The 172643-nt window shown below is 72.2% G+C and carries 146 protein-coding genes and 1 tRNA gene (1 of these 147 running past the window's edge); 63 read left to right on the forward strand and 84 right to left on the reverse strand.

What is annotated here, in order from left to right; all coding sequences use genetic code 11:
- From ACH34Q_RS19475 to ACH34Q_RS19485, 3 genes are all read right to left on the reverse strand, one after another.
- Nucleotides 1–739 carry the 5' portion of a VOC family protein gene (locus ACH34Q_RS19475; protein ID WP_395984385.1) on the reverse strand. Its footprint begins 71 nt before the window's first position, so the window shows 739 of its 810 coding nt (coding positions 1–739); it begins with the start codon at nucleotides 737–739; the stop codon falls past the left edge of the window.
- A gap of 272 nt (nucleotides 740–1011) precedes the next feature.
- Nucleotides 1012–2229, reverse strand: coding sequence for a cytochrome P450 (locus ACH34Q_RS19480; RefSeq protein WP_395984386.1), 1218 nt, complete (start codon nucleotides 2227–2229; stop codon nucleotides 1012–1014).
- A gap of 165 nt (nucleotides 2230–2394) precedes the next feature.
- The gene (locus tag ACH34Q_RS19485; protein ID WP_395984387.1) at nucleotides 2395–2769 is read right to left on the reverse strand and encodes a hypothetical protein; all 375 of its coding nucleotides are present in this window, start codon (nucleotides 2767–2769) and stop codon (nucleotides 2395–2397) included.
- On the opposite strand from ACH34Q_RS19485, the gene ACH34Q_RS19490 reads away from it, so the two are divergent.
- A complete protein-coding gene (locus ACH34Q_RS19490; RefSeq protein WP_395984388.1) occupies nucleotides 2756–3664 on the forward strand; it encodes an MFS transporter in 909 nt (302 codons plus the stop codon). The genes ACH34Q_RS19485 and ACH34Q_RS19490 overlap by 14 nt on opposite strands.
- A gap of 92 nt (nucleotides 3665–3756) precedes the next feature.
- Here the strand turns inward: ACH34Q_RS19490 and ACH34Q_RS19495 are convergent, their stop codons facing one another.
- Both ACH34Q_RS19495 and ACH34Q_RS19500 read right to left on the reverse strand, forming a co-directional pair.
- Nucleotides 3757–4674, reverse strand: coding sequence for an aldolase (locus ACH34Q_RS19495; protein WP_395984389.1), 918 nt, complete (start codon nucleotides 4672–4674; stop codon nucleotides 3757–3759).
- Between the two features lie 55 nt (nucleotides 4675–4729).
- On the reverse strand, nucleotides 4730–5659 hold the full coding sequence (locus ACH34Q_RS19500; RefSeq protein WP_395984390.1) for a TIM barrel protein: 930 nt from the start codon (nucleotides 5657–5659) through the stop codon (nucleotides 4730–4732).
- A gap of 163 nt (nucleotides 5660–5822) precedes the next feature.
- Between ACH34Q_RS19500 and ACH34Q_RS19505 the strand changes: the two genes are divergently transcribed.
- The 3 genes from ACH34Q_RS19505 (at nucleotide 5823) to ACH34Q_RS19515 (ending at nucleotide 9261) form a co-directional block, all read left to right on the forward strand.
- Complete coding sequence (locus tag ACH34Q_RS19505; protein ID WP_395984391.1) at nucleotides 5823–6560, forward strand: GntR family transcriptional regulator; 738 nt, start codon at nucleotides 5823–5825, stop codon at nucleotides 6558–6560.
- Nucleotides 6561–6728: 168 nt separating this feature from the next.
- On the forward strand, nucleotides 6729–8117 hold the full coding sequence (locus tag ACH34Q_RS19510) for a phytase (RefSeq protein ID WP_395984392.1): 1389 nt from the start codon (nucleotides 6729–6731) through the stop codon (nucleotides 8115–8117).
- A 142-nt stretch (nucleotides 8118–8259) separates the two neighbouring features.
- Nucleotides 8260–9261 carry a LacI family DNA-binding transcriptional regulator gene (locus ACH34Q_RS19515; RefSeq protein WP_395984393.1) on the forward strand — a complete coding sequence of 334 codons (1002 nt, stop codon included), beginning with the start codon at nucleotides 8260–8262 and terminating at the stop codon, nucleotides 9259–9261.
- Nucleotides 9262–9264: 3 nt separating this feature from the next.
- Here ACH34Q_RS19515 and ACH34Q_RS19520 read toward each other — a convergent pair whose 3' ends face one another.
- The 9 genes from ACH34Q_RS19520 to ACH34Q_RS19560 form a co-directional block, all read right to left on the reverse strand.
- Nucleotides 9265–10083 (reverse strand): Cof-type HAD-IIB family hydrolase, encoded by an 819-nt coding sequence (locus ACH34Q_RS19520; RefSeq protein ID WP_395984394.1) that lies wholly within the window; start codon nucleotides 10081–10083, stop codon nucleotides 9265–9267.
- On the reverse strand, nucleotides 10080–10925 hold the full coding sequence (locus ACH34Q_RS19525; RefSeq protein ID WP_395984395.1) for an inositol monophosphatase family protein: 846 nt from the start codon (nucleotides 10923–10925) through the stop codon (nucleotides 10080–10082). The genes ACH34Q_RS19520 and ACH34Q_RS19525 overlap by 4 nt, the downstream gene beginning before the upstream one ends.
- Nucleotides 10922–11713 (reverse strand): HAD family hydrolase, encoded by a 792-nt coding sequence (locus ACH34Q_RS19530; RefSeq protein WP_395984396.1) that lies wholly within the window; start codon nucleotides 11711–11713, stop codon nucleotides 10922–10924. The genes ACH34Q_RS19525 and ACH34Q_RS19530 overlap by 4 nt, the downstream gene beginning before the upstream one ends.
- Complete coding sequence (locus ACH34Q_RS19535) at nucleotides 11710–12855, reverse strand: ABC transporter ATP-binding protein (protein ID WP_395984397.1); 1146 nt, start codon at nucleotides 12853–12855, stop codon at nucleotides 11710–11712. The genes ACH34Q_RS19530 and ACH34Q_RS19535 overlap by 4 nt, the downstream gene beginning before the upstream one ends.
- Nucleotides 12856–12858: 3 nt before the next feature.
- Complete coding sequence (locus tag ACH34Q_RS19540; protein ID WP_395984398.1) at nucleotides 12859–14706, reverse strand: ABC transporter permease; 1848 nt, start codon at nucleotides 14704–14706, stop codon at nucleotides 12859–12861.
- 69 nt (nucleotides 14707–14775) lie between these two features.
- Nucleotides 14776–15960, reverse strand: a complete 1185-nt coding sequence (locus ACH34Q_RS19545; RefSeq protein WP_395984399.1) for an ABC transporter substrate-binding protein — start codon at nucleotides 15958–15960, stop codon at nucleotides 14776–14778.
- A gap of 72 nt (nucleotides 15961–16032) precedes the next feature.
- Nucleotides 16033–16692, reverse strand: coding sequence for a DUF47 domain-containing protein (locus ACH34Q_RS19550; RefSeq protein WP_395984400.1), 660 nt, complete (start codon nucleotides 16690–16692; stop codon nucleotides 16033–16035).
- On the reverse strand, nucleotides 16689–17672 hold the full coding sequence (locus ACH34Q_RS19555; protein WP_395984401.1) for an inorganic phosphate transporter: 984 nt from the start codon (nucleotides 17670–17672) through the stop codon (nucleotides 16689–16691). Before ACH34Q_RS19555 ends, ACH34Q_RS19550 begins: the two co-directional genes overlap by 4 nt.
- Nucleotides 17669–18664, reverse strand: coding sequence for a Gfo/Idh/MocA family oxidoreductase (locus ACH34Q_RS19560; RefSeq protein WP_395984402.1), 996 nt, complete (start codon nucleotides 18662–18664; stop codon nucleotides 17669–17671). The genes ACH34Q_RS19555 and ACH34Q_RS19560 overlap by 4 nt, the downstream gene beginning before the upstream one ends.
- 415 nt (nucleotides 18665–19079) lie before the next feature.
- Between ACH34Q_RS19560 and ACH34Q_RS19565 the strand changes: the two genes are divergently transcribed.
- A complete protein-coding gene (locus ACH34Q_RS19565; RefSeq protein WP_395984403.1) occupies nucleotides 19080–19643 on the forward strand; it encodes a PadR family transcriptional regulator in 564 nt (187 codons plus the stop codon).
- 25 nt (nucleotides 19644–19668) lie between these two features.
- Here ACH34Q_RS19565 and ACH34Q_RS19570 read toward each other — a convergent pair whose 3' ends face one another.
- Both ACH34Q_RS19570 and ACH34Q_RS19575 read right to left on the reverse strand, forming a co-directional pair.
- Nucleotides 19669–20094, reverse strand: a complete 426-nt coding sequence (locus tag ACH34Q_RS19570; protein WP_395984404.1) for a hypothetical protein — start codon at nucleotides 20092–20094, stop codon at nucleotides 19669–19671.
- 88 nt (nucleotides 20095–20182) lie between these two features.
- Nucleotides 20183–21943, reverse strand: coding sequence for an alpha/beta fold hydrolase (locus ACH34Q_RS19575; protein ID WP_395984405.1), 1761 nt, complete (start codon nucleotides 21941–21943; stop codon nucleotides 20183–20185).
- A 60-nt stretch (nucleotides 21944–22003) separates the two neighbouring features.
- Here ACH34Q_RS19575 and ACH34Q_RS19580 point away from each other — a divergent pair, with 60 nt between their 5' ends.
- Nucleotides 22004–23173 (forward strand): glycoside hydrolase family 1 protein, encoded by a 1170-nt coding sequence (locus tag ACH34Q_RS19580; protein ID WP_395984406.1) that lies wholly within the window; start codon nucleotides 22004–22006, stop codon nucleotides 23171–23173.
- A 45-nt stretch (nucleotides 23174–23218) separates the two neighbouring features.
- Here the strand turns inward: ACH34Q_RS19580 and ACH34Q_RS19585 are convergent, their stop codons facing one another.
- Both ACH34Q_RS19585 and ACH34Q_RS19590 read right to left on the reverse strand, forming a co-directional pair.
- Nucleotides 23219–25492, reverse strand: a complete 2274-nt coding sequence (locus tag ACH34Q_RS19585; protein ID WP_395984407.1) for a glycoside hydrolase family 3 C-terminal domain-containing protein — start codon at nucleotides 25490–25492, stop codon at nucleotides 23219–23221.
- A complete protein-coding gene (locus ACH34Q_RS19590) occupies nucleotides 25489–26211 on the reverse strand; it encodes a TetR/AcrR family transcriptional regulator (RefSeq protein ID WP_395984408.1) in 723 nt (240 codons plus the stop codon). The genes ACH34Q_RS19585 and ACH34Q_RS19590 overlap by 4 nt, the downstream gene beginning before the upstream one ends.
- 161 nt (nucleotides 26212–26372) lie before the next feature.
- On the opposite strand from ACH34Q_RS19590, the gene ACH34Q_RS19595 reads away from it, so the two are divergent.
- The 4 genes from ACH34Q_RS19595 (at nucleotide 26373) to ACH34Q_RS19610 (ending at nucleotide 31540) form a co-directional block, all read left to right on the forward strand.
- Nucleotides 26373–27899, forward strand: a complete 1527-nt coding sequence (locus tag ACH34Q_RS19595) for an ABC transporter substrate-binding protein (protein ID WP_395984409.1) — start codon at nucleotides 26373–26375, stop codon at nucleotides 27897–27899.
- 73 nt (nucleotides 27900–27972) lie between these two features.
- Nucleotides 27973–28914, forward strand: a complete 942-nt coding sequence (locus ACH34Q_RS19600; RefSeq protein ID WP_395984410.1) for an ABC transporter permease — start codon at nucleotides 27973–27975, stop codon at nucleotides 28912–28914.
- Complete coding sequence (locus tag ACH34Q_RS19605) at nucleotides 28911–30680, forward strand: dipeptide/oligopeptide/nickel ABC transporter permease/ATP-binding protein (protein ID WP_395984411.1); 1770 nt, start codon at nucleotides 28911–28913, stop codon at nucleotides 30678–30680. Before ACH34Q_RS19600 ends, ACH34Q_RS19605 begins: the two co-directional genes overlap by 4 nt.
- Entirely contained in the window at nucleotides 30677–31540 is an 864-nt protein-coding gene (locus tag ACH34Q_RS19610) for an ATP-binding cassette domain-containing protein (RefSeq protein WP_395984412.1), read from the forward strand. The genes ACH34Q_RS19605 and ACH34Q_RS19610 overlap by 4 nt, the downstream gene beginning before the upstream one ends.
- A gap of 54 nt (nucleotides 31541–31594) precedes the next feature.
- On the opposite strand, the gene ACH34Q_RS19615 is transcribed toward ACH34Q_RS19610, so the two are convergent.
- The 3 genes from ACH34Q_RS19615 to ACH34Q_RS19625 all read right to left on the reverse strand — a co-directional run bounded on the left by ACH34Q_RS19615 (nucleotide 31595) and on the right by ACH34Q_RS19625 (nucleotide 35232).
- Nucleotides 31595–33181: a family 20 glycosylhydrolase gene (locus ACH34Q_RS19615; RefSeq protein WP_395984413.1), complete on the reverse strand. Its 1587-nt coding sequence runs from the start codon at nucleotides 33179–33181 to the stop codon at nucleotides 31595–31597.
- 96 nt (nucleotides 33182–33277) lie between these two features.
- Nucleotides 33278–34843: a multicopper oxidase family protein gene (locus ACH34Q_RS19620; RefSeq protein WP_395984414.1), complete on the reverse strand. Its 1566-nt coding sequence runs from the start codon at nucleotides 34841–34843 to the stop codon at nucleotides 33278–33280.
- Nucleotides 34840–35232 (reverse strand): hypothetical protein, encoded by a 393-nt coding sequence (locus ACH34Q_RS19625; protein ID WP_395984415.1) that lies wholly within the window; start codon nucleotides 35230–35232, stop codon nucleotides 34840–34842. Before ACH34Q_RS19625 ends, ACH34Q_RS19620 begins: the two co-directional genes overlap by 4 nt.
- A gap of 177 nt (nucleotides 35233–35409) precedes the next feature.
- Between ACH34Q_RS19625 and ACH34Q_RS19630 the strand changes: the two genes are divergently transcribed.
- Both ACH34Q_RS19630 and ACH34Q_RS19635 read left to right on the forward strand, forming a co-directional pair.
- Complete coding sequence (locus ACH34Q_RS19630) at nucleotides 35410–36543, forward strand: sensor histidine kinase (protein ID WP_395984416.1); 1134 nt, start codon at nucleotides 35410–35412, stop codon at nucleotides 36541–36543.
- Nucleotides 36540–37220 (forward strand): response regulator, encoded by a 681-nt coding sequence (locus tag ACH34Q_RS19635; protein ID WP_395984417.1) that lies wholly within the window; start codon nucleotides 36540–36542, stop codon nucleotides 37218–37220. The genes ACH34Q_RS19630 and ACH34Q_RS19635 overlap by 4 nt, the downstream gene beginning before the upstream one ends.
- A gap of 6 nt (nucleotides 37221–37226) precedes the next feature.
- Here the strand turns inward: ACH34Q_RS19635 and ACH34Q_RS19640 are convergent, their stop codons facing one another.
- The 3 genes from ACH34Q_RS19640 to ACH34Q_RS19650 form a co-directional block, all read right to left on the reverse strand.
- Nucleotides 37227–37997: an SDR family NAD(P)-dependent oxidoreductase gene (locus ACH34Q_RS19640; RefSeq protein ID WP_395984418.1), complete on the reverse strand. Its 771-nt coding sequence runs from the start codon at nucleotides 37995–37997 to the stop codon at nucleotides 37227–37229.
- A gap of 95 nt (nucleotides 37998–38092) precedes the next feature.
- Entirely contained in the window at nucleotides 38093–38536 is a 444-nt protein-coding gene (locus ACH34Q_RS19645) for a hypothetical protein (RefSeq protein ID WP_395984419.1), read from the reverse strand.
- Between the two features lie 11 nt (nucleotides 38537–38547).
- A complete protein-coding gene (locus ACH34Q_RS19650; protein WP_395984529.1) occupies nucleotides 38548–39624 on the reverse strand; it encodes a DUF6745 domain-containing protein in 1077 nt (358 codons plus the stop codon).
- A gap of 301 nt (nucleotides 39625–39925) precedes the next feature.
- On the opposite strand from ACH34Q_RS19650, the gene ACH34Q_RS19655 reads away from it, so the two are divergent.
- The gene (locus tag ACH34Q_RS19655; protein ID WP_395984420.1) at nucleotides 39926–41092 is read left to right on the forward strand and encodes a hypothetical protein; all 1167 of its coding nucleotides are present in this window, start codon (nucleotides 39926–39928) and stop codon (nucleotides 41090–41092) included.
- Complete coding sequence (locus tag ACH34Q_RS19660; RefSeq protein WP_395984421.1) at nucleotides 41038–41355, forward strand: hypothetical protein; 318 nt, start codon at nucleotides 41038–41040, stop codon at nucleotides 41353–41355. The genes ACH34Q_RS19655 and ACH34Q_RS19660 overlap by 55 nt, the downstream gene beginning before the upstream one ends.
- Here ACH34Q_RS19660 and ACH34Q_RS19665 read toward each other — a convergent pair.
- Nucleotides 41336–42169, reverse strand: a complete 834-nt coding sequence (locus tag ACH34Q_RS19665) for a nitroreductase/quinone reductase family protein (protein WP_395984422.1) — start codon at nucleotides 42167–42169, stop codon at nucleotides 41336–41338. The genes ACH34Q_RS19660 and ACH34Q_RS19665 overlap by 20 nt on opposite strands.
- Before the next feature lie 282 nt (nucleotides 42170–42451).
- On the opposite strand from ACH34Q_RS19665, the gene ACH34Q_RS19670 reads away from it, so the two are divergent.
- Nucleotides 42452–43660: a PP2C family protein-serine/threonine phosphatase gene (locus tag ACH34Q_RS19670; RefSeq protein ID WP_395984423.1), complete on the forward strand. Its 1209-nt coding sequence runs from the start codon at nucleotides 42452–42454 to the stop codon at nucleotides 43658–43660.
- A gap of 70 nt (nucleotides 43661–43730) precedes the next feature.
- Here ACH34Q_RS19670 and ACH34Q_RS19675 read toward each other — a convergent pair whose 3' ends face one another.
- Complete coding sequence (locus ACH34Q_RS19675) at nucleotides 43731–45182, reverse strand: cytochrome P450 (RefSeq protein ID WP_395984424.1); 1452 nt, start codon at nucleotides 45180–45182, stop codon at nucleotides 43731–43733.
- 302 nt (nucleotides 45183–45484) lie between these two features.
- Nucleotides 45485–46501 (reverse strand): DUF5753 domain-containing protein, encoded by a 1017-nt coding sequence (locus ACH34Q_RS19680; RefSeq protein WP_395984425.1) that lies wholly within the window; start codon nucleotides 46499–46501, stop codon nucleotides 45485–45487.
- 316 nt (nucleotides 46502–46817) lie between these two features.
- On the opposite strand from ACH34Q_RS19680, the gene ACH34Q_RS19685 reads away from it, so the two are divergent.
- Together ACH34Q_RS19685 and ACH34Q_RS19690 are read left to right on the forward strand one after the other, a co-directional pair.
- Nucleotides 46818–47030, forward strand: a complete 213-nt coding sequence (locus tag ACH34Q_RS19685; protein WP_395984426.1) for a hypothetical protein — start codon at nucleotides 46818–46820, stop codon at nucleotides 47028–47030.
- Nucleotides 47031–47381: 351 nt separating this feature from the next.
- Nucleotides 47382–47567 carry a hypothetical protein gene (locus ACH34Q_RS19690; protein WP_395984427.1) on the forward strand — a complete coding sequence of 62 codons (186 nt, stop codon included), beginning with the start codon at nucleotides 47382–47384 and terminating at the stop codon, nucleotides 47565–47567.
- Here the strand turns inward: ACH34Q_RS19690 and ACH34Q_RS19695 are convergent.
- The 3 genes from ACH34Q_RS19695 to ACH34Q_RS19705 form a co-directional block, all read right to left on the reverse strand.
- Nucleotides 47534–48343, reverse strand: coding sequence for an SAM-dependent methyltransferase (locus ACH34Q_RS19695; RefSeq protein ID WP_395984428.1), 810 nt, complete (start codon nucleotides 48341–48343; stop codon nucleotides 47534–47536). The genes ACH34Q_RS19690 and ACH34Q_RS19695 overlap by 34 nt on opposite strands.
- 164 nt (nucleotides 48344–48507) lie before the next feature.
- Nucleotides 48508–49182, reverse strand: a complete 675-nt coding sequence (locus ACH34Q_RS19700) for a DUF6766 family protein (RefSeq protein WP_395984429.1) — start codon at nucleotides 49180–49182, stop codon at nucleotides 48508–48510.
- A 206-nt stretch (nucleotides 49183–49388) separates the two neighbouring features.
- Entirely contained in the window at nucleotides 49389–49799 is a 411-nt protein-coding gene (locus ACH34Q_RS19705) for a hypothetical protein (RefSeq protein ID WP_395984430.1), read from the reverse strand.
- A gap of 322 nt (nucleotides 49800–50121) precedes the next feature.
- Here ACH34Q_RS19705 and ACH34Q_RS19710 point away from each other — a divergent pair, with 322 nt between their 5' ends.
- Both ACH34Q_RS19710 and ACH34Q_RS19715 read left to right on the forward strand, forming a co-directional pair.
- Nucleotides 50122–50562, forward strand: coding sequence for an SRPBCC family protein (locus ACH34Q_RS19710; RefSeq protein ID WP_395984431.1), 441 nt, complete (start codon nucleotides 50122–50124; stop codon nucleotides 50560–50562).
- Nucleotides 50559–51068 (forward strand): NUDIX hydrolase, encoded by a 510-nt coding sequence (locus tag ACH34Q_RS19715; RefSeq protein WP_395984432.1) that lies wholly within the window; start codon nucleotides 50559–50561, stop codon nucleotides 51066–51068. The genes ACH34Q_RS19710 and ACH34Q_RS19715 overlap by 4 nt, the downstream gene beginning before the upstream one ends.
- A gap of 67 nt (nucleotides 51069–51135) precedes the next feature.
- Here ACH34Q_RS19715 and ACH34Q_RS19720 read toward each other — a convergent pair whose 3' ends face one another.
- Together ACH34Q_RS19720 and ACH34Q_RS19725 are read right to left on the reverse strand one after the other, a co-directional pair.
- On the reverse strand, nucleotides 51136–51963 hold the full coding sequence (locus ACH34Q_RS19720; RefSeq protein ID WP_395984433.1) for a glycosyltransferase family 2 protein: 828 nt from the start codon (nucleotides 51961–51963) through the stop codon (nucleotides 51136–51138).
- A gap of 11 nt (nucleotides 51964–51974) precedes the next feature.
- Nucleotides 51975–52862, reverse strand: coding sequence for a glycosyltransferase family 2 protein (locus ACH34Q_RS19725; protein ID WP_395984434.1), 888 nt, complete (start codon nucleotides 52860–52862; stop codon nucleotides 51975–51977).
- Between the two features lie 299 nt (nucleotides 52863–53161).
- Here ACH34Q_RS19725 and ACH34Q_RS19730 point away from each other — a divergent pair, with 299 nt between their 5' ends.
- The 10 genes from ACH34Q_RS19730 (at nucleotide 53162) to ACH34Q_RS19775 (ending at nucleotide 64439) form a co-directional block, all read left to right on the forward strand.
- Complete coding sequence (locus tag ACH34Q_RS19730) at nucleotides 53162–54814, forward strand: carbamoyltransferase (RefSeq protein ID WP_395984435.1); 1653 nt, start codon at nucleotides 53162–53164, stop codon at nucleotides 54812–54814.
- Nucleotides 54811–56376, forward strand: a complete 1566-nt coding sequence (locus ACH34Q_RS19735) for an HAD-IIIA family hydrolase (RefSeq protein ID WP_395984436.1) — start codon at nucleotides 54811–54813, stop codon at nucleotides 56374–56376. Before ACH34Q_RS19730 ends, ACH34Q_RS19735 begins: the two co-directional genes overlap by 4 nt.
- The gene (locus ACH34Q_RS19740; RefSeq protein ID WP_395984437.1) at nucleotides 56373–57371 is read left to right on the forward strand and encodes a glycosyltransferase family 9 protein; all 999 of its coding nucleotides are present in this window, start codon (nucleotides 56373–56375) and stop codon (nucleotides 57369–57371) included. Before ACH34Q_RS19735 ends, ACH34Q_RS19740 begins: the two co-directional genes overlap by 4 nt.
- Nucleotides 57368–58363, forward strand: coding sequence for a glycosyltransferase (locus ACH34Q_RS19745; RefSeq protein ID WP_395984438.1), 996 nt, complete (start codon nucleotides 57368–57370; stop codon nucleotides 58361–58363). The genes ACH34Q_RS19740 and ACH34Q_RS19745 overlap by 4 nt, the downstream gene beginning before the upstream one ends.
- On the forward strand, nucleotides 58360–59643 hold the full coding sequence (locus tag ACH34Q_RS19750; protein ID WP_395984439.1) for a glycosyltransferase: 1284 nt from the start codon (nucleotides 58360–58362) through the stop codon (nucleotides 59641–59643). Before ACH34Q_RS19745 ends, ACH34Q_RS19750 begins: the two co-directional genes overlap by 4 nt.
- Nucleotides 59640–60272: an SIS domain-containing protein gene (locus ACH34Q_RS19755; protein ID WP_395984440.1), complete on the forward strand. Its 633-nt coding sequence runs from the start codon at nucleotides 59640–59642 to the stop codon at nucleotides 60270–60272. Before ACH34Q_RS19750 ends, ACH34Q_RS19755 begins: the two co-directional genes overlap by 4 nt.
- Nucleotides 60273–60345: 73 nt before the next feature.
- Nucleotides 60346–61833 carry a PfkB family carbohydrate kinase gene (locus ACH34Q_RS19760; RefSeq protein WP_395984441.1) on the forward strand — a complete coding sequence of 496 codons (1488 nt, stop codon included), beginning with the start codon at nucleotides 60346–60348 and terminating at the stop codon, nucleotides 61831–61833.
- Nucleotides 61830–62528, forward strand: coding sequence for an SDR family oxidoreductase (locus tag ACH34Q_RS19765; RefSeq protein ID WP_395984442.1), 699 nt, complete (start codon nucleotides 61830–61832; stop codon nucleotides 62526–62528). Before ACH34Q_RS19760 ends, ACH34Q_RS19765 begins: the two co-directional genes overlap by 4 nt.
- Nucleotides 62519–63586: a glycosyltransferase family 9 protein gene (locus tag ACH34Q_RS19770; protein ID WP_395984443.1), complete on the forward strand. Its 1068-nt coding sequence runs from the start codon at nucleotides 62519–62521 to the stop codon at nucleotides 63584–63586. Before ACH34Q_RS19765 ends, ACH34Q_RS19770 begins: the two co-directional genes overlap by 10 nt.
- Nucleotides 63483–64439, forward strand: a complete 957-nt coding sequence (locus ACH34Q_RS19775) for an NAD-dependent epimerase/dehydratase family protein (protein ID WP_395984444.1) — start codon at nucleotides 63483–63485, stop codon at nucleotides 64437–64439. Before ACH34Q_RS19770 ends, ACH34Q_RS19775 begins: the two co-directional genes overlap by 104 nt.
- A gap of 35 nt (nucleotides 64440–64474) precedes the next feature.
- Here ACH34Q_RS19775 and ACH34Q_RS19780 read toward each other — a convergent pair whose 3' ends face one another.
- Nucleotides 64475–65542 carry an alpha/beta hydrolase gene (locus tag ACH34Q_RS19780; RefSeq protein WP_395984445.1) on the reverse strand — a complete coding sequence of 356 codons (1068 nt, stop codon included), beginning with the start codon at nucleotides 65540–65542 and terminating at the stop codon, nucleotides 64475–64477.
- Nucleotides 65539–66798 (reverse strand): helix-turn-helix domain-containing protein, encoded by a 1260-nt coding sequence (locus tag ACH34Q_RS19785; RefSeq protein ID WP_395984446.1) that lies wholly within the window; start codon nucleotides 66796–66798, stop codon nucleotides 65539–65541. The genes ACH34Q_RS19780 and ACH34Q_RS19785 overlap by 4 nt, the downstream gene beginning before the upstream one ends.
- A 287-nt stretch (nucleotides 66799–67085) precedes the next feature.
- Between ACH34Q_RS19785 and ACH34Q_RS19790 the strand changes: the two genes are divergently transcribed.
- Complete coding sequence (locus ACH34Q_RS19790; protein WP_395984447.1) at nucleotides 67086–68099, forward strand: DUF3068 domain-containing protein; 1014 nt, start codon at nucleotides 67086–67088, stop codon at nucleotides 68097–68099.
- A gap of 74 nt (nucleotides 68100–68173) precedes the next feature.
- Here the strand turns inward: ACH34Q_RS19790 and ACH34Q_RS19795 are convergent, their stop codons facing one another.
- Nucleotides 68174–70084: a methyltransferase domain-containing protein gene (locus ACH34Q_RS19795; protein ID WP_395984448.1), complete on the reverse strand. Its 1911-nt coding sequence runs from the start codon at nucleotides 70082–70084 to the stop codon at nucleotides 68174–68176.
- 234 nt (nucleotides 70085–70318) lie between these two features.
- Between ACH34Q_RS19795 and ACH34Q_RS19800 the strand changes: the two genes are divergently transcribed.
- The 3 genes from ACH34Q_RS19800 to ACH34Q_RS19810 all read left to right on the forward strand — a co-directional run bounded on the left by ACH34Q_RS19800 (nucleotide 70319) and on the right by ACH34Q_RS19810 (nucleotide 73569).
- Entirely contained in the window at nucleotides 70319–70987 is a 669-nt protein-coding gene (locus ACH34Q_RS19800; RefSeq protein WP_395984449.1) for a TetR/AcrR family transcriptional regulator, read from the forward strand.
- 114 nt (nucleotides 70988–71101) lie between these two features.
- Nucleotides 71102–72715 (forward strand): benzoate-CoA ligase family protein, encoded by a 1614-nt coding sequence (locus ACH34Q_RS19805; RefSeq protein ID WP_395984450.1) that lies wholly within the window; start codon nucleotides 71102–71104, stop codon nucleotides 72713–72715.
- Complete coding sequence (locus ACH34Q_RS19810; RefSeq protein WP_395984451.1) at nucleotides 72712–73569, forward strand: amidohydrolase family protein; 858 nt, start codon at nucleotides 72712–72714, stop codon at nucleotides 73567–73569. The genes ACH34Q_RS19805 and ACH34Q_RS19810 overlap by 4 nt, the downstream gene beginning before the upstream one ends.
- A 25-nt stretch (nucleotides 73570–73594) precedes the next feature.
- Here the strand turns inward: ACH34Q_RS19810 and ACH34Q_RS19815 are convergent, their stop codons facing one another.
- Nucleotides 73595–74377, reverse strand: coding sequence for an IclR family transcriptional regulator (locus tag ACH34Q_RS19815; RefSeq protein WP_395984452.1), 783 nt, complete (start codon nucleotides 74375–74377; stop codon nucleotides 73595–73597).
- A gap of 36 nt (nucleotides 74378–74413) precedes the next feature.
- On the opposite strand from ACH34Q_RS19815, the gene ACH34Q_RS19820 reads away from it, so the two are divergent.
- Genes ACH34Q_RS19820 through ACH34Q_RS19835 form a run of 4 tightly spaced genes read left to right on the forward strand, consistent with a single transcriptional unit; the run spans nucleotide 74414 to nucleotide 78158 of the window.
- The gene (locus ACH34Q_RS19820; protein ID WP_395984453.1) at nucleotides 74414–75514 is read left to right on the forward strand and encodes a cupin domain-containing protein; all 1101 of its coding nucleotides are present in this window, start codon (nucleotides 74414–74416) and stop codon (nucleotides 75512–75514) included.
- Nucleotides 75511–76350 carry a fumarylacetoacetate hydrolase family protein gene (locus tag ACH34Q_RS19825; RefSeq protein ID WP_395984454.1) on the forward strand — a complete coding sequence of 280 codons (840 nt, stop codon included), beginning with the start codon at nucleotides 75511–75513 and terminating at the stop codon, nucleotides 76348–76350. Before ACH34Q_RS19820 ends, ACH34Q_RS19825 begins: the two co-directional genes overlap by 4 nt.
- The gene (locus tag ACH34Q_RS19830; protein WP_395984455.1) at nucleotides 76350–76952 is read left to right on the forward strand and encodes a maleylpyruvate isomerase family mycothiol-dependent enzyme; all 603 of its coding nucleotides are present in this window, start codon (nucleotides 76350–76352) and stop codon (nucleotides 76950–76952) included. The genes ACH34Q_RS19825 and ACH34Q_RS19830 overlap by 1 nt, the downstream gene beginning before the upstream one ends.
- Before the next feature lie 33 nt (nucleotides 76953–76985).
- Nucleotides 76986–78158, forward strand: coding sequence for an FAD-dependent monooxygenase (locus tag ACH34Q_RS19835; protein WP_395984456.1), 1173 nt, complete (start codon nucleotides 76986–76988; stop codon nucleotides 78156–78158).
- Nucleotides 78159–78222: 64 nt separating this feature from the next.
- Here the strand turns inward: ACH34Q_RS19835 and ACH34Q_RS19840 are convergent, their stop codons facing one another.
- The gene (locus tag ACH34Q_RS19840) at nucleotides 78223–78807 is read right to left on the reverse strand and encodes an antibiotic biosynthesis monooxygenase (RefSeq protein ID WP_395984457.1); all 585 of its coding nucleotides are present in this window, start codon (nucleotides 78805–78807) and stop codon (nucleotides 78223–78225) included.
- 343 nt (nucleotides 78808–79150) lie between these two features.
- Here ACH34Q_RS19840 and ACH34Q_RS19845 point away from each other — a divergent pair.
- The 8 genes from ACH34Q_RS19845 (at nucleotide 79151) to ACH34Q_RS19880 (ending at nucleotide 88330) form a co-directional block, all read left to right on the forward strand.
- Nucleotides 79151–79223: transfer RNA gene (locus ACH34Q_RS19845), tRNA-Cys, on the forward strand.
- 38 nt (nucleotides 79224–79261) lie between these two features.
- Complete coding sequence (locus tag ACH34Q_RS19850; RefSeq protein ID WP_395984458.1) at nucleotides 79262–80623, forward strand: SDR family NAD(P)-dependent oxidoreductase; 1362 nt, start codon at nucleotides 79262–79264, stop codon at nucleotides 80621–80623.
- The gene (locus tag ACH34Q_RS19855; RefSeq protein WP_395984459.1) at nucleotides 80623–81756 is read left to right on the forward strand and encodes a gala protein; all 1134 of its coding nucleotides are present in this window, start codon (nucleotides 80623–80625) and stop codon (nucleotides 81754–81756) included. Before ACH34Q_RS19850 ends, ACH34Q_RS19855 begins: the two co-directional genes overlap by 1 nt.
- Nucleotides 81753–83435, forward strand: coding sequence for an ankyrin repeat domain-containing protein (locus tag ACH34Q_RS19860; RefSeq protein ID WP_395984460.1), 1683 nt, complete (start codon nucleotides 81753–81755; stop codon nucleotides 83433–83435). Before ACH34Q_RS19855 ends, ACH34Q_RS19860 begins: the two co-directional genes overlap by 4 nt.
- A gap of 65 nt (nucleotides 83436–83500) precedes the next feature.
- Nucleotides 83501–84943, forward strand: coding sequence for an ankyrin repeat domain-containing protein (locus ACH34Q_RS19865; RefSeq protein ID WP_395984461.1), 1443 nt, complete (start codon nucleotides 83501–83503; stop codon nucleotides 84941–84943).
- A gap of 48 nt (nucleotides 84944–84991) precedes the next feature.
- Nucleotides 84992–86182 carry an AAA family ATPase gene (locus ACH34Q_RS19870; RefSeq protein WP_395984462.1) on the forward strand — a complete coding sequence of 397 codons (1191 nt, stop codon included), beginning with the start codon at nucleotides 84992–84994 and terminating at the stop codon, nucleotides 86180–86182.
- A gap of 1 nt (nucleotide 86183) precedes the next feature.
- Nucleotides 86184–87368, forward strand: a complete 1185-nt coding sequence (locus ACH34Q_RS19875; RefSeq protein ID WP_395984463.1) for a VWA-like domain-containing protein — start codon at nucleotides 86184–86186, stop codon at nucleotides 87366–87368.
- A gap of 17 nt (nucleotides 87369–87385) precedes the next feature.
- A complete protein-coding gene (locus ACH34Q_RS19880; protein WP_395984464.1) occupies nucleotides 87386–88330 on the forward strand; it encodes an MBL fold metallo-hydrolase in 945 nt (314 codons plus the stop codon).
- 37 nt (nucleotides 88331–88367) lie between these two features.
- Here ACH34Q_RS19880 and ACH34Q_RS19885 read toward each other — a convergent pair whose 3' ends face one another.
- The 11 genes from ACH34Q_RS19885 to ACH34Q_RS19935 form a co-directional block, all read right to left on the reverse strand.
- Nucleotides 88368–89024, reverse strand: a complete 657-nt coding sequence (locus tag ACH34Q_RS19885) for a hypothetical protein (RefSeq protein ID WP_395984465.1) — start codon at nucleotides 89022–89024, stop codon at nucleotides 88368–88370.
- Nucleotides 89025–89072: 48 nt separating this feature from the next.
- On the reverse strand, nucleotides 89073–91082 hold the full coding sequence (locus ACH34Q_RS19890) for a hypothetical protein (RefSeq protein ID WP_395984466.1): 2010 nt from the start codon (nucleotides 91080–91082) through the stop codon (nucleotides 89073–89075).
- Nucleotides 91079–92227, reverse strand: coding sequence for a VWA domain-containing protein (locus tag ACH34Q_RS19895; protein ID WP_395984467.1), 1149 nt, complete (start codon nucleotides 92225–92227; stop codon nucleotides 91079–91081). The genes ACH34Q_RS19890 and ACH34Q_RS19895 overlap by 4 nt, the downstream gene beginning before the upstream one ends.
- The gene (locus tag ACH34Q_RS19900) at nucleotides 92224–94653 is read right to left on the reverse strand and encodes a DUF5682 family protein (protein WP_395984468.1); all 2430 of its coding nucleotides are present in this window, start codon (nucleotides 94651–94653) and stop codon (nucleotides 92224–92226) included. The genes ACH34Q_RS19895 and ACH34Q_RS19900 overlap by 4 nt, the downstream gene beginning before the upstream one ends.
- Nucleotides 94653–95780 (reverse strand): AAA family ATPase, encoded by a 1128-nt coding sequence (locus tag ACH34Q_RS19905; RefSeq protein ID WP_395984469.1) that lies wholly within the window; start codon nucleotides 95778–95780, stop codon nucleotides 94653–94655. Before ACH34Q_RS19905 ends, ACH34Q_RS19900 begins: the two co-directional genes overlap by 1 nt.
- A 74-nt stretch (nucleotides 95781–95854) precedes the next feature.
- Nucleotides 95855–99223, reverse strand: coding sequence for a DUF4132 domain-containing protein (locus ACH34Q_RS19910; protein WP_395984470.1), 3369 nt, complete (start codon nucleotides 99221–99223; stop codon nucleotides 95855–95857).
- Nucleotides 99220–102504, reverse strand: coding sequence for a DUF4132 domain-containing protein (locus ACH34Q_RS19915; protein ID WP_395984471.1), 3285 nt, complete (start codon nucleotides 102502–102504; stop codon nucleotides 99220–99222). Before ACH34Q_RS19915 ends, ACH34Q_RS19910 begins: the two co-directional genes overlap by 4 nt.
- A 434-nt stretch (nucleotides 102505–102938) precedes the next feature.
- Complete coding sequence (locus ACH34Q_RS19920) at nucleotides 102939–103715, reverse strand: alpha/beta fold hydrolase (protein ID WP_395984472.1); 777 nt, start codon at nucleotides 103713–103715, stop codon at nucleotides 102939–102941.
- Nucleotides 103716–103833: 118 nt separating this feature from the next.
- A complete protein-coding gene (locus ACH34Q_RS19925) occupies nucleotides 103834–104043 on the reverse strand; it encodes a DUF397 domain-containing protein (RefSeq protein ID WP_395984473.1) in 210 nt (69 codons plus the stop codon).
- Nucleotides 104044–104118: 75 nt separating this feature from the next.
- On the reverse strand, nucleotides 104119–104307 hold the full coding sequence (locus ACH34Q_RS19930; protein WP_395984474.1) for a DUF397 domain-containing protein: 189 nt from the start codon (nucleotides 104305–104307) through the stop codon (nucleotides 104119–104121).
- Nucleotides 104304–105185: a helix-turn-helix domain-containing protein gene (locus ACH34Q_RS19935; RefSeq protein ID WP_395984475.1), complete on the reverse strand. Its 882-nt coding sequence runs from the start codon at nucleotides 105183–105185 to the stop codon at nucleotides 104304–104306. The genes ACH34Q_RS19930 and ACH34Q_RS19935 overlap by 4 nt, the downstream gene beginning before the upstream one ends.
- Before the next feature lie 372 nt (nucleotides 105186–105557).
- Here ACH34Q_RS19935 and ACH34Q_RS19940 point away from each other — a divergent pair, with 372 nt between their 5' ends.
- Nucleotides 105558–105980 (forward strand): ATP-binding protein, encoded by a 423-nt coding sequence (locus ACH34Q_RS19940; RefSeq protein ID WP_395984476.1) that lies wholly within the window; start codon nucleotides 105558–105560, stop codon nucleotides 105978–105980.
- A gap of 691 nt (nucleotides 105981–106671) precedes the next feature.
- Nucleotides 106672–107511, forward strand: coding sequence for an alpha/beta fold hydrolase (locus ACH34Q_RS19945; RefSeq protein WP_395984477.1), 840 nt, complete (start codon nucleotides 106672–106674; stop codon nucleotides 107509–107511).
- 99 nt (nucleotides 107512–107610) lie between these two features.
- Here ACH34Q_RS19945 and ACH34Q_RS19950 read toward each other — a convergent pair whose 3' ends face one another.
- Nucleotides 107611–108156, reverse strand: a complete 546-nt coding sequence (locus ACH34Q_RS19950) for a YciI family protein (RefSeq protein WP_395984478.1) — start codon at nucleotides 108154–108156, stop codon at nucleotides 107611–107613.
- Between the two features lie 198 nt (nucleotides 108157–108354).
- Here ACH34Q_RS19950 and ACH34Q_RS19955 point away from each other — a divergent pair, with 198 nt between their 5' ends.
- Nucleotides 108355–108981 (forward strand): hypothetical protein, encoded by a 627-nt coding sequence (locus ACH34Q_RS19955; RefSeq protein WP_395984479.1) that lies wholly within the window; start codon nucleotides 108355–108357, stop codon nucleotides 108979–108981.
- Nucleotides 108982–109133: 152 nt separating this feature from the next.
- Here ACH34Q_RS19955 and ACH34Q_RS19960 read toward each other — a convergent pair whose 3' ends face one another.
- The 4 genes from ACH34Q_RS19960 to ACH34Q_RS19975 all read right to left on the reverse strand — a co-directional run bounded on the left by ACH34Q_RS19960 (nucleotide 109134) and on the right by ACH34Q_RS19975 (nucleotide 111059).
- Nucleotides 109134–109508, reverse strand: coding sequence for a VOC family protein (locus tag ACH34Q_RS19960; protein WP_395984480.1), 375 nt, complete (start codon nucleotides 109506–109508; stop codon nucleotides 109134–109136).
- Complete coding sequence (locus ACH34Q_RS19965) at nucleotides 109505–109819, reverse strand: DUF1905 domain-containing protein (RefSeq protein ID WP_395984481.1); 315 nt, start codon at nucleotides 109817–109819, stop codon at nucleotides 109505–109507. Before ACH34Q_RS19965 ends, ACH34Q_RS19960 begins: the two co-directional genes overlap by 4 nt.
- On the reverse strand, nucleotides 109816–110577 hold the full coding sequence (locus ACH34Q_RS19970; protein WP_395984482.1) for an ArsR/SmtB family transcription factor: 762 nt from the start codon (nucleotides 110575–110577) through the stop codon (nucleotides 109816–109818). Before ACH34Q_RS19970 ends, ACH34Q_RS19965 begins: the two co-directional genes overlap by 4 nt.
- 128 nt (nucleotides 110578–110705) lie before the next feature.
- A complete protein-coding gene (locus tag ACH34Q_RS19975; protein ID WP_395984483.1) occupies nucleotides 110706–111059 on the reverse strand; it encodes a hypothetical protein in 354 nt (117 codons plus the stop codon).
- Nucleotides 111060–111168: 109 nt separating this feature from the next.
- Here ACH34Q_RS19975 and ACH34Q_RS19980 point away from each other — a divergent pair, with 109 nt between their 5' ends.
- Nucleotides 111169–111597: an acyl-CoA thioesterase gene (locus tag ACH34Q_RS19980; RefSeq protein WP_395984484.1), complete on the forward strand. Its 429-nt coding sequence runs from the start codon at nucleotides 111169–111171 to the stop codon at nucleotides 111595–111597.
- A gap of 176 nt (nucleotides 111598–111773) precedes the next feature.
- On the opposite strand, the gene ACH34Q_RS19985 is transcribed toward ACH34Q_RS19980, so the two are convergent.
- A complete protein-coding gene (locus ACH34Q_RS19985; RefSeq protein ID WP_395984485.1) occupies nucleotides 111774–112352 on the reverse strand; it encodes a TetR/AcrR family transcriptional regulator in 579 nt (192 codons plus the stop codon).
- A gap of 126 nt (nucleotides 112353–112478) precedes the next feature.
- On the opposite strand from ACH34Q_RS19985, the gene ACH34Q_RS19990 reads away from it, so the two are divergent.
- Nucleotides 112479–113093: a DUF2867 domain-containing protein gene (locus ACH34Q_RS19990; RefSeq protein WP_395984486.1), complete on the forward strand. Its 615-nt coding sequence runs from the start codon at nucleotides 112479–112481 to the stop codon at nucleotides 113091–113093.
- Between the two features lie 7 nt (nucleotides 113094–113100).
- Here the strand turns inward: ACH34Q_RS19990 and ACH34Q_RS19995 are convergent, their stop codons facing one another.
- Nucleotides 113101–114249 carry an amidohydrolase family protein gene (locus ACH34Q_RS19995; protein ID WP_395984487.1) on the reverse strand — a complete coding sequence of 383 codons (1149 nt, stop codon included), beginning with the start codon at nucleotides 114247–114249 and terminating at the stop codon, nucleotides 113101–113103.
- A gap of 100 nt (nucleotides 114250–114349) precedes the next feature.
- Between ACH34Q_RS19995 and ACH34Q_RS20000 the strand changes: the two genes are divergently transcribed.
- The gene (locus ACH34Q_RS20000) at nucleotides 114350–115756 is read left to right on the forward strand and encodes a hypothetical protein (protein WP_395984530.1); all 1407 of its coding nucleotides are present in this window, start codon (nucleotides 114350–114352) and stop codon (nucleotides 115754–115756) included.
- A 48-nt stretch (nucleotides 115757–115804) separates the two neighbouring features.
- Here the strand turns inward: ACH34Q_RS20000 and ACH34Q_RS20005 are convergent, their stop codons facing one another.
- Nucleotides 115805–117328 (reverse strand): Nramp family divalent metal transporter, encoded by a 1524-nt coding sequence (locus ACH34Q_RS20005; protein WP_395984488.1) that lies wholly within the window; start codon nucleotides 117326–117328, stop codon nucleotides 115805–115807.
- A gap of 168 nt (nucleotides 117329–117496) precedes the next feature.
- On the opposite strand from ACH34Q_RS20005, the gene ACH34Q_RS20010 reads away from it, so the two are divergent.
- Nucleotides 117497–118039 carry a CGNR zinc finger domain-containing protein gene (locus tag ACH34Q_RS20010; RefSeq protein ID WP_395984489.1) on the forward strand — a complete coding sequence of 181 codons (543 nt, stop codon included), beginning with the start codon at nucleotides 117497–117499 and terminating at the stop codon, nucleotides 118037–118039.
- Nucleotides 118040–118071: 32 nt separating this feature from the next.
- Here the strand turns inward: ACH34Q_RS20010 and ACH34Q_RS20015 are convergent, their stop codons facing one another.
- Nucleotides 118072–119181 carry a M14 family zinc carboxypeptidase gene (locus tag ACH34Q_RS20015; RefSeq protein ID WP_395984490.1) on the reverse strand — a complete coding sequence of 370 codons (1110 nt, stop codon included), beginning with the start codon at nucleotides 119179–119181 and terminating at the stop codon, nucleotides 118072–118074.
- A 10-nt stretch (nucleotides 119182–119191) separates the two neighbouring features.
- Nucleotides 119192–120673: an LVIVD repeat-containing protein gene (locus tag ACH34Q_RS20020; RefSeq protein ID WP_395984491.1), complete on the reverse strand. Its 1482-nt coding sequence runs from the start codon at nucleotides 120671–120673 to the stop codon at nucleotides 119192–119194.
- A gap of 226 nt (nucleotides 120674–120899) precedes the next feature.
- On the opposite strand from ACH34Q_RS20020, the gene ACH34Q_RS20025 reads away from it, so the two are divergent.
- On the forward strand, nucleotides 120900–122432 hold the full coding sequence (locus tag ACH34Q_RS20025) for an ABC transporter substrate-binding protein (RefSeq protein ID WP_395984492.1): 1533 nt from the start codon (nucleotides 120900–120902) through the stop codon (nucleotides 122430–122432).
- On the opposite strand, the gene ACH34Q_RS20030 is transcribed toward ACH34Q_RS20025, so the two are convergent.
- Nucleotides 122367–124634 (reverse strand): ATP-dependent RecD-like DNA helicase, encoded by a 2268-nt coding sequence (locus ACH34Q_RS20030; protein WP_395984493.1) that lies wholly within the window; start codon nucleotides 124632–124634, stop codon nucleotides 122367–122369. The two genes, ACH34Q_RS20025 and ACH34Q_RS20030, sit on opposite strands and share 66 nt — an antisense overlap.
- Before the next feature lie 257 nt (nucleotides 124635–124891).
- Here ACH34Q_RS20030 and ACH34Q_RS20035 point away from each other — a divergent pair, with 257 nt between their 5' ends.
- Nucleotides 124892–125989, forward strand: coding sequence for a glycosyltransferase family 2 protein (locus tag ACH34Q_RS20035; protein ID WP_395984494.1), 1098 nt, complete (start codon nucleotides 124892–124894; stop codon nucleotides 125987–125989).
- Between the two features lie 15 nt (nucleotides 125990–126004).
- On the opposite strand, the gene ACH34Q_RS20040 is transcribed toward ACH34Q_RS20035, so the two are convergent.
- From ACH34Q_RS20040 to ACH34Q_RS20050, 3 genes are all read right to left on the reverse strand, one after another.
- Nucleotides 126005–126967: an NAD-dependent epimerase/dehydratase family protein gene (locus ACH34Q_RS20040; protein ID WP_395984495.1), complete on the reverse strand. Its 963-nt coding sequence runs from the start codon at nucleotides 126965–126967 to the stop codon at nucleotides 126005–126007.
- Nucleotides 126968–127088: 121 nt separating this feature from the next.
- Nucleotides 127089–128108, reverse strand: coding sequence for an S-methyl-5-thioribose-1-phosphate isomerase (gene mtnA / locus ACH34Q_RS20045; protein WP_395984496.1), 1020 nt, complete (start codon nucleotides 128106–128108; stop codon nucleotides 127089–127091).
- A gap of 139 nt (nucleotides 128109–128247) precedes the next feature.
- Nucleotides 128248–128601 (reverse strand): hypothetical protein, encoded by a 354-nt coding sequence (locus ACH34Q_RS20050; RefSeq protein WP_395984497.1) that lies wholly within the window; start codon nucleotides 128599–128601, stop codon nucleotides 128248–128250.
- Nucleotides 128602–128753: 152 nt separating this feature from the next.
- Here ACH34Q_RS20050 and ACH34Q_RS20055 point away from each other — a divergent pair, with 152 nt between their 5' ends.
- The 3 genes from ACH34Q_RS20055 to ACH34Q_RS20065 are packed head-to-tail and all read left to right on the forward strand — an operon-like array spanning nucleotide 128754 to nucleotide 134244.
- Nucleotides 128754–129410 carry a hypothetical protein gene (locus ACH34Q_RS20055; RefSeq protein ID WP_395984498.1) on the forward strand — a complete coding sequence of 219 codons (657 nt, stop codon included), beginning with the start codon at nucleotides 128754–128756 and terminating at the stop codon, nucleotides 129408–129410.
- Between the two features lie 28 nt (nucleotides 129411–129438).
- The gene (locus ACH34Q_RS20060; protein WP_395984531.1) at nucleotides 129439–130938 is read left to right on the forward strand and encodes a DNA polymerase Y family protein; all 1500 of its coding nucleotides are present in this window, start codon (nucleotides 129439–129441) and stop codon (nucleotides 130936–130938) included.
- Between the two features lie 9 nt (nucleotides 130939–130947).
- Nucleotides 130948–134244: an error-prone DNA polymerase gene (locus tag ACH34Q_RS20065; protein WP_395984499.1), complete on the forward strand. Its 3297-nt coding sequence runs from the start codon at nucleotides 130948–130950 to the stop codon at nucleotides 134242–134244.
- Here the strand turns inward: ACH34Q_RS20065 and ACH34Q_RS20070 are convergent.
- Nucleotides 134241–136346 (reverse strand): protein kinase, encoded by a 2106-nt coding sequence (locus ACH34Q_RS20070; RefSeq protein ID WP_395984500.1) that lies wholly within the window; start codon nucleotides 136344–136346, stop codon nucleotides 134241–134243. The two genes, ACH34Q_RS20065 and ACH34Q_RS20070, sit on opposite strands and share 4 nt — an antisense overlap.
- Nucleotides 136347–136609: 263 nt before the next feature.
- Here ACH34Q_RS20070 and ACH34Q_RS20075 point away from each other — a divergent pair, with 263 nt between their 5' ends.
- A complete protein-coding gene (locus tag ACH34Q_RS20075; RefSeq protein WP_395984501.1) occupies nucleotides 136610–137983 on the forward strand; it encodes a polysaccharide deacetylase family protein in 1374 nt (457 codons plus the stop codon).
- Between the two features lie 48 nt (nucleotides 137984–138031).
- Here ACH34Q_RS20075 and ACH34Q_RS20080 read toward each other — a convergent pair whose 3' ends face one another.
- The gene (locus ACH34Q_RS20080; protein WP_395984502.1) at nucleotides 138032–138967 is read right to left on the reverse strand and encodes a Ppx/GppA phosphatase family protein; all 936 of its coding nucleotides are present in this window, start codon (nucleotides 138965–138967) and stop codon (nucleotides 138032–138034) included.
- Nucleotides 138968–139162: 195 nt separating this feature from the next.
- On the opposite strand from ACH34Q_RS20080, the gene ACH34Q_RS20085 reads away from it, so the two are divergent.
- Nucleotides 139163–140077, forward strand: coding sequence for an RDD family protein (locus tag ACH34Q_RS20085; protein WP_395984503.1), 915 nt, complete (start codon nucleotides 139163–139165; stop codon nucleotides 140075–140077).
- A 22-nt stretch (nucleotides 140078–140099) separates the two neighbouring features.
- The gene (locus ACH34Q_RS20090) at nucleotides 140100–140531 is read left to right on the forward strand and encodes a PH domain-containing protein (RefSeq protein ID WP_395984504.1); all 432 of its coding nucleotides are present in this window, start codon (nucleotides 140100–140102) and stop codon (nucleotides 140529–140531) included.
- Between the two features lie 17 nt (nucleotides 140532–140548).
- Here ACH34Q_RS20090 and ACH34Q_RS20095 read toward each other — a convergent pair whose 3' ends face one another.
- From ACH34Q_RS20095 to ACH34Q_RS20115, 5 genes are all read right to left on the reverse strand, one after another.
- Nucleotides 140549–141424, reverse strand: coding sequence for a ribokinase (locus tag ACH34Q_RS20095; protein ID WP_395984505.1), 876 nt, complete (start codon nucleotides 141422–141424; stop codon nucleotides 140549–140551).
- Between the two features lie 100 nt (nucleotides 141425–141524).
- A complete protein-coding gene (locus ACH34Q_RS20100; protein ID WP_395984506.1) occupies nucleotides 141525–143474 on the reverse strand; it encodes a substrate-binding domain-containing protein in 1950 nt (649 codons plus the stop codon).
- Nucleotides 143464–144984, reverse strand: a complete 1521-nt coding sequence (locus ACH34Q_RS20105; RefSeq protein ID WP_395984507.1) for a sugar ABC transporter ATP-binding protein — start codon at nucleotides 144982–144984, stop codon at nucleotides 143464–143466. Before ACH34Q_RS20105 ends, ACH34Q_RS20100 begins: the two co-directional genes overlap by 11 nt.
- Entirely contained in the window at nucleotides 144981–146018 is a 1038-nt protein-coding gene (locus ACH34Q_RS20110; protein WP_395984508.1) for a LacI family DNA-binding transcriptional regulator, read from the reverse strand. Before ACH34Q_RS20110 ends, ACH34Q_RS20105 begins: the two co-directional genes overlap by 4 nt.
- A gap of 103 nt (nucleotides 146019–146121) precedes the next feature.
- Nucleotides 146122–147570, reverse strand: coding sequence for an MFS transporter (locus tag ACH34Q_RS20115; protein WP_395984509.1), 1449 nt, complete (start codon nucleotides 147568–147570; stop codon nucleotides 146122–146124).
- Nucleotides 147571–147777: 207 nt separating this feature from the next.
- On the opposite strand from ACH34Q_RS20115, the gene ACH34Q_RS20120 reads away from it, so the two are divergent.
- A complete protein-coding gene (locus tag ACH34Q_RS20120) occupies nucleotides 147778–148284 on the forward strand; it encodes a MarR family winged helix-turn-helix transcriptional regulator (RefSeq protein ID WP_395984510.1) in 507 nt (168 codons plus the stop codon).
- Nucleotides 148285–148305: 21 nt separating this feature from the next.
- On the opposite strand, the gene ACH34Q_RS20125 is transcribed toward ACH34Q_RS20120, so the two are convergent.
- The gene (locus ACH34Q_RS20125) at nucleotides 148306–149448 is read right to left on the reverse strand and encodes a glycerophosphodiester phosphodiesterase (protein WP_395984511.1); all 1143 of its coding nucleotides are present in this window, start codon (nucleotides 149446–149448) and stop codon (nucleotides 148306–148308) included.
- A 103-nt stretch (nucleotides 149449–149551) separates the two neighbouring features.
- On the opposite strand from ACH34Q_RS20125, the gene ACH34Q_RS20130 reads away from it, so the two are divergent.
- Nucleotides 149552–150145: a hypothetical protein gene (locus ACH34Q_RS20130; RefSeq protein ID WP_395984512.1), complete on the forward strand. Its 594-nt coding sequence runs from the start codon at nucleotides 149552–149554 to the stop codon at nucleotides 150143–150145.
- Between the two features lie 69 nt (nucleotides 150146–150214).
- Here ACH34Q_RS20130 and ACH34Q_RS20135 read toward each other — a convergent pair whose 3' ends face one another.
- The 4 genes from ACH34Q_RS20135 to ACH34Q_RS20150 all read right to left on the reverse strand — a co-directional run bounded on the left by ACH34Q_RS20135 (nucleotide 150215) and on the right by ACH34Q_RS20150 (nucleotide 154255).
- The gene (locus tag ACH34Q_RS20135; RefSeq protein ID WP_395984513.1) at nucleotides 150215–151597 is read right to left on the reverse strand and encodes a hypothetical protein; all 1383 of its coding nucleotides are present in this window, start codon (nucleotides 151595–151597) and stop codon (nucleotides 150215–150217) included.
- An 11-nt stretch (nucleotides 151598–151608) separates the two neighbouring features.
- Nucleotides 151609–152742 (reverse strand): hypothetical protein, encoded by a 1134-nt coding sequence (locus ACH34Q_RS20140; protein ID WP_395984514.1) that lies wholly within the window; start codon nucleotides 152740–152742, stop codon nucleotides 151609–151611.
- Between the two features lie 73 nt (nucleotides 152743–152815).
- Nucleotides 152816–153667 carry an aldo/keto reductase gene (locus ACH34Q_RS20145; RefSeq protein WP_395984515.1) on the reverse strand — a complete coding sequence of 284 codons (852 nt, stop codon included), beginning with the start codon at nucleotides 153665–153667 and terminating at the stop codon, nucleotides 152816–152818.
- A 129-nt stretch (nucleotides 153668–153796) separates the two neighbouring features.
- Entirely contained in the window at nucleotides 153797–154255 is a 459-nt protein-coding gene (locus ACH34Q_RS20150) for a nitroreductase/quinone reductase family protein (RefSeq protein WP_395984516.1), read from the reverse strand.
- 121 nt (nucleotides 154256–154376) lie between these two features.
- Between ACH34Q_RS20150 and ACH34Q_RS20155 the strand changes: the two genes are divergently transcribed.
- A complete protein-coding gene (locus ACH34Q_RS20155; protein ID WP_395984517.1) occupies nucleotides 154377–155060 on the forward strand; it encodes a TetR/AcrR family transcriptional regulator in 684 nt (227 codons plus the stop codon).
- Between the two features lie 13 nt (nucleotides 155061–155073).
- Here the strand turns inward: ACH34Q_RS20155 and ACH34Q_RS20160 are convergent, their stop codons facing one another.
- From ACH34Q_RS20160 to ACH34Q_RS20205, 10 genes are all read right to left on the reverse strand, one after another.
- A complete protein-coding gene (locus tag ACH34Q_RS20160; RefSeq protein WP_395984518.1) occupies nucleotides 155074–155742 on the reverse strand; it encodes a dienelactone hydrolase family protein in 669 nt (222 codons plus the stop codon).
- Between the two features lie 65 nt (nucleotides 155743–155807).
- The gene (locus ACH34Q_RS20165) at nucleotides 155808–158951 is read right to left on the reverse strand and encodes a family 78 glycoside hydrolase catalytic domain (protein WP_395984519.1); all 3144 of its coding nucleotides are present in this window, start codon (nucleotides 158949–158951) and stop codon (nucleotides 155808–155810) included.
- Nucleotides 158952–159001: 50 nt separating this feature from the next.
- Entirely contained in the window at nucleotides 159002–159499 is a 498-nt protein-coding gene (locus tag ACH34Q_RS20170) for an alpha-L-rhamnosidase C-terminal domain-containing protein (protein WP_395984520.1), read from the reverse strand.
- A gap of 41 nt (nucleotides 159500–159540) precedes the next feature.
- The gene (locus ACH34Q_RS20175) at nucleotides 159541–160749 is read right to left on the reverse strand and encodes an RNA-guided endonuclease InsQ/TnpB family protein (protein WP_395984521.1); all 1209 of its coding nucleotides are present in this window, start codon (nucleotides 160747–160749) and stop codon (nucleotides 159541–159543) included.
- Nucleotides 160750–161145: 396 nt separating this feature from the next.
- A complete protein-coding gene (locus ACH34Q_RS20180) occupies nucleotides 161146–164133 on the reverse strand; it encodes a glycosyl hydrolase (RefSeq protein WP_395984522.1) in 2988 nt (995 codons plus the stop codon).
- A gap of 145 nt (nucleotides 164134–164278) precedes the next feature.
- On the reverse strand, nucleotides 164279–167272 hold the full coding sequence (locus tag ACH34Q_RS20185) for a family 78 glycoside hydrolase catalytic domain (RefSeq protein WP_395984523.1): 2994 nt from the start codon (nucleotides 167270–167272) through the stop codon (nucleotides 164279–164281).
- A 237-nt stretch (nucleotides 167273–167509) separates the two neighbouring features.
- Nucleotides 167510–168916: an arabinose isomerase gene (locus ACH34Q_RS20190; protein ID WP_395984524.1), complete on the reverse strand. Its 1407-nt coding sequence runs from the start codon at nucleotides 168914–168916 to the stop codon at nucleotides 167510–167512.
- A 30-nt stretch (nucleotides 168917–168946) separates the two neighbouring features.
- The gene (locus tag ACH34Q_RS20195) at nucleotides 168947–170998 is read right to left on the reverse strand and encodes a bifunctional aldolase/short-chain dehydrogenase (protein WP_395984525.1); all 2052 of its coding nucleotides are present in this window, start codon (nucleotides 170996–170998) and stop codon (nucleotides 168947–168949) included.
- Nucleotides 170999–171063: 65 nt separating this feature from the next.
- Nucleotides 171064–172245, reverse strand: a complete 1182-nt coding sequence (gene rhaI / locus ACH34Q_RS20200; protein ID WP_395984526.1) for an L-rhamnose isomerase — start codon at nucleotides 172243–172245, stop codon at nucleotides 171064–171066.
- 19 nt (nucleotides 172246–172264) lie between these two features.
- A complete protein-coding gene (locus tag ACH34Q_RS20205; RefSeq protein ID WP_395984532.1) occupies nucleotides 172265–172582 on the reverse strand; it encodes an L-rhamnose mutarotase in 318 nt (105 codons plus the stop codon).
- Between the last annotated feature and the right edge of the window lie 61 nt (nucleotides 172583–172643).

The raw sequence follows: 172643 nt of genomic DNA on the forward strand, positions 1-172643 counted from the left end.
GATCGGTCATCATCGAGAACCGGCCGGGCTCGATGTCGGTGGGCGGGATCCGGACCTGGGCGCCGAGTTCGGTGGCCCTGGCGGCGGAGGCGTCGCAGTCGTCCACCCAGAAGTACGGGATCCAGTGGACGGGGTAGTCGGGCGGCCACAGCTCGTCCATGGAGACCATCCCCGCCACCGACCATTCACCGACCTTGAAGACGGTGTAGACGGAGTCGTAGAAGTCGCGGTCCGCCGCCCTCCAGCCGAACACCCTGCCATAGAAGCGGCGGGCCTCCTGGACGTCGCGGCACGCCAGTTCGACCCAGCACATCGCCGAGGGCTCGTCGACGACACCGGCCCCTTGCAGGCTCCCGGGCACCCAGAGGCCGAAGTCGGCGCCCTCGGAATCCGAGCACAGCGCCAGCCGTCCCAGGCCGGAGATGTCGGTGGACGGCAGCAGTTCCTGCCCGCCCTCGGCCTTGACGGTGTCGACGCAGCCCTGCAGATCGTCGGTCCGGAAGTAGCACGTCCAGGACGGGGGCTGCGCGTCGTCGGCGAGCGACTGCATCCCCGCCACCTCCGGGCCATGGACGTCGCCGAAGGTGAAGATGTCGTAGTCGCCGAACCCCGGGACGGTCAGCGCGTAGACGTACCAGCCGAACAGCCCGCAGTAGAACTCCTTGGACGCCTCGGCGTCGGGACTGGCCAGTTCGACCCAGGACGGCCAGCCCGGGGCGTGTCCGTTCACCTCGGGCATGGTCCGGCCTCCAGGTAGCGCATGGGTCCCACGCTACGGACGTCCACGCAATCGCAGCAGACGCGGCGGTGACGGGATCGGCCAAAACTCCCCATGGCTTCACCAACTCCGCCCATCCGGGCTCGCGAGCATCGCGGCCCGCCGCGGCCAGCCCACCAGCACCTTGCCATCGGCGGCGTCGATCTTCACCTCGTGCTTGGCTCCGCCGGAATCCTGCAGGTCGCCGTCCAGCTTGGCGGCCTCGACGCGCTGCCGGTGCTTCGCCTTGTCGTTCAGGCCACGGGCGTGAACTCCAGGGAGAGGCTGCCCGGGCCGCGCGTGAAGACGCCGCGCTCGGTGGGTACGGCGCCGTCGGCCAGCCGCATGTCCGGCATGGCGTCCAGCAGCAGGTTCGTCCCGACCTCCACCTCGGTCTTGGCCAGCAGCGCGCCCACGCAGAAGTGCCGGCCCAGCGCGAACGCGAGGTGGTCGGCAGCGGCGGAGAACGCGTTGGTGGCGTTCAGATCGGTCCGGAAGATGTCGAACTCGCCGGGGTCGCGGTAGCGCTCCGGGTCGCGTCCCGCCGCGCCGATCAGGCAGGTGACGGTGCTGCCGGCGGGGATCGTCCCGCCGCTCAGTTCCACGTCCTCGGCGGGCTGCCGCATGATCATGTGCACCGGCGGGGTGTACCGCAGCGTCTCCGCGAACGCCGGGGCGATCAGGCTCCGGTCGGCCCGTACCGCCGCCAGCTGGTCCGGATGCGCGAGCAGGTTGGCGAACAGGGCGGACACGGCCTTGTCGGTGGTCTCCCCGCCGGCGGCCAGCAGCAGGCTGACGAACGCCTTGATGTCCTCGTCGCTCATCCGGGTCCCGTCGATCTCCGCCAGGCACAGCCGGGACAGCAGGTCGTCGCCGGGCTCGTCGCGGCGGCGGGCGATGATCGGCAGCATGTACTCGGCCAGCTCCCGCCGGGTCCGCTCGCCCGCCTCGGCCACCTCGGGATCCTGCGCGAGGTTGCCCAGGAACGCGATGATCGAGGTGTACCAGCGCTGGAACCGGGCGTGGTCGGCCTGGTCGAGCCCCAGCATGTCGACGATGACGTTGATCGGGAAATGGGTACTGAACTGCCCGACCAGCTCCACCTTTCCGTCCGACCGGAACGCGTCGATCAGGGTGCGCGCGTTCCGTTCGATCACCGGCAGGAACCGCTCCTGCAGCTCCCCGCCGCGGAACGCCGGCGCCACCAGCCCGCGGCGCACCGCGTGCTCGCGCCCGCTGAGCTGGAGGATCGTCCGGCCGTGCACCGGTTCGAGCTGCCAGTCGTAGTTCGCGGTGGTGAACACCGGCTCCCGGAATGCGCGCGAGACGTCCTCGTACCGCGAGAGCACGTAGCTCTGCGTGGCCTCGTGCCAGTAGACCGGAGCGTTCTCGCGCAGGGCGCGGTAGGCGCTGTAAGGATCGGCGGCGAATTCGGCGGACAGGAGGTCGGGGAGTTCCGGTGACATGGTCATGAGACGCTCCTGAAACGTGGCCGGGCGGGACGCTTTCCCGAGCCTAGGAACCCGTGCCCCGGCAGGTCCAGACCGACGATCTTCACTGGGCCGCTGACTCTCGGATGGGCATGACCGAAATGCCGCCGGAAGCGGGAAGGCCGGTCCGCCTGATCGCCGCGACCGCTACGCCCCGTCCGGCCTGAGGATGGCCAGCAGGGTCTTCACGAGGATCTCGCCGACGTTCTCGCCGGCCATCCGGCCGGCGGCGGCCTCGTCGGTGGCCGCGTGCAGCATCGAGAAGACGGCGGTCACCAGCCACTCCACGGGCAGGTCGGTACGGAAGGCGCCCTGGTCCCGGCCACGCAGGACGAGGCGCTCGACATGGGCCATCGGCTCGTGGTGGTGGCGCCGGACCTCGTCGGCGCTGAGGACGCGGAGCGCGGCGACGTGCAGGCTGCCGAAGCGGCTGAGCATCGGCCAGGACGTGCGGACCAGCCGGGCGAACGCCTCGGTGGGCGGTCCTTCCTGGGGCGCGGCCGCCTCGATGTTCTTCGTCAACGTGCCGGTCGGCCTCGCCCTCCTGGCGGCGCTCCCCGCGACGGTGGCCGCCCACCCGCGTCCGGGCGGGAAGGGCCGGCCGCGCGTCGACGTGCTGGGAGCGCTGACCGTCACCGCCGCCACGGGTTCACTCGTCTACGGCCTGGTCACCGCGGGAGATGAGGGCTGGGGCTCCGCCGAGACGCTGGTGCCGCTGGCCGCCGCCATGGTCCTGTACGTGGCGTTCGCCCTCGTCGAACGCACCGTGCGCTCCCCGCTCATGCACGTGGGGATGCTGAAGCGCCGTCCCGTGGCCGTGGGGGCCTTCCTGATGCTGGTCGGCTCGGGTCTGCTGATCTCGCTGTTCTTCCTGGGCTCGCTCTATCTCCAGCACCTGCGTCAGCTCAGCGCGCTGGAGACGGGCCTGCTGTTCCTGCCCGCCGCGCTGGCCACCGGGGCCGGTGCGCACCTGGCGAGCCGCCTCGTCGGGCGCCTCGGCATTCGGCCCGTCGCCGCCACCGGACTGGCACTCGTCGCGATCGGCACCGGACTGCTCACCCGCCTTTCGGCGGACGGCGGCGTTCTCACCGAACTACTGCCGGGCCTGGTGATCGCCGCCGCCGGAGTCGGGCCCGTGTTCGTCACCGCCACCGTCTCCGCGCTGGCGTACGTCGACCATGGCGAGGAGGGGCTGGCCTCCGGCGTCATCAACACCTTCCACGAGCTCGGCGGCGCCATCGGCGTGGCGACGGCCTCCACGCTCGCCGTCGCCGGGCTGACCGGTGCCCCCTCGATCGGCGGCTTCACCGACGCGTTCACCGCGACGGCCGTGGCCGCCGCCGCGGCCGCCCTCCTCGCACTGGTCCTGGTCCCGCCGGGCAAGCCGCAGATGAGCGGCACGCCGCACTCCCATTGACCGGTATCCGGGCCGGCGGCCGACGGCCGGCGGCGGGGTCGTGGACGAGGGCGGTGGTGCCGCTGGGCCGTCGTCGGGCGCGATGTCCCGTGTCACAGTGCCTCCACCGCGGCGTCGACGGCCCCCGCCACGTCTCCGTCCGAGGGGTACAGCAGGGACCGGCCGACGACCAGGCCCTTCACGGTGGGCAGCCGCAGCGCCCGCCGCCAGCCGGCGAGCGCGGCCTTCGGGTCGCCCGCGACCTCGCCGCCGAGCAGCAGCGCGGGCAGCGTGGACGCCGCCATCACCCGTTCCATGTCGGGGACCACGGGGACCTTCAGCCAGGTCCGGGCCGAGGTCGTGCCGAGACCGGCGGCGACCGAGATCGCCCGCATCATCGCCTCCGGCGTGAGGACGTTGTGCCGCCGCCCGTCGGCGGCGCGGGACACGAACGGCTCCACCATCGCCATCAGCCCGTTGCCGGCCAGGGCCGACACCGCCCGCGCGCAGCCCTCCAGCGCGCCCGCGGTCGCGGGGTCGCCGTCGTCGATGCGCAGCAGCATCTTCCCGCCGTCCAGCCGGGCGGCGCTGAGCGCGGCGGCGTCGTAGGCGGTGAACCGGTCGTCGATCTCGAACGCCGCCCCGGCCAGCCCGCCGCGGTTCATCGAGCCGATCACCACCTTGCCGTCCAGGACCCCGAGCAGCAGCAGGTCCTCGATCACGTCGGGGGTACCGAGCACGCCGTCGACACCGGGCCGTTCCAGCGCGGTGCACAGCCGGTCCAGCAGCTCGCCGCGGTCGGCCATGGCGAGCGGGTCGCCGCCGGCGGCCAGCGCGCCGCGCGCCGGATGGTCGGCGGCCACCAGCATCAGCCGGCCGGACGGCCCGAGCAGCGTGTCGCGCCGGGGCCTGAGGGCGGCGGCCGAGGCGATCGCGTCGGGCCGCGTCGCCCGGATCTCGGTCAGCTCCGCCACCCGCCCGGACCGTGTCCCGATCGTGGAGGTCTCGGCCCGTCCCGGTCGCAGGGTCATCCGGTGGCTCCGTCCGCGCCCGCCCGGCCCATCGTGATCACGTCGAGCGTCGCCGTCACGCGAGCGCCCCGGCAAGGTAGTCCATGCTCGCGCGCACGTCGGCGCCCGGTCCCGTGGCGGGGTCGGGATCCCGGTCCAGGACGGTGTCCTGCTCCAGGACGTACCAGCCGTCGTAGCCCGCGTCCTCCAGGGACCGCAGAATGCCCATGAGATCCACGTCGCCCGCGCCGAGCGCGCGGTAGACGCCCGCCTTCACCGCGTCGGTGTAGGTGATGCGGCCGCACCGGACCTCGTCGGCCAGGTGCGCGTCGACGTCCTTGAGGTGGACGTGCGCGATCCGGCCGGCGGCCCGCGCGGCGATCTCCGCCGGGTCGGTGCCGCCGATCAGCAGGTGGCCGGTGTCCAGGCAGAGCGCGATCCCGGAGCCGTTCAGGACGCGCTCGACCTCGTCGCCGCGCTCCACCACCGTGCCGACGTGCGGGTGCAGCGTGGCGCGCACGCCGAGCTCCGCCGCTCGCGCGGCGATCCGGTCGAGGTTGCCGAGGAGCGTCACCCAGGCCGTCGCGTTCAGGACGGGCCGCTCGTCGTAGCCGGGGAGCCCGGTCGCCGCGGCCAGCACCAGCGTCGGCCCGGCGCTGGGGGCCGGGCCTGCGTCCGAGCCGGCGGCTGAGTCCGGGTTGGAGCTGGAACGTTCCATCCCAAATCCGGCCAGAGCCCGCTCCACCTGCGGCAGGGGATCGCTGCCGGGATCGTGCAGGACGGCGGGCACGAAGCCGCCGACCGCCCCGAGCCCGTGCTCGGCCAGCAGCGCGGACCGCTCGGCCGCGCCGGCGGGCAGGAACCCGTCCGGCCCGAACTCGGTCGCGGCGAGCCCGAGCGCGCGCATCTCGGCCAGCACCCGGCCCGGATCCATCTGGTGCCCCCAGCCGGGCACCTCGCAGACACCCCATGAGATCGGGGCTCCCGCGACGCGGTCTTCGTTCATCGGCCCACCGTCCAGCCACGTGTCCGCCGCCGGTCCTGCGCCGGCACGCCGAGTCTGCTGAACGGCACACCACCCTGTCAATAGTTTGTCATGACATCATGAGGTAATAAGTTAACCATGTCCAACGGGTACGATTACCCTCACCAGAACAGAAGGGGCGAGGGTGAACCGACCAGCCGTTTCCGTGGACCGCGCCAGCCCGGTCCCGCTGTACTTCCAGCTGGCCCAGCAGCTGGAGGCGGCGATCCGCGAGGGCGAACTGGCCCCCGGCAGCCGCCTGGAGAACGAGGTGCAGCTCGCCGACCGCTGCGGGCTGTCCCGCCCGACCGTACGGCAGGCGATCCAGCACCTGGTCGACAAGGGGCTGCTGGTCCGCAAGCGCGGGGTCGGCACGCAGGTGGTGCGCGCGCAGGTCCGGCGGCCGGTCGAGCTCACCAGCCTGCACGACGACCTGGCCGCGGCCGACCGGGAGCCCCGTACCGAGGTCCTCGAGCTGGCCGGGGTGCCCGCCGAGGACGAGGTCGCCAAGCAGCTGGGCGTCCCGCCGGGCACCGGGATCACGCGGATGCGGCGGCTGCGGTACACCGGCGCCGAGCCGCTGGCCGTCCTCACCAACTACCTGCCCGCCGAGCTGCTCGCCCTCACCGCCGCCGACCTCACCGAGCACGGCCTGTACGAGCTGCTGCGCGCGGCGGGCGTCAACCTGCGCGTCGCCAACCAGGAGATCGGGGCGCGCGCCGCGACGGCGACCGAGGCCCGGCTGCTGGACGAGCGGCGCGGCGTCCCGCTGCTCACCATGACCCGCACGGCCTTCGACGACAAGGGGCGCGCGGTCGAGTACGGCTCGCACGTGTACCGGGCCAGCCACTACTCGTTCGCCCTCACACTCGTCGAACGCTGACCCGACCGGCCCCCGCCCCGTTGACTCGTGGCGTGTCCCCCCCACCCGGGCCGCGACGGGGCCACCCCCCCACGAGTCGACAGGGTTGGAGCGCTCTATTGAATTAGAGCGCTCTAACGCTTACGGTGCAGGCGTTGCTCCATCCCCCCGAGATGTCCGGAGGAACCGATGCACCTCAGACCGAGCCGCTCCCGAGCGCAACGTCCCCGACCGGCCTCACCGCACGCCGTACCGCGCCTGGCCGCGGCCGCCGCCGCGGTCATGATCGGCACCTTCGGGCTCTCCGTCCCGGTCGCCGCCGCCGACGATGACGACCTCGCCACCGTCCACGCGGCGCTGGAGACGCCCCCGAACTTCGACGACACCGAGGGCGGGGACGCGGACGCCGACGACCCCGCCATCTGGAACCATCCCGCCGACCGGCGTGCCGACCTGATCGTCGGCACGCTCAAGCAGGGCGGGCTGGCCGTGTTCGACGCCCGGGGCCGGCAGCTCCAGCACGTCCCCGCCCCGCCGGGGCCGCGGCCCGGCGACGAGTCGGGCAGGTTCAACAACGTCGACATCGTCTACGGCTTCCCCGTCGGCGGCAAGAAGGTCGACATCGCGGTGACCTCCGACCGGGGCCGCGACATCATCCGCACGTACGCGATCGACGCCGCCGCCGCCAAGCGGCACACCGCCCCGCTGACCGAGATCACCGACCCGGCGGCCGCTGCCGCCTTCTCCGCCTCCCTGGACGAGATCAACGACCAGCGCACCGCCTACGGCCTCGCGACCTGGACCGGATCGGGCGGCGCGACCTACGTCGCGGTGAGCCGCCGGCACACCACCCGGGTCGGCGTGTTCCGGCTGGTCGCGACGGCGGCGGGCACCGTGACCTACCGCCCGGTCCGTACCCTCGACCTGCCGGCCTCGTTCCCGCTGCCCGGCGGCGGCAGCTGGCGCCCGTGCGGCGATCCCGGCGAGGACCCGCAGGTGGAGGGGATGGTGGCCGATCCCGAGCACGGCGTGCTGTACGCCGGGCAGGAGGACGTGGGCATCTGGCGGATCCCGCTGGACGGCGGCACGCCCCGGCTGACCGAGCGGGTGAAGGAGTACGGCGTCCCGGCGACCTACGACCCGGAGACCGACGAGTGCGTCCCGAGCGGGCCCGATCCCGGCGTCGGCGGCGATCACCTCACCGCCGATGTGGAGGGCCTGACGATCTACCGCAAGGACGACGGCGAGGGGTACCTGCTGGCCTCCAGCCAGGGCGACAACACCTTCGCGGCGTACGACCGGGAAGGCTCCAACCGCTTCCTCGGTCGGTTCCGTGTCGGCCCCTCCGCGGCGATCGACGGTTCCGAGGAATGTGACGGAGCCATGGTGACCAGCGCGCCCGTCGGCGGTTTCGCGAAGGGCCTGCTGGTCGTGCAGGACGGTGCCAACACCCCCGACGTCGTGGACGGGAACGGCGAGGTCCGTACCAACACCAACTTCAAGCTCGTCCCCTGGGAGGACGTGGCCGACCCGCTCGACCTGGACGTCGATCCGGACGACTGGGACCCGCGGGACTGACCGCCGCCGCGCCCGGCGGGGCCGCGCGCCCCGCCCGGCGCCACGGCGTGTCCGGTGTCCGGTGCCCGGTGTTAGCGTCCAGGCCAGAAGACCGTTCCAGACCGTTCCAGCCAGCCCGATTCCAGGAGGAGCACCGCTCAGCATGACGCACCCGACCCTGGAGGACGTCGCCGCCCGCGCCGGCGTCTCCCGTGCCCTCGTCTCGCTGGTCATGCGCGGGTCCCCCAAGGTCAGCAGGCAGCGGCGGGAGGCGGTGATCGCCGCCGCCGGCGAGCTCGGCTACCGGCCGAACGCGATGGCCCGGGGGCTGGCCGCCGGCCGGACCGGGATCATCGGCGTGCTGCTGGCCGACCTGCACGATCCGCTGTACGCGGCGGTCCACGACGGGCTCGCCGACGAGGCCGCCCGCCGCGACGTCCGGCTGCTGCTGACGACCGGGCGCGGGCGTCCCGTACGGGAGCGGGCCGCGGTGGAGGACATGCTGGACCTGCGCCTGGACGGGCTCGTGCTGGCCGGCCCGCGGATCGCCGCCGCCGAGATCGACCGTGCCGCCGCGGGCTGCGCCGTCACCGTCGTGGGCCGTACGGTGCGGTCCGACCGGGTGGACTGCGTGACCGGTGACGCCGCGGTGGCCGGGCCGGCGGTGGCGCACCTGGCGGCGCTCGGGCATCGCCGCGTGGCCTGCCTCGACCTCGGCTCCCGGTCGGTGTCCCTGCGCCGCGCCTACCTCGCCGCCATGGAGGCGGCCGGGCTGGGAGCGCACGCGACCGTACTGACAGGGCTGGACGCGGCGCGTGATCCGGCCCCGGAAGACGCGCCCACCGCGTTCCTGGCGATCGGCGATCCCAGCGGCGTCGCCGCGCTGGCCGCGCTCGGTGCCGCGGGCCTGCGGGTCCCCGAGGACGTGTCGCTGATCGTCCACGGCGACCCGGCGGGTGCGGCGGCCGCCGGGGTCACCACGGTCGCCGCGCCCGCCCGCGAGCTGGGCCGGCTGGCGATGGGCACGCTCCTGGACCGCGTCCAGGCCGGCGTCCCCGGCGGCGCGGCACGCCGGATCACCGTCCCGCCCGTCCTGACGGAACGAGCGACCACGGCGGCGGTCCGGGGCACGTCGCACGGCACGGCCGCGCCGAGCCCGCCGTAGGCCTCACGGCAGGACGCGGTCGACCAGGTCGGCGACGGCGCCGGACGCGCAGGCCCCCACCACGACATCGGCGGCGGCGAGGACGCCCGGATGCCCGTCGCCGACGGCGGCGCCCAGCCCTGCCGCCTGGACCATGTCGATGTCATTGGGGTTGTCGCCGATCGCCGCGATCCGGCTCATCGGCACCCCGCGCGCCGCCGCGAGCTCGCGCAGCGCCGTCCCCTTGGTGGCGCCGTCCGGCAGCACCTCCAGATAGGTGTCCTCGGAACGGACGAGGGTGACCCCGGGAACGGTCCCGGCCGCCATCCGCTCGACGGGGTCGATGAGGCCGGGCCGCTCGCAGATCAGCATCACCTTGATGATCCCGTCGAAGGGCAGGGCGCCCCAGGACGCCACCCGTACCAGCTCGATGCCGTCGCGGCGCGCATAGTCCCGCAGCGTGCGGGTCTCAACGCGTACGTGCGCGTGGCCATCGCTGAAGACCACCGGGTCGACGCCTTCGGGCAGGTCGCCGAACAGCAGCGTCAGCCTGGCCCACGCCGCCGCGTTCAGGCAGCGCCGGCGCAGCACCGTGCCCGTGCTCAGGTCCACCACGCGGGCGCCGTTGTAGAGGATCGCCGGTGTGCTCAGCGCGAGCTCGCGGTAGTACGGGAGCGCGGAGTCCTCGCCGCGTCCCGTGGCGAGCAGGACCTCGCCGCCCGCTTCGGTGAAGCGGCGCAGCGCGCCCAGATTCCGCTGGACGATGCGCAGGTCACGGCCGACGAGGGTGCCGTCCAGGTCGGTGACGAGCCAGGTGGCCGTCCGTACGCCGATGGTGCTCACGTCTCGCTCCCCACGGCCGGGAGGCCCGCGGCCTCGGCCAGTACAGAACCGGCGAGGTCGAATCCCCCGACGCACGCCACGTAGCCGGGGGCGTCCCAATCCTGGCCGCCCGGCTCCCCGCCCAAGGGAAGGTAGGTGCCGCCCGCCTGCCTGACGAGAAGCAGCGCGGCGGCGACGTCCCAGGCGTTGACGGACGTCCCGTACGCGGCGTCCGCCCAGCCTCCGGCGACGTGCGCGAGCGACAGCGCGGCGCTGCCCGGCCTGCGTACCGTGGCGAACGACTCCACGAACGTGGCGTACCGCCGCAGCGCCCGGTCGCCGCTCCGCCGCAGCTCGCGGGCGTTGGGGTAGCCGGTGACGAGGACGGCCGTCCGATCGCCGGCCGCGCCGGTGCTGCCGAGCGGCTCGCCGTTGCACGCGGCGCCGTCCAGCGTGGCGGTGAACAGGTCGTCGCGTACGGGGTCGTACACCACGCCCGCCACCACCCGGTCACCCACGACGGCGCCGATGGACGTGCAGAAGAACGGCAGCCCGGCGGCGAAGTTGGCGGTGCCGTCGATGGGATCCACGTACCAGCGCAGGGCCCCGTCCGCGCCGCCCCGCAGGCCGCCCTCCTCCCCGATCACGGCGCTGCCGGGGCACTCGCGCTCCAGGATCTCCCGGATGGTCTCCTCGGCGGCGCGGTCGTGCTCGGTGACCGGATCGTGGAAGTCGCGCTTCAGCGCGACCTCGGGCCGCGACCGGAACGCCTTCCGCAGCCGGTCGCCCGTCGCCCTGGCGGCGCGTTCGGCGATCCCGGCCAGCTCCCGCGATGCGGGTACGTCGATGCTCACGTCGTTCATGCGTCTCCCTTGACCGCGTTCACCAGCAGGCCGAGCAGTCCGTGCCCGTCGTCGACGATCGCGTCGGGACGGCCGCGTACCTCGTACGGGACGCGGTGAGTCCCGTCGGCGAGCATCAGCACGTTGGCGCCGACTCCGGCCCGGTGCCCGCACACCACGTCCCGGTCGAACGTGTCGCCGACGTACCACGCCTGTTCCGGGCGGATGCCGAGGGCCCGGGTGGCGATCCAGATCATCTCCGGGTTGGGTTTGCGGATCCCGGCCTCGTCGCTGTAGACCTCGAACGCCAGCTTCGCCGCGAGGCCGTTCGCCGCCGTGTACGCGCGGTGCACCGCCCCGGAGAGCGCGTTGCTGACCACGGCGCAGGGGACGCCCCTCTCGGCGGCGGCGTCCAGCAGCTCCGGTATCCCGGGGCGGGTGCGGCGCTCCTGCCGCAGCTCCCCCATCCGCGCGCAGAGCGGTGTGGCGTGCGCGACGACGAGCTGCCGGGCCGAGGCGGGCCAGTCCGCGGCCACGTAGTCGCCCCAGAAACCGGCGTGGGTCATCTCGGCGGGCGCGTACGGCCGGGACATCGCGTCCTTCCAGCACTTCTCCCCCGCGGCGCCCGCCTTGATGTCGGTCTCGATCCCGGCGGCGTCCAGGCCGGACCGTCCCGCTCCGGTGAGCAGGGCGTGCACCTCCTTGGCGAGTTCCGCCGTCCAGTCGGGGCGTTTGATCGTCTCGACCAGGACGCCGCCGAAGTCCAGCAGCAGCGCCCGGGGCGCGGGCAGCGTGGGACGGTCGTTCACAGGGCCACCCGCCTGGCCGGGGCGACGGCGTCGTCCCAGCCGGTGATCCGTGTCCCGTCGGCACCGAACAGGTGCAGGCGTTCGGGCGGCGCCCAGCACCGGACCGTGGTGCCCGGCCCGGCCTGCAGGTCCTCGTGGACGACCACGAAGACCTCGGCGTCCAGCACCCTGAGCTGGACGGTCCAGCTCGCCCCCGTCGGCAGGACGGTCTCGACGACGGCGTCCTCCGACCAGGCCCGGTCCGCCATGGCGCCGTCCGGGACGCCGATCCGGAGCGCCTCCGGCCGGATGCCCACATGCTCGGGCGACCCGACCTCGGCCTGCTTCCGCACGTACCGCAGCAGCGCCCCGGCGAGATCGCCCGGGGCCGGGTCCTCGGTGCCGCCCCCGGTACGGACCAGGTTCATCGGGGGGCTCCCGACGAACTCGGCGACGAACCGGTTGGCCGGCCGGTCGTACATCTCCATGGGCGCGGCGACCTGCTGCAGCTCACCCTCGTTCAGCACCGCGATGTGGGTGGCCATCGTCATGGCCTCCATCTGGTCGTGGGTGACGAACACGATCGTCGCGCCGGTCTCGTCGTGGATGCGCTTGAGCTCGGTGCGCATCTCCAGCCGCAGCCCCGCGTCGAGGTTGGACAGCGGCTCGTCCAGCAGCAGGACGTCGGGGTCGACGGCGAGCATCCGGGCGAGCGCGACGCGCTGCTGCTGCCCGCCCGACAGCTGCGACGGGTAGCGGTCCATGCAGTCGGCGACCCGTACCTTGGCGAGCGCCTCCTCCGCGCGGGCCCTGCGTTTGGCGGCGGGCACCTTGCGCATCCGCAGCCCGAACTCGGTGTTGCCCCGGACGGTGAGGTGCGGCCAGAGCGCGTAGTTCTGGAAGACCAGCCCCATGTCGCGCTTCTCCGGCGGGACGTACAGGCCCCGCTCCACCGAGTCCAGGACGCGGCCGCCCACGGTGATCTCACCGCGGGTGGGCTGCTCCAGCCCGGCGATCATGCGCAGGGTGGTGGTCTTGCCGCAGCCGGACGGGCCGAGCAGGCAGGTGAACGATCTGTCCGGGACGGTCAGGTCGAGGTCCTTCACCGCCGCATGGCCGCCGGGATAGTGCTTGACCACTCCGCTGAGGGCGATGTCCGGCATTGATCAACCTCCGATGCCCGAGGCCAGGCTGCTCTTGGTGAGCCGCTGGGCCAAGTAGGTCATGGTGAACGAGAGCAGGGCGATGACCAGCACGACGGCGTTGGCGAGCTGGGTGTAGCCGTAGTCGACCAGCGAGATCGACAGCGTGGTCAGCAGCTGGGTGCCCGAGGTGGTCAGCATGATCACGATGCTGAGCTCCTTGAGCCCGGACACGAAGGGCAGCACCACCCCGGTGACCAGCGCCCCCTTCTGGATCGGGATGATGATCCGGAACATCCGCGACGGCCATCGCGCGCCGCTCACCTGGGCCGCTTCCTCGGGTTCCCGTCCCAGCTGCATCATCGCCGCGATCCCCGATCTGGACGAGTACGGCAGATGGGTGACGATGAGCACCAGGACGAGCAGCGTGACCGTCCCGTACAGGGCGGGGACGGGGCCGCGCTGGACGGCGAACAGCGACAGGCAGGCGGCGGCGAACGCGATGCCCGGCACCAGGTAGGGCAGGAACGACACCTGTCTCAGGAAGTTCGACATCCGGCTGCCCGCGCCCCGTACCACCACGTAGCCGATCAGCAGTCCGGCCATGCCGCAGACCAGCGAGGCCAGCCCGACGATCTTCAGGCTGTTCCACGCGGCGTCGTAGAGGGCGCCCGCCCGCAGCACGCCGTGCGGGAACCCGACCGCGCCGGGCAGGTCCTCGCCCAGCCAGAACTTGAGGGTGAAGTTGTCGAGGCTGAACACGCCGGGGACCTTGGTGATGGTCGACAGCAGCAGCGTCAGCACGGGCACGATGACGCTCACGACGAACACGCCCATCGCCAGCAGGCCGGCGGGCCACCGCCAGCGCCGCAGGTCCGAGCGCCGGTCCATCGCCCCCTTGCCGCCGACCGTCACGAACCGCCGCTGCTCGCGCACCAGCCGGGTGTCGAACACCACGACGAGCACCCCGATCAGCACGATGACGCCGGCGAGAACGGACGCGACACCGGTGCTGCGGTCACGGATGGCCTGGTAGAGGCTGGTGGACAGGACGCTGTAGTCGCCCGGCAGGCCGAGGATGTACGGCGTGCCGAACGTTCCGAGGACCCGGCCGAGCACCAGCAGCACCGCCGACGACAGCGCGGGCAGCATGAGCGGCAGGGTGATGCGGCGCATGACGGTGCGGCCTCCGGCACCCAGGATCCGCGCCGAGTCCTCCAGTTGCGAGTCGATCCGGCGCAGCGCGTTGCCGAACAGCAGCAGGACGAACGGGTAGTAGTGCAGCCCGAGCGTGACGATGATCGGCAGCGGCCCGTACGCCAGCCAGTTCGGGGTGTCGATCCCCGCGCCCTGGAGGTAGCCGACCTGGCCGCCGGAGTCGGAGTTCTTGAACAGCGTGAGCCAGGCCAGCGCGAACGTCCAGGACGGCAGCATGTACGGCACCACGAGGGCGCCGGCCAGGAACTTGCGGCCGGGGATGTTGGTCCGGGTGACCAGCCAGGCCATCGACCCGCCGACGATCAGGGCGAACGCGATGACGCCGACCGCGATGACCAGCGTGTGCCAGAGCGGCTCCCAGAACAGCAGCTTGCTGACGGGCGAGCGGAACACCCGCCACAGGTAGTAGCCGGTCCAGGAACCGGGCTTCCCGCCGGAGCGGTTCTCGTCGCCGTACTGCACGCGCGCCGCGTCCGACATGACCGACACGAGCGGGGCGATGACGAGGTAGAGCAGCGCGGCGCACATGACGAGGCCGAGCAGGACGGTGGGCTCGCGTACCAGCACCCGCACGCGGTAGAGGACGCGCCGGCGGCGGGACGGCGGTGTGGACGCCGGCTGTGCAGGCGGCTTCTCTGGGGCGGCGACCGCCATGGAAGTCTCCTCCGGAATGAGGGGGCCGAGGACGCCTGGCGGGCCGGTGCGGCCCGCCAGGCAGAGGGATCAGCGGTGGTTGACGCGCCAGAAGTCCTGGATGTCCTGCCGGTTGCGGAAGTCGTCCAGTAGCGTCCCGGCGGTGAAGCCGAAGAGCTGGGTGTCCCAGTTGTCCAGTCCCGGAGGGTTGTTCGGGCTCGCGCCGACGGACTTGTTACCGGAGACGCCGCCGCTGCCCGATTCCAGCGTGAAGCCCTCCTTGCTCATGACGAAGTGCACGAAGAGCTTGGCGGCGTTCGGGTGCGTGGAACCGGTCGTGATGGTGGCGTACTTGGGGTACGAGAAGCCGGTCCAGGGGGCCAGGTTCTCGCACACCTTCATCTGGTAGCCCTTCTCCTTCACGTCCCGGAACTTCGCGATCGACATCAGGCCGATCCGGCTCTGGGTCTGGTTGGGGGCCGCGATCCCGGCGGAGACGTCCTCGTCCTCGGTGGTCAGCACCGGGCTGTTGCCCGCCATCCGCTTGACCCACTCGCGCGAGGCGTCCTTCTCGGTGAGCTTGAGCTTGCCGCGCCCGAGCTTGTCGTACGCCGCGCTCAGGTCGGCCGTGCCGTGGTCCGCCATCTGGGTGAACCACTGGGTGAAGATCTCCTTGCCCAGCGGGTCCTGGAACATCACCTTGCCCTTCCACGCCGGCTCGGTCAGCTCCCACATGTTCTTGACCGGGCAGCCCTGCGGGTTGAGCTTGGGGTTGTAGACGAAGACGTAGGCCTTCCGCAGCATCATCAGCGGATTGCGGTCCTTCTCGTCGATGTCCTTGGCCAGGTCCGGCGGGATCCAGGTCTTGACGATCTTCTGCGGGAGCAGCTGCCCCACCAGCATCGGGCCGTCCTCGAAGAGGCTGACGTCGATGGTGACGTTCTTGGCCTGCGCCTCGCGGGTCATCTTCTCGGCGGTGGCGGCGGCCTTGGACTTCATGCCCTCGGCCTTGATGCCGTACTTCTTGGTGAACGCCTCCGCCACGTCCTTGACGTCGCCGCTGCCGTCGTAGGCCAGGACGGAGCCCTCCTTCTTGGCGGCCGCGATCAGTGCCTGCAGATCGAAGGTCGCCGGGTCCTCCACGGCCGCCTTGGGGATCTCCTGCTTGGCCGCGCCCGCGCCGCCGGTGGACGGGGCGCACCCGCTGAGCGCCAGCGCCGCAACGGCGGCCAGGGCGAGCCCGTAGCGCGCGCGAGCGGCTCCGGGAGTGGTCATGATCATGATCGTTTCTCCTTGCGGACGGGCGCCGGGCCCCCCGAACCGGCGCCGCTGGGGGGATTTCATCGATCAGTGACTGCGTTTGAGCATCGCGTCCGAGAGCGCGTCGGCCGCCTCGCCGAGCCGCCGCCCGACGGCGTCGAGCCGGTCGAGCAGTTCGCGCCCGCGCAGCACCTCCATGGCGATCGGCCCGGCGAACAGCTCCGCCAGCGCGGCCTGGCGGGTCTGCCGGACGCGGTTGCCGGCCTTGCGCACGCCGAGCGCCGCGACGGTGACCGCGGCCGGCTCGGCGATGACCAGCCGGACGGCGTCGTCGAGGGCGGTCAGCCCGTCGAGCACCGCGTCCAGCGGGGGGACGGTGAAACCGAGCTCCGCCGGTCCGAACATGTCGGACTCGCGGACGAAGTCGCGGAGGTTGTCCAGGACGTCGTCGACGGAGCGGGACAGCCGGTACAGGTCCTCCCTGTCGATGGGGGTGACGAGGGCGCCGTTCAGCATCCGGGCCAGGGCGGCCCGCTCGGCGTCGCCGGCGTGCTCGATGCCGGTCATCCGGGACCGGGCCGCCGCCGGGGCGGTCCGTCCCGCGGCCATCTCGCGGGCCAGCCGCGCCCCCTCCCCGACCGCGCCGATCTGCCGGCCGACCTGGCCGATCACCCGTTCGCCCGAACGGCCGAGCAGGTCGTCCCAGACGCCCCGGATGCGGTGCACCGGGCGGGCGAAGGCGTTCACAGCGGCCTCATCGCGAGGCCCGCCACGGCGCCGCAGGCGAGGGCGAGGGGCAGCGTGCACAGCCACGCCGCGCCGATGCCGACGACGTTCTGCCAGCGGACCCGGGTGCGGCCCTCGCTGGCGGCCACGCCGACGACTCCGGCGGCGACGGACTGCGTCATGCTGACCGGCGCTCCGGCGAACGAGCTCGCCGTCACCGCGGCGGCGGCCGCGGCCTCGGTGGAGACCACGTGCAGCGGCCGGGCGAGCACCAGGCCGCGGCCGAGCCGCTCCCCCACCCGGCCGACGGCGCTCAGCGCCCCGGCGCAGAACACCGCGGCCACCCCGGCGAGCACCAGCGGCGAGAGGTGGACGATCCCGACCGCGCCGGGCCGCCGGGCGGCCACCACGTCGCCCGCGACGCTGACCACCGCGATCATCTTCTGGCCGTCGTTGGCGGCGTAGGCCGCGCACTGCGCGCCGTAGGCGGCGAGGTGGGCCGCGTGGACGGCGGCCGGCATCCGGGTGAATCCCGGTACCCGCCGGGACGCCAGCCCGAAGGCCCAGCCGAGGGCCAGCCCGGCCAGCGGCGCCGCCGCGCCGACGGCCAGCACATGGCCGAGCCCGCCCCAGGAGACGTCCAGTCCGGCGCCGAGCCCGGCGCCCGCGAGACCGCCGACGACGGCCAGCGTCAGGCTGGTCGGCAGCCCGCGCCGGGACAGCGCCGTCACCACGCAGAGCGCCACGGTCACGCCGCACAGGAAGACCAGTGCCCCGTCGCGGTCACCGAGGTCGGCGAGCCGTTCGGTGAAGACGCGGGCCACGCCGAACCCGGCGAGCCCGGGGACCAGCACGATCGCCAGGAGCAGCAGCGAGACCAGGCCCAGCCGGGACGAACGGGGGAACCGGCCGCCGAGGCCGACCAGGGCGGCCCCGTCGTTGAGCCCGCTCACGTAGACGAAGCCCAGCGCGACCAGGGCGAACGCGACGGCCCACATCATCGGAGCTCCGCGATGCGGACCCGGCGGTCCTGCCGCCGGGAGAGCGTGGCGGCCTCGGCGATGTAGAGCGCCTCCAGCGCCTCGTCGACCGTGCACGGGCTGGGGACCCGTCCCCTGGCCACATCTAGGAACGTTCCAATCTCGGCCGCGTAGGCGGGCTCGAACCGTTCCCAGAAGTCGGCCCAGGCGTCCCCGGGAGGCCAGTCGACGCCCGGTTCGGCGGAGCGCAGCGGGACCCGCTCGTCCAGGCCGACGGCCCACGTCCCGCCGGTGCCCGCCAGCTCCATCCGGACGTCGTAGCCGGCGCCGTTGTGCCGCGAGCCCTGGACGGTGACGAGCGTCCCGTCCTCCATGACCAGCAGGGCGGCACTGGTGTCGGCGTCGCCCGCCTCGGCGAAGTACGACTCGCCCCGGACCGATCCGGCGGCGGTCACCGACTCCACCTCCCGCCCGGTGACCCAGCGCAGGATGTCGAAGTCGTGGATGTGGCAGTCGCGGAAGATGCCGCCCGAGGCCCGGACGTAGGCGGCGCTCGGCGGGGACGGGTCGGCGGTGACCATGTGCACCCGCCGCAGCTCGCCCAGCCGGCCGTGCCCCAGCGCGCGGCGTGCCGCCGCGTACCCGGCGTCGAACCGGCGCTGGAAGCCGATCTGGACCGGGACGCCCGACTTCGCCGCGACGTCCCGTACCTCCAGGGTCGCTCCCAGGTCCGCCGCGACCGGTTTCTCGCAGAACGCGGGGACGCCCGCGGCGCAGGCGGCGAGCAGCAGCTCATCGTGGGTGGCGGTGGGCGTCGCGATCACGACCGCGTCCAGCCCGGCGCCGAGGATCTCGCCGGGATCGGCGGCACGGACACCCAGCCGGCCCGCGAGCGCCTCCGCCCGCCGTCCGTCCACGTCACCGATGAGCAGCTCGCCGACGAGCGGATGCTGCGCCAGGAAACCGGCGTGCCACGCTCCGATCCGGCCCGCGCCCAGTAGTCCGACCCGCATGGTCGCCTCCCGTTGCCTTGCCGTCAGGTGCATGTGCCGTTCGCCTGTTGCTCATCTGAAGTTCGCCACATGTTCATCCAAAGGTCATCAATGTGGCCTGGGCCACATTTCTAGCCCCGAGGCGTGGTGAAGTCAATAGTTTGTCCTTACATCAAGACGTGCTTACTTGATGTGACCGGACGGGCCGCGCACCGTCGCAACGGCCGGGCCGCGGGCGCACACGGGAACGGCCGGGCGCCTGCCGGCGCCCGGCCGGCATGGCCCCTGTCGGTCAGGGGGTACGCCGCCCGGCGGCGACGGCCTGGGCGGCGGAGCGGCGCCCGCACCGGCACACGACGCGGACCTCCGCCTCTCGAATAGGCAATTCATTGATTACCCGTTTTATGCACTAACCGACCGGCGCTATTCTCTGCGGGTGGCATTGCGCAATGCGGTCATGGCCGCACTCCTGGAAGGCGAGGCGTCCGGATACGACCTGGCCAAGGCCTTCGACGCGTCGGTGGCCAACTTCTGGATGGCCACCCCCCAGCAGATCTACCGCGAACTCGACAGAATGGAGTCCGCGGGGCTGATCACGGCGCGCGTGGTCGAGCAGGAGAAACGGCCCAACAAACGCCTTTTCTCCCTCACCGAGGCCGGCCTGCGCGCCGCGCACGACTTCACCGCCGCCCCGCCGCGTCCCGGCGCGATCCGCGACGAGCTCATGGTGAAGGTCCAGATGGTGGACGCCGGCGACACCGCCGCCGTGCAGACCGCGATCGGCGAGCGGATGGCCTGGGCCGAGGCGAAGATCGCCCGGTACGAGCGCATGCGGGCCCGGCTCCTGGACGGCCGGACCGAGCAGGAGCACCTCGCCCACGCCGAGCGCGTCGGCCCGTACCTGACCCTGATGCGCGGCCTGGCCTTCGAGCAGGAGAACCTCCGCTGGGGCGAGCGCGCCCTGGACGTCCTGCGGCAACGCTCGGCCTCCGTGACCTGACCCGCGGGACCGTTCGGGACGGGACTCAGCGGCGCTCGCGGGTGGCGACGTCGGCGACGAGCCCGATCCCGATGCCGAGCAGCCAGATGTCCTTGGCCAGCGGCGTGCCGGCCTGGGTGGGACGCAGGCTCCCCGGCCGGCGCATCCCCGGAGTGCGCAGGTAGAGCCCCAGCAGCCCGGCCGAGAACGCCGCCAGGCCCGCCCCCGCCAGCGCCGTCGGCACGAGGGGCAGGAGCAGGGCGGTACCGAGCGCGATCTCTCCGCTCGACAGCAGCCGGGCGAACGTCTTCGGCGGCACCTTCTCCAGGACCGGGTACGTGCCGGCGGCCATGCCGTGCAGCTGGGTCGCCGTCTCCTCGCCGGCGCCCCGTTTCGACAGCCCGGATTCCACGATGACCGCTCCGGCCGCCAGCCGTGGCGCCATGTTCCTGAGTTCGCAGGCCAACCGCATGGCATCTCCCCCGATCTCATGCCGATCTTGCTGGCGGCCATACCCCCTGGTGCCGCGATTGAACGGCCGGCCGGCAGGTGCCGTCCGGTCAGGCCGCGGGGACGGTGAGGACCCCAGGGCGGTTCGGGTCGGTGTGGACGGTGACCGGGAGGGTCGCGCGGTTGCCCAGGTACGACAGGTCGCTGGCGGCGATCACTGCGCGCAGGCGATGGCCCGCCTCGAAGCGGTGCACGATCCCCGGCAGCTGGATCGTCAGCGGCTTGCGGACGTCGGCGACACGGACCGGGGAGGTCAGGCGGTGGACGAGTCTCGTGGTGCCGTCCGGGGCGACGTCGTAGAGCTTGGCGAACAGGACGAGGAGGCCGTCGACGCCCGCGCGCTGGGACCGTACGGCGGCGGGCGAGCTGAGGCGGACCGACATCGTCGGGGATCCGGCGACGTCGATGGGACGGGTGAGGGCGGGGCTCGTCCAGGCCGCGTAGCCGCCGGGCGCGTCGGCGGGCGGGACGTCGTCGAAGCTGTTCTGGAGCGCGGAGATCTCCGAGAAGGAGGTGGGCAGGGGGCCCAGCAGGTTCCGGTACGCGGCCTCGCCCTTCTTCACCGCGGTCTTGGAGAAGGTCAGCCGGTCGCGTCCGGACAGGTAGAGGCGTTGCGGGTGCGTGGGAGCGCTGCCGTACGCGGGAGCGGCGTCGCCCTCGTACGGGACCCAGGGCCGGAAGTAGGTGAACTTCGGCCCGGTGTCGGCCGGCCCGCCCTTGAGGTGGTGGTCGAACCAGGCGAGGACGCGCCGGCCGACGTAGTTCGTGTCGGGGGCGGTCAGGTCCAGATCGCCGGAGGCGCCGGGGCCGCTGTGCCCGCCCGAGTGCCAGATCATCTTCACCGGGGTGCCCTGCGCGGACAGTCCCCGGTAGGTCGCGGCCGCCTCCTGCAGGTTGAAGAGCGTGTCGGTCTGCCCCTGGACGAGCAGCACCGGCACCTTGATCCGCTTCATATAGGACGCCACCGAGGCCGAGTGCAGGTACGACAGGCTCTTGGGGCGCGGCACGCCGTACCAGAGGCTCTCGCCGACGGCCTGGCACAGCGCGGTCGGGAAGTTGGGGCAGCCGGACAGCCGGGAGGGATCGGTCTCGGCCTCGCTGACGCCGCGGACGGCGCCGAGCGCGAAGAAGCCGAGTCCCCAGATGAGCTTGGTGGCGCCGGGGTCGCCCGTACGGCCCCCGGACGGTGCCTGCTCGTTGTCGGGTGCCTGCTCGTTGTTCGGGGCCAGCGAGTAGCGGAGGTCGTTCCAGGTGTCGATCGGGACGAGCGTGTCGATGCGGCGGTCCACGGAGGCGGCGGCGAACTGCACGCCTCCCCCGTACGATCCGCCGACCATCCCGACCCGCGGGTCGCCGGGGGCGTCCAGCCGTACGAGGTCGGTCCGCGTGCCGTCCTCGGCCGCCTTCGTACCGGCCAGGAAGTCGACCAGCTGCCGGGCCGCGGCGCCGTCGTAGTCGGGATGGTCGAGCGTGATGCGGCATCCGCTGCCGCCCGCGCCCAGTCCCGAGTACGCCAGCACCACGTACCCGCGCTTCACGAACGCCTCGGCGAGTCCGGCCTGGTCGTCCTTGGAGCCGCCGAATCCGTTGGTGGTCATGATCGCCGGTGCCCGGTCGTTCCGGGAGGCCCCGGCGGGACGGTAGAGGTCGGCGGCTACGGTGCAGCGCTGGTCACGGTCGGGGCCGACCCGTACGTCGAACCGCAGCGTGCTCATGGAGGGGGCGGCCGAGGCGGGGATCGCGGTCAGTCCGAGGAACAGGGGCGGGATCGCCAGGACGGCGGAGGCGGGCAGGGCGCGGCGCAGGGGCATGAGCGGAATCTACCAAGTGGTAGGTTTTGCCGCCAGACCCTTCAGGCAAGGAGATACAGCGTGCAAGTCTCGTTCCCCGACGGCTTCCTCTGGGGTGCGGCCGGCAGTGCCCACCAGACCGAGGGCAACAACGTCGCCAGCGACTTCTGGGCCCTGGAGAACCGGCCCGGAGGCTTCCTGCCCGAGCGCAGCGGGGACGCGTGCGACGGCTACCACCGCTGGCGCGAGGACCTCGACATCGTGCGGGGGCTCGGGCTCGGCGCCTACCGCTTCAGCATCGAGTGGGCGCGCGTCGAGCCGGTGGAGGGGGCGATCTCCCTCGCCGCGCTGGCGCACTACCGAAGGCTGATCGAGGGCTGCCTCGAACGCGGCCTGGCCCCCGTGGTGACGCTGCATCACTTCACCAGCCCGCTGTGGTTCCAGAAGGCGGGCGGCTGGACGGCCCCCGAGGCGGTCGAACGGTTCCGCCGCTACGTGCGCGCGGTGCTGCCGATCCTGGACGGCGTCCCGTGCGTCTGCACCATCAACGAGCCCAACATGCTCGCGATGATGGCGAACATGGTGAAGCGGGAGAAGCGCGAGGAGAACGTCGCGGGCGCGATGCCGCCGCCGGACCAGGCGATGGCGGAGGCCCTCATGGCCGCGCACCGCGCGGCGCGCGAGGAGCTCGGCGGCGTCAAGTCGGGATGGACGGTCGCCAACCAGAACTTCCAGGCGGTCGACGGCGCGGACGCCGAGTGCGAGGCGTGGGCGTGGTCGCGCGAGGACCAGTTCCTGGACGTCGCCAAGGACGACGACTTCATCGGGGTGCAGGCCTACACCCGGGTGCTGATCGGCCCCGACGGCGCGCTCCCCGTCCCGGACGGCGCCCGCCGTACGATCACGGACTGGGAGTTCTATCCGGAGGCCCTCGGCAACGCCGTCCGGCACACCGCCGCCCGCATCCCGGGCGTACCGATCCTGGTGACCGAGAACGGCATCGCGACGTCCGACGACGACGAGCGCGTCGAGTACACCACCGGCGCGCTGGCGGGCCTGCACGCGGCGATGGCGGACGGGATCGACGTGCGGGGCTACATGCACTGGTCCCTGCTCGACAACTACGAGTGGGGTACGTACCGGCCGACGTTCGGGCTCGTGGCGGTGGACCGCCGGACGTTCGCCCGTACGGTCAAGCCGAGCGCCCGGTGGTACGGCGAGGTCGCCCGTACCGGCACGCTCGTCCGCTGAACGGTCCGGCCCGCCCGCGAGGATGCGCGAGCGGGCCGGAGACCGTCACGACTCCTGTACGGCGGCGACCAGCTCGTCCACGACATCGCCGGTCAGGCCGATCCCGAACGTACTGAACTTGGCCAGCGGGATCCCCCGGGCCAGTGCGAGCAGCGTCGAGGAGCCCTGGCCGGCACCGATCAGGCCGGAGCCGGTGCCCAGCCGCTCCTTCAGCACGCGGCCACCGACCGGGTGGTCCAGCCACTCGCCGAGCGTGGACATCCTGCCGAGCGCCGCGGTGTGCCCGTCGCCGGGCGTGGCCAGTTCGGCGCGCAGCCGGATGTCCCGGGAGGACGCCCCGACCTCGACCGTGAAGCGGCCCGGGTCGATCTTCCAGTCGCCGCGCGCCACCGACCACTGCGCGATGTCGCGTCCGGTGAGCGTGAAGCGGACCCGCGTGCCGGCGCCCGGCTCCAGCTCCACCTTGGCGAACCCGCGCAGCTCGTGCCGGGGCCGCGTCGGCAGGTCCTCGTCGAACGCCACGTACAGCTGGACGACCTCGTGCGCGGTGCGCTCGCCGACGTTGGTGACGGTGGCCTCGACGCTCCACTCGTTGGTGCCCGTCTCACGGGCGTCCAGGCCGGTGTACCGGAACCGGGTGTAGGACAGGCCGTGCCCGAAGGGATAGGCGACGTCGATCCCGAGGGTGTCGTGGTACCGGTAGCCGACGTAGCGGCCCTCACCGTACGAGACGTGCCCGTCCGCGCCCGGGAAGTGCAGGTGCGAGGAGACGTCGGCGAGGCGGTTCGGGATCGTCTCGGTGAGCCGGCCCGAGGGGCTGTACGCGCCCAGCAGCAGGTCGGCGATCGCCGAGCCGCCGGCCTGGCCGGGCAGCCAGCCCTCCAGGATCGCCGCCGCCGAGTCCTGCCATTCGGCGACCGACACGACCCCGCCGTTGGCCAGCACGACGACGATCTTCGAGCAGACCCAGCCGATCTGGCGCAGCAGGTCGGCCTGCACGGCGGGCAGGTCGAGGGTGGTGCGGTCGAATCCCTCCGACTCGGCGTCGTCGGGCAGGCCGAGGAAGACCAGCGCGACATCGGCCGCCCCGGCGGCGGCGGTCGCCTCCCGTTCGAGGTCGGCGTCCGCCGTACCGTCCAGGCGGTACCCGGCGGCGAACGTCAGCGTGGTGTCCTGGCCTGCCGCCGCGTTCAGGGCGTCCCAGGTGTTGTCGAGCCGGGTGGGGACGACATGGGAACTGCCGTGCCCCTGGTAGCGCGGGGTACGGGCCAGCTCGCCGATGACGGCCACGCGCTGCCGGGCCCCCGGGTCAAGGGGCAGGACGCCGCCCTCGTTCTTCAGCAGTACGGCCGAACCGCGAGCGGCTTCGCGGGCGAGGTCGTGGTGGGCGTCTACGTCCCAGTCCTCGAACCGCCCGGCCGTCCCGGCGCGTTCGGTGAGCGTGCGCAGCCGGCCGGCGGCGCGGGTGACGACCGCCTCGTCCAGGCGGCCCGCGCGGACGGCGTCCACGATCTCCTGGTCGGTCCCGGTCGGCGGCATCTCCAGGTCGAGCCCGGCCGCCAGCGAGGCCACCCGGTCGTTGACCGCTCCCCAGTCGGAGACCACCAGCCCGTCGAAGCCCCACTGCTCGCGCAGCACCTCGGTGAGCAGCCAGTGGCTCTCCCCCGCGTGCACACCGTTGATCTTGTTGTACGAGCACATGATCGTGTACGGCCGGGCCTCGCGCACGATGTGCTCGAAGGCCGGCAGGTAGATCTCGCGCAGCGTCCGCTCGTCGACGTCGGCGCTCACCCGCATCCGGTCGGTCTCCTGGTTGTTGACCGCGAAGTGCTTGACGCACGCGCCGATGCCGAGCGACTGGATCCCGGTGACGACGGCGGCGCCCATCACCCCGCTGAGGTGCGGGTCCTCGGAGAAGTACTCGAAGTTGCGGCCGCACAGCGGGGAGCGCTTGATGTTGACGCCGGGGCCGAGCACGACGTCGGCGCCGAGCGCGGACGCCTCGCGGGCCAGGGCCTCCCCCACCCGGCGGGCCAGCCCGGCGTCCCAGGACGAGCCGAGCGCGACGGCGGGCGGGAAGCAGGTCGCCGGGACGCTGTTGGTCAGCCCCAGCGCGTCGCCCGAGCCCTTGACCTGGCGGCGGATGCCGTGCGGGCCGTCGGCGAGGGTGAGCGAGCGTACGGTCCCGGGCACCGCCGTGGTGCGCCAGGTACCGCTCCCGGAGGTCAGCGAGGCCCTGTCTTCAAGGGACAGGTCCTCCAGGGACGGGTTCTCCTGGGACGGGACGTCCAGGTCGGCCGGGCGCGGGGGCTGTGTCATGCGGTACCTCGGTGGTCGGTGTCGCTGGACGGTGGGACTTCTTCTTCGGGGAGCCCGTGGTCGGGGAGCCCGTGCCGGTCGGTGTGCCGGGGCGATTCGCCCACGGTGACGCCGAGCCGGCGCAGGAAGGCCACGACGGAGGCGTGCATGTCGATGGCGTCGGGTTCCAGCAGCCACTGGGTCTGCAGCCCGTCCATCAGCCCCAGGAACTGCTGCGCGGCGATGACCGGGTCCTCCCGCAGCGGCGGGTCGGACCGGGCGAACAGTTCGGTGAACGCCCAGACCAGCCGTTCGCGCAGCAGCCGGTAGCGCTGGACGAAGTAGTCGTGCGCCGGATGCTCGGGGTCGGCCGCCTCGCCGGAGATCTTCACGTAGAGGGCGACCAGGCCGGGGGTCCGCATGTTCCGGGCGACGATGCCGGCGATGTCCGCGATCAGTTCCTCGGGACGGGAGTCCGCGCCGGGCGCGAACAGCAGCTTCGCGTCGATCCTGTCGCGGCGGCCGAGCACCTTGATCAGCAGGCTCTCCTTGCCGGGGAAGTGGTGCAGCAGCCCGGCATGGGTCAGGCCGGCGTGCGCGGCGATGTCGCGCAGCGACACCGCCTGGAACCCGGACGCCGAGAACAGCTCGGCCGCCGAGTCGAGGATGCGCGCGCGGGTGCGCTCGCCCTTCGACGGGCTGGACGGGCGCGACGGCCGGCGTGGGGCCTGGTCGGTCACAGGCGGACCTCTCTGTGATGGCGGGCGGTGGTGCCAGGCGACGCCGCCAGGCGATCACGCCAGGCGATCTTGGCAAAACCTACCACGTGGTTAGTTCTGCATGTATGCTCGCCCAAATCTTCCCGGACGGCTGCTGTGCTCTCAGTACGGAGTGGACTCGAATGCAGAAGAGAATCAAGGTCGCCGCGCTCGCCGCGGCCGGTGTGACCGCGGCCGCCACGCTCGCGGGGTGCGGTGGCGGAGCGGCGGACGGCGACGCGTCCACACTCAAGATCGCCACGCTGACCCTGCCGCAGAGCCTGGATCCGGCCGAGGCCGGCGGCAGCGCGCTGCCGTTCTTCCAGGCGGTCTACGACACGCTGCTCAAGCGCGCGCCGGACGGGACGTTCACCCCGATGCTCGCGACGAAGTGGACGTACAACGACGACCGCACCGAGCTGGCGCTCGAACTGCGCGGCGACGTGAAGTTCGACGACGGCACCCCCTTCGACGCGGCCGCGGTGAAGGCCAACATGGAGCGCTTCGCCAAGAAGGCCGGCTCCCAGGCCAAGACACTGAAGGACGTCAAGGCGATCGAGGTGACGGACAAGACCCACCTCACCCTGAAGCTGTCGCAGCCCAACCCCGCGATGCTGTTCTACCTCAGCGACGCGGCGGGCCTGATGGCCAACCCGGCGGCGTTCGCCAAGGGCGACGCCCTGAAGACCAAGCCCGACGGCACCGGACCCTACGAGCTGGACTCGAAGCAGTCGGCCATCGGCACCAAGTGGGTGTACGGGCGCGCGAAGGGCTACTGGGGTACCAAGCTCCCGTACGACAACGTCACGATCAGCTACTTCAACAACGAGACGGCGATCGTGAACGGCGTCAAGGCCGGGCAGATCAACGCCACCCTCCTGCAGGACGCCGGCCAGCAGGTCGCGATCGAGCCCGCCGCGAAGGTCCAGACGACCGAGCAGGAGTTCGACTTCCAGGGCATCCTGCTCTTCGACCGCGGCGGCGTGCGCACCCCCGCGCTGCGCGAGGCGAAGGTGCGGCAGGCGCTCAACCACGCGATCGACCGCAAGACGATGCTCGACAAGATCCGCCAGGGCCGCGGCGAGGTCACGAACCAGGTCTTCTCCCCGCAGTCCGCGGCGTACAAGAAGGAGCTCGACTCCTCCTACTCCTACGATCCCGCCAAGGCGCGCGACCTGCTGAAGCAGGCCGGGTACGGCAGCGGATTCACGCTCAAGCTGCCGCGCGTGGCGGCCATCGTCCCCGACGCGCTCGCCTCGTCGCTGCAGACCGACTTCGGCGCGGTCGGCATCAAGCTCGTCTGGGAGAACATCGACCGGGGCGACATCAAGCGCGTGTTCACCGAGCGCGCGTACTCGGCCATGGTGATGAACATGGGCCAGGCGTCCACCGACTGGGTGGCCGTCGAGGAGCTCGTGCTGCCCGGTGTGTTCAACATGTTCGGTACCACCGACGACACGGTGAAGGGGCTGCTGCCCAAGATCCAGGCCGCCTCGGCCGAGGACGCGAAGCCGCACCTGCAGGCGCTGAACGAGCACCTCGTCAAGGACGCCTGGTTCGTTCCGTTCTACCGGATCTCCTACCTGCACGTCTCGGACGGCACCGTGAAGATCGCCCCGCAGTCGGGGATGGCCGTCCCCTCCCTGTACAACTACGCCCCCGTCAAGTGACGCCGGCCGGCGGCGGACCGGCCCGGGCCGCCGCCGGCGCACCGGCACCCTCCGACAACAGATGCCGAGTCACATGCTGAACTTCGTTGTGCGCAGGATCGCGGCGGGCGTGCTGCTGCTGTTCGTGATCTCCTTCCTGTCCTACCTGCTGCTGTCGATCCCCGATCTGGACGTGGGCCGCGAACTGCTCGGCTCCAGCGCCGCCGCGGACCTCGTCGAGGCCAAGAACGCCGAACTGGGACTGGACCGCTCGGTCCTCGCCCAGTACGCCGACTGGCTGTCGCACGCCGTCCGGGGCGACTTCGGGGCCTCCTGGTTCACCGGCGAGAACGTGCTGCGGTCCATCGTCAACCGGCTGCCGGTCACGGTCAGCCTGATGGTCGGCGTCACGCTGGTCACCGCGGTGCTGTCGCTGCTGCTGGGCGTGTGGGCCGCCGTCCGCCGCGGCCCCGTCGACCGCCTCGTGCAGGTGCTGGGCGTGCTGGGGTACGCGCTGCCCGGCTTCCTGGTCGCGCTGATCATCGTCGTGGTGTTCGCCGTCCGGCTGGGCTGGTTCCCCGCCATCGGCTACATCGGCCTGGACCGGTCGCCGTCGGGCTGGCTGTCCACCATCACGCTGCCGATCGCCGCGCTGTCCATCGCCGCCGTCGCGGGCGTCTCCCAGCAGGTCCGCGGCTCGGTGATCGACGTGCTGCGGCAGGACTACGTCCGGACGCTGCGCAGCCGCGGGCTGCCGCCGTCCCGGATCCTGTTCCGGCACGTGATCCGCAACGCGGCGGCCCCGGCGCTGACGGTCCTCGGCATGCAGTTCGTCGGGCTGCTCGGCGGTGCCGTCCTGGTCGAGCAGATCTTCGGGCTGCCCGGCATCGGCGACATGACCGTCACCTACACCACCCGCGGCGACATCCCCGTGATCATGGCGCTGGTGATGGTCACCGCCGTCCTGGTGATCGTGGTCAACCTCATCGTGGACATCCTGATCGGCTGGCTCAACCCGAAGGCGAGGGTCGCGTGAGCGAGACCGTACCGCCGCCCGACGCGACGATCGCGGCGCCCGCCCGGCGGCCGGGCGTCGCCCGCCGGGTCCTGCGCAACCCGCTCGGGCTCATCTCCGCCGTGGTCCTGGCGCTCATCGTCCTGGCCGTGGTGCTGGCGCCCGTCCTCAGCCCGCAGGCACCGAACGCCGCCAACCTGCGCGACTCGTTCGGCGGCCCGGGACCTGGGCATCCGCTCGGGTTCGACTCCGCCGGCCGCGACCTGCTGTCGCGGCTGCTGCACGGCGGCCGCAACACGCTCGGCGGCGCGCTGATCGCGCTGGCGGTCGCGCTGGGCATCGGCGTACCCTCCGGGCTGCTGGCGGGCTACCGCGGCGGCCGGTTCGACGGCCTGTCGAGCTGGGTGGTCAACCTGGTCATGGCGCTGCCGGCCATGGTCGTGCTGCTGGCCTCGCGCGCCATCCTCGGCCCCACCGTGTGGGTGCTGATGGTCGTGCTCGGCGTGCTGGTCGCCCCGGCCTTCTTCCGGCTGGTCCGCGGCATCGTCGCCAACGTGCGCAACGAGCTGTACGTCGACGCCGCGCGGGTGTCGGGTCTGACCGACCGCAAGATCGTGGCGCGCCATGTGCTGATCGTGGTGCGCGCCCCGATCATCATCCAGGTCGCGCTCGTGGCCGGGCTCGCCATCGGGCTGCAGGCGGGCCTGGAGTTCCTCGGCATCGGCAGCGGCGACACCCCGACCTGGGGGGCGATGCTGAACGAGGCGTTCAAGAACATCCAGCGCGACCCGACGATGATCGTGTGGCCGGGGCTGGCGCTCGGCCTGACCAGCTCCTCCCTGGTGCTGCTCGCCGGGGCGCTGCGGGACGCGCTGGAGGAACGCGGGGCCCCGCCGTCCCGCCGCCGTCCCCGCCCGAAGGGTCCGGCCGTACCGGCGGGCGACGGCACCGGGCGCGCCGCGCTGCTGTCGGTACGCGGCCTCGCGGTCTCCTACGCCCTGGCGGACGGCACCGCCAAGGAGGTCGTGCACGGCGTCGACATCGACGTCTCCGAACGGGAGATCGTCGGGCTGGTCGGCGAGTCGGGGTCGGGCAAGACCCAGACGGCCTTCTCCATCCTCGGCATCCTCCCCGAAGGCGGCCACGTCAGCGCCGGCAGCGTCACGATCGAGGGCCGGGAGATCGTCGGCCTGCGCGAGCGCGAGCACCGGGCGCTGCGCGGGGACGTCGTCGCCTACATCCCGCAGGAGCCGATGAGCAACCTGGACCCGTCGTTCACCGTCGGCGACCATCTCGTGGAGCCGATGCGCTACAAGCTCGGCGTCTCCAAGACCGAGGCCCGGCGGCGCGCGCTCGACCTGCTGCGCATGGTGGAGATCGCCGACCCCGAGCGGACGTTCCGCTCGTACCCGCACGAGATCTCCGGCGGCATGGCGCAGCGCGTGCTCATCGCGGGCGCGATGTCGTGCGATCCCAAGCTCCTCATCGCCGACGAGCCGACCACGGCCCTGGACGTCATGGTCCAGGCGGAGGTGCTCGGCCTGCTGCGGCGGCTGCAGCGCGAGCACGGCCTCGGCGTCCTGCTGGTCACCCACAACCTCGGCGTCGTGGCGGACCTGTGCGACCGCGTGGCCGTGATGAAGGACGGCCGCATCGTCGAGACGGGAACGGCCGAGCAGGTCCTGCACGACCCGCAGGACCCGTACACCCGCAAGCTGCTCGGCGCGGTGCTGGACAACGCACCGGCCCGCCCGCCCTTGCGACCCGTGAAAGGACGGACCCCATGACCACGAGCGACGTGACCACGGGCGATGTGACGGCCGACGACGACCTGCTGGTGGTCGAGGACCTGCGGGTCTCCTTTCCCGGAAAGGGCTGGCGCGCTCCGAGCAACGACGTACTGGACGGGGTGTCGCTGACCATCCGTCCCGGTGAGACCCTGGGCATGGTCGGCGAATCGGGGTCGGGCAAGACCACGATCGGGCGGGCGATCCTGGGCCTCGTCCCGGTCCGGTCCGGCGCCATCACGTTCGCGGGCGAGCGCATCGAACGCGCTACCGCCAAGCGGCGCCGCGCGCTGAGCAAGGACATCCAGGTGGTGTTCCAGGATCCCCTCACCTCGCTGAACCCGTCGCTGACCATCGGCGACACGCTGTCGGAGCCGCTCCTGGCACAGGGGTACGGCCGGGGCGAGGCACGCGAGCGCGTGGGCGACCTGCTCGACCGGGTGCGGCTGCCGTCCGACGCCGCCGGCCGGCTGCCGCGCGAGTTCTCCGGCGGGCAGCGCCAGCGGGTGGCCATCGCGCGGGCGCTGGCGATCGGCCCGAAGCTGATCGTGTGCGACGAGCCCGTCTCGGCCCTCGACCTCACGACCCAGAAGACCGTGCTGGACCTGCTCCTGGAGATCCAGGAGCAGACCGGCGTGTCCTACCTGTTCGTCTCGCACGACCTCGCGGTGATCCGGTTCATGAGCCACCGGGTGGCGGTCATCCACCATGGCGAGATCGTCGAGACGGGCGGCGCCGACGAGGTGACGGCGAGCCCGCGGCACCCGTACACGCGCAGGCTCCTGCTGTCGGCACCCGTCGCCGACGTCGCCGAGCAGCGAGCCCGCCGAGAGGCCTTCGAGCGCGCCCGACCCCGTTGACTCGTGGCGTGTTCGCCCTTAGGTGGCCGTTCGAAAAGGCGAACACGCCACGAGTCAACCGAAGAGCTCGGTGGAACGGTAGTAGCCGTCCCAGCCGAGGCGGTCCCACCAAGCCTGGTGGCCTGACAGGCGGTCGCGGTAGTCGTCCCACTCGGTGGCCGACGGGGTCCACGCCTTCTCCGCGATGCCCGGCAGCCGGGGCAGCAGCAGGAACGCCAGGTCGTCGAAGTCCTTGATGGACTCGCCCCAGATCGCGGCCTCCACGCCGGCGAGCCGCGCCCCGGCGGGGATCTCGCCCAGCGTGTCCGGCCGCCAGTCGAACAGCTCGCGGCAGGTACGCACCGGGTACGAGTCGTGCCCCACCTCCGTCCGCCGGGTGGTCTGGCCGGGGAGCAGCGAGTCCTCGGCGTACCGGCGGTCCAGGTACAGGAAGCTGCTGGCCGAGGCGAGCACCGCCGCTCCCGCCTCGACGGCCGCCGGAACGTCGTGGGCCGACTGGGCGAAGGCGGCGGCCATGCTGTCGACGAGCGGGTGGTATTCGGCGGGGATCCGCTCCCGCGCGGCATCGGCATCGAACTCGTCACCGAAGCCGATCCACGCCTGCGCCACGTCCCGCGGCGCCAGCGCACCGGAACGGGACGCCTCCTGCCAGGCGACGACCTTCTTCCCCGTGCCCCGGGCGATCTCCAGCGCGCGTGCGACGAACATCGCGTACAGCTCGTCCGGCATCCCGAACGCCTCGTCCCCGCCCAGGTGCAGGTACGGCCCCGGGGTGAGCGCGACGAGCTCGTCGAGCACGTCCTGGACGAAGCGGAAGGTCACCTCGGCGCGCGGATCGAGGTAGGCCAGCAGCTTGTGCACGGGCGCGTCGGCGCCCTGCAGCTCCGGGTACGCGCGGACGGCCGACAGCACATGGCCGGGCATGTCCAGCTCGGGTACCACGGTGATGAAACGGGCCGCCGCGTACGCGACGAGCTCCCGGTAATCGTCCTGCGTGTAGTACGGGCGATCGCTTCCGGAGGTGAGAAGTGGCCAGGCGCCGATCTCGAGGCGCCACGCCTGGCTGTCGGTCAGATGCAGATGCAGGACGTTGAACTTGTAGAGGGCCAGGAGGTCGATGACCTTCTTGACCTGGTCGACGGTGAAGAACCGGCGCACCACGTCCAGGGACAGCCCGCGCCAGGCCATCGCCGGGCCGTCGGCGACCCGTACCGCAGGCGCGACCGACCCGCCCGCCGTGTCCTTCCGCAGGAGTTGCGCGAACGTGGTCGCGCCCCGGAACAGGCCCTCCGCCGAAGAGGCGGTCACGACGGCGCCCCGCTCCCCCACGGCCAGCTCGTAGCGTTCACGAACGCCGGCCTCGCCGGGCCGCCCGTCCAGCGGGTCGATCCCCTTGACGTCCACGAGGTCCGTCGGCTTCGACTCCGGCTCCAGCACCAGCCGGAGTTCGCCTTCGCCTCCGACCTGAAGGACCGGATCGACCCCGTGCAGCCGCTTCAGGAGGTCGATCACGACCTCGCCCAGGCCGCGCAGGTCATCGGAAGGCACCACCACGCGCGGCTCCGGACCGTACCGCAGCACGGCCCCTTCGAGCGGCGTCAGCTGTTGCGGGAGCGGAACAAGGGCGGCCGGCTCTTTCACTGCACCTCCGGGAGTGGAGCCCGTTCCGTCACGGGCCTTCTCGTTTTCTACCACATGGTAAGTAATCGTGCGGCGCGGCGGACCGGTCGGGACGAGTCAGGTCACCTCGAAGTCGGCCATCATCGCCATGTCCTCATGCTCGAGATTGTGGCAGTGCATCATGTAGCGGCCCTTGTACCCGGTGAAGCGGGCCAGAACGTCCACGACCTCGTACGGGCGGACGTCCACGGTGTCCTTCCAGCCCACGTCGGTCGGGGCGGGCGGCCTGCCGTTGCGTGCGAGCACCTGGAAATGGGCCAGATGGACATGCACGGGATGGTGGAAGTCACTGACGAACCGCCAGACCTCCATCGTCCCCAGCCGGGGTCCGGCCAGCGGCACTCCAGGCCGGAACGGCTTGCCGTCGATCGTCCACGCGGCCGTTCCGCCCTGGCCGCCGGTCCGCCGGAAGTCGAACGTCCGCGTGACCGTGGCCTTCGCGCGGTCGGCGGGTGCGGCACGGGAGAGCCGGACCGGGATCGCGCTGTCGTCGCGGGCCTTGCGGGCGACGCGGAATCGCATGACGTTGCGCGTGGAGCCCCTGCCCAGCTCGTTGGTGAGCGTGACCGCCGTGCCGACGGGATGGGCGGAGAAGTCCACGATCACGTCGAGGCGTTCGGCGGGGGCCAGCGTGATCGTGGCGTGCTCCAGCGGGCGGTCCAGCAGGCCCGCGTCGCTGCCGATCTGGACGAACCGGGCACCGTGCGAGAGGCGCAGGCGGTAGCGCCGGGCGTTGGAGGCGTTCAGGAACCGCAACCGGTAGCGGGTCGCGGAGACCTCCAGCTCCGGCCAGGGAGCGCCGTTGACCAGGATCACGTCGCCTTCGACACCCGCCATGTAGGCGCCGGTGACTCCGGGAACGCCCAGCAGCCTCGGGTCCACGGACGGGTAGCGGAACGCGCCGTCCTCGTCGAACGCCCGGTCGCAGATCATCAGCGGGAGATCGCGCTCGCCTCCGGGCAGCGGCAGGGCGTCCTCCTCCTCGTCGCGTACGAGCAGGAAGCCGGCCAGTCCGCGCCAGACCTGCGGACCGGTGAAGTCCATCCGGTGGTCGTGGTACCAGAGCGTGGCGGCCTGCTGGTCGAGGGGATACACGTAGTCCCGGACGGCCCGATGCAACCTCCACTGCGACGGGTCGACGGTCATCGTGTGGTGCTGGTGGTGGGAGTGGCCGCCCCCTGACGCGGGCCGGAAGTCCAGCCCGGACGGCACGATCAGGTCGGTGGGGTAGCCGTCGGACTCGGGCGGGGTGACGCCGCCGTGCAGGTGCGTGGACGTCGGCACCGGGAGCTCGTTGCGCACCCGCAGGGTGAGGCCCTTCCCGCGCCGGGCCTCGAACGTCGGTCCGGGAAAGGTCCCGCCGTAGCCCCAGACCTCGGTGGTGGTGCCGGGAACGATCTCGACGCGCGCCCGGCGCTGAACCACCTCGTACAGGCCCGCACGTCCTGGCCGGGCGACGGCGGGCACGGGGAACGGCACCCGGAACGGCTCGGGCAGCGGGAGGGAACTGGTCAGGAGCTCGCCCGCCGTCTCGCCGGTGAACCACCCGCGCCCGGCGAACCCGGCCGCGGCCGCCACCCCCGTACCGCCGAGCGCGCCGAGAAAGCGCCGCCGCGAGATCATGACTCCGCCCTGCCGGCCCGCGCCGCCTGAGAAGGAGTCCGCCAGGTCCACACCGTCAGCAGCGCCGAGACACCGAAGATCGCCATGCCGAGGGGGATGTGCGCCGCGATGACCCGGGACTGGCCCAATGCGACCTGCGCGGTCTCGGCGGCCACCAGCGCGCCGCTCGCCCAGGCGGGCCAGGACGGGCCGCGTCCCGGACGCCACAGCAGGACGGCCGCCACGCTCTGCACGTACAGCAGCGCGTGGGTGACGCCGGCGTTGTTGCGATGCCAGGCCAGCATGCCTACATCGCCGGTCACGAACATGCCGGCCAGTGCCGCCTGGAGGAGCACCCCTGCCAGGTGGCCCGTGGCCGACAGCCGCAGGGTCCATATGATCCCGTTCATGCCGGTCATCGTGCTGCGGCGACGGTGTCCCCGGCATCGGATGGGGGATGGCTTCCGGCCGTACTCCGGCGGATGTACGCGGCAGGGCCGGGGCCCGGCCGTACCGTGCGGGATGTACGCCGGATCTCCACCTCGCGCCCGACGCCAGGGCCGGTCCGCCGGCCGTACCGTGTTCGCGTGAAGATCAGAGGATCCGATGTGCTGATGGCGGCCGGCGTGCTGGCCGCGGTGGTCGCGGGTACGTACGCGCGGCTGTCCTACGCGGGTCCGGGCGAAGGGGAACTCGGCCCGCTCGGGCTGGGCCTGATCACGGTGTCCTGCCTGGCGCTCGCGTTCCGCCGGGCCGCCCCTGTGCTGGTGGGGGCGGTGACGACCGGGGCCGCCGTCGCGTACTACGCGGGCCACTACCCGGGGGTCTTCGCCGCCGCGCCCGCTCTCATGGCGATCTACACGACCGCGACGCTGGGACGCCGGAGAGCGGCCATCGCGCTGGCGGCCGCGTTCGCCGCCGTCGCGTACGGGTTGGTCGCGCTGTCGGCGACCAACCCGGCACCCGGTGACGGCATCAACATGCTCACCGGCTGGCTCGTCGCCATGGTCGTGCTCGGGGACGTGGTCAGGAACCGCCGCGCCTACCTGCGCGAGGTCGAGCGGCGCGCGGCCGAGGCCGAACGCACCAAGGAGGAGGCGGCGCTGCGCCGGGCCGGGGAGGAGCGGCTGTGGATCGCGCAGGAGCTGCACGACACCCTCACCCACACCATCTCGGTGATGAACGTCCAGTCCTCGGTCGCCCTCCAGCTCATCGACCACGATCCCGAGCGGGCGCGGCAGGCCATGGCCGTGGTCAAGGAGGCGGGCGGCGAGGCGATGCACGAGCTGCGCTCCACGCTGGGCGTCCTGCGTACCGACTCCGGCGGTCCCGGCGCCGGGCTCGCCCGGCTGCCCCGGCTGGTGGCCAGGACGGAGGGAGCCGGCCACCCCGTCGCCTCGGCCGTCGTCGGAGACCCGTACGAGCTGCCCGCCGACATCGACCGCGCGCTGTACCGGATCGTGCAGGAGGCGTTCACCAACGTGCTGCGCCATGCCGGGGCCGCGTCGATCGACCTGACCACCGAATACCATCCGGGCATGGTCGTCGTACGGGTCGAGGACGACGGGTCGGGCGGGGACGGTACCCGCCCGCCGCACGGGATGGGGCTGATCGGCATGCGCGAGCGCGCGGTCGCCGCCGGGGGCGCGCTGCACGCCGGTCCCCGGCCGGAGGGCGGCTTCGCCGTGCGCGCCGAACTGCCCGTGGCGGGCCGGGCGTGATCCGGGTGCTGCTGGCCGACGACCAGCCGCTGATCCGGGCCGGCTTCCGTGCGCTGCTGGACCTGGCCGGCGGCATCGAGGTGGTGGGCGAGGCCGCCAACGGCGTCGAGGCCGTCGAGATGTCGCGCGCCCTGCTGCCGGACGTGACGCTGCTGGACGTGCGGATGCCGCTGCTGGACGGGATCCAGGCGACCCGCCGGATCGGCGCCGATCCCGGACTGGCGGGCGTCCGGGTGGTGATCCTGACCAACTACGCGCTGGACGAGTACGTGTTCGCGGCGCTGCGCGCGGGGGCCGCGGGCTTCCTGCTCAAGGACATCGAGCCGGCCGACCTCGCCCAGTCCGTACGGGTCGCCGCGCGCGGGGACGCGCTGCTGTCGCCGTCGGTGACCCGGCGGCTGATCGAGGAGTACGTCTCGACCGTCCCCCGCCCGTCCGGCGGGCCCGGCCTGGACCGGCTGACCGCACGGGAGCGCGAGATCGTCGCCCTGGTCGCGGCCGGGATGTCCAACGAGGAGATCGCGGCGCGGCTGGTCATCAGCCACGCCACGGTCAAGACCCATGTCAGCCGGTCGATCACCAAGCTGGGCGCGCGCGACCGCGCCCAGCTGGTGGTCTTCGCCTACGAGTCCGGCCTGGTCACGCCGGGCGCCCCCGCCGGGGGCACGCCGGGCTGACCGCTGCTACTGGTGGGCGCCGCCGTCGACGCGGATCTCCGTGCCCGTGACGAACGCGCCGTCGTCGGAGGCGAGCATCGCCACGACGCCGGCGACGTTCTCGGGCTTGCCGTAGCCCTTGCCGATCGCGGGCGACATCTTGGCGAACAGGTTCCAGTCGACGTCCTCGGGCACGAGGCCGACGATGTTGCCGGTGATGCCGCTGCTGATGCCGCCGGGCACGATGGCGACGGCGCGCAGGCCCTGCTTGGCGTACTCCAGGGCGATGCTGTGCGTGAACGCCTGGATGCCGCCCTTGCTGGCGGAGTAGGCGGCCATGTAGGGGTGGGCGAACTGGGCCGAGGTGGAGCTGAAGTTCACCACCACTCCCTTGCCGGTCTCCAGCAGCGCGGGCAGCGCGGCACGGGTCATCAGGAAGGTCCCGGTGAGGTTGACCCCGATGACCTGGTTCCAGAGGTCGAGCGAGCACTCGTGGGTGTGCGCGCCGCGCAGCATTCCCGCCGCGTTGACCAGGACGTCGAGTCCGCCCAGACCTGCGATGGCCGCCGCGACGCCCTCCCCCACCGACGTCTCGTCGGCGATGTCCAGCGCCATCGTCGTCAGCCGCTTGTCCAGGCCGGCGGCGGCCGCCTGGGCGCGGGTCTCCGCCAGGCCGTCCTCGGCGATGTCGGCGGCCACGACCTGGGCCTCCTCGTCCAGCAGGCGCAGGACGATCGCCTGACCGATACCGGAGGCGCTGCCGGTGACCAGTACGCGCCGATTCGTAAAACGCTTCATCCGCGACACCTTTCCACAGACCGGCAGGAGCCCGGCCCCCGTGTTTCGGTCACCGGGAACCGGGCTCCTTCAGGGATGAACGGCGCCTGAACGGGTCAGTCCGCGACGAGGCGGGCCTGCCGTCCTTCGCGCTCGCGCTGCCGCCTGACCACGTACCGGCCCGGCGTGCAGCCGCTCGCCCCGTGCTCGGGATGCAGCAGGTAGGCGGGGGCCGAGGTCTCGAAGGCGCCGATCGCCAGGTGGTCGAGGTCGCCCAGGCTCGTCGTCCAGCGGCAGGTGTCCGGGTCGGCGACCAGCGTGTGCGGGTTGCCCCCCGATCCGCCCCGCAGCAGCACGATGCCTTCGGGCGGTACGTCGGTCCATGTGGCGTCGGACCGGAACGTGATGGCGGTCTCGATCATGGAGAACGGGACGACGATGAGGTCGCCCTGGGCCTGGAGCCCGTCGACGACGGGGATGCTCAGCGAATGGTCGAGGTGGTCGAGCACGTCCATGCGGGTCTGCCAGACGAGCGTCGCGAGGGTCACGTCACTGCTCATGGGGATCACCTTCAGGTTCGTCGGGCGAGCTGGGAGTACTGCGCGGCGGACAGGCCGTAGGTCCATCCGGCGGCGGCGACCGGGTCGTCGAGGTGGCCCGGTACGGTCAGCCCGTACCGGCGGCGGTGCCCGTCGCGTTCGACGGACCCGTTCACCGCGAGCAGCACCCGCGTCTCGCGGCGCATGTCGTACAGCCGCAGTTCCGAGCCGGGGTTGCCGGGATCGGGCGCGGAGCCGATCAGCCGCAGCCCGGCCTGATCGATGTAGTCCGCCCAGCCGATCCGCTCGATCGCGCACCGCCGGATCTCGACGTTGGGTTCGCGCGCGATCCGCCAGACCGCCGGATCGGTGAGGACCCACCCGGGCACCATCGCCCCATGCCAGGCGTGCACGTCCGCGCCGTCCCGGAACCGCATCGCGGGGCCGTCCGCGGAGTGCAGCCGTACCTGGCCGTCACTGCCCCACACCTCGGTGTGCACGGAGACGGGCCGCTCGGAGACGACGCAGAAATCCTCGCGGGGCCACCACCAGCGGCAGGACCGCGCCACCTCGGCCCACAGGTCCAGCCGACGGGTCTGCTCGGGAGTGAAGACCACACCCGCCACCCTGCGCAGGGCGTCGTTGTGGGCGACCCAGGAGACGCACTGCGCCGCGTACCAGCTGTGCGGCATCTGCCGCGGTGTGTCGTGGGCCGTTCGGAGTGCCATCGCCAGCGTGCTGTCGCACGAGGTCGACAGCGACGAGCGGACCATCAGGCGGAGTTGCCGGTCCATTCCCTTCTGGACCCATCTGACCTGCTGGTCGAGCTCTCGGTCGAACTCCCTCATCAGCGCGCCGAACCGGCGCGGCAGCGGCCATTCGGTCATGCGATCGACGGATTCCGACGGCCGGAGCCGTACCGCGGGTGGAACGGTCTCCATCGCGGCCACGGGCGACGGCACCCAGTGGAAACGCGGCGGATCGAGCCCGAGCAGGCCGTAGATCCCGGAGATGGCGGCCTCTGCGGCCGGACGGTCGGCGGGCAGCGTCGAGAGCGCTCGGCCCAGCCATTCTTCTCGGATGTCGGCAGCTTCGCGCTGCAGCGTCATGCTCACCGGACGAGGGCGGCGACGCCCCTTTCAAGGTTCATGCCGGGATGGTGACAGATCATCCCCACGGCTGTCCAGCACTTTCGATCTTCGTCCGCGGGTTCGGCGGGGCGGCGGGAGATACGCGAACGCGACCGGGACGTCATCGGGCGGAACGCACAATGCGAGGCGCCCGCGTACGGGACATGCGGGCCCGGGACTGGAGGCGCTGCGGTGTCACGGTCGTGGACGTCGACGACGTCGCGCGCAGGAAGGACGGGCGGGCGGCGGCACTGGCGCGGCGGACGAGACGATCGGCGCGGTGCTCGACCGGGTTCCCGCCGACGCGACCGTGCTGGTCGTGGGCGTGGCCGACGCGGGGCACCCGGGGCTGCGGGTCACGATCGACAGCGGCCCCTCGGCACGGCCGGGCTACCTCACCGTGTCCTCGACGCGGAGGACGGGCCTGCTCGCCCTGACCGACGTGACGCCCACCGTGCTGCGGCTGGCCGGCGTACCGGTGCCCGGGGAGCTCACCGGCGCGTCCTGGACCCGGCGGGAACGGAGCGAGCCGTCCATCCAGCGGCTCAGGGAACGGGACCTGGCCGCCCGGGCTACCCGGTCGATGGTGGCACCGTTCAACATCGCGCTCGTCGGCGGGCAGTTGGCCGTGTACGGGCTGGCGGCGCTGGCCTGGCGGCGTGCCGCGCGGCGGACGGCGCTGACCGTCACCCACCATGTGGCGCTGCTCGCCGCGGCCGCACCCGCCGCGACGTACCTGGCCAATCTCCTGCCCTGGTGGCGGGCGGAGCATCCGGCGGCGGGGCTGGCGGCCGCGGTGCTCGCGGCCGGTGCCGCCGTGGTGGCGGTGGCGCTGGCCGGGCCGTGGCGGCGGCATCCGTTCGGGCCGGTCACGGTGGTGGCCGCGGTGACCTGCGTGACGCTGGCCGCCGACGCGGTCGCCGGGTCGCCGCTGCAGGCCGACAGCCTCAACGGCAACTTCTCGCTGGCCGCCGGCAGGTTCTACGGCTTCGGCAACCTGACGTTCGCGCTGTTCGCCACGGCGGCGCTGATCTGCGCTGCGGGGCTCGCCGGTCCGGCGGTCGCCGCCGGGCACCGGCGCCGCGCGGTGGCGCTGACCGTCCTGATCGGTGGCGCCGCGATCCTGGTGGACGGCTGGCCGGGGTGGGGCAGCGACTTCGGCGGGGTGCTCGCGCTGACGCCCGGCGTGGTGCTGCTGGCGCTGTGGGCGGCGGGCCGCAGGATCTCCGCCCGCCCGCTGCTCGTGGCCGGTGGCGCGGGCGCCTTGCTCGTGGCCGGGCTGTCGTATCTCGACTCGCTGCGGCCCCGGAACGCCGCTCGCATCTCGGCGACTTCTGGCGGCGCGCGCTCGACGGCGAGGCCTGGCCGGTCCTGGAACGCAAGGCGGACTCGATGCTCAACTCGCTCGGCAGCGTCTGGCTCACGCTGCCCGCCGCGTTCGTCCTGATCCTGCTCGTGGCTCTGCTGCTGCGCCGGGACGGTGTGCTCGGCCGCGTCTTCCGGGACACGCCCGCGCTTCGTACGGCGCTGCTGGCCGTCCTCGTCACGACCGGGGTGGGCTTCGCGGTGAACGACTCCGGCATCGCCATCCCGGCGCTGGCGGCCCTGATCGCCGCACCACTCACGCTGGCGACGGCCATGGCGTCGACTCTGACCGCCCCGCGCCCAGATGGGAACGGGGCGGTCGCGCCTATGCCGTCATCCCGTTGAGGAGCGGGACGAGCTGCTCCTCCTCGTAGTCGAGGTGGGCTTCCAGCTCGGTGGTGAGCCGTTCCACCTCGGCGAGGAGGGTGGCACGGTCGGGGTTCTCCAGGGCGAGCAGGGCTTGCAGCTCGTCCAGGAGGCGCTTGACCGTGTGGTGCTCCTCGCGCATCCGTGCCAGGGCCGGAGCCAGTTCGGGATGCGCCTGGTCGAGGTACCGGAACAGCCCGTTGTCCTCCATCAGGTGGTGATGGCCGAGCCCCTCGCACAGGGTCAGGCAGTTGACGCGCAGCTGGGCGCCGAGGACGGCCCCCGAGGCGGCGACCTCCTTGCGGATCAGCTCCAGCTCCCGGCGGAACGCGCCGTGCACCGCGATCAGCGAGTCGCCCGGCGGGCCCGCGGGAGGGCCGCCGTCGATGGCCTTGAGGGCGATCACGGGCAGGATCCGGGCCGTCTCGTCCTGGTAGGCCTGCCAGCCGGGATCGGCCTCGACCGCGCGGGCGAAGATCGCGTCGCGCTCGGCGCCTTCCAGGACGACGGCGTCCGCCTCGTAGGTGAAGACGCCGTCCTCGACCTTGACCCGGGGCTCGGCCACCAGGTTGTGGTACCAGGCCGGGTGCTTGGGCGCACCGGCGGCCGAGGCGATGACGATGGAACGGTCACCGCCGTCGGGAAGGTAGCCGAGCGGTGTCGTGTGCGGCTTGCCGGACCGTGCCCCGGTCGTGGTGAGCAGGAGCAGCCGGCCCCCCTCGAAGGGGCCGCCGACCCGGCCGCCGTTGGCGCGGAACTCGTCGATGATCTGCTGGTTGAAGTCGATGGGCATGCTCTGCTTTCTTCTCCGATCGGCCGTAGTGAGGGACGGAACGTCACGCGGAGAAGAAAGCGGCGGGCCTCTGGCCCGCCAGGTGGTCACGCAGAGGCCGGGTGCCCCACTCGCTCTTGGCCCAAGGCCGACCCGGCAGTCACGTCCCGGACTCTAGCGGCACCCGTTTCCGGTCGCAACGCCATATCCCGGCCACCGATCGCGGGCACGCATCGTCGTCTTTCGGGGGCACGGCGCGACCGGCCGAATTAGGCTGGCGCGATAAGGAAGAGCAACCGACCCGTGGACGGGCCGACCTTGGACGTGCGGCACCACCTCCCGACGGCACTGGCGGTCGCGACGGCCCTCGCCATCGCCGTGTTCGACCATGCCACCGGCCTCGGCCGGTCGATCCTGCCGCTGTACGTGCTGATCCCGGTGATCGGCGCGGCCGGGCCCGCCGACCCGCGCCGGCCGCTCTGGGCCGGCGGCCTCACGCTGCTGATCGGCGAGGTCTTCGGGCATGCCAACTGGTCGATCCGGCCGTTCAGCATGGGCGCGATGATCGCCGGAGTGGTGGCGATGTCGGTGATCACGTCGCTGGCGGTCCGGCTGCTGGCCCGCCAGCGCGGCCGGCTGCGCGACCTGGACGAGACGTCCCAGACGGTGCGCGGCATCGTGCAGCCGCCGGTGCCGCCGACGGTCGGCTCGCTGCGCACCGAGGTCCGCTACCTGACGCCGCCCTCGGACCGGCACATCGGCGGCGACGTCTGCTCGGTCAGCGACACCCCGTTCGGCGTGCGGCTGCTGCTGGGCGACGTCGCCGGCCGCGGCGTGTCCACGCTGCACTCGGCGGCCGAGCTCTCCTACACGTTCCGCGATCTGGCCTGGACCGAGGAGCACCTCTCGCTGGTGGCGGCGCACCTGCACAGCACGGTGCTGCGGCGGGGCGGCAAGGAGGAGTTCGCCACCGCGCTGCTCGCCCAGGCCCGCGGGCCCGCCGTCGAGCTGCTCGCCTGCGGGCATCCGCCCCCGCTGCTGCTCAACGGGTCGGGCGTCAGCGAATGCGTCCCGGCCGGCCCGCGCCCGCCGCTGGGCGTGCTGCATCTCGGGGAGTCCCCCAACGGACTCGACACCGTACGGCTGGACCCGGGCGACCGCCTGCTGTTCTACACCAACGGCGTCACCGGGGCCCTGAACGAGCGGGGCGAGCCGTACCCGCTCGCCGAACGCGCCGCCCGGCTGGAGACCGAGGACCCCGCCGGCTTCCTCGACGCCCTGCAGGCCGATCTGCTCGCCCACGTGGCCGGCGGGCTCGGCGACGACGCCGTGCTGCTGCTCGTCCAGCCGGCGATCGCGGCGGCGCCCACCCAGGCCGCCGAGCCCGACGGCGGCGGCGCCGCGGTCCCGCCGGAGCCGCTCGGGTCCGGCACCCGGCACCGGCGGCCGGGCCTGGGCGTGACGGTCCGGCTCCGCCGCCAGCGCGGCTCGCGGATCGCAGGCAAGGCCTGACCGCCTCGGCGCGGAGAGGGCCGGAGAGCCGTCGTTCGCGGGTACGGCGCCGCCTACACGGGCTACGGGCTCACTTCGTCCGGCGCAGGCTGCGCACGAAACGCCAGAGCGCGGACCGGGAAGGTTCCGTCCCCGGCTTCCGCGCGGGATCGCCCTGTGCCGCCGCCGGCCCGCCACCCGGTGCCCCGGCCGTTCCGGCGGCGGGACGGGACGGACCGGCCACCTCGAACCGGACCGGCAGCGACCGCAGCCCCCGCATCAGCGGCGACGAGCGCCACGGCAGCTGGTCGGCCGGCAGGGTCAGCGACAGGGCGCCGAACCGCTCGAACAGCCGGCTGATCGCGATCGTGACGATGATGGTGGCCAGCTCGCGGCCCAGGCAGTCGTGCGGTCCGGCGCCCCAGGCCAGATGCGCGCGGGAGCTGAACATCGCGTCGGCGCCGTGGCCGTCGGCGAACACCGGGTCGGCGTGCGCCGCCGCGACCGACAGCATCACCGGCTCGCCGGCCGCGATCGTGACCTCGCCCAGCCGGACGTCGACCGACGGGCAGCGGAAGGTGAGATTGGCCATCGGCGGGTTCACCATCGCGACCCGGTTCACCGTCTCCCTGATCATCCCGACCGACAGGCTGGCCCGGACCTCGGGATTGGCGTTGATCACCTCGGCCACGGTGTTGCCGATCAGCACGCCGGTGTAGTCGCCGGTGACCCCGACCATCATCATCAGCTCGCGGGACATCTCGTCGACGGTCAGGCCCGGATGGGCGGCCAGCATGTACGAGGGCAGGTCCTCCCCGGGCATGGCCATCTTGGTGGCGGCCAGGTCGGCCAGCGCGGCCAGCAGCCGGTCGAGCGCGACGGCGGCGTCCGGACCGGCGTCCAGGACCCGCCACATGTCCATCAGGATCTCGTCGCCGCCGTCGCTCTGGACGCCGAGCAGCTCACCGACGACCATCAGCGGCAGCGGCCTGGCGTACTGCGCGGACAGGTCGGCCCAGCCGGTGGGCCCGCCCTCGGACATGACGTCGATCAGCTCGTCGGCGTACCGGGTGATGATCGCCCGCAGCCGGCGGCCCTGCGGATGCGCCGCGTCCTGGTACGGCTTGAGGGCCGCGTGGTACGCGCCGCGCAGGTCGCGGAGCCGGTCGCCCTCCTGGAACACGATGTGGTTGACCGCGTGCGCCGGGCGCAGGGGCCAGTCCTCGGGGACGCGGCCGTCGTTCCAGGCCCGCCAGTCCGTGAGGCGCTTGCTCCAGATGCCCCGCTGGTTGCGCAGCACCTCCAGCACCTGGGGATAGCCGAGGACCAGCCAGAACGGCACGCCGAGGATGTCGACCGGGGCGACCGGCCCGTGCTTGGCGCGGAGCCGCTCGTAGACCAGGGACGGGCGGGAGTCGTAGTCCCTCGTGATCAGCGGCTCGGCGTTCATCGACTCCAGCGATCCGCCGGAGAAGGCGGGGCCACCGGAGCCCTGACCCGCGTTCCTGCCCGTGGTCCTGCCCGTGGTCCGGTAAGAGTCCATGAGTTCCCCCTCGCTCGACCAGGACGGTCGCCCTCACCGGGATCGGTCGCGACGGCACGCGACCACCCGAGCGGCCGTTTCCAGGAATGGGCGATCACTCTAGCGAGGATGGAACGGGCATAAAAGAGATAGCGGATAGGCCTCAATGGGATGGTCCTGCCCGGAGTGCGGGCATCCGTCCGCACCCTGGTCCACCTGGGGCTTTCCCCTCCGACAAATCCCCTCATTATGCACAAATCGCACATATTTCAACACACCGGATCGCGCCGGCGATGGCGTCGCCGAATGGCGGCCGGCATCCCTTATCCGTGCTCGAGCCCGGCCAGGATCCGGCGGATCGCCCCGGGCGTCGCCGCGGGCGGCCCGGCCTCGATCGCCAGCCGGTTGAGGACCTGGAGGTAGTGGTTGACGTCCTGCGGCCGGTCCGGATATAGCGCGTACGTGGACTGCTCCAGGTACACCAGGTCCGGGACCTCGTCCTCAGCGAAGCGCAGCAGGCTGACGGGGCCGTCGCCGGCGAGCTGCCCGCCGGGGGCCGAGGGCATCACCTGGATCGTGATGTGCGGCCGCGCCCACAGCTCCACGAGCCGTTCGAGCTGGGCCCGGGTCACGCGCGCGTTCCCGATGCCCGCCCGTAGCGCCCGCTCCTCGATCACGGCCCACAGCCGGGGCGGATCGGGGCGGCGCAGGATCTCCTGGCGGCGCATCCGCAGGTCGACGCGGTGCTCGTGGAGCGCCGGCGGGTCGCCTGGATGGCGGGCCCGCAGGTCATGGCGCGCGTACTCCTCGGTCTGCAGCAGGGCCGGTACGGCATGGGGCTCGTAGAGGCGGATCAGGCCGGCGGCCGGCTCCCGGCCGAGGTAGGTCTCGAACCACTCGGGCACGACCTCGCGGCCACCGGACCACCAGGCCACGCCGTTTCCCGACCGGGTCCCGGTCCCGGGCTCGGGCTCGGGCTCGGGCTCGGGGACCGAGGGGCCGGTCCCGTCGATCGCCTCGTAGCGGCGGCGCCAGGCCTCCAGCGGGCCGAGCCGGCCGGGGTCCATCCCGCCCTGCTCGGCGATCAGCCGCAGCACGGCCCAGTACGAGGCCACCCACTCCCACTTGGGGCGGTCGCGCCGGACCCCGGTGAGGATGTCGTTGGCGGTCGACTTGGCGAGCGTGATCACGCGTACCCCGCAGACGCTCGCGCCCTGGTTCTCCAGCCGCCGCGAGAGGCTCTCCAGCCGCCCGTAGCTGGGCGGGCCGGCCGCCTTCCGGATCCGGTTCAGATCCTCGATGAAGGCATCCAGGCTCCGCGCGCGCACGTCCTCGGACATCACTGTCCCCGCCCGATCTTCAGGTGTCTCCCGCTCCCTCGACAGCGCAATGGTCCCATCATCGGCCGTCGCGGGGCCCCGTCACATGACACATTCGCCGGATCATCGCGGTTCCGGTCGGCCACCATCGTGTTTTCGTACGCGCCGTACCGGGATCTCCGGACACGACCGGACGGCAGCCGGACGCGCGGCCCGTTCCATCCGGTCGCGTCCGGAGTCGCCGATGGCCCGCGACGGCGTCACTCCCCGTGGCCATGGTGGGACCCGACGCCCCGCACACGGGGGGCGCACCGTTCACGGGAAAGGGCTCTCCATCATGGTGCAGGACCAGCCTTTCTATTCCGTCCAGCGGTTCGCGGCCGAGGACGGTGACGGCGGCTGCTCCCCCGCCGACTCGGCCATCATGGCGCTCACCCTGTTCACCGTCTGGTCCGCCCGTACGGGCCGGGTGCTGCCGCCCGTCCCGATCGCGGAGCTCACCGCCCAGCAGCTCGAGGACTTCTGGGCCGACGACCGAACGCAGGGCTGACCCTGCGCGGGGCCGGCGTACGGCACGGCGCCCACCGGATCGTGAGGGAACGTGTTCTGAGCATGATCCCGATCTGGTGGGCGCCGTGGTCGGTGGGGCGTCAGGCGCCCTTGGCGTCCGCAGTCACATCGAGATCGCAGCAAGCGCCGGCGCGTTCGGTTCGCGGCATGGGTGACATCGCCCGTCCCTGGGCGGCTCGGCCGAGATCCGTTGACACCGGCCGCGGCCGGCTCCAGCCTGTGTTGAGCTTTCACCGGGTCATATCAGCGTCGAGTGACCGCCACCACCGCCGCGCCCGGGCACTCGCCGGCGCGGTACGGGCCCCCTCACGGGGCCCGGTCAGGAGGAGACGTGTCCGAGAAGATCCTGTCCCAGAGGACCGTGCTGTTCCTCGCCACCGTCATCATGCTCACGGTCGCCGCGGGGATCGTCGCCGCGGCGACGGTCGGGGCGCCCCGCTCGGTGACCACCGACGGGGTCACGTCCGGCGGCGTGGGGAACGATCAGCTCCGGCGGCCGACGCCCGCCAGCGTGTAGGTGCGCTCGGGGAAGGCGATCTCCTCGCCACCGGGTTCGGGGCGCCACTGCGAGGTGTAGGTCAGTCCCGGCTCCACCAGCTCGAACGCCTCGACGATGCGCTCGATCTCGTCCCGGCCGCGGCCCCAGAAGAACCCGCTGGTCGGCTGGAAGACCCGGCCCACGTCGCCGCCCGCGTCGGGCCGGGGCTCCTGGGTGATGTGGGTGAAGACCAGATGGCCGCCCGGCGGCAGCAGCGCGTGCAGCCGGCCCACGACGCCGGCGGCCTCGTCGGTGTCCTCGACGAAGTGCAGTACCCGGTCCAGGATGAACGCGACCGGCCGGTCGAAGTCGATCAGGCGCCGGACCTGCGGGTCGTCGGCGACGGTCTCCGGCCGCCGCAGGTCGGCCCGGGTCACCAGCGTGCTGCCGGACGAGCCGGTCAGCAGCGCCCTGGCATGGCTGAGGACGACCGGGTCGCTGTCGGCGAACACCACCCGCGCGTCCGGGGCCAGCTCGGTCGCGACCTCGTGCACGTTGCCGCGGGCGGGCAGCTTGGTGCCGATGTCGATGAACTGGCGGACGCCCTCCTTGACGAGGAACCGCACGGCCCGGGCGATGAACAGGTGGTTCTGCCGGGCGGCCATCCGGGACTCCGGGATGATCTTCAGCAGCTGCTCGGCCACCTTGCGGTCGGCGTCGTAGTTGTCCTTGCCGCCGAGCAGGTAGTCATAGATCCGCGCCGTGTTGGGAGTCGTGAGATCCGCGCCCGTCGGCGCCCACTCCTCGGCGGCCATGACACCTCCATGCTCGTCCAGGCTCGGCTCGCAAGGCACGATCGTGTCACGACCCTAACGCCTCGGGACGGAGCGGAAGCGGACGGCGCACCATGATCAAGCGGGAAATGTCCTGACGCCTTCCGGCCATTCCGGCATGGCACCGTTCCCGACCAGGAGTTCGGTCAGCCTTCGAGGCCGGTCGCGTCGTGCGGTGCGCCGACCGGTTTCGATTCCGGCGACCCCCGCTGGCGCAGGTAGATGGAGAAGGCCGCCATCGAGGCGACCGCCAGGAACTCCGACTGCCAGTTCTGCAGCGTACGGCTCCAGAATTCGGCCGAGCCGGCGTACCCGATCCACGGCACGGTGTCCTGGAACTGGGCCAGCTGGTCGGAGTTGTACGACACCCACCCGGTCAGCGACTGTACCAGCCACGACAGCAGGAAGATCAGGCCCATCACCAGCCCGAGCGAGCGGGAGAACAGCAGCCCCCGGATCCCGCCGGCGCGCGCCCACGCCGGGGAGGACCCGTCGGCGTACTCGCCGGTGCGCTGCTCCTTGTCCGACTCCGGCCCCGACCTCGGCGGCGCCTTGGACTCGGTCGAGCCGCGCTGGATCAGCCACACGGTGACGAAGATGTAGAGGAAGAACTGCAGGTACTCCGACTGCCAGTTCTCGGTGACGTCCACCGCGAACTCCGAGCCGGTGAGGTAGTGCCCGAGCCCCACCTCCGGAGCGCCCCGCGCGATCTGCTGCTCGTTGTAGACGGCCAGCCCCGCGAACGCCTGCCCGACGAGCGCGAGGACCAGCGCCCCGAGGAAGAACAGCGTCAGCCCGTTGTCCCGCACAAAGCGCCTCATCGCGCCTCCTCGTCCTCGGTCCGGCGGGCCCGGGTCAGCGGGCCCGGGTCAGCGGGCCCGGGTCAGCGGGCTCGGGTCAGCGGGCTCGGGTCAGCGGTGCAGGAAGCCGATGACGGTGAAGTAGGCCAGCCCTCCGAAGATGATCAGCAGGATCGTGGTGAACATCGTCCTCATCCGGGCACGCCTCCTCGGCTACGCCTGCACCTCTACGCCTGCACTTCGCAGTCATACGGCCGCTCGCCCTGCGCGCGGCAGCCGGCCGCGCTGATCCGCCAGCCCTCCCCCCAGCGGGTGAGGAACACCGTGTCGGTACCGGCGCTGGCACGGGCCTGGTCGGACCACACCTCCACCTCGGCGACCGGTCCGCCCTCCAGGCCGAGCCCGAGGATCTCCTGGGCGCACTGCGAGCCGCCCGTCTCCAGCGCGCTCGCGGCCCGAGGCAGGAGGTGCTCGCACGCCGCCCGGCCGTCACCGTTCCGTACGGCCTGATACAGCCCGCTGACCGCCGCCTGCACGCCGTCCTCGTCCGCGGCGGCACATCCACTGCACGCCGCCCCCAGCAGGACGGCGCCGAACAGCACCCGTCCCGCCGGAATCCGCACCCCCCAACGAAGCATGCACCCGCCTTACCCACGCGACGCCACGCGGAACATGGCACCTATCCATAACCGCACATGACCGACACCGGACCTTGCCTGTTCCCCACCGGAACGTTCCCTTGTGCAATGTGCCGACAATGTCGCCGCCGTCATCGGCATCGCGGGAGAGAAAAGCGCTCGGCAACGTGCCGCATCCGTGAAAAGGTGTGGCCATCTCAGGCCAAATCTCGGGCACGAGATCGATATGTCTTTCATGGCCGCCGGCCGGGCGGCGCGCCCGCATTCCGCCGCGCCGCCATTGACGGTCATCCCCATCGGACCCGTACGAGAGGATGTGCGCATGGGACAGGTCACCGCTACCGCAGAGAAGACCGTCGGCGCCGGACCCGAGCGGGTGCTCGCCGCGCTCGCCGACTACAGCAGCACCCGCTCGCGGGTGCTGACCGAGCATTTCAGCGAGTACGAGGTACGCGAGGGCGGCCAGGGCGAGGGCACGACGGTGCACTGGAAGCTGGCGGCGACCAGCAAGCGGGTCCGCGACTGCCTGGTGTCGGTGTCGGTTCCGGACGCGAGCACGCTGGTGGAGCGGGACGCCAACTCCTCGATGGTCACCACCTGGACGGTCTCCCCCGCGGGCGAGGGCGCGCGGATCCGGGTCAGCACGACCTGGGACGGCGCGGGCGGTGTCGGCGGGTTCTTCGAGCGGACGTTCGCGCCGCGCGGGCTCCAGCGGATCTACGACGCGCAGCTGGCCAAGCTCGAAGCCGAACTGACCAGGTGAGCACCCCGGCGCCGCGGGCCGACGGCTACCGGCGGCGGACGGCCCGGGTCCTGCTGCTGGACGGCGCCGATCGCGTGCTGCTGTTCAAGTTCATGGACTTCCAGGGCTCGGGGTTCTGCTGGATCACTCCGGGCGGCGGTGTCGAGGACGGCGAGGAGCTGTCCGACGCCGCGGCCAGGGAGCTGCGCGAGGAGACGGGCCTGGTGGTCGGGCCGGGCGAGCTCGGGCCGCCGGTCGCCATGACCCACGGCTACGCGGACCGCCCGTGGGCGAGCGGCGAGTTCCGCGACGACTTCTTCCACGTCCGCACGCGGGCGCACGAGGTCGACGTCAGCGGGCTGGGAGAGTACGAGCGCTCGCATGTGCTCGAGCATCGCTGGTGGACGCTCGACGAGCTGGCGGCCACGACCGACCCCGTCCTCCCCCACGAGCTGGTTCCGCTGCTCAGGGACCTGCTCGCCGGTGTCGTCCCGAGCGAGCCCGTCCAGCTGCCCTGGCACCACTGACCCTGCGCGGCCGGTGTCGGCCCGTGGCATCAGCCCGTGGTTTCAGCTCGTGGTTTCAGCTCGTGGTTCAGTACGCGTCGAGCCCGGCTCGGGCGCGCTCGACCTCGGGCGGGACGGGGCGCCGGGCGTCGGCGACCTGCGGCCAGGCGCGGGCGGCGTCGGCCAGCCCGCCGCGGCCGTCCCGGCTGGCCAGGGAGGTCAGCGCGGCCCGTACGAACACCGGGAGCGGGCGGCGCAGCCACGCGGTCAGCAGCCGGTTGCGCGCCTCGCGCCGCCGCCTGAGACGCGAATCGGGGCGGTGCGGCGAGGGGTGATGGTGGACGACGAGCTCGGGCAGGTAGGCCAGGCCCCAGCCGGCGGCGGCCAGGTCCAGGGCGAGCAGTTCCTCCTCGCCGGCGAAGTGCAGGGTCTCGGAGAAGCCGCCGGCGGCCAGGAAGGCGTCGCGGCGGACGAGGGCCGAGCAGGCCAGGAAGCCGAGGATGGCCCGTCCCGGCAGGTCGTCGGGGCGGCCCAGCGGCGACCGGGCCATCAGCTCCGACACCGGTTCCAGGCGCTGGCGCTCCCCGACCAGGACGCGGGCCGCGACCAGTGCCGTGCGGGGATGGGCGTCCATCACCGCCACGGCGCGCTCCAGCGCTCCGGGCGCCCACCAGGAGTCGTCGTCGGCGAAGGCGACGTACCGGGTGGTCGCCATCCGCACGCCGACGTTGCGGGCGGCGGCCCCGTGGTTGCGCGGCAGCCGGACCAGCCGCGCCCCGGCCTCCTCGGCGACCTCGGCGGTGTCGTCCTCGGACGCGTTGTCGACGACGATCACCGGGGCCGTGTGGCGCGCCAGGCTGCGGCGCAGCTCCGCGGCCCGGTCGCGGGTCGCGACGACGATCGTGACATCGGGCATGGGATCCTCCGCTAGCTGACGTAGCGGCGGGCGCGCGACCGCCGCTGGGGAGCGTCCAGGGTGCGCAGGCGCGCCTCGACGTGGGGCGGCACCGGGCGGCGCTCGCGGACGAGCCAGGGGATCCCGGCGGCGGCGCCGGCGAGCGCGGCCGCGGTGTGGCGGTCGCGCGGCACCCCGTACAGCAGTCCGCCGGTACGGCGCGCGGCGCTGGGCAGCGGCCGTCTCAGCCAGGTGGTCCACAGGGTGTTGCGGATGCCGTGGCGGCGGCGCAGATGGGGATCGCGGACGCTGGACGGCTCGTGGTGAACGACGACGTCGGCGGCATAGCACAGGTGGTATCCGAGCGTCATCAGGTCCGCGCTGAGCAGCTCTTCCTCGCCGCCGAGCCACAGCCGGGGCGAGAAGCCGCCGGCCTCGCGGAACGCCTCGGCCCGCAGCATCGACGCGCCCGCCAGGAACGAGCCGAGCGCGGGTCCCGGCAGCCAGGCCGGCCCGGGTACGGGCGAGTCGCGCAGCTCCGGGACGATCGGGTCCTCGCGCCCGCCGGGCTCGACCAGGATGCGGCCGGTGACGGCGGCGAGGCGGGGATGGGCGTCCAGCAGGGCCGCGGCGCGGGCCAGGGAGCCCGGCTCCCACCAGGTGTCGTCGTCGCAGAACGCCACGTGCGGGGTGCGCACGTGGTCGACGGCCAGGTTGCGCCCGATCGCGCCGAGGTTGTCCGCCGAGCGCACCAGCGTGACCTGCGGGAAGCGCCGGGCGACGGTGTCGGCGGTGCCGTCCCGCGAGGCGTTGTCGACCACGATGACCGGTGGCCGCTCCGGCAGGGCGAGCAGCCGGGACAGGGTCCGCAGCAGCGACGCGCGCCGGTCGCGGGTGATGACGACGACCGTGCAGGGCATGATCGCGCCCTACCCGGAGCGGGCCGGGTCATGTCCGCAGGTCGGACGGACCGTGACTCCTGTTGCGCCTGTGATTTTCATCACAGGACTTCTCCCGGCGCTTCTGTTTGTACCGCTTCTCCTCGGTGACACCCACCAGAGAATGACCTATAGGTGATTCGAAGCGCGGTCAGCGAATTCGCACCTATATGACAACACGCCGATACGAGCCGATGCCCCTGCCATGGGCATTCGCCGTCATGCCCGGGTGCGCCTGATTTCGCAATTCCCGAGCCGACCCGCCGAATCGGAGTCACCACATGCGCATTCTCGGAATCAACGCGATCTTCCACGATCCGGCCGCCGCACTGGTGGTGGACGGGGCGGTCGTCGCCGCCGCGGAGGAGGAGCGGTTCAGCCGCCGCAAGCACGGAAAGCGCCCGGTCCCGTTCTCGGCCTGGGAACTGCCCGAGCACGCGGCGCGCTGGTGCCTGGAGGAGGCCGGGCTGGAGCCCGGCGACCTGGACGCGGTGGCCTACTCCTACGACCCCGGGCTGGCCGAGCCCGGCCTGGCAGGTCACGACGGGCACTGGGAGGACCTGCGCACCCGGTACGCGCAGCGCGCCCCGTACTTCCTCGCCACCGCCCTCCCCGGCCTGGACCCCGGCATCGTCCGGCACGTACCGCACCACCTGGCGCACGCCGCGTCGGCCGCGCTGGCCGCACCCGACCCCGGCAGGGGCGACGTCCTCGTCCTGGACGGGCGGGGCGAGGCGCACTCGCATCTGGCCGGCACCTACGAGGGCGGCGCGTTCACGACGTTCGCCTCGCAGCGGCTGCCGCACTCGCTCGGGCTGATGTACGAGGAGCTGACCGAGCACCTGGGGTTCCTGCGCTCCAGCGACGAGTACAAGGTCATGGCGCTCGCCTCGTACGGGGAGCCGCGCTTCCTGGACGAGCTGCGCGAGCACGTGCGCACGACCGGCGACGGCGGCTTCGCGATCGGGCCCATCGACTGGGGGGCGCTGGCCAAGGCCCGGTCCGGCGAGGACCGCTGGACCGACGACCACGCCGACCTCGCCGCCAGCGTGCAGGCGCGCCTCGAGGAGGTGCTGCTGGAGCTGGCGGCCTGGACGCACGGCCGCAGCGGCGCCACGAGGCTGACCCTGGCCGGCGGGGTGGCGCTCAACTGCGTGGCCAACTCCCGGCTGGCCGACGCGGGACCGTACCGGGAGATCTGGGTCCAGCCCGCCGCCGGCGACGCGGGCACCGCCCTGGGCGCCGCGCTGCAGCTGGCCTGGGACGCCGGTGAGCCGATCGCGCCGATGCCCGGCGCCGCCCTGGGCCGCGAGTGGACCGACGAGGAGCTCGCCGCCCGGCTCGACACCGCGCACGTCCCGTACGAGCGGCCCGCCGACCTGGCCGGCACCGTGGCCGTCGCGCTGGCCCGCGACGAGATCGTCGCCTGGTTCCAGGGCCGCAGCGAGTTCGGGCCGCGGGCGCTCGGGCACCGCTCGCTGCTCGCCCATCCCGGCAACGCCGGCAACGTGGACCGGCTGAACGCGGTCAAGGGCCGCGAGCAGTTCCGGCCGATCGCGCCGATGGTCGCGCTGCGGCACGCCGCCGAGATCTTCGAGGGCCCGCTGCCCAGCCCGTACATGCTGTTCGTGCACCGGGTGCGCCCCGAATGGCGGGACCGCATCCCGGCCGTCGTGCACGTGGACGGCACCGCCCGGATCCAGACCGTGGGACCCGGCGACAACCCGCTGGTGTCGGATCTGCTGGAGGCGTTCCACGCGCGGACCGGGCTGCCGGTCGTGGTCAACACCAGCCTCAACACGGCCGGCCGGCCGATGGTCGACGACCCGCGCGACGCGCTGGAGTGCTTCGGCTCGGCCCCGGTGGACCTGCTGGCCATCGGCCCGTACGTGGTCCGCCGCTCTGCCGTGTACGCGTCCGGAGCCCGCGCATGAGCATGGGTTCGTACACCATCGTGGTGCCGACGATCGGCCGGCCGAGCCTGCGGACGCTGCTGCGCACGCTGCTCAACTCGCTCGCCGCCGCCGGGACGGACGGCCCGGCCGCGATCGTCGTCGTCGACGACCGGCCGGCGGCCGGGGCACCGCTCCCGCTGCCGCCCGAGGTGAACGACCTGGACGGCCGGGTCACGGTGGTGCGCTCCGGCGGGCGCGGGCCCGCCGCCGCGCGCAACACCGGGTGGCGGGCGGCCACGACCGACTGGGTCGTGTTCCTCGACGACGACGTCGTCGTCTCGCCCGGCTGGGCGGCCGAGCTGGCCGCCGACCTCGCGGCGGCGCCGGCCGGCACCGGCGGGAGCCAGGGCCGGGTGACGGTACCGCTGCCCGCCGACCGCCGCCCGACCGACTGGGAACGCAACACCGCCGGCCTGGAGGGCGCGTCCTGGATCACCGCGGACATGGCCTACCGCCGCGCCGTGCTCGCCGAATGCGGGGGCTTCGACGAGCGCTTCGGCCGCGCCTACCGCGAGGACGCCGACCTCGCGCTGCGGGCCATGGACGCGGGGCACCGCCTCGTACGCGGCACCCGGCGGGTCACCCATCCGGTCCGGTCCGCCGGTTTCTGGGCCTCGGTACGGGCCCAGGCCGGCAACGCCGACGACGTCCTCATGGGGCGCATGCACGGACGTGACTGGCGGGCGCGCGCGGGCGAGGGACGCGGCCGCTTCCGCCGCCATCTGCTGACGACGGGCTCCGGAGCTCTCGCGTTGGCCGCTCTGGCCGTACGAACGCGTACCCATTCTTCGGCCGGTTCTTCGGCCAGGTCTCCGGCCGCCACCTGGACGGCCATCGCGGCCGGCGCCGTGTGGGCGGGCCTGACCGCCGAGTTCGCCGCCGCTCGCATCCGGCCGGGGCCGCGCAGGCCCGGCGAGGTCACGCGAATGCTCGTGACGAGCGTCGCCATCCCGCCCGCCGCCGTCCGCCATCGCGTGCGCGGGCTGGCCAGGCACCGCAAGGCCAAGCCCTGGCCTCGGCGGCGCGTCGTGCTGTTCGACCGCGACGACACGCTCATCCACGACGTGCCGTACAACGGCGACCCCGCGTCCGTCGAGCCGATGCCGGGTGCCGTGGACGCGCTCGAACGGCTGCGCCGCCACGGCGTGCGGATCGGCGTCGTGTCCAACCAGTCGGGCGTGGGCAAGGGCCTCATCACCGCGCGCGACGTGCTGCGCGTCAACGCGCGGGTCGAGGAACTGCTCGGCCGCATCGACGTGTGGGAGATCTGCCCGCACGACCACGCCGACGGGTGCGCCTGCCGCAAGCCCCGTCCCGGGATGGTGGAGCGCGCCGCCGAACGGCTCGGCGCGCGCCCGTCCGACTGCGTGGTCATCGGCGACATCGGCCGCGACGTCGAGGCCGCGGCGGCGGCCGGTGCGCGCGGCATCCTCGTCCCGACCTCGCGGACCCGGCTGGAGGAGATCGCCCGCGCCCGCGAGGTGGCGCCCGACCTCGACACCGCCGTCGACCTCGTCCTCGGTGAGGAGCGCAGCCGATGAGGGTACTGCTCGCACGACTCGACAACCTGGGCGACGTGCTGCTGGCCGGTCCGGCGATCCGGGCCGTGGCCGAGCGCGCGGACGAGGTCGTGATGCTGTGCGGGCCGCGCGGGCGTTCGGCCGCCGATCTGCTGCCCGGCGTGGACCGGATCGTCGAATGGTGCGCGCCGTGGATCGATCCCGAGCCCGGCCCGGTGGACGCCGGCGCGCTCGGCGAGCTGGTCGCGACCGTACGGGACGGCCGCTTCGACCGGGCGCTGATCTTCACCTCGTTCCACCAGTCGCCGCTGCCGCTGGCACTGCAGTTCCGGCTGGCAGGCGTGCCGTGGATCGGCGGGATCAGCGAGGACTACCCCGGGTCGCTGCTGGACCTGCGGCACCGCCCCGACACCGACATCCCCGAGACCGAGCGCATGCTGGCGCTCGCGGCCGACGCCGGATTCCCCGCGCCCGCCGACACGCGGCTGCGCGTCCGCGACGGGCTGCCCGAGGCCTGGCCGTTCACCGGCGGCCCCGGCCATGTCGTCGTGCATCCCGGCACCTCCGTACCGGCGCGGGCCTGGCCGCCGGAGCGCTGCGCCGAGGCGGTACGGCTGCTGCACGCCGCCGGGCACCGCGTCGTCGTCACCGGGCACCGCGACGAGAAGGAGCTCACCGCGTACGTGGCGGGCGACGTCGGGCTCGACCTGGGCGGCCGGACGTCGCTGGCCGAGCTGGCCGGGGTCCTGTCCGAGGCCCGCGCCGTCGTCGCCGGCAACACCGGGCCCGCCCATCTGGCCGCCGCCGTGGGCACCCCGGTCGTGTCGCTGTTCGCGCCGACCGTACCGGCCGCGCGCTGGGCACCGTACGGCGTCCGGACGGTCCTGCTCGGCGACCAGGACGCCCCCTGCAAGGACTCCCGGGCCCGCGAATGCCCCGTCCCCGGACACCCCTGCCTCTCCTCGGTGAGCGCGTCGCGGGCCGTCGAGGCCGTCGAGGAGTTGATCAGCGAATGAGGGTCCTGCTCTGGCATGTGCACGGCTCGTGGGCCACGTCGTTCGTCCACGGACCGCAGACCACGCTCGTCCCGGCCACCCCGGACCGGGGACCGGACGGCAAGGGCCGCCCGGACACCTTCGACTGGCCGGACCGGGCGATCGAGGTCCCGCACGACCGGCTGCGCGACGAGCACGTGGACGCGGTCGTCCTGCAGCGGCCGCACGAGATCGAGCTGTGCGAACGGTGGCTCGGCCGCCGCCCCGGCCGCGACCTGCCCGCCGTGTACGTCGAGCACGACACCCCGCGCCGTACCCCGGCGGACGTGAGCCTGCCCGAGGAGGTCGTGCCCGACAGCCGGCACTTCCTCTACAACCGCTCCGACATCCCCGTCGTGCACGTCACGAACTTCAACCGGCTGTTCTGGAACTGCGGCCGGGCCCCGACCACGGTGATCGAGCACGGCGTCGTCGACCCCGGGCACCGGTTCGCGGGCGACCATCCGCGCGCCGCCGTCGTCATCAACGATCCGCTGCGAAGGGGCCGGGTCGCCGGTACCGACCTGCTCCCTGAGCTCGCCGCCGCCGTACCGCTCGACCTGTTCGGCATGAACGTCCTGGACGTCCCGCGCCGGCTCGGTGTCGCGCCCGAACGGCTGTGGACGTACGAGGACCTCCCGCAGGCGCGGATGCACGACGAGCTGGCCCGCCGCCGCGTCTACGTCCACCCCTACCGCTGGACCTCGCTCGGCCTCGCGCTGATCGAGGCGATGATGCTCGGCCTGCCGGTGGTCGCCCTGGCCACCACGGAGGCCGTCGAAGCCGTCCCGCCCGAGGCCGGGGTGCTGTCGACCAGGGTCGGCACCCTGGCCGAGGCGGCGCGCTCCCTCGCCGGGGACGGACCGCGTGCACGCCAGATGGGAAAGGAGGCCCGCGCCCATGCCATGGACCGGTACGGGCTCCCGCGTTTCCTGCGGGACTGGCGGCACATCCTCACGGAGGTGACCCGATGAAGATAGCCATGGTCTCCGAGCACGCGAGCCCGCTCGCCACCCGGGCGGGGCTCGGCGGTGCGGACGGGGGCGGGCAGAACGTGTTCGTGGCCGATCTCGCGACCGAGCTGGGCCGCCAGGGCCACCACGTCACCGTCTACACCAGGCGCGACTCGGCCGGCCTGCCGGAGCGGCTGCGGCTGGCCCCGGGCGTGACGGTCGAGCACGTCCCCGCCGGCCCGGCCGAGGCCGTGCCCAAGGACGAGCTGCTGCCGCTGATGCCGGACTTCGGGCGCTACCTGGAGGACCGCTGGGCGGCCGAGGCACCGGACGTCGTGCACGCGCACTTCTGGATGAGCGGGCTCGCCTCGCTGCAGGCCTCGGAGTCACTGCAGAGGTCCGGCTCCGCCTCGTTGCCAGGGCCCGTCCCGGTCGTGCAGACGTACCACGCGCTGGGCACGGTCAAGCGGCGCTACCAGGGCGGCAAGGACACCAGCCCGGGGGCGCGGATCCGGCTGGAGTCGGCGATCGGCCGTACCGCCGACGCCGTCATCGCCACCTGCGCCGACGAGACCAGGGAACTGCTGCGGATGGGCGTGCCCCGGGAACGGATCGGGGTCGTGCCCTGCGGCGTCGACCTGGACCGGTTCCGGCCCGGCCGTCCCGCCGCCCCCGCCGACGCCGCGGCACCGCCCGGGTTCGGCGGCACCGCCCGTCCGGGCGGCGCGCCGGCCCGGCTGGTGGTGCTGTCCCGGCTGGTCGAGCGCAAGGGCGTGGACACCGCGATCGAGGCGCTGGCGCAGATCCCGGGCGCCGAGCTGCTGGTCGCGGGCGGCCCGCCGCGCGCGGACCTGGACGCCGACCCCGAGGTCGGCCGGCTCCGGGAGGTCGCGCGCAAGGCCGGTGTCGGCGGCCGGGTCGAGTTCCTCGGCCGCGTCGGCCGCGAGGAGGTCCCTGCCCTGCTGGGCTCGGCCGACCTGGTCGTGACGCTGCCCTGGTACGAGCCGTTCGGCATGGTGCCGCTGGAGGCCATGGCCTGCGGCGTCCCGGTGGTCGCCACCGGCGTCGGCGGGCACCTGGACAGCATCGTCGACGGCGTCACCGGCGTGCTGGTCGCGCCCCGGCGGCCGGTGGAGACCGCACGCCGGATCCGGGACCTGCTGGCCGACCCGACCCGCCGCGCGGCGATGGGCTTCGCCGGTTCCGACCGGGCCCGTTCCCGCTACTCCTGGACGCGGATCGCGCGCGAGACGCTCACCGTCTACGAGCGGGCCGCCGCACTCAGCGAGGTGACGGTATGACCACCACGGGCACCACCACCAGCACCGGCACCCGCACCACGGGCGCGCCGGTCACCGGGGGCACCGCCCGCGACGACCGGCTGGAGGCGCTCGCCGACGCGGCGCTGCGGTTCCGCGCCTGGACGCCGACCCTCACCGCGTGGGGCCGCCGCCTCGCCCGCGTGCTCGACGGCGGGGGCCGGCTGCTCGCCTGCGGCAACGGCGGCAGCGCCGCCGAGGCCCAGCATCTGACCGCCGAGCTGGTCGGGCGCTTCGAGGACGAGCGGCGCCCGCTGGCCGCGATCCCGCTGCACGGCGACACCTCCGCGATCACCGCGATCGGCAACGACTACGGCCCGGTCAACATGTTCGCCCGCCAGGTCCAGGCGCACGGCCGGCCCGGCGACGTGCTGATCTGCCTGTCCACCAGCGGCCGCAGCCCGAACGTGATCGCCGCGGCGCGGGTGGCCCGGCGGCTCGGCCTGACCACCTGGGCGATCACCGGGCCCGATCCCAGCCCGCTCGCCGAGGCCTGCCACGACGCCGTGACGGTGGAGGCCGGCTGCACCGCCACCGTCCAGGAGATCCACCTCGCCGCCGTCCACCTGCTCTGCGGAGTGGTGGACGAGACGCTTAAGGCCGCATCATGACCGAGCGAAGCGAGGGCATGATGCGTGCTTTCAGCGGGGGGTGTGGGGGGTCGTCCCCCCACAAGGAGGCAGCGTGAACGGGCCGCTGGTGGTGGTGGGGGACGTCCTGCTCGACATCGACATCGTGGGCGCCGCGTCCCGGCTCTGCCCGGACGCGCCGGTCCCGGTCATCGACCAGGCCGACGAGCGGCCCCGGCCCGGCGGCGCGGGACTGGCCGCGCTGCTGGCCGCCGCCGAGGGCCGCGAGGTCGTGCTGGTCACCGCGCTCGCCGACGACGAGCCCGGCCACCGGCTGCGGGGCCTGCTGGAACCGCACCTGGAGGTGGCCGCGTTCCACCTGCACGGCGGGACCCCGTGCAAGCTGCGGATCCAGGCCGAGGGCCAGGCGGTCGCGCGGCTGGACGTCGGCGAGGGCCGGGCCGTGGACGGGCCGGTCGGCCCCCGGGTCACCGAGGCCTTAGCCCAGGCCGGGGCCGTCCTGGTCTCCGACTACGGCCGCGGGGTGACCGGGCACGCGGCGATCCGTACCCTGCTGGAACGGCTCGCGACCGAGATCCCCGTGGTGTGGGACCCGCATCCGCGCGGCCGCCCCCCGGTACGCGGCACCCGGCTGATGACCCCCAACGAGGACGAGGCCGCCCGGCTCGCCGCCGCCGACGGCGCCGAGATCGGCGGCTCCGGACTGGCCTCGGCCACCCGCCGCGCCCGGCATCTGGCCGGCGCCTGGGGGCTGGAGGCCGTCGCGGTCACGCTCGGCTCCGACGGGGCCCTGCTGTGCGGCGGTACGGGCGCGCCCTTCCTGGCCCCCGCCGACCCCGCCGCCTCGCACGGCACCAGCGACGCCTGCGGCGCGGGCGACAGCTTCGCGGCCCGCGCCACCGAGGTGCTGGCCGACGGCGGCGGGCTCGCCGAGGCGGTCGGCGCGGGCGTGCGCCGGGCGACCGAGTTCGTCGGCTCCGGCGCCGCCTCCGCGGTCGCCGCCGGGCTGGCCGACACCGGTTCGCCCGCCGTCCGGCCCTCCCGCGACGAGACCGACGCCTGGGACGTCGTGGAACGCACCCGGCGCGCCGGCGGAACGGTCGTGGCGACCGGCGGCTGCTTCGACCTGCTGCACGCGGGCCACGTGAACCTGCTCCAGCAGGCCCGCCGGCTCGGCGACTGCCTCATCGTCTGCGTCAACTCCGACGCCTCCGTACGGCGCCGCAAGGGCCCCGGCCGTCCCGTGGCCCCGGCCTGCGACCGGGTCCGGGTGCTGCGCGCGCTCACCGACGTGGACGCCACCATCGTCTTCGACGACGACACCCCCGAACCCCTCCTGGAACGGCTCCGCCCCGACATCTGGGTGAAGGGCGCCGACTACACCGGCGTCGCGATGCCCGAGGCGGACACGGTACGCGCCGGCGGGGGCGAGATCGTGCTGCTGCCGTTCCTGGAGGGACGGTCGACCACCCGCATGCTGACGACCACCCTGCACTCCACCACTGCGGAACCCACCACAGCGGAGTCCACCACAGGGTCATCCACCACGGAGTCATCCACCACGGAGGGAATCGGATCATGAACGTCCTCATCACCGGCGGGGCCTCCGGGCTCGGCGCGGCCGTCGCCCGGCGGATCGCCGCCGACGGCGGGACGCCGCTGGTCATCGACCGCCATCCGCCCAAGACCGAGGACGGCGAGCCGGACGGCGAAACGCGGCACATGCTCGCCGACCTGGCCGACCGGCACTGCGCCGAGCGCGCCGTGCACAGCCTGGCCCGCGAGGCGGGCGGACTGGACGCGGTGGTGACCGCCGCCGGCATCGACTCGTGCGGCAAGCTGGGCGACGTCCCGGCCGAGGACTGGGAACGAGTCGTCCAGGTCAACCTGCTCGGTACGGCCGCCGTCGTCCGCGCCGCGCTGCCGTACCTGGAGCACGCGCCGAACGGCCGCGTCGTCACCTGCGCCTCCACGCTGGGGCTGAGGGCGCTGAGCGACGCCACCGCGTACTGCGCGTCCAAGTTCGGCGTCGTGGGCTTCACCCGCGCGCTGGCCACCGAACTGGCGGGCCGGATCGGCGTCACGATGCTGGTGCCGGGCGGCATGGACACCGCGTTCTTCGACGGCCGCGACGAGCAGTACAAGCCGGGTCCCGACGCGAGCCTCAACCGGCCGGAGGACGTGGCGGCCTCGGTGGCGTTCGCGCTGTCGCAGCCGCCCGGCTGCGAGGTGCGCGAGCTGGTGGTCTGCCCGGCGACGGAGCCGTCGTGGCCGTGAGGGCGGCCCGGCCCCCGCGGGCGCTGGTGCTGCGGGCGCTGGGCCTGGGCGACCTGCTGACCGCCGTGCCCGCGCTGCGGGCGCTGCGGCGCGGGCTGCCGGGGTGGCGGATCACCCTGGCGGCGCCGCGCAGGGTGGCGCCGCTGGCGCTGCTCAGCGGGGGCGTGGACGATGTGTTCCCGGCGACCGGGCTGGCGCCGCTGCCGCCGCCGGACGGCCCGATCGAGCTGGCCGTCAACCTGCACGGCTGCGGTCCCGAGAGCCACCGGCTGCTGGACTCGCTGCGCCCGGAACGGATGATCGCGTTCGCCCACCGGGACTTCGCGGGCCTGGACGGGCCCGCCTGGAACCCGGACGAGCACGAGGTCGCGCGGTGGTGCCGGCTGCTGTCGGCGCACGGCTTCGACGCCGATCCCGCCGATCTGGACCTGGCCAGGCCCGCGCTCGCGTCCCCGGCCCCGGGCACGGTGGTGATCCACCCGGGGGCCGGGCAGCCGTCGCGGTGCTGGCCCGCCGAACGGTACGGGGCCGTCGCCGCCGCGCTGAAGGCGCGCGGCGAGCGGGTCGTGGTGACCGGCGGGCCCGCCGAGGCCGCCACGGTACGCCGGGTGGCGCTGCTGGGCGGGCTCGGGCCCTGCGGCGACCTGTCCGGCCGGACCGGCGCGCTGGAGCTGGCCGCCCTGGTCGCGCGGGCGAAGCTGGTGATCTGCGGCGACACCGGAACGGCCCATCTGGCCACCGCGTACCGGACCCCGTCGGTCCTGCTGTTCGGCCCGACGCCGCCGGAACTGTGGGGCCCGCCGCCCGAACGCACCCAGCACCTGGTCCTGTGGACCGGCCGCCGCGGCGATCCGCTCGCCGGCGAGCCCGATCCGGGACTGCTGGAGATCTCCGCCGACCGCGTCGCCGAGGCGGCGGCACGGTCGCTGGAGCGCCTAGAAGGAGGAATGCACGATGAGACGACAGCGCGCGGTCGTGACCGGAGGCGCGGGCTTCCTCGGCTCGCACCTGTGCGAGGCACTGCTGGCCCGCGGCATCTCGGTGGTCTGCCTCGATAACCTGCTGACGGGCTCGGCCCGGACCATCGCGCACCTGATGCACCGCGGGGACTTCACGTTCCTGCAGCGCGACCTCACCCGCCCGGTGCTGATCGACGGCCCGGTCGGCTACGTCTTCCATCTCGCCTCGGCCGCCTCGCCGGCCGACTACCTGCGCTGGCCGATCCAGACGCTGGAGGTCGGCAGCCAGGGGACCCGGAACGCACTGGAGCTGGCCAGGCGCAAGGACGCGCGGTTCCTGCTGACCTCCACGTCCGAGGTGTACGGCGACCCGCTGGAGCACCCGCAGCGCGAGACGTACTGGGGCAACGTCAACCCGGTCGGGCCGCGCAGCGTGTACGACGAGGCCAAGCGGTTCGGTGAGGCGCTGACCTCGGCGTTCCGGCACTCCCGCGGGCTCGACACCGCGATCGTGCGGATCTTCAACACCTACGGCCCGCGGATGCGGCCCGACGACGGGCGCGCGATTCCCACGTTCCTGCGGCAGGCGCTGCGCGGCGAGCCGCTCACCGTCACCGGCGACGGCTCGCAGACCCGCTCGATCTGCCATGTCGACGACACGATCCGGGGCATCGTCGACATGGCGATGTCCGGGGAGCACGGCCCGATGAACATCGGCAGCCCGTACGAGACGTCGATGCTCGACCTGGCCCGGCTGATCATCGAGCTGACCGGATCGCGGTCGCCGATTCTCTTCATCGACCGGCCCGTCGACGATCCGGCCGTACGGCGTCCCGACACGACGCTGGCGTACGAGCGGCTCGGCTGGAGCCCGCAAGTGACGGTCGACCAGGGCCTGCGCGGCACGATCGAGTGGTTCACCCGTGAGCTGGCGCTGACCCGTTCCGCCTGACCGGCGGGCCGTGGGCCCGGCCCGCCGGTCAGGGCTCAGAGCCTGCGGGCTCCGATCGAGGCCATCAGGTCGGGCCAGACCCGCGTGGCGACCGGGATCCACGCCGGCCAGTCGTGCTGGCCGTCGCCGTAGAGATGCGCGGTGTAGGGGATGCCGAGGTCGTCCATCCGGTCGCGGAACGCCACGTTCGTGTCGCCCACCGCCTTCTCGCTGAACAGGCCGACCGCCCACGGCGGCTGGTCCGGGTCGTCACCCGGGCCGGGCCTCCCGGTGGTGCCCGCAGAGAAGAAGATCTTCGTCCCGCGCAGCCGGGGGGCCAGCTCGTACGGGTCGTGCGCCCGCCAGTTGGCCGCGTTCAGGAAGACGAGGCCGTAGATGGCGAACGGGTCCTGGCCGTTCAGCGCGTTGGTCGCCATGATCAGTGACGGCATGCCGGGCGCGCGCAGCCAGAGCACCCCGCTGAGCGAGGCCACGTGCGTGAACATCCCCGGGAAGCGGGCGGCGTAGGCGATCGCGCCGTTGCCCCCGGCCGAGTCCCCGATCGCCGCCCGCGTGGTGCTCGCGTGGTAGTTGCGCTCGATCAGCTGGACGACCTCCTGGGTATGGAAGGTCTCCCACTTGGGCGTGCCGCCGAACCCGTAGTTGTACCAGTCGGTGTACGCGCCGTCCGCCGCCTCGGGCATGACCACGATGGCGTTGTACGCGGCGGCCCAGCCCTCGATGTCGGTGTTCCTGGGCCAGGAGGTGTAGTCGTCCTGGCCGCCGTGGTAGGCGTACAGCACCGGCCACTTCGCGGTGGATCCGGCCTGCCAGTCCCTGGGCAGCAGGATCCGGGTCTTGACCGCCTTGCCGAGCGATGGGGAGTCGATCGTGATGTCGACCTCGTTCGGCCCGAGCCTGGTCTCGGCGGTGATCCGGGCCCCGGTGTCGGCGGCCCGGAACGGCGCGGCCCGTCCCGCCTGGGCGGTTCCCGGCAGGGCGATCCCCGTACCCGCCAATGCCGCAAGGGCCAGCAGCAGCCCGCCGCGGTCCCGGGCCCGTGATCGGGTCCGCGATCGAGGCCGGGATCGGCGGGAAGCGGGGGCGTCGTCGGGACGTGTCATGTCCTACCTCGTTCCAGTGCGGGCGACTCGGGATGGGAGGGCGGCGGGCCGTCCTGCTGGATCAGGTCGAACTCCACCGCAGCGTGCAGGACCAGCAGCAGTTCGGTGCGGTAGCCGGGATCGTTCATGCCGTCCCCCAGCAGGCGCCGGAGCCGGCGGATCCGGTAGCGGACGGTCTGGTCGTGCACCATCAGCCGTTCCGCCGCGTCCACGGCGTTGTCGTGGCATTTCATGTACTCCAGCAGCGTGCGCGCGAAGAGCACCCGCCGGTGCCGGGGCAGCTCCTCCAGGGGACGCAGCCGCTCGGCCACCGCGAGGGCGAGCAGTTCCCGGCTCATCGAGGTGACCACGGCGGGCAGGTTGTCCAGGCAGCGCGTCACTCGGCCGACCGCCGCCTGGTCGTCATCGGACAGGGCCAGCGTCCGCCTGGCCCAGCGCAGCGACAGCGCGCCCGCGTTCGGTGGCACGGTCGGCCCGATCGCGGCCCGGCAGTCGCCGAGCAGGGACGCCAGCAGGGCCTCCTGCCGGGGGCCGTCCGGGTCGGGGATCACCAGGTACGGGTCCGCGCAGTGCCAGTCGGCCAGGATCGAGGGCGGCAGCACCGGCACCGGGCGGCCGGCGGGCGGCCGGACCGCGACGAGGGCGAGGGTGCGCGGGATCTCCCAGCCGGCCGGGCGGGCCAGCTCGGCGATCGCCTCGGCGCTGGCCGGCGGCTGGGCGATCAGCAGGTCGCGCAGCCGCCAGCGCAGCCGCTCGCGCTCGGTGGCCAGCCGCTGGGTGGCCTCGGCATAGCCCTGGGAGGCCGCGCCCGCGACCCGTTCCAGGAACATGAACAGCGCCTCGGTGATCTGCCCGAGCGTCTCCAGGGACCAGTCCAGCCGCCGGGTCTCGTCGATGAACCGGCGGCAGGCGACCTGGCCGACCACCCGGATCGCGCTCTGCAGCCCGTTCAGGCTGCGGCCCTGGCGCGCCTCGTACGCCCCGACCTCGGCGTACAGCCCGGTCAGCGACCGCCAGTCCACCTGGCCGCCGGCCAGCACCTCGACGAACTGCGCCGAGGTGCGGGTGACGGCGCGGCACATGGCCTGGTCGAAGCGGCTGCCCGGCGGCGAGGCGAACTCGGGGACCAGCCGCTGGATCTCCAGCACCATCTCCTCGGCCGCCGCCTCGATGTACGGGCGGAGCGGCTCGGTCTCGCAGGGAGCCAGCACCTGCTGGGGCGGGACCGTAGCCACGGGGAACGTTCCGTCGGTCACCAGGACCTCCAGTAGCGGGGGGACCCGAGCGTGTGGCCGGAGCTCGGGGCGCTCCAATATCACCCGTTGTCACGATCGGCGAAAGTCAGCTGCCCGAAGTCCGGGCAAGTGCGACTTATCAGTTGATTGAGTGTGATCGACCCGTTACTTGAGCAAGCGGGCAAAACTACCTATTGCGTTCCACCCGATGTGTGGTCAAACTGCTCACACGCTCCGCCCCCCGCCTTACCTGCCGTGTGCGCTCCGTACATGGCGGGACAGGCATGTCCGGACAGCAGGAGAAACAGATGAGCCAAGGGAACACTCGTCACCGACCCTCCTCCCGGCCGGCGCCCCCGCCCGCCGAACGGGGGCGGCCGGGGGTCTCCACCCTGATCGTTCTTTTCCTGGCGTTCTTCGCCCTGGCGCTCGCGATCCTGCTACGCACCTTCGTGGCCGGCCAGATGCTGGTCGCCCCGGCCAACCAGTACTCCGAGGCCGAACTGCAGGCCGCGAACGCGACGTACTTCGACGCCACCACGGCCCAGGCCCGCACCGGGGCCACGCTGACGCTCACCTCCACGCTGCGCGGCGACGTGAAGGCCGCCAAGGACGGCAACGTCGTCTGGGACACCTTCCTGGCCCTGGAGGACCTGCAGAACGGAAAGCAGATCCAGTTCTCCGAGGACCGGCTGGCCTTCGACCGCAAGACCGCACGGCTGGTGAACTGCTGCGACGCCAAGGCCAAGGTCCCGGCCGGCGGAGAACCCGTCTACGGCCTGTTCTTCCCGATCGGCATCGAGAAGAAGACCTACAGCGTCTACGACTCCTCCACGAAGAAGGCGTGGCCGATGCGGTTCGAGGGCACCGAGACCAAGAACGGGACGGAGGTCTACCGCTTCGTCCAGCAGATCGACGAGACCAACACCGGCCCGTACACGCGCCCCGTGCCCAGCACGCTGCTCGGCCTCCCCGGCGAGTCCCGTGAGGTCCCCGTCGACAACTACTACCGCGCCACCGTCACGTCCTGGATCGAGCCGCGCAGCGGCATCACCGTGGACCGCCGCCAGCAGGTCACCTCGACGCTGAAGGGCCAGGACGGCCAGGGCCAGTTGGTCGTGGCCGACATCGACCTGCGGATGATGGAGAAGACCCAGAAGGACCTCGCCGACAAGGCCGACTCGACCGCCGTCGCGGCCGCCTTCCTGCGGACCATCGGCCCGGCCGTCAGCCTGGGCGTCAGCGTCCTGCTGTTCGTCCTGGGCGCCGTCCTGCTGGTCCGCCACCGCCGCACCAAGGCGCTGGCCGGCGAGCCTTTCTAACCCTGGGAGATAGCAGAGAAAGACATGGTCCCGGCCGTTCGGAACGGCCGGGACCACGCTTGTTCGGCGGGAGTTCAGTCGCCGCCGGTGTCGGTCGATTCGGGAAGTCGCCGGGCCAGCACCCGGTAGGTGTTGGAACGGCCGCCGCGCTTGATCAGCGGGTGCAGGAACTGGTCCAGCGCCGCCCCGGCGAACAGCAGCGGGCCGGCGGCCAGGTAGACGGCGGTACGGGCGGCGCCGCGCGTCCGCCGGAACCTCGGGTCCCGCCAGGGCTTGGCGGGATCGGGCACGATCCGGTGCGCCATCATCATCACCACCATGAGGAAGTCGACCGGCTGGTGGGCCGGGCCGCGCTCCACCGCGACCGTCTCCAGCCCGCGCTCGGCCAGGTCGGCGACCAGGTTGCCGACCGGGACGAAGTGCAGGTGCTGGGGCTGGAACCAGGCGTGCCACCAGCGGCCGGCCAGCCGGCCGACGATCCACTCCGGATCGGGCACCTCGATGAGCAGGTGCCCGCCGGGCGGCAGCACCCGCGCGGCGGCGTCCAGCTCCGCGCGCGGGTCGAGGGTGTGCTCCAGGTAGTGGTGCATGCTCACGACGTCGTACGCGCCCGCGAGCTTGTCGGCGAAGTCGGGGAAGAAGCCCAGATGGCCCCCGTCGATCCAGCCCCGGTCCTCGGCCTCCTTGACGCTGACGCTCATGTCCAGGGCGTCGAACCGGGTCTGCGGCCAGACGTCGCGGGCGGCGTTGCAGAAGTGGCCGTGGCCGCCCCCGACGTCCAGCCAGGCCTTCGGCTCGGCGTGCCCGCGCAGCATCTTGGCGCGGTCGCGGTAGTGGGGCGCGGCCAGCCGGAAGCCGCGCTCCACCTCCGGCCCGCCGGGGCCGTCGTAGAAGTCCCGGTAGTGGAACTCCAGCCCGTCCGGGTTCAGCCGGGGGTTCTGGAAGACGTGCCCGCAGGCGTCGCAGGAGTCGAGGGTGAACACCCCCGGCCGGTGGTGCTGGTGGTCGCCGCTGGTCAGCCGGTGCCGCAGCGCGGTGCTGCCGCACCAGGGGCAGTCGTCGCGGCGGGCCTCGTAGAAGCGGTCGACCCCGGCGGCCAGGTCGGCCGCGTACCGTTCCCGGAGCCGGGGCATCTCCGGATCGGGCTCCTCGCGCCGCGCCGCGACGCGGACCCAGCGGTAGAGCGCTCCCACGGGACGGGTGAGGGCGAACCGGCGCCGGTCGTGCGGGCGCAGTACCGTCCCGGCGGTGGCCAGGAATGGCTGGGCGATCGACGCGGCGAGCACGGCCGCGACCGACAGCACGTTCCACCGGCGCCCGCCGCGGCCTCCGCTTCCGCCGCCGCTCCGTCCGTCTCCACCGCTGCGTCCGCCTCCACCGAGGAGAGCGCGGAGCATCGCGGCGGCCAGGGCACCCAGGCCGAGGAGGTTGCCCGACAGGTAGACCGGCAGGTCGCTCGGCCAGCGGCCGCGCAGGATCCTGCGGCGATCGGCGGCCGGGCAGCCGACCGGGACGATGCCCGGGGCCACGGCCAGATCGGTGTTCACCGGCGCGTACCGCTTGAGCCGGATGGCCAGCTCCTCCATCTCGGCGGCACCCAGCCCGGCGTACCGGGTGATCCCCGCACGCCCGGCGACCTCGGAGGTGACCAGCATCGCGTGGCCCCCGGTCCCACCCGGGGCGAGCCGGGAGCCCCGGTAGGTCTCGGGGTCCACGCGACGGACCAGTTCCATCGCCCGGGCGCTGTCCAGGCCGGCCGGGACCAGGTCCAGGACCCACAGCCCCCGCTCGCGCGCGTACGCGGATGCGGCCCGCCGGGTGGCCTCGTCCAGCGTCACGCCGGCCGCGGTCACGAAGCAGTGATCAGCGGGAACGGGTTCGCCGGAAGGCGGCAGCGGCGTCAGCCGGGCCGCCCGGTTTCTTCGCCATAGGGCGTCGGCCACCAGGCCTGCCGCCGTGAGCGTCAGCAACGATCGCACACGCATGTCGGTCCCTTCGCGGGTGGGGGACGAGGGTGGAGCTGCGATGATCGTTGAGCCCCCGGGATAACGAAACGCGATGCTCGCCAAACGGGGCGCGGCATTGACTCACCCTGCTGAGTAGTCGGGCCGGGAGACGGCTCGCCCGGCTCCGGTGAGCGACGGGCCGCCTCCGCCCGTACGCTGAACGACCGTTCAGCGCACGGGCTACGATGCGGGGGCCGGCACGGAGGAGGACGGGTGAAGCAGGCGGGGGAGCAAGCGGCGGCACGGGGGCGGGCGCGCGAGGAGCGCGCCAAGGGCCTGCCCGGCAGCAACGCGGTGGCCGAGGACGACGATCCCGCCGCCGCCACGATCATCCGGGCCGCCGTCGAGGTGATGGCCCGGCACGGCTACCACGGCACGTCGGTCCGCGACATCGCGGACGCGGCCCAGGTCAGCCCGGGACTGCTCTACCACCACTTCGGTTCCAAGCACGATCTGCTGGTCACGATCCTGGACCGGGGCATCGACCGGCTGGTGCGCGACACCGAGGACGCGCTGTTCCACGCCGGCGACGATCCGGCGGGCCGGCTGCGGGCGATCGTGCGGACGCACGTCCTGGCCCACACGATGTCCCGGCGCGAGAGCCTGCTCGGCAACACCGAGCTGCGCAGCCTGTCCCCGTCGGCCCGCGCCCTGATCGTGTCCAAGCGCGACACCCAGCAGCGGATGTTCGACCGGGTGCTCGCCGACGGCGTGCGGCGCGGCGCGTTCGGTACCCCGCATCCGGTGGAGGCGTCCCGGATGATCGTGACGGCCTGCACCGCCGTGGCGACCTGGTTCCGCGAGCCGGGGGCGCTGTCGGGGCCGCAGCTCGCCGACGTCTACGAGCGCCTCGCGCTGGACACGGCCGGATACCGGTCCTGAATGATGTTCTACAGAAGGTTGACGGACTGGCGAGTCCCTGTAGAAGATTAGCCGCAGGGCGATCGTGCTCACCAGCGACGGCGGGTACGTGCCCCCGACCGAGAGGGCGGCGCTGTGGCTGAGGCGTTCAACGCGACGGACTATCTGGTCGACCGGCAGGTCCGTGCCGGGAACGGCGGCCGTACGGCCGTGGTCTCCCCCGGCCGGTCGCTCACCTACGAGGAGCTCTCCGGCGAGGTCGGACGGGTGGCCGCCGGGCTGCGCGCGCTCGGTGTGCGGCCCGAGGAGCGGGTCCTGATGTGCATGGTGGACGACCTCGAGCTCTTCACGAGCCTGCTCGCCGTCATGCGCGCGGGTGCGATCGCCGTCCCCTGCTCGACCATGCTGACGGGCCCCGAACTGGGCACGCTCGTGGCCGACTCGCGCTGCCGGGTGGTGCTGGGCTCCAGCGAGTTCGGGCCGGCCGTGCGCGGTGCCCTCCGGGACGCTCCCGAGGTCCGGCACGCCGTCCTGACCGGCGACGATCTCTCGGGCCTTCCCGATCACGTCGAAGGCCGGACGTGGCGGCGCTTCCTGGACGCGGGCGCGGAGGCCGACGCGGAGGCCGACGCGGAGGCCGGCGAGCCCGAGCCGTACACCTCCTGGCCGGAGTCGCCCGCACTCTGGCTCTACACGTCCGGGACGACCGGCAAGCCCAAAGCGGCCATGCACCGGCACATCGACATCAAGCTGGTGTCCGAGCTGTACGGCCAGCGCGTACTGGACATCGGCCCGGAGGACCGGTGCCTTTCGGTGGCCAAGCTGTTCTTCGCCTACGGCATCGGCAATTCGATGTTCTTCCCGCTGTCGGTGGGCGCGACCGCGCTGCTGGAGCCGTCCCGCCCCTCCCCGGACCTCTTCGCGCGGAGGGCCTCTGAGGACGGGGCCACGCTGCTGTACGGGACGCCGAGCTTCTGGGGCCCGCTGCTCGCCTCGGACGTTCCGGATCGCGCGTTCGCCACCGTACGGCTGGGCGTGTCGGCCGGCGAGGCGCTACCGCCGCGGATGTTCCACGGGATGCTCGAACGCTTCGGCGTGGAGGTCCTGGACGGCATCGGCTCCACCGAGATGCTGCACATCTTCGTCTCCAACCGGGCCGGGCACGTCCATCCCGGCTCGTCGGGAACGCCCGTACCGGGCTACGACGTCGAGCTTCGCGATCCCGAGGGCCGCCTGATCGAGGCCATGGACGAGCCGGGCGAGCTGTACGTACGGGGCGAGTCGGCGGCCGTGGGCTACTGGTGCCGCGCGGAGACGAGCCGGAAGGTCTTCCTCGGCGAGTGGATGCGGACCGGCGACACCTACGTCCGCAACGGCGACGGCACCTACACCTGCCTGGGCCGTACGAACGACCTGCTCAAGGCGGGCGGGATCTGGGTCTCCCCCACCGAGGTCGAGGAGCGGCTGCTGGCGCATCCCGACGTGGCCGAGGTCGCGGTCGTGGGCGTCCCGGACGCCGACGACCTGGACAAGCCGGTGGCGTGCGTGGTCGCGATGCCGGGCGGCAAGGTCGATCCGGACGATCTCATCGCCTGGTGCCGGGAGGGGCTGGCCTCGTTCAAGCGGCCGCGCGGCGTGGTGAGCCTGGACGAGCTGCCCAAGACCGCCACCGGCAAGATCCGCCGTAACGTGCTGCGGGAGCTGGCCCGTACGGAGTTCCAGCCGGAGGCCCGGGAGGAGAGCGGTTGATCGACGACGAGGTGGTGGTCGACGCGCATGTGCACGCGCCGAGGCTGTCCACGCTGAAGCCGTCCTGGATGGAGTGGGCCGAGGAGTTCTCGGGCCCGCATCCGTGGCGGGACGCCTACGACGACCAGGGCGATCCGGTGCCGGAGCGGCTGGACGCCCTGATGGAGTCGGAGGGCGTCGACCGCGTGCTGCTGTTCTGCGAGTACAGCCCGCGGGCCACCGGCGTCCAGCCCATCGAGGACCTGCTGCCGATCGTCGCGTACAACCCGGTCCGGTTCCGGCTGGTCGCCAACGTCAATCCGCACCTGCACCACCCGGTCGCGGCCGAGGCCGAGCGGCAGCTGGACCTGGGCGCGGTGGCGGTCAAGCTGCATCCGGTGCACGGCGGCTTCTCCCCCGCGGACCGGGAGCTGTACGGGGTCTACGCGCTGTGCGCCGAACGGGGCGTGCCGGTGATCCTGCACTCCGGAACGTCCAGCTTCCCGGGCTCGCGCACGCGGTTCGGCGATCCGCAGCTGCTGCTGGACGTGATCGAGGACTTCCCTGAGGTGCACTTCGTGTTCGCGCACGGCGGCCGGGGCTGGTGGTACGACACCGCCGCGTTCCTCGCGCTGTCCAAGCCGAACGTCTGGCTGGACCTGGCCGGGCTGCCGCCCAAGCGGCTGCCCGGCTACTACGCCCGCTTCGGCCTGTCCCGGCTCGCCAACCGGATGATCTTCGGTACGGACTGGCCCGGCGTGCCGGGCACCGCCCGCAACGTCGCCGCCCTGCGCGATCTCGGCCTGCCCGCCGGGACGCTGCGCGCCGTGCTGTCCGGCAACGCCGCCAAGATCTTCCCCGGCCTGGGCGTCTGAACTTTTACGCTTGCCTGACGGATCGTCAAGTGACTGTAGAAGGTTGGTCCTCGACGAGATCGTGGGCGATGGCCGCGGCGGCGCGGGTGAGCGCGCCGACCCAGGTGGGCAGCAGGTCGTGGTCGAACCGGGCCGACGGCAGCGCCAGCGACAGCGCGGCGGCCGGAATCTCCTCGGAACCGGGCCCTGGCACCGCGACGCCGATCGCGGTCAGCCCGGCCTCGGTGAGCTGGTCGTTGATCGCGAACCCGCGCTCGCGGATCAGGCCCAGCTCCCGCCGCAACCGGGGCAGGTCGACCCCGGCGGCCTCCGGGCCGCCGTAGCGGCGCTCCAGCTCGTCCGGCGGCAGCGCGGCCAGCAGGACCTTGCCGCCGGAGACCAGGTGCGCCGGCAGGACGCGGCCGGCCCGGTCGCCGACCCGCAGCACCTGGTCGCACTGGACCGAATCGATGAACCGTACGCCCGTACCCGCCAGGACCTGCAGGTTGGCCGTCTCCCCCACCCGCGCCACCAGGGCACGCATCCGGGGCGGAGCCACGCGGCGAAGCAGCTCGACGGGGGCGGACGTGGCGTCGGCCGGCCGCAGGACGGGTCCGGCCCGGTAGCGGCGGTCGGCGCCCTGCTCGGCGAAGTCGCGGTAGACCAGCATCGCCAGCAGCCGGTGGGCGGTGGAACGGGAGACCCCGAGCCGGCCGGCCGCCGCCGAGACGCCCAGCGGCCCCTCCTGCTGGAGGAGCGAGGCCAGATGCAGCGCATGGTCGACGGAGTCGATGGCGTACTGCGGCTTGTTCTTCACAGCAGAATTCATGATCCCTTCAGACAGAACGCCCCTAGCGTAGCCGCCATGACCGTTTCCATCACCCCTACGGGCGGGCCCGGGCAGCCCGATCCGTCACCGGAGCTGGACGAGCTGTACCGCGGATTCGAGAAGGAGCTGCTGGTCCCGCTGTGGACGGAGATCGGCGACCTGATGCCGGCCGAGCCCCGGCCCGCCGCCGTACCGCACACGTGGCGCTGGGACGCGCTGCTCCCGCTGGCCGAGCGCGCCGGCGACCTGGTCCCGGTCGGCCGGGGCGGCGAGCGCCGGGCCATCGCCCTGGCCAACCCTGGCCTGGGCGGCGCCCCGTACGCCACCCCGACGCTCTGGGCCGCCATCCAGTACCTCCGCCCACGGGAGAACGCCCCCGAGCACCGCCACACCCAGAACGCCTTCCGCTTCGTGGTGGAGGGCGAGGGCGTGTGGACGGTCGTGAACGGCGATCCCGTGGCCATGCGGCGCGGCGACTTCCTGCTGACCCCGGGCTGGCACTTCCACGGCCACCACAACATCAGCGACGAGCCGATGGCGTGGCTGGACGGCCTGGACATCCCGTTCTCCCACTCCATGGGCTCCACGTTCTTCGAGTTCGGGCCGGACAGGGTCAGCGACACCTCCGCGCCGGACCGGTCGCGTTCCGAACGGCTCTGGGCGCATCCCGGGCTGCGGCCGGTCTCGCACACCGAGCCGCTGCCGAACTCGCCGATCGCCGCGTACCGCTGGGAGCACACCGACGCCGCGCTGGCCGACCAGCTCGCGCTGGAGGACGAGGGCCATCCGGGCGTCCTGGAGCCCGGCCACGCGGCCGTACGGTTCACCAACCCGTCCACCGGCGGCGACGTCATGCCGACGATCCGCGCCGAGTTCCACCGGCTCAGGGCGGGTACGGCCACCGCGACCCGGCGCGAGGTCGGGTCCTCGGTCTGGCAGGTCTTCCAGGGCACCGGCACCGCCCGCGTGGGCGAGCGGGAGTGGCGGGTGGGCCGCGGCGACCTCTTCGTGGTGCCGTCGTGGGTACCGCTCACCGTGACCTCTGATGGGGAATTGGACCTGTTCCGGTTCAGCGACACACCGATCTTCGAGCGGCTGAACGCCGATCGCGTACATGTGGAAGGACCGCACCAGTGAGGCTTGCCACCATCCGGACCGAGAACGGCACCCGGGCGATCCGCGTCGAGGGCGACCGTTACGCCGAGCTCGACGCCCCCGACGTCGGCGCGCTTCTCGACGCGCCCGGCTGGAGCCGTACGGCCGAGGGCGCCGGAGCGGCGGACCGGCCGCTGGCGGGGGCGGACCTCGCGCCGCTGGTCACCCGGCCCGGGAAGATCTTCTGCGTCGGGCTCAACTACCGCGCGCATATCCTGGAGATGGGCCGCGAGCTGCCGCAGGCGCCGACGCTGTTCGCCAAGTACGCCGAGGCGCTGGTCGGCCCGAACGACCCGGTCGCGCTGCCGCCCGAGACCCGGGCCCTGGACTGGGAGGCCGAGCTGGCGATCGTGATCGGCTCGACCGTGCGGCGCGCCTCCGCCGAGGGCGCCGCCGCGGCCATCGCCGGGTTCAGCGTGCTGAACGACGTCACCGCCCGCGACTGGCAGAACCGCACCAAGCAGTGGCTGCAGGGCAAGACGTTCGAGGGCACCACGCCGCTCGGCCCGGTCCTGGTGACCCCGGACGAGCTGCCCGGCGGCACCGCGCCCGCGCTGGAGATGACCTGCAGCGTCGATGGCGAGCAGGTCCAGAAGGCCGGCACCGACGACCTGGTGTTCGGCCCGGTCGAGCTGGTGCGCTACCTGTCCACGATCATCACGCTGCGGCCCGGCGACGTGATCGCCACCGGTACGCCCGGCGGCGTCGGCCACGCCCGCAAGCCGGCCCGCTACCTGTCCGACGGCTCCCGGCTGGTCACCGAGATCTCCGGCATCGGCCGGCTCGAGAACGTGGTGCGCGCCGAAGCGGTGGCCTGATGGGCGGCTCCCCCGACCCGGCGGTCGCCCGCGCCTGGATGGACGAGGGCACCCGGCTGCTGCTGGAGGCCCTCGACCGGCTGGCCGACGCCGATCTGGACGCGGCGACCGGGCTCCCCGGCTGGACGCGGCGGCACGTCGTCGCGCACGTCCACTTCAACGCCGAGGCCCTGCGCCGCCTGGCGAGCTGGGCTCGTACCGGCACCGAGAACCGGATGTACGCCGGACCCGAGCAGCGCAACGCCGAGATCGAGTCGGGCTCGGCACTGCCCGCCGCAGACCTGCGGGCGCTGGTCCGCGGCTCGGCGGCGGCGCTGGCCGCCGACCTGGACGCGCTGCCCCCGGACGCCTGGGCGAACGAGGTCGTGACCGCGCAGGGCCGTACCGTCCCGGCGACCGAGATCGTCTGGATGCGCACTCGGGAGACCGCCGTCCACGCCGTCGATCTGGACGCGGGCGTGGAGTTCGAGGACCTTCCGTCCGGCCTGGTCGCCGCGCTGATCGACGACATCGTCGCCAAGCGCGTGGCGGGCGGCCAGGGCCCGGCCCTGGCCCGCCTGCTCAGCGGCCGTGGCGGCACCGACATCGGCCCGTGGCTCTGATCGAGTGGCTCTGAGCACGAAGGAGAGCACGACATGAACGAGACCGACGTCGTCGTGATCGGCGGCGGCATCGGCGGGCTCGCCAACGCCCTCGCCCTCGCCTCGGCGGGGCACCGTGTCCGGGTACTGGAACGGGCCCCCGGCTTCACCGAGGTCGGCGCCGGGCTCCAGCTGGCTCCCAACGCCACCCGCATCCTGCGCGACTGGGGGCTGCTGGACGAGGTCATCGCCGCCGGCGTGCTGCCGAAGCGGATCGTCCTCAAGGACGCCGTGGACGGCGCCGAGCTGACCTCGCTGGACCTGGGCGCCGGATTCACCGAGCGGTACGGGGCGCCCTACGTGGTGATCCACCGCAGCGACCTGCTCGACATCCTGCACGCCGCCTGCGAGCGCGCCGGGGTCGAGCTGCTGCCCGGCCGGAACGCCGGGGACGTCGAGGTCGCGGCGGACGGCGTCACCGTCCTGGCCGGCGCGGAGCGGCACCGCGCCGCCGCCGCGCTGGGCGCCGACGGGCTCTGGTCGGGGCTGCGCGGCCGGCTGTCGAAGGACGAGCCGGTCCCGTCCGGGTACGTCGCGTACCGGGGAACGCTGCCCGTGGCCGAGGCCACCCAGGTCGACGACGACGCGCTCACCGATGTCGTCGTCCACTTCGGCCCCAAGTGCCATCTCGTGCAGTACCCCCTGCGGGGCGGCGAGATGCTGAACACGGTCGCGGTCTTCGGCTCGCCCGCGTACGAGCGGGGCGAGGCCGAATGGGGCGGGGCCGGCGAGCTGGACGCGGCGTTCGCCGGAACGTGCGACTCCGTCCAGCGGGGCCTGTCCGGCCTGTGGCGGGACCGGCACTGGCCGATGTACGACCGGCTGCCCATCGACACCTGGGTGGACGGCCGTTTCTCGCTCACCGGCGACGCCGCCCACCCGATGCTCCAGTACCTCGCCCAAGGCGCCTGCCAGGCGTTGGAGGACGCGCACTGCCTGGCGGCCGAGGCCGGCAAGCGGCAGGCCGAAGGGGCACTGGACTGGCCCGCCGCCCTGACGGCCTACGAGTCGGCGCGTACGGCCCGTACCGCACGCGTCCAGTCGTCCGCCCGCGTGTGGGGCGAGCTCTGGCACTGCGACGGCCTCACCCGTTCACTCCGCAACGCCCTGCTGACCGACCGCGAGCTGGACGACTACCGCCACATCGACTGGCTCTACCACCCCTGACCTCAGGTTGACTCGTGGCGTGTTCGCCTATTTCACCGCCCTGGAACGGCGAACACGCCACGAGTCAACGGGAGTGGGGGCGGGCGGGCGGGTAGGCGCGGCCCGGCGGGTAGAGCCAGTGGCGCAGGATCCGGCTGAGGAGCGGCATCAGCACGTACGTGAGCACCGGCACGAGCAGCAGCGGGAACGTCACGGCCTTCAGCGCGACGGGCCAGGTCAGCGTGGGCGGGACGATGATCAGCTGGATCAGCAGGCTCATCGGGTAGACGGCGCAGAAGGTGACGATCACCATCTTCCAGCGCGGCGGTGCCGGGACGGTCTCGCCGGGAAGGCTGAACCAGGTCTCCATGCCCGTGGTGTGCCGCCGGTGCCCCGTGGCGATCCCGTCCAGCCGTTCGAGCCAGCCGGCCCGCTCGTCCGATTCGAGCCAGGCGTGCAGCCGCTCCTCATCGGTGAAGTTGAGCACCGTGTAATAGCGGTGCCGCATGCCTTCGGAATTCAGCCAGGTCGCCCCCAGATGGCCGGGCCAGCGGGCTCCGGCCTGGTTGACACCGCTGGCCCACTTCTCGAAGTCCTTCTCCCGGCCGGGCCGGACGTCCCACGTGAACACCACCGTCACGGTGCCTTCGCCACCGCCGGTGGTGTCCATGTCTCAGACCGGTTCGGGTTCGGGCTGCGGTGGCCCCGGAGTGGGCCCGGGCGCGGGCGGCACCATCGGGCCCGGCCGGGGCGGCTCGGGCCGCGGCTCCGGATGCGGTGCCGGGCGGGGCGCGGGATGCGGAGCGGGCGGCGGAGGCACCGTCCCCACGACCGCGTCCGTTCGCGGGTCCTGCCTCATGAGTCCTCCAACGATGTCGCGTACCGGGTCGGCCAAGGTGCCTTGATACCCACCGGTCCCGGACCTCATTCGGCCGGACGCGATCACGATCGCGGCCGGGTGGCGCTATTTCGCGGGCGAAATGACGGTGATGATCGGTATGCTCCTGCGCGACAGGGTCGTAGCGCAGAGGTCGTCGCGCCTTAGCTGCAAGCTGGAGGACGCCGGTTCGAATCCGGTCGGCCCTGTCACCCTCACTTTGCGCGGATGTGATCAGGAGCTCCCGATGATGCCGGTCGACGCCGACATCGAGACCTGCCTGCGGGTGCTGACCTGGGCCCGTACGGCCGATCCCGGCGATCCGCGCCGGCGCGAGGTGAGCGAGGCCGCCACGCTCCTCTACCAAGTGGCCAGGAAGGCCCGCAAGGTGGAGCGGCGGGCCGAGCGCCGCCATCGGGACCGCGAGCTCCTCGCCGCCACGACCCGCTACCGGGAGCAGGACCCGGGACCGGCCGAGGCACCCGCGCCGCCCGCCGAGCGGGCGACGATAGGGACGCTGAACGAGCCGCGCCGCTGCTATGTCTGCAAGATCCATTACCTGGAGATCCATCCGGACTACCACCTGCTGTGCGCGCCGTGCGCCGAGGAGAACCTCGCCCGCCGGCACGCGCGCTGCGATCTGGCCGGGCGCCGGGCGATCGTCACCGGCGGCCGGGTGAAGATCGGCTTCCAGGTGGCGCTGAAGCTGCTGCGGGACGGGGCCGAGGTCATGGTCACCACCCGGTTCCCGCGCGACGCGGCGCGCCGGTTCGCCGAGGTACCGGACGCCTCCGACTGGATCGGCCGGCTGCACGTCCACGGGGTCGACCTGCTCGACCTGCCCGCGGTGGCCGGGCTGCTGCGCACGGCGCACGAACGGTTCGACCATCTCGACATCCTGATCAACAACGCGGCGCAGACGATCCGGCGGCCCGCCGCGTACCACCGCGAGGTGCGCGCGGCGGAACGGGCGGCGCTGACCGGCCCCGCCGCCCGGATCGAGGTGACCGACGAGCGGGACGGGACCCTGCTCCCCGCCACGACCGGAGCCGAGCCCGCCGCCGTGGAGGCGCTGTTCCCGGCGGGCCGTACGGACGAGACGGGCCAGCCGCTCGACCTGCGCGAGCGCAACAGCTGGAGCCTGCGGCTGCACGAGGTGGACCCCGGCGAGTGGCTGGAGGTCCAGATGGTGAACGCGTTCGCGCCGTTCCTGCTGACCTCGCGGTTGCGCGGGCTGATGGAGGCGTCGCCCTGGCCGGACCGGTACGTGGTCCAGGTCTCGGCGATGGAGGGCAGCTTCTCGCGGCGCGGCAAGACCGTCCGGCATCCGCACACCAACATGGCCAAGGCCTCGCTCAACATGATGACCCGCACGTCCGCCGCCGACTACGCGGCCTCCGGCATCCACATGACCAGCGTGGACACCGGATGGGTCACCGACGAGCGGGCGCATCCCGTCAAGCTCGCGCAGCGCGAGGCGGGCTTCCGGCCGCCGCTGGACGTGATCGACGGCGCGGCCCGGGTGTACGACCCGGTGGTACGCGGCGCCGGTGGCGGCGAGCGGCTGTCCGGGCTGTTCCTGAAGGACTACCGACCGGTGGAGTGGTGATGGCAGAACCGACGCCCGTACGCTGCCCGGCGATCGAGCACCCCGACGTGCCGCTCGCCGACCCGACCGGGCTGGAGCCGCTTCTCGGCCGGCTGGCCTCGCCCGCCGGGGTCGAGGAGGACGAGACGTTCCCGCTCGGCACGTTGCGCCCGGACGGGCGCGTCGATCTGTGCAAGCAGGGGCTGGGCGCGCCGGGCGTCGCCCGCCTGCTGCCCGCCGCCGTGGCCTCCCCGCACGCCGTCCACGTACTGCTGGGCACCAACGCCATCGGCGACGAGGGCGCCCGTACGGTCGCGGACGCGCTGGAGCCCGGCCATGGCCTGGAGACCGTCTACCTCGGCTGCAACCGCATCGGTCCCGAAGGCGCGACGGCGCTGGCCGAGCGGCTGGCCGGGGACGGCACGGTCCGCGCCGTGTGGCTCAAGCGCAACCCGGTCGGCGACGCGGGCGCGCGGGCGATGGCCGGCATGCTCCGCCGCAACGCGGCCGTCCGCACGCTCGACCTGGTCAACACCGGGATCACCGGCGAGGGCCTGCGCGCCCTGGTGGACGCGCTCATCGAGCGTGAAGCGCCGCTGGAACGCCTCGCCCTCGGCGGGAACGGCCTGAGCATCGACGAAGCCGATCTCCTCGCCGCGCTGATCCGCGACGCGGGCGTCCGCGAACTGTTCCTGTCGGCGAACCACCTCGGCGACGCGGGTGCCGCCGTCCTGGCGGGGGCGGCGGATCCGGCCCGTCCCGTACGGCTCGGCCTCGGCGGCAACGGCATCGGCCCCGGCGGAGCCCGCGCCCTGGCCGGGGCATTGGACGGGATCGAGTCGCTCGACCTGGCCCGGCCGCCGTCCGAGCGCGCTCTGGGAGCGCCGCCCAACGCGACCGGCGACGAGGGCGCGGCCGCACTCGCCGCGGCACTGCCCGGCAGCCCGCTGCGCCGCCTGGACCTGCGCCGTACCGGCATCACGGGACGCGGCGCCAAGGCCCTCCTGTCCTCCGTGCCGGACGACACCCCGCTCGAATACGTGGGCCTGGGCCCGGGCGTTCCGCGCAGGGTGAAGCGGGCCTTCGTCCCCCGGCTGCGCCCGGCCGCCCGCCCGCACCCCGACATGCAGGCGATCGGGAGCATCTACCGTTGAGCGGCCCTGCCCGGCACGCCGAGCGGGAACTGGCCGACTGGCGCCGGATCCGCCGCTACGCCGTGCCCCGCTGGATGATCGAGCAGGCCACCGAACGGCGCCTGGCCGGCGACTGGGCGGGCGCCTGCGCGGCGGCCCGGGTCCGGGTCCCCTTCGACCTGCCGTCGGTCGCGAACGAGCACGGCGCCGAGACCGCCGCCGCTCTGGAGGAGGAGCTGCGGCATCTGGCGCCCGACCTGCTGCGCTGGCACCTGCCCAGGTACCGCCACGGCCGCGCCACCATCGCCACGCGCCAGGCGCTCATCCTGGCCGAGTACGGCGAGGTCACCCTGCACGTCCGCACGCCGACGATGGCCGACGGGCCGCAACACCTGACGCTGTGCTTCGAGCCCGTGGCCCCGGAGAGCCACGAGGACGAGTACCTGGAGGACCGCACCGAGGAGATCGACTGGACCGGCGTCCGGCATCTTTGGGACGTCCGCCGCTCGGCCGAGCTGCTCGAACGCTGCGGCGGCACCGATCGCGCACCGTTCTTCCACGCCGACGGCCGCCCGCTCGCCGCCGCCGAGCTCGGCGGCTCCGGCGACGCGGCCGGGCTGGCCGAACGGGTCACGCTGCTCCAGGATCGGGGCGACCTGGAGGCGGCCTTCGCGGCGGCCGGCTTCGAGGTGGACCTGACACCGCCCAACGTGTCGAGCTACTACGACCGTGACCCGCGTCCGGTCCTGACCCGGATGCCGATCGCACTGTCCCGGCTCCTGCCGGAGATCCGCCGGCGCGGCGGCACCCGGCACCGGGCCGCCGCCGCGTGGCCGTTCTCGGTCCAGATCGAGACCGGCCAGCAATCGCGGGTCCAGGTCGTGGCCCAGAAGCCGATGGCCGGCGCTCCCTACGACCCGGAGACGCTGCCCGAGGCGGTCTGGCGCCGACTGCCCGACCTCGACCTGCTCCGGACCGGGGCGATCGGCCCGGACGACCTGCATCCGCTGGTGCGTTCCGCGCTCTTCCCCGCCCTTCCCGAGTCCGCCACCCGGCCTCCCGAATCGTGGCGGCCCGAGCCGGTACGGGTGCGCTGCCGCGGGGAGTGGCACGAGGTCGCCGTCCACGACGGCGACCTGAAGATCCCGCACAGCGACGAGGAGCTGGAGCGCGAGCAGGCGCTCCGTGCGCTCGGCGGTGAGATCGCGGGCTGCTTCACCACGTACGCGGCCTGGCACGGCGCCGAGGGCCGGCTCCCCCGCAGGCTCCGCGACCAGCGGCAGGAGCTGTTCCTGCGCGCCCAGCACGGCGACGCCCCCGGCGTACTGCGCCTGCTGGACGCCGGGGCCGATCCCCGTGCCCGCGACGGCCGCAAGCGCACGCTGCTGCACGTCCTGCACTGGCTCGACCACGAGGAGCTGCTGCCCCGCCTGCTGAAGGCCGGTCTCGACCTGGAGATCGCCGACCAGAACGGCCGGACGCCGCTGCACATGGCCGTCGGCGACCACGGCTCGCCGGAGCTCATCCGGGCGCTGGTGGACGCCGGGGCCCGGATCGACGTGGTGGACGAGATGGAGTTCGGCCTGATCGACTTCATCAAGCGGTGGAAGCGCACCGACCTCGGCTGGCTCCGGGAGCGCCTCGAAGCCGAGTGTCCCGATGCCGGCGGCGCCTTCTGGTCCGCCGAGGAGGGGTACTGATCGGTACCCGGCCCCCTGATCTGGCCGCGTACCAGCGGATCCGCCGGTACGCGGTACCGCGCTGGATGATCGAGGAAGCGACCGAACGCCGGCTGGCCGGTGACTGGCGCGGTGCCTGCGCCGCCGCCGGATTCGACGTCGGCTTGGACCTCGACGGGGTCGCCCGCGAGCACGGCGCCATGGTGGCCGACCGCCTGGCCGCCGACCTGCCATGGCTCGTTCCGGACCTGGTGCGCTGGCACCTGCCCCGGTACGGGGGCGGGCGCACGACCATCGCCCCGCGCCAGGCGATCCTGCTCGCGGGCTACGACCGCATCGACGAGGCGACCGACATTTGCTGCGGCTGCATGTCCCACACCCTGCACGTGGAGACGCCCTCTCTCGTCGAGGGCCCGCAACGGCCGCGCCTCGTCTTCGGGGAGGTCCGCGTGGACAACAGGAACAACCCGCTGCCGGGGCGGGACTGGACGTCCTCACGGCACCTGTGGGACGCCCGCCGTACCGGTGAGCTGCTCGAACGTTGCGGCGGCGGTGACCGGGCCCCGTTCTTCCACCTCGACGGGACGCCGCTCGCCGCCGATGAACTGCCGGCCGCCGATCCCGGCCCGGACGCCCCTGTCGCGCACGTCGAGTGGGCGACCCTCCTGCAGGACCAGGGTGAGACCGAAGCGACGCTCGCCGCCGCGGGCATCTTCCTGGTCGGTACGGGCCAGGACCCGAACTCGCGCCTGCCCGATCTCGACCTGCTGCGCGCCGGGCTGATCACGCCCGAGGAGCTGCATCCGCTCGTCCTCGCCGCGCTGTTTCCAGACCGTACGCCCGCCCGCGTCCCGGCCGAGCCGTCCGGTGACCCGGCTCCGGTTTCCGCGCGGGTCCGCTGCCGGGGCGAGTGGCACGAGATGCGCGTCCGCGACGGCGCGCTCCGCGACCCGCACGGCAGGGACGAGCACGAGCGCGAGCGCGCGATCCGCTCGCTCGGCGGCGCGGTCAGCGGCTGCTTCGCCGTCAGGCAGGCATGGACGGAGGGCACCGGGCGCCTTCCCAAGGCCCTGCGGGCGCGGCGTGACGAGCTCTTCCTGCGTGCCCAGCACGGCGACGCTCCGGGAGTCCTGCGGCTCCTGGACCAGGGCGCCGACCCGCATGTCCGCGACGGGCGCGGCCGGACGCTGCTGCACCACATCCACAAGCTCCCGTGGGAGGAACTGCTGCCCCGGCTGCTGGACGCCGGGCTCGATCTGGAGGAGCGCGACCGGCACGGCCGCACCCCGCTGCACCTCGCCGTCGGCGAGCACGGTTCCGAGGAGCTCGTGCGGGCGCTGCTGGACGCCGGTGCGCGGATCCACGTGGCCGACCGGTACGACCAGTCCGTGGCGAGCGTGATCCGGCGCCGCAACATCGTCCGGCGGACCGGCCGGACCGAGCTGATCTTCCTCGCGGACCGGCTGGCCCGGGAGCGACCGGGCGTCGCGGCCTCGATCCGCTACGACACCTCCGGCCGGATGTACTGAACCGGATGTACTGAGCCGATACCGAGCACGACCGAGAGAGGGCGAACGTTGAACCCGTACCCTGGCGACCCGCTGGCGGCGGCCGACGAGCTGAACGCGCGGGCGCGCGCGTCGCGGACCGAGCCGGCCGAGAGCGCCCAGCACGAGGCGCTCGCGCTCGCGGTCACGGCGAACCTGCCGGTGCTGCTGTGGGGCGAGCCGGGCATCGGCAAGTCCGCGGGCATGGAGCAGCTGGCCGCCGGGCTCGACGTCCCGCTGGAGACGGTGATCGCCAGCGTGCACGAGCCGTCCGACTTCGCCGGGCTGCCGATCATCGGCGACGATCCGGCCACCACGGGCGTGCCGATGGCGCCGCCGGACTGGGCCGTACGGCTGGCCGCGGCCGGGCGCGGCATGGTCTTCTTCGACGAGCTGTCGTCCGCGCCGCCCGCCGTCCAGGCGGCGCTGCTGCGGGTGGTGCTGGAACGCCGGGTCGGCAGCCTGGCGCTGCCGGAGCCGGTACGGATCGTCGCGGCGGCCAACCCGCCGTCCAGCGCGGCCGACGGCTGGCATCTGAGCCCGCCGCTGGCCAACCGCTTCGTCCACCTGTACTGGACGCACGACGCGCGCACGGTCGCGCGCGGCATGGCGGGCACCTGGCCGTCGGTACGGATCCCGCTGGTCGATCCCGGCAAGGCGTCCAGCGCGATCGCACGGGCGCGGGGCACGATCTCCGGTTTCCTGACCGCGCGGCCGGGACTGGCGCACCACCTGCCCACCGACGCGGAGGCGCGGGGCGGGGCGTGGCCGTCGCCGCGTACGTGGGAGATGGCGCTGCGGTTGCTGGCCGCCGGGTACGCGACGGACGCGGGACCGGAGGGCCTGTCGGCGGCGCTGGTCGGGGCCGTCGGGGACGGCGCCGGCATCGAGCTGCTGTCCTACCTGGAGGAGCTGGACCTGCCCGACCCTGACCGGGTACTGGCCAACCCGGACGCCTTCACGCTGCCCAAGCGCGGTGACCGCCAGCTGGCGTTCCTCACCGCCGTCGTGTCGGCCGTCCAGGGCGATCTGAGCCGGCGGCGCTGGGAGGCCGGCTGGACGGTGCTGGCCAAGGCCGTCGACGCGGGCGTTCCCGACGTGGCCGCGCGCGCCGCCGTCGACCTGGCCGCGCTGCGCGACACCGACTGGGCGGTTCCGAGCGGGATCGACGGATTCATCGACATCCTGCGGCTGTCCGGGGCGATGCCGGGCGGAGGCTGAGGTGGATCGCAACAAACTGCTGGCCGCGCGCTACCGGGCGGCGTCCGAGCGCCCGTACCTGGCCTCGGCGCTGTACTCGCTGTCGGTCGTGCCGACCGAGAGCGTGCCGACGATGGGCGTGGACAAGCACTGGCGCTGCTACGTCTCCCCCGCGTTCGTGGACGCGACGCCCGTACCCGAGCTGGCGGGGGTGTGGATCCACGAGGTGGCGCACCTGCTGCGCGACCACCACGGGCGGGCCGCGCGGCTGCCCGCCGCCGACCAGCGCGACCATGGCCGGGTCAACATCGCCCAGGACTGCGAGATCAACGACGATCTCATCACCGACGGGCTGCCGCTGCCCGAGGGGCGGGTCGTGCCCGGAACGTTCGGGCTGGCCGATGGACAGCTGTTCGAGGCCTATCTGCCGAGCATCCCGCCGCAGCCGCATCTCGACTGCGGGTCGGGGGCGCACGGGGTGGCCATGCCGTGGGAGTCGGTCGGCCCGGGGAATCCCATGGTCACCCCGGTCGAGGCGGAGGCGCTGCGGCGCGCCACCGCCGAGGCGATCCGCTCGCGTGTACGGGGCCGCGGCACCGTACCGGGAGGCTGGCGGCGCTGGGCCGAGGAGATCCTGGAGCCGACCGTCGACTGGCGGCGCGTCCTGGCCGGCGCGGTGCGCGAGGCGGTCGCCTGGGCCGGCGGCGCGGTCGACTACACCTACCGGCGGCCGTCGCGGCGGACGGCGGCGATGCGCGGCGTGGTGCTGCCGACGCTGCAGCGCCCGCTGCCCCGGGTCGCGATCGTCGTCGACACCTCGGGCTCGATGGGCGAGGACGATCTGGCCGCCGCGATGGCCGAGGTCACCGGCGTGCTGCGCGAGGTGGGCGTGCGCGGCAACCGGGTCAGCGTGCTGGCCTGCGACGCCGACGTGCAGGCCGTGTCGCGGGTGACGTCGGCCGACCAGGTCACGCTCGCGGGCGGCGGCGGCACCGACATGCGCGTCGGGATCGCCTCCGCCCTGGCGTCGCGCGACAGGCCCAACGTGGTGATCGTGCTCACCGACGGGCACACCCCGTGGCCGGACGAGCCCGCCACCTGCCGCCTGATCGCCGCGCTCGTCGGCACCGATCCACCGGACCCGCCCGCCTGGGTGGAGACCGTACGGCTCGGCGATCCTGCGGGATACTCGGCACCACGTTCCTGAGCCGGAGGGCAACCGCCATGAGCAGCGCCGCGCACGACGACATCACCATGCCTGGACGGCCCCGCCTGGAGGAGGTCGGGGACGGCGTCTTCGCGTACCTGCAGCCGGACGGGACCTGGTGGATCAACAACACCGGCTTCCTGGTCGGCTCCCGGGGCGTGATCAGCGTGGACGCGTGCTCCACCGAACGGCGCACCCGCGCCTACATCGAGGCCATCCGCACCGTGACGGACCGGCCGGTCCGGACACTGATCAACACCCATCACCACGGCGACCACACGTTCGGCAACCACCTGTTCGCCGGGGCCACCGTCGTCGGCCACGAGGAGACCCGGGCCGGCGTGCTGGCCTGGGGCGAGCCGGTGGCCGCGCCGATCTGGACCGACGTCGACTGGGGCGCGTTCGCGCTCGAGCCGCCGTTCCTCACCTACACCGAGGGCGTCACGGTCTGGGCCGACGATCTGCGGTGCGAGGTACGGCACGTGGGCACGCCGGCGCACACCACCAACGACTCGATCGTGTGGATCCCGGAGAAGAACCTGCTGTTCTGCGGCGACCTGCTGTTCAACGGCGGGACCCCGTTCCTGCTCCAGGGTTCGGTGGCCGGGGCCATCACGGTGCTGGAGGACGTCATCGCCCCGCTGGGCGCCGAGACGGTCGTTCCGGGACACGGGCCGGTGGCGGGGCCGGAGCTGATCGACCAGGTGCTGGGCTACCTGCGGTTCATCCAGGCGACGGCGAAGGCCGGCAAGGAGGCGGGCCTGGCCCCGCTGGAGGCCGCCCGCGAGACCGACCTCGGCCCGTACGCGGGGCTGACCGACCCCGAACGGCTCGTCGGCAACCTGCACCGCGCGTACAGCGAGCTGGAGGGCGCCCCGCTGGGCGCCCAGATCGACACGCTGGGCGCGCTGTCCGACATGATCACCTACAACGGCGGCCGCCCGCTGACCTGCCGCGCCTGACCTGCCGGGCCTGACCTGCCGCGGCTGAGGGGGCCGGTCAGCCGTTGCGGACCATCAGCCACTCGGCGTCCTGCACGTAGTACTTGAAGTCGGCGCGCAGCGCGCCGACGACCGCCGACATGTGCCAGGCGCCCCAGACCACGGCGATCTTGACGGGCTCGGTGTAGCGCTCCCGGTGCAGCGTGCCGAGCGTCTTGACGAGCCGCCCTTCCCGCCGGTCCTCGGAGCCGTCCTCCTGGTGCTGGTCGTGGCTTTCGGCCTCATCGAGGTCGGAGAGACCGCGCGGGTCGCCGTAGCGTCCCTGCACGCGCATCCAGACGGCCGCGACCGTGTCCGCCGCGGTCTCGGCGAGCCGTTCCAGATCGGACCGCTCGCGGCCGGGCGGCCGCGGTGGCCGCTCGTACTCCCAGATGACCGGGACGCCGAGCGACTCCAGGTCGAGCCCGTGGATCTGGTCGACCAGACGGTCGTAGCGGAGCCTGGCCATCCGCTCCTGCATGGGCAGCGTCCCGGTCGGCGTGCCCTCGGCGACGATGACCGCGCAGCCGGACGCCCGCGCGGCCACCTCGTCGTAGAACGACTGCTCGCCCACATGGACCATGGGGAACAGCACGAACTGCAGCGGCGTCGTCCGGCGGCCGAGCGTCAGCACGGACGACCGGACGCCGATGACACTGGACTCGATGAACTGCATGTAGCGCCCCCTGCGACGGCCGGCCCACCCTCGCAAGTATCCCCCGGATCACCTCATATCGGCGGCCGTGATGAGGTGCAGTTGCGCGTCCGTCCAGGTCCGGGTCATCCGGTACGGGTCGTCCCCGTCGAGCGCCGCGCCGAAGGCGCGCAGCAGTCCGGCGGCCGTGGCCAGCCCGGTGGCCGCAAGCTGCTCGGCGGCCCGGCCGGCACGCGTACGGGTCCCGGCCGGCAGGTGCCGGAGGCCGCGGTGGGCCGCGTCGGCGCACACGTCGAGCGCGGTGGCCAGCGCCTCGGTCAGCGGATCGCTCCGCTCGCCGCCGTACGCGTCGAGCGCGGTGCCGCCGTCGCCGGGGGCGAGGTCGGGGACCACGACGCCGTCGGTGGTCATGACCGCGATCGGGTCCACCACCAGGGCTCCCCTGGCGCGCCGGACCGGCCCGCTGATGTAGAGCGGCTCACCGCGCTCGCCGGTGAGCGCCTCGGCCAGATGGTCGAGCGCGCCCGGACTGTACGGCGAGTACGTGGCCGACACCGAGCCCGTGACGCCCTCGGCGTCGCTGAACGCAGCCGTGAGCCGCTGGTCGCCGGGGCTGTAGCCGATGTCCTGGACCTTGGCGACCTCGACGACCCGGATGGACTCGGCCTCCACGCGCGGCCGGACGAGGCGGGGCGGCTGGGCGTCCAGCTCGCGTTCCAGCGTCCGCAGATCGCGGGCCAGGACCGTGCCGGGCAGGTCGCTCCAGGCGCCGCCGACCGGGGTGACCGTCGTCTTGGACACCCGGCCGGTGCCGAGCCGTACGACCCGGCTGGGGCTGCGGGTGGCGTTCTCGGAGACGACGTTGGCCGTGGCCAGCGAGCGCAGCGGCGCGCCCGCGATCCGGCGCGGGGCGATGTCGTGCCCGTACAGCCGCTGGTCCCCGGTGGCGTCCCAGCGCCGCTTCAGGACCAGGACGATGCCGCTGGCGGCGTGCGCGAGGAAGACGTCGGCGGTGCGTTCCGCGTCGTCCCCGCCGACGCGGCAGCCGAGCGCGGTGAGCCGTACGCGGCGCAGCGGGGTCTCGGCGGTCTCGTTGGTGCCCAGCACCTGCGAGCGCGGGCTGCCGCTCCCGTGCAGGGCCGCACGGTGCCGGGCGTGGACTTCGGTGATCAGCGCCGCGAGCCGCGCGGGCTCGTGGCCGGCGCCGCGGTCGCGGTACGCGGCCAGCTGCCCGGCGATGTCGTCGAGCGTGGCGGCGGGCCAGTGCAGGTTCTTGGCGGTGAGCTCGCGCGACGCCCGGTGCAGCGCGGTGCTCAGTACGGGGCCCGCGTGCATCGTCCCGTCCAGCAGCACCTGGTCGACGGTCTCCAGTACCGCCTCCAGACCCGAGCCGGTGGCGTCGCCCGCGGCCTTGCCGCCCACGTCCACCCGGACGTTCTCGCCCTGGAGGCCCCGCTCGTCGGCGACCCGGAAGGCCCAGACGGCGAGCGCGATGACCTCGCCGCGCATGGCCGCGACGGCGTCGGTGTGCACGTACCCGAACTCGTCCGGCACCAGGAACCGCACGGTGCAGGTCGGCAGCTCCACGGCGGCGACCGGGTCGGTCTCCGAGGGACGGTGGACGCGCGCCGCGTAGCCGGACCTGGCCGTACGGCGGGCAGCCGTGAGGGCACGTTCGCCTAGGACGCGGGCCAGCGCCTCGTCGTCATAACTCCCGGGAGACCAGTCCTTGTAGGCCGGAGCCTCGGGGGTCCCGGCCGCTGTGGCGGTGCTCTCCTCGGGGGCGTCGTCCTCGGCGGAGCCCGCGGCCTGCCGCTGGTAGGCCAGGACGAGCCCGATCTGGTGACGGCAGACGCCGGTGGCCGCGCACGTACAGGTCGCGCCTTCGAGCCCGCCGCCGCCGGGCAGCGTCGTCCGTACCTCGTCGGGGAACGCGCCGCTCACGGTGCCGTCGTCCGCGACGGCCACCTCCGGGACGTTCCCGGCGTCCAGGTCCTTGGCCGCGCGCTTGACCAGCCCCCGGTTGGCGAGGGAGGCGAGCGAGTCGGGGGTGAGGGCGAGCAGGTCGGTACGGGTCATCGGCCGATCCGTTCGGCGACGAAGGCCGCGAGTTCGCCCGGCGTCATGGCGCCGATGTGGGCGCCGACGTTGGCGAGCCGCTGCGCCAGGTCGCGGTCGTAGGAGGGGTTGGCCTCCTCGTCCAGCGCCGCCAGCCCCAGTACCTGGGTGCCCTGCTCGGCCATCTGCTTGACCGTGCGGATCAGCCGGTACTCGTCGCCGCCCTCGTAGAAGTCGGTGACGACGGCGACGATGGCGCGGCGCGGGTTCTCGATCAGCCCGGCGCCGTACTCGACCGCCTTCGCGATGTCGGTGCCGCCGCCGAGCTGGACCTTCATCAGCAGCTCGACCGGGTCGGTGACATCGGAGGTGAGGTCGACCACGTTGGTGTCGAAGGCGATCAGATGGGTCTTGAGGCCGGGCAGCCCCCACAGGCAGGCCGCGGTGACCGCGGAGTGGATCACCGAGCTCAGCATCGAGCCCGACTGGTCCACGATCAGGATCATCTGCCACTGGTCGAGGCTGCGCTTGGTCCGGGACATGAAGTGCGGATGCTCGATGTAGAGCCGCTTCTCGTCCGGCCGGTAGTGCCCCAGGTTGGTGCGGATCGTCCGGTGGAAGTCGAAGTTGCGCGCCTGCTTCCACTGGCTCGGCCTGCGCGAGCGGGTGCCGTGGAACGCCTTGCGCACCTCGGTGGCCATCTTCCGCAGCAGTTCCTGGACGACCTGGTCGACGATCCGCCGCGCCAGCGCCAGCACCTCGGGGTTCATCAGGTGCTTGGTCCGCAGCACGGCGCGCAGCAGCGTCGGATTGGGCTCGATGCGCTCCAGCACGGCCGGGTCGGTGACGACCTCGTGGATCTCGTAGCGCTCGACCGCGTCGCGCTCCAGCCGCTCGATGGTCTCCTTGGGGAACAGCTTGTGGATGCTGTCGAGCCAGTCGACGGTGTTGAGGATCGAGTCGCCGTCCCCGGCGGACCGCTCGCCGGACGGCTTGTTCCCGCCCTTGCGCACGCCCCGCTGCTCCAGGTCGGAGTCGCGCCCGTACAGCCAGCCGAGCGCCTGGTCGCGCCCGGCCGCCTGGGCTCCGAGCGCCCCGCAGGCCCCCTCCGCCGGGCTGCCCAGGATGAGCCGCCAGCGTTCGAGGCCCGGATCGGGCTGGGTCATACCGTTTCCTTTCGCACCATGTCGTCCGCCGTGCCCGCCGCGCCGGCCGCATCGGCCGCGTCGGCCATGGGCCCCAGGCCTTCGGCGGCCAGCAGCCGGTTCACCCGCTCCTCCAGGGCGCGCCCCTCGACCAGGACCATCGGGTTCTTGGGCGCCCGCAGCAGGGCGCGGGCCGAGCCCTGCACGCCCCGGCGGTCCAGCAGCCGGCGGGCGATCGTCTCGCGCTCGCGCGGCGGGAAGAACTCGAACGCCTGGCGCAGCGCGGGCAGCGCGATCAGGAAGTCGGTCTCGGCCAGCCCGACGATCATCTCGTCGAGCACCGTGAGCACCCCGCGCGCCGCCGGCGCCCCCGCCTTCGCGGCCGCTCCGGCCTGCTCGCCCTCTTCGGCGATCACTTCGTCCCTGGCCAGCGCGAACAGCCCCGCCAGCCAGTCGCCGAGGGTGTCGGGCAGGGCGGCCCCGAGCACCGCGCGGGCCGGATCGGCGGCGGCGCCCATCGACCAGCCCAGCCCGAACGCGGCGCCGCGCAGGTCCGGGGGCGCCTCGGACTGGACGCTGACCCGCGCGGCGACGGCGAGCGCGGCGTCGCGGTCCAGGTCGAGCGAGCCGGCGGCGTGCAGCAGCGCGTCCCGGGTCGCGGCGAGCGCGTGCAGCCGGCGCAGGTCGGCCGGTCCCGGGCCGCCGCGCACGCCTTCCACCAGCCACAGCACGCGCGTCACGCAGCCCTCGATCACCCGACCGAACAGCGGGCTCCCGGCCGTTCCGAGCAGCCGGTCGTGCCGCCACAGGCCGAGCGTCGTGCCGAGCACGTCGCCCAGCCCGCCCAGCTCCGAGGCGCCCGCGATGGCGGCCTCGATCGTTCCGGCGATCCGGTCGGACAGGTCCGTGCAGCCGCACAGCGCGGCGTCGAACAGCACGCCGGCCAGCCGCCCGGCATCGCTGCCGGCGTCGGCGACGCGCTCCTCCAGAACGGCCGCCGCGGCGTCCTCCAGCGTCGCGCCGTACGCGCCGGCCTCGATCATCGCGGGCAGCCGGTCGTCGCTCGGCTGGAGCGTCCACTTCTCTTCCAGGACGGGCTCGGCGCCGGTGCCGGGGCCGGAGATCCGCTCGAAGCCGGGGATCCGCAGCACCCGCAGCCGGTGCAGGACCCGGCTGCGTACCAGCCCCCGGTCGTCGGTGAGCCGTACGGTCACGGGGCCTTCGCCGTCGAGCTTCAGCCGTTCGAGCTCGATCTTCACCTCGTGCAGCAGCGGCGGCGCGGGCGTGCCGGGCCGGAGGCGCCCGACGCGGCCGCCGCTCAGCGCGCCGACCATCTCGGCCACCGCCGGGTGCGCGCCCGGGTCGAGCGGGCCGCGCGTGGTCCAGGGCAGCCGCTGCTCCAGATCGTCGGTGACCAGCGCGGCGACCAGCCCGTCGAGCAGGTCGGTACGGGCGGGTGCGGCGTGGCCGCGCAGCCTGGCCAGGCCTTCGGTGAGGGTACGGGCCGCGATCAGGTCGGCGGTCGAGACCGGCTGGCGGCGCTTGCGGAGCCGGGCGACGACCAGCTCGGTCAGCCCTGCGGCGGCGGCCTCCGCGCCGCCCTCCCACAGCCGCTGGTAGTACTCGGGCGAAGGCATCCCGGACTGGTAGCCGGTGAACGCGTCCAGGCGCTGGAACGAGTACGGCACCAGATAGCTGCCCCCGATGGCGCGCTCGGGTGGCGCGGGCACCTCCGGCCAGCCCTTCTCGTCCCCGACCGGGCCCGCCTCGACCAGGCGGCGGATCGCGGCGCGGTGGAATCCGCCGGTGATCACCACGATCGGCCGGTCGCCCGCGTCGGCCACCGCCGCGCGGACCCAGCGGGCCATGTACGCCTCGCGCGCGGTGTCGTCGTCCCCGGCCTCGGACTCGCCCCGGACGAGGTCGAAGTACGCGCCGAGCCGTTCCTCCAGGGTGTCCTCGTCGTCGGTCCCCTCGAACATGTGGTCCCAGAGGGTGTCGGTGTTGTCGACGGCGAACGCCTCGCAGAGCCGCTCGGTGACCTGGGCGTAGCGCTCGTCGGCGTCGGCGTAGCGGTTGCGCCGGTCCGCGAACGCCGGGTGCCAGGCGGGCAGGTCGATGAACCGCACGTCGGCGTCCGCTGCCCGTCCCTCGGTCAGCGCGACCCACTCGGGAGAGTAGGCGCAGAACGGCGACCACGAGCCGTGCACGCGCGCCTCGTCCTTGTAGTGGCTGTAGATCGCGACCGGCAGTTCGTGGCCGAGCAGCAGCTCGTCCAGCCGGGAGCTGAAGTCGGCCGGCCCCTCCACCAGCACGTACGCGGGCTTCAGCCGCCTGATGGCGCTGCGGACGAGACGCGAGCAGGCGGGGCTGTGGTGCCGTACGCCGATATAGGTGATGCCCGCCGTGCGGCGGGCGTCCGCCGGGCGGGTGTCCGTCGCGGCCATCAGCCGGGCAGCACGTGGCGGGCCGCGTGCAGCGCCTTCCACTGCGTGCCCTGGCGGCGCGGCGCCTGCTGCTCCAGGTAGCGGCGCAGCCGGGCCAGATCCTCGGGGTTGTCCTTGGCGCCCGCGCCGGCCAGGCATTCCACGATGTCGGCCGCGGTGCCCTCCTCGCCGCGCAGGAACCAGCCGCGGATCCCGACCGCGTGCGCGACCGAGACCGCCTCGGCGGTGCTCATCACGGTCGACAGCCGGTCCATCGACTGGCCGTTCTCGGTCTTCCCGGTCCGCAGCTCGCGGAACGTGGTGACCAGCACCTCCAGCACGTCCCGGCGCGGCGGGACCCCGACGCCGGACTGCTCCAGCAGCCGGGTGGCCTCGCCCTCCACCAGGTCCAGTTCGGTGGCGAAGTCGGAGATGGGGAACACGGTCTCGAAGTTGAACCGCCGCTTGAGCGCGGCGCTCATCTCGTTCACGCCGCGGTCGCGGGTGTTGGCGGTCGCGATGATGTTGAAGCCCTCGCGGGCGAACACCATCGCGTCCGGGCCGCTCAGCTCGGGGATGCCGAGCACCCGGTCCGACAGCGGGGACAGCAGCGAGTCCTGGACCTCCAGCGGGCAGCGGGTGATCTCCTCGAACCGCACCAGCTTGCCGTCCGCCATCCCGCGCAGCAGCGGCGCGGGCACCAGCGAGCGCGTGGACGGCCCTTCGGAGACCAGCAGCGCGTAGTTCCAGGAGTACTTGATCTGGTCCTCGGTGGTGGCCGCGCCACCCTGGATGGTCAGCGTGGAGTCGCCGCTGACCGCGGCGGCGACCAGCTCCGACAGCAGCGACTTGGCCGTACCGGGCTCGCCGACCATCATCAGCCCGCGGCTGGTGGCGAGCGCGACCAGCGCGCGGTCGATCAGCGACGGGTCGCCGACGAACTTGCGCCGCACGCCGCGCCCGGGGTCGCCCATGATGAAGCGGCGGGCCGCCTCCAGGCTCAGCGCCCAGCCGGGCGGGCGCGGGCCGGTGTCGTCCTCGCGCAGCCGGGCCAGCTCGTCGGCGTACCGTACCTCGGCGGGGGGCCGCTGCAGCTGCTGCTCATCCTGCCCGGACGACTCAGCCTTTTCGGTGGTCTTAGCGGTCATTGTCCTATTCTCCTGCTGAAACGTTGCCTGCTGGAACGGCGCCTGCGGGAACGGTGCCTCGGGGACGGTACGGGTCAGAGCGCGGCGGCGGCCAGCCAGGTGAGGTCGGCCAGGACCTCGGAGGCGGTGACCGGGTCCAGTTCGCCGAAGGTACGGGTCGTGCCCGTGGTCGATGGGCCCCGGTGTGGCCGGTAGTCGGTCGGGTGGTCGTTGATCCAGACGTGCTCGAGCGTCTGGTCGCCGCTGTCCTCGACCACGCCGACGCTGATCCCGTAGTGCAGGTCGATGATCACGTGCAGGCGGCCGGGGACGGGCTTGGAGATCCACCGCTCGCCGCCGGCGTCCAGCGGCATGCCCCGTTCCCAGCCGCGCCCGACCAGGCCCAGCACCGAGTAGACCGGCACCGTGATCTTCTCGAACCGGGCCAGCGTGCCGGCCGCGCGCTCCTCGTCGGTGAGCGTGTGCACCTCGCGCCCCAACTGCGGGAACGGCTGCAGGATCTCGTAGTCGGCCAGCACGTCCGACCAGGCGGCGACGCTCTCGCCGAGTTCGAGCGGGTGCGCGATGCCGATCGCCGCCGAACCGGGCAGGTCGAACGCCTCGTCCTCGACATCGGCGAGGCTGCGGTCCTCGGCGATCCGGAACGCCGTCGTCGTGCCGGCGTCCTCGGCGATCCAGATCAGCCGCCGGGCGATGTGCCACATCAGCGGGTGGGCGACGAAGAGCGTCCGGAACTCCCCGGGCGTCCAGCGCCGCCGCCCCATGGCCGATTCCAGCCGATTGACCTGGTCGGACGCGATCGTCCTGATGTCCTTCTTCAGGCCCGCGAACGCCTTGTACGCGGCGTTCGCCGTCTCCTCGTCGTCCTTGACCCCGGGCTTGGGCAGGGCCTTGCGCCGCTTGCCGTCCTCGTCGGTCACGTACGGCTTGAGCTGCTCGTCGAACCCCACGTGGAAGCGGCGGGGACCGTAGTCGAGCGTCATGCCGCCGTCGGCGTCCAGCCCGAAGTCCGGAACGAGCCGGTCGGCGAGCTGCTCGGAGGTCAGCTCCAGTGCCGTCGCGACCTCCTCGATCTTGTCCTGAGCCCGCGCCTTCAGCCCCTTGAACTTCACCTTCTGCGAGATCCCGTGCAGGTGCAGCAGCGCCACCTCGGAACCGATCTCGGCCAGCACGTCCAGCCCGTTCACGGCCTTCTGGTGGCCGCCGACCCCAGGCCAGGCGCGGATCACGGGTGTGAGGCGCCGGACGGTCTCGTCGTCACCGAGCCAGGCCAGCTGCTGCAGCGCCCAGCCGTCCTTGGACGGCGCGCCCTGCTCCTCCCACTGGCGGAACACGCCCCAGGAGAACTCGGCCAGCGACTCCGGATCGCACAGCTCGCGGACCGCGTCGACACCCGCGTACATCTCGCCCGGCTTGGACATCGCCAGCATCGTGATCAGGTGCCCGGCCGCCTCGACCGGCAGCGCCGCGTCCCGCCCGCGCATCAGCATCTGCGGCAGCAGCACCGGATCGGCCCATGCCGACGGCTGCGGGATCTTCGCCGGAAGCCGGTCGAGCGGATCGGTCTCCAGCAGCACCGCGATCGCGTCCGCCGCCGCATCGCCGTGCGCCTCCCGCGCCGCCGTCACGATCGCCTCAGCGCCCACCCGGGCCGCGATCAGCAGCAGCGCGCCCTCGGCCTGGCGGCGCTCCTTGCCCGCCTTGCCCAGCGCGGCCGGGAACAGCAGCCGCGCCCCGTCGACGCCGTGCCGGGCGAACCAGGCCATCGCGGGCACCCTGGCCGACTTGACCCGGTCGACCAGCTCGGCCATCAGGGCCGCGACGTCCGCGTGCAGGTACGGGAAGAGGACCCGGACATTGGTCGCGGGGTTCGACCGTGCGGCCCGCATCACCAGCGGCAGGGCGTCGGTCTCGTACCGGCCGGCGAGGCACCTCAGCCAGGGCAGATCGTCCGCGTCCCAGTAGGACTTGCCGCCCCAGCCGCCGAGCAGCGGCCGGACCAGCTCGTCCGGCCCCGACGTCATCAGGTGGAGCTGGGCGTAGCCGTGCATCCTTCCGGATTTGAGCTTCCTGAACTCCTCGGTCCAGTCCGTACCTTCCGGGAAGTCGACCCCCCAGCGCGCCGGGACCCGTACCGACCAGGCCTCGCGCTCGCCTTCGGCCCAGTGCATCCCCGGCTCGACGGCGGGGGTCAGGCCCGCGATGACGACCGGCTTGGCGGCCGTGCGGCGGTTCGTCCAGGGCGGCTCGACCAGCAGGCGCGGCAGCGCGTCCACCGGCGCCTGCGGCACCCGCGTGTTCGACGCCGAGATCGTCTCGATCAGCTCCCGGCTCTCCTCGGCGAGACCGGGCACCATCTCGGCGGCCAGTTCCGGATGGGACAGCAGGTGCCCGCCGAGCACCTCGGCGAGGCCGGCGGCGCGCTTGGCGTCGCCCCCGGCCCGGGCGTCCGCGACCGCGGCGGCCAGCAGCCGGAGCGCCCGCCCGGGGAACCGCCTCATCGCGTCGAGCAGCGCCGGCCGCACGTACTTCTCGTCCAGCCGATCGGTCAGGACCGTGAACGCCTCGTCGGTGGGCAGCAGCGCCACGACCTCCACGAGCCGCTGCCGCTCCTTCGGCTCGACACGGCCCCGGTCGAAGCTCTCGACGAGAACGGGCAGCACGTCCGCGCCGAGCCCGTCGACCATGGTCGCCATCAGCTCGACCGAGACGCTGTTCCAGTACAACTGGACCCTCAGCACGTCGAGATGCTCGGCGGCGCCGATGCTCAGCAGCATCTGCCAGCGGTGCTTGTCGTTCCGCCATGCCGCACGCTCGTTGCAGCACTCCAGCATCCAGTCGTGCCGGGTCGGGACGAGGTACGAGACCGCGAGCCGCCGATCAGGCGTGTCCCGCAGACCGGCAAGGCGTTCCACGGCCGCGTCGTACTCGGCCTGCTCGGCGACCGCCAGCATCCCGCGCATCCGGCGCCCGCAGCCGGCGGCGTCCCCGGTCAAGGCCGCGCCGGGCCGCTCCTGGGCACCGTACCCCAGGCTCTTCTCCGCACCCATGTGCCGCCGCATGATCTGCGTCGAGTCGAGCCGCAGCACCGCGCACGCCGCGAAGGGCAGTCCGTGCTCCAGGACCCAGGCGTCAAGGAAGGTCTTCAGTACGACCGACAGGTCGCGTACCCGCGACGCGTACGCGGCCACCAGCGCGACCACCGCGGCACCGGCCGGGTCGGCCTCGCCGTCCAGGTAGCGGCGCGCGGCCTCGGTGAGGTGCTGTTCCCCGTACTCACCGGCCAGCATCGTGCCGAGGGCGTCCTTCGACTCCCCGACATACGCGCGGGCCTTCTCGACGGCCGACTTGGCCACCTTGACCTGCGGCCCGGGCGCACCCCCGCGCCGCGCGTGCAGGTGCCGACTCCATGCCTCCGGAACCGTCAGCGTGTTCTCGTTCATGCTCCCTCGTTCTTGCCGGTGAGTGCGGTGAGGTCGGCCAGGACCTCGGAGGCGGTCACGGCGTCCAGCGCGCCGAAGAGGTACCGGGGCGCGCGGCCGTACGGGTAGCGGGTGGGGCGGTCGTCGATCCAGACGTTATGGAGGGTCTGGTCGCCGCTCACGTCGATGTAGCCGGCGGTGATCCCCGGGTCCAGATCGACGACGACGTGCAGGCCGCCCGGAACGGGCTTGGAGATCCAGTTCTCGAAGCCCGCGTCCTGCGGTACGCCACGGACCCAGCCGCGCCCCACCAGGCCGAGGAAGGCGCGCACCGGCAGTGTGACCTGCTCGAACCGCTCCAGCCGGCCGGCCACGCGCTCTTCCTCGGTCAGCGCGTGCACGCCCCGTCCCAGCTGCGGGAACGGCTGCAGGATCTCGTAGTCGGCGAACACCTCCGCCCATGCGGCGCGCTCCTGTGCCGACAGCAGGACCGGGTGGACCATGCCGATCTCGGCCTGTTCCGGAAGGAGGAGGGCCTCGTCCTCGACGTCGGCGAACGTCCGGTCCTCGGCGATCCGGAACGCCGTCGCCGTGCCGCCGTCCTCGGCGATCCAGAGCAGCCGCCGGGCGATGTGCCACATCAGCGGATGGCGGTAGAAGAAGTCGCGGAACTCCCCGGGCGTCCAGCGCCGTCCCGCCACCATCGCCGACTCCAGCCGGCCGATCTGGTCGGCGGCGACCGTACGGACGTCCTTCTTCAGGCCCGCGAAGTCCTTGTACGCGGCGGGCGCCAGCTCCGGGTCGTCCTTGGCACCCGGCTTCGGCAGCGCCTTGCGCCGCTTGCCGTCCTCATCCACCACGTACGGCTTGAGTTGCTCGTCGAAGCCCACCGCGAACCGGCGCGGGCCGTAGTCGAGGACCATGCCGCCCTGCTCGTCCAGGCCGAAGTCCGGTACGAGCCGGTCCGCGAGCTGCTCGGCCGTCAGGCCCAGCCCCGCCGCGACCTCCTCGATCTTCTGCTGCGCCCGCGCCTTGAGCCCCTTGAACTTCACCTTCTGCGCGATCCCGTGCAGGTACAGCAGCGCCACGTCGGAACCGATCTCCGCCAGCACCTCAAGCCCGGCGACCGCCCGGTGGTGCCCCTCCTCCCCCGGCCACGCCCTGATCACCGGCGCCAGCCGCCGTACGGTCTCGTCGTCGCCCAGCCATCCGAGCTGCGCCAGCGCCCAGGAATGCGCGGCGGGCGAGCCCGCGGCCCGCCAGGCCTCGAAGACCGCCCAGGCGAACTCCGCCAGCGACTCCGGGTCGCACAGTTCCAGCACCGGCTCGAGACCTGGATGTACCTCACCCGGTCGCGACATCGACAGGATCGCGATCAGATGATCGGTGGCCGGGATCGGCAGCGCGCCCCGTCCGCCCCTGAGCAGCACCTGCGGGAACAGATGCGCGCTCGCCCACCGCTCAGGCTCGTCCCGGCCGGACGGGCGCAGTGCCATCGGGTCGACGGCCAGCAGGTCCGCGACGGCCCCGGCGGCCTCGTCGCCGTACTCCCGCGCCGCCGCGACGACCGCCTCGGCGCCATGCGCGGACGCCACCAGCCGCAGCGCCGACTCCGCGTCCAGCCGGGCTGGTCCGGGCTTGCCGAGCGCGGCCGGAACGAGCATCGGCACGCTTTCGAGGCCGTGCCGCTCGAACCACGCGTGCGGCACGGCTCGCCGCGTCTTGCGCCGCCTCGCCCATTCGGCCATCTGCCGGGCCACCCAGGCGTCCAGGACGGGCATCAGCAGCTCGGCATTTTCGGCGGAGTGCTCCTTGACGGAGCGCAGGAAGGCCGGCAGCGCGTCGGCCCCGAACCGGGCCACGATCGGCGGCATGAAATCGTCCGCCCACACATAACCCGGGTCCCAGTCGGCCAGCAGGGGCCGTACCAAATCCACCGGCGCCGACAGCGCGATCCTGCGCGCATCCCCGCGCGCCTGGGTCTCCAGCCGGAAGGCCGCCGCCACGTCCTCCCGGTACTCCTCCGCAGGCGGCGCGTCCTTGCCCCACCGCTCCCGTTCACCAGGTGCCCAGTGGAGGGTCGCGCCCGCCGGCGGAGCCAGCTTGATGATGATCGGCTCACGGACCTCCTGGTCACGGAGCCAAGGCGGATCCACCAGGAACGAGGGCAGAACGTCCACCGGAGCGTCCGGCACCCGGCCATCGGCCTCGATCAGCTTTTCGGCGGCCTGGCGCGACTCCTCGTCCAGCTCCGCGACCCGTTCGCGATGGAGCCGCAGGTGAGCGGTCAGCAACCCGGAGTCTTCGCCGGTACGGGCCATGAGGCGGATCGCCCGTACCGGGAACCGCTCCATCGCCGCCAGCAGCGGCCCGTCGGCAGCCCGGTCGCCCTCGCCGTGGAGCCGGACCAGTATCTCCATGGCCTCGTCCGAGGGCAGCACGGCCAGAGCGTCCAGCGCGATTCCCCGGTAAGAAACGGGCCCGGCGGCCACCTCCCGCAGCAGCCGCACGGCCTCCACTCCGGCGCCGTCCACGAGAGTGGCGACGATGTCGTCCCCGAGCCGAGCCCAGTTGCCCGGAAGGTACCGGTCGACGAGGGCGGCATGCTCCGCACCCGCCGAGCAGGCCAGCATCCACCAGAACCCGTGGGCATCGGAGTCCGCGAAGCACTCCTCGACCCAATCGGTCCTGGCGGGCATCAGGTAGGCGGCACTCAGCCGCTGTCTCGGGGTCTTCCTGAACTCCGCGAGCGCGGCCTCGGCGTCCCGGTGCTCGCCATCGGAGGCCGCGGCCAGGAACGTCCGCAACCGGCGTCCCGCCTCCTGTTCCCCTGTCCACCACGCGTTGGCATGCTTTCCCAGGTTGCGCCACACATGGGTGACATGGGAGTACGTGCTGCGCGGATAGGTCGCCAGATCGCCAAGGTGGGCGAACGCGCAGGCCGCGAAGCCGACCCCGTGCCCTGCCGCCCAGGCGTCCACGAACGAGCAGGCGCTGCGCGGGTCCTGCCAGCCGTCGAGCTCGGCGATGAGGACCCCCACCACGGCCGCGCCGAGCGGATCGGCCTCGCCGCCCAGATACGCCCGCGCCCGCGCGGCCAGCTCCGGGTCGGTCTTCTCCGACTCGAGAACCTGCTGGATCCGCGGGGAGGACTTCCGCACCTTCCCCGCGATCCGTTTCGCGGCCGAGGCCGTCGGCGTGATCTCCGGGACCACCGTGCCGCCACGCCGCGGATGCAGCAGCCGGAACCAGGAGTCCGGGATCATCAGCGAGTTCTCGTCGGGAAGGCGTTGATCTTCCATGTCGCCCCACGTTAGAGGACCTGTGCGACAAACCGCCGGAAGTTGACCAACCCGCCACTCCCCCAACAACCCGCCCCATCACCTCACGCCGCACAGCCCCGACATGGTCCGCGATATCCAGGGCCATGCAGTCCCAGAACGTCGGCCGTCCGCTGTATCAATGGCCCTATGGAGATGGACACACAGCGGACCGGATTGTTCTGGATGTGCTGGCGGGCCGGGTTCCACTGCGTCCCTCCCGTCCAGGACGTCTGGTAGGGCGGGGACGGATCGTTCAGTGCGGCACGGACGTGTGCTTTCTCGCCGGCGAACTCATCGGCCCGACGACAAGCCCGTAGCCGTGGCGACCGCCACCGCCCGAATCCAAACCGTCCGCTAAAAGACCGCCGACCGCCCGTCCCAGAACGGATTACCGCCTCGCCGGAAGCTGGGCGTCACCGGCCTGTTCGTTCTGGTGCCGCGAGCTTCGCGGTGAGGTGGGCAATCAGCTGCGCGGGTGCGTCCTCCTGGAGAAGGTGACCGGCTCCCTCGATCCAGTGAAGTTCGGCGTGCAGGATCTTCCCGTGCAGCCACTCGGCATACTGCGGGGGCAGGATGCGGTCCTCGCGGCCCCAGATGAGGCGTACCGGCAGCGAGATCTCGCCCAGCAGATGCTCGTACTCGGCCGTGTCCACCTCCTTGATCTGGCTGTACTGGCGGTAGAACGCGGCCTGCCCCTCGACGCCCCGCCACGGCGCCAGGAACGCATCAAGGACCCCTGGCCGGAAGCCGACATGCGTGGCGTGGCGGAGATGGCTGGCCACCAGCGCCTCGTGCGCGTAATTGGGAAGCCGGTCGAAGACCTCCGCCTGCTGCAGGATGAGCTGGAACAGCCCCCTCTCCCACTGGCCGCCGCTCACCACATCGAACAGGGTGAGATCCCCGAAGCCCGCCCCTTCCAGGAGCAGTGTCCGGAGCGTGACCGCTCCGCCGATGTCGTGGGCGACGACGCTGGGGCGCGACAAGCCCCAGTGCTCAAGGAGCCGGCTGAAGTTCCTGGCATGAGCGGCCAGGCTGAGGTCCTGGCCTTCGCGCTGGTCCGACTGGCCGAACCCCAGATGGTCGAAGACGAAGACCCTGCGGGTCAGAGCGAGCGCTGGCGCGATGTCCCGCCACAGAAATGACGAGTACGGGGTGCCGTGTACGAGCACGACCGGATCGCCACTGCCCATGGCCGCCCACCGCACAACCCCGTCAGGCGTCTGGAACTCTTCGCCCAGCCTCCAGTCCACGGTCACCCTCTCGTCCGATCAGCAACAGCAGTGACCGCCATCCCCACGAAAGCGGCCGCTAAGCCGCCCCGCCGTCCTCGTCACTGTGCAACAGGCCCTGGCCCCGTACGAAGGCACGCCACTCGCGCGGACTGAACTCCAGAAGCGGCCCAGGATCTTTGGAATCACGAACGCCGATGGTGCCATCACTTGCCCGTGCCGCCTCGACACACTTGCCGTTCGGTTCGCTGTGACGGGACTTACGCCACCTCGCATGGGAATTCGCCATGCTCCCGACCTGCCCCTACCGCACGCTCGTCAACGCACCAGCACGAGGAGAGTGATGCCGTCGACCAGCCCAGCACTACGAACGGCTCGCCCGGATGGCTTGAAGGAAAGCACGCCACTCCAGCGGACTGAACTCCAGAAGGGGGCGCGGGTCCTTAGAGTCACGGACACCCACAGTGCCTTCGCCCGCGTGCGCCACCTCGACGCAATGACCGTTTGGCTCGCTGTGGCTCGACTTGCGCCACTTGCTGTAGTGCTTATTCATATGTCCGATCCTGCCTCATCCGTCAGTCGATCAGCCAGCCGGCCGAGGAAGGTGAGACTGTCTCTCGAAGAGAGAGCCACCTGCCGAAGGCGGTTGTACACCTCTGTATAGCGCGCTACCTCCTGGCGTTCGGTAAGCACGAGGTCGGTGGTCACGGTGTCGACGACAACCAATGGCGGGTCGGCTGATGCGGGGAAGGCGTAGAGGTAGAACGATGCCTTGGGGAGGAACCCTCCAGGGATGGGCCCATCGCAGGGCAACACCCGTACGGTGATGCGTTCTTCGGCGGCGACCAAGGCAATCAGATGACGAAGCTGGGCAGCCTTCACGGCCGGTGGCACTGCCAGACGGCGGATCATGCACTCATCGAGAACGGTTTCGTACATGGGGCCGTCCGAGCTCAGTAGACATTTCTGACGGCGGGCTCGGGCGTCTGCCATCCGCTCCGGGCGGTAGTCGAGCGTGCCTTGGGACTCATCTAGCTTGACCAGGGCACTGATGAACTCTGGTGTCTGCAAGAGAGCCGGGAACGCCGTCTGGTCATAGCTGCGGATGGTCTTGGCGCTGGACTCCAGGTCCGCGGCAAGCCGCTGACGTGGCCCCATGGGGCTGCCATAGCGGTCCCACCAGCCCTTCACAGCCGCATCGCGAGCCAGTTGGAAGAGCTTCTCATACTGACGACCCGTGACTTCGAGGATTTCGAGGATGGTCACGACCTCTGCGAGGTCCGGTCGGACCTGGGCGTTCTCCAGGCGAGTGATCTTCGTTCGGGACTGGTAGTCGAGCTTGGCCAACTCATCAGTGGTGAGGCCGCGACTTTCGCGGATCTTCCGGAGCTCGGTAGCGAGCCTGCGGCGACGGACGTACGGGCTGGGCATAGGGGGCTCCCTCGCGCGTCAAGCGAAGCAGTGATGGTCTGACTACGTTCCGTACATAGTCTAACTATGCACCGTGGAGTCGAACTGGCAATCGAGTGGCAGGATCAGGCCATGCTGCCGGTAAAGGCGCAGGTCCGAGCGGCATTTCAAATATCCGCACGTGCAGGATTCGCACGTTCGGATCCCATACGAGCCGTACTGGACGTGCGAGGCGGGGGTGTGCGGAGTGCGCTTGTGCTAATCAGCTGACCAGAGGGGCTAGTCGCTGGTTCCTCGTGATCAGACGGCCACATCTTGTGACGATGTGCTGGTGAGGGAGTGCTTCCCTGAGTGCTCCGCAAGGTGATCTTCGACGCGAGGTGTCCGATGTCCATGGCTCTACTTCCCGTGGCGGAGTCCGCGGTGCCGCTGTACTGGCGGCGGTCCTTTCCCGGCCGTACGGAGCAGGCGCGTGTGGCGCGCGGGTTCGTGGGCTGCCTGCTGGCCGGCTGTCCCTTTCTCGATGATGTGCTGCTCGCGGTGGGTGAGCTGGTGGTGAACGCGCTGCGGCACACCAAGTCCGGCCAGGACGGCGGCTCGTTCACCGTCGAAGTCCTGCGCGGCTGCGGTGGCGTGGTCCTGGGAGTCGCCGATCAGGGCGGGCCGTGCGAGCCGGTCGTCGTTGATGCCGGTGAGTTGGACGAGTGCGGGCGCGGGCTGCTCACCGTGTCCCGTACCGCTGCCCGGTGGGGCTGGTACGGCGATGAGTCCGGTCGCAAGGTCACCGTCACGTTCGCTGGGGAGTGGGTGGCGTGAGGTACTCGGTCGGCGAAACCTACGTCCAGGTTCAGCGGTATCTGCACGCGATGATGACGGCGGCGATGCGCGCCGATCCGGCTGCGCTGGAGGCGGGCGCTGCGGTGCTGGACGTCGATCCCTACAGCCGGGAGTTCGTGCGGAACGCGCGGCGGCTGGCGCTGGCGGGCGGGACGGCGATCACGGCCGTGCTGGCCGTGCACCGGCCCGGGAACGACCCGTACGACCAGGAGGTCTGCCGCGCCTGCGGGACGCGGCAGTGCCGGACGCTGCGGCACCTGTCCGAGGCGTTCGCGGCGTACGCGATCCGACCGGTGGCCGTGGATCGGGCCGCGGCGGGCCGACATTGGCTTCGGACCGGGCGCCGGGGCACTGAGCATCGAGGAGTCGGAGGAGTGCTTCATCGCCCGGCCGTCCTCGTCCGTTCCCGGCGGGGAGCGCTACCTGCTGCTGGTCGACCGCCGTACCGGCGCGCTGACCCGCTGGCCCGACCTGCCCAGCGAGCAGCTGATCGACCACTACCGCTCCTACCAGCGCGGCGAGCTATAGGCCCTGGTTTCCTACAAACTTCCCTGTTGTGTACGTTTATAGGGAAGTTTAGGGAAGTAAAGCGCTGCGATGATGTCCCGACTCCCCGTTCGCAGGCTGCCTGTGCGGCACTGTTCGACTCCATCGAGAGGGATGCTCGCTCATGAGCACGATCTACAAGTCCGAGGCCGGTGCGAGCGAGATCCGGCGGCATTACCAGGAAGCGCTGCACACCTGGCCGGTGCCCGCCGAGCATGTACGGATACCGACCCGCGAGGGCGAGACCTTCGTCGTCGTCTCCGGCCCGGAGGACGCGCCTCCCCTCCTGCTGCTGCATGGCTCGGGGACGAACACGACGACGTGGCTGGCAGACATCGCCTCCTGGGCGCGGCATTTCCGTACCTACGCCGTGGATGTCATCGGCGAGCCGGGCTTGAGCGCGCCGTCCCGCCCGTCGCTGGTTTCCGACGCCCACGCGCTGTGGCTGGACGATCTGCTGGACGGACTCGGGATCACGAGTGCCTCGATCGTCGGGACCTCCCTCGGCGGCTGGCTGGCGTTGGACTACGCCACCCGCCGGCCGGAACGGGTGAGCCGCCTGGCGCTGCTGTGCCCCGGCGGGCTGGGCCGGCAAAAGAACGGGTGGTTGGTCGGCGCCCTGCTCCTGCGCCTTTTCGGGCCCGGAGGGCTGCGCCGGTCGGCGCGAACGGTCACGGGCCTGGATACGCCGGAGGCCCGGCCCGTCCTCGACTCCGTGGCGCTGACCTTCGCGCACTTCAAGCCGCGTACGGAGCGGGTGCCCCTGTTCTCCGGCAGCACGCTGGGCCGACTGACCATGCCCGTGCTGGTCATTGCCGGAAGCCGCGACGTGTTGTTCGACTCGGCGGGGACGGCACGTCGCGTGCGACAGTGCATGCCGCACGCGAGGGTGAACCTCCTGCCGGAAGCCGGGCACGCGATCCTCGGCCAGACCGATTCCGTTCTGGCGTTCCTCCGCGAATGACCGGTCGCTCCGTCCCGCCGCTCGCGGATCGTGCTGTCCGGGCCATCTGGGCGCGGTCTTCTTGCGGGCGTGGGCCGGCGGACCGCCTTGCCGTTCAACTCATGACGACCGCCCGCCGAACTGCCAGTTGTGCACCTCGATGGCGGCGTACCGGTCCGGGGTCAAGATGGCGCGTGCCGTGTCCGGGTCCGATGCTCTGACCAGCGCCGCCGTGCCCAGCCAGGTCGCGCCGTCGTCGGACAGCAGCGGCCCGTACGCGATCAACTCGTCCTGGCCGGACGGCACTTCCAGATCGGCGGCCCGGCCCGTACCGAAGCCGAGCACCAGGTAGCGGTTGCCACCGGTCCGGCCACCGGGGAAGTCCCACATGGTGCGCCCCAGCGTGTTGCGCCACCGCCGCAGCAGCACGTCCCGGTACACCCCGGCCTGGTAGTTCGGCTCCTCGAAGGCGAACGCGCGGGCGGCGACGGCATCGGGCAGGTCGACGATGTGCACGCTGCCGGTGGCCGTGTCGCCGTCGAGGGTCGGGCCCCGGGCGATCATTTCCTGTGTATACCGGTCCATATAGGACCAGTGCTCTTCCCCTAGCTCGTCGCGCAGCGTCATCGAGCCGGGCCGGTCGCGGTGGTAGCAGAGGAACTCCATGCCCACAGTCTCCCGCCGTCGTGGACGCATTGGGTAAACGGGCGTTTCCCATGGCCAGAGAGGGGTTCCTGGGGCACGACCCTCCACTGCCGACACAGTGAGTAGTCGTCTGTTCACGTTCGGGCATGGATCGGGGGGTCACCAGTGACTCTCATCGCACCACTCGGTGCCATGACCCCCAGGCAGAAGGAGACCTGCATGTCCGCGCGACGTCTCGTGACAGGCCAGCCCCCCACCCGCACTCCGATCATGCTCGTACACCAGGTCTCGGGCACGTTCCTGCAGAGCCAGAACCAGAGCACCAACACGCTCAACGACGAGGTACAGAACGAGAACCACTGGCCCCTGCCCTCCGACAAGACCCCGCAGTGGCAGCTGTACCGGCTCGAACTGCGCGACGGCGGCAGCGTCTACCTGATCGAGCACCAGGTCAACGACCACTGCCTGACGCTGCGGCCGGGCAGCGGGGCCGGCAGCATCCCCACCCTGTCCCCCATCCTGACCAGCCGCGAAGGAAGGACCGGCAGCCCTCTGCAGCACTGGCGGTTCGTACCGGTGCCCGGCACCGACGCCACCTACTGGGGCATCGTGCCGCGTGACTACCCCGGCTACGCACTGGGCACCTACAACAACGCGGTCCTGGACGACCAATGGGTGGTGCCCACCCCCACCTGGGGCGGGCCGCCCACCCTGTTCCACGCCTGGTCGGCCATCCCCACCGACATCCCCGAAGACGACGACTTCGAAGACGACGCGCGGTTCGTCGACGAGGAAGCCGACAACCCTGACGCCGGGGTACCGATCCAGACCCGCCAGGCGATGTGACCCTGTCGGGAAGTCCGGGAACGAGGTGAACCGCCGCACCCTGGCGTGGTGATGATCGCCAGGGTGCGGCGGCCCGGTCGGCCGGTCGGGACCGCGCTGCCGCGACGCGGTCGGCGAACCGATGTTCCTGGACCTGTGCGAGATCGGTGGTGTCAGGTCTCGGTGATGGAGAAGGCGTTGCCGTCGAGGTCACGGAAGGCGAACATCGGTGGGACCCCGGGCCAGGTGAGGACCTCGTCGGTGTCGACGCCGGCGCCGGTGAGGGCGGCGTGCGCCGCCGCCGCGTCGTCGGTGGTGAACCGGATCATGATCGGGCCGCGGGTGACGTCCGTGGTGGCGTGGTCCAGGGTGACGATGACGCCGTCATCGCCGGCCGCGAGCTCGATCCACCGGCCGGTCGGGATCGGCTCGTCGCGCAGCACGGTGAAGCCGAGCGTGTCGACGTAGAACCGCAGCGCCTGGTCCTGGTCGGTGACGGGCACGCTCACGGTCCGGATGCCGGTGATGACCCTCGCCGGCGCCGTCATCGCGCGATCCGCTCGTCGAGGGTGACGGTGACGGTGTCACCGGCCTGCTTACCGATGCGGGCGCGGGTGCCGGCGGTGAACGCGAGCTTGTGCGTGCCGTCGCCGAGCGCCATGAACGAGCCCTGGAACGGCTCGCCGTCGACGCGGCCCCGGACCTTCACCAGGCCGCGGGTGCCGAAGAACTCGGCCGAGCCGGGCATCACGACATAGGTCCAGCCGCCCTTGCTCGGGCTCTTGCGCAGCGTCGCGGTGAACGTCGTGTCCAGTTTCACGCCGGACCTGGTGCCGGGCGTGGCGTGTCGTGCGGTCATGATGGGTCGCCTCCGTACATGAGCGAGCCGGGTGTGGTGAGTTGCGTACCGGTCTCCAGCCAGGTCTTGAGCCCGGACAGGATCATCGGCCAGCCGCCGTAGAGGTGCTCGTCGGCGTCGGCGGCGAGCCGGTCGTGCCGGACGACGAGCCGGCAGCTGTCGCCGACCTGCTCGATCTCCCAGGTCACCCGGCTGGTGCCCTGGGCGGCGACGTCGTCGTCCCAGATGGCGTGGTAGGTCTGCACGAGCCGCCGGGGCGGGTCGACCTCGATGTTCTCGCCCTCGATCAACCCGCCCGCCCGGTCGTGGGCGACCCGGTAGGCGGAGCCCGCGGCCCAGTCCGATTCGACGCGCGCGCCGAACTGGAACCGCGCCCGCGTCTCGGGATCCGTGATCGCCTGCCACAGCCGCTGCGGCGTGGTGCGAATGAAGATCTCGAACACCTTCTCCACGCGTGCCTCCAGATGTCGCTTCAGGCCGACGAGGCCGGCGGCCCACGTCTCGGTGTACTTGCTGACCCAGCGGTCGTGGACGAGCCGGATCGGCACGGGGTTCAGGAAGTGCAACTTCTCCCTGCCCCGCCGCTCCGACACGACCAGGCCGGCCTCCTCGAGGAGGCGAAGATGCTTGGCCACGGCGACCCTCGTCATCGCGAACCGGTTCGCCAACGCGTTCAGCGACTGCCCGTCCCGCCCGAACAGCTCGTCGAGCAGCTCCCGGCGCGTCGGATCCGCCAATGCCTTGAAGACCCGTTCCATGCCACCCAGCATAGGAAACCATTTGGTTTCATGTCAATCGAGCCAGGGCCCATGCCGTCGCCCGCCGCCGGGCTGAACACCGAAGACCCATCCGACGCCGCACACCTCAGCGGGGGCCGCCTCAAGAACTAACCGTCGGCGGGCCGCAGAGAACCCGCACTCCCGTCACCCTTGGTCCCGCCGGGCGCATCGGCGAGCCGTCGATGGTGCCGGACAAGGACCAGGACTGCGACGCAGGAAAACCCCGACGCCGTGACACACACCCACACCCGGCCGCCCGAGCCGGCGGCCACCTGACCCGCCAGGATGGCGACCAAGGTGGAACCGAAGATCACGCGAACGTCATAACGGACGAACATCCCCGTGATGGACGTCGCGACGCCGAGCGCGACGAACCAGATCACCGCAGTCAGCCCGGCCAGAACGCGCCAGTCCGCCGCCAGCCCGGCCAGCGGCGCAAGACCAACAGGGAGCACGACCACCGCCCGCCACCAAGCCGATCGGTTCCGAGCAGGCAAGGGAGGTCGCACGGTCGGAGCATACTGATTTCCGTTTGGTGCTGGATTCGACGGATTTACTAGAGTTCCGTCCGTGACCGATGAGCAGAGCGAGCGCGCGGCAGTGCACGGCGACGGATTCACGCACCAGGTCAGGGTCCGCTACAGCGACTGTGACATGCAGAGTGTGGTGTTCAATTCCAACTACTTCGTCTATTGCGACGACACCATGGACATGTGGCTCCAGGCAGCGCTGGGCGACGCCTACGACGGGCAGTTCGACTACATGGTGAAGAAGGCGTCGATCGAGTGGGACGCCCCGGCCAGGATGCGCGACGTCCTGGAGATGCGGCCCGAGGTGACCCGGTGGGGGCGGACCTCGTTCGACGTGACGATCCGCCTGTCGGTCGGTGACAGGGCCGTCGGTACGGCCCAATTCGTGTTCATCAGCGTCGAGCCGGGATCCGGCGAGTCGCCCGTGACGGTTCCGGTGCCGGAGAAGGTACGGGCCGCTCTGAGCTAGGCAGTGCTTCAAAGCGGCCTCAGCCACCGCGCGAGCGCGTTACCTGGCCGGAGAGGCAAAGCCGAAGGCGAGCCTCATCCGGGCAGATCGCGAAGCGATGCCGCGCTCGCACACAAGGCACGGTCACGGTGCGAGCCGCCAGGCGAGCCCCGTGGGCCGGGGCTTTGAAACGCGTCCTAGCCGTCGGGCGCATGGCGGCGCGGGGTGCGGTTGAGGATGAGGTCGGCCGCGCGGGCGAGGACCTCGGCCCGGGTGCGGCCTTCATGGCCGGCGGCCACGGCGTGGTGGCCGATCGCCACACAGAAGGCGATCAGGCTGCGGGCCTCGACCTCGTCGGGATCGGAGCAGAAGGTCCCGATCATCTCGCGCAGCAGGGCCATCCGCCGGTCGTCCACCTGCCGCAGGCGCTCGGCGACCGCCTCGTCGCGCCGGGCCCAGTCGCGGACCGCCAGGTCGATGGCCAGTAGCCGGTCGCTGGAGAAGGTCAGCATGCCCGCGCGGTGGATCTTGCTCTTGGGGTCGCCGCCCTCGTGCTCGACCCGGTCGATCACCTCGTCGACGCTCTCCCGCTCCCAGGCGTCCAGCAGCGCTTCCAGCAGCGCGTCCCGGTCGGCGAAATATCCGTAGAAGCCGCCCTTGGTGACACCGAGCCGCTTCGCCAGGGCCTCGACCCTGATGGCGTCCAGACCGCCGTCGGCCAGCGCCCGCAGCCCTTCCTCCACCCATCTGCCGCGCGGTGTGCGAGCAGCGCCCACGATGTGTTCCACCTCACCCGTCGCTTGGATATACGCCACCGTATATCCGGTCTAGCCTCGTCTTATACGCAAGCGTACAACGTGGCCGGCAGGTCACGTCCCGGCGCAGGAGAGGCGGCAGCGGCCATGAGACTTCCCCGTACGGCCCATACCGATCGGCCGTGGCGGATCCACGAGTTCGCCCGTGACTTCCGGGTCGAGGACGTGTGGTCGTTCCGCACCCCCGGCGCCGGACCGGACGACTTCCCGGAGATGCTCGCCGCGATGCGGACGGGCGGCTCGTTCGCCAAGCAGCCCCCTCCGGTCCGGTTCCTGTTCGCGGTGCGCTGGAAGCTCGGCGCCCTGCTCGGATGGGACGATCCCGACAAGGGCCTCGGGACGCGGGTCACGTCGCTGCGCGACCGCCTGCCGCACGATCTCAGCGAGACGGCGGACGACTCCGGCTCCGGCGGCACCCCGTTCAGCTCCGTGTACGAGCTGGGCGACGAGTCCGTACGCGAACTGGCGAACAAGACCGTCCACACCCTCATGCACCTGGGATGGGTGCCGGGCGCCGACGGCGACCACGAACTGCGAATGGCGGTCCTGGTCAAGTACAACGGCCGGTTCGGGCGGTTCTACATGGGCCTCATCGCACCGTTCCGCTACCTGATCGTCTACCCGGCGCTGACCCGCCAGTGGGAACGCGCCTGGCGGGACCACGGGCGACCGGTTCCCAAGGCCGCCGGCCCTCGATCGTGACCGCCGGTTAGATGGGAACACCGAGTTCGTAGGCGCGGCGCGCATTGCCTGAGGCGATGAGGCCTGCGATGCGTGAGGCGTCCGCCTGGGTCCATGCCCCATCGTGGATGCCCTCGTCCAGTACGTGTGCCAGGCCTCTCCGGAAGAACAGGGCGCCGAGGTAGTAGAGCTCCGGGAGGGCGTACGCGTCCGACGCGTACAGGACCTTCCCGAACGGGGCCAGTTCCAGGAGTTCGGCCAGGAGGACCGGTGCGCGATGGGCGACGTTGTGCGTGGCCAGGCTGACGTCCACGAAAACGTTCTGGAAGACCTGGGCCAGGTAGCCCGCGTGCCGGTGGTACGGGTAGTTGTGCAGGAGCATGACGGGCGTGCCGGTCGGCTCCAGTTCCCGTAGGAGCGGGGTCAGCAGGAGCGGGTCGGCCTTGTGCATGTCGACATCGGAATCGCCGTATCCCACGTGGAACTGGATCGGCAGGCCGTAGTCGGCGGCGCACCACACCAGGAAGCGGTGCATCGTCTCATCCGAGACGCGCGGGAGACCGCTGCCACCCGCGAGAGCGCGCTCGCCCTCGCGGTGCAGGCGTTCCGCCGCCGCCCTGATCTCGGACGCCGAGGGCCGTTCGCCGGACAGGTGCAGGCCCGCGCGGTAGGCGGCGATGGACTTGAACCCCACCGCGTCCCCGGCGCACGTGTCCAGGCGGGCGCGGATCTCGTGCGCGAACGCGGAGACGCCCACACCTTCGGCGACCACCTTCTCGGCGAGGTCTTCCAGCCGTACGACCTGATGCCCCCTTGCCCCGGCCAGGTTTCCCAACTCGGCGGGCTCAAGGAGCGGTTCGGGAGTGAAACCGGTGTCGACGCAGAGGTCGGACAGGCCGGCGCCACTGAGAAAGCGTCGGCTCACCTCCGTCGCACCGAGGTCGGCGCGGCGCGCCGCGTAGTCGTCTGGAGAGGCGTGGGGCTCCAGGTCCAGTACGGGAGCGCACCAGCGCCGCACCGCGAAGCCGATCCGGGTGTCGAACAGGCTCCCTCCCAAGGGGCCGAGGCTCGACGTCTCCGTGAGCTTGCCCTCCAGGCCCTCCCTGTCGAGTTCCCGTACGAGCACTCCATGGCAGTGATGGTCGACCAGCCGCAGCGACTCTATTTCCTCAAGCATGCGCTCCCCTACGTGCAACGGCACTGCCCACTTCCTACGATGCCGGTACCGCACCTCCGCCGCCGTAACCCTCCGGTTGGGAGCGTTCACCGTGAAGAAGATGGTCCAAGGCCTCGACAAGAGCGAGCGCGCGCGGCGCCGCCAGGCCGCCGCTTCGCTTGTCGCCGCCCCTCCGGCCGTGGACCTCACCGCGGTGGCGCTGACGTGGGTGGACACCAGCGGCATCACCAGGACCAAGGCCGTGCCGTTCAAGCGGCTGGAGGAGGCGGCGGAGTGGGGCGTCGGCATGTCGCCGGTCTTCGACGCCTTCCTGGTGGACGATTCCATCGTCTCCGGCCGCTACGCGGGCGGGCCCATCGGCGACCTGCGGCTGCACCCGGATCTCGAACGCCTCGTACCGCTGGCCGCCATGCCCGGCTGGGCGTGGGCTCCCGCCGAACGGTTCACGCAGGAGGGGACGGAACACTCGCTCGACGCCCGGTGGCTGCTGAGCCGGGAGGTGGCCCGGCTGGCGGCCAGGGACTTGCAGGTACTCACCGCGTTCGAGGTCGAATGGGCGGTCTCCAAGGGGGACGGCGAGGACTTCGTCCCGGCTTGCACTGGGCCCGCCTACGGAATGACACGCATCGCCGAACTGTCCGACTACCTGCGCGACGTGATGCGCGCGCTTGAGGGAAGTCGCGTTTCCGTTGTGCAGATCCACCCGGAGTACGCGGCGGGCCAGTACGAGCTGTCGGTGGCCCATGAGGACCCGGTGGGCGCCGCCGACACCCTGGTGTTGGTCAGGGAGACGATCCGGGCGGTGTCCTTCCGCTACGGGCTGTCGGCGTCCTTCTCCCCCAAGGTCCTGGCCGATTCCGTGGGGAACGGCACGCACGTACATCTGAGCCTGTGGCACCGGGACTCGCCCGAGAAGCGGTCCAACCTGATGGCGGGTGGGGACGGCCCGTGCGGGATGACGGGACAGGGCGAGGCGTTCACTGCCGGCATCCTGGAGCATCTCCCGGCGCTGCTGGCGGTAGGGGCGCCGTCCGTGGCCAGCTATATGCGCCTGATCCCGTCCCATTGGGCGGGTGCGTTCGCCTGCTGGGGGCTGGAGAACCGGGAGGCCGCCCTGCGTTTCGTCCAGGGTCCGCTAGGGCGGCGCGACCAGGCCGCCAATCTGGAGGTGAAGTGCTTCGACGGTGCCGCCAATCCCTACCTCGCCCTCGCCGCGCTACTGGCGGCGGGGCACGCGGGGCTTGAGGCCGGGACCGTACTGCCCGACCCGGTGAACGACGTCGATCCGGCCATGCTGGACGCGGACGAGCGGGAAGCACGCGGGATCCGCGCGCTGCCCGCCTCCTTGGAGGAGTCGGTCGCCGCCTTCGAGGCCGACGCGGTGTTGCGCGAGGCGTTCGGCGAGGCCGTCATCGACACCGTGGCGGTCGTACGGCGCGGCGAGATCGCGCTGTTCGCCGGCGCCACGCCTGAACGGATCGCCGCCGCCGTCCGCCGGCGCCACTGACACCGGCGGAACGGCGACGCGCGATCCCGTTCAGAACCTCGATCCCGTTCAGAACGTGACGAGCGGGTCGCCGATGAAGTCGGCGACGAAGTTGACGAAGAAGAAGCCGAAGAACAGGAAGTTCAGCAGCAGGATGATGTGGTGCCACAGCCGTGGCCGGGCCGGGCGCGGCAGCTTGGTGTTCAGGTACATCAGCATGAACGGGAAGATCAGCGCGCCCAGGTTGGACATGTTCGCCGACCACTCCACCAGGCTGACCGGCACCGCCAGGTGCAGGACGACCGAGATGACCACCAGCAGGACCAGCATGAACGGGTAGTAGAACCGCCGCGGGTCGCCCTCCATCAGGGCCCGCAGCCGCGGGCTGGTCGCGTGCGCGGCGTCGGTGGTGACCCGGACCATCGCCTCGAAGATGCCGAGCTGGGTGGTGAACAGGATCAGCACGCCCAGCACCAGCGCGGCGTAGAAGAGCCAGCGGCCGTACTCCTGGTCGAGGGCGCTGGCCACGAAGGTCGGCACGTTGCTCTTCTCGGGCTTGGTGCCGGTCAGCTCGACCGCGCGGGCCATCAGGATCGTCGGCAGCAGCATGCCGATCATCGCGCCGACGAAGAAGATGCCCCACATGTCGGTGAGCAGCAGCCGGTACCAGCGCTTCCAGAGCGCCTGGTTCTTCGGGTCGTCGGGGAACGTCACCCCGCTGGGGAGCACCTTGACGCGCTCCCCGCGCATGCCCGAGATGAAGCCGGCCCGGTGGCCCATGCCGTAGCCCTTGTCCCGGTAGTGCCCCATCACGTACCAGTTGAGGCCGGACGCGAGCGCGGTGAAGCCGGCCAGGCCGCCCAGTTGCGTGGCGGTGATGCCCTTCGGCGGGGCGGCGGGCGTGACGAAGCCCTTGATGCCCTCCCACCACAGCCCGAACGGCACCACGAACAGGCACAGCAGCAGGAGCCCGATCAGGATCGTGCCGATCATCAGCCAGTTGGCCAGTTCCAGCGCGCGCGAGACGCGGCGCGCGGCGGCGGTGATGGCGAAGACCACGAGCAGCAGGACGATCGCCCAGATCCGGGGCTCCTCGGCGCCCTTGGCCGGGATCTCGCCGTGGACCAGCGCGTACACCCCCTGCCCGGCGGAGGCGGCCCAGCCGCCCGCGATGAACGCGAAGATGACGATGAACACCGACAGCGGCACCCACAGGAACCAGCCCGGCGGTACCCGGCCCCAGCCGACGACCGGTACCTCGCCGGTGGCCAGCACGTACCGCGAGCACTCGATGTTGTAGAGCGTCTGCAGTACGGCCGATATGACGATGACCCAGCCGACGCCCTCGAAGCCGAACTGGCCGACCGCCTGGGGACCGAGCAGCCATTCACCGCTGCCGATGGAGATGCCGAGCGCGATGAGGCTCGGGCCGAGCGCGTACACGAACAGCTCGCGTGGACCGATCCGGCGTACGCCGAAGACCTCCTCAGGAGTGGGCAGGTCGGTGATCGGCAGATCGGGGCGGCTGACCCCGATCTTGTGCATCATGGTGGCGGAGGGCTCGGGTGATTGGTCGGGGGTGGGACCGGCCATGGGACGCCTCCCGTTGAAAGGGCCCCCGACTTCCTCGGCTGACTGCATGATCCGTCAGGGAGACGTTCGCGGCAAGACCCCGAAAGCGCCGATTCTCACCCCTGTCCGCCGGACTTCGATGTAATGGCCATAACTAGGATGTCAGTGACAGGAGGGAGCGCCGGGACCATGCAGATCACCGGATACAAGAGTCACGGCGTGGCCGCGGCGGTGGCGCTGGTGAACGCCGTCACCAGCGAGGGCGGGGACGACTCGGACGACGCGCTCCGCACGCTGCTGCGCGAGTGCGGCTTCTTCTGGCACCAGTTCGAGCCGGATCAGGCCGCGGCGTTCCGGGAGTGGGGCGGTACGCTCCGGCCGTTCTTCGAGGCGACCGATCTGGAGACGGCGGTGAGCCTCCTCAACGAACTGCTGCTGCGCATCCCCATGCATCCGCACCTGGCCGACCACGACGACCCGGTGGGCCTGCACATGCACTACGCACCGCCGTCGGCGGACCTGGCGCACCGTTTCCGTGCGACGACGCTGATGAACCTGTCGGAGCTGGTCTGCCGGCATGGCCTGAGCCGTACGGGAGTGTGCGCGGCCGAGGACTGCGACCGCGTCTACGCCGACACCTCGCGCGCGGGACGGCGGCGCTTCTGCTCGGAGGCATGCGCCAACCGCACCAACGTCGCCGCCTTCCGCGCCCGCCAGCGGGACGCGCCCTAGCCGACGCCCTTGGGCCTTGCCCTGGTGGCGTCCTAGGCGGCGTCCTCGTGGTCGTGGGCCGTCTTGGAAGCCGCACCGTCGTCAGGTAGTGCGGGACCGCGTAGCGGGATCTGGTCCGCCCGTCCTGGGGCGATGCCCTCCAGCTTCCCTGCCGCGGCGGCGCGGGCGAGGTCGACCATCGAGAAGTAGGCGGTACGGATCTGGAAGTTCTGCCGCTCAGGCGGCAGATCGCTCAGCTCCACGAGGACCGATGCGGCCCCGCGCAGTCCGTAGGCGTTGCGCGCGATTCCCTCGTACGTGCCACCCGGGTACTGGGACACGACCGCGCCGGCCTTGGTGAACGCGTCGTGCACGCGTACCCCGACTTGCTTGGAGCTCTTGAGCGCATCGGCGGGTACGCCCGGGTTGGACGGCCAGTAGACGGATGTGGTGATCTCCCTGCCGTCCGGTGACGGGAAGGCGTAGCGACCCTGCATGTGGTAATCGACCATGATGGACGGGCGGAACGCGGCGAACCGGCGCTGGATCGCGGCCGCCTCAGGGACGGGGTTGTCCTCGGGGCTCATGGCGGGGTCGTGGTAGCGGTTCATGTCGTAGCCCTTACCGGGCTCCCCGTACTCCGGGTCGGCGGTGGGGTCGTAGTTGTAGCGCCACTGGAGTTGGTGGCCGTCCGGGTTGGCGCGTACGACGATGCCCAGGGTGACCTTGGAACGCAGGGCGCGGGAGGCCCGGTCGTTCTTCAGGCCCAGGGTACGCAGGGCGAGCAGGGCCGATTCGGTGCCCAGGGGCTCATCACCGTGCTGCTGTGTCACGTACATCAGCCGCTTGGGCCCGGTGCCGAGCGTGGCGAACCAGACCGGCCGCCCTTGGTTGCTGGTTCCGATGCTACGCACGCGCACCTTGCCGTGGCTGGCGCGTTCGATGTGCTTGAGCGCGCGCGCCAGCTCGGCGTTGGTGTGCAGCCGTGCACCCTCATGCTGACCGGCGCCTTGCTGCAGGGCGGCTTGTTGTGCGACCGCCTGTTGTACGGCGGCCGGAGCAGGGGCTGCACTGACCGGGCCGGTGAGCGCGCCGGCGGACAGCGCGAGGGTGGAGAGGCCCGCGACGAGGGAGCGCCCCGTACGGGCGGGAACTGAACGCACGACGGGCCGCCTAACGGAAGGTGGGCTTGAGGATGTCGATGCCACGGCTGTGGTCGGCCACGTAGATGTGGTCACCGTGGTAGTAGGCCGCCCATGCCCGCGCGTCGTCGGGCCGGAAGTAGGCGATCTGGCGCGGGTCGGTGGGGTCGCGTACGTCGATGAACCGGGTGCCCTGCGTGTAGTACGACTGCGCGAGGATCCCGTTCTTGATGTCGAAGTAGTGGGCCGAGCAGTCGTCCGTGTCGCTCCGGCTGCCTTCCTGACCCGCCACGCTCCATGTGCCCAGCGTGCGCAACCGGAACGGCTTCTCAGGCGTGGAACGCCAGCCCTGGCCGCCGTACGAGCCCTTGAGCGAGGAGATGACCAGCAGGCCGTCGTTGGCGCATCCCTCGTTGAAGGTCTCTTCGGTGACGATGAGCGTCTGGCCGTTGCCCCACTTGCGGGGGTCGGGCCCCTGGTCGCGGGTGCGGCCCACGGCCCGGTAGCTGTTGTGCATGAACGAGGAGTTGGTGGTGGCCTCGTCGATGCCGCCCCCGGCGTAGGGCACGGGATCCCATGCCGTCGCCACACGGTGCCGCTTCTGAACGGGGTCGTAGTGACGTCCGGTGGTGTGGTAGCCGCGTACACCACCGCGCCCGGACGCCCAGGCCACTCCGCTCGAGTCGACCTGGATGTCATGGGTGTAGTCGGTCTTGCCGTCGTTGCGGCCGGTGTCGATGGGCTCCTGGAAGACCTTCGGCTTGCGCGGGTCGCGCACGTCGGTGACCCATACGGGACGGCCGCCCCAGTCCGCCGGCATCCAGTCCGCCTTGGCGGGACCACCCGTCCACAGGTAACGGCAGTCGTTGATGCACGAGGTCGTATGCCCGGCCGGGATGACCTGGTAGGCGAGTTGCTTGAGGCTCTCGGGCTTGGACACGTCGACGACGTACACGCCCGACTCACCGGTGTCGGTGGTGCCGCCGAAGGCCCGCGGGTCGCGCGACAGGTAAATGATCTTCCGCTTGTGGTCGGCCTCGGTGTCCTCGCCCTGCCAGTAGCCGGGCAGGTCGAAGGAGCCCACCGGCTTGGGGCTGCGCGGATCGGCGGTGATGTCGTACCCCTTGAGGCCGAACCGCCCGCTCACGTACATGATGGTGCGCTTGTGGCGCCCCTTGCCGTAGTCCATGAAGACCAGCGAGGTGGACTCCTTGGCGTCGGGCACGTTCCCCACCTGCCGGACGCCCTTGACCGCGTCGGACACCTGGGCGGAGGTCTTGCCCGCGTCGCGGTTGACGTGGCCGCCGTGCGCCCCGCCGTCCCGGCCCTCCCCCTGAGCCTGGGCGACGCCGTTCACCCGCGTGCGCTGGTTTCCGGGCTCGGGAGGGCACGCCCACGCCGTCCCGGCCGCCGCCACCACCCCCGCCGACGCGATCGCGACCGTACCGAACAGGAACCGCCGGGGCTGGCTGCTCAGGGTCGTCCTGCGGGAGAACGTCATGCGCGGGAACATCGCGTGCCTCCACGTTGAGCGGATGTCGCCGAGCCAAGTGTGAACGGCGGGATAATCGTGATCAATGGGCGATGAGTCACAAAACAACCGGGGTCTCGCTGTGAGCAGACGCCGCCGTACCAGGTGAGAGCGTTGCGGTGCGCCCGGACCGGCCGGTGCCCTTCCGGATCCGGACGGCGGTGCCCTACGCTCACGGCGTCGGCCGAAGCAGGCGTCGGGAGGGGTCTTGAAGAGCGTCACGCGGACCGCCGCCCTGGTCACCGGGGCCGTGGCGATGCTCGTGGCGCCCCTCGCGGCCATGAAGGCGATGCAGGATCCGGGCGATCCGCGGCTGACCGTCGGTGCCGCGCCGGCCGCCACGCTCGTGCCCGGCGACGTCCGGGACGCGACCGGCCGGATGATCGCCGGTGCCGTCTGGACCGGCCTGGTGTCCTACGATCCCCGGACCGGCTCCCCCGTCATGGCCTCCGCCGAGTCCGTCACGTCCGAGGACCGGCGCGTATGGACGGTACGACTGCGCCCAGGGGGGCGCTTCCATGACGGCACTTCCGTGACCGCACGCTCGTTCACGGACGCTTGGACGGCGGTACTGCGCGAAGGCTGGCACGGTGCCGCGATGTTCGCCGACGTCGCCCGTGTGAAGGGCGCCGCCGTACGCGCGGACGGCGTCGAGGGCCTCAAGGTGACGGACGACCGTACGTTCGAGGTCACCTTGGACCGTCCGCTCAACGGCTTCCCGTCCCTGCTGGGCGACCCCGCGTTCCTGCCGATGCCCGAAAGCGTGCTCCGATCGCGGGATTGGGCGTCGTACGGACGTCGCCCCATAGGGAACGGACCGCTCCGGGTGGCCGCGCACGGCCCCAAGGAGACCGTCCTGGAAAGGCCCGGCAGCGGCCCCGGCGCCCGTAGCATCGCGGTGAAGGCCATGCCTGACGCGGCGAAACAGTACGCCGCCGTGGAACTGGAAGACCTGGACGTGGCGACGGCCGTCCCGCCCGGCCGGCACGAGACGATGGACAGCGAGTTCCGCGACCGGCACCTCACCGTGGCCGGGCGGACGATGACCCACCTGGCGTTCCCGTCCTGGGAGGAACGCTTCACGCCCGCCGTCCGGCAGGCCCTGTCCATGGCCATCGACCGCAACGCGATCGCCGAAGGCGCCCTGGGCCATCAGGCGACCCCGGCCAATTCCCTGGTGCCGCCCGGGGTCCGGTTCGGCCGCCGCGAGGGCCCGTGCCGCCTGTGCCTGCACGACGCCCGCGCCGCGACCTCCGCCCTGGACGACGCGGGCGGTTTCAAGGGAACGCTCACCCTGTGGCATGCCAAGGCCGATTCCGCTTGGGTGGAGGCCCTGGCGGACCAGCTGCGCAAGGTGCTGACCCTCGACGTACAGCCGCAGCCGGTAACCCCCGCCGAACTCCAGGCGGCCTTGGACGAACGCAGGGTGGACGGCCCGTTCGTAATGCACACCACCGCTGCGTACCCCGTCCCGGTGGCGGCCCTACGTCCCCTCCTAGAAGCGCGTACCGGATACGAGGACGACTACGTCTCCGGACTGCTCACCCAAGCCGAAAGCGCCCCGACACCGGAAACCGGCGTGACCCCGGCGCGCCTGGCCGAGTCGGCCCTGCTGCGCGACATGGCGGCGATGCCTCTGTGGTCGGGGCACGACCACTACGTCTGGTCCGAACGCCTAAGCGGCCTGACCTCCGCCCCCTTCACCGGCCTCCGCCTGGACCGGCTGGCCCTCAAGGGCTGACTCCAGCCGGTGCGACAGCGCGGTATGCCGCCGCCCGGCTCCAGCGGTCCGTACGGCGGCGGCCAGCGCACGGCGTGACCCGACCAGGACGACGAGCTTCTTGGCCCGTGTGAGCGCCGTGTAGAGCAGGTTGCGGCGCAGCATCATCCACGAGCTCGTGGTGAGCGGGATGACCACGGCCGGATACTCGCTGCCCTGCGAGCGGTGGATCGTGATGGCGTACGCGTGCGTGAGCTCGTCCAGCTCGTCGAACGCGTAGTCGATGGTCTCGTCCTCGTCGGTCCGCACCGTCAGGGAGTGCTCCTCCAAGGAAACCGACGTCACGACCCCCACGGTGCCGTTGAAAACGCCCGCCTCGCCCTTGTCGTAGTTGTTGCGGAGCTGGGTGACCTTGTCGCCCACGCGGAAGACACGGCCGCCGTACCGCCGTTCAGGGCGGCCCTCCAGATGTGGCGTGAGCGCCTCTTGCAGTAGCCCGTTCAAGGCACCGGCCCCGGCGGGCCCCCGGTGCATCGGCGTCAGCACCTGGACGTCGCGGCGCGGATCGATGCCGAACTTGCGCGGAATGCGTTCGGCGACCACGTCCACCGTCAATTCCGCCGTGGGCTCCGGCTCGTCGCACGGGAACAGGAAGAAATCGGGATAGCCCTTGGTATGCGGGTGCTCACCGGAATTGACGCGGTGCGCGTTCACCACGATGCCAGACTCCTGCGCCTGCCGGAAGATCCTCGTCAGCCGGACCCGGGGGACCGCCCCGGCCGCCAGCAGATCGGCCAGCACCTCCCCCGCCCCGACCGAGGGCAGCTGGTCGACATCGCCCACCAGCAGCAGGTGCGCACCGCGCGGCACCGCCTTGACCAGCTTGTTCGCCAGGACGAGATCGACCATCGAGCTTTCGTCGACCACCACCAGATCGGCGTCCAGCGGCTGGTCGAGATCGAACGTGGCGTCCCCGCCCGGCTGCAACTGCAGCAGCCGGTGCACGGTCGCGGCCTCGTGCCCGGTCAGCTCCGCCAGCCGCTTGGCCGCCCGCCCGGTGGGCGCCACCAGCACGATCCTGGCCTTCTTCGCCGCGGCCAGCGCCACGATGGACCGGACGGTGAAGCTCTTGCCGCAGCCGGGCCCGCCGGTCAGCACCGCCACCTTGGAGGTCAGGGCCAGCCTGACCGCCTCCTCCTGCTCGGGAGCCAGATCGGTGCCGGTCCTTTCGCGCAGCCACCCCAGGGCCTTGTCCCAGTCGACATCGGCGAACGCCTTCAGCCGGTCGTGGCCCGCTTGCAAAAGGTCGCGCAGCCCATAGGCGAGCGAACGTTCCGCCCTATGGAAGGGCACCAGGTAAATGGCCGGAACGGTAACGCCCTCACCACCGGGAACCGCCTCCCTGACGACACCCTCCTCCCGTACGAGCTCTTCCAGCGCCGGACCGATCAGCTCCCGGCCGACCTCCAGGATCTTCTCCGCCGCCGTGACGAGATTGGGCTCGGGCAGGAAACAGTGCCCATCATCGGCGGCCTCCGACAACGTGTACTGCAACCCCGCCTTGATGCGTTCCGGGCTGTCATGCGGGATGCCGACGGCCTGCGCGATGGTGTCGGCCGTCTTGAAGCCGATCCCCCACACATCGGCGGCCAGGCGGTACGGCTCGCGCCGTACGGTGTCGACCGACGCGTCCCCGTAGTGCTTGTAGATCCGTACGGCCAGGGACGTCGAGACACCGACCCCCTGCAGGAAGACCATCACCTCCTTGATGGCCTTCTGCTCCTCCCAGGCGTCCCCGATCCGCTTGGTGCGCTTGGGCCCGAGCCCCTGCACCTCGACCAGCCGCCCCGGCTCCTCCTCGATGATCCGCAGGATGTCCGTACCGAAGTGGGACACCATCCGGTCGGCCATCACCGGCCCGATCCCCTTGATCATCCCGGATCCGAGGTACCGGCGGATGCCCTGCACCGTGGCCGGCAGCACGGTCGTGTAGGACTCCACCTCGAACTGGCGCCCGTACTTGGCATGCGACCGCCACCGCCCGGTCAGCCGCAGGCTCTCGCCCACTTGGGCCCCGAGCAGCGCCCCCACCACCGTCAGCAGATCGGGACCGGTCCGGTCCGTCGCCACCCTCGCGACGGTGTAGCCGGTGTCCTCGTTCGCATAGGTGACCCGCTCGAGGACCGCCTCCAGCACGACCGGGCCAGGCCCCGTCACAGGCATCGCCGTTCCATGCCGAGCGATTGTACGCACGCCGTCCGACACGTCCCGATCGACCTGTGAGCGCCCCCGCCGCGAGGTTATCCACAATTCCGCGACCCCCTGGTGGCGCCTTCTCCCGCCGTCCGAGCATGGCTGACATCGGATTCCAGAAAGGGGAACGACATGCACGGCGCGGCACCCGGCATCGGCCTCAGCACGCTCGTCTACGGGGTGGTCTGGCTGCTCACCCTCACCGCACGCCTGCTCCGGGGCCGGCGATGAAGGTCTCGATCATCGTCCCGGCCCACAACGAGGCGGAGGGCCTGCCCGCGACACTGCGCTCCCTGCTCGCGCAGACCGATCCCGCCCACCAGATCATCGTCGTCGACGACGGCTCCACCGACCGCACCGGCGACGTCGCCCGCTCGTACGGCGTCACCGTCCTGCGTCCGCCCCGCAACCTCGGCAGCAAGGCCCGTGCCCAGAACCATGCCCTCCCCCGCTGCCAGGGCGACCTCGTCCTCGCGGTCGACGCCGACACCGTCCTGGCCCCCGACTACATCGAACGCCTCAAGCCCGCGTTCGACGACCCCGCCGTGGCCATCGCCGCGGGCAACGTCCAGACCCGCCACGCCCGCACCCTCTGGGAACGCGGCCGTTCCATCGAGTATCTCTTCGGCTTCCACTGGCACCGCCCCATCCAGGCCGGCGCCCGCAGCCCCATGGTCTGCTCCGGCTGCTGCTCGGCGTTCCGCCGCGACGTCCTGCTCGCGTACGGCGGCTTCCCCGAACGCACCATCGTCGAGGACATGGACCTCACCTGGTCCGCCCAGATGGCCGGCTACAAGGCCGCCTACATGGGCCACGCCGTCGCCTGGGCCGCCGACCCCGAGACCCTCCCCTACCTCCGCAAACAGGTCCGCCGCTGGATGGCGGGCTTCTTCCAGAACGTCCGCCTCCACCTCCCGCGGATGCTCGTCCGCAAGCCCATGCTCGCCCTCTGGGTCTGCCTCGCCATCCTGGAGATCCTGATCGCCCCCCTCTGGTGGGCCACCCCCGTACTCCTCACGTACGCATGGCACGTCCCTCCGGCAGAGGCCATCGCCTGGTGGTGGGGCACCGAACTGCTCCTCCTCACGCCACCGCTCGTCTACGCCGCCCACCGCCGCCGCCTGCCGCTCCTGAAAGTCCTGGTCAACGTTCCCTGCGTCTACGCGACCAGGGCCGTCAACACCTACTACGCGTGGAAGGCCCTCATCATCGAACTCCTCCTGGCCCCCGTGGGCATGGCCAAGTCCCTCACCACCTACGAGAAAGGCCGCGCCGACCCCCGGCCAGGCGCGGTCAGGGGCACCACGGTCTCCTCCCGTTCGTGATGGCCGGAAGGCGGACTAGGGAGCCGGGTGGGTCATGGCCTTCAAGGCGTCCTGGGTCGTGTGGGCCGGGGTCCAGTGCAGGTCTCGGCGCGCCTTGGTGGTGTCCACCAGCATGGGGTGACGGACGGCGTGGATCCATTCGGCCTGCGCGGGCGTGTAGGGGAAGGCGTTGACGAGTTCTGCGGTCAGGCCGACCAGCCCGCGCGGGACGGGCACGGTGTACGCGCCGATGGCCTGGGCGAACTCGCCGACGCCGATGTCCCCGTCGGCGGCGAGGTTGTACGCGCCGGGCGGGCCTTCGGCGGCCACCGCGGCGACCACGGCCGACGCCACGTCCTCCTGGTGGACCAACTGGAAGCGCGTCCCGGGGTCGGGAAGTACGGGATGCAGGCCGGGGACGGCGCCGAGGAGGCGGCGGAGCGGTTTCGGGGCACGGTTCCACGGCATGTTGCGCAACAGGACCGTGGCCTCGGGGCCGGCCACGATGCAGGGGCGCAGCACGTAGGCGTCCTTGACGTCGGTCTCCGCCAGGAGCTTCTCGCACGCGGCCTTCTGCGCCGAGTAGTAATGCTCGGACGAGCCGCGCGCCGGGACGTCTTCGGTGATGGGGACCGGGTTGTCCTTGTGGTAGCCGTAAGCGGCGACGGAGGAGGTGTAGACGAGGCGTCGTGAACCGGTGGCCTCGAACACGTTGCGGGTCCCGGCCAGGTTGACACGTTCGCTCTCCTGGTGGGAGCCCACGATGACGTACGCCAGATGAACGACGACATCGGCGCCGGCGACCAGGTCGTCGACGGCGGAACGGTCGAGGATGTCGCCCTGCCGGTACTCGGTCTTGTGCCAGCCGCGCGAGGCCGGATCGAACGGGCGGCGGGCCATGCCTGCGACGCGGTCGACGCGCTGGTCGCGTTCCAGGGCGTGGATCACCGACGTACCGATCTCCCCTGTGGGGCCGGTCACCGCGACGGTCAGTCCCATCGGAACGGCTCCTGTCCTCAGGCCGAGCGGTCGTCCAGGCGAGCGGTCCTTCGAACCGGCGATCGTTCAGGCCGGCGATCGCTCAGCCGAGCGGACCTTCAGGCCACGGTCGAGCGGGCCTTCAGGTGAGCGGTGTCCTACCCGCCGAGACCTCCAGCACACCGGTTTCGGTGACCAGGGCCGTCACCAGGCGGGCGGGCGTGACGTCGAAGGCGGGGTTGTGGGCGCGGGCGCCTTCGGGGGCGAGGGCGGGGCCGTTCCAGGTCAGGACCTCGTCGGCGGCGCGTTCCTCGATGGGGATGCCGGCGCCGGAGGGGGTGTCCAGGTCGATCGTGCTCCAGGGCGCCGCCACGACGAACGGGATGCCGGCGTCGGCGCAGGCCAGCGCGACACCGACCGAGCCGATCTTGTTCGCGGTGTCGCCGTTGGCCGCGATCCGGTCGGCGCCGATCACGGCGACGTCGACCAGCCCGCGCAGGATCGTGCCGGCGGCGGCGCCGTCCGTCTGGACGCGGTAGGCGATGCCGGCCTGCTGCAGTTCCCAGGCGGTGAGGCGGGAGCCTTGGAGGAGGGGACGGGTCTCATCGGCGTAGACGAGTTCGAGGCGGTTCCTGTCGTGCAGCTCGCGGACGACCCCGAGCGCGGTCCCCCAGCCGGCGGTGGCGAGCGCTCCGGCGTTGCAGTGGGTGAGCACGCGGAGGGGCCGGTCTCCCGTACGGGCGAGGATCCAGTCGGCGCCGAACGCGCCGATCGCCCGGTTCCCTCGTACATCCTCGTCCAGGAGGGCCTGAGCCTCGGCGAGCACGGCCGCCGTGCCCTCGCCCACCAGGGGCAGGACCCGGTCGACCCCTGCGGCGAGGTTCACCGCAGTCGGACGGGCCGAACGGATCCGCGCGATCGCCGCGGCGCGTTCACCGTCCGGCCAGTGCTCCCGTTCGGCTTCGAGCATGGCGATGGCCACACCGAAGGCGCCCGCGACGCCCAGGGCCGGCGCGCCTCGTACGACCAGCCGCTGGATGGCCTCGACCAGCGTCGCCGTGTCCCGTACGACCAGATGCTCCAGGCGGCCGGGCAGCACCGTCTGGTCGATGAGACGCAGGCCGTCCCCGGTCCATGCCAGAGCCTGGATATCGTCCGCCACGCCCACTCCAAATCGCCGGTATGCGGTGTTCACGCTACCGAGCCCCAGGAGGGCTCGTCCCGGCGCGGCCCGCGTGACCGTGCCACGCGCCTACGCATGCACAGGGTGCCTGCACCTGCAGTCGTATCGGGTGCCGCCCCTACGCTCGTACTGGGTCCTGTGCCTGCGTTCGGGTCGGGTCAGGATCGGGAAGCAGGACGATTCCGGCGATCCGGACCGTGGCGGCCAGTTCGTTGCGGCGTGCCGTCAGGCCGGCGATCTCGGCGATCTGCCCGGCCATGCTCCCCACTCCGCCGGCGCCGCCGGTGACGAACACCGTGTCGCCGGGCCGGACGTCGGACAGGGCGGAGTAGGCCGTCCAGGCATCGGAGATGTGCGCGACGGGGTCGGGCAGCGTGCCGTCCAGCCGGCGGCACTGGGCGGCGGGTACGAAGTGCTCGGGGCGCGGCAGGCCGTCGGGTACGGCGGCGAGCCGGATCTCGCGATTGGTCATGGCGGACGCTAACCCCCGACCCGCGCGTCAGAGGCGAATCGAAACCCGCTATCGCCGTCCACGTAAGGGGTTTCGACGCGGTGTGACCTGCGACGACTTGACACGGGTCGAATCTATGTTCGAAATTGGAGTCGACTCAGGGAGGAGGCGGCGTGGCGGACGCGGCGTTGGCGGGGGCGCTGCCGATGGACGCGCCCCGTGCCGGCGTTCCCGTACTGCCCGCGCTGCGTCCCGTGGTGCCGGGCGGGCTGCGGCCCGGATCGATCGTGGGCGTGGACGGCTCCGGGTCCGCGTCGCTGGGGCTGGCGCTGGTCGCCGGGGTGTCACAGCAGGAAGGGTGGTGCGGCATCGTGGGGCTTCCCGATCTCGGCGTGCCCGCCGCCGTGGGGATGGGCGCCGCTCCCGAGCGGCTCCTGCTGGTGGACGAGCCGGGCGAGCACTGGCCGGACGTGGTGGCGGCGCTGGTAGAGGCGGTCGATCTCGTCCTGGTGAACGTCCCGGAACGCCCGCCCAACGCGGCCGTACGGCGGCTCTCGGCCCTGGCTCGCAAGCACGGCTGCGTACTGGCGCTGACCGGTGCGTTCGCCCGCGACTGGTCCGGGATGCGGCTGCGCCTTCGGGTGGCGGAGTCCGACTGGCAGGGTCTGAGCGACGGCCACGGCGTCCTGCGCGGCCGGCGCGCCCGGATCGTCGCGGACGCACCGGGGCGGGAGCAGGGCACCTGGGTCTGGCTGCCCGGTCCCGACGGCAGCGTGACCCCCGCCGAGCCGGTCAAGCCCCAGCGGCCGACCCTGAACGTGGTCGCATGAGGCCCCCAGGAGGCTCACCTTGAGCCGGGTGCTGGTGATCTGGTGCCCTGACTGGCCGGTGACGGCGGTCGGGGTGGAGGCGGCGACGCCCGGCGCCGTGGTGGTGGAGCAGCGGGTCACGGCGTGCAGTGCGGCGGCGAGGGCCGCTGGGGTGCGCCGGGGCCAGCGGATCCGAGACGCTCAGCGCCGGTGTCCTGAGCTGGTCGTACGGGAGCGCGACTCCGACGCGGAGGGGCGGCTGTTCGAGACGGTCGCCAACGCGGTGGCCGAGCTGACGCCCAAGGTCGAGGTGGTACGGCCCGGCCTGTGTGCCGTACCGGCTCGGGGGGCCGCCCGTTTCTACGGGGGTGAGGAGTCGCTGCGGCTGCTGGTGCAGGACGCGGTGGTGGAGGCGGGGTTCGACTGCGGCGCGGGCATCGCGGACGGGCTCTTCGCGGCGGAGCTGGCGGCGCGCGAGCAGGGCGGCGTGGTCGTCGATGAGGGCGGGGCGGCGGCGTTCCTGGCCCCCTATCCACTGTCGGTCCTGGACCGGCCCGAGCCGGCCGATCTGCTGCGGCGGCTGGGCGTCAGGACGCTGGGCGACTTCGCGGCGCTGCCGTCGGGGCATGTGGCGGGACGGTTCGGGCCCGATGGGGCGATGGCGCACCGGCTGGCGCGCGGTGAGGAGCCGCGGCCGGTGGTTCCGGCGCCGGCGACCGCGGACCTTTCCGTACGGGACGAGTTCGATCCGCCGGCGGAGCAGTCCGAGCAGGTGGTGTTCGCGGCCAAGCGGCTGGCGGGGCGGCTGCACGAGGGGCTGGCGGCGGGCGGGCTGGCGTGTGTGCGGCTGGCCGTGGACGTGGGGTTCGCCGATGGCCATGTGCTGCGGCGGCTGTGGCGGCATGACGGGGAGTTGTCGGACGCGGCGGTGGCCGAACGGGTGCGCTGGCAGCTGTCGGCTGGCCGCAGCGACGAGTCGGTGTGGGGCGGGGTCACGTGGCTGGAGATGTCGCCCGACCAGCTCGTCCCGGACGAGGGCAGGCAGGAGTCCCTGTGGGGGCGGACCGCGGTGACCGAGCGGATCGCGCGTGCCGCCGACCGGATCCAGGGGCTGCTGGGCCATCGGGGCATCACCCGTCCCGTGCTCGCGGGCGGCCGGGGGCCGGGCGAGTGGGTGGACAGGATCCCGATCGGGGATGTGCGGCCCGGTGGCGGGCCGGACGGTCCGTGGCCCGGCCGGATCCCCGCGCCGGCGCCCGCGCTCGTACCGCGCAAGGCCTGGCCCGCCGAGGTCACGGACGCGTCCGGCGATCCGGTGACGGTGTCGGCCCGGAGTGCGGTGTCGGCGGCGCCCGCGTACGTCACGGTCGGGACGGGGCGGCCAGCGGCCGTCGCGTCCTGGACGGGGCCGTGGCCGGCCGTCGAGCGCTGGTGGGACCAGGAGCACGCGCGCCGCAGGGCACGGTTCCAGGTCGTGACCGATGACGGGCGCGCCTATCTGCTGGCCGTCGAGTCGGGCCGCTGGCATGTGGAGGCGTCCTATGACTAGGGGCGTCCAATGACCGGCTGGCACAACCCTGCGGTCCCCTGGCGGGAGTTCGAGAAGCGCCTGTCGTGGGGAGAGGGCTCCGGCGCGCCTGAGGCCGAGGTACGGGAGGAGCCGCCCCGCCCCCGGGTGGTGCCCTCGGACGTGGCGTGGGCGGAGCTGCACTGCCACTCGTCGTTCAGCTTCCTGGACGGGGCCAGCGAGCCCGCCGCGCTGGTGGCGGAGGCGGCGCGGCTCGGCGTGGAGACCATGGCCGTCACCGATCACGACGGCATGTACGGGGCGGTGCAGTTCGCGCGGGCGGCGGGCGAGGCCGGCATCGGGACGGTGTTCGGCGCGGAGCTGAGCCTGGAGCTGCCCGGGCCGCGGACGGGCGAGCCCGATCCGGCCGGGCGGCATCTGCTCGTCCTGGCACGGGGCGCGGAGGGGTACGCGCGGCTCTGCTCGGCGATCACGGCGGCGCAGCTGGCGGGCGGGGAGAAGGGCCGCCCGGTGTACGACCTCGAGGCGCTCGCGGGCGCGCACGACGGTCAGTGGGCCGTGCTGACGGGATGCAGGAAGGGGCTGGTTCCAGCGGCGCTGGCGTCGGGCGGGCCCGAGGCGGCCGAACGCGAACTGCGCAGGATGGCCGAGATGTTCGGGTCCGGCAACGTCTTCGCCGAGCTGATCGACCATGATCAGCCGGGCGACGATCCGCGCAACGACCTGCTGTCCGAGCTGGCCGGCCGGGCCGGCGTGGGCGTGGTGGCGTCCAACAACGTGCACTTCGCGGCGCCCGGGGCGGACGCGCGGCTGGCGCAGGCGCTGGCGGCCGTACGGTCGCGGCGGAGCCTGGACGACATGGTCGGCTGGCTGCCGGCGGGCGGCACGGCGCACGTGCGGAGCGGCGCGGAGATGGCGGCACGGCTGGCGCGGTTCCCGGGCGTGCGGGAGCGGACGGTCGAGCTGGCCCGCGACTGCGCGTTCGACTTCCAGGTGGTGGCGCCGAGGCTGCCCGACTGGCCCGTACCGGACGGGTACACCGAGGCGAGCTGGCTGCGGCGGCTGGTCGCGGAGGGGGCGCGGAAGCGGTACGGGCCGCCCGAGGCGGAGCGGGTGCCCGGCGCGTACGAGCAGATCGCCCGGGAGCTGGACGTGATCGAAGGGCTCGGCTTTCCCGGCTACTTCCTGATCGTGCACGACATCGTGGAGTTCTGCGCCAGGGAGAACATCCTGTGCCAGGGGCGGGGCTCGGCGGCGAACTCGGCGGTCTGCTACGCGCTGGGCATCACCGGCGTGGACGCCGTACGGCACGGGCTGCTGTTCGAGCGGTTCCTGTCGCCGGGACGGGACGGGCCACCCGACATCGACCTGGACATCGAGCACCGGCGGCGCGAGGAGGCCATCCAGTACGTCTACGGCAAGTACGGGCGCGAGTGCACGGCCCAGGTCGCCAACGTGATCAGCTACCGGCCGCGGATGGCCGTACGGGACGCGGCGCGCGCGCTGGGCTTCTCCCCCGGCCAGCAGGACGCGTGGTCGCGCGGGGTGGATCCACGCGATCCGGTGGGCGCGGAAGCCGACATACCCGCGGCCGTCACGGGTCTGGCCGGGCGGATGCTGGCGCTGCCCCGGCACTTGGGCATCCATTCGGGCGGGATGGTCATCGCCAACCGACCGGTCGGCGAGATCTGCCCGATCGAATGGGCCCGGATGCCGGGACGCAGCGTCCTGCAATGGGACAAGGACGACTGCGCGACCGCGGGGCTGGTGAAGTTCGATCTGCTGGGTCTGGGCATGCTGGCGGCCCTGCACGACTGCTTCGACCTGGTGGCCGAGCACCACGGCGTCCGGTACGACCTGCAATCGATCCCGCCGGAGGATCCCAAGGTCTACGAGATGCTGAGCGACGCCGACACCGTCGGGGTCTTCCAGGTGGAGTCGCGCGCGCAGATGGCCACGCTCCCCCGGCTCCGGCCCAGCAAGTTCTACGACCTGGTGGTGGAGGTGGCGCTGATCCGTCCCGGTCCCATCCAGGGTGGCTCGGTGCACCCGTACCTGCGCCGCCGCAAGGGCAAGGAGCCCGCGACGTGCCCGCACCCCCTGATGGAGAGCGCGCTCGCCCGTACGCTGGGCGTCCCTCTGTTCCAGGAGCAGATGATGCAGCTCGCGGTGGACTGCGCGGGTTTCTCGCCCGCCGAGTCCGATCAGCTACGGCAGGCCATGGGCGCCAAGCGCGCGCCGGAACGCGTCGAACGCCTGAAGCAGCGCCTCCTGGACGGAATGGCCGAGCGCGGCATCCCCGCCCATATAGCGGAGGACGTCTACGAGAAGATCCTGGGCTTCACCGGCTTCGGATTCCCCGAGTCCCATGCGCAGAGTTTCGCGCACCTCGTCTACGCCAGTTCGTACGTCAAACGGCATTACCCGGCGGCGTTCACGGCGGCGCTCGTACGCAACCAGCCGATGGGCTTCTACAGCCCGCAGTCACTACTGGCCGATGCGCGCCGCCATGGGGTCGAGGTACGGGGCGTGGACATCAACGCCAGTGACGTACACCCCACCTTGGAGGAACCCCTCCCGGTGAGGAGCGACCACCCGCACGCGCCCGTGAAGCCGCAGCCGGCGATCCGCCTGGGCTTGAACGGCATCCGCAACCTGGGCGAGGACGTGTGCAAGGCCATCGCGGCAGGGCGCCCGTACACGAGCATGGAGGATCTGGCCCGGCGCGTACGCCTGTCCACAGCGGCCCTTGAGGCCCTCGCCACATCAGGGGCCTTCGGCTCCATCCCCGTACAGGACGGCGGCAAGCCCCTCACCAGGCGCGAGGCCCTCTGGGCCGCGGGCGCCCTCACCGGAACGGGGCCGGGACAGCTGGAAGGCGTCACCCCCGGCGCGCGCGCCCCGTCCCTTCCCGCCATGACCCCGGTCGAGGAGACCCTGGCCGACCTGTGGGCGACGGGCGTCTCCCACACGCACCCCATGGCCCACGTACGCGAAGCGCTGGACGACCTGGGCGCGATCCCGTCCAAGGGACTCCCCCAGGTCCCCGACGAGACGAACATCGTCGTCGCCGGGCTCGTCACCCACCGGCAGCGCCCGCCGACCGCCGGCGGCATGGTCTTCATGACGCTGGAGGACGAGACCGGCATCGTCAACGTGACCTGCCCGCCGCAGATCTTCCAGCGGCACCGCGGCCTGGCCCTCGACTCCCAGGCCCTGCTGGTGAACGGGCGGCTCGAACGCGCCGACGGCGTCACCAACATCCGCGCCACCCGGCTCCGGCGCCTGCCCGTACCCGGCCGTGTGAAGGCCCGCAACTTCCACTAGGAGCAGGTGGGGTGCCCGATCGTCCCGTTCTTGGGCCCGAACGCGCGGTCGCCCGTACCGTCCGCCTTGATCACACGGAGGGCCGGCTTGGCCGCCAGGCCGCGCACGTAGCAGAGCCACGTGCCGTCCTTCGACCAGGCGGGGTCCATCTCGTGATCCCCGCCGGGGGTGAGCTTCCGGTTGCCCGAACCGTCCGCGTTCATCACCCAGATGTTCCCGGCGGAATTGTTACCCCGGCTGTAGGCGATCTGCCTGCCGTCCGGCGACCACTCCGGATCCACCGCGCGCACCGGCTCCGTGCTGAGCTTGGTCCAGGGCCTCCCGGTGTTCCGCGGATCGAGCTTGTAGAGCTGCTCGACGCCGTCGCGCCTGCTCCAGAACACCAGCTCCCCCCGCGACGACCACATCGGGTCGTCCTTGACGGAGGCGTCCTGTGTCAGCCTGCGCGGCTCGGGCTCCCCGATCGTGAGCGCGTAGATCTGCGCCACGGCGGAACCGCCCTCCTTGCCCATGAAGGCCAGCTGCCGGCCGTCCGGCGACCACGTCAGCCGCCCCCCGGCCATGAGCGCGCCGGCCACCGGCCGCGGATCCCTCCCGTCGGCGCCGACGGTCCAGGCCTCCGCGCCGTTCCCCTTCCGGCGTACGAAGGCCACCTTGCTGGGATCGGTGGGGGACCGTTCAGGCAGGACGTCGCACGTGTCCCCCGGTACGAGCGTCACCGGCGCGTCCTGGCCGGGCGTGTAGGTACCGATATCGCCGTGGCACTCGTTGGGCCAGCCCGCCTTGGTGTCGATCCGTACGAGCATCGCCTCGGTGGGCGGCCCGGCCTCCTTGACCTGGGCCCCGCTGTCGGCGGGCGGGTCGTCCCCCAGCACGGCCAGCAGCACGCCGCCCGCCAGCAACCCGCCCACGGCGAACATGGCCCCGCCCACCAGCAACCTCTTGCGCCGCGCCTTGGGCGGCTCCATCCCCTGAGGTCCCGCGCCGTGGAGCGGCCCCATGTGCGGAGGCGGCATAGGCGGCGGCAACGCGGCCGAAGGTCCGTGAACGCCCGGATCGGTGATCGTCCGCCCTGCGGGATCCGTCGGCTGCCTGGGGGCCTCGGCTCCATGAGAACCATCGGCCCCGGCCCGCTGCGCCTCCAAGGGCACCGTGTGCGACGGCCCGCCGGCGTAAGCAGCAGGCTGCGGCGACTCGCTCCGAACCGGTTGCGGCTCGGGCGGGTTCGTCCAGGATTCGCCGAGGGTGGTGGTGACGTCCACGTCGCTGGCGGCGCCGCCGACCAGGCTGAGCAGGAGGTCGCGGGAGGTGGGGCGGTCCTCGGGTTCCTTGCGGAGGGCGGCGCGGACGATGCCGGCGAGGGGTTCGGAGAGGGCACCGAGCTCGGGGTCGGCGTGCAGGGCGCGGCCGACCATGATCTGCAGGGAGCCCTCGCCGAACGGGTTGCGGCCGTTCGCGGCGTAGGCGACCAGGCAGCCCCAGGCGAAGACGTCGACCGCCGGGGTGAGCTTCTGGGTGAGGATCTGCTCCGGCGCGATGTAACCGGGGGTACCGACCACCTGGCCGGTCGCGGTGTGCGAGCCCGCCGCGTCCAGGGCACGGGCGATGCCGAAGTCGATCACGCGGGGGCCCGAGATGGACAGCAGCACGTTGCTGGGCTTGAGGTCGCGGTGGACCAGGCCGGCGGCGTGGATGGCGACCAGCGCGGCGGCGACCCCGACGGCGACGCCGTCCAGGAGGCCCTGGGAGAGGGTGCCCTGCTCCTGGATGTGCTGGAGGAGGGAGGGGCCCTCGATGTACTCGGTGACCATGTAGGCCAGGTCCATGTCCTGGCCGTGGCCGAGGACCTGGGCCGTACAGAACGAGGCGACGCGCTCGGCGTTGCGGCACTCGTCGTTGAAGCGGGCGACGAACGCGCGGTCGCCCGCGAGCTCGGGGCGCACGACCTTGACCGCGACGGGGCGGCCGTCGGTGCCGCGGCCGAGGTAGACCGCGCCCATGCCACCTTCACCGATCTTGGCCTCGAGCGCGTACGGGCCCACCCGGGTCGGGTCGTGGGGCTGCAGCTCGCGCGGCGCCACCGCGCCAGGCCCGCTCTCCATGGGTGTACACCTCTCGCCGCCGGGCCCCCTCCGGTCGGCCGCCGTAGCCGAACGGCGCCTGGACCCACCCCGGCCTCCAGAGTGGCAGAGAACGGCGCGCATGACCCCAGGCCGGACAAGGCCGGAAAAGGTCAATGTTTCACCAAGGCTCGCCAGACGCCCGGTAAAGCGCCAGGAGGCGCCACATACGCTGATCAACGGCCTACAGCATGACGCGGAGGGTGGTCTTGCTCCCCTGGACCCGCCGTCGGAGGGGCGTCACGGTGGCGCTCCTGGCGGCATTGCCGGTGGCATCGGCCGGGACGGGGTGCTCGCCCCGGGAGCACCGGGAGCCGCCGCCGGTCACCGACGTCACCGCCATCCGCGAGGTCGATCCCGGCGGCGTGCCCGGCCTGATGCCGGTCACGCGCAGCGGCGGCGGCGACCGGCACCGGCTGTTCGCCTCGTACCCGCGGATCTCCGGGGCCGGCGCCTTGAGCGGCGCGCTCGCGCGGGCGCAGGACGAGCAGGTCCGGCGGTTCACCGAGCGCACGTCGAGGGGGCCGTCCGTACCGGAGTTGAACATCGAGTGGTCGCTGACCGCCGCCTCGGGCGATGTGGTCGGGGTACGGCTGGTGACCTCGGCGTTCCCCGGCGGTACGACGCGCCGCACGTTCTGGTACGACGGCGCCGCGGGCGCGGTGCGCTCGTCCGCCGACCTGGTGGACGGGCCTGGCCGGCTGGCCGCGCTCGTCCGCGCGAAGGAACCGGGAGCCGTTCCGGCGAAGGCCGGTCCCGAGGCCTTCTCCTCGCTGGCGTTCAACGACCAGGGCGATCTGGTCGTCGAGTTCAGCGACGACGCGGTCGCGGCGGGCACCGCCGGGGCGGCCGAGCCGACGGGGACGCCCGGCCGGGTCGCGGTGGCGCTGGGGCACCGGGAGTACGAGCCGCTGCTGTCGGCGTTCGGGCGGCGGGCCCGTGATGCCGCGCTGGCGCCCCGTCCCGTGCTGAGGCTGGGGCCACCGGAGAGTCCGACCTTGGCGGCTTCGCGGTCGCCTGCGCCGCAGGCCGACTGCCGTACGGCCAAGTGCGTGGCGCTCACGTTCGATGACGGGCCGGGCCCGGACACGGGACGGCTGCTGGACGCGCTGGCCGAGCGCGGGGCCCGCGCGACGTTCTTCGTGGTGGGCGGGAACGCCGCCGCCCAGCCGGAACTGCTGCGGCGGCAGCGGGCCGAGGGACACGAGATCGGCAACCACACGCACGCCCATCGCGATCTCAGCCGGCTGCCGGCACTGCGGATCAGCTCCGACATCCAGCGCACGCAGGAGGTGATCAGGTCCGCCACCGGGCACGGCGGCATGCTGCTCAGGCCGCCGTACGGGGCCGTGAACGGGACGGTGACCGGCGTGGCCAGGTCGCTGGGGCTGGTCCAGATCCGGTGGACCGCCGATCCCGAGCGGGACGGTGACGGCGCGGCGGCGATCGCCGGCCGGGCGGTGGCGCTGGCCAGGGCGGGCGGGATCATCCGGATGCACGACGTGCGGCCGGCGTCGGTGGACGCGGTCCCGGAGATCCTCGACCGGCTGGCCCGGGACGGCTACAGCTTCGTGACCGTCTCGGCGCTGCGGGCCGGGCGGCGATCGGGGCCCGGCTGACCTCCGCCACGCGGCCCGGCCGACCTCGGCCGCGTGGCCCGGCCGGCTTCAGCCGGTGATCATGTCGAGCCGGCGCAGGATCACGCCCTCGCGCAGCGCCCAGGGGCAGACCTCCAACTGCGTCACCCCGAGCAGGTCCATCGCGGCGTCGGCGACGATCGCGCCGGCGGGCAGCTGCGGGACCCGCCGTTCGGAGACTCCGGGCAGTTCGGCACGTTCCACAGGGTCCATCAGGGCCAGCTTGTCGGCCCATTCGGTGACGTCATGGTGGCTCAGCACCCGCCGGACGAACGGGCCCTCGGACGAGGGAGCCGCGCCGGCGATCCTGGCGAGCTGCCGGAACGTCTTCGACGTGGCCACCGCGTGGTCGGGTGCCCCGTACCGGGCGACCTCGCCGACATGGCGGGCGATCTCGGCGCGGACGTGCCGGCGCAGCTTGCGCGCCTCGTCGGCGGGCACCGGATCGTCGGTGAACCAGTCGCGGGTGAGCCGGACGGCGCCCAGCGGCAGCGAGATCGCCGCGTCCGGGTCCTCGTCGATGCCCGCCGCGATCTCCAGCGAGCCGCCGCCGATGTCGATCACCAGCAGCCGGCCGGAGGACCAGCCGAACCAGCGCCGGACGGCCAGGAAGGTCAGCCTGGCCTCCTCGTCGCCGGCCAGTACCTGGATATCGACCTGGGAGTTCTCCCGGATGCGGTCCAGGACCTCCTCGCCGTTGGAGGCGTCCCGTACGGCCGAGGTGGCGAACGCGACCAGGTCCTCCACGCCCTTGTCCTCGGCGATCTGGAGCGCCTCGTCGACGAAGTCGTGCAGCGTGCGCTCCCCCTCCGCCGACAGCCGGTCGCCGTCCTCGAGATGGGCGGCCAGCCGCAGCTCCGCCTTGTGTGAGAACGCCGGTAGCGGACGCGCGCCGCGGTGCGCGTCCACCACCAGGAGATGCACCGTGTTCGAGCCCACGTCCAGCACGCCGAGTCGCATGTCCATGACGCTACCGAAAGCAGGGTCGGGGATCTCCCACCGATCCCGACTTAAAAGACAGACTCCCCTGCTCGAACGGCACGGCCCTCCGGACGGAGCGGGCCCCGATCACCTCCCGGTCAGGTAACGAAGCCCCGCCCGGCCGCGACATTCTGGTGGGATATCCCCGGCATGCTTCGCTCCCGTCCACCGGAGAGTCCGATGAACGACGGCCCGCACCCTCCCCACGTCCAGCCCCCGTACGTTCAGTCCCCCTACGTCCAGCCCCCGGACGCCCGGTCCCCGGCCTTGCAGACCCCGTACGGGCAGACCCCGTTCGGGCCGCCGCCGGAGGCCGTGGCCCGTGTCCGGGTGTGGCGGCGCGCGGCGGCCTGGTCGATCGACTTCGCCCTGGTGATCGCGGTGGCGGTGGCGCTGGGCGCCTGGACGTGGACGCGGATCGGCGCGCTGATCACGAGCGTGCCCGCCCTGGCGGAGAAGAGCGCGTGGGGGCTGCTCAGCTCGCGCGGGGACGTCAAGGGCGCCTCGGTGGACTTCGGGCTCTCGCTGTGGGGCACCGCGTCCGGCTACGTGGTGCAGGCCTTCGCGGCACTGGTCCTGATCGCGTTCCTCTACCACTTCGCCGCGCTCACCTGGAAGGGCCGTACGCTCGGCAAGCTGGCGCTCGACCTGCGGGTGGAGCCGTCCGGCCGCGACCGGCTCGGCAAGGGCCAGGCGCTGGCGCGGGCGGCGTCGGCCGGTGTCGCCGACGTCGGCCTGTACGCGCTGGCCTGCTGCCTGCTCCTCCGGGGGGACTTCGTGCTCTCGGTGACGCTCTGGGTGCTCGCCGTCGCCGTGTTCTGGCTGAACGCCCTGCCGGTCCTGTTCCCCGGGAACCGTACGTTCACCGACCGGGTGACGGGCACCCGTGTGGCGCGCTCCCATCTGCTCCGCGCCGCCGCCGGGCAGGCCGCCCAGGCCGCTCAGGGCGGCCGCCTCGCCCTGGAGAGGGCCAGGCAGTCCTATGCGGTCCGGCGGGCCGATTCGCCGCCCGCCATCGCTCCGCCGCAGCAGCCGTACGCGCCGTACCCTCAGGCCTCCCCGCACGTGCGGATCCCGAGGCCCGAGGACCAGTGAGCGAACGGCTAACGTGGGCGGCATGAGCCATGAGGTCGGTGCGGCGGAACGGCGGTGGCGCGTGCCGCCGGCGCACATCGCTCTCAAGGCGGGCGCGGCCGTCGCGGTCGCCCTGCTTGCCCTGATGTCGCTGGACGACCGGCCGCTGCTGCTGATGGCGCTCGTCGCCACCGCGGGGCTGACCGCGCTGGCCGTACGGGACGTGCTCGCCCCCGTGCGGATCGCAGCCGACGCGGAAGGCATGACCGTGGTCAGCGGCTACGCGGGACATGTCCGGCTCCCGTGGAGCGCGGTGACGGCCCTGCGGGTGGACGAGCGGCGCCGGCTGCTCATGCACAGCAAGCTGCTGGAGATCGAGACCGGCGACGATCTGCATCTCTTCAGCGCCTACGACCTCGGCGACGACGTCCAGGACGTCGCCGAGGAGCTGGAGCGCCTCCGCCCCGGCATCTGACGCCCGGCTCGTGGTGACTAGGTGGGCAGCGGGTCGTCCGCGTTCGGGTAGGAACCCTGGGCGCCCGGTTCGCGGACGGCGGCGGCGCCGACGCGGGCCGCGTAACGGGCCGCGTCGGGCAGGGCGTCGCCTCGGGCCAGGCGCAGGCAGAGGGCGGCGGTGAACGCGTCGCCCGCACCGGTGGTGTCGACCGCCTCGACCTTGGGCGAGGCGATGGCCGTCACGCCGGAGGCGTCGGCGACCAGGGCGCCGTCCGCGCCGAGCGTGATCAGCACCGAACGCGGGCCGCGCGCGAGCAGCTCCGCCGCCATCGCCTCGGGCTCATCGCGGTGACCCAGCAGGAACGCCGCCTCGTGCTCGTTCACCACCAGCGGGTCGCACAACTCCAGGACGCCGACGGGCAGCTCCGCCGGCGGGGACAGGTTGAGCACGACCCGGGCCCCCGCGCCGGCGGCGGTACGGGCCGCGGCCTCGACCGTCTCGAGCGGGATCTCCAGCTGGAACGACACCACCGAGGCACCGGCGAGCATGTCGCGGGCCCGTTCCACATCGGACGGCAGGAGCCGCGCGTTGGCGCCCGGCGAGACGATGATGCTGTTGTCGCCGCCGGTGTCGACCGTGATCAGCGCGACCCCGCTGGGTCCCGGGGTGACGATCAGATGGGCGAGGTCCACGCCCGCCGCCGCCAGGGCGTCGCGGAGCAGGGCGCCGTGGCCGTCGTCCCCGATCCGGCCGAGGATCGCGGCCCTGGCGCCCAGCCGGGCGGCGGCGACGGCCTGGTTGGCCCCCTTGCCGCCCGGATAGGTCGCCAGGTCCGATCCCAGCACGGTCTCGCCGGGCGCCGGGCGCCGGTCGACGCCGATCACCAGATCGGCGTTGACCGATCCGACCACGACCACTTCATGCCGTTGCGACCCTGCCCGTTCCGACACTGCCCGTTCCGACACTGCGTCCGTCTCCTTACGACGTGGCGAACCTCAGACGTGGCGAACCCTAGGACGTGGCGAACTCGGCCGCGTTCTCGGGTGTGGCCATCTTCACCGGCACCATCGAGGTCGGCGCGAGCTCGTCGCCGTCGGCCGCCTTGATGGCGCTCTGCACCGCCATCCTGCCCAGCAGCCGGGGCTGCTGCGCCACGGTCGCGTTCATCGTCCCAGCCTGCACGGCCTTGATGCCGTCCGGGGTTCCGTCGAACCCGACCACCTTCACCTGCTCGCCGGCCTTGCCGCCGAGCGCCTTGATCGCGCCCAGCGCCATCTCGTCGTTCTCGGCGAAGACACCGTTCAGGTCCGGGTTGGACTGCATGAGGTTGGTCATGACGTCCAGTCCCTTGGTGCGGTCGAAGTCGGCGGGCTGCCTGGCCACGACCTGGATTCCGGGGAACTTCTCGATCCCCTCCTGGAATCCCTGGCCGCGCTCCCGGGACGCCGAGGCGCCCGGCTGGCCCTGGATGACCACGATCTTGCCCTTGCCGCCCAGCTCGCGCGCCATCTGCTCGGCCGCCAGCCGGCCGCCGGCGATGTTGTCGGAGGCGACCAGCTGCGCCACGGTGGCGCCGTTGACGGTACGGTCCGCCGCGACCAGCGGGATCTCGGCCCGGTTCGCGGCCTGGGCGGCGGGCGCGGCGGCATCGGAGTCGACCGGGTTGAGGATGATCCCCTTCATCCCCTGGCTGGTGAAGTTCTGGACCTGGTTGACCTGCTGGGACGCGTCGTTCTGGGCGTCGGAGACGGTCAGCGTGATGCCCTGCTTCTTCGCCTCGTCCTCGGCGCCCTGCCGGAACTGCACGAAGAAGGGGTTGTTCAGCGTGGACACCGACAGCCCGATCTTGGTGCCGCCGCCGCCCACGGTGCCGGCCTTGCCGCCGTCGCCGGTGGCGGCGACGCCGACCGCCAGCGCGACCACGGCCGCGACCGCCACGGCGCCGCCGGTCCAGAACGCGGCGGGCCGGATCCGGGTGCCGCGGCGCCGTACGGTGTCCAGCAGCACGGCCAGCGCGATCACCACGCCGATCACGACCTGCTGCCAGAACGCCGACACCGACAGCAGGTTCAGCCCGTTGCGCAGCACCGCCAGGATCAGCGCGCCGACCAGGGTGCCGAACGCGCGGCCCTTGCCGCCCGACAGGCTCGCCCCGCCGATCACGACGGCGGCGATGGCGTCCAGCTCGTAGCCGCTGGCGGCCTGTGGCTGGGCCGAGGCGAGCCGGCCCGCCAGCACGATCCCGGCGACGGCGGCGAACGCGCCGGCCAGCGCGTAGGTGACCAGCTTCTGCCGCGAGACGCGGATGCCCGACAGCCGGGCGGCCTCCTCGTTGCCGCCGATCGCGTACATCGCCCGGCCGCTGTAGGTACGGGCCAGCAGGAACGCGGTGAGCAGCCCCATCACCACCATGACGATCACCGGGACCGGCAGGTAGGAGCCGATGGTGTCGCCCACATGGGTGACCGCGCCGGGCAGCGCGATCGGGCTGCCCTGCGAGATCACCAGCGCCAGCCCGCGGGCGATGCCCAGCATGGCCAGGGTGGCGATGAACGGCGGCAGCTTGCCGTAGGTGATCAGCACACCGTTGACCAGCCCGGCCGCGACGCCGGTGGCGATCGCCAGTACCAGCGCGAGCGGCCATGGCAGCCCGTGCGTGGTGGCCGTCCAGGCCAGTACCACCGCGGACAGCGCCGCCACCGCGCCGACCGACAGGTCGATGCCCGCGGTGACGATGACGAATGTGACGCCGAACGCGAGGATGGCGACGACGGCCGCCTGCACCCCGACGTTCAGCAGGTTGGTGACGGTCAGGAAGTCGCCGGACAGCAGGGCGAGAACGACGACCAGGACCACCAGGCCGGCCAGCGCGCCGTTCTCGCCCAGCAGCCGGCCCGCCATCCGCGCCGCACCGCCCCGCGACGGCTCCGGGGACCGCTTCGGCAGCGTGTCAGTGGACATCTGGCTCTCCGTCCGTGTGCTCGTTTCCGTTCGCCGCGAGGGCCAGCGCCATCACGGTGTCCTGGGTCGCCTCGTCCGCCGGCAGCTCGCCGGTCAGCCGGCCGCGCGCCATCACCAGCACGCGGTCGCTCATCCCCAGCACCTCGGGCAGGTCGCTGGAGATCATCAGTACCGCGTGCCCGGAGGCGGTCAGGGTGTTGATCAGCCGGTAGATCTCGACCTTGGCGCCGACGTCGATCCCGCGCGTCGGCTCGTCCAGGATCAGTACCTTGGCCTCGGCCAGCAGCCACTTGCCGATCACGATCTTCTGCTGGTTGCCGCCGGACAGCGTGCCCGCCTCCTGCCGCAGGCCCGCCATCCGCACGTTCAGCTTTTCGGCGATGCCGGCCGCACGGCCGCGCTGCCCGGAACGGTCCACGAGCCCGGCGCGGCTGGTCGGGCCGAGCGTGACCAGGCCCAGGTTCTCCTGGACGTCGGCGCCCAGCACCAGTCCCTGGCCCTTGCGGTCCTCCGGGACGAGCCCGATGCCCGCCTCCATCGCCGCGTGCACGTCGCCGCCGCGCAGCACCGCGCCGTCCACGGTGACCGTGCCCCGGTCGTACGGGTCGGCACCGAAGACCGCGCGGGCGACCTCGGTACGGCCCGCGCCCACCAGGCCGGCCACCCCGACGACCTCGCCGGCCCGGACCTCGAACGAGACGTCCTCGAAGGCCCCGTCCCGGCCGAGGCCGTCCACCCGCAGCAGCGGCGCGCCCACGTCGGCGCGCTCGCGCGGGTAGCGCTGCTCGATCGGCCGCCCGACCATCAGCCGGACCAGCTCGTCCTCCGGGGTGCCGGCCGGCACCTCGGCCACCGAACGGCCGTCGCGCAGTACCGTCACCCGGTCCCCGATCCGGGGGATCTCCTCGAGGTGGTGGGTGATGAACACGACCGCCACGCCGCGCTCGCGCAGCGTCGCGACGATCGCGAAGAGGGTGTCGACCTCGCCGCCGGTCAGCACCGCGGTGGGCTCGTCCATGATCAGTACGCGGGCGTCCCGGCCGAGCGCCTTGGCGATCTCGACCATCTGCATCCGGGCGATGCCCAGATCGCCCATCCGCTGCCGCGGGCTCGCGTCCACGCCCACCCGGGCCAGCAGCTCCCCCGCCGCCGCGTCCATCGCCCGCCGGTCCACCATCCCGAACCTGCGCGGCGGACGGCCGAGGAAGAGGTTCTCGGCGACCGTCAGCTCCGGTACGAGGTTGAACTCCTGGTAGATGGTCGCGATGCCGAGTTCGGCCGCGTCCTGGGCCGAGCGGATGTCGGCCGGTGTCCCGTCCACCTCGATCCGGCCGGAGTCGGGACGGTGCGCGCCCGACAGCGCCTTGATGAGCGTGCTCTTGCCGGCGCCGTTCTCGCCGAGGAGCACGTGCACCTCGCCGGGACGCAGGTCGAAGTCGACCCCGTCCAGCGCCACCACGCCGGGGAACGTCTTGCGCAGGTCGCGTACCCGCAGGATCTCGTCGGTCATGCCGGGCTTCCTTCCTTCTCTGCGCCAGCCTTGTCTGTGCCGGACCGCTCGCCACAGGAGCGGCGGACCACCAGCCGCGCGGTCAGCACCACCGGTTCCACCGGCCGGTCGTCGATCAGTCCGGTCAGCACCCGGACCGCGCGCCGGCCGAGCTCCTGGACGGGCTGCCCGATCGCGGTGATCGGCGGATCCACATGGGTGAACCACGGAAGATCGTCGTACGAGGCCAGCGCCACCCGGCCCGGGATCGGCAGGCCCCGGGCGCGGATCTCGTCCAGCGCGCCCAGTGCCATCAGGTTGTCCCCGGCGAAGATCACCTCGGGGGGTTCGGGCAGGTCCAGCAGGCGCGCCGCGCCGGCCCGCCCGCTGGCCGCCTGGAAGTCGCCGGCCTCCAGGTACTCGTCGCGGACCGGCAGTCCGCAGGCCTGCATCGCGGCGATGAACGCCTCGGTCCGCTCCCGTCCGGTCGACAGCAGCGCGGGACCGGATATGAAGGCGATCCTGCGGTGCCCGAGGTCGCGCAGGTGCCGGACCAGCTCGGCGATCGCCGCCGTCCCGTCCGCCCGTACGGTCGGCACGTCCAGGCCGGGCAGCGTGCGGTCCAGGAACACCAGCGGCAGGCCGTCGCCGACCAGGTCGCGCACCAGCGGGGTGATCTCGGCGGTGGGGCAGAGCAGGAGCCCGTCCACGCGCTGCTCCAGCAGGGTACGGACGTAGTGGTCCTGCCGTTCGGGCCGCTCGTCGGCGTTGCCGATCACGACGGAGTAGCCCAGCGTGCGGGCCTCGTCCTCGATCGTCCGGGCCAGCTCGGTGAAGAACGGGTTGAGGATGTCGCCGATGACCAGCCCGATCGTGCGGGTGGCGTCGGTGCGCAGCGAGCGGGCGACGGCGTTGCGGCGGTAGCCCAGCTCGGCGACGGCGGCCAGGACCCGGTCCCGGGTCTCCGGGGTGACCCGGGCGCTGTCGTTCAGCACGCGCGACACCGTGGCGACGGACACTCCTGCCCGCAGGGCCACGTCCTTCACGCTCGCCATGATCGCCTCCGCTTGTAAACGATTACATCAATGTAAACGATTACAAGCCCGGTTCGCATCCCCGGCCGCCCATCATTTTCATGACGGGCGGCCGGGGGGGTCGTCAGACCTTGGATTCGGCGTGCGCCGGGGCGGGAGCGGCGTGCCGTCCCGTGGAGACGGCGCGCCGGACGGGAATGGACAGCGAGATGGCGGCGGCGACGAGGGCGACGGCGCAGCCGATCAGCATGCCGGTACGGAAGCCGTTCTCGGTGGGCACCGTGTAGCCGCCCACCTGCATGCTCATCTGGGCCAGGACGACCCCCACCACGGCGGCGGAGACCGAGGTGCCGACCGAGCGCATCACGGTGTTGAAGCTGTTGGCCGAGGCGGTCTCCGACTGCGGCACGCCCCCCATGATCAGGGCGGGCATCGCCCCGTACGCCATCCCGACACCGCCGCTGGAGATGCAGACCACGATCATCAGGCCCCAGGTCGAGCCCATCAGCGCCATCGAGGAGCCGTAGCCGGCCGCGATCACCAGGCTGCCGACGAACAGCGTGACCTTGGGGCCGCGGGCGGCCGACAGGCGGGCGCCGAGGGCCGACATCAGCATCATCATCACGCCGCCGGGGGCCATCCACAGGCCCATGGCCAGCATCGACTGGCCGAGGCCGTAGCCGGTCTCCGCGGGCAGCTGCAGCAGCTGGGGAATGATCAGCGACTGGGCGTACATCGCGAAACCGATCACGACGGACGCGGCGTTGGTCAGCAGCACCTGCGGCCGCGCGGTCACCCGCAGGTCGAGCAGCGGGTCGCGGGTGCGCAGCTCCCACCAGCCCCAGGCCAGCAGCAGGACGATCGCGGCCGCGAACATGCCGAGCGTGGTCACGCTGGTCCAGCCCCAGTCGCCGCCCTTGGACACGGCCAGCAGCAGGCAGATGAGCGCGGCGCCCAGTCCGAGCCCGCCCAGCAGGTCGAACCGGGACCCGGCGCCGAGCGCGGGGGTGGCGGGCACGACCAGCCAGATCAGCACGGTGATCAGGAGGCTGAGCACGGCGACGCCCCAGAACAGGACCCGCCAGCTGGCGTTCTCGGCGACCACCGCGGCGATCGGCAGCCCGAGGGCTCCGCCGATGCCCATGGAGGCGCTCAGCAGGGCGATGGAGGAGCCCAGCCGCTCGGTCGGCAGCACGTCGCGCAGGGCGCTGATGCCCAGCGCGATGATGCCGGTGCCCATTCCCTGGACGGCCCGGCCGGTGATCATCGGGATCAGCGAGGAGGACAGCGCGCAGATCACCGAGCCCACGATCAGCAGGGAGGCGCAGACCAGCAGCATGCGGCGCTTGCCGTACATGTCGCCGAGCCGCCCGGTGATCGGGGTCGCCACCGCGGCCGCCAGCAGCGTGACGGTGATCACCCACGAGGCGTTCGAGGCGGTGGTGTCCAGCATCCGCGGCAGATCCCCGATGAGAGGCACCACCAGGGTCTGCATGAGTGCGGCGACGATGCCGGCCACGGCCAGCACGCCGACGATGCCGCCCGGACGGACGGCGGGCGCGGGACTGTCCACGCGTTATCTCCCTCTTTTCAGGACCACGAGGTCTCACGACCAGAGAGGTCTCAGGACCAGAATCCTGTGTACCGTACAGCTATTACTATGTATCGTACAGCTAGTATGTGGAGTGCACGATGCATGTAAGCTGCACAATCAGTGTGGTATATCTGCCCTGAGAGCCTCGTCACAGCACGGGTGCCGGATCGCGGGAGAAGGGCCGGGATGAAAGAACCCACGTACATGGTCGAGTTCGAGACCATGCTCCTCGGGCGGCATCTGCATCTGACCAACCCGCGTCCCCGGCGGGACGGCGAGCATCTGGACCGCAGCGCCTACACCCTGCTCAGCCGCATACGGATGGAGGGCCCGATGTCCATCGGGCAGCTCAGCGACGCGTTCGGCCTGGACACCTCGACCCTCAACCGGCAGACGGCCGCGATGCTGCAGGGCGGGCTGGTCGAGCGCATCCCCGACCCCGGCGGCGGCATCGCGCGCAAGTTCCGCATCACCGCCGAGGGCGAGCGCCGCCTCGGCACCGAACGGGAGACGAACGTCCGCGGCCTGGAGCGGGTGCTGGCGGCCTGGGATCCCGACGAGGTCGCCGCCTTCGCCGCCTTCCTCAGGCGCTTCAACACCGACATCGAACGCCTCGACGGGCGTCCCTGGCCCCGCCCGGACTCCCCCGCGGCGAGGGAGCCCGAGCCGGACCCCGCCGGGCACCGGGGCTGATGCCCGGCGGGGTGACCCGCTCTAGCGGGAGGCCAGGAACTCGGTACGGGCGATGATCGCGGTGTCGGGGTTGTCGCTGAACAGGCCGTCGATGCCCGTCCGGTAGAAGATGTCGTACTCCTTCAGGGCCTGGCCGTAGTCACCGGGCGCGGTGCCGTTGCGCAGGTCGGTGGGCAGGAACTGGTTCTCGTTGCGGAACGTGTACGGGCTGACCTTGAGCCCGGCCGCGTGCGCGTCCTTCACCAGCGGGGTCGGCGTACCGAGCGAGCCGTCCGGCTTCAGCGGGATCACCCGGGACTTCTCCGGGCCGATCCAGTCGGCGTAGGTGCTGATCTCCTTGAGCCCGGCCGGGGTGACCATGTCGTTGAACGTGGGTCCCCGGCCGTTCGCGACCGTGTCGTACGGGGCGCCCGAGGTGGAGATCGCCTGCAGGGCCGGGACGCGCAGCGCCTTGTCCAGCATCCGCAGGCTGGTCGGCTCGAAGGACTGCACGATGGCCCGGCCGTCGCGGTGGTCCAGCCCGTTCCGCTTGAGGGTCGCGATGAGGGTGCCCTCCAGCGGGAGCCCGATCGAGCGGAAGTAGGTCGGGTGCTTGGTCTCGGGGAAGATCCCGACCCGGCGGCGCTGCTCGCGGCCGAGCCGCTTCGCCAGATCGATGACCTCCTGCAGCGTCGGGACCTGGTACCGACCGTTGTAGATCGTGTTGTGCTGCCGGATGTCGGGCAGCCGCTCCACCGCCCGCAGCGTCTTGAGTTCGGCCAGGGTGAAGTCCTCGGTGAACCACCCGGTCACGGCGCGCCCGTCGATGCTCTTGGTCGTCTTCCGGTTCGCGAACTCCGGCCGGCTCCCGACATCGGTCGTACCGCCGATCTCGTTCTCGTGCCGCGCGACCAGCTCGCCGTCCTTGGTCGGGACGAGATCGGGCTCGATGTAGTCGGCCCCCATCCGTACCGCCAGCTCGTACGACGCCGTCGTGTGCTCGGGGCGATACCCGGAGGCGCCCCGGTGCCCGAGCACGATCGGCGCCGCCTTCTCCGGCCCCGCCTGCGCGGGCGCGGCGGGCGCGGCCGCCGCGGGGCTCGCGACCGTGAGCAGGGGCAGCAGGACGGCTGCGGCTCCCAGCAGCGCGGTCGTCCGCCTCCTCGTCGTTCCACCGGCGGCCATGTCGGCTCCTCTCCCGCGGCCCCTCCGGAGCGACCATCGCCCCCGGGAGATCACCGCGCCCGGAACGTATCGAGCGATGCCCGTCCCGGCCAGGAGGCAAGCGGTGACGGCCCGGCCAACCCTGGCCGTCGCGGTCATGAACGGCCCCGGCGGCCGGGAACGCCCGCTCGTCCGGGAACGCCTGAACGGGCGAAAGCGTCCAAGCGCCATGAAAGCGCGCCCGGTCCTGATCGTCGCGGCGGTGCTGCTCGTCCTGGCCACGGCCTGCACCGAGCACGACCCCAGGGGCGGGAACGTCAGGCTTCGCCAGGTCTTCGCCCTGGCCATCGGGGACACGGCCCGGCTCCAGGGAACCGGCCTGACCGTCACGTTGCGGGGCGTCCGCGACGACAGCCGGTGCCCCGAAGACGTCGATTGCGGCTGGGCGGGTGACGCGACCGTCATCGTCGCCGTCACCGACGGGCGGTCGGCACCGGCGGAGCACGAGTTCCACACGTACCGCCACATGTACCGGAAGCCGCAGCCGTCCGGTGATCCGACCCGGCGGCCCGATCCGGACGGGCGGAGCGACCTCGCCCGGATCGACGGGTACGATCTCCACTTCGCCGGCCTCGGCCCGCCGCGCAAGTCCGATGACGACATCGAGCCCGGCGACTACCGGGCGCGCTTCGCCATGGCCCCGGCCGCCCGCCCCTGATTCCATCGCGGGCCGGCCCCACTCCCCCGGCGTGCTCGGAAGAGTGCCGGCCGGGCAGGCCGCGGCCGGTCAGGGGCCCACCCTGCGGGCGGCCTTCACCGCGGCCGCGTAGGCGCGGTCGAGCGCCTCCACGGCGGAACCCTCGTACGCCTCGCACTCGATCCGGACCAGTGTGTTCCGTACTCGGAAGAGCACCTCGGCTTGGCCGCGGGCCTCGTCCCCCACCCCGTCGCGGCCGAAGACGATGAACGCCTCGTCGCCGATCCCGGCCAGCGGATGGAAGTCGACGTCGTGCGGGCGGTTGACCGGGCCACTGGCCCGGGACCGGTGGTATTCGCGCAGGTACGCCCGCGATGCCGCCTCGGTCCCGCCGGCGGCCTCGGTATCGGCGATCGACGCGATCTCCGCGTTGAGCGACAGGTCCCAGGAGCACCGGTCCAGATCGGCGCCGGGGAAGTCCTTGTCGAGCAGCAGCGCGTACTTCTGCCGGTACGGCGCTCCTGGAGCGTCCAGGTCCTCGGTCTCACGGCCGGACAGCAGGCCGCACGCCGGGGGGACACGCCGAAGCGGCGGCGGCCGGTGCCGTTCGCCCGCGACGGCGGGCCGTGCGTCCAGAGCGAGCCTCATGTTCTCCGCGATGTCCGCGGCCGCCATGAAGGCGCCGTCCAGAGCGGCCTTCGCGTCGAGCGCCTTCACCTTGTCGGGCCGGGCGCGAGCACCGTCACCGGCGTAGTCGGCACCGCCGTACTCGACCTGGACGACGATGTTGCCGCCCCGGAAGACGACGGCGACCGTCCGCGTCTCGTTGCCGGGCGTGTCCCTCCCCGTCTTCTCCAGGGTGACGGCCTCGTCCCCCAGGCCCGTGACCTTGCGGACGGCTCCCCGCGCGGTGGACGAGCCGCTGTCCGGCCTCGCGTCCAGCGCGCGGGCGAAGTCGTCCATCGCGACGCTGACGGGGGACGGCACCCCTGCGTTCCCCTTGTCGATCCGCACCGCCAGCGTGCGGTTGCCACCGCCGAGGCTCCAGGCGATCGCACCCGTCTCCCACGTGCACGATTCGGAGTCGGCGTCGAAGATGAGCCCCGTCGGCTCCCCGCGCGGTGCCAGCCGGTCCCGTACCTTTTCGGAGAGGCCGCACCCCTGCGGGATCTCCGCCACCACCGGGCCGGCCGGAACGCGGTCGGGGGCCCTCAGCGCGGCCTTGAGCGGCGCGCCCGCCCCTTCGATGCCGTCCGCCCGCGAGTTCAGCGCGGGCGTGATGGCGAGGAGCAGCAGCACCATCGCCCCCGCACCGATGCCGATCAGCACCCTCCCGCCCGGCCGCCGCGCACGCGGAGTCCCGGGTTCGGGAGCGGGCACGGCGTCGTCCGGTGCCGGTTCGTCGAAGGGGTCCGGCTTCTCGAAGGCGGGACGCCCGGACTCGTCCGGGGTACCGGGCGGGGGATCGGCCATGGCGTCCTTCCTCAAGGTCGGCTCTGCGCGTTCAGCACGGCCTCGGCAACGGCGGCGACCTCGTCGTCCATGGTCTTCTTCGATGGACGGTGCCACCTGCCGTGATCGACGTAGACCAGAAGGTTGCCGCGCCGCAGGAGGATCCTGCTGCTCCGCGAGCGGCCCTTCTCGAAGGAGTAGTGGTCCAGTTTCGCCTTGTCACCGGGCTTCGGCGCCGAGGTCGCCTCGCCGCGCGCAGCGTCGAAGATCGCCGTCGCGACGGCGGTCCCGGTCTCGCCGGTGGCCGCGCTCGGGGCGACCGCTTCGGCGTACACCCTCAGATCGGGCGTGTAGGCGCCGTCCGTGTCCCAGACGCAGCCGCCGTTCATCCTGGTGCCCGCCGGAGTGAGGTCGCGTCCGTCGCTTCCCGGAACGAGCCGCCCGCCCGCCGCCGCGGCCGATGCGCAGACCCCGCCGACCTTCCGGACCTCCCCCGTCCCGTAGGCAGGGGCGGCGGCAGGCTTCGGCCGCGCGCCGAAGAGGGCCAGGATGTCGCCGGCCGCGCCGGCGACACCGGCCTCGATCTCGCCGGCGGGCGGCACCGCGCTGCCGTGCTCGTCATCGAGCGACGCCTCCTGCTCGGCGGTGACCTGGACGATGAGGTTACGTATCCGTACGGCCAGGACGATCTTGCGCTGCTCGCCGAGCGGCCGGTCCACCCGCACGATCTTCGCCTCCTCGCCGAGGCCCCGTACCGGCGTCCCCGCGCCCAGCGCCTCCCAGCCGGGCGGGCGCCTGAACGTATACCGCGCCTCGTCGGCGGCGCCGTACGACAGCCGGGTCCTGGGGGGCTGGTGAACCTGGAGCGTCACGGTCAGCGAGCCGCGCACCTTGGCACGCTCATCCGCGGAGTGCCCCCAGTAGCAGTAGGACCCGCTGGACGAGGAGTGCAGGGGCGCCACCCGGAGCGCTCGCAGAGTCCCCGCCGCCACTCCTCGGCAGGGATCGGGAGGGATCCGCCGGATCTCCGCCGGCCGCCATGAGGCCGTGGGCGCCGCGCTCGCCGAAGCGGACTCCCGCGGCTCGCCACCGCCCGTGCAGCCGCTCATGAGGAGCGCCACCGCCACGGTCGCCGTGGTCGCCACGGACCAGCGAGTCGTTCCCACGCGTCTCCATCCCGCCGTACATGCCGTACATGTCGTATGGCGTTGGATGCGCGAGATCAGCGGATCGTTCGGATCAGCTGAACGTGGCGGGGTCCGGGCCGAGGCGGGTGCCGCTGTCCATCGCCGCGATCGCGGCGATCTCCGGTTCCGTCAGCTCGAATCCGAACACGTCGAAGTTCTCCGCGATCCGCGACGGCGTCACCGACTTGGGGATGACGACGTTGCCGAGCTGCAGATGCCAGCGCAGCACCACCTGCGCCGGGGTCCGCCCGTGCGCCTCGGCGATCGGCGCCAGCGCGGGGTCGCTCAGCAGCCCCTGGCCCTGGCCGAGCGGGCTCCACGCCTCGGTGTGAACGCCGTACCTGGCGTCCAGTGCCCGCAGTTCCTCCTGCTGGAGGTACGGGTGCAGCTCGATCTGGTTGACCGCCGGGACGACCTCGCCCTCGTCGACGACCTTCGTCAAGGCCTCGACGGTGAAGTTGGAGACCCCGATGGCCTTGGCGCGCCCGTCGGCGTACAGCTTCTCGAAGGCCCGCCAGGTGTCCAGGTAGAGGTTCCGCGCGGCCGCCGGCCAGTGGATGAGGTAGAGGTCCACGTAGTCGAGGCCGAGCCGTTCCAGACTCGCGTCGAACGCGCGCAGCGCCGAGTCGTACCCCTGGTCGTCGTTCCAGAGCTTGGTGGTGACGAACAGGTCCTCGCGCGCGATCCCGGATCCGCGCAGCGCGCGGCCGGTGCCGCGCTCGTTCTGGTAGATCCGGGCGGTGTCGATGCTGCGGTAGCCCGTCTCCAGGGCGGCGGTCACCGCGCGCTCGGCCTCGTCGTCGGCCACCTGGAACACCCCGAACCCGAGCTGCGGCATGGTGGCACCGTTGTTGAGCGTGACGTCAGGAACGGCCACGATTTCCCCCCGTGGAAGTCGTCTCATTGATCATCTCCCAGAATAGGCGCCTGGTCCGGCGGCCCGTGGAGGGCGTCCAGGTGCCGGTGGAGGACGGCGCGCGGAACGCCGGTCCGCTTTCGCCGGTCATGATCGACCCTTGGCGGGGCGGGCGGCTCAGCTGATCCGGAAGATCGGGACGCTGGGGGCGACCCCGGCGAGCTGGTCGTCGGTCGGCTTCTTGGGCAGGTCCTCGAAGAAGCGGCCGACCTCCCAGCCCCACCGCTTGAAGTAGGCGCTCAGCATCGGCAGCTTGTCCTCGTCGGTCAGCTCGGTGGCGGTGAACGGCTCGATCCTGCGGCCCAGCCGCAGCTCGCCGCCGTTCGCGACGCGGATGTTGCGGACCCAGTGGGTGTGGCCGCGCGCCGCGACCAGGTAGCGCTCGCCCTCGTAGGTCAGCAGGTTGACCGGATTGGTGCGCCACTCGCCGCTGGTACGGCCCCGGACCGCCAGCACGCGGGTGCCGAACACGCTGATCCCGTGCTTGGTGAGGAAGCCGACGAACCGGTTGAAGTAGACATCGAACCCGTTGCTCTCGACATGGCGTTCGCCGGCGGGACGTTCGTTGGCGTTCATCTGGCGTCTCCTTAGTGAGCAGTGCTCTTGCTTGAGATCAGTGTGCACGATGGACGGCCGTCACGCAAGAGCGGCGCTCTCGTATTTGTTCGGTGATCTGCCATCTGGCACACTGGCGGCCATGAACGCCAGCCGTACCGCGCGCGAACGCGCCAGGGCCGAACTGACGCGAGAGATCAAGGAGGAGGCCCGCCGGCAGTTGCGCGCCTCGGGCGCCCAGGGGCTGTCGCTGCGCGCGGTGGCCCGCGAGCTGGGCATGGTCTCCTCGGCCCTCTACCGCTACTTCCCGAGCCGCGACGACCTGCTCACCGCACTGATCATCGACGCGTACGACACGCTCGGCGAGCGGATCGAGGCCGCGGCGGGCGACGGCTTCCGGGCCCGCTGGCGCGCCTGCTGCACCGCCGTTCGGGACTGGGCGATCGAGAACCCGCACGAGTACGCGCTGGTCTACGGCTCGCCGGTGCCCGGCTACCGGGCCCCGGCGACGACCGTCGCGCCCGCCTCCCGCGTCCCTGTCGTACTCCTGTCGCTGGTACGGGACGCCTGGCAGGCGGGCGCCCTCACCGAACCGGCCGACGAGCTGTCACCGGAGCTGGCCGAGCAGGCGGCCAGGACGTCCCGGCAGCTCCCGCCGGAGATGCCGGGGGCGATCCTGGTCCGCGCCGCGATCGCCTGGACCCAGCTCTTCGGCATGGTCGGCTTCGAGTTGTTCGGCCATCTGGACAACACCATGGACCCGGCCGGCCCGTTCTTCGCCCACAGCGTCGAGCGGATGGCCGACTTCCTGGGCCTGCCCGCCTGACCCGCGCCGCCGGTCAGAGGTTGGCGCGCAGGAACTCCAGCGTGCGGTCCCAGGCGATGGCGGCCGACTCGGGGTGGTGGGACCGGCCCTTGTCGTTGAAGAACGCGTGCCCGGCCGGGTAGACGTGGAAGGTCGGGGTGATGTCGGAGTCGCGCTCGATGGCGGCCTTCAGGTCCGCGAGCGAGGCCAGCGGAACGGATCCGTCGTCCTCGCCGTAGTGACCCATGATCTGGGCCTTGAGGTCGCCGAAGCCGGGCATCTCGCCGGGGATGACGCCGTAGAACGGGACGGCGGCGCCGATCTTCTCGCCCGCCCTGGCCGCGAGCAGCAGCACGAACCCCCCGCCCATGCAGAAGCCGACCGCACCGACCTTCTCGCCGGTGACGTCGTCCCGGGACAGCAGGTGGTCGACCGCGCCCGACAGGAGGTCCACCCCCTGCTCGGGAGGCAGCTCGGACATGATCCGGTTGGCCTCCGTGGAGTCGTGCGCGACCTGTCCCCCGTACAGGTCGGGGGCCAGGGCGACGAACCCGGCCTGCGCGAAGCGGTCGGTGACGTCGGCGATGTGGTCGGTCAGACCCCACCACTCCTGGATCACGATGAGGCCGGGGCCGCTGCCGCCGGGCGGGGTGGCCAGATATCCGTGTCCACCGGGAAAGGTCATGTTCTGACGGGAAGCCATGGGAGCGATCTTGGCGAACCCGGGTGGAACGTTCAAGAACGTCCCACCCGGGCGCGCCGGATCCGTCAGGAGGTGAAGGTCCAGGTGCCGGAGCCGACGGTACGGGCCGTACCGCCGGGGACGTGGACCTCGGCGGTGCTGCCCGGGGGCACGGTCACGGTCAGCTCGACCTTGCCGTCCTTCTTCGTCCAGGACGTGCGGACCTCGCCGTACGGGGTCTTCCGGGTACCGGAGGCGGAGGTGAGGTCGCCCACGACCACGGGCTTGATCAGCAGCTTGCGGAACCCGGTCGAGTCCGGCGCCTGGTCGATGCCGGCGAGCCGGGAGGTGAACCAGGAGTCGATCGAGCCGAGCATGAAGTGGTTTTGCGACTGGCCGCTGGTGCCGTCCCACATCTCGCCGAGCGCGGTGTTGCCCTGCAGGACCTGGTAGCCGTAGCTGGGGCTGTCGGTCTGCGTGGCGATCTTGTAGACGACGTCGTCGCGGCCGTTGCCCGACAGCACCCGGAACGCCGAGGGCAGCGAGATCTCACCGAGCAGCAGGTGCCAGCCGGCCTTCTCGATGCTCGACACCAGGTGGTCGAGGAGCCGCTGCTTCTGGTCGGCCGGGACCGCGCCCATGTCGAGCGCGATGGCCTCGGCCCCCTGTCCGCCGCCGCCGAACGTGCCGGACTCGCGGTCGTAGTACTTGTCCGACAGGGCCTTGGCGCTGAGGTCGGCCTTGGCCCTGAACGCGGCCGCCCCATCGGTGTCGCCGAGCGTGGTGGCGATCTTGGCGAGGGTCTCGTTGACCCGCCACCAGCCGTAGGTGGCCGAGACCGTCTTGGGGAACGTCTTGTCCGGGGTGATCCAGTCCCCGAGGCTGTAGTCGGTCAGGCCGCCGGTGACGCGGCCCTCCAGGTGCGCGGCGTACTTCTTCATGGCCGGGTAGTGCGCGCGCATGGTCTCGGTGTCGCCGTACGCGCGGTAGAGCTGCCACGGTACGACGACGAACGCGCCGCCCCAGTTGGAGTCGTCCCGGTAGGAGCCGGACAACACCGTGTAGTCGGGGATCGTGGACGGGACGAGCCCGGTCCCGGTCTGCGCGTCGGCCATGTCCTGGACGACCTTGCGCAGCTGGGCGTGCACGTCGTAGTTGGCGGCGAGGGTGTCGCCCACCAGGTGCGTCTGCTCCAGCCAGCCGAGCTTCTCGCGGCTGGGGCAGTCGGTGAAGACGCTCATCATGTTGCCCTCGATCGAGCGGCGGATGAGCCCGTGGATGCCGTTGACCAGGGAGTTGGACGAGGTGAACGACCCGGCGGAATCGTTGTCGGCGTGCATGACCTGGCCGCGCACCTGGATGGAGGCGCCCTCGGGCAGTCCGCGTACCTCCAGGTAGCGGAAGCCGTGGTACGCGAAGCGCGGATGCCAGGTCTCGGCGCCGGTGCTCCGCGTCGTGTACTCGTCCCAGAGCGGCGCGCCGACGTTGCTCATCGACTGGTACGGACGGCCGTCCCTGAGGGCCTCGGCCGGGACGACCCGTACGGTGCTGCCCGCCGGGGCGTCGATCGTGATCTCGGGACGGCCGGCGATGTTGCGGCCGATGTCGAAGACCTGGTAGCCGTCGCCGGAGCCGATCTTCTTGCCGGGCAGGTTCTCGATCACCCGGACCGGCTCGGCCGTCCGGCCGCTGAGCGCGGTGTCCGGGCCGGGGCCGGCGAGCGGGACGGCACTGTCCCAGCCGGTACGCGACGCGCCGGGACGGTCCCAGCCGGGCCGCTCGCGGCGGGCGTCATGGTCCTCGCCGCCGTACCAGTTGGAGAACGTGACCGGCCCGAGCGCCGTCCGCCAGCTCGGATCGGTGGCGACCCGCCGCGTCCTGCCGTCGGCGAGCGTGACCTCCAGCTGCGCGATGAGCTTGGGATCGCTGATGGTGCCGGCGAACTTGCGGTAGCGGTCCGGGGTCGACATCACGTTGGACATGCCGTTGCCCAGCTCCACCCCGATGGTGTTGCCGCCCGGCTTCAGCATGCGGGTGACGTCGTACGTGGCGTACGTGACGCGCTTGGCGTACCCGGTGTTGGCCGGCTCCAGCTCGGCGTCCCCGATCCGCTCGCCGTTCAGGCGCGCCTCGTACACGCCGAGCCCGCTGACGTAGAGGCGGGCCGAGCGCACGCCGCGCGGCAGCGCGAAGTCCTTGGCGAAGATCGGCAGCGCCTCGGGGACGGGCGACTCGGGCGGCGCCTGGCCGGCGACCTCGGTCCGCTCCGTGTACGGTCCGTCCACGGCGTCGGCCGTGCTCACGGTGAAGTCGACCGGCGCGTACGGCACCTTGCCGTCCTCGACCGGCTCGTCCGTGCGCGGGTACAGGAGCACCTGGTCGAAGCCCTTGGCCTCCTTCAGGTCGATCGTGAGCACGATCGGCTCGCCGGAGACGTCCGCCTTCTCGTACGCGGAGCTGGACCATCCGGCGAAGCTCTGGTTGGTGGTCTGGGTGCCGTCGGTCAGGTAGCGCGGCGCCCAGACGCGGTTGACGTTGCCGCCGTTGTCGGACGAGGTGACCGTCCGGCCCGAGGCCAGGTTGGTACCGGGCTCGGCGGAGTCGCGGACCTCCAGCTCCGCGAGCTGGAGCCGCCAGGTCCGGTCGGGCAGGTTCTCGACCTTGGGCAGCCCCAGTTCGGACACGTCGATCCGGACGTACCGGGCCGTGGTCCTGGGCAGCTTGACGACGATCGGTGCGGGCTTCTTGTCCTTGACCTGCCAGTCCTGGTGCCCGATCCAGCCGCCCGACCAGTCGGTCTTCGAGGTCAGGCCGGTCTCGAACCAGGCGGGCTTCGACCAGCCGGAGGCCTTGCCGCCGGTCCAGGTCCGGACGCGCCAGTGGACACGGGTGCGGCTGCCGAGCTTCTTGCCCGCGTAGTCGACGCGCTGGTAGGCGGACGCGACCCGTCCGGTGTCCCACAGGTCGGCGCGGCCGCCGCGCACCCCGCTCTCGCTGGTGGCCGCCTGCACCTGGTACGCCGCCTGCGTGACGTTCCGGGCGGACGTGCCGAGCCGCCAGGTCAGGGCGGGGGTGGTGTCCTCGATGCCGAGGGCCTCGGTGAGGTCGGCGGCACGCAGACCGGTGGCTCCTCCCCCGCGTCCGGGATCGGCATGGGCGGAGGGGACGGCGAGCACCGTCAGCGGCAGGGCCGCGGTGAGTGCGACGGCGGTGAGGCCGCGCAAAGGCATGCGCAAGAGAGATCCTCGGTGGGATTCGGCGCGGCGGACGGCTCCGGGGGTCACGCGTGGCCCGCCCGTTCGCTGGTGATGGAGTGGCTGCCGCGCAGCCCGCGCAGGTAGACGTACTCGCCGTCGGTCGAGGCCCGGTAGCCGCGGGCCTTGGACCCGTCCCAGACCATCCGGCCGTCGACGTACACCTTGATCCGCGAGCCGAAGGTCGGCACGCCGGCGCGGCCCTCGCTTCCGCGCGGGGCGGTCAGCCGGGCGCTGAACCCACCATGCTTGGTGACCTTCCAGGACGCGTCCACCGGTCCCTTGGTGGTGGTGATGCGGCCCTGGGCGAAGGTCAGGTCGGCGGTGTGCGGGACGAAGTCGAACGTCCGTCCCCCGGCTCCGGTCGGGTTGAGCCCGAGCACGTAGAAGGTCAGGGCCGGGGTGGGCCCGGTCGCCCAGGCGTGCGCGAGGCTGACGTACGAGCTGCAGAAGACGCAGCCGTCGTCGGGGTTGCGGAACGACTCCCAGAACGTGCTCTTGGTGCCCTGGGGGTGGTTGAGCATTTGACGCCCTCCCCTCCTCGAAAGACGGGGATTTTCCCCTGCTACACCCGTGTGGGTATGAGCTTGGAGTGGGTTCCTGCTTCGCAGCGAGGTGACGGAACATGTTCCGTCAACAACGCTCCACAGGCGTTTAGCCTGTCGGCCCGTCCGGCCGCCAGAATATTGCGTGCCGCGTTCACGTCCCGATCGTGAGTTATACCGCATCTGGGACATGTCCACGACCGGACTTTTAAAGGTTTGGGACCGTCCTTGATCCCGCACTCCGAGCATGTCTGCGAGGTAGGCTCGAACCGGCCGATTTTCACCAGCGTGCGGCCATATCGCTCGGCTTTGTACTCCAGCATCGCGATGAACTGGGACCAGCCAGCGTCGTATACGGATTTGGCCAACTTCGTGCGCGCAAGACCCGCAATGCACAGATTTTCCACGTAGACCGCTTGGTTGTCGCGGAGCAACGCGGTGGACAACTGGTGTGCAAAATCGCGGCGCGCGTCGGCTACCTTGACGTGCGCTCGTGCGACGCGCATTTTCGCCTTGGCTCGGTTCTTGCTGCCCTTCTGTTTGCGTGACAGGTCCTGCTGGGCCTTGCGAAGTTTCCTGGCCGCACGACGCAGGAACCGAGGATTGGTGACTTTGCGTCCATCCGACAGAACCGCGAAGTGGGTGAGCCCCAAGTCTATTCCGATATCGCAATCGATGACCGGGAGTGGCTCTGCCGAAGACAGAACCACGAAGGAAGCGAAGTAACGGCCCGCCGCGTCGCGGATCACCGTCACTGATGACGCCTCTGACGGCAGCCGCCGCGACCAGCGCACCGCAACATCCCCAATTTTCGGCAGCCGCAGTCTTCCACCATCCGTGACCCTGAACTTTGAGTTGCGGCTGAATCGAATAGCCTGTCGAGAATCTTTGCGCGACCGGAAACGGGGCGCGGCAACTCTGGGCCCTTTCCGCTGACCGGCCAGCGAGGCAAAGAAATTGCGGAATGCCAGGTTCAAATCCGCAAGCGCCTGCTGAAGCATCGCTGCCGAGACTTCCCCGAGCCACGCCCGGTCTGCCTTCTTCTTCGCCAGTGTGATCACCAGCTTCGACAGTTCCCCATCTGATAAATAGGGCAGCCCCGCCGCGCACGCATTCTGTCGGAGCCGCAGCCCATCGTTGAACACCACCCTTGCGCATCCGAACGCTCGAGCCAACGCCCGCTGTTGGCCTAGCGTCGGATAGAGACGGAAGTTGTACCTGAGCTGCACACCCCGACTCTACCCCGACCAGGTAACTCAATGGAGCGGAACAGGCACAGAGAGAGATGTTCGCTACCCATTGGCTCTGTCTGATTGCGAAGACCAGATCTTGAACGGTGGGAGAGCCGCGCACCAGCAGGTCAAGCCCCTCGTTTGAGATCGTTGTTTCCCGAGGAGAGGTTGTGGGCGTCTCAGACCCGACATGGCCGCTCACCCCGCTGCGGGCTTGCATATGGCGCTCAGCCTGCACCGTGATCGCCGCCAGGCTCAGTGCCAGAGCGGCCCTACCACGGAGCCGCCTGGCTACGCCGTTGTGCATGGGTTCCTCACATGCGGGATTCGCGTGTGGGAGGGCGGTGAAACGCCCTCCCACACGCTCTTCTTCGGGGCTTTCCGTTCCGGGCCTCAGTGGCTCTTGATCACTGCCTCGCCGTACGGGACCAGGCGGACCGGGCCGATGAGGCCGTAGTTCTGCCGGGAGGCGTTGCCGTAGACGCCCGGGTCGGCCACCCGCAGCCGGTTGTTGAGGGTGGTGGCCACCTCGACCTCGATCGTGTTGGTACCGCGCCGCAGGTACGGGCCCGCGTCCACGACCGGGTTGATCACGTCGACCGGCGGCAGCCGGCGGCCGTTGATCGTGACCCGGCAGGTGTCGAAGACCTCGCCCAGTTCCAGGTAGGCGCCCGGCCACTCCTTGCCCAGCTCGACCGTGGCCGTGTAGCGGCCGATGCCGGAGGCGTCGGCCAGTTCGGCGATCTGCGGCCAGGGCTTGAGCTCGTCCAGGGTCAGGTCGTGGCGGGTGGTCGTCGTCTCGGCCGGGGTCTTGCCGGGGCCGAAGTCCTCGGCCTGGAGGCGCCATTCGGTGAGGGTCAGGGCGGCGGGCAGCTCCCCGATCGTGGCCTGGGCGGTGCGGCCCCCGGGCAGCGTGGTGGTGTACGTGCCCGGCCGGGTGTCGCGGATCGTCAGGCGGTTGCCGTTGGCGGGACGGACCTCGGCGGCCTCGCTCTTGGTGGCGTACGGGGCGCGCCCCGAGGCCAGGGCGATGACGGCCGACTCGCTCGGCTGCAGGGCCACCCGTACCGTGACCTGGTCACCGTCCGCCGTGTAGAGGGCGATCGGCTCGACCTCGCCCGTCCAGGGGTCGAGGCGGTAGGGGATCGACTTCCCGCCGGTACGGGTCAGCGTGATCTCGTGGTCGATGGCCGCGACCGGAGGCTTGACCCTGTCGGCGTGCTGGCCGTTGCAGAGGTAGTAGTAGTCCACCCCGTCGTCGATGCGGCGGGCGTTGAGCAGGGTCGAGCCGGTCCCGTACCGGACGTCGGGCCGTACGCCCAGGGCCTCGAGCGCCCCTGGCACCTCGTCCTCGGTCGCGACGGCGCGCACCTTGGGCTGCGCGAAGACCTGGGTCAGGATCGAACGGAGCTTCTCGTTCTCCCCGTCCTTGGCGACGCCCGGAACGGTCGCCACCGACCAGTCACCGAGGAAGACCAGCGGCAGGCCCTTCTTCGTGAAGGCCAGGAGCCGTTCCGCCGTTGCGAGCGGCAGCGTGCATTCCTTGCCGGAGAAGCGGTCACCCTCGACGAACAGCACCTTGTACGCGGGACCGCCCGCATTGAGGCGCCCCCCGGAAACGGTGGCGCTGCGCAGTTCCAGGATGGGAGCGCTGACGAACTGGTGCGTCCAGCCGAGCGGCACGCCCTTCGCGGTGAACCAGCCCGCGCCCGACCCCGTCTTGGTGTAGCCCTTCTGGCGGAAGACGGCGACGTCGATGCGGTTGGTGCCCGCCTGCATGACCTGGTGGACGCGCGCCAGGTACGTGGAGACGTCCGCGACGTGCCGCCACGTGGGGTGGCGCGGTCCCCACGACTCGGAGAAGCCGATGCCGCCGTTGTACGGGGTGAAGCCCGCGAAGCCGGGCCATACGACGCCCGGTGCGGTGGCGTAGGAGAAGCCGTGCAGGACGGTCATGTTGAGACCCGCCGCATAGGCCCCGCCCATGGTGCGCAGGAACTTGTCCCAAGTGGTGTTGTACGCGCCGCCCTGGTAGGCGCCCGCCTCGGACGACAGCACCTTGCGGCCGCCCATGTCACGGCCGCCCGCCAGTGCCCGGTAGTCGTCCAGGTTCTTGAACCCGAGCGACTCCCCCTCCGGGATGTCGATGATGGCGGCGGTCTGGATGGCGTCGGTCTCCAGGCCGTACGGCTGCGCCCGGTACTCCAGCCCCAGCGAGTGCGCCCACTTGGCGAGCGCCGCGAAATGGTGCTCGTTGAACAGGTCGGACACCGTGAGCCAGAAGTCGTGCCGCACGTGGCTCGTCACGGACGCCTCGTACGCGTACACGGGGTTCTCGTCGTTGCGGACGATCACCGGCAGGTACGGCCACAGCGGGTAGCCGCGGCGCTTCTCGAACTCGGCGGGCAGGTCCGGGGTCCAGTTGAGGGACTGGGTCTCCAGCTCGATCGAGTCCTCGAACAGCGCCCCGCCCGCCTGCCGGATCAGCCGCCGGATCTTCGGGGTGAGCAGCCGCTCCTCCCAGAAGTCGGTGACCGCCTTCGTACCGGCGCGGCTGAAGTGGTCGACGACCACCGACTCCGGGGCGCTGTGCGGCCCGGACTCGGGGAGCTGGCCGCTGCCGCGCCGCCAGTACGACAGCAGCACCCATTCGCCGCCCTCGGGCGCGGTCCACTGGACCCGCTCGTCCTTCACCTTGGCGGTGAGGTCCTGGAACGAGTCGCGCGCGAGCCCGATCTCCTTGCGGGTGGTGTTGGCGGCGTCGAGCCGTACGGCGTGCACCGCGACCAGGTGCCGGGCCTCGACGCCCTCCTCCGGCTCGACGGCCGGCTCCGGGACGGGCCCGTCGTGCGCCGCGCCGCCCGCGATGGTGACGGTGCCGTACGCGAGTTCCTGAACGGCGGCGGCGCTGTCCTGGGTGATGCTGGGCACGGCGGCCGGCCAGGCCGGGCCGATGGTGAGGTCGACCGTGATGCCGCGCTTGCGGGCCTGGTCGAGCGCGGCCTCGACGCCCGCGTTCCAGGCCGGGGTGCCCCAGCCGTGGTTCGCGGGGTCCAGGACCGACTTGTCGCGGATGCTGTGGTGCACCGCGACGATCTCCGCGCCGCCGAAGCCGGCGTCGGCGATCTGGTCGATCTCCCGCCGGATCTCGGCCGGCGTCACATGCCCGTCCGGCCACCACCACCGGAAGCGGGGCCGTACCGAGGCCTCCGGACGGGCGAACCCGCCCGCCTTGAAGGACCCCGGCCCGGCGGCATGGGCGACCGCCGCGCCCCCCGACGGCAGGGCGGAGGCCAGCACGGCCCCGGCTCCGGCGGCGGTGCCGATCTGCAGCGCGCGCCGGCGCGAGACCCCGTCCTGCTCGTTGCGGTCGTCGTTCATCGTGTGGTTCTCCTGAATCGTGCGGATTGCTAGTGGGCGGAGTGTGCTCGTGGAAGGTCGCGCGGCCGGAGCCGGTCGTCAGCCGGGGCCGCGCCGAGGCGGTGGGAGGGCGGGCGGGGACGCCCTCCCACCGCGTCAGGGAGTGTCAGCCAGTGGTGAAGCGGTACGACCCGGAGCCGACGCTGAAGACGGCGGCACCGTCGTCCATGCGCAGGAACCTGGCGCCGTTCTGCGACACCTCGGAGGCGGAACCGGCCGGGACCCAGACCTCGGCGGTGGTGTTCACCGGGACGGACACGGACAGGTCGAACCGGTCGCCCTTGACCGACCACTTCGTCGTGATCGGGCCGTAGACGGAGTCGTACTCGCCGCCGGCGCGGTCGACGTCGCCGCCGGGACGCGGGCGGATGGTGATCTTCTTGTAGCCGGGCTCACCGGCGGCGATGCCGGTGATGTTCTCGTACATCCACTCCCCCACGGCGCCGTAGGCGTAGTGGTTGAACGAGTTCATGCCCTCGTCCTGGTAGGTGCCGTCGGGCTTGATGGAGTCCCAGCGCTCCCACATCGTGGTCGCGCCCTTGTCGATCTGGTAGCCCCACGACGGGAACGTCCGCTGGTTGACCAGCCGGTACGCGACGTCGTTGTGACCGGTCTGGGTGAGAACGGGCAGCAGCTCGGGCGTGCCCAGGAAGCCGGTGGACAGGTGCCAGTCGCGGGCCTTGAGGAGTTCGACCAGGCGGTCGGCGGCCGGCTTGCGGGCGGGCTCGGGCAGCAGGCCGAACGACAGGGCCAGGACGTAGGCGGTCTGGGTGTCGCCCTTGACGCGCGCGCCGTCCTGGGTGACGTAGGCCTTGGTGAACGCGGCGGAGACGCGTGCGGCGAGGTCGTCGTAGCGCTTGGCGTCGTCCTCCTTGCCCAGGGTGCGGGCGACCTTGGCGACCGTGGTGCTCGCGTAGGCGAAGTAGGCGGTGCCGATGACGTCCTTGGGCGTCTCGTCGTTGACGTTGAGCCAGTCGCCGTACCCGGAGTCGGGGCGCAGCAGCCCGTTGCTGTTGTTCTCCAGGTAGGTGATCCACTTCTGCATGCCGGCGTAGTTCTGCTCCAGTACCTGCCGGTCGCCGTACGCCTGGTAGAGGTTCCACGGGACGGTCACGCCCGCGTCGCCCCAGCCGGCGGCGCCGCCGCCGATGAAGCCGACCTTCGGCGCGACGTCCGGGAACGCCCCGTCGCTGGACTGCCCGTCCCGCATGTCCTGCATCCACTTGCTCAGGAAGCGGCCCGACTCCATGTTGTAGGTGGCCGTACGGGAGAAGACGTTGATGTCACCGGACCAGCCCATCCGCTCGTCGCGGGCCGGGGTGTCGGTGGGGATGGTCAGGAAGTTGCCGCGCTGGCCCCAGGTGATGTTGCTGTGCAGCTGGTTGAGCATCGGCGAGTCGGTCTTGAACGCCATCGTCATCGGCTCGGCGGTGTGCATGACCCGCCCGGTGATCGCGTCCAGGCTCGGCGTCCCGGTGAGTCCGGTGACCTCCACGTACCGGAAGCCGTGGAAGGTGTAGCGGGGCTCGTACGTCTCGGTGCCGTCGCCCTTGAGCGTGTAGGTGTCGGTGGCCTTGGCGGTACGGAGGTTGCCGGTGTAGAGGGTGCCGTCCTGCTTGAGCTCCTCGCCGTGCCGGAGCGTGATCTTCTGGCCGGCCTCGCCGGAGACGCGCAGCCGTACGGCGCCGACCATGTTCTGGCCGAGGTCGTAGATGTGCACGCCCTTCTCCGGGCTGGTGATCTTGACGGCCCTGAGCTCCTGCTCGACCTTCGTCGGCGCGTCGGGCTGGGCGACCGGGAGCGGGTCGGCCTTGTCGTTGACGATGACCTGCTTCCAGGCCGCGGCGTCGAAGCCGGCGCGGCTCCAGCCCGGGGTCTGCTTGCGGGCGTCGTACGCCTCGCCCATCAGCAGGTCGGCGGACTGGACCGGCCCGGTGGCACTGCGCCAGCTCGGGTCGGTGACGATCTTCTCGGACGTGCCGTCGGTGTAGTCGATCTGGAGCTGGGCGCGCAGCCAGGGGCGCTCGCCGTACTGGGCGGGGCCGAAGATGGCGATGTGCCCGGCGTACCAGCCCGACGAGAGGGTGGCGCCGATGGCGTTGCCGCCCTTGCGCAGCATCTTGGTGACGTCGTACGTCTGGTACTGCACGCGCTTGTTGTAGTCGGTCCAGCCGGGGGCCAGCTCGTGGTCGCCGACCTTACGGCCGTTGATCTCGGGGGTGTAGACGCCGAGCGCGGTGGAGTACAGCCGCGCCTTGGCGATCTTCTTGCCGACCCGGAAGTCCTTGCGGAGCTGCGAGGTCAGCCCGTCGGGTCCGGAGGTGGCGGTCGTGAACGAGAACCGCCGGTCCCCGTTCACCGGCTTGCCGTCCTTGTAGGCCTGGCCGTGGTCGTACCCGCCGCCCGTGTGGCCCCACCAGCCGATCTGGCCGGACGGCTCGGACTGCTCGACGTAGTACGTCCCGGCCGGCGCGGGCTCTTCCAGGGTGAGCGCGGCCTCGGCGTTGTCGGGGTGGTTCTCCACGCGGCGCTTCACCAGCAGCTCGCCGCCGGGGCCTCCCTTGTAGAGGGCGACGGTCACGTCCGCGTCGGAGGTGTTCCAGGTCGGCATCGCGATCGACACCGCGGTGACCGGGCTGTCGGCGGTGAACGTCTGCCCCTGGGTGGTGCCCTCCTGGAGCTGGGACGGGTCGTTCTGGCCGGTGAAGGAGGTCGGCTTGGGCAGCGGGGAGTCGTGCCCGATCCACTGGCCGCCCAGCGTCCTGCCGTCGAGCAGGCCGGTCTCCCACCAGGTCGGCTTGCTCCACTTCGAGGCGCGGCCCGAGGCGTCCCAGACGCGGACCGTCCAGTGGTAGCGGGTACGGGCCTGGAGTGCGGGCCCGGCGTACGGGACGAGCACCGACTGGGCGGAGGCGACCTTCCCGCTGTTCCAGACGTCGCCGGTGGCGAGCTTGGACGGGCTGGACGCCACCCGCAGCTCGTACGCCGACTGGGACTGCTCGCGGCCGGATGCCGCGAGCTGCCAGCTGAGCCGTGGACGCGGATCGTCGACACCGAGCGGGTGCTCGCCGTACTCGGGAGTGGTGGTACCGACGCGCATGCCCCCGCCCGGCGCCGCCACTGCCGGGGCGACGCCGCCGGCGGTGACGGCCAGGACAAGGGCTGCTGGGAGGACGAGGAAGGCAGAGCGTCTGGACGGTGTTAGCCGCATGGGCTACCTCCGGTTTCAGGCACGGCGAACCGAGCCCGCGGCCACGCGCGCGGCACGCGCGTGGCCGGGGCCCTGCTACCGGCACCTCAGGTGGGATCCCCCGATCACACTTTTCCGGTCGTGCGGTTAGGGACGGACCTCCACCAGTTCGAGGTCCATCAGGTCGGCCAGAGATCTCAGGTCGGCGATCCGGTGACCGGTGCCGAGGGCCCAGTGGTGGGAGATTCCGGTGGCGCTCCAGGCGTCGACCCATTCACCCGGGTCGCAGCCGAAGTCCACACGCGAGGTGGTGTTGCCGATCCGCAGCAGCGGGCCCTCGACGGTCTCGCCCTCGGACGCCACGAACGCGAAGCGCCCGTCGCGCCGCTGGATGAGCCCGAACGCGGTGACCGGCCCGTGCTTGACGTCGAACTCGACCGACACGCCGTACCCGCGCTTGCCGTGGTAGACGCCGAGCCCGCGCAGCAGCGGCTTGCGGGCGCTGATGGCCAGGTGGGCGGGGCCGTCGTGCCCCATCTCCACATGGCCGCGGCGAAAGTCCAGTGCCTGCAGCTCGGTGAACGAGCCGCCCGCGCCGAGCCGGTCGGCGATCAGCATGGCGAGGGAGGTGCGCAGCTCGTACTCGCCCGCCGCGGGGATGCCGCGGGCCGTCAGCAGCGAGGCGCCGAGGATCATCCCGGCGCCCAGCCGCTCGTGGATCTCGCCGTCCAGTCCGCGGTGGTAGTACGCCAGGCTGTCGAGCCCGAAGTCGTCCACCAGCCGGTCCAGGCCGACGGCGACGCGTGCCGCCCAGGCCAGGTCGTCCTGGTTCACCGAGTCGGCCAGCTCGAACGTGTCCGTGGCCTCGTCCACCTTGGCCTTGGCCTCGGCGTCGGTGACCTTCTCCACCCGGACCCGCAGGTCGTCGAACTCCAGGACCTCGACATGGCCGCCGAAGTTGGCGCTGACCAGTGTCAGGTCGGTGGCGACGTCCATCATGCCGGGGTACAGGTGCCCCATCAGGCCGTGCCGGCCGGTGCGCAGCGCGGCCCGTACACCGGCGGCCCGTACCCAGCGGCCGATCCGGGTCCAGGCGCGCTCGTCCTCCAGGTAGCCCGACACCGAGCGGAACGGGATCCCGCAGCGCTGGAACGCGTTGGCCATCTCCGGCAGCGGGCACGCGCCGCAGTAGGCCAGCCACTGGCCGGTGTCGAAGCTCTCGTGGTCCATCGACTCGGTCGGCTGGAGGTTGATCAGCAGCACCGGCGCGCCGGACCGCTGCGCGATCGGCACGAGCATGGTCGCGGTCATGTAGGTGGTGAGGAAGCCGACGATGATGTCGCAGCCGGCGACGCGCAGCTTCTCGGCCGCGGCCGCCCCCTCCTCGGCGTCGGAGATGAACCCGACGTCGACCACCTCGGCGCCGAGCCCGCGCATCCGTTCCGACACGCGCTCGGCCGAGCGCCGCAACTGCGGCAGGAGGTCGGGGAACTGCGGCCAGTAGGCGCCCAGCCCACCGGCCACCAGCCCGACCCGCACACGCGGTTGGTTCATGACTCTCCTCTCACCGACGGCCGTCGGGGATCAGCGCAGGAACGCGGCGGCCACGCCCGCGTCCACCGGGATGTGCAGCCCGGTCGTGTGGGTCAGGTCCCCGCCGGCGAGGGCGAAGACGGCGGCGGCGACGTTCTCGGGCAGCACCTCGCGCTTGAGCAGCGTCCGCTGGGCGTAGAACTCGCCGAGCTTCTCCTCCTCCACGCCGTACACGGCGGCGCGCTTGGCGCCCCAGCCGCCGGCGAAGATGCCCGAGCCGCGGACGACGCCGTCGGGGTTGATGCCGTTGACCTTGATGCCGTGCCCGCCCAGCTCGGCGGCCAGCAGCCGCACCTGGTGCGCCTGGTCGGCCTTGGTCGCCCCGTACGCGACGTTGTTGGGCCCGGCGAACACGGCGTTCTTGGAGGAGATGTAGACGATGTCGCCGCCCATCGCCTGGTCGATCATGACGCGGGCGGTCTCCCGGGAGACCAGGAACGAGCCGCGCGCCATCACGTCGTGCTGCAGGTCCCAGTCGGCGGCGGTGGTGTCCAGCAGCGGCTTGGAGATCGACAGGCCTGCGTTGTTGACGACCAGGTCGACCCCGCCGAAGGCCAGCACCCCGGCCCGTACGGCGGCGGCGATCTGCTCCTCGTCGGTCACGTCCACCGCGACCGCCACGGCGATGTCGGACTCGCGCAGCGCGGCCGCGCCCAGTTCGGCGGCGACCTTCTCGGCGGCCGCCACGTCGCGGTCGGCCACGACCACGCAGGCGCCCTCGGCGGCCAGCCGGCGGGCGGTGGCGGCGCCGATGCCCGAGCCGCCGCCGGTGACCAGCGCGACGCGGGTGGCCAGCGGCTTCGGCTTGGGCATCCGGCGGAGCTTGGCCTCCTCCAGGTCCCAGTACTCGATCCGGAACTTCTCCGACTCGTCGATGGGGGCGTAGGTGGACAGCGCCTCGGCCCCGCGCATCACGTTGATGGCGTTGACGTAGAACTCGCCCGCGACCCGCGCGGTCTGCTTGTTGGCGCCGAAGCTGAACATGCCGACGCCCGGGACGAGCACGATCGCCGGGTCGGCGCCGCGCATCGCCGGGGAGTTCTCGTCGGCGTTGCGCTCGTAGTAGGCCGCGTACTCCTCGCGGTACGCGGCGTGCAGCTCGCGCAGCCGGGCCGCCACGTCCTCCAGTGGCGCGTCCGGTGCCAGGTCGAGCACCAGCGGCGCGACCTTCGTCCGCAGGAAGTGGTCCGGGCAGGAGGTGCCCAGCGCCGCCAGCCGGGGGTGCTCGGCGCGGGACAGGAAGTCGAGCACCTCGGGGCTGTCGGTGTAGTGGCCGACCTGCGGGCGGTCGGTCGAGGCCAGGCCCCGTACCAGCGGGAACAGCGCGGCGGCGCGGGCGTGCCGCTCCACCTCGGGCAGCGCCGCGTGCACGACCCCGCCGAACGGGTCGGGCCTGCCGTGCTCGGCGATGTAGGCCTCGGCGGTACGGATGATGTCCAGCGCGTTGGCCTGGCACTCCGCGGAGGTGTCCCCCCAGGCGGTGATGCCGTGGCCACCGAGGATCACGCCGATCGCCTGCGGGTTGTCCTTCTTGATCGCCGCGATGTCCAGACCGAGCTGGAACCCGGGCCGCCGCCACGCCACCCACGCCACCCGGTCGCCGAAGATCCGGCGGGTCAGCTCCTCCCCGTCGGCGGCGGTCGCGATCGCGATGCCGGAGTCGGGGTGCAGGTGGTCGACGTGCGGTGCGTCCACCAAGCCGTGCATGGCGGTGTCAATGGACGGAGCACTGCCGGTGCGTCCGAAGAGGCAGTAGTCGAACGCGGCGACCATCTCGTCCTCGCGCTCGACGCCCGGGTAGACGTCCACGAGCGCGCGCATCCGGTCCAGCCGCAGCACGGCCAGCCCGGCCTCGGTGAGCGTTCCGAGGTCGCCGCCCGAGCCCTTGACCCACATCAGTTCGATGTCCTGGGCGGTCACGGGATCGGTGACGTTGCCCTTGGCCGAGGCGTTGCCGCCCGCGTAGTTGGTGTTGCGCGGGTCCGAGCCCAGGGTGTGGGCCCGCTCCAGCAGCTGCTCCACCTCGGGCGGAGTGGCGGTCATCAGATATCTCCTTGCGTGCGTACTCTCTGCGGGCGAGCGGGCGGGCCCAGCGGGGCGGGGTACGTTCAGGCGCCCCAGCCGGCGGCCTGGCCCCCCGTGCGCTCCTCGGCGATTTTCTCGAAGTAGCCGGAGGCGACGTAGGCGGCGATCGGGTCCTTGTGCAGGCCCATCTCCTCGCGCAGTTCGGCCAGCAGCGGCCTGACGTCGGTGTTGTAGGCGTCCATGTACACCGCGTTGGCGCCGAGAACGTCACCGGAGGCCTGCGCGGCGCGCAGGGCCTCGACGTCCATCAGCAGCGCCTTGGCGGTGGCCTCCTGGACGTTCATCACCGAGCGGATCTGGCCCTGGATCTTGGGCTCGATGTTGTGGCACTGGTCGAGCATGAAGGCCACGCCCGTTTCCGGGGCGTAGCCGCCGCCCTGGACGACCTCGTGCATGATCCGGAACAGCTGGAACGGGTCGGCCGCGCCCACCATCAGGTCGTCGTCGGCGTAGAAGCGGGAGTTGAAGTCGAAGCCGCCGAGCTTCCCCTCGCGCAGCAGGAACGCCACGATGAACTCGATGTTGGTGCCCGGGGCGTGGTGCCCGGTGTCCACGACCACCTGCGCCTTGGGGCCCAGCTTCAGGCAGTGCGCGTACGAGGTGCCCCAGTCCGGCAGGTCGGTGGCGTAGAACGCCGGCTCGAACAGCTTGTACTCCAGCAGGAACCGCTGGTCGTCGCCGAGCCGCTCGTACACCGCCGACAGGGCCTCCTCCATCCGGCCCTGGCGGGCCCTGATGTCGTCCTGGCCGGGGTAGTTGGTGCCGTCGGAGAACCACAGCTTCAGGTCGCGCGAGCCGGTGGCGTCCATGATGTCGACGCATTCCAGCAGGTGGCCCAGCGCCTTGCGGCGGATCGCCGGGTCGGGGTTGGTGACGCTGCCGAGCATGTAGTCGTCGTCCTGGAACACGTTGGTGTTGATGGCGCCGACCTGGACGCCGCGCTCCTTGGCGTACGCGGCCAGCGCCGTGTAGTCGTCCACGGTGTCCCACGGAATGTGCAGCGCGACGGTGGGGGCGACCCCGGTGTAGCGGTGCACCTGGGCGGCGTCGTCGATCTTCTCCTGCGGGGTACGCGGCACGCCGCGCTGCGCGAACACCTTGAACCGGGTGCCGGAGTTGCCGTACGCCCACGACGGGGTCTCGATGTGCTGGCGCCGCAGGGCGTCCTTCGCGGTGGTGGAAGGCGCCGTGCTGATGTCGGTCACGGTGTGTCTCTCCGATCCTCTAGTCCAGGTGGAAGACCTCGGTCAGCGGCCACATCCCCTCGTCGGGGCGGCCGTCGAGGTCCTCGAAGAAGGGCGCCATCTCGGCCTGCCAGCGCGCGTTGACCTCGGTCCTCGCCATCGCGGCCTGCGCGGCCTCGAAGTCGCGGGTCTCCAGGTAGCCGACCAGCAGCCCGTCGTCGCGCAGGAAGAGCGAGTAGTTGTGCCATCCGCTGTCGCGGAGGGCGGACAGCATGTCCGGCCAGACCTCCGCGTGCCGTTCGCGGTACTCCGCCAGACGCTCCGGGCGCACCTTGAGCAGGAAGCAGACGCGCTTCACGAGGATCTCCCTCTGGTGTGGCCCGCCTGCCCCGGCCGTGACCGGGAGCTCCGGAAGGACT

This window comes from Actinomadura sp. 9N407, assembly GCF_044326315.1.
Classification (GTDB): domain Bacteria; phylum Actinomycetota; class Actinomycetes; order Streptosporangiales; family Streptosporangiaceae; genus Spirillospora.

Coding starts and splice junctions, on each gene's coding strand:
- ACH34Q_RS19480 (WP_395984386.1), bottom strand. CDS start 2,229: ATGACCATGTCACCGGAACTCCCCGACCTCCTGTCCGCCGAATTCGCC.
- ACH34Q_RS19490 (WP_395984388.1), top strand. CDS start 2,756: ATGTTCTTCGTCAACGTGCCGGTCGGCCTCGCCCTCCTGGCGGCGCTC.
- ACH34Q_RS19495 (WP_395984389.1), bottom strand. CDS start 4,674: ATGACCCTGCGACCGGGACGGGCCGAGACCTCCACGATCGGGACACGG.
- ACH34Q_RS19500 (WP_395984390.1), bottom strand. CDS start 5,659: ATGAACGAAGACCGCGTCGCGGGAGCCCCGATCTCATGGGGTGTCTGC.
- ACH34Q_RS19510 (WP_395984392.1), top strand. CDS start 6,729: ATGCACCTCAGACCGAGCCGCTCCCGAGCGCAACGTCCCCGACCGGCC.
- ACH34Q_RS19515 (WP_395984393.1), top strand. CDS start 8,260: ATGACGCACCCGACCCTGGAGGACGTCGCCGCCCGCGCCGGCGTCTCC.
- ACH34Q_RS19525 (WP_395984395.1), bottom strand. CDS start 10,925: ATGAACGACGTGAGCATCGACGTACCCGCATCGCGGGAGCTGGCCGGG.
- ACH34Q_RS19535 (WP_395984397.1), bottom strand. CDS start 12,855: ATGCCGGACATCGCCCTCAGCGGAGTGGTCAAGCACTATCCCGGCGGC.
- ACH34Q_RS19540 (WP_395984398.1), bottom strand. CDS start 14,706: ATGGCGGTCGCCGCCCCAGAGAAGCCGCCTGCACAGCCGGCGTCCACA.
- ACH34Q_RS19545 (WP_395984399.1), bottom strand. CDS start 15,960: ATGACCACTCCCGGAGCCGCTCGCGCGCGCTACGGGCTCGCCCTGGCC.
- ACH34Q_RS19555 (WP_395984401.1), bottom strand. CDS start 17,672: ATGATGTGGGCCGTCGCGTTCGCCCTGGTCGCGCTGGGCTTCGTCTAC.
- ACH34Q_RS19560 (WP_395984402.1), bottom strand. CDS start 18,664: ATGCGGGTCGGACTACTGGGCGCGGGCCGGATCGGAGCGTGGCACGCC.
- ACH34Q_RS19570 (WP_395984404.1), bottom strand. CDS start 20,094: ATGCGGTTGGCCTGCGAACTCAGGAACATGGCGCCACGGCTGGCGGCC.
- ACH34Q_RS19575 (WP_395984405.1), bottom strand. CDS start 21,943: ATGCCCCTGCGCCGCGCCCTGCCCGCCTCCGCCGTCCTGGCGATCCCG.
- ACH34Q_RS19585 (WP_395984407.1), bottom strand. CDS start 25,492: ATGACACAGCCCCCGCGCCCGGCCGACCTGGACGTCCCGTCCCAGGAG.
- ACH34Q_RS19595 (WP_395984409.1), top strand. CDS start 26,373: ATGCAGAAGAGAATCAAGGTCGCCGCGCTCGCCGCGGCCGGTGTGACC.
- ACH34Q_RS19600 (WP_395984410.1), top strand. CDS start 27,973: ATGCTGAACTTCGTTGTGCGCAGGATCGCGGCGGGCGTGCTGCTGCTG.
- ACH34Q_RS19610 (WP_395984412.1), top strand. CDS start 30,677: ATGACCACGAGCGACGTGACCACGGGCGATGTGACGGCCGACGACGAC.
- ACH34Q_RS19620 (WP_395984414.1), bottom strand. CDS start 34,843: ATGATCTCGCGGCGGCGCTTTCTCGGCGCGCTCGGCGGTACGGGGGTG.
- ACH34Q_RS19625 (WP_395984415.1), bottom strand. CDS start 35,232: ATGAACGGGATCATATGGACCCTGCGGCTGTCGGCCACGGGCCACCTG.
- ACH34Q_RS19640 (WP_395984418.1), bottom strand. CDS start 37,997: ATGAAGCGTTTTACGAATCGGCGCGTACTGGTCACCGGCAGCGCCTCC.
- ACH34Q_RS19645 (WP_395984419.1), bottom strand. CDS start 38,536: ATGAGCAGTGACGTGACCCTCGCGACGCTCGTCTGGCAGACCCGCATG.
- ACH34Q_RS19650 (WP_395984529.1), bottom strand. CDS start 39,624: ATGACGCTGCAGCGCGAAGCTGCCGACATCCGAGAAGAATGGCTGGGC.
- ACH34Q_RS19660 (WP_395984421.1), top strand. CDS start 41,038: ATGCTCAACTCGCTCGGCAGCGTCTGGCTCACGCTGCCCGCCGCGTTC.
- ACH34Q_RS19665 (WP_395984422.1), bottom strand. CDS start 42,169: ATGCCCATCGACTTCAACCAGCAGATCATCGACGAGTTCCGCGCCAAC.
- ACH34Q_RS19675 (WP_395984424.1), bottom strand. CDS start 45,182: ATGGACTCTTACCGGACCACGGGCAGGACCACGGGCAGGAACGCGGGT.
- ACH34Q_RS19680 (WP_395984425.1), bottom strand. CDS start 46,501: ATGTCCGAGGACGTGCGCGCGCGGAGCCTGGATGCCTTCATCGAGGAT.
- ACH34Q_RS19685 (WP_395984426.1), top strand. CDS start 46,818: ATGGTGCAGGACCAGCCTTTCTATTCCGTCCAGCGGTTCGCGGCCGAG.
- ACH34Q_RS19695 (WP_395984428.1), bottom strand. CDS start 48,343: ATGGCCGCCGAGGAGTGGGCGCCGACGGGCGCGGATCTCACGACTCCC.
- ACH34Q_RS19700 (WP_395984429.1), bottom strand. CDS start 49,182: ATGAGGCGCTTTGTGCGGGACAACGGGCTGACGCTGTTCTTCCTCGGG.
- ACH34Q_RS19705 (WP_395984430.1), bottom strand. CDS start 49,799: ATGCTTCGTTGGGGGGTGCGGATTCCGGCGGGACGGGTGCTGTTCGGC.
- ACH34Q_RS19710 (WP_395984431.1), top strand. CDS start 50,122: ATGGGACAGGTCACCGCTACCGCAGAGAAGACCGTCGGCGCCGGACCC.
- ACH34Q_RS19720 (WP_395984433.1), bottom strand. CDS start 51,963: ATGCCCGATGTCACGATCGTCGTCGCGACCCGCGACCGGGCCGCGGAG.
- ACH34Q_RS19725 (WP_395984434.1), bottom strand. CDS start 52,862: ATGCCCTGCACGGTCGTCGTCATCACCCGCGACCGGCGCGCGTCGCTG.
- ACH34Q_RS19730 (WP_395984435.1), top strand. CDS start 53,162: ATGCGCATTCTCGGAATCAACGCGATCTTCCACGATCCGGCCGCCGCA.
- ACH34Q_RS19735 (WP_395984436.1), top strand. CDS start 54,811: ATGAGCATGGGTTCGTACACCATCGTGGTGCCGACGATCGGCCGGCCG.
- ACH34Q_RS19740 (WP_395984437.1), top strand. CDS start 56,373: ATGAGGGTACTGCTCGCACGACTCGACAACCTGGGCGACGTGCTGCTG.
- ACH34Q_RS19745 (WP_395984438.1), top strand. CDS start 57,368: ATGAGGGTCCTGCTCTGGCATGTGCACGGCTCGTGGGCCACGTCGTTC.
- ACH34Q_RS19750 (WP_395984439.1), top strand. CDS start 58,360: ATGAAGATAGCCATGGTCTCCGAGCACGCGAGCCCGCTCGCCACCCGG.
- ACH34Q_RS19755 (WP_395984440.1), top strand. CDS start 59,640: ATGACCACCACGGGCACCACCACCAGCACCGGCACCCGCACCACGGGC.
- ACH34Q_RS19765 (WP_395984442.1), top strand. CDS start 61,830: ATGAACGTCCTCATCACCGGCGGGGCCTCCGGGCTCGGCGCGGCCGTC.
- ACH34Q_RS19775 (WP_395984444.1), top strand. CDS start 63,483: ATGAGACGACAGCGCGCGGTCGTGACCGGAGGCGCGGGCTTCCTCGGC.
- ACH34Q_RS19780 (WP_395984445.1), bottom strand. CDS start 65,542: ATGACACGTCCCGACGACGCCCCCGCTTCCCGCCGATCCCGGCCTCGA.
- ACH34Q_RS19790 (WP_395984447.1), top strand. CDS start 67,086: ATGAGCCAAGGGAACACTCGTCACCGACCCTCCTCCCGGCCGGCGCCC.
- ACH34Q_RS19795 (WP_395984448.1), bottom strand. CDS start 70,084: ATGCGTGTGCGATCGTTGCTGACGCTCACGGCGGCAGGCCTGGTGGCC.
- ACH34Q_RS19815 (WP_395984452.1), bottom strand. CDS start 74,377: ATGAATTCTGCTGTGAAGAACAAGCCGCAGTACGCCATCGACTCCGTC.
- ACH34Q_RS19820 (WP_395984453.1), top strand. CDS start 74,414: ATGACCGTTTCCATCACCCCTACGGGCGGGCCCGGGCAGCCCGATCCG.
- ACH34Q_RS19830 (WP_395984455.1), top strand. CDS start 76,350: ATGGGCGGCTCCCCCGACCCGGCGGTCGCCCGCGCCTGGATGGACGAG.
- ACH34Q_RS19835 (WP_395984456.1), top strand. CDS start 76,986: ATGAACGAGACCGACGTCGTCGTGATCGGCGGCGGCATCGGCGGGCTC.
- ACH34Q_RS19840 (WP_395984457.1), bottom strand. CDS start 78,807: ATGGACACCACCGGCGGTGGCGAAGGCACCGTGACGGTGGTGTTCACG.
- ACH34Q_RS19850 (WP_395984458.1), top strand. CDS start 79,262: ATGATGCCGGTCGACGCCGACATCGAGACCTGCCTGCGGGTGCTGACC.
- ACH34Q_RS19855 (WP_395984459.1), top strand. CDS start 80,623: ATGGCAGAACCGACGCCCGTACGCTGCCCGGCGATCGAGCACCCCGAC.
- ACH34Q_RS19865 (WP_395984461.1), top strand. CDS start 83,501: ATGATCGAGGAAGCGACCGAACGCCGGCTGGCCGGTGACTGGCGCGGT.
- ACH34Q_RS19880 (WP_395984464.1), top strand. CDS start 87,386: ATGAGCAGCGCCGCGCACGACGACATCACCATGCCTGGACGGCCCCGC.
- ACH34Q_RS19885 (WP_395984465.1), bottom strand. CDS start 89,024: ATGCAGTTCATCGAGTCCAGTGTCATCGGCGTCCGGTCGTCCGTGCTG.
- ACH34Q_RS19890 (WP_395984466.1), bottom strand. CDS start 91,082: ATGACCCGTACCGACCTGCTCGCCCTCACCCCCGACTCGCTCGCCTCC.
- ACH34Q_RS19895 (WP_395984467.1), bottom strand. CDS start 92,227: ATGACCCAGCCCGATCCGGGCCTCGAACGCTGGCGGCTCATCCTGGGC.
- ACH34Q_RS19900 (WP_395984468.1), bottom strand. CDS start 94,653: ATGGCCGCGACGGACACCCGCCCGGCGGACGCCCGCCGCACGGCGGGC.
- ACH34Q_RS19905 (WP_395984469.1), bottom strand. CDS start 95,780: ATGACCGCTAAGACCACCGAAAAGGCTGAGTCGTCCGGGCAGGATGAG.
- ACH34Q_RS19910 (WP_395984470.1), bottom strand. CDS start 99,223: ATGAACGAGAACACGCTGACGGTTCCGGAGGCATGGAGTCGGCACCTG.
- ACH34Q_RS19915 (WP_395984471.1), bottom strand. CDS start 102,504: ATGGAAGATCAACGCCTTCCCGACGAGAACTCGCTGATGATCCCGGAC.
- ACH34Q_RS19920 (WP_395984472.1), bottom strand. CDS start 103,715: ATGGGCAGTGGCGATCCGGTCGTGCTCGTACACGGCACCCCGTACTCG.
- ACH34Q_RS19925 (WP_395984473.1), bottom strand. CDS start 104,043: ATGGCGAATTCCCATGCGAGGTGGCGTAAGTCCCGTCACAGCGAACCG.
- ACH34Q_RS19930 (WP_395984474.1), bottom strand. CDS start 104,307: ATGAATAAGCACTACAGCAAGTGGCGCAAGTCGAGCCACAGCGAGCCA.
- ACH34Q_RS19935 (WP_395984475.1), bottom strand. CDS start 105,185: ATGCCCAGCCCGTACGTCCGTCGCCGCAGGCTCGCTACCGAGCTCCGG.
- ACH34Q_RS19940 (WP_395984476.1), top strand. CDS start 105,558: ATGGCTCTACTTCCCGTGGCGGAGTCCGCGGTGCCGCTGTACTGGCGG.
- ACH34Q_RS19945 (WP_395984477.1), top strand. CDS start 106,672: ATGAGCACGATCTACAAGTCCGAGGCCGGTGCGAGCGAGATCCGGCGG.
- ACH34Q_RS19950 (WP_395984478.1), bottom strand. CDS start 108,156: ATGGAGTTCCTCTGCTACCACCGCGACCGGCCCGGCTCGATGACGCTG.
- ACH34Q_RS19955 (WP_395984479.1), top strand. CDS start 108,355: ATGTCCGCGCGACGTCTCGTGACAGGCCAGCCCCCCACCCGCACTCCG.
- ACH34Q_RS19960 (WP_395984480.1), bottom strand. CDS start 109,508: ATGACGGCGCCGGCGAGGGTCATCACCGGCATCCGGACCGTGAGCGTG.
- ACH34Q_RS19965 (WP_395984481.1), bottom strand. CDS start 109,819: ATGACCGCACGACACGCCACGCCCGGCACCAGGTCCGGCGTGAAACTG.
- ACH34Q_RS19970 (WP_395984482.1), bottom strand. CDS start 110,577: ATGGAACGGGTCTTCAAGGCATTGGCGGATCCGACGCGCCGGGAGCTG.
- ACH34Q_RS19990 (WP_395984486.1), top strand. CDS start 112,479: ATGAGACTTCCCCGTACGGCCCATACCGATCGGCCGTGGCGGATCCAC.
- ACH34Q_RS19995 (WP_395984487.1), bottom strand. CDS start 114,249: ATGCTTGAGGAAATAGAGTCGCTGCGGCTGGTCGACCATCACTGCCAT.
- ACH34Q_RS20000 (WP_395984530.1), top strand. CDS start 114,350: ATGGTCCAAGGCCTCGACAAGAGCGAGCGCGCGCGGCGCCGCCAGGCC.
- ACH34Q_RS20005 (WP_395984488.1), bottom strand. CDS start 117,328: ATGGCCGGTCCCACCCCCGACCAATCACCCGAGCCCTCCGCCACCATG.
- ACH34Q_RS20010 (WP_395984489.1), top strand. CDS start 117,497: ATGCAGATCACCGGATACAAGAGTCACGGCGTGGCCGCGGCGGTGGCG.
- ACH34Q_RS20020 (WP_395984491.1), bottom strand. CDS start 120,673: ATGTTCCCGCGCATGACGTTCTCCCGCAGGACGACCCTGAGCAGCCAG.
- ACH34Q_RS20030 (WP_395984493.1), bottom strand. CDS start 124,634: ATGCCTGTGACGGGGCCTGGCCCGGTCGTGCTGGAGGCGGTCCTCGAG.
- ACH34Q_RS20035 (WP_395984494.1), top strand. CDS start 124,892: ATGAAGGTCTCGATCATCGTCCCGGCCCACAACGAGGCGGAGGGCCTG.
- ACH34Q_RS20040 (WP_395984495.1), bottom strand. CDS start 126,967: ATGGGACTGACCGTCGCGGTGACCGGCCCCACAGGGGAGATCGGTACG.
- ACH34Q_RS20050 (WP_395984497.1), bottom strand. CDS start 128,601: ATGACCAATCGCGAGATCCGGCTCGCCGCCGTACCCGACGGCCTGCCG.
- ACH34Q_RS20065 (WP_395984499.1), top strand. CDS start 130,948: ATGACCGGCTGGCACAACCCTGCGGTCCCCTGGCGGGAGTTCGAGAAG.
- ACH34Q_RS20070 (WP_395984500.1), bottom strand. CDS start 136,346: ATGGAGAGCGGGCCTGGCGCGGTGGCGCCGCGCGAGCTGCAGCCCCAC.
- ACH34Q_RS20080 (WP_395984502.1), bottom strand. CDS start 138,967: ATGGACATGCGACTCGGCGTGCTGGACGTGGGCTCGAACACGGTGCAT.
- ACH34Q_RS20085 (WP_395984503.1), top strand. CDS start 139,163: ATGAACGACGGCCCGCACCCTCCCCACGTCCAGCCCCCGTACGTTCAG.
- ACH34Q_RS20090 (WP_395984504.1), top strand. CDS start 140,100: ATGAGCCATGAGGTCGGTGCGGCGGAACGGCGGTGGCGCGTGCCGCCG.
- ACH34Q_RS20100 (WP_395984506.1), bottom strand. CDS start 143,474: ATGTCCACTGACACGCTGCCGAAGCGGTCCCCGGAGCCGTCGCGGGGC.
- ACH34Q_RS20105 (WP_395984507.1), bottom strand. CDS start 144,984: ATGACCGACGAGATCCTGCGGGTACGCGACCTGCGCAAGACGTTCCCC.
- ACH34Q_RS20110 (WP_395984508.1), bottom strand. CDS start 146,018: ATGGCGAGCGTGAAGGACGTGGCCCTGCGGGCAGGAGTGTCCGTCGCC.
- ACH34Q_RS20120 (WP_395984510.1), top strand. CDS start 147,778: ATGAAAGAACCCACGTACATGGTCGAGTTCGAGACCATGCTCCTCGGG.
- ACH34Q_RS20125 (WP_395984511.1), bottom strand. CDS start 149,448: ATGGCCGCCGGTGGAACGACGAGGAGGCGGACGACCGCGCTGCTGGGA.
- ACH34Q_RS20135 (WP_395984513.1), bottom strand. CDS start 151,597: ATGGCCGATCCCCCGCCCGGTACCCCGGACGAGTCCGGGCGTCCCGCC.
- ACH34Q_RS20145 (WP_395984515.1), bottom strand. CDS start 153,667: ATGAGACGACTTCCACGGGGGGAAATCGTGGCCGTTCCTGACGTCACG.
- ACH34Q_RS20150 (WP_395984516.1), bottom strand. CDS start 154,255: ATGAACGCCAACGAACGTCCCGCCGGCGAACGCCATGTCGAGAGCAAC.
- ACH34Q_RS20155 (WP_395984517.1), top strand. CDS start 154,377: ATGAACGCCAGCCGTACCGCGCGCGAACGCGCCAGGGCCGAACTGACG.
- ACH34Q_RS20160 (WP_395984518.1), bottom strand. CDS start 155,742: ATGGCTTCCCGTCAGAACATGACCTTTCCCGGTGGACACGGATATCTG.
- ACH34Q_RS20165 (WP_395984519.1), bottom strand. CDS start 158,951: ATGCCTTTGCGCGGCCTCACCGCCGTCGCACTCACCGCGGCCCTGCCG.
- ACH34Q_RS20170 (WP_395984520.1), bottom strand. CDS start 159,499: ATGCTCAACCACCCCCAGGGCACCAAGAGCACGTTCTGGGAGTCGTTC.
- ACH34Q_RS20180 (WP_395984522.1), bottom strand. CDS start 164,133: ATGAACGACGACCGCAACGAGCAGGACGGGGTCTCGCGCCGGCGCGCG.
- ACH34Q_RS20185 (WP_395984523.1), bottom strand. CDS start 167,272: ATGCGCGTCGGTACCACCACTCCCGAGTACGGCGAGCACCCGCTCGGT.
- ACH34Q_RS20190 (WP_395984524.1), bottom strand. CDS start 168,916: ATGAACCAACCGCGTGTGCGGGTCGGGCTGGTGGCCGGTGGGCTGGGC.
- ACH34Q_RS20195 (WP_395984525.1), bottom strand. CDS start 170,998: ATGACCGCCACTCCGCCCGAGGTGGAGCAGCTGCTGGAGCGGGCCCAC.